A 230,686-nucleotide genomic window follows, 5' to 3' on the forward strand; every position below is an offset into this window, starting at 1 on the left:
GCGTCGGAGGTCTGAGCCGCGTCCGCGTCCTGGGTCATGACGGCGTCCTGGGCCGCGACGGACTCCCGGCCCGAGTCCGCGCCGGCCGCCAGCCGCGCGGCCCGCTCGTAGGCGGTGAGCAGCTCGGCGTAGCCGGGCGAGCCGACGAGCAACTCGTCGTGACGGCCCTGGGCGACGACCCGCCCGTCCTCCAGGTAGACGACCTCGTCGGCGAGCGCGATCGTCGCCCGCCGGTGGGCGACGACGACGACGGTCGACGCGGTGAGGCCGCGCAGCCCGGACAGGATCGACGCCTCGACCCGGGGGTCGACGCTGGAGGTCGCGTCGTCCAGCACCAGCAGCCGGGGGTGGCGCACCAGTGCTCGGGCCAGCGCGACCCGCTGGCGCTGGCCGCCGGACAGGGTGGTGCCGCGCTCCCCCACCTCGGTGTCCAGGCCGGCCGGGAGCGCCGCGACGAACCGGTCCGCCTGGGCGCGGCGCAGCGCGTCCCAGACCTCGTCGTCGGTCAGGTCGGCGCCGAGGGTGATGTTGGACCGGACCGTGTCGTCGAACAGGAACGCCTGCTGGGCCACCAGCGCGACGGCGCCGGTCACCTCGCCGACGGCCAGCTCGCGCAGGTCGGAGCCGTCGAGGCGGACGGAGCCGGCGTCCGGGTCGACCAGCCTGGCGAGCAGGCCGACCAGGGTCGACTTCCCGGAACCGGTCCGCCCGGTGACCGCGATGACCTTCCCTGGGGTGGCGTCGAAGGTGACGTCGGTGAGCGCGTCGGCGCGCTCGGCCCGCCCGGTCGGCTTGGTCGGCTCGCGGCCGTCCTCGGTCGAGGCGAGCGCGTCGGACTCGGCGGCCTGGTAGCGGTACCCGACGCCCGCCAGGCGCAGCGCGGCCGGGCCGGTGCCGGTCAGCCGGGCCGGCCCGAACACCTGCTCGCCACTCGCGGTCAGCACCGCCGACACCCGGCCCCAGCCGACGACCGAACGGGGCAGCTCGCTGATCACCCAGCCGATCGCCCGGATCGGGAAGGCCAGCAGCGTGAACAGGTAGGCCACCCGGACCAGGTCGCCGACCGACAGGTGCCCGGCGGCGATCCGCTGCGACCCGACGAGGAGCACGGCGAGCACCCCGAAGTTCGGCAGCGCCTCCATCAACGGGTCGAAGGCCCCGCGCACCCGGCCGGCCCGGATCATCGCGTCGCGCAGTTCCTCGGCCGCGCGGCGGAACCGGGCCGTCTCGTCGGCCTCACGCCCGAGCGTCTTGACGACCAGGGCGCCGTCGAACGACTCGTGGGCCACGGCGCTCACCTCGGCGCGCAGCCCCTGCACCCGGGCGAACAGCGGCGACACCCGCCGCGAGTAGAGGTAGTTGAGCACCCCGACGACCGGGAAGACCACGAACCCGACGGCGGCGAGCAGCGGATCGGTCGCGATGAGCAGGGCCACAGCCGCCGCGAGCATGACCACGACGCCGACCGCGAACGGGAACGGCGCGATCGGCGCCCACAGCGCCTCGACGTCGGCGTTCGCGTTGGACAGCAGCGCCCCGGTCGAGTGCCGCTGATGCCAGGCCAGCGGCAGCCGCAGGTACTGGCGGGTGACCCGGCGCCGGTAGTGCGCCTGCATCCGGTACTGCAGGATGCCGGCGGCGAACCGGCGGAAGAACATCCCGACCGCCCGGGCGGCGCCGACCGCGAACACCAGCAGCGCCGCGCCGACGACGGCGCCCCAGCCGGCGTGCCCGCTGTCCAGCGACGGGACGACGACCCGCTGGGTGACCTCGCCGAGGACGTACGAGCTCGCGACGGTGGCCAGGCCGAACAGCGCGCTGCCGGTGACCGAGAGCGCGAACAGCCGAGGCTCCTCACGGATCGCCAGGCCCAGGACCCGCAGGCCGCGCCGGATCACCGAGCCGGACGCGTCGACGGCGCGCGCCGCGTCGGCGAACCAGGCCGGGTTGACCGCGGAGCCACCGGGGCCGGCGGAGCTGGACCCTGTGAGACCGCCCGGTCCGCCCGGAGCGTCACCGGATGGGGACACCGTTCTCCTCTCGCGCGCTGCCGACGACGCCGGGTGCTGGCCTCGCCGTGCTACGGCCGTGTGACAGCGCCGTGCCATCAAAACGGCAACGCGAACGCGACGCCACGGATTTCCTGGCGCGTCAGCCGGCTCGCGCGGCTCCCGCCGCGGCCTCGGCCGGCGGGCGGGACGTCAGCGGACGGGGACCTCGGCGGACCGCAGCGCGGCCTTGACGTCGGCGATCCGCAGCTGGCCGAAATGGAAGACGCTCGCCGCGAGCACCGCGTCGGCGCCGGCGGCGACCGCCGGGGCGAAGTCGGCGAGCTGCCCGGCACCACCGCTCGCGATCACCGGAACGTCCACCTCACGGCGCACGGCCGTGATCATCTCCAGGTCGTAACCGTCGCGGGTCCCGTCGGCGTCCATGGAGTTCAGCAGGATCTCCCCGGCGCCGAGCTCGACGGCCCGCGCCGCCCAGGCGACCGCGTCGATGCCGGTGCCACGCCGGCCGCCGTGGGTCGTGACCTCGAAGGCCGGCCCGTCCGGGTCCGGGGAGCGGCGGGCGTCGACCGACAGGACGACGCACTGGCTGCCGAACCGCAGCGCGCACTCCCGCAGCAGCTCCGGGCGGGCGACCGCGGCCGTGTTGATGCCGACCTTGTCGGCACCGGCCCGCAGCAGCCGGTCCACGTCGTCCGCCGCCCGCACCCCGCCGCCGACGGTCAGCGGGATGAAGACCTGCTCGGCGGTGCGCCGGACGATGTCAAAGGTGGTCTCCCGGTTGCCGCTGGAGGCCGTGATGTCCAGGAAGGTCAGCTCGTCGGCGCCCTCGGCGTCGTAGAGCCTGGCCATCTCGACCGGGTCGCCGGCGTCGCGCAGGTCGAGGAAGTTGACGCCCTTGACGACCCGTCCGGCGTCCACGTCCAAACACGGGATGACGCGGACGGCGACGCTCATCGCGCGGCGCCGACCTCGCCGTTCGCGACGGCGAGCGCCTCGGGGAGGGTGAACGCGCCGGCATAGAGCGCCTTGCCGACGATCGCGCCCTCGACCCCTGGGACACCGGCGATGGCGGTCAGGTCGGCGAGCGAGGACACGCCGCCGCTGGCGACGACGGGCCGGTCGGTGGCGCCGGTGACCGCGGCCAGCAGCTCCAGGTTCGGACCGGTCAGGGTGCCGTCGCGGCGCACGTCGGTGAGGACGTAACGGGCGCAGCCGTCCGCGTCGAGGCGGGCGAGGACGTCGAACAGCTCGCCACCCTCCTTGGTCCAGCCGCGGGCGGCCAGCGTGGTGCCGCGCACGTCCAGCCCGACGGCGATCTTGTCGCCGACCCGGTCGATCGCCCGGCGCACCCAGTCGGGGTTCTCCAGCGCGGCCGTGCCGACGTTCACCCGGGCGGCACCGGTGGCGAGCGCCGCGTCGAGCGAGGCGTCGTCCCGGATGCCGCCGGACAGCTCCACGGCGACGTCGAGGGACTTCACCACGGCGGCGAGCAGGTCCCGGTTGGAGCCACGGCCGAAGGCGGCGTCCAGGTCGACGAGATGGATCCACTCGGCGCCGTCGCGCTGCCAGGCGAGCGCCGCCTCGCGCGGGTCGCCGTAGACGGTCTCCGACCCGGCCTCTCCCTGCACCAGCCGGACGGCCACTCCGTCCGCCACATCCACCGCGGGCAACAACGTCAACGTCACCCGCCCAGCCTACGGTGCGCCGCCCGCGGCGGAGGACCGTGCCGAGGCCGCGGCCGATGCCGAATGCGTCACCGGCGCCGTGGCGGCGCGTGATCCGGTGGCGGACGGCCGCGCCGAGGCTCCGGCGGTGGCCGGCGGGTGGGTGGCGCCGGCGGTGGCGGTCGGCCGGGTGGAGGCTCCGGCGGTCGCCGGCTGGCCGGTGGCCGGCTGGCCGGTCGCCGGCGGTCGCGGTGAGGACGGTGGCGCGGTGGCGGTGGCCGACGCGCGCGGCGTGGTGGTCGCGGGAAGCGACGCCGCGGTGGTCGCCGGCTGCGTCGTGGCCACCGCGGAGGTGGGCGTCGGTCCCGGCGCTCCGGGGGCCGCGGCCGGCTCGCGGGGATCACCGGAGCGCGTCGCCGCCCGGTCCGCGTCGAGGACGATCGAGCCCTCCGCCAGCCTCGGACGCGACTCGACGGAACCGTCCGAGCCGGCGGCCCGCAGCGGTTCGGGCGTCGGGGCCAGCCGCGCGGACGGCGCGGTCGACACGGCGGTCGACGCGCGCGGGTCGGTCATCGCGGGCGACGCGGGCGAGCCGGTCACGGCGGGCAGCCGACGGTCGGAGGCGGCCCGCTGCCAGGCGGCGGCCGCGCACATTCCGGCCAGGCACACCACGATCCCCGCGACGGCGGCCAGCAGCGCGACCTCGCCGTAGCTGAGCCGATGCGCACGGGCCCGTGGGGGCTCGGCGTGCCGCCCTGGCCGCGTGCGGGACGGCCACCCGGCCTGCTGGCCCGGCGGCGGAGGCTTACCCCGGGAGGGGGCCGGGCCGGGGCGTCGGCCGGTCTCGGCCGGGTCGGGCCGAGGCGGCACCGGGCCCGAACGAGCCGGCCCCGCGCTCGAGTGAGCCGGCACCGGGCCCGGACGGGTCTGCACCGGGCCCGAGACAGCCGGCACGGGACCCGGGCGGGCCGGGGCCGGGCGGGCCGGGTTCGCGACCGGGCCCTGTCGCGCCGGGGTCGCGCCGGGGGCCGCGTCCGCCGTGGGTTCGAGCCAGGGCTGCCGGCCCCGGTCGAGCACGAACGACGTCAGTGTCTCGGCGTCCGCGATGTCCACGTCCTCGGCCGACCGGACGGCGGCGCCGTCCGCGTCCTGCGCGGCCGAACGCTGACCTGTCTCGCCCGACGCCAGCCACGGGCGCGCGGCGCCCGCGGCCAGCCGCGGGCCCGGCCGGGTCATGCGGGCCTCATCCGGTCCCCATGGGGATCAGCGTGGCTGGATTCACCCAAAGGCGATTACCTAACGCGCCCGGACAAGTCGTTTGGGTAGTCAACCCTCCCGAAATGCGCACCGGCGACCTTTGTCAGCCCGACGGCACGCGCTCGGGCCGCGCCGGAACCTGGCGCGGACCCGCCGGGGCAGCCGGGGCGGGTGGCTGCCGGGTCGCGCGCCGCAGGCTGACGGAGAACAGCGCGAGCTGGTGGACCCGGTACCACAGCAGCCGCGCGGCCGGCGGGAGGGCGGCCGGCGTCGCGGCCTGGACCTCCGGCCGGGCGCTCCAGCCAGCCAGCTCGGCCCGGGTCGGGACCAGCCAGCGGCGCAGGATGGTGCGCCGACGCTGCGGCGACGCGGTCCGCAGGATCAGCTGGGCGTTCAGCAGCAGGCTCTGGTCGGCGAGCCAGAGCCTGCTGGTGAAGGGCACCCGCACCGGCAGCCCGAGCGCGTCCGCGAGCCGCCAGCAGGCCGGCGAGCCGGTCCGCAGCGCCGCGATGACGACCGCCCGGGAATCCAGCTCGTCGGCCACCTCCAGGGCGGCCCGCCAGGTCGCGAGGTCGAAGGCCGACACGGCGCGGTCGAGGTCCCGGCGGGCGCCCGACGTACGGGCCGGCGCCGCCACGGTGTGCAGGAGCAGGTGGAAGGCGTGCGCGGGCAGGTCCAGCGCGTCGACGACGGTCCCACCGAGCGCGAACGGCACCCGGTGGCGGGACAGCGTGGCCCACACCCGATCGGCCGGCGGCGACACGACCGGCAACGTCCAGTGCAGGTCGAGTACCTGGCCGTTCGGATGGCAGTAGGCCTGGGCGTGCGGGCTCGGTTCGCGCGGGCTGTGGCCGGCGGCCACGGCGACCGCCCGGGCCGCGGCCAGCCGACCGGAGGCGACGAGCAGGTCGCAGTCGGCCCGTGGCCGGTGCTCGCCGGGGTAGAGCCGCTGCGCCGTGACCGGTCCCTTGAGCAGGATCGGCCGGATTCCGGCCTGGTGCAGACGTTCGATCAGCACGGCGTCGGCGGCGTCGTGCACCAGCTCCGCCGCCGCGCGGGCGACCCGGCGCGCCAGGTCCCCGGCCCGGGGACCGCCCGGCTCCGGGCTGGGGTGGCCCCCGGCGGCCGTCTCGCCGGCGGCGGACGGCGCTGTTGGCACGGACATCGTCGCTCCCCTGGTCGCCAGCCCCGGCCGGATGTGCCCGCATCGTCACGGCGACCCGAGCGCACCGCCCCTGCCCACCGGCCGCGGCGGGCCGGCCCGAGATCCCCGATCTCGGGCACCGGCCGCCGCCCGCCGGATGTCACCCTACGACATCATCGATTACTGAACGTATCAGATCAACGATGCAGCGAAACGACCCGCGCCGTTGGGACACGCACGCGCGCCGATGTGTCGATGGCGAGTGTCGACACCTCACTCTCTGCATCCAGGATGCTTTCATTCTCGCTGCCAGGAGAACCGTGGCGGCCGTGCGTGCGCCGCCCCCGCGACCGTGACGGAGGTCTGGATGCCGGACGGCAGCCAGCAGGCACCAGCAGGCCCGCGCCCGGCGATCGGCGACGCCGGCCCGCGCCAGGCCACGGGCCACGCGGACCAGCGCCAGCCGGGTGGCGGGCCGGGCACCGACCGGGCCGACGACCACGACGAGGTCCGGATCGGGCCCGGCGTGCAGGCCGCCGACATCGGTGGCGAGATCGTCCTGCTGCATCCGGACGACGGCGCGTACTTCGCGCTGAACGAGACCGGAGCCCAGCTCTGGCGTCAGCTCAGCCCGACGGGGGTGCCTCGGGGCGCGGCCGTCCGCCGGGCCGCGGCGACGGTCAGCGACGGCTGGCTCATCGACCAGCCGCACGCCGAGCGCGACCTGCGCGAGCTCCTGGACGAGCTGGCCCGCCGCCGTCTCGTCACGGTCACTCCCCGACCGGCGACATGACCTCGGCCGGCGCCGCGGTGGCGCCGGGCCGGGCGCCCGAGGCGTGGGACCGGGTGGTGCGGGCGCAGCTGTGGCTCGCCGCCGGGCTGGTGGAGATCGCGCTGCGCCACCGCCGGGTGCCGGACCTGGTCGCCGCCGCCGGCCGCGCCGCCGCATCACCCGCCGCGCGCTGGTACCCGGCGGGGCGCCGGGCGCTCACCGGCACCCGGCTGGACGAGCTCGCCGCCGACTCCGGCGCGTTCTGGCGAGGCGACTCCGCGTGCCTGTCCAGGTCTCTCCTGCGCGGCTGGCTCGCCGCGACCGCCGGTCGCCGCGTGGCCCTCGTCGTCGGCGTCCGCCGCCAGCCGGGCACCCCGTTCGCGGCGCACGCCTGGCTGGAGGTGGACGGGGCGGTGCACGCCGAGGAGCAGGACCCCACCCTCACCTACCACCCGATCGCGACCTATCCGCTCGCCGAGCAGCGGAGGGCATCGACATGACGTTCTGCGCCGAGTTCCGCCTCGACGGCCAGCCGCCGACGACCGCGCTCGTCGAACGGATGCTCGCCGCCTCCAGCACTCCCATCGGCGGCGGCGTGCGCGCCTTCGTCGTCGGGCCGCTGGCCGTCGCGGCCGCGGCGGGCCCGGCGCTCGGGCCCGGCGCGGACGTCACCCGGACCGCCGGCGGCCTGCTCGCCGTCGTCGACGGCTGGTCACCGCCCGTGGCCGGACTCGCGGCGGACCCCGACGGCGCTGCTCTGGACCCACGTCGTGCCTCTGGCCAGCTCGCCGCCGCCTGGACCCGGTTCGGAGCCTTCGGCCTCGACCGGCTGCTCGGGGACTGGGCCGCGCTCGTGTTCGAGCAGCGGACCGGGCGGCTGGTGCTGGCCCGGTCCCCGCGCAGCATGCGCACGCTCGTGCTGCGCCCCGGAGCCGACCGGGTGCTGGTCGCCACGGGCCTCGCCCAGCTGCGGGCGGCTGGGCCGGCGTTCGAGGTGAACCAGACCGTGCTCGCGGAGACGCTCCTGCACAGCCCGACCACGGAGCACGAGACGCTCGTGCGCGGCGTCGAGCGGGTACCGGCCGGCCACCTCGTCAGGATCGAGGCGCGGGCCGGCGAGCGGCCCAGCCGCCGTGCCTACAGCTCGCTGTACGCCCTCGTTCCACCGCTGGCGGCCGAGCCCGTCGAAACGGCGGCCGCCCGGGTCAGGCCGGCGCTCTGGGCGGCCGTCGCGGACGCCGCCCGGTGCGGCTCGGCGAACCCCGGCCCGGACCTGGCCTCGACCCAACCCGGCCCGGAGCTGGCGGCGTCGAGCACCGGTCCGGGCCGCGCCGGGGCGGGCACCGGGCTGGTCGCCGTCGGGCTGTCCGGCGGGGTCGATTCGAGCGCCGTGACCGGGATCGCCGCCCGGCTCGCCGCCGCGGGCGGCCTCGGCCCCGATGGCTCCGCGCGGCTGCTGCCGATCAGCATGGTCTTCCCGGGGGAGCCGCACGACGAGTCGCGGTGGATCGACGCGGTCGAGGAGCACACCGGGGTCCCGGTGCTCCGGGTGAAGCCCGACGCCTACGACTGGGACCGCTGGCGCGCCTGGACCGCCACGACGGGTGAGCTGCCGCCCTGGGCCAACCTCGCCCTGGCCGACGCCGTCCGCGCGGCCGCGCGCCGCGAGGGCGTCACGGTGCTGCTGTCCGGCGAGGGCGGCGACGACTGGTTCAGGGGCGGGCGCGGCCACTGGCCGGACCTGCTGCGGGCCGGCCGGCTGGCCACGCTGCGCCGGCAGATCGGCCCGGTCGGCGGCCCGCGCGGGCTGCTGGCCAAGGCGCGCACGGCCCGCGCGCTGGCCGCCGCCGCGGCGAGCGCCCACACGGCGGGGCCGCCGTCCGTGGTGCCGCCGTGGATCCGGCCGCAGTGGCTGCGCCCGCTGTACCTGACCGACCGGCTCGCGGTGGCGACTGCGGCCGACACGGCGGCGTTCGCCTCGGCCGACCATCGGAGGCGCTGGGTCCCCGCGGCATACCGGGACGCGACGCCGCTGGTCGACACGGCGCGGACGTTCTACGCGAGCGCCGGCATCGACTGGCGCCATCCGCTGCACGACCGGCGGGTGATCGAGGCCGCGCTGTCGACCCCGGGCGCGACGATGTACCGGCGCGACCTGACCAAGCCCGTGCTGCGGGCCGCGGCGGGCGACGTGCTGGCGCCGGTGGTCCGCGACCGCGCGGGCCGTGCGCACTTCCTGCACGCGCTGGCCGACGCGGTCGACGGGGCGGGCGGCCTGCGGGCGCTGCTGGCCGGCGGGCCGCTCGCGGGCGCCGGCTGGGTCGACGTCGACGCCGCGACCAGCTGCTGGGACGCCGCCGTGGCCGCGCTGCGCCGCGGCCAGCGGCCGCCGGTGCCCGAGCACGGACTGGTGGCCCTCTGGCCCGTCGTCGCGGCCGACACCTGGCTCGCGCACAGCGGGGTGCGCCTGTGACGGCCGGTCGGGCCCGGTCCGGCGGTCAGCCCAGCGTGCGCAGCCAGTTCGCGAGGACGTGCGCGCCCGCGTCGCCGGACTTCTCCGGGTGGAACTGGGTGGCGCACAACGCGCCCCGCTCGACCGCGGCGGCGAACGGCTCGCCGTGCTCGGCGGTCGTGTCCCCGGCCGAGAGATCGGGTTTGGCCGCGTAGGAATGCACGAAGTAGAACCGGGTCTCGGCCGGCAGCCCGGCGAACAGCGTCGAGCCGGCCGGCGCCGTCACGGTGTTCCAGCCCATGTGCGGCAGGATCGGGGCGGCCAGCCGGCGGACCTCGCCGGCCAGCAGCCCGAGGCCCTCGGTCCGCACGCCGTGCTCGTCGCCCAGGTCGTAGAGGATCTGCATGCCCACGCAGATCCCGAGCACCGGCCGGCCGGCCGCCACCCGGGCCCGGACCGCCGGACCGGCGCCGATCCGGTCCACGCCCGCCATGCAGGCCGCGTACGCGCCCACCCCTGGCACGACGAGACCGTCCGCCTCGGCCGCCGCGGCGAGGTCGGCGGTGACGGTGACGGTGGCGCCGACCCGCTCGACGGCCCGCTGGGCCGAGCGCAGGTTGCCCGAACCGTAGTCGAGCACGACGACGTTCGGCTGGCTCATCGCGCCGTCCCGGCAGGCCGACGGCTCGGCCGGAGGGTCACAGGCCGCCCTTGCCGGAGGGTCACAGGCCGCTCTTGCCGGAGGGTCACAGGACGCCCTTGGTCGAGGGCACCCCGGTGACCCGGGCGTCGTAGGCCACCGCGTCACGCATCGCGCGGGCGACCGCCTTGAACTGCGCCTCGACGACGTGATGGGCGTTGCGCCCGGACAGCACCCGCACGTGCAGAGCGATCCGCGCCGCCGCGGTCATCGACTCGAAGATGTGCCGGGTCAGCGTCGTGTCGTAGCTGCCGATCATCGGTGCGAGGTCCGGCTCGACGTGCACGCAGTACGGCCGCCCGGACAGGTCGACGGCCACCTGCACCAGCGCCTCGTCCAGCGGCACCATCGCGTCACCGAACCGGCGGATGCCGACCTTGTCCCCGAGGGCGGCCCGCAGCGCCTCGCCGAACGCGATCGAGGTGTCCTCGACGGTGTGGTGGGCGTCGATGTGCAGGTCGCCCCTGGTCCGCACGGTCAGGTCGAAGCCGCCGTGCTTGCCGAGCTGGGCGAGCATGTGGTCGTAGAAGCCCACGCCGGTCTCGACGGAGCAGACGCCCGCCCCGTCGAGGTCCAGCTCGACCAGAACGTCCGACTCCAGCGTCTTGCGCTCGATCCGGGCGGTCCGCGTTCCTGCCATGTCCCCTACTCCCCCGCCAGCAGCGACGGGCTGGCGGCCAGCACGGCGCGCAGCGCGTTGACGAACGCGTCCATCTCGCCGGGCAGGCCGGCGGTGACCCGCAGCCAGCCGGGCAGGCCGAGGTCCCGGACCAGCACACCGGCGTCCAGCAGCCCCTGCCAGACCGCGCGCTGGTCGCTGAACAGCCCGAACAGCACGAAGTTCGCGTCCGACGGGACGACCCGCACGCCGAGCGTCGGCAGCTCGTCCACGATCCGGTCGCGCTGGGCCTTGACCGCCTCGACGGTGCCGAGCAGCTCGTCGGCGTGCGCGAGCGCGGTCCGCGCCACCGCCTGGGTGAACGACGACAGGTGGTACGGCAGCCGGACGAGCTGCAGCGCGTCGACGACGGCCGGGTGCGCGGCCAGGTAGCCGACCCGGGCGCCGGCCAGCGCGAACGCCTTGCTCATCGTCCGGGTGACGACCAGCTTCGGCTGCTCGGGCAGCAGCGTCAGCGCGCTGGGCACCCCCGACCGGCGGAACTCGCCGTAGGCCTCGTCGACGACGACCATGCAGCCGCCGATCTCCTCGGCCGCGACGCAGACCGCCTTGACGACGTCCAGCGGCAGCGCGGTGGCCGTCGGGTTGTTCGGCGAGCACAGGAACACCACGGACGGCTGGTGGCGGCGGACCGCGTCGGCCGCGGCGACCGGGTCGATCGTGTAGTCGTCGGACCGGTCCTCGGCGATCCACTGGGTCGCCGTGGCCAGCGAGATCAGCCGGTGCATCGAGTACGACGGCTCGAAGCCGAGCGCGCGCCGGCCCGGGCCACCGAACGCCTGCAGCAGCTGCTGGAGGACCTCGTTGGAGCCGTTGGCCGCCCAGAGCTGGCTGGTGTGCAGCCCGAAGCCGGCGTCCGGGGTCAGGTAGTAGGCCAGGTCGGCGCGCAGCGCCTCGGCCTCCCGCTCCGGGTAGCGGTTGGCCTCCGTGGCCGCGAGCGTCGAGGCCTTGCCCAGCGCGTCCACCAGCTCGGCCGACGGGGCGTACGGGTTCTCGTTGGTGTTCAGCCGCACGGCGACGTCCAGCTGGGGCGCGCCGTACGGCGACCGGCCGCGCAGGTCGTCGCGCAGCGGCAGGCTGTCGAGGGTCACCGGCCGCCAGGGCCGGTCCGTCGACGTCGTCTCGTCCGGGCGCCGGGCGCTGACCCGCACGACCGGGCGGCCCGACCCGAACACGTCCACGTTGTCGCGGCTCAGGGGGCTCACCGGGACACCGCCTGCGTCTGCTGGGGTCCGAACGCCGGGGCGGCGTGGCCGGTGGCCTGGACTCGGGAACTGGTCGTGGGCCTCGTCATTGAGAGCGCACCTCCACCGCGTCGACGTGGGCAAGCAGGTCCTCGGCCGCGCCGAGCGCGGCGATGCGCGGCGCGACGGCCGCGAGTGCTTCCTTCGTGCACTCGACGACGTGCACCTGGCGCTGGAAGGCGCCGACGGCCAGCCCGCTGGAGTGGCGGGCGGTCGCGCCGGTGGGCAGCACATGGTTGGAGCCGGCGAGGTAGTCGCCGAGCGGGACGGGCGCGTACGGGCCGACGAACACCGCGCCGGCGTGCCTGACCCGGGCGGCGACCGCCGCCGCGTTCTCGGTCTGGATCTCCAGGTGCTCGGCGGCCCAGGCGTCGACGACCCGCAGACCGGCGTCGACGTCGTCGACGAGCACGATGGCGCCCTGGCCGTTCAGCGCCTCCTCGACCCGCTCGCGGTGGCGGGTCGCCGGCACCTGCTTGCCCAGCTCGACCTCGACGGCGTCGGCGAGGTCGGCCGAGGAGCTGACCAGCAGGCAGGCCGCCAGCGGGTCGTGCTCGGCCTGGGCGATCAGGTCGGCGGCCACGTAGGCCGGGTCGGCGGTGTGGTCGGCGAGGATCGCGACCTCGGTCGGCCCGGCCTCGGCGTCGATGCCCACGATCCCCCGCAGCAGCCGCTTGGCCGCGGCGACGTACACGTTGCCCGGCCCGGTGACCAGGTCGACCGGCGGGCAGCTCTCGGTGCCGTAGGCGAACATCGCGACCGCCTGGGCGCCGCCGACGGAGTAGACCTCGTCGACCTCCAGCAGCTGGCAGGCGGCGAGGACGACCGGGTGCGGCAGGCCGTCCCTGGGGCCGGGGGTTCCGCCCGGGCCGGACAGGTCGCGCTGGGGCGGGGAGGCGACGGCGAGCGAGCCGACCCCGGCCTCCTGCGCCGGCACCACGTTCATCACCACGCTGCTCGGGTACGCGACCCGCCCGCCCGGCACGTACAGCCCGACCCGGTCGACCGGCACCCACTTCTCGGTGACGGTCGTACCCGGCGCGACCTCGACCGTCACCGCCTCGCGCAGCTGGGCTCGGTGGACCACGCGGGTCCGCCGGATCGCCTCGACCAGCGCGTCCCGGACCGCCGGGTCGAGCTCGTCGAGCGCGCGGCGCAGCGCCTCGGCCGGCACGCGCAGGCCGGCGGGGCGAACCTGGTCGAACCGCTCGGTGTACTCCAGGACGGCGGCGTCGCCCCGGTCCCGGATGTCGTCACAGATCGGCTGCACCGTCTCGACCGCCACGTCGACGTCGAGCGCGGCGCGCGGCAGCCGCCGCCGGATCTCGACGGGTGACAGCTTGGTCACGGTGGCGGCGTCGCCGCGCAGGTCCAGCCTTCTCCACACGCACACGAGGGTATCGGCCGGCGTGCGTGAAACGCGGATCTCCCGTCCACCGATATCACACAGTGGTCTCACAGTGAGCAGCGGTCGGCCGGCGATCAGCCGTCCGCGGCGGGCCCCGGCGGCCCGCGCGGCCGGGAAAGTCGGGTATCCGACGCTCGGTGCGGGCACGCGGCGCCGGTCCGCGCGGCGAGGGGTGGCACGCTGGACGGGTGACCTCCGGCGATCGACCCGCCACCGACGCGCCGCCGGCGGACGGCCCGGCCCGGTTGGCCGAGCTGCTCGGCGCCTACGGCCCCTACGGCCGGCCGCTGCGGTCCCTGCTCGTCCGGCTGGTCACCGCGACCCCGCTGGACGGCGAGGCGGGCTCGGCCGGCGTGGGCCGGCTGGTGCGGGCCGTCGGGCTGCCCCGGCGGACTGTCGAGGAGGTGCTCGCGGCCCTGGGTGACGACGTGGTCGAGGACCCGCGGAGCGGGCCGCGGCTACGCCCCGACCGGGTGGACGCCTACCGCCCGTTCCTCACCCCGGGCCGGCCCGGCTCGCTGGGGCCGGCCGACGAGGGGCCGGAGCCCGACCGGCGCGCCGCCCACGACGACCTGAGCGCGCTGATCGCCGCGGCGCCACGGCCACGGGCCGATCTCGACCACGTGGCGGCGACCGCGACGACCGCGCTGGCCAGGGCGGTCTGGCTGCGCGACACCTACGACCTCGCCGGGGCGCGGCTGCTCTGCGCCGGCGACCACGACCTGACCTCACTCGCCGCCGCCAGCCTCATCCCGGGCCTGCGGGTCACCGTCGTCGACGTCGACGAAGAACTGCTCGACTTCGTCGGCGAGCAGGCGGCGCGCCGCCGGCTGCCCGTCCAGACGCTGTTCGCCGACCTGCGGTTCGGCCTGCCGCCGTCGGTCGCCGGCGACGCGGACCTCGTGTTCACCGACCCGCCGTACACCCCGGACGGGGTCGCGCTGTTCTGCGCGCGCGGTGCCGAGGCGCTGCGCGACCGCGAGCGCGGCCGGGTGCTGCTGGCCTACGGGTTCTCCGACCGGACGCCCACGCTCGGCTGGAAGGTCCAGCGGGCCCTGTCCGACGCCGGGTTCGTGATCGAGGCCATGCTGCCCGGGTTCCACGCCTACGACGGCGCCGAGGCGATCGGCGCCCGCGCGGACCACTACGTCTGCCGCCCGACGCCGCACACCTGGCGCCAACTGGACCGTTCCACCGGCCCCTGGGCCGGCCAGACCGCGATCTACACGCGGGGCCGGGCCGCTCTGGAGTCCGCCGCGGCGCCGGTCGCCCTGGCCGGCCCGCCCGTCGCCATCCTGCGGGACGCCGCGGCCGAAGCAGCCGGTGGCCCGGACGGCGCGGAGCTTCGGCTGGTGGTCGTGGCGGACGCCCTGCCGGCCGAACTGGCGGGCGCCGGCCACACCCGGCTGGCGACGCTGCTCGCGAAGGGCCTGCCGGCGGCGAAGGGGCCGCGCCGGGTCGCCGTCGCGGCCGACCTGACCGACGACCCAGGCGGCTGGCTGCCCAGGCTGCTGCTGGCGGCCAACGCCGACGGCGTGGCCGCGCTCGTCCGGGCCGACCATCCGGTGCTGGCCCCGGGGCAGCCGGCGCCGGCCGCCGGGCAGCCGCTGCTCGCGGCGAAGTGGTGCCCGCGGCCGCCGCGCCCGGCCGGCTCCAGCCAGGACCGGGCCGAGCCGCTGTGGGTGGTCTCCTACACCGCCGTCGACGCCGATCAGAGCCGGCGGGTTCCCGGCTCTGATGCGGGCCGGCTGTCGCGGTACCTGCTGGACCGCGCGCACGGCCGGGTCGGCAACGTCTGGCGCGAGGGCCTCGTGCGGCTCGCCCGCGAGGCGACGGGCGCCGAACTGTCCCGTCGCGAGGCCGGCGAGCGGGTCACGGCCGCGCTGGCCGGCGGGCCCGCCGTGGCCGACGTGCTGGCCGCCCGGCTGGTCGACCTGCCGGGCCGGACGCTGGCCGCCGTCCTGACCGCCGCGGCCGCGACCGCCGACGCCGTCATCGCCGACACTGGAACAGCCGGTGCCGACGCCTACGCGGTGGGCGCCGGCGCCGCGGCGACCGGGCCCGAAACCCACCTGGCGGCGACCACGGCCACCCCGCGCGGCCGCGCGCGGGCGAGCGAGGAGGACCGACCGTGACGATGACGGCTCGGGTGCTGGATCTGGCGCCACCGGAGACCGCCGCGGACCACGCGGTGGTGCTGGTGGTCGAGGACGACGACGCGGTCGGCGTCCAGCTGGTGCGCGGGCTGGTCCGCGCCGGCTACACGGCGACACGGGTCGCCACCGGGACCGCGGCGCTGGCCGCGGTCGAGGGGCCCACCCCGCCGGACCTCGTCCTGCTCGACCTGGGCCTGCCGGACCTGGACGGCACCGAGGTCTGCCGGCGGATCCGCGCCCACGGCGACACCCCGGTGATCGTGGTGACGGCCCGGGGCGACGAGCCCGACCGGGTCGAGGTGCTCGACTTGGGCGGCGACGACTACCTCGTCAAGCCGTTCGGGTTCGCCGAGTTGCTGGCCAGGATCCGCGCGGTCCGCCGCCGGTTCGCCCGCGCGGAGGCCCTCGTCGACGCGGCCCGCGCGGCGACCTCCGGCGCCACCCCCGTGCTGGCCGACGACGAGGCGCCGGCACCCCGCGACATCGAGCCGGACGTCGCGGGCGCGGCCGGGGGCGGCCTGGACCCGGATGTCATCCGGCACGGCACCCTGGTCGTGGACCGGCGGACCCGGCGGATCACGCTGGCCGGCCGGCCGGTGGCCGCCACCGCCCGCGAGTTCGACCTGCTGGCGTACCTGGCCGCCGACCCGGGTCGGGTCCGCACCCGCCGGGAGATCTTCCAGGAGATCTGGGGCCCGTGGTTCGGCTCGACGAAGGTGCTCGACGTCCACATCGGGTCGCTGCGGCGCAAGCTCGGCCGGCCCGAGCTGATCGAGACCGTCTACGGCGTCGGCTTCCGGCTGGCCGACCCGGCCGAGCCGGCCGGCTGACCCGGGAACGAGGCGGCCGTGAGCAAGCGGGTCATCGCCATCCAGCTCCTGCTGATCGCGTTGCTGCTGGTCGGGGTGTGCATCCCGTTGGGCATGGACGCGGCCGAGCACGACCGCGACCTGCTGACGGCGCGCGCCGCGGCCGCCGCTGACGCCTACGCCTCCGAGGTGAAGTGGCGCCGGCTGTCGACCGGACGGGTGAAGCTGCCCAGTGAGGAGGACGACGACATGGCGCTCTACAGCCCGGACGGCGTGCTGACCTCCTCGTCCGGCCGGCCCATCCCACTGACGGCCGCGCAGCTGCACTCCGCCTGCACCGCCCGGGTGGTGCTGTCGCCGTCGGCCACGGACGGCGGGCGCGTCGTCGTCCTGACCCCGGTCACCAGCGACAAGGGCCTGTTGGCGGTCCTGGTGCTGGCCCGGTCCGACCACGCGACCCAGGTGGCGATCCGCAACAGGTGGATCCGGCTGTTCGGCGGCGCGGGGCTCGCGAGTCTGGTGGCGCTGGCGCTGTCGGTGCTGCTCGCCCAGTGGGTCAGCCGCCCGCTGCGGCGGCTGGAGCGGGCCGCGGCGACTCTGGGCGACGGCGAGCTGTCGGCCCGCGCGCGGGCGGTCGGCGGGCCGGGCGAGGTGCGCCAGCTCGCGGCGAGCTTCGACGCGATGGCCGACCGGATCGAGGAGCTGGTCGGCGGCGAGCGGGCCTTCCTCGCCGACGTCTCCCACCAGATCCGCACCCCGCTGACCGCCATGCGGCTGCGCCTGGAGCTGCTCACCGAGGACCTGCTGGACAACCCGGTGGCCGCCATGGAGGTCGGCGGCACGCTGACAGAGGTGCACCGGCTGTCCAGGATGGTCGACGGCCTGCTCGCGATGGCCCGGGCGCACGCCCGGGACACCGCCAGGCTGCCGGTGGCCGTCGACGAGGTGGTGGCCCAGCGGGCGGTGACCTGGTGGCCGGTCGCCCAGGCCGCCGGCGTCGAGCTGTGGACCGACGTCCGCGACACGACCGGCGCGCTGCTCACCCCCGGCCATCTGGAGCAGGTGCTGGACAACCTGCTCGCCAACGCGCTGGAGGCGAGCCCGCCGGGCGGCCGGGTGGTCGTGGCGACCGCCCCGGCCCCGGCCCTGGCGGGCGACGTCCCGATGCTGCGGCTGACGGTGACCGACGACGGGCCGGGAATGCCCGCGGCCGCCCGGGCCAGGGCCTTCGAGCGGTTCCGGTCGGAGACGGCGAAGTCCCGCCCGGTCCGGGCGGACCGGCGCGGGAACGGCCTCGGCCTGGCCGTCGTGCACGCGCTGGTCACGGCCGACGGGGGCCAGGTCAGGCTGGCGGAGGCGGCGTCGGGCGGTCTGCTGGTGGTGCTCGACCTGCCGGCCGCGCACACCGTGGCCGCCGTGGCCGCCGAGGCCGCCCCCGCCCCCGGCGCCGACCGCGGCGAGCGGCACGCGCGCGCGTCCGCTACCGGCTGAGGGCGGCCGCCGGCCCGCTCGGGTACGCCCGAGAGGGCCGGCGGCCGCGCGAACCGGTCAGGCCCGCCGCCTCAGGTCACCGGTCCCAGTGCTGGTCACGGCCTGGGTCACGCCCGCCGGCGCCTGGATCCGTGGTCGGGCCGGTTCCGTAGCCGCCCCGGCTCTCCTGTCCGTAGCCGCCGCGGCCCTCCTCCTGGCCGTAGGCGCCGCCATTGTCCGGGCCGCGGTAGGCGCCACGGCTCTCGGAGCCCTGGCCGCCACGGCCCTCGGTCTCGTAGCCGCCACGGCCCTCGGAGCCGTAGCCACCGCGACTGTCGGGACGGGACCGCTCGGCGGTCGTGCCGCCGGGGTGGCCGACCTCCTGGGGCTGGTCGTCGCGGCCGGCGTACTGCCGGTCGCGGTCGATGACCCGAGCACGCTCGGCGCCGCGGCCGGAGTAGCCCGACATCGACGCGTCACGCTCGACGTGGCCCTGGCCGTGGGTACGCTCACCGCTCGCCTTGAGCCGTCGAAGGGCGAGCAGCGTCATCACCAGCGAGGTGATGAGGCCCAGGATCAGGCCGTAGCGCGCCCCGGACGCCACCGCGGCGTAGCCGTAGTTCGCGTGCACGTGCGGAAGGGAGATCCAGCGGATCACGATCAGCAGCGCGGCCACCGCGCAGAGCGCGGCGATCGCGGTGGAATGGCTGGCGCCGCTTCCGGGCACCTTGCCCCGGCCCAGCAGGTGCGCCGCGGCGAGCCCGGCCGCGACCAGCATCAGCACGATCGGGATCCACGCCAGCGCGCCGGAATGCCACGCGTTGAGGCTTCCGGTCCAGGTGTGCAGCGTGCCATAGCCGTAGTTGTCGTAGGTGTAACCCCGGTATCTGGTGCCGAACCAGGGCAGGAAGCTGAAGATCAGGCCGAGAATCCCGAGGCCGATAATCGGGACGTCATGGGACGCGAAGCTCTGTCCCTTACCGCGGCCGGCCTTGGTCGCGGTGGTTCCGGGGCCATCTTGGGTCGCAGGACCGCGACCGGCCATATTCGCCATTGGCGACAACCTCGTCTCTCCCGAGCAACTTCTGGCGGCGGCTCTCGCCGTACCCGGAAGCTCGTGGTCGGAGGGTGTGATCGATCGAGCCTTTTCACCATCGTTTCGGGTCAGGCTGAAACCGGTGCGGTGGCGTAGGGGAACTCCCCGAATTCCGGCGCGCAGAAACTACGCCGGCCACTCGGCCGTGGCATTTCCGACCGGACCGTCCCGTTTTCCGCCGGGCTGGCCGTCAGGCACCCGGGCTGGCCGTCAGGCGTCCAGGACCGGCCGTCAGCCGCCCAGGTCTGGCCCGGACCCCGTGGACGCGTGCCGCACCGCCAGCGCGAGCACGTACGGGTCGAGGCGGGTCGCGGCGAACCCGAAGTGCCGGTAGAAGCTCCTGGCCTGGTCGGAGACGGCATGCGCCAGCAACAGCGGCAGACCGGCGGTCCGGTAGACGGTCGCCGCCCGCATCACCGCGTCCCGCAGCAGCCGGGCGCCGACGCCCTGGCCCTGGGCTGTCTCGTCGACCGCCAGCCGGCCGATCACCAGGGCCGGCAGCGGGCCGAGCACGGCGGCGGGCGCCCGGCGCGACCGCCAGCGCGACACGACCGGCGCCCGGGTGGCCTCGACGGCGCCGCGTGTGAGGCAGTAGTAGCCGACGACCCGGCCCGCGCCGGCCGTCACGACGAACGTCGTCACGCCCTCTTCCTGCTGTTCCAGGGCGTGATGGCGCAGCCAGCTGTCGAGGACCTCGTCACCGCCGCGGAAGCCGCGTGTGTCGTGCTGGTCGGTGAGCCGCGTCGGCGGCCCCGACGCGCGCGGGCTCACCGGGCTTCCTCGTCCGGCCCGTCCTCCAGCAGCTCGCGCAGCCGCGCCGCCTCGTCCGGCGCCGGACCGCCGAGCAGCTCGGCGAGCTCCTTCCAGGCGACGTCCGTCGCCCCGAACAGCCGCCGGTCCGCCAGCGTGTCAGCGGCATGGCGCCGCATCGCTTCCGCGGCGAAGTCCTCCAGCGTCACACCCAGGCTGTCGGAGGCCGAGCGCACCAGCTCAGCCGCCTCCCCCGTCAGCCGCACCGTGACCTGCTCGCCCTCGTCGGTTGCACCCACGCCCGCCAGTCTGCCCCTGTCCCACTCCCAGACCGGCACCGACCCGAGTGAACCGACGCACCGGCGCGGCCCGCGGGAGATCAGGAATCGGCCAAGAACGCAGCACACGTTAATTACGCGGTGCTAACCTGCGCGACGCGATGCCGCCATGTCCGGAACATCCACACAGTCCCGACCTGCCCGGGACCGGAGCCGGCGGATACGCGACAGTTCAGGGCCGCGCGCCGGCCGCGAGCGGGCCGAGGCGCGCGACGCGGCTGGTCGCGCGCCACGGAGGCACAGAGGAGAACGTGCATGGGGGACGCCGAGGGGCGGGTGGCCTTGGTCACGGGCGCGAGCCGCGGTATCGGCGCGGCCATCGCGATCCGGCTGGCCGCCGAGGGCGCGGCGGTCGCGCTGACGGCTCAGGCCGTGCACGAGGGCGACCCCCGGGATCCCGGCTCGCTGGCCGGGGTGCTCGCCCGGATCGCGGACGCCGGCGGCACGGCCATCGCGCTGGCCGCCGACCTGTCCCGGCCGGATGGCGGCCGCGAGGGGCTGGTCGCCGCCGTCGAGCGTCGCCTCGGGCCGCTGGACATCCTGGTCAACAACGCCGGCATGGGCGGCTACATGCCGTTCCTGGACATCGCCGACCAGCGGATCGACACGGTCTTCGAGGTGAACCTGCGCACGCCCTGGGAGCTGTGCCGCCAGGCGCTGCCCGGCATGCGCGCCCGCCGCCGCGGCTGGATCATCAACATCGGCAGCGCGGCGGCGGAGGCTCCGGCCGGCCCGCCGTACCGGAGCACCCTGCCGGACCTGCAGGGCTCGCTCTACGGCAGCTCGAAGGCGGCGCTGCACCGGCTGACCATGTCGCTGGCCGCCGAGGCGTACGCCGACGGCATCGCCGTCAACGTGCTCGCGCCGGACCCGGCCGTGCGGAACCGGGACGACTGGCCCTCCCCCGACACGAGCCCCGAGCCGGTGGAGACCATGGCCGAGGCCGCGCTGGCACTGGCGACCTGCTCCCCCGACGAGCTGACCGGCCGGGTGGCCTACAGCCTGTCGCTGCTCGTCGAGCTGGACCGCCCGGTGCATGGCCTCGACGGCGTGACCGAGTTCGCCGGCTGGCAGCCGCACGAGATCCCGCGCTCCCGCCTGCGCCAGCCCCCGGCGGGCTGAAGGCGGGTCCTGGCGGGGGCCGTCAGGCGCTGTGGGCGCTGTCCAGGCCGAGGACGGCGGCCGCCTCGCCGAGGACCTCCTGCTCGACGGGCGGGAAGGCGCCGTCGATGCGGCCCATCACCTCGCCGAGCCGCAGGACGGCGGTCGCCTCCGCCGGCCGGCCGCGCACCTTCGCGATCTCACCGAGCGCGTCGTGCTTGCCCGCCTCGAAGTCCGCGGCCAGCGCGGCCAGGCGCTGCTCGAACACCCGCTCCAGCTCGTCGGTCGGGAAGTACGCCATCACCGGGTCGGTCGCCAGGAACGCCCGCAGGCCCTCGCGCTCGGCCGGGTCGATCCGGCCGTCGGCGGCGGCCACCAACGCGCACATCGCCACAGCGGCATCCCGGAACCGCCGGCCGCGTAGCTGGTCGCGCCGGGCGGCCAGCTGGGCCCGGACCGCCGCGACCGGCGGGCGGCCGCCGTGCCAGGCCGCCTCGGCCGCCGCGGGCGCCAGCCGGCGCCAGCCCGGCCGGGCGTTGGCGAGCCAGTGCCGCGTGGCCCAGGCCACGGGCAGCGGCGCGAGCCTGGTCACCACCAGGTCGTCGACGCCGACAAGGCTGACCTGCTGGCCCCGCCAGGCCCGCGGGGCCTCGTCGCCGGCCGGCCACTCGGCCGCGAACAGCAGGGTCAGGACGTGCTCCGAACCCGGAGTTCCGTGAGCCCACGAGGGCTCGGCCCCGTCCGCCCCTGGCGAGTCCGGCGCGGAGGGGCCGGCGGCGGCCTCGCCCGCGTCGCCGGTGTGCTCGACGGCACCCGCGAACGCGAGCGCCCCGGCCGCCGGGACCAGCAGCCCGTCGAGGTGGCGGGCCAGCGCGCGTTCGGCGCCCTCCCCCGCCCCGACCGGGCCGCCGGGCAGCGCGTGCCAGAGCTCGGCCGCCGGACGGGTCAGCAGCACCTTGTCGTCGACGAGCGCGACGAGCCTCACGTCGAGCCGGATGGCGGGCGGCACGGCCATGTCCCCTCTCCTGGTGCGCGTCTTCCTGGTTGCCTGCGTCGTCCTCTGGTCGCCGGTGGCCGTCTCGACCGCGCGGCCTCGATCGCGCGGCCGCCGGCCAGCCGGGGCGTCAGCCGGCGGGCAGGCTGGTCCGCCAGGCCGGCCGGGCGTCCCGAACCCAGTCGAAGATCATATTCTTCAGGGCGGCCGGGCGCAGGTCGCGTCGAGCGAGGTCGTCGAGGTCGACCGAGAACAGATGCAGCTCCGGATCATGACTGATGATCTGCGCGGCCCACGGCAACGGCGCGGCGAACACCGTCATCAGCTCATGGACCTTGTCGGTGCCGACGGAGTAGTCATGCTCGACGCAGCCGACGAAGTCCAGCGCGCGGATGTCGAAGCCGGTCTCCTGACCGGTCCCTCGGCGCAGCGCGTGTTCGATGGTCTCGCCCGGTGAGAGCCGGCCGCCTGGCAGGAAATACCAGGTCCGCCCACGGTGGCCGGCCAGCAGCACCCGATCCTCGGTGAGGATCAGGAGCCGTGCGCTGATCTCGGTCCGATCGGCAGAGGGGGCCATGAACTCTCCGCTGTGAGGCGCCGCGCACCGCCTGGCCGTGACCGTCCGGGTGAAGCCGTGCGGCCGCGGGCGGCGTCGCGGTCAGCGTCCCACACGGTGGGCCCGTCCGTACATCTCATTGTTTGCGTGCGTTCGAAAGTCCGGCCGCGGGGTCGCACTGGCGTTCCCATTGGCGCTGAGCCCCGATTGCTCCGTTTACGTTTCTCCGGGCGTCCCCGCTCCTGGCGTCGCCGGACCGCGTGTATTGGGTCAGGGCGACGCAGGCGAGCACGAGCGCGGACACGGCGAGCGCGGCCGGGCTGACGTGCTCCCGCAGGAGCAGCGCCGACCAGGCCAGCGTGAGGACCGGCTGGGCGAGCTGCAGCTGGCCGGTCCTGGCGACACCGCCGCGGGCAAGGCCGGCGTACCAGGCGAAGAAGCCCAGGAACATCGACACGACGGTCACGTAGGCGAACCCCAGCCAGCTGACCGGCGCGGCGCCCGGCGGGTCGAGGATCGTCACCACGACGGTCGCGGGCACGGTCAGCGGCAGCGAACCGACCAGCGCCCAGCAGATGGTGCGAGCGCCGCCCAGCTCACGGGCCAGCCGGCCGCCTTCGGCGTAGCCGAGCCCGCACAGGCCGACGGCGCCGAGCAGAGCCAGGTCCGCCGGTCCGACGCCACCGGACACGGCACCCGAGGCCACCAGAAACGCGAGCACCGCGACGAGCCCGGCCAGCGCCGCGGCCCAGAACAGCGGCGGCGGACGCTCGCGCCCGCGCAGGACCGCGAACACGGCCGTGCACGCCGGCAGCACCGCGATGACGACGGCCGCGTGCGCCGCCGTCTGGGACGTCAGCGCGAGCGACGTCAGCAGCGGGAACCCGAACACGACACCCAGCGCCACCGCCGCCAGCCGCCGCCACTGGTCGCGGGTCGGCCGGGGTGACCCGGTCAGCCTCAGGTAGCCGGACGCGAGGAGGCCAGCGCCCACCGCCCGCGCGAAGGCCACGAACCAGGGGTTCAGGTCCTCGACGGCGACCCGGGTCGCCGGCAGCGACATGCTGAACGCCAGCACCCCCGCGCCGCCGAGAACCCGGCCCGATACCCACCAGCGAGTAGTAGCGCTACTCAGGCTCCTCATGGTCAACGATAGCGGAGCCGACCCGCCCCGCGCCTCGCCGCCGCCGTGTCGCGGCGCCGGACAGGGCGACGCCGGACACAGCGGCGCCGGACGCCTCCCGACCGCCATCCCACGGGCCGGCGGCGATCGCGGCGCGCGGGCGCGGCGCCTGTTGGCACCAAAGTGCTAGTCGATCAAGGGCATCGACGGCACAAATCGGCGGTCAGCGGCCGGCACACCGGACCACGGCTCGCCAGATCTTCCTGGTCAGCCTCCAGCGTCCGAGAACAACGCCGACCGCGAGCCGTGACGGGGCCGCAAGATTTCCTAGACATTTCCTACCTACCAGTAGGTAACTATCTCCACCCACCAGATCCGCTCCGGTCCGGCGCCCGGCCGGCCCGGGCGGCAGCACCCCGGAGGTCGCTCATGCTGGTCCACCGCCCGCGCCGCCGATTACCCCGACGCGCCGCACTGATCGCGCTGCCGGCGGCGCTGGTCACGGCCCTGTTCGCCGGCGGAGCCGCGACGGCCGCCGCCGCGTCGGCGGCGGCACCGCTGCCCGTCATCTACAACTTCCCGGCGGCGGTCGCGATCTCGCTGGCGCACCCGAACGCCGACCCGCCCGGCTCCAACGACTTCTCCTGCCGGCCGAGCGCGGCCCATCCGAGGCCGGTGGTCCTGGTCCACGGCACGCTCGCGGACAAGACGAACGAATGGCAGGCCCTCGCGCCGCTGCTGAAGAACGACGGCTACTGCGTCTTCGCGCCCAACATCGGTGGCGCCTCGCCGGACGCCTACATCCAGGCGACCGCCCCGATCGAGCAGAGCTCGGCCCAGCTCGCTACCTTCGTCGACCAGGTGCTCGCCGCCACCGGCGCGTCCAAGGTCGACCTCGTCGGCCACTCCCAGGGCGGCATGCTGCCGCGTTACTACATCAACAACCTCGGCGGCGACGCGAAGGTCAACTCGCTGATCGGCCTCGCGCCGTCCAACCACGGCACGACCCTCGACGGACTGGCTCAGATCGCCCAGGCCCTCGGCCTGTCCAGCACCGTCGCCTCGGCCTGCGCCTCGTGTGCCGAGCAGATCATCGGATCACCGTTCCTCACGGCGCTCAACGCCGGCGGTGGCACCCGGCCCAGCGTCCACTACACCGTCATCGAGACCAGGTACGACGAGATCGTCACGCCCTACACCTCGGCGTTCCTGTCCGGATCCAACGTCAAGAACATCACCCTGCAGGACAGCTGCATCCTCGACGGCTCCGACCACATCTCGATCGCCTATGACCGCGTGGCCCTGCGCTTCGTCGAGAACGCGCTCGATCCCCAACACCCCAAGCCGCCGATCTGCGTCCCGGTCCTGCCGGTCGTCGGCGGCTGAGTAAGCCCGTCCGGAAGGGCAGGCCGGCGCACCCATGCCGGGCCGCCCGGCACGGCAGCTCGCCCGGCACGGCACGAAGCCCCGCGTCGCGAGACGCGGGGCTTCGTGAATGTTCGGTCGACGCCACGTGAGGCGTGAGGCTCAGATCTTGTGGCCCCAGCAGCCCTTCGAGGCGTACCACGGGCTGGTGCCCTGCTGGGCGTAGAGCTTGTAGGCCTTGGCCCACTGCTCGGAGACCGAGGCGTTCTGCGGCAGACCCCTTCCGCCCAGTCCATGCCAGGTGGACGGCAGGAACTGGAAAAGTCCGCCGGCACCGATAGAGTTCACCGCGCGGGGGTTGCCGCCCGACTCACACGGCACCACGGCCGAGAGGAAATGCGCCGCCGACGGCCGGGCCGCAGCGGAAGCAGGCTGGGTGGCGACCAGACCGGTCCCGACGACCGCCGCGGCCAACGCCGGGGTAGCGATCATCGCACGGGCACGGGTGGAGAGGCCACGAAGCAAGATTGAAGTCCTTTCCCACGCCTCCGAAGACAGGCAGAAATCCGAGCGCACTCCAGCCCGGCGAAAATCGGCCTGGAATCCGTATCCCGGAAAGGGCATCGACACTACGATGCCAGGCGCCACCTCGGTGACGCGCCCACCCTCGGTCCCTGCCGAACAGGTCCGAAGAAAACGCCGTGACGCGGGGGCAAAGAAAAGGCGTCCCGCCCGGCGTGTGCCCCACCGTCCAGCGCGGCACGAGAACCACCATGACAGCCAGAACCCGGCCCTGGCAAACCCCGAAATCCCCGGTAACCCGACTCACACGCCAACGTGGAAGAACACTCGGCCCGACAAATCCCGACACGTTCCCGCGCCCTCGCCACCCACTGCCACCGGCCCCCCACCGCGGCCGACAAGCGCGCCGGGCGGTGACCGGGCCGCCCGCACCGGCCACGCCCCGCCCGCGAGGCGCTCACCCAACGTCGGCCACTGTGAGGACGGACACGGCGCCGCCGGCACCGACGCCGCGTGCCGGGGCCGACCGGAGCTGCACCGCCGGCCGGCGGTGCATACCGGCCGCTGCCGCGGTCCCGCCCGCGCGGGACCGCGGCCAGCGGGCCTCAGCCCTGCGGGTTCTGCGGCCAGCCGCCCTGCTGCTGACCCTGCTGCGGCGGGTACTGCTGCCAGCCGCCCTGCTGCTGGCCCTGCTGCGGCGGGTACTGCTGCCAGCCGCTCTGCGGGTCGCCGCCCTGCGGCTGCCCCTGCTGCCAGCCACCGGGGACCTGGCCCGGCTGCTGGCCCTGCTGCCACCCGCCCTGCGGCGGCTGCTGGTAGGCACCCGGCTGCGGGGCTCCCGGCTGCTGGCCCTGCGGCCAGCCCGGCTGCGGGGGGCCGTACGGGTACCCGGGCGGGCCGGCGGCCGGGGTCTGGCCGGCGCCGGACACGTGCCGCAGGGCGGTGAACGCGGTCAGCGCGAGCACCGCGAACAGCCCGAGGAACAGCCCGGCGCGCGCGCCGGACTTGACGTCGGAGTCCAGGTAGGCCGGCACGTCCGGCAGCGTGGCCCAACGGATCACGATGAGCAGCAGGGCGAACCCGCTGGCGATCGTGAACACCAGCGCCGGCGGGATCGGTCCCACGGCCGGCATCCGGAAGCGCCCGAGGACCTGGGCGGCCACCAGGCCCGCGATCGCCAGGCACAGCAGGACCGGGAACCACGCCAGGAAGCCGGAGTGCCAGGCGCTCCAGGAGTAGTTGTACCGGTTGAGCTTCACGCCGTACCACGGCAGGAAGCTCGAGATGAAGACGACGAGGCCAGCTCCTAGCACCCCGATGTCGTAGGTCGCGACATCGCGGCCTCCGATGCGTGCCATAACGTGAAAACCCCTCTTCGCTAGCGACGAACGATGTGGGCGTGCTCGCCCGGCCCATGGCCAGCCCGCCAGGAGCGGTCCAGGCCGCGTCCTGCCCCCCAAGCCCGCCCCCATGAACGAGAGCGCCACAACGTACCAAACGGGCATTTATCGCCCGGTTGGGGTGAGACTCCCAGAGGGCGAACCCAGGTCACGCCAATGTCCGGAAGCCGACAGCGGCTTTCCCGTGGTCCGGAACATCCGTCGCCGAAAGCGTGCGGGCGGCGCCGCTAGGCGGCCGGCGGCACGGACACGGACCGCGAGGGAGCGCGGCCGGCCCGAGAGGGGCCTCTCGCCTCGGCCGGCTCGCCGGGCGGTGCCGCGGGACCGCCCGCGCGCCCGGCGGACCGCCGGGCCGCGCTGGTCGGCACCGCGCCAGACCTCGAGGTGGCGCCGTAGAGCACACCACCGACGACGAGGACGGCGCCAGCGATCTCGGCGGCCGACAGCCGCTCGCCGACCAGGACCGCCGCGGCGGACAGCCCGACGACGGGCACGAGCATCGAGAACGGCGCGACCAGGCCGGCGGGGTGGCGGGCCATCAGCCAGCTCCAGATGCCCGAGCCCAGCAACGTGCCGATCACGACCGTGTAGGCGAGGCCGGCGAGGGCGCTCCAGAGGTGGCCGGTCGTGGTGAACGCCCCGGCGACCCGGTGCGGCCCCTCGACGAGCAGGGACAGCGCCAGCATCGGCACCGGCGGCACGACCGACATCCACAGGGTGAGGTGGAACGGGTTCGGCGCGTGCGCCCGGGCGTTGCAGACGTTCCCGATCGCCCAGCCGAAGCCGCCGGCGAGCACCAGCAGGAACGGGCCGAACGCGGCCGCGTCGTGCGCCCGGGTCCAGCCGACGACGCCGAGGCCGAGGACGGCGACCAGCAGGCCGGCCAGCCGGCGCGGGGTGACCCGCTCGCGGAACCCGACGGCCCCGAGCAGCACGGTGAACGGCGCCGAGGACTGCAGCACCAGGGACGCGAGCCCGGGCTGCATGCCGGCGTGCATGCCCCAGTAGAGGAAGAGGAACTGCAGCGTGCCAAAACCGAGCCCGTAACCGAGCAGCAGGCGCGTCGGGACGGCGGGCCGGGGCACCAGGAACAGCGTCGGAATCGCGATGACGCTGAATCGCACCGCCGCCAACAGGAACGGCGGGAAGTGCCGGAGCGAGGCGTCGATGGCGAGGAAGTTCAGGCCCCAGGCAATGGCGACGACGACGGCGAGCAGGCGGTGACGCGGCGGCATACCTCGACTGTCCCCGAGGCCACATATTAGGACAAGTGAAAGCTAATTCAATGTCTCTGTAGGCTGCCTACATGGACGTGCGCCACCTGGAGCTTCTGCGCGACCTCGCCGAACGCGGCAGCATCACCGCCGTCGCCGTCGCGACCCATCGCACGCCGTCGGCGGTCTCCCAGCAGCTGCGCACCGCCCAGCGGGAGTTCGGCGTCGGGCTGGTCGAGCCGCACGGGCGCGGCGTCCGGCTGACGGACGCCGGCCGGCTGCTCGCCGGCGCCGGCCGGGACGTCGCCCGCGTGCTCGCCGAGGTGCAGGCCCGGTTCGACGAGTTCCGCGGCGAGCCGGCCGGGCTGGTCCGCGTGGCGGCCCTGCCGAGCGCCGCGACCCTGCTGCTGCCGGGCGTGCTGGCCGAGCTGGAGACGACGGCGATCCGGCTGGAGTGCGACGACGTCGACCTGCCGGAGCAGGAGTACGGCCGGCTGGCGACGGACTACGACATCGTGATCGGGCACAGCCTGCACGCGGGCCCGCCGCCGGGCGCGGAGGGCCTGGTCACCGTGGCGCTGGCCAGGGAGCCGCTCGACATCGCCATGCGGGCCGGCCATCCGCTCGCCGACGGGCCGACGGTGACGGCGGCCCAGCTGATCGAGGTCGAGTGGTACGGCGTGCCGCTCGGCTACCCGTTCGACGTCATCCGCCTCGCGGTCGAGGCGGCCACCGGGCGGCCGGTCATGGTCGTCCAGCGTCTGCGGGACAACCGGCTGGTCGAGGCGCTGGTGGCTCGCGGCGACCGGGTCGCCGTCCTCCCCCGGTTCACGACCCCGACCGGCCACGGCCTGGAGCTGCGGGAGCTGGCCGGGCTGGACACCGGCCGGCATCTGCTCGCGCTGCTGCGGCCGGACCGGGCCGAGCGCCTCGCCGTCCGGCACGCCCTCGCCAGCTTCCGCCGCCACGCCGCGGACATCGCCGCCCGCCATGGCAGGGGTCCGGGGCACCCGTCAGACGCGGGAGGCCCCGGCGGCGCCCCCGGCCAGCCACCGGGAGCCGAAGGCGCGCGGTGAGAGCGTGCCGGCGCGGGCCGCGAGGGAGCCGACCGCATAGGCGCCCATCAGGCAGACCAGGCCCCACTCGCCGCGCGGCGCCCAGCGCAGGACCGCGCCGGCCAGCAGGGCGAACGCGGCCAGGTTGGCCAGGCCGGTCCAGGCGAGGTAACGGTTGTCGCCGGCGCCGATGAGCACGCCGTCGAGCACGAAGACCAGACCGGCGAGCGGCTGGCCCGCGGCGAGGACCAGCACCGCCGGGACGACGAGCCGGGCGACCGCGGCCGAGCTGGTGAACGCCGGCCCGAGCACCCAGGCCAGGCTCGCGAGGACGACTCCCACGGCGGCCCCGCTGCCCACACCCCAGGCCACACAGCGGCGCAGCACCGCCCGCACCCCGGCGAGGTCACCGCCGCCCAGCCGGTCACCGACGAGCACCTGGGCCGCGATCGCCAGCGCGTCGAGCGCGAACGCGGCCGTGGCGAACAGCGTCATCGCGACCTGGAACGCGGCCAGCTCGTCCGACCCGAGCGCGGTCGCCGTGTAGGTGACCAGCAGCAGCCCGGCCCGCAGGCTCGCCGTCCGCAGCAACAGCCAGAAACCGGCCCGCGCGCCCCGCAGCACCCCGACCCCGCGCGGACGGCCGCTCGCGCCGACCCGGCGAGCGTGCCCGGCGACCACCCCGAGGTAGGCCACGACCATCCCCCACTGGGCGAGCACCGTCCCGGTGGCCGAGCCGGCGATCCCCCAGCCGGCGCCGTAGATGAACGCCGCGTTCAGGGCGGCGTTCGCGCCGAAGCCGAGGGCCGCCACGACCAGCGGCGTGCGGGTGTCGTGCAGGCCGCGCAGCAGGCCGGCGGCGGCGAAGACGAGCAGCATCGCCGGCAGGCCCGCCATCGAGATCGACAGGTAGCGGGACGCCTGGGCGTCGACGGCCCGGTCCGCGCCGAACGCGCCCACCAGCGACGGGGTGACCCACCAGCCCAGCAGCGCCAGCCCCGCTCCCAGCCCGGCGGCGAGCCACAGCCCGTCCAGGCCCGCGGCCACCGCCGCCCGCTCGTCCCCGGCGCCGCGCAGCCGGGCGACCGTCGGCGTCGTCGCGTAGGCCAGGAAGACCATCAGGCCGACGGCGGTCCCGAGCACCGACGACGCGAGACTCAGCCCCGCCAGCGGCGCGGTGCCCAGATGCCCGACCATCGCGGTGTCGGCCAGCAGAAACAGCGGCTCGGCGACCAGCGCCCCCAACGCGGGCAACGCCAGCCGCATGATCGCCCGGTCCAGCCGGGCGTCCCGGACCGCCTCAGCTGGCGCGTCCCGCACGATCGCCGGGTCCAGGCGGATCTCCGCCGCCGGCGCGTCGTCTGCCAACCCCACGTCGCGAGCCTGCCTCCAGCTGGCCACGATCGGGACCGTCGATGACCAGTCTCACGTCCTCCTCGTCGCCCGTCACTGGGCGTGTGCTCGGCCCGAGCGCACTCGTCCGCGCCGGCCGCACTCGGGGGCCGCCTAGCCGAGCGAACGGGTGTTCGAGGATAATTCTCGATCGCGACCCGGGTGGCGACCATTTTCGCCGGAAGTGCGGGAAAAAGCGGTCTTCGGTGGGTATGTCGACGGTGCGTCGCGCTGAGTGCGCGGCGCGGTCGGTCCTGAGCACGTGAGGTGGGTTTTGGGGATGGCGTTTCGACTGCCGGACGAGAAGCAGGCGCCGGTGGGCAGCGTCGAGGCGCGGCGGCTGCTGGACGACGCCACCGCGCTGCGGGACCTCGCGGACGACGCGCTCGCCCGCGAGGAGGACGCCCGTACCGAGGTCGCGCGGCGTTTCCAGGTGGTGCGGGCGACGCTGGCGCGGCGCGACCTGGCGACGATGGATGTCGAGCGGCTGAAGGACACCGCCGACGACCGGCTGCCGTTCCCGGCGCTGCGCCGGGCCGGCTACCGCACGGTGGCCGACCTCGTCGACGAGCGTCCGGAGGTGCTCGACGCGCACCCCGGCATCGGCGCGGTGTCCGCCAACCGGGCGATCGCCGCGGCCCGGGCGCTCGACCAGGCCGCGCAGGAGCGGCTCGGCCTGCGGGTCGCGATGGACCCCAGCGACGAGCGGGCCACCGACCTGCTGCGCTGGCTGCGCCGCGTGGTGCAGCTCGCGGACGCGCTCGACGACGTGCGCGGACCGGCCGGGGTGCTGGCCAACGACCTGCCCGCGCTGGTCACGGCCGCCGCGCCCACGCGTAGCCGGACCCGGATGCTGTTCGCCGGCGAACGGCGCCGGGTCGCGGCCCGTCAGGTGCTTGACCAGGTAAGGCGGCTGCTCGACGACGCCGAGACGGCCGGGATCGCCGACCGGCTGACGGCGGCGGGCCGGCTCGCGCGCACGGCGCCGGGCGACACAGGCGTCTGGGGCGACTTCGAGCGCGCGGCGGTCCGCTACTACGGGCTGCTGGGCGAGATCGTCGGAATCCGGGACACCACCGACGCGGCGGCCGGTCAGCTGCCCGAGGACATCGCGGCCCGGGTCCGCGAGCAGCGGCTGGACGGCGAGTTCCGGACCGTGTCGCTGCGTGGGTACCAGGCGTTCGGCGCGAAGTTCGCGCTCGCCCAGCGCCGGGTGATCCTCGGCGACGAGATGGGCCTGGGCAAGACGGTCCAGGCGATCGCCGCGCTCGCCCACCTGCGGGCGCTCGACCAGACCCACTTCCTGGTCGTCTGCCCGACGTCGGTGCTGGTCAACTGGCTGCGCGAGATCGCCCGGCACAGCACGCTGACGGCGCACCGCCTGCACGGCCCGGACCGGGCCGACGCGGCGCGGCGCTGGTTGGCCGAGGGAGGCGTCGCGGTCACCACGTTCGACACGCTGAGCGCGCTGGAGCTCCCCACGGCGCTGCGGGCCCGGGTCGACGTGCCGACCCAGCGGGACCGGGTGCGCCGCAGGCGGACCGTCGCCGCCGGGCCGCCGGGGCCACGCATCGCGATGCTGGTCGCCGACGAGGCCCACTACGTGAAGAACCCGGCGACGAAGCGGGCCGAGGCGCTGCGGGCGCTGGTCAACCGAGCCGACCTCGTGGACCGGGTGCTGTTCCTGACCGGCACGCCGATGGAGAACCGCGTCGACGAGTTCCGCCAGCTGGTCGGGTACCTGCAGCCGAGCCTGCTGCCGGTCAACCCCGCGGCCCGCCGGCCGCGCGACACCCCGGAGCTGTCCCCGGCCCGGTTCCGGACGCTGGTCGCGCCGGTCTACCTGCGTCGCAACACCCACGAGGTGCTCTCCGAGCTGCCCGACCGGGTCTCGACCGACGAGTGGCTCGAACGCGGCTCACGCGCCGAGCAGGCGGCCTACCGCAAGGCGGTGCTGGACCGGAAGTTCATGGCGATGCGCCGGGTGGCCTTCACCGGCGACCCGGAGCACTCGGCGAAGCTCGACCGGCTGGTCGACATCGCCCGCGAGGCGGGCCAGAACGGCCAGCGGGTGGTCGTCTTCTCGTTCTTCCTCGAGGTGCTGGACATCGTCGGCCGGCGGCTGCGGGCGGACCCGGAGTGCGGCGCGGTGTTCGGGCCGATCACCGGCGCGGTCGCGGCCGAGGAGCGCCAGCAGCTGGTGGACGACTTCGGCCGGCGGCCCGCGCCGGCGGTGCTGCTGAGCCAGATCGTCGCCGGCGGCACCGGGCTGAACATGCAGGCGGCGTCGGTCGTCATCCTGTGCGAGCCGCAGGTCAAGCCGACCCTGGAGGAGCAGGCGATCGCCCGGCTGCACCGGATGGGCCAGATCCGGACCGTGCAGGTGCACCGCCTGCTGACGACCGACAGCGTCGACCAGCGGCTGGTCGAGATCCTGGCCGCGAAGCGCGTCGAGTTCGACGCCTACGCCCGCCGCAGCGACCTGGCCGACGCCGGCCCCGAGGCGCTGGACGTGTCCGACGAGGTGCTCACCAAGCAGGTGCTGGAGGAGGAGTACGCCCGGATCGCGAAGACCGGGGCCCGCGCCTGAGGGGGACTCCCGGCGACGAGCGGGCGTCGTGGGTGGACGGCCGGCCTGGCCCGCCCACCCACGACGCCGTCAGTGTCTCGTCGTGGTGCCCGTGTGGTGGTGCCCGCCGTGGCCGGCGACCAGGAAGCCGATCACGCCGATGACGATCAGCGCGGCGACCACCGCGAAGAAGATCTTCAGCTTGCTGTACGGCCGCTCACCCTGGATCTCGCCGGTCATGCCGTTGACGAGGATCTGCCAGCTGCGCCCCGCGTAGAGGAACGTGGCGATCCACAGCGGCAGCAGCATCAGCTTGAACGTGACGTTGTTGTGCTGCGTGTTCACGTGGTGAATCCGCTGCTCGTCACCGCCGATGTCGCGCCTGACGTCCTCGGCGATGACCGGGGCCATCCGGTTCTTCGCCTCCTCGAAGCCGGACTCCGGCTCGAGGTCGTAGCGCAGCGCGAAGTGCCCGGCGAGAAACTCCTGCTGGAACGGCTGGGCGGCGTCCAGCGGCCAGGGCGCCAGGTCGTCGACCTTCTTCGGCGGCAGCACCGAGCTGCCGGGCACCAGCACGTCGTCGAACACCCGGTCGACGTTGCCGCTCGCCCGGTGCCAGCGGGTCTTCTGCACCTGGCGGGTCTGCTGCTTGCCCTCGCTGTCGGTGTAGGACTCGGTGACCCAGTAGTGGTCGCCACGCTCGCCGTCGTAGCCGGAGAAGGTCCGCGAGTCGAACGTCCAGTGCGGGACGTACGTGCTCTTCATCGACTCGGTCTCGGTGACCTTCTTCAGCGCCTTCGGCGCGAACCACCGCGACGACGTCCACTTCCGGACGGCGTCACGCACGGCGCTCCGGTCGAGGCCGAACGGCAACACGCCCTCGGGCACGATCTGCCCGGTCGCGGCCGGGTCGATCACCAGCGGCGAGCCGCAGAACTGGCAGAGCGTGGCGGTCTCGTTCGACTCGCTGCGGGCCGCGCAGCGCTGGCAGACGTAGACGTAGGCGCCGATGCTGCCGACCGGCTTGCGGGGCAGCGTCGCCAGGTTCTCGATCGCGATCTCGTGGATCTCGCGGTCCCCCGCCGCGATCTCCTGGGTGAACCCGCAGTACGGGCACCGCATCGACGTCGAGCCTGGCGCGAACTCCAGCCGCGCTCCGCACCCACCGCAGGGATAGGTCGCCGACGCGACCGAAGCCTGCTGGAACCCTTGATCGGTCATTGCTTCCTCAGCTGTGGGGACGCGCTCAGGCCTGCGGCGGGAGCGGCGGGGGGACGCTTCCGAACAGCGGCGCTACCTCGGCGACCTGAGCCGCCGCCGTCCAGGCCGCCATGCCGTTCTTCCAGACCAGCGTGTCGGGCCGCAGCTGGCCGCCGGAGATCTGCTGGGCGAGCTGGCCGCGGTCGAACGGGCCGAGCTGCTGGCCGTTGACGCCGAGGAACCACTGCTCGGGCGTCGGCAGCGGCGGCGGGGCCGACGGCGCCTGCTGCTGACCAGGCTGCTGGTAGCCGGGCTGCTGCTGACCGGGCTGCTGGTAACCGGGGCCGGGCTGCTGATAGCCAGGCTGCTGGAACCCGGGCTGCTGGTAACCGGGCTGCTGGTAGCCGGGCTGGCCGACGCCGCCCGCGGCGCGCTGGCCCAGCGCCATCCCGAGCCCGATCCCGAGACCCTCGCCGGCGCCGCCCTGGTTCTGCGCCGCCGCCTCGATCGCGTTCGCGGTCTGGAACTGGGTGTACTGGTCGAGATTCCCGAGAATGCCCATCTGGCTGCGCTTGTCGATGGCCTCCTCGACCTCGGGCGGCAGCGAGATGTTCTCGATGACGAACTTGGGAATGGCGATGCCGTACGGAGCGAGCTCCTCCGTCAGCGCCTTGGCGAGCGTCCCGCCGATCTGGTCCTGGCGGGTGGCCAGGTCGAGCATCGGCACGTGGGCGTTCGCGAGCGCGCCGCCGAGCCGGCCGACAATCAGCTGGCGCAGGAACTCGGACACCTCTTCGGTGCGGAACTGCGGGTCGGTGCCGGCCAGTTCCTTCAGGAGAAGGCCCGGATCCACCACCCGCATGGAGAAGGCGCCGAACGCCCGCAGCCGGACCATGCCGAACTCCGGGTCCCGGACGATCACCGGGTTCTGGGTGCCCCACTTCAGGTCGGTGAACTGCCGAGTCGTGACGAAGTACACCTCGGCCTTGAACGGCGAGTTGAAGCCGTACTTCCAGCCCTTGAGGGTCGACAGAATCGGCATGTTCTGCGTCTCGAGGGTGTACATGCCGGGCGGGTACGCGTCGGCTATCTGACCCTCGTTGACGAAGACGGCCGCCTGTGACTCACGCACGGTGAGCTTGGCGCCCATCTTGATTTCGTTCTCATAGCGCGGGAAACGCCACACAATGGTATCCCGGCTGTCGTCGGTCCATTCAATGATGTCGACGAACTCGCCGCGGATCCGGCCCATGATATCCACGTTCGCACCACCCCCGGAGCCTTCGGCGCCTGTCGCCACACCACCTGTGGCGCAACTTCGTGGCGAACCATACCGTCCGGTCGGCTTGGGGGTGGATCGTGTCCGCTAGTTGTCAGACAGCAGGCGGGGATCTCCGGTGGTGGGCGCGACGCGGTCCAGGCGCCCGGCGAACCTAGCGCCCGGTGAACCGTGGCGGCTGCTTGGTCGGGAAGGCCTCGACGGCGGCCCGGTGGTCATCGATGGCGGCCAGCGCCGCGGGGTCGCGCCCCTCGGCGACCAGCACCTGCTCCAGCGAGGCGGCCCAGGCCTGTCGCATGGCGCTCTTGGCGATCGCGTAGGCCCGCGGCGGGCCGGCGGCGAGCCGGCGGGCGAGGGCGGCCGCCGCGGGCAGCAGTTCGTCGGCGGGCAGCACCCGCGCGACGAGTCCCCAGGCGAGCGCGTCGTCGGCGGTGAACGGCTCGGTCAGCAGCACGAGCTCGCTGGCCCGGGCGCCGCCGACCACCTTGACCAGGCTCGCGGCGAGGGCCGAGTCCGGGGTGAGGCCGCTGCCGGTGAACGCGGCGGTGAACCGCGCGCCGGCCGCGGCCAGCCGCACGTCGCAGGACAGGGCGAGGCCGAGCCCAGCGCCCGCGCAGGTGCCGTTGACCGCCGCGACCACCGGCTTCGGCATGGTCGCGAGGGCCGTGACCACCGGGCTGTAGTGGTCGGCGGCGCCGTCGAAGGCGTCGCGGCCCTCGGCGCGCACCGCGGCGGTGTGCTCGCGCAGGTCCCGGCCCGCCGAGAAGACGCCCCCGGTGCCGGTGAGCAGGACGGCGCGCACCGCGTCGTCCCGGGCGACCCGCTCGACCGCGTCGCGCAGGGCGATCTTCGCGATCTCGGTGAGCGACGGGGTGGTCATCGTGAGCGTCGCGACCTCGTCGGTGACTGTGCAGGTCACGGCGCCCAGCGTGCCGGGCCCGCTGCAGTGGCGACCGTCCATGCCGTCAGACTACTGTGTGTAATCGAATCGCGGTCATCCGTAGTCCAGGATGGGCCGAAGCGCGACCGTAGAATTCGCCCGGTGAACGTGGTCTCGCTCGGATTTCGGACCGACCTGATGCTGCGGCGGCTGGCCGGTGCCGTCATCACCGAGCGGCCGTCATACCTCGCAGTCCGGACTCCCGGCAATCCCGGGTTCTGGTGGGGGAACTTCGTGCTGGTCGACCGGCCGTTCGCGGCGGGCGACGCGGGCCGCTGGGCGGACGTCTTCGCCCGCGAGTTCCCGGGCGCCGCCCACCTCGCGCTGGGCGTGGACGGCATCGACGGCGACGCGGGCGACGCCGTCGAGCTGGCCAGGCTCGGGTTGACGGTCGAGGTGGACACGGTCCTGACCGCGACCCGGCTGACACCGCCCGCACGCCCGCCGGCCGGGGCCACGATCCGCCCGCTCGCGGGCGACGCCGACTGGGCCGAGGCCTTCGAGCTGCGGCTGGCCGCCCACGGAGAGCAGGACGCGTCCGCCGAGTACCGCCAGTACGTCGCCCGCAAGCTCGCCGAGGAACGCGCGCTCTGCGACGCCGGCCACGGCGCCTGGTTCGGGGTGTTCGTCGACGGCCGGCTCGGCGCCAGCGCCGGCCTGTTCGCCGACGGAGACGGCGACCGCCTGGGCCGCTACCAGAGCGTCGAGACGCATCCGGACCTGCGTCGCCGCGGGCTCGCGTCGGCCCTGGTCCACCGCCTCGGCGACTGGGGCCGCGGTGAGCTGGGCGTCCGCACGCTGGTCATCGTCGCCGACCCCGACTACCACGCGATCCGCCTCTACCGGGCCCTCGGCTTCACCGACACCGAGAAGCAGGTACAGCTCTACCGCGAACCCCCCGCGGCCGAGGCCTGAGCACTCGCGTTCCGCGGCCGAACGGGACCGACCCGGCCGAACGCGACGCTCAGGACCCGCGGGTCGGTCGGCCGCCGGGCACCGGCGGCGATACTGGACGGGTGGTGGCTCTCGCCCGTCATCTGCTGCGCGCCAAGGATCTCGCTGACGGCCGGTATTTCGAGGCGCTCACGGTCGCGGACCTCGCGCGCGCCGCCGGGCTGTCGCCGGCGCACTTCAGCCGTGAGTTCCGGGCCGCCTTCGGCCAGCCACCACACCAGTACCTGCTCACCCGCCGGCTCGAACGGGCGGCCGCGCTGCTGCGCAACACCGACCGCGACGTGACCGAGATCTGCTTCGCCGTCGGGCTGACCAGCGTCGGGTCGTTCCTCACGAGCTTCCGCCGGATCTACGGCGTCACGCCGTCGTCCTACCGGGCGAGCTTCCCGCCGGCACAGCGCCACATCCGGGTGCCCGACTGCGTCGCCCGCGTCTACGGCCGGCCGCGAAACCGCACGTTTCGAGAAGCCGGCGGCTGACCGGACGCCATAGCGTCGCGCCCAGTCGACCAGGGAGCAGCGATGATCAGGATTGCCAACGCCCAGTTCTGGGTGCATGACCAGGACGAGGCGCTCGCCTTTTACACCAGGAAGCTCGGCTGGGAGGTCCGCTCGGACGTCACGATGGCCGAATGGTCGTTCCGCTGGCTCGTCGTCGGGCCGGTCGGGCAGGACGACGTCGGGCTGGTCCTGATGCCCGTGCCGCGGCCGCCGATGTTCGACGCCGGCGTCAGCGCGGCGCTCGCCGACCTGGTCGCCAAGGGCGCGGGCGGCACGCTGTTCCTGGAGACCGACGACTGCCAGGCCTCCTACGACGACCTGTCCGCCCGCGGCGTCGTCTTCAACGACCCGCCGACGCCCCAGCCATACGGCATCGACACCTCTTTCCGCGACCCGTCGGGTAACAACATCCGGCTCACCCAGATCCTCGACTTCTCCCCCGACCGCCGCTAGCGGGCCGGCCCGGTCCCGGGCGGGCGCGCGTCGCGGCGGAATGGGCTGTGTGAGAGTGACGGACATGCCCGTCACGCCGACCGTCCCGTCGCCGGCCGCCCTCGCCGCGTACCACGGGCCGCCGGCCTTCGGCTGGCCGTCGGCGGCCGGCCGGTGGACGTTCGACCCGGCGCTGGTGGTGTTCGCCGCCCTCGCCGCCGCCGGCTACCTGCTGGCCCTGGCCCGCGTCCGCAGGGCCGGCGGACGCTGGCCGGTGGCCCGCACGCTCAGCTTCCTGGTGCCGGGGATCGGCCTGGCCGTGCTCGCCGGGCTGTGGTGGGTCGGCGTCTACGCGCGGGTGCTGTTCTGGGACTTCACGGTGCAGGTGATCCTGCTGCTGCTGGTCGCGCCGATCTTCCTCGCCTTCGGCCGGCCGCTGACGCTGGTGGCGGCCGGTGGCGGCCGGTCGGGCCGGTTCGTCGACCGGGTGCGCGCGAGCGGACCGTTCCGGATCGCGTCCCATCCCGCGTTCGGGCCGCTGCTGGTTCCCGTCATCGTCTGCGCCGTCTACTTCACCGGGCTGCTCGCGGCGGCGCAGCGTGACGCGGGCGTCGCGGAGATCATCCAGGTCGCGCTGCTGCTGACGGGTTTCGTGGTCGCGCTGCCGCTGGCCGGTGAGGACGCGGGAACCTCGACGACCAGCCTGGCGATCGCAGGGGGCATGTTCTTCGGGGTACTGGAACTGCTGCTGGACGCGGTCCCGGGCATCTTCGTACGGCTGCGCCACGGCCTGTTGGCGCCCGGGTACTACGCGTCCCTGCACCGGCCGTGGGGGCCGTCACCGCTGAACGACCAGCATGTCGGCGGGACGATCCTCTGGACGGTCGCCGAGGTCGTCGACCTGCCCTTCCTCGTCCTCCTGGTCCGGCGGTGGATCAAGGTGGACGCCCAGGAGGCGGCCCGGGTCGACCGGGAGCTCGACGCCCTCACGCTGGCCCAGCCCGCGTTCGCCGCGTCGTCCTCGGCCGACGGCGGGACCCCGGGCGCCGGCGCGGCCGAGGAGGCCGAGCGGACCCGGCCCTGGTGGGAGACCGACGCCGACTACTTCGGCGGCTCCCGCGCCGCCCAGTTCCGCCGCGCCGGCGCCGAGCGAAACCCGACCGAGCCGTCCTAGGCGAGAGCCACCGCCCGGGCGCCGATCGTCCGGCCAGCGGTCGTTCGGGCGGCAATCGTCCGGCGAGCGGCCGTCCGGACGGCAATCGTTCGGGCGGCGATCCGCGATCGCCCTTGCCGTTTGCGGTCTGGTAAAGGCACGATTCCCACGGTTATGTCGCCGGCTCAACGCTCCCTGTGGCGCGCCGGGGCCGGACGGCCAGGGCGTGACCGGACTTCGGGGGCAGGCTGTGACGCTGCTGCGCGACCGCAGGTTCCGGCTCCTGTGGTCAGGACAGCTGCTGTCGAACATCGGCGACTGGTTTCTCGTCGTCGCCGTACCGGTGTACGTCTTCCAGCTGACCGGCTCGACGCTGGGCACCGGGCTGGCCCTCGTCACCCAGATGGTCCCGGCCCTCATCTGGCCGCCGCTCGCGGGCGTCCTGGTGGACCGGATGGACCGGTTGACGGTGATGATCGCCGCCGACGTGGCCCGGGCCTGGATCATGCTGCTGCTGGTCCTGGCCGAGGCGGACCGGCTGTGGCTGGTCTACGTGGTGCTGCTCGCCCAGGCCTCGCTCGCGCAGTTCTTCCTGCCGGCCCGGCAGGCCGTCATCCCGGCGGTCGTCGGGCGCGGCAAGGAGCTCGGCCACGCGAACGCCTGGTTCTCCCTGTCCGGTGGGATCATGCGGATCGCCGGAGCGCCGCTGGGTGGACTCGTCTACGCCACGGCCGGGTTCCACGCGGCCGTGCTCGCCGACAGCGCGAGCTACGCCATCTCCGCGTCGACCCTCGTCGGGGTGCGCGCGCTGAGCCGGAGCCCCGGGACCGCCTGTGCCGCGACGCGCCCCGCTCCCCACCCCCAGGCGGCGGTGTACCTGCGGGAGGCCGTCGCCTTTCTGCGCGGCCACCGCGTCCTGTGGGGGCTGCTCCTGGTCTCGGCGGTCTTCGAAGGGGTGGACGGGGCGCTCAACGTCCTGCTCGTGCCCTACGCGGTCCACACGCTGAACAGCGGCTCCGGCGGCGTCGGCCTGCTGTTCGCCGCGCTGGGCGGGGGTTTCCTGCTGAGCGCCCCGGTGGGGCGGTGGGTGGCCGAGGCCCGTCTGCTGCGCGTCGGGGTCGCCGCGTGTCTCGCCGTCATCGACGGCTGCTTCGCCGTGCTGTTCCACACCCACGCGTTCGCCGTCGCGCTGGTCGCGATCGGGATCGTGGGCGTGCCCGGCGGCGCGTTCGTGCTCGTCGTCCAGGTCGAGCTCCAGCGCGGGACGCCGTCGGCACTGCTCGGGCGGATCGGTTCCGCGTTCGCGGCCGCGCAGATGACCGCCGCGCTGCTGGGCGCCACGCTGTCCAGCGTCGCCGTCCGGCCGCTGGGCCTGACCGTGGTCGCCGACGCGGCCGTGGTGGTCCTCCTGCTGGGCGCCGCCGCGGCCGTGGCGCTGCTCCCGGCCGGCCCGGTCCGGGCGAGGGCAGGCCCCACCCGGCGCCGCGCGGCCCACCCGGTGAGCGCGACGCCGGCCGGCGAGCCCGACGCCCCCGGGTGAGACGACCGGCCCCGCCGCGCCGGGCTCAGGGCAGCAGCAGGCAGCTGTCGCCGAACTCGTGCCACAGGTAGCGGGCCCGCACCGCCTCCCGGTAGGCGTCGGCGACCAGCGACGGACCCGCGACGGCCACGAGCAGGTCCAGGTGCGAGGCGCCGGGCGCGTGCCATCCGGTGACCAGGCCGGTGACGGCGCGGGCCGGCCGGTCTGGCCCGAGGACGAGGTCGGTCCAGCCGGCCGTGGGCCGGACCGTCCCGTCCGGTGCGGCCGCCGACTCCAGGGCACGGGTGACGGTGGTGCCGACCGCGACGACCCGGCCGCCCCACCGTCGGGTCGCGTTCACCAGCCGCGCGGTCTGCGGGCCGACCCGGAACCGTTCCGGCTGCGGCGGCTCGCCGGGTTCCTGGGAGGAGACCCCGGTGTGCAGCAGGACCGGCGTCACACCGATCCCCCGGCTGACCAGGTCGGTCACCAGCTCGGTGGAGAACGGGCGCCCGGCACTCGGCATCTCGGCGCTGCCCGGGTCGCGGCCGAACACCGTGCGGTAGGCCTCGATCGGCTGCGGGTCGGGCACGTAGGAGTAGCGAATCGGCCGGCCCACGTGGGCGAGGTAGGCCACGACCCCGCCGTCGACCGGGACGTACGCCCGCCACAGCCGGCGCTGGCCGGCCGGGTGCGGCCCGCGGACCGTCAGCCGGACGCCGGCCGGCAGGGCGAGCTGCTCCCCCGGGCGCAGGTCGGCGACCGGGCCGGTGACCGCCTCGCCCGCCGGGCGGACCTCGACGACCCAGTCGCCGTCGTCGAGAGCGGTGGCGAAGTGGACGGCCACCGTCTCGCCGCCCGCGCGGACGCCGGCCACCGCGGCGGGCAGCGTTCCCGACGTGTTGACGACCACCAGGTCGCCCGGGGCGAGCTGGTCACCGAGGTCGCTGAACCGGGCGTGCCGAAGGTCGCCCGGCCGGGCGACGAGCAGTCGCACGCCGTCCCGGCTGGGCGGCGGGGCCGCCGCCTCGAGCCCTGCCGGCAGGTCGAACACGACGGTGCCCGTGACGTCGTGACCGTGCTCCGCCGTTCCCCCGAGGACTCCGGTCGGGGGTGCCGTCCTGGTGGCGCCGGCCGCGCTCGGGCCGGTCATCGGGCCGCCTCCGCCAGGGCGGCGGCCGACGCCAGGACCGCGGCGCGATAGCGGCCGCTGGGTGGGCGTGTCTCCAGGAGGCGCAGGATGGCCGGCGCGACCAGCTCCGGGCGGGGCCGGTCGGAGATGTCCTCGCCGGGGAAGGCCCGCTGGTGCATCTCGGTCAGCATGTCGCCGGGGTCGACGGCGTACGCGCGGATCGCCGGCTCCTCCGCGCCGAGGACGGCGGTGAGGTGGTCGAGTGCCGCCTTCGTCGGCCCGTACACGCCCCAGCCGGGATAGGCCTCGACCGCGGCGTCCGAGCTAACCGCGAGCCACGTGCCGCCGCTCGCCCGCAGCGCCGGCAGCGTGAGCTGGGCCAGCGCGAGCGGGGCGAGGACGTTCGTCTCGTAGGCGGTCCGGACCGCGTCCAGCGGGGCGACCGCGAGCGCCGGCAGCGGGCTCGGGCCCAGGTCGCTGGCATTGGCGACGACGAGGTCGAGGCGGCCGAGGCCCGTCGCCGCGTCGACGAGGGCCCGCCGGTGGGCCGGGTCGGTGACGTCGCCGGCGACCGCGACGAGGGACGGCCGGGCGCGGACGGCCTCGGCGAGCCGCGCGGCGTCCCGGCCGTCCACGACGACCCGCCAGCCGCCGTCGGCGAGGGCGCCGGCCAGCGCGCGGCCCAGCCCCCGGGATCCTCCGGTGATCAGTGCTACTGGGTTGGTTGGCATGCCGCGATCGTGATTCTTCAAGTTAACTTGAAGTCAAGCGGGCGGCATCCGGGCTGTCCCTGGCGAGGAGGTTGGGCATGCAGGCGACGGATCTGCTGACCGTCGGCGAGGTGTCCGAGCGCAGCGGCGTCGCGGCCTCCGCGCTGCGCTACTACGAGGCCCAGGGGCTGCTGGCCGCGACCAGGACGTCCGGCAACCAGCGGCGCTACCCGCGCCATGTCCTGCGCCGGCTGTCGTTCATCCGGGCGGCGCAGAACGTCGGGCTCTCGCTGGACGAGATCAGGTCCGCGCTGGCGGCGCTGCCGGACGGCCGGACCCCGACCCGGGACGACTGGGCCCGGCTCTCCCGTTCCTGGCACGAGCGCCTCGACGACCAGATCGCCGCCCTGCGCAAGCTGCGGGACGGCCTGGAGTCGTGCATCGGCTGCGGCTGCCTGTCGCTGGACCGCTGCGCGATCTCCAACCCCGGCGACATCGTGGCCGGCAACGGCCCGGGCGCCGTGTACTTCCCCCGCGCCCTGCGCGGCGCGGCCCCGCACCACGGGTGACCTGCGCCGGAACTAGTTCTTGCCCGCGGGACGGGTCCGGCGATAGATGTCGTGTGACGTAGGTAACCTCGGTCGAGTCGGGTCGAGGTGGGCAGCGGCCGACCGGGTCACGGTCGGCGGTCCGCCCTCGCGGGACAGGAGCAGGCTGATGATCGCGCTTGGGCAGCGGCGAGACGCCACCGCCGGGACCGCGGCCAGGAGGAAGGGCGTGCTGGCCCTCGCCCGGATCACGGAGCTGGCCCAGACCGGCACGGTCCTCAACGACCAGCCGGAGGTCAGGCTCAGCCTCCAGGTGACCGGGCCGGGCCTCGCCTTCGGCACCGCCGCCCGGGTCGCCGTCGGCGGCGCACGGCGGGCCAACGTGGACGCCGGCCAGCTCGTCGTGCTGGTCGACCCGGCCAGCCGCGAGTACCAGATCGACTGGGACCGCAGCGCCCTCGTCAACGGGCTGGTGCCCGCGCGGTTCGCCTTAACCGGCGGCGGTGTCCGCGACCTGACCGGCCAGACCGGCCCGATCATGGAGATCCTCCAGATCCTCTGGGCCCACAACGTGTCGCTGAGCCGGATGTCGGAGCCCGGCACCGACCCCGCGGTGGGCGAGCAGGTCCAGGCCGTCCTGCGCGCGGCCGCGACGCGATAGGCCACCTCGGTCCGCTTACGGGCCGCACTCTGGATGCATGGCGCAGACCCTTGACGTCCTGACGGTTGCCGCCTGCCTGCGGGACGGCGTCGGCGGCAGTCCCACGGCGGTCATCACGGGCAGCCACGAGCTGGGCGACGCGGACCTCGCGCGCCTTCCCGCCCGGCTGGGCGCCTCCCATCTGGCGGTCGTGGAGCCGGGCGACCGCGTCCGTGCGCTCCGCTTCTTCACCAGCGCCGGCGAGCTGCCCAACTGCGGGCACGGCACGATCGCCGCGATCGCCGTGCTGGCCCTCGCCCGCGGCGGGTTCCAGGGCCGGCTGCGCGCGGCGGGCCGCGAGTTCGAGGCGGCCGGCATTTTCCGACCGCCGACGAGGCCGGCTGGGCCGGCGCTGTTCGACGCCTGGTTCGACCAGGGCGTCGTGGACAGCCGGTCCGCGACGGCGCCGGAACGCGAGGCGTTCCTCGCCGCCCTCGGACTTTCCCCGGACGCGCTGCACCCCGACGACGAGGTGTCGGTCGCTTCCCCGGGCCGCGAGCGCCTGCTGGTCCCGGTCGCGGACCGGTCCGTCCTCGCCGCCCTGCGCCCCGACCAGGACCGGCTCGCCGACGCGAGCCGCCGCCACGGACAGCTCGGCTGTTTCGTCTACGTCCCGCCGTCCCCCGCGACCTCCGCGGCGGCGCGGATGTTCGCCCCCGCGATCGGGGTGCCCGAGGACGTCGCGAACGCGAACAGCACCGGCTGCCTGGCGGGCCATCTCCTCGTCACCGGTCGGGATCCGGCCGTCACCGTCGACCAGGGTGACGCGCTCGGCCACCCGTCGACGGTGCGGGCGACCGCGACGCGGACCGCCCGCGGCATCGCGACCCGCGTCGGCGGGGCCGTGCAGGTGCGGCGCACCAGTCGCATCGCCGGCTCGCTCTGACCGCCGCACGGCAGCCGGGCGACGATGTGCGGAATACATAGACGCAGGTCGAGCGTTGCACCGGAGTTTGCGCCCCCCGCCGGGCCGATCGTCAACGCAGCGCCACCCGAGCCCTCCGATCTGAAGGACCCGAGTTGACCGCCTCCCTGGACACCGATGGCCTCGTCGCCGCCGGCGACCTCCCGTCCGGCGGCCTCGCGCCGGACCCGGCCGCCGCCGGGCTCGACGGCGCCCGCGGCCGCACGCCGCTCGTGATCAAGCTCTTGGTCGGCGCCACGTTCACGGTCATCCTCAACGAGACGATCATGACGAACGCCGTGCCGCGCCTGATGGTCGACTTCGACATCAGCCCGCGGGCCGCGCAGTGGCTCTCGACGGTGTTCATGCTGACGCTGGCCGCGCTCATCCCGGTGACCGGCTGGTTCCTGCAGCGGGTGACCACCCGGAGGGCGTACGGGGTCGCGATGGCGACCTTCTGCGTCGGGACGGTGATCGGCGCTGTCGCGCCCGTCTACCCGGTCCTGCTGGTCGGCCGGGTGGTCCAGGCCGCGGGCACCGCGGTGATGATGCCGCTGCTGATGACGACGCTGATGACCGTCGTGCCCGAGCGCGACCGCGGCCGGGTCATGGGCACCGTGACCATGGCGATGTCCTGCGCCCCGGCGCTCGGCCCGGCCGTGTCCGGCGTCATCCTGCAGCTCGGCTCGTGGCGGCTGATCTTCGTGTTCATGCTGCCGATCGCGGCCGTCGTGGGCCTCGGCGGGCTGCGCCTGCTGGAGAACATCGGCGAGACCCAGGCCACCCCGGTCAGCTGGATCAGCGTCGTGCTCGCGGCGGCCGGCTTCGGTGGCTTCCTGTTCGGGCTCAGCGAGGCCGGCGCCCTCAACAGCGTCTACGTCGGGCTGATCATCGTGGGTGGCCTGGCGCTGGTCGCGGCGTTCGTGGGCAAGCAGCTGCGCCTGCAGCGGGTCGGCAGCCCGCTGCTGGACCTGCGGACCCTGAACCACCGCACGTTCAGCGTCTCGCTGCTGCTGCTCGCCGCGGTCGACATGGCGTTCCTCGGCTCGATGTTCCTGCTGCCGCTGTACCTGCAGGACACCCGCCACCTCAGCTCGCTGGAGACCGGCCTGCTGGTGATGCCCGGCGGCCTGGCGATGGGCGCGCTCGGCCCGCCGGTCGGGCGCCTCTACGACCGGTACGGCGCCCGGCCGCTGGTCATTCCCGGCGCCGCCTGCTCGGTCGTCGCGCTCGGCACGCTCAGCCAGCTCGGCGCCCACACGCCGTACCTGCTGCTGCTGGCCGCGCACATCGTGCTGATGGCCTCGCTGGCCGCCGTCATGACCCCGGTCTTCTCGGTCGGCCTCGGCGACCTGCCGACCGACCTCTACGCCCACGGCAGCTCGCTGTTCGGCACGATCATGCAGGTCTCGGGTGCCATCGGCACCGCCCTGCTGGTCGTCATCTCCCAGTCGCGCGAGAGCCACCTGGTCCACGCGGGCGTGGCGTCGGCCGAGGCCACGGTCGGCGGCCTGCGCTGGGCCTTCGCCGGCGGCGCCGTCTGCGCGATCGCCACGACCCTGCTCGGCCTGCTCCTCCCCCGCACCACCGGCCGAACCACCGACCCCGACGCCACCGAGGCCTCGTCCGAGGCCGAGCTGGATCTGGCGCTGGGCTAGATCCTGACGGTGCCGGCGATCGTGGTGTGGGCGTCGCCGCCGAGGCCAGCCTCGCCTGACCTCGGCCGCTCCGCGCCATGAGCATGATTGCTAGTTGGGCCCTCGAACGGGTACGACCCGGCCCGATTCACGACCACCCGAGGGTCAAAACGGCGATCACTGTGCCGGGTCGACCTTTCGCGGGCGCAGCACTAGTCCGGGAGTTCGGCGTATCTCTCCTGGCAGGGAGAGCAGACGGGGAGCCTTCCGTGGTCCTGGGTGGGAACGAAGAAGGCTCCGCACAGCGCCCGGACGGCACGGCCCTCGATGGTCTTTCCCGCAAGGTGTTCACGATGGGCGTAGTGGCTGTGACTGCCCGCCTCGGATTCGGCGAGCTCACGGGCAGTGACGATTTTCTCGAGTTCGGCGAGGCGGGCGCTCCATGCCCCCGGTTCGGCGATGTTCGTGTACGAGTCCTTGTAACGGTCCCATCCCTGTTCGGGCGGACTCAGGCAGATAAGCGCTCGCACCGTGAGTTGCCACGAAATATTGCTACCTGCGTAGGCTGAGACCGGAGCGACCTCAAGCTCGATTTCATCAGCTCGATAACCGGGCTCGCGCACCAGTGCGACGGTGAGAGTAAGAAGAGCAAGTCTGCCCTGTTCCGGCCATGGATGATGGATATCAATACGGGCCGAGCCGCCGCCGTGTACCTCGCGGAGCGCGTCGAGCACCTGCTGCTGGACGGTCAGTTCCCATTCGGTGACGAGCCGCGCCGCGGTCTCCTGCTTGAGGAGGCGTTGATCCTCAGCTGTAGGCAACCAGCGGCTCGGATCGCCTTTGTCGCATTCCCTCTTGACCCGCATGTAAAAGTCGTCATGGTCCTGGTGCTCGCCCTTCGCCAGCCCAGCGACCAGCAACCAGTGAACTCCCGTCGCGCGGTCCGCCCAGACGCCGCCCCGCCACTGCGCGGTCTTGATCTCCAGGAGCGGCAGCTTTGAGCTGGCCGCGATGGGTCCGACAAAGTGGTCGTCGGCAGCACGGACACCGAAGGACTCGGCCGCTTTACGAACGATCGGATGTGGCAGCTCGCTGAGCGGGTGCAGCGACTTGAGCATGCCCTCGGCCAGGAGCCTCCTCGGCCTGGGAGACTCCCAGCCGTCGGCGAGATCCTCCGCGAGGAGGCGGAGGGTGGGCCGGGCACGACGGCTATGCACACAGACAATCATGCCAAACGCGATGTGTGAGGTTGCGAGCCCAACCGCCTTCGCCCCGAGGTCAGAGCAGGTCGGCGATCTCGTCAATCGCGTCGGCGTGCGTCCTGTCCTGCGTGGCGAAACGCTCGGCGAGCTCGCGCCGGTCGTGCTGTCGCTGGGCCTCGAAGGCGAGCAGGTCGCGCAGGTGAATGCGGCGGTCCCGGCCGACACGGTGGGAGGCGATCTCGCCGCGGTCAAGGAGCTTGTAGAGGTGAGTGCGGCTCATGCCGAGCCTTTCGGCGGCCTGGTTCGGCGTCAGAATGACGGAGTCGTCGACCACGGTGATCGTGGCGCCGTCGCGGATGCAGCGGCTGACGCTGAGGAGCAGGTCCCGCAGTTCGGGACCTGCGGTGGTCCGCGCATATCGTTCGAGTTCGTCGAGCTGCTCGGTCGGAATGTTGGCGGTTCCAAGGGCCTGCATCACGTCGCCGTTCCGCGAGCGTCGATGATCGACGCGTGACTTCAGATGTCACAGATGACACTACCCAGGGTGGCCCTGCTTGGCAACCGACGTCCAGCGCGCGCTGCCATGCACGCGGTTGGCGGCCGTGACCTGGCCCAGAGCGGCGCTCCTCCCCTGACCACCGGTTCAGCCACCCCCCGCGCGGAAGATCCACGCGTCATGCCTAGATCCTGATGGTGCCGGCGATCGTGGTGTGGGCGTCGCCGCCGACCCAGACCGTCCCGCCGGTGGTCTTCTCGATGTGGACGCGGCCGCGGCGACCGAGGGCCGTCCCCTGGGAGGCGATGTAGGTCGACGGGAGGACGTCGCCGGCGAGCCACTGGGCCAGGCTCGCGTTGAGGCTCCCGGTCACGGGATCCTCGGTGATGCCCAGGTGCGGGGCGCAGAACGCCCGCACCTCGACGGCGCACTCGCCGCCTTCCGGGTAGGGCCCGACCACCCCGGTGTCCTGCTCGATCGCCGCGAAGTCCGGGGCCAGGGCGAGGACCTGCCGGGCGGAGGCCAGCCGCAGCCCGACCCAGCCGGGGCCGTTGTCGCACCATTTCGCGTCGACGACGTCGGCGGGCTTGATGCCGAGCGGAGCGGTCAGCCGGGCGAGCAGGTCGTCGTCGACCGGGCCGTCCCGCAGCAGCGGCGGCGCGGCGAACGCGAGCCGGCTGACCCCGCCGGGCACTGGCGTCGTGGCGCCGGGCGCCGGAACGGGTTCTGTGCCGCCGGGCGCGGCCGCCGGGTCGGACGAAAGCCGGCGCAGCGGCACCAGGCCCGCGGCGCACTCCTGGACGACGTGCTCGCCGCGTGGCACACCGCCGGCCTCCAGCCAGGCGTGGGCGCTGCCGATCGTCGGGTGGCCGGCGAAGGGCAGCTCGCCGCCCGGGGTGAAGATCCGCAGCCGGTAGTCGGCCGTGGGAACGGTCGGCGTGAGCAGGAAGGTCGTCTCGCTCAGGTTGGTCCAGCGGGCGAAAGCGGCCAGCTCCTCGTCACTCAGCCCGTCGGCCTCGTGGACGACCGCGACCGGATTGCCCAGGAGCCGCTCGCGAGAGAACACGTCCACCTGGCGGAAGGGCAGCATTCTCTGACCGTAGCCAGTCGCGGCCCTGGATCATCAAGAATCGCGGCGAGAACAGAGCGGCCGGTCCCGCGCAGGCCGGCCTCGCCAACGGTACGGGACCGGCCGTTGTCGCCTGACCGGCCGGCCGGTGTCACCCGACCGGCCCAGCGCGGGACCGGGGTTGCTCAGACCCGGTAGAGCTTGGCGGCGTTCTCGCCCATGACCTTGCGCTGCGTCTCCGGACGCAGGGTGGAGATCTTCTCGCTGACCATCCCGACGGGGTCCGGGTGCAGCGAGGTCGGGTGCGGGAAGTCGGTCTCGAACATGATGTTGTCCTCGCCGACCTGGTCGATGAGGTGCTGCAGGTCGCCGCGGCCGGTCTCGAACCAGAAGGTCGCGAACCAGTTGTCCGTGAAGTACTCCGACGGCTTCTTCTGGAGCTTCTGGGCCCACTTGGGCGCGTTCTCGACCAGCTCGTAGTCCATCGCCTCGAGCATGAACGGCACCCAGCCGATGCCGCTCTCGACGGAGACCATCTTCAGCCCGGGGAACCGGTCGAACATCCCGGAGTACGCGCTGTTCAGCAGCAGGCGGGAGTTGTTCTGGAACAGCGACGCGCCGCCGATCGCGGGCTTCACGTAGTCGTCCTGGCTCGGCCAGTAGCTGTTGCCGAAGTAGCTCAGCGAGGTCTGGCTGGCGCCGATGTGGAAGTGCACCGGGATGTCGAGGCCGGTGCAGACGTCCCAGAGCCGGTCCCAGGCGGGGTCACCGAGGTCGGGCGACCCGGAGTCCTGCGGGTCGGCGGTCATGTTGATCCCGCGGGCGCCCTTGGCGGCGCAGCGCTCGGCCTCGCGGGCGCAGGCCTCGATGTCCCAGGCCGGCATGATCGGCATGGGCAGCAGCCGGTTGCCCGACTCGGCCTGGATCTCCTGCATGGCGTCGTTGTAGAGCTCGATGCAGAGCATGAGCAGGCCGGTGTCGGCGACCGAGTTGCGCAGGTTCTGCCCGCCGAGGCCGATGGCGTTCGGGTAGAGGACCTGCGTGCTGATGCCGAGCTCGTCCATCAGGCGCAGGCGTGCCTTCGGGTCCCAGGCCGCGGGGTGGACGTCGTTGATCCCCCACGGCCCGCCCTGCGAGTCACGGTGCGGGTGCTTCTTCCCGTCGTGGTCGATGGTGCCGCCCGAGCCCGCGCGGCCGAAGGTCTTGCCCTCGATGACCCACATGTCCAGGCCGTTGATGCGCTCGACGTGAGGCATCCGGTCCTCGTAGCCCTTGGGCGCCCGCTCGGTAAAGAGGTCGTGTCGCTCGGTCATATGAGAGTCGGCGTCGATCACTCGCAGACCGTCAGCCAGCTTGGCCACCGGAGCCTCCTTGCGTCCGCTTCACACACCCGTCTGATGCGCTGCTGAGCGTACGCTCACCACACGATGGTGACAATCTCCAATTTTGTATTTTTGATTGACGAACAGTGACCACGATCGGGAGGATGGCGGCGTGCTGGTCGAACCCGCGTTGCGACGGACGAAGACGAGCGCGGTCGTCGTCGAGTACGTCCACCGCGAGATCTTCGACGGCCGGCTGCGCTCCGGCGACCGCGTCGACGTCGAACGGATCAGCATCGCCCTTGATGTGAGCCCGACGCCGGTTCGCGAGGCCCTCGTGCTGCTCGAACGGGACGGCCTGGTCGCGACCCGGGTCCATCGCGCCGCGTTCGTCCAGCACTTCGACGCCCGCACGCTGCGGGCGGACTTCCACGTCCTCGGCCTGCTCGGCGGCGTCGCGGCCGCCCGGGCCGCGATGGACCGCGACCCGGCCGTGCTCGCCCAGCTCAGGAGCCTCCTGGACGAGCTGGCGGCCAGCGAGGCGGCGCCCGCCCGGCGTCACGACCTGGCCGCCGAGATCGTCCGGGTCCAGCACCAGGCTGGCGCGACGCCACGTCTGCTCGCCGAACTGCGCGGGCTGGGCGGCTTCCTGGAGTGGGCCGCCCGCCAGAGCGACCGGCGCGGCCACGGCGACGTCGTCGACGCGCACCGGCGCGTCATCGACGCCATCGCCGCCGGCGAGACCCGGCGAGCCTCGTCCGCCCGGCTCACGGACGCCCGAGCCGCCGCGGAAGCGGTGATCGGCGAGCTGACCCGCCGCGGCGTGCTGCGCGCCGACGGCACCAACGCCGCGACCACCTGAGCCGTCGGCACCGAACCCGCCTGCGGGCGAGTCACCAGTGACCGGAGGCCAAGAGGCCAGGGCCGGTGGCGCGAGACCGGCGGCCGCTAGCGGCGCCTAGCGCAGGCGGGTCCCGCTGATGACGACCACGGCGACGTCGACCGCGGCGATCGCCATGGCGACCCGGAACGCCTGCCGGTCATCCGGCCACAGGCCGAAGGCCACGGTCAGCGCGGCCACGGCCACCAGCACGACGAGCCGCCAGACGCTGACGCCCGCCGGGCCGAGCAGCGCGACGACCGAACCCGCCACCAGCAGCAGCACGGCCGCCCAGCGGGCACCGGTGGCCCCGACCCGCTGCGGCAGCCCGCGAACTCCCGTCCGGGCGTCGGTGGCGAGATCGGGCAGCGTGTTCGCGAAGTGCGCGCCGCAGCCGAGCAGGGCTCCCGCCAGCGGCAGCCACCAGGGCGGCAACGGGTGGCCGGGCAGCCCGAGCACGACGAACGTGGGCAACAGCCCGAACGAGACCGCGTACGGCAGGACCGACAGTGGCGTGGCCTTGAGGCCCAGGTTGTACGCCCAGGCGCTGGCGACCGCCACCAGATGGACCGCGCCGGCCGGCCAGCCCGACGCGAAGGACAGCGGCACGCAGGCGAGCAGCGCGCAGCCGGCGCCACGCGCGACCAGTCCCGGCGCGAGGCCGCCGCCGACGATCGGCTTCTCGGACCGCCCGCCGGTCTCGTCCCGCCTCCGGTCGAGGAAGTCGTTGCTCCAGCCGACCGACAGCTGGCCCGTCAGAACCGCCGCGGCGACCAGCACGACGCCGCTCGCGGTCCGCCCGACGGAGACCGCCAGCGCCGTGGCGAACAGCGTCACCGCGACGGTCGGCTCCGGATGACAGGCCCGTACCAGCGCACCGAACCGCCTCATAGCCGCAAGCGTCGCAGAACCACCCGGGCCCGACCCGGGTACCCCGGTCCCGCCGGACCGACTGTCCCGCGGCCGGCGCGTCCGGCGCCGGCCGGCTGCGGCCGGCTGTTGATCGCCGATTTGGCCCTGGCATGGTCGTGATCAGGGCGTTTCCACAACCACCCGAGGGCCAAGACGGCGATCATCGGCACGAAGGTGGTGTGCGGCTGGGCCGCCGGAGGAGGGACCGGCGGCCGGGTGGCCGGGCGACCTGCGGCCGGCGGCCGGCGGCCGGCGGCTGTCTGGCGGGGGGCCGGCTTCAGTCGGTCTGGCCGGTCACCGGCCGATTGCGGTAGCGCTCGATCAGCTCTCGGGCGCCGGGCTGCATCCGTACCGGCGGGAGCCCGCGCGCGAGCAGCAGGAGGTCGTCCCGGACCATCGCGCCAATCTCTCGGAAGGCTGCCGGGACGCCGCCGGCCCGATGCCCGGACAGCACAAGTCCGTCGAGCGCCCGGGCCGGATGGTCCAACGCGAGTGGTTCCTCGGGCCAGACGTCGACCGCCGCCCGGAGGTGACCGCCGGCCACCCGTTCAAGCAGGGCCTCGTAGTCGACCACCGGAGCTCGGCTGACGAGCACGAGCCGGGCGTCGGGCGGCGCGAGGGCCAGCTCGGCGGCCCCGAGCAGGTGCCGGTTCTCGGTCGTCGCCGCCGCGAGCACGAACAGGAACTGGCTCCGGCTGACCGTCTCGCCCAGGCTCGCCGGGAGCAGTCCGTGGTCCCGCAGCACCGCGGCCGGCAGCCACGGGTCGTACACCCGGATCGTCGGCCGGAACGGAGCGAGCAGCGGGTGCAGCGCCCGGCCCAGGTTCCCGAAGCCGATCAGGCCGACATCGGCCCCGCGCAGCAGCACGCCCCGCGACCTGCCGTAGGGGACACGGGCCTCCTCGCCCGCCCTGAACGCACGGTCCTCCCGGCTGATCCCGCGAGCGAGATCAAGCGCGAGCCCGAGGGCGTACTCGGCGACCGGCTGCGCGAACGCCGGACCAGCGGACAGGACGTGGACGCCGCGCTCGAAGCAGGCCCTGTAGTCCACGTTCGGCAGGAAGTTGCCCTCGACGTTGAGCACGGCCCGCAGCCGGGCCGCCCGGGCGATCCGCTCCCGGGGCAGCGACGGCTGCCCGACGATCGCGAACACCTCAGGCAGCACGGCGTCGAGCAGCGCCTCGTCCGCGTCGGGATCGATCCCCGGGAGGTCGACGATCTGGAAGACCTGGTCCAGCTCGGCGCGGACAGCGGCGTCGAACAGCTCGTCGTGGCGACGCGGCGCGGGACGCAGCACGACGATCGGCCGCCCGCCCGAGCCGGCCGGAGCCCCGATCCCGAGACCCAGGCCATCGGTCGCAGGCACCTCCACCAGGCGATCTTCCATCTCACTCCGTATCTGTCATGACGGGCTGGCCACCAATGGTCGCTCGCACTCCGGGTTTGATGGAGTCCGTCGGGCCATGAGGAGCAGCCGAGGATGAAGATCCTGGTCGTCAAGCTGGGTTCGAGCTCCGTCACGCGGGCGAGCGGGCCCGACCCCCGGCTGCTCACCAACACGCTCGATTCCGCGTTGGAGGCGCACGGCCTCGGCTGGGGCGTCGTGATCGTCTCGTCCGGGGCGGTCTCGTCCGGCACGGCACACCTGGCCAGGACCGGGGTCCCGGAGTTCAGCGGCCGGCTCGCGGCGGCGGTCGGGCAGCCCTACCTGCTCGCGATCTACCGGTCGGTCGCCGACATGTCCGGGCGCAACGTCGCCCAGATCCTGCTGGCCGACCAGGACCTGCGAAATCCGCGGAAGATGGCCGTCATCGCGCAGGTGCTGCGTGAGTCCGTCGAGAACGGCGTCATCCCGATCGTCAACGGCAACGACGCCACCGACGAGGCCGCGTCGGACAACGACGCGATCGCGGCCGGGGTCGCCGTGATGACGGGCGCGGACAAGCTCCTGCTGCTCACGGACGTCGACGGGGTCTACGAGCATTCGCCGGCGGTCGACGCGGCGCCGATCCCCGAGATCAACGCCCATGAGATCCATGAGGTCACCACCTACCGCGGTGGCACCGGACGGGGCGGCATGCGCTCCAAGGTCCGGGCCGCCGAGCTGGCCGCGCACAACGGGATCGAGACCATGATCGCGAGTGCGCGCCGGCCGAGCGCGGTCGTCGACTTCATCAAGGACGAACCGCGCGGGACGCGGGTGCGGCCGACCAACAAACGGTTCGACGTCGAGAAGCGGTGGATCGCCGGGGTGGCCGTCAGTCACGGCGCGCTCGTCGTGAACCTCGCGGCCGAGACCGGCATCGGCTGGGGGTCGAGCCTGTTCGCCTCGGGGATCAAACGGGTCCGCGGCACCTTCCGGCCCGGTGACGTGGTGGACATCGTCAGCCCGCAGGGACGGCTGCTGGGGCGTGGGGTCTCCCGGACCTCGGCACTGCTCGTGGAGCTGGTCCGTTCCATGAGCATCGAGGAGATCGCCCTGGTGCTGGTCGGCGTGCTGCGCCGGTTCGCCGACGCCGGAACCCCGCTCGCCGCGACGAGCCCGGCCCGGCCGGTCGTCCAGAACGCCCTCGCGCGGCTCGACCGCATGAGCCCGGAGAACATCCGGACGCTCGCGATCGAGATCCTCACGCTCTATCCGTCGGCGGCCGTGGCGGCGGTGCTGCCGAACGGGCAGCGGACCGCCTCGGACCGGCTTCTCGAACGGTTCGTCCACCTCGTCGGCGATCTCAGCTTCATCGACCGCTCCCGCCTGGTGGTCTACCACCCCTTCGCACCCGGCCCAGCCCCCGGCTGATCCCTCCCGTGGCCGAGCCGGCGGTCAGCGGCGGGCGGCGTAGATCCGGCGGACGACATCTTCGATGTCGGGTTCCTCGACGGTGAAGTCGAGGACCTCGGCCCGCTCGGCGACAGCCGCGAAGACCCGGGCGGCGGTGGTGGCCTCCGCGTCGAACGCGAGCCGCTGGCGCAGGCCGTGCGCCTCGCTCGACAGATGCCGGGTCGCGGATATTCCGACCAGATCCGGCGACGGCTCCGCGAGGTCGAGGACGAGAACCCGCTCGGCGCCGGTGGTCCGCCCGAGGCCGGGCAGGTCGCCGTCGTACGCCAGCCGGCCGCGGTCGATGACGAGAACCCGGTCGCACAGCCGCTCGACGTCGCCCATGTCGTGGGTGGTCAGCAGCAGGGTCGTGCCGTGGGTGCGCCTTTCCGCGATGAGGAACTCCCGCAGCCGCTGCTTGGACAGGACGTCGAGGCCGATCGTCGGCTCGTCGAGGATGACCAGCCGGGGCGCGTGCAGCAGCGCGGCCGCGACCTCGGCACGCATCCGCTGACCCAGGGAGAGCTGGCGGACCGGGGTGGCGAGGAAGTCGGCCAGCTCCAGGCACTCGACCAGCTCGTCGGTCCTGGCCCGCTCCGTGGCGGCGGTCAGCGTGTGGATGGCGGCCAGGATGCGGAACGACTCGCGCGCCGGAAGGTCCCACCACAGCTGGGACCGCTGCCCGAACACGACCCCGACCTGGCGGGCCAGCCGGCGTCTGTCCTTGACCGGGCGCAGCCCGCAGGTGGTCACCGTGCCGCGGGTGGGCACGAGGATGCCGGTCAACATCTTGATCGTGGTCGACTTGCCGGCCCCGTTGGCGCCGATGTAGCCGACCGCCTCACCGGGCTCGATCCGGACGGTCAGGCCGTCGACGGCGGTCACCCGCCGGCGGCGCGGGCCGTCGCGCACCGTGAACTCCCTCGTGAGGTCCGCGGTCTCGATGATCGCGGTCATCGGCTCCTGCTTCCCTTGGTGATCGTTGGCCTGCGGGGTGATCGTTGGCGTAGGACGGCGGCCCGGAGGTGGCTCATCCGCCGCCTCCTCGGTAGTGCCGGACTCCCCAGTGCCAGCACAGCAGGGCCATGGCCCACGCCCAGAGCGCGGCAAGCGGCCCGCACCAGCCCAGCCAGGTCGGCAGCCACGGGGGCGCCGGCAGGTCGAGCAGCCGCAGGGTCGGCAGGAAGCCCGCGAAGGCCATGGGGAAGAAGTAGCCGAACACGACCTTGAGCGGGCGCGACCAGACCGCCGCCGGCTGGGTGGCGGCATAACGGCCGCCGTAGACGAACGCGTTGGTCAGCTCCGCGCCGTCAACCAGAAAGAACTGCAGCCCGCCAGCCCAGACGAACATGGCCGCGAACGTCGCGCAGCCGCTCGTGAGGGCCACCGCGAGAAGGGCCACGTCGCCCGCGCTCCAGGCCACGTCATTGACGGCGAGACCGGCGCCCAGCGCGGCCAGGCCGACCCCGATCCGGCTCAGCCGGCGCAGGCTGATGTCACTGGTCATGAGCTGCGCCAACAGCGGCTGTGGCCGTAGGTAGAACACGTCCAGGGTGCCCGCGCGCAGGTAGACGGGCAGGGTGTCGCAATGGCCGACAGCCAGGTCGGCGACCGAGAAGGCCAGGTCGGCGAGGCCGAACACGAGCAGGATCTGGTGGAACTCCAGGCCGCCGAGCCTGGTCACCGCGTGAAAGAGCACCCAGACCTCGGCCAGCTCGACCAGCGTCGCCAGCAGCGAGCTCACCAGGTCGAGCGCGAAGTTCGACCGGTAGGACGTCTGGGACCGGACCCGGGAGGCGAGCACCATCCGATAGGGCCGCAGCCGAGTCCGCAGCAGGCCGGCCCTCCGACCCTCAGCCACCCGACCCTCAGCCACTCGCGCCTCAGCCACTCGCGCCTCGGCCACCCTGCACCTCAGCCACCCTGCACCTCAGCCACCCTGCACCTCCAGGCGGCGACGGCCGGCCCGGGTCAGCACCTGGCCGAGTCCCGCGACCGCGACCAGCCAGGCGACCTGTACCGCGAGCAGCCCCAGGGAGCCGGCGAGGTCGACCCGACCCGCGAGGACGTCGATCGGGTACATCATCATCGACGGGAACGGGGTGGCCTCGGCCAGGACCAACAGCCAGCGCGGAAACAGCCCGATGGGAACGAACAGCCCGGCCAGGAATCCCGCGATGACCATGTAGAAGACCTGCAGGCCCCGGGTCTCCACCAGCCAGAACCCCGCGACCCCGACCAGGTAGGCCGCCGCCACGGAGATCACGATCCCGAGCAGCAGGCTGCCCGCGCCAAGCGGATAGGCCGCCAGCGAGCCCGGCGGCGCCATGCCGGCGAAGACGCCGATCACGAGCATCGGAATCCCACGCGGAATCAGCGCGAACAGGGAACGCCCCACCTCGGTCGTGATCTCGGCGGCCTGCACGTCGAGCGGCCGCAGGAAGTCGACCGCGACCCGCCCATCCTTGATCCGTTCGGCGATGTCCGTGCGGCCGTTGAGGTTGAGCGAGCCGAGCATCGCCTGGGAGAGCCAGATGTAGGTGCTCATCCGCCCGACGTCGTACCCGGCCAGCTCGCCGCCCGCCGCGTGCACCGTCGCGACGAGCACCGCCACCTTGAGCAGGCCGAACGTCGCGTTGGCTACCACCCCGCCGACAGCCGCGAGCCGGTAGGTGGACTGGCGCCGGAACCCGGCCCCCAGCAATCGCCAGTAGACCCGGGCAATCCCACGCATTGGATGTCAAACGCTATGTGCCGCAGCGAGATCCGCGCAACTCCGAACCAGAACTGATTCGCCGGAACGCCGCGACTCAGCCCGCGTGGTGATCCATACCGGCGGCCGATTCGCATAGATCTTCGTTGCGTCCGGTCTATGCCGGCTTCCATACCCAGACGCGGATCGTCGGCGCCGCGGCGTCCAAGGATCGCCGGCCACCGCGCTGGTCATGATCGCCGTTTGAGCCCTGTGACGGTCGCGGAAACGCCTCCCCCACGACCATCCCAGTGCCAAACCCGCGATCAAGGTCACGGTAAGCACCGACCTATCGGCGAGCACAGACTCTGGGGCAGCCAGGCGCGGCCGAATACGCCAGCAGGACTGATAGAGGGTGACAGCGGTGATTACGCCAAGAAGCCGAGCTCGGCGGCCGGGCCGCGGCAGGCGAGCTCGGCAGCCGGGCCGAGGCGAGCGAGCCCAACGGCCGGCCTCGGGAAGCGGTCGGCGAACCTGCCTTCGCCGCCGTGTCCTCACCGGGCGATGCGCTGATCGCGATCTGGCGGCGGGGACCACGCGCGGGCAAGCTCGGCGAGGACGGCCTGTGCATGCCGGAGCTGGCCGAGTTCGTAGGCCCGGGCCTCGCCAGGAGTCACGCCACCGCCATGCAGCCCGGTGAGGGGGACGGGCTCAAGCGCGAGCAGCGCGATGATCGCGCGGCGGTACTCCCCCACCAGCCGGGCCCGCTCGCCGGCCGCGGCATCCGGTCGAACGGCGTCGCCGTCGGCAGGACCCGGCAGGCCGGGCGGCTGGACGTCGACGGTTCCGCCACAGCCGTCCGGGGTGGCGAGCCCGGCCGCGCCGCCGGACGCCAGGCACCCATCAACCCGGGACGGATCGGCCAGCGCGGTGGCCGGGCGGCCGCCGTTCGAGGCCGGCAGGTCGGCCGCGTTCGGTGCTGGCCGGGCCGGGCCTGCGACCGGGCGGAGCCGTCCGGACGGGCCGTGCCCACCTGGCTCGTGCCCACCCAGACTGTGCTCGACCTGACCGTTCCCGGCCGACGGCCCAATCCCCGCTGGCCCGCGCCCGGCCGACTGACCGCGCTCAGCCGACGGCCCAGGCCCGGCCGGACCGTGCCCAGCCGGCCCTGACCCGGCAGCCGGCCCGTCACCGGCGAGCGGGCTGGGACTGGCCGGGTCCGCCAGAGGGCCGGTGTCGAACACGAGCGGGCTGATGACATGGCGACCAAGGTCGTGGCGGTCCGCGAAGGCCGCGGCGGCCTGGGCGGACTCGAACGCGACGATCACCCTCGCGGCCTCGGGATGGTCGTCGTCGGGGAGGGCGACGACGGCGAACAGCTGGTCTGGCGCGGTCAGCTGGTACCTCCCTCAGGTCATCAGGCGCGGGCGCCCAGGCTGGCCCGCCGCGGTCGGGACGCGGCTGGCCGGTACGGGTTCGGAGGCGCGGGAAGGCTTCGAGCGCCGGCCGGCGACGACGGGATCCCGCCCCGCGTCGCGTCGGACGGCGTCGCCCTGTTCACCGAGCCGGCCGCCGAAAATTCCGGCGGCCGCGCGCGACGACTGCTCGGAAACAAAAGGCGGCGCGGTCTCCGGATATGCACCAGCCTCCGGCGATCCCAAACCAGACGCCATGGATGTCGCCTGTTCCCAGGCCGGGCCGAAAATATTCGGCGGCACGGCGGAACAGCGATCCATGATGCGTGCAGGATGGCCGCGGGCCAGAAAAACACCGCGCGTCCGGTCGGCGCGGTGTTCCTCGGGTGCGACGTGTGTCAGCTGCTCTATGTGTTGGTTGCTACGCCCTGGGTGCCACAGGCCTCAGATACTCGGCACCTAACATGCTACCCGGCTCAACTACCCGGCGCATTGATTGCTCGGCGAACTAGTTGCCCTGTACGTTGGTCAATCAGCAAGTCAGTCACTCAGCACACCAGTGGCAGCAGGTCGGCCGTCCAGCGACTATCTCACCCAGCGCGTAAGTCCCGAGCACCTAGTCCAGCGTGACTGTGCGGCCGCCCAGCGGGGTGCTGGCATATGAATAGCATCGTTGCCGCAACCCGGTCAAGGAGGCTATCGGCCATACCAGGGCCGACTCACAGGTCGACGACCGGCGGCTCGGTGCTCCACGGAAAGTTGATCCACCGGTCGGTCCGCCGCCACACGTACTCGCACTTCACCAGGGATCGCGGCTTCTCGTAGATGACCGCCGTACGCACCTCGGCCACATGGTCCTGGATGAAGTCCCGGACGAGTTCGATGGTCTTGCCGGTGTCCGCGACGTCGTCGGCGATCAGCACCTTCTTCGCCGAGAAGTCGACCGTGCTGGGCACCGGCGGCAGCATCACCGGCATGTCCAGGGTGGCATCCACTCCGTTGTAGAACTCGACGTTCATCACGTGCAGGTTCTTCACGGCCAGCGCGTACCCGAGGGAGCCGGCCACGAACAGGCCGCCGCGCGCGATCGCCAGGATCACGTCGGGCCGGTACCCGTCGGCGGCGACCGCCTGGGCCAGCTGCCGCGAGGCGATGCCGTAGGTCCGCCAGTCGAGGATCTCCCGCTCGTCCGCCATGCGACCGAACAGTACCGGTCCGGCCGGACAGCCCGGGGCACCGGCCGCCAGACGGGGTGAACTCGACCGGAAGCACCACCGGCACAAATGATCGTATTGGCCGCCAGGCGCCGCCCCGCTCGCGCGGACGCCGGCAGGCCGCCGCCGGGTCACGGTCGAAGCCGGTGCCCGGTGAGCGCCCGGCGGCGCGGCGGCCCGGGCCGGAGATCCCGGTGGGCCGGCGCCCGGCCTGGCCCGCCGCGGTACCGGGCCGCGACGGCCGACCGCCCGACGCGCCGCTGACCACACTGGTTCGGCGCCGCCCTACGGGCCGGCGTTCCCGTGGTCAATGCCCGATGGCATTCACCGTTTCCGGGGGTCACCCGCACCCGAACAGCTGACGGCCTCGGACATCGGCTCTCGGCTGGCGGAATTATCGACGTCGCGGGCGGGCCAGGCAACACGTTTCGCCGGGACCTGTTTCGGCTGTGTCGTTGCGGCAGTCGATCTACCGACCATGTGAAGCTCGGCGCGAATATCGAACACCGGGTGTCGCCGTAGCGGACACCATCAATGTTTCTACACAAACCGAAGGGGTGTGGGGAAATGCGACCGGCACGATTTGCCGCCGCCATTGGCGGAGCACTTCTGGCCTGCGGGACCATCATCCCGCTTGCGACGCCCGCTCTTGCCGCCGGATCGCCGGTCGGGCTGGACAACTGGCCCACGACCGTGCCCGGCGCGGGAACCTCGTCGCTGGGATGGCCCTACGACACGGGCTGGCCGACCGGTCAGTCCGGGCTGGACACCTCGTCCACCTCCTGGCCGTACAGCACGATGTGGCCTGGCTGGCCGACCGGTCAGTCCCGGCTGGACCCGTCATCCACGCAGTGGCCGTACACCACGGGCTGGCCCGGGTGGCCCTCCGGAATTACCGGAATGGACCCCTCGTCGACGCAATGGCCATACGGCACCAACTGGCCGACCGGCGAGACCGGCACGGACCCGGGCACGGCACAGTGGCCGTACGGCACAAACTGGCCCACTGACGAGACCGGCACCGACCCGGCCGCGACGCAATGGCCGTACGGCACGGGCTGGCCGACCGGCGAAACCAGCACCCAGCCGTCAGGCACCGACTCGACCGACCAGACCGACACGAGTGTCCCGTCGTCGGATTCGGGCGACCCCGCCACGGACCAGACCAACGCCGACGGGCCCACCACCTCCGACATGGCCGGCGGCCCGACCGACCAGACCGGCACCACCGACCAGGCCGGCCCGGCCGACGAGACCGGCCAGACCGATCAGACCGGCCCGAGCCTGCCCTGGTCGGGATTGCCGGGCTGGCTGTCCGGCCAGGGGAACGGAGCCACCTCGTCCTGGGACCCGACGAGCTGGCTGCGGAACATCCAGCAGTCGTTCTAGCCCTCGGCGGGCCGGCCAGCGCTGGCCGGCCCGCACCGTGGCCCCCGAGCGCTCACGTGACGGAGGCCGGCTCGGGTGGCCGGGAGCGTCAGGACGGCCCGGAACGGCCGGTGGGCTGGCGTCGGCGGCGGAGCAGCCGGTGCGCGCAGTCGAGGATGTAGCCGCGTAGCTCGGCGTCGGGGATGTCCGCCGCGCCGCCGGCCCCGACGCTCTTGAGGCCGGCGAGGAAGAGGTTGGCGGCCACGATCTGGCCCGGGTCGGGGTCCGGGCCGACGAGCGCGTCGACGAGCCGCTCGCCCAGGGGCGCGAGTAAGGGATCGGTGGCGAGGATCTGCGCCACGGCGAGGTCGCCCTCGAGGATCGCGTAGAGCCGCCGGTTGCGGATGAGCAGGTCGACGAGGCCGACGAGCAGCTGCTCGGTCCGCACCGCCTGCGATCGTTCCCGTTCGGCGTCCTCGACCACGGAACCGAGCTCCGCGAGCGCGGGCCGCACGACGGCGAGGACGATGTCCCGCTTGGCCTTGAAGTGGTAGTAGACGGCGGCCTTGGTGACGCCCAGGCGATCGGCGATCATCTGCAGCGACGTGGCGCTGACGCCGCGTTCCGCGAACAGGTCGAGGGCGGCGGCCACCACCTTCTCGCGACCGGCGCCGGCGCGGTGCGTCGCGGCGTCCAGCGTCGTCATCGCCATCCCCAGTCCTCTTCCTCACCACCGTCCCGACCGGCCGGTGGCGCGCTCCCACGGACGTGTCCACGGCCACGGCAGCCTACGTGACGGGGGCCACCGACCTTGGCCCGCGGGAGGAACGCCGTGGACCGGGCGTTTGATCCCACCGCGGAGTGTTAGCCGAACGACAAGGCAAATCCTAGCCGGTCGGCTGGTCAGTTCCTTGCCGGTCGGCTAGCGTCGGGACCGAGGAAATGGCGCCTGACCGCCGCCGAGCCGTCGATCCGAGGGGACATCCGTTGGCCACCTACCTGTACCGACTGGGGCGAGCGGCGTACCGGCGCCGGCGTCTCGTGGTCGCGCTGTGGGTCCTGCTTCTCGCCCTCGCGGGGGTCGGTGCCGCGACGCTGTCCGGATCGACCTCGGACGCGCTGTCCATCCCGGGAACCGAGTCGCAGAAGGCGATCGACCTGCTCAATGGGCGGATGCCCGGCGCCGGCGCGGATACCGCCGCGGCCCGGGTGGTCTTCACCCTGCCGGCCGGCTCGACCGGCTCGCTGGCCGATCCGGCCCGGCAGGGGGCCATCGAGCAGGCGGTCCAGGACCTGTCCCACGCGCCGCTGGTCGGCCGGGTCACCGACCCGTTCACGACCGTCGGCGGGAAGTGGGCGGCGGTGTCCGAGGACGGCCGGACCGCCTACGCCAGCGTGAACTACACGGTCCAGGAGCGCGACGTCACCGACGCGGCCCGAAACGCGCTGTTCGCCGCGGCCGGCCCGGCCAGGTCGGCCGGCCTCGGCGTCGAGTTCGGCGGCTCGGCCACGGCGGGCTCGGCCGCCCAGAGCGCGACCGAGGTGATCGGCATCGCCGTCGCGGCGGTCGTGCTCCTGATCACCTTCGGGTCGTTCCTCGCCGCCGGGCTGCCGCTGCTGAGCGCGCTGCTCGGCGTGGCGATCGGCGTGTGCGGCATCTCGGTCGCCACCGGGTTCCTGCACCTGAGCTCCAGCACCTCGACGCTCGCCCTGATGATCGGCCTGGCCGTCGGGATCGACTACGCCCTGTTCATCACCTCGCGGTTCCGCCACGAGCTCGCGGCCGGCGAGGACGGCGAGCAGGCCGCCGGGCGCGCGGTCGGCACCGCCGGGTCGGCCGTGGTCTTCGCCGGCCTCACCGTCGTCATCGCGCTGGCCGCGCTCACGGTGGCGGGCATTCCGTTCCTCACTCAGATGGGGCTTGCCGCCGCCGGAACGGTCGCCATCGCCGTCGCGATCGCGCTGACCCTCCTGCCGGCCGTCTTCGGGTTCGCGGGCCGGCGGCTCGCGGCCGCCGGGCCGGCGGACGGCGCGGCGTCGCCCGCTCGGCGCCGTGGGCGCCACCTGTCCCGACGCTTCGCCGGACTGCGGTCGCGGGACCCGGAGGCCGACGGCAACCGGCCGACGATGGGCGAGAGGTGGGCAAGGCTGGCGGTCCGGCGCCGCGGCTGGGTGGTCGCGGCCGCGGTCCTCGGCCTCGGGCTCGTCGCGGCACCCGTCACCAGCCTGCGCCTCGGCCTGCCCGACGACAGCACGGCGGCGCCGTCCAGCACCCAGCGCATCGCCTATGACCAGCTCAGCAATGGTTTCGGTGCCGGATTCAACGGGCCGCTGCTGCTCGTCGTCGACCTGGCCCACGCCGGCGACCGCACCGCGGCCGTCGCCAAGGTGGCCGCGACGATCCGCGCGCTGCCGGACGTCACCTCGGTCGGTCCCGCCACCTTCAACAAGGCACGGGACACGGCGACGTTCTCGGTCACTCCTGGCAGCGGCCCGAGCGAGGCCGCGACCGAGCACCTGGTGCACACGATCCGGTCGCAGGCCGGCGCGCTCACGGCGGCCACCGGCGCGGTCGCCATGGTGACCGGCACGACCGCGGTCAACATCGACATCTCCGAGAAGCTCTCGGCCGCGCTCATCCCCTACCTCGCGGTGGTCGTCGGCCTGGCCTTCGTGCTGCTCCTGCTGGTCTTCCGCAGTGTCCTGGTGCCACTCAAGGCGACCCTCGGGTTCCTGCTGAGCGTGGTCGCGACCTTCGGCGCCGTCGTGGCCGTGTTCCAGTGGGGCTGGCTGAAGGACCTGTTCGGGGTCAGTTCCACCGGGCCGATCGTGAGTATGCTGCCGATCTTCCTCGTCGGGGTCCTGTTCGGCCTGGCCATGGACTACGAGGTCTTCCTGGTCACCCGGATGCGGGAGGAGTACGTGCACGGGCGCGGCCCGGACGACGCGGTGACCGTCGGGTTCCGGCACGGCGCCCGGGTGGTGACCGCGGCCGCGATCATCATGATCAGCGTGTTCGCCGGCTTCATCCTGTCCAGCGAGCCGATCATCCAGTCCGTCGGCTTCGCGCTCGCCTTCGGCGTGCTCGTCGACGCCTTCGTCGTCCGGATGACGCTCGTGCCGGCCGTGATGTCGCTGCTCGGCCGGCGCGCCTGGTGGCTGCCCAGCTGGCTCGACCGGCGGCTGCCGGACATCGACGTCGAGGGCAAACGCCTCGACGGCCCGGCGGCCCTCGGCCCGGACGCGGCCGGCCAGCCGGACGCCGTCGCCACGGGAACGGCCCGCGAGACCGACGGGGGCCTGCCCAGCCAGCGGCGGGCCACCAGCGGCATCACGATCCGGTAGCCCGCGGCGCTGGGCGCCTGCCGGCGTGTGACCTGCCACGCCGCCGGCAATACTGCCCCGGGGGAGGGGGCCCGCCCATGCGATCCAGCAGCGTCGACGCCGGGAGCTCGGACCCGCAGGAGGTCCGCCCGGTTCCGGAGGGTGTGTTCCGGATGATGGCCGCCGGCGTCGGGCTGCTGATCGTGCTGGCGTTCGTGCCGCTGCTGTTCGAGGGGCAGCACCGGCTGAACGTCCAGGCGGTCTCGGTGGCGGCGTCCAACCTCGCCGCGGTGATGATCGCCGGCGTGGGCGTGGTCCGCACCCGCGGCGTCGAGCGGCGCTGGCGGCTGCTGACCTGGGTGACGCTGGCCTTCGAGCTCACCGGGGCCGCCGACTGGATCCGTCACTACCCGCTTCACCACGTCCAGCGGGTCGCGCTCGGCCCGGTGGACGCTCTCTACCTGGTGCCCTTCCTCATCATGACCGTCGCGCTGCTCCTGATCCCGACGGAGCCGGACCGCGACGTGCGGGGCCTGCCCCGGGGTCCCGGCAGCCGGCCGCGCTACTCGAACGCCCTCGTCGCGCTGGACGGCCTGGTGATCGTGGTCTCGATGCTGTTCATCATCTGGACCACCACCCTCAACGAGATCGTGGCCAGCGGCGTCGGCGGGATGGCGTTCGTCCTCGCCATGGCCCTCCCCCTGTGGGGCGTGCTCACCGTGGTTCTGGCGATGCTGCTGGCGACCTTCCGCCGGCCGCGCAACGGGCGGTCGGTGGCACTGCTGATCGCGGGGCTCGCCGCGCTGGTCGCCCCCGACACCGCCGTGGTCAGCCTGACCCTCGACGGCACCGAGAACCTCGCGCACACGGCGCCCTACTGGATCGGCCTGGCCGTCGGTCAGCCCCTGGTGGCCCTCGCGCTCGTCGTCCCGGAGCGCAGCGGGCAGGCCGGTGCCCAGGAAACCGGTGACCGGGAGTCCGGTGATCAGAAGAACGCGGCGGCGGCGAGGCTGGGGAAAGGCCTGGTCTGGCCGTGGGCCCACGTCTACGTGCCCTATCTCCCGCTCGGCGCCGCCGCGCTGCTCATCGTCGGGCTGGCGGTCAGCGGCACGACACTGGGCGGCGCCTCGCTGTACCTGGCCCTGCTGCTGGCCACCCTGGTCACGCTTCGCCAGATCATCACGATGGCGGAGAACGTCCGGCTGCTCGCGACCCTGCAGTCAACGCACGAACGGCTGCGCTACCAGGCGTTCCATGACGCACTCACCAACCTGCCGAACCGCGCGCTGTTCACCAGCGAGCTGGAACGGGCGATCGAGAACCACCGCGCCGAGCGGCAGGCGGTGATCGTGCTGTTCTGCGACCTGGACGACTTCAAGAGCATCAACGACACCCTGGGGCACGCGGCCGGCGACGACCTGCTGCGCGCCGTCGCCGGCCGGCTGCGCGGCGCGGTGCGGGACGAGGACCTCGCGGCCCGGCTCGGCGGCGACGAGTTCGCCATCCTGCTCACCGACCTGGCCGGGGCGGGCGAGGCACGGATCACCGGCGAGCACACCGGGCGGCGGATCCTCGCCGTCATGCGCCAGCCGTTCACCGTCCGCGGGAGCCGGCGGTACGTGCGGGTCAGCATCGGCCTCGCGATCGCCGACGTCCAGGAGCCGGTGGACGACGCCGAGCAGCTGCTGCACCGGGCCGACACCGCGATGTACACCGCCAAACACAGCCACAAGGGCGGTCTCGTCCTGTCACACGGCGGCGAGCCCGTGGCCACGAGCGTCGCGGCCACCATCGGCCCGTCGCTCACGCTCAAGCCGACGACCGACGGCACCACCGGCGAACTCGCCGTCTGTTACCAGCCGATCCGCCGCCTGGCCGACGGCCAGGCCATCGGGGCCGAGGCGCTGCTCTGCTGGGTGCGGCCCTCCGGCTACCCGGTGCCGGCCCACGAGCTGCTCCGGGCCGCCGAGCGGGACGGCTCCATCGCCGAGCTGGAGACCCGCCTGCTCACCCGGGCCTGCCGAGAATTGCCCGCGGTCCGCGACCGGCTGCGTGCCCCGGTCCGGCTGCACGTCAACGTCTCCCCGAGCCGGGTGGGCGGCCGGGAGCTCGCCGACCTGGTCGAGGGAGCGCTGCGCCGTCACGGGCTGGACGCCGGCGCGCTGGTCCTGGAGGTCGCCGGCACCGCCCACATCCCGGACCTGGCCGCCGCCGAGACGACGCTGCGCCGGCTGGTCGGCAGCGGGGTCGACATCGCGCTCGACGACGTCGGCGGCGCCGACACGTCGCTCGCCGCGCTCTACCAGCTGCCGCTGCGCCTCCTGAAGCTGGACGCCCTCCTCTCCGCCGACCTGGTGACCGCGCGGCCGTCGCCCTGGCCGAGCCTGCCGTCCGCCCGGGCCGCCGTCATCGGCTTCGCCGCCGCGACCGGACTGGCGGTGGGCGCCGACGGCATCGAGACGCCCACCCAGCTGGAGGACCTGCGCGCGGCCGGCTGCGGGTTCGGGCAGGGCAGCCTGCTCGGCCCGCCGCGGACGCTGGAGCTTCTGGCGGCCGCCCCCGGCCGCCCCGGCCCGATCTCCGACGGGCACGGCACCCCGCGGTCGGCCCGTTCCCAGGCCGGGGAGACCGAACGGCCGGGCCCGAACGCCGGGCTGCGCGGGCCCGCCGACCCACGGCCGCGTCCCGACGGTCGCGGCCGCGCGCCGCCGGCCGCCCACGCGCACGCCCGCGGGTCGAGACCACCTGCCCTGACCTGCGCACCTCCTCATAGACTGTCCCTGGCCACCAGAGACAGCGGGGGGTGTCGCCTGTGCGCCGGCTTGGTTCCCAATACGTCCTGCACGCCCCACTGGGCCGTGGCGCGAGCGGCGAGGTCTGGCGCGGCGTCCGCGAGGCGGACGGCAGCCCGGTCGCCGTCAAGATCCTGCGGGCCGAGCTCACCGAGGACCCCGAGGTCGTCGAACGCTTCCTGCGCGAGCGCAGGGTGCTGCTCGGCTTCGAACACCCGCATCTCGTCAGGGTGCGTGACCTGGTCGCCGAGGGCGACACCCTGGCGATCGTCATGGACCTGGTCGAGGGCACCGACCTGAGGCGCTACCTGCGCGCGTCAGGACCGCTCGACCCGACGGCCGCGGTCGGGCTGACCGACCAGGTTCTGGACGCCCTCACCGTCGTGCACGGCCAGGGTGTGGTCCACCGGGACGTCAAGCCGGAGAACATCCTCGTCGACACCACCGATCCCGGCCGCCCCCAGGCGATGCTCACCGACTTCGGGATCGCCCGGCTCACCTACGGCGCGGCGATCACCCGGCGAACCGGCCTGATCGGTACCCCGCGATACATGGCGCCGGAGCTGTCCGGGCAGACGCGGGCCACCCCCGCCGCCGACCTGTACAGCCTCGGCATCGTCCTCTACGAGCTGCTCAGCGGCCGGGCGCCGTTCGACGCCGACCATCCGATCGCGATGCTGCGCGCGCACCTGGAGCAGTCGCCCGCGCCGCTCGACGGCCTGCCCGGGACACTGTGGCCCACGCTCGCACGGCTGCTCGCCAAGAGCCCGACCGACCGTCCGGCGACGGCCGGCGAGGCCCGCGTCGAGCTCACGACCGCGCTGACCGCCACCCCGTCCCCCGGCCAGGCCACCGGCCCGCGCCTAGCCGTCCCCGTTACCGGTGCCGTCGCCGGTGCGGCGGCCGCACCGCCCGAGCACGACGAGACCGTCCTGTCGCCCCGGCCCGACGGGTTCCCGCCGCCGCTGGGCGAGATGACGTCCGAGACCGCGCTCGCCACGCCGGCTCCCGCGCCCGCCGCGGCGGGCGGCCCGGAAGCCGATCCCGCGCCCGCTCGGCCGGCCGGCGCGAGGCGCCCCGCGCGGCTGATCTGGGCGGCGGTCCTCGCGGCGGCCGTCATCCTCACCGCCGGGTCGTGGGCCCTCGCGGCGGCCGTCGGCGGCGATCACGGCTCGGGCGGCGCCACGCCCCTCGCGGCCACACGCCCCGCCGCCACGGCCCCGCCGGCCACGACCGCGACTGGTGACGCCGTCCCGGCTGTCGGGCCGAGCGCCTCGGCCGCCACCGGCCCGGCCAGCCGGCCCAACCACGCGCAGGCCGCCGACACCCCGGCCTCGGGGCAGGTCCAGCCGGCCGAGGACGACCACGCGACCGTGCCCGACGTACGGAAGCTGAGCCTCGACCAGGCCTCCGCCACCCTGAAGCAGGCCGGGTTCGGCAACCTGCCCTACCTGTACGGCTGCTACGCGGACAGCCCCGCCGACACCGTCGTCCGCCAGGACCCGGTGTCCGGTACCCGCGCCGTGCGCACCGACCCGGTCCACCTCTACCTGGAGGCGAACAACTGCGGGACGGTCCCCGACGTCCGCGGCCTGACCCTCGACGGCGCGGCCACCTCCCTCAAGGCCCACGGGCTCACCAACATCCCGTACGTGTACAAGTGCCTGGGCTCGCCGACCGCCGGCGTCGTCGTCAGCCAGGCTCCCGCCCCCGGCACGAACCAGCTCGCCACCGAACCCGTCAGCCTCGAACTGCAGGCCGACAACTGCGCCCGGTCCTGACCCCGCCGAACAGGCGTCCGGACGCGAGCGCGCAGCCGAGCTCGCGGACGCGGGCGGCCGCCGCCTCGTCGTCCACCCCGGCGGCGACCACCGTCAGGCCCAGCTGGCGAACAGCCGTCAGCAGGGCATTGAGCAGGATGGCGGTCCGCGGCTCGTGCCGGCTGCCGACGACCACCTCGGTGAACGACGGATCCAGCACGACGATGTCCGCCGGCAGGACGCGCAACGCGGCCAGGGACGTGTCGTAGCGGCCCAGATGGGCCAGCGAGACCGACATGCCCAGCGCGCGCAGGTGATCGAGCTCGCGTGCCGCCGCGGCCAGGTCCGGCGCCTGGGAGGTCGCCTCGACGCCGAGCACCAGATCCCCCGGACTCGTGCCCGTGACGTCGAGGGCCTCCAGCACCTCGCGGGTCGTCGCCTCGTCGGCGAACCGCTCCGCGGAGATCACGACATGCACCGGCACCGGTCCGCCGGCCTGGCCGCGCAGCACGGAGGCGTGCCCGCAGGCCGCGCGCAGCAACTGGCTGTCCAGCGCGGGGACAAGGCCCGCCGACCGGGCCACGACAACCAGTCGGCTCGGCTGCACCGGGCCCAGGTCGGGATGCATCCAGGTGAGCCGGGCCTCGTGCGCGACGGTCACCCGGCTGGCGAGGTCGACGATCGGCCGATAGTCGACGTCGAGCGTGCCCCCGGCCCGGTCGCCGCGCAGTGCGGCGCCCAGCGCCGCGCGCAGGGCGCTGGGCGAACGCGGGCCGAGCAGCTCCGGCCCGTAGATCGTCAGCGTCCCGGCAGCGTTCGTCTTCGCGGTGTACATGGCGACGTCGGCCCGGTGCAGCAGTGCCTCCGGACTGATCGGGCCGCTGTCCGGCTCCACGACGACCAGCCCGAGGCTCGCCCGGACGGTGCACTCACTGTCCGCGACGGTGATCGGCGCGCGGATCGCGTCGCCGACCCGGCGGCTGATCTGTTCGGGGTCGTCGGCCAGCGGCTCCAGCAGGATGGCGAACTCGTCGCCGCCGAGCCTCGCCACCGTGTCGCTGCCGCGCACCGCGCCCAGCAGCCGGGCGGCGGTGACCCGCAGCAACTCGTCGCCGGCCGCATGACCGAGCGCGTCGTTGATGTGCTTGAAGTCGTCCAGATCGCAGTAGAGCAGCGCCAGCCGGTTCGGCGCCCGGTCCCGCCGGGCGAGCGCCTGGGCGAGCCGGTCGGCGAACAGGGCCCGGTTCGCCAGGCCCGTCAGCGGGTCGTGGAACGCCTGGCGGCGCAGGGCGAGCCGATCCTCCTCGACGCGGGTGACGAGGTTCGTGTTGTCCGCCATCGTGATCATCTGGCGGATCAGGGCCAGCAGGAAAAGCGCCAGCAGGGCCCACACCTCGCGCGGCATTCCGGGCTGTCTCGGCAGGTGCGTCAGCGTCACCGCGGCGGCGACCGGCAGCGGGACGTAGGGCAGCGCCGCGTGCCACCAGCGCCGCCGAGCGCCCGTGTCGGCGGTTTCTGACAGCGGCCCCACCGCGGTGGCCGCCGGGGGCGCGGGAGCCGGCGGCAGCAGGGTCGCTCCCGCGATCAGGAGGGGCCCGACGGCCATCCCGAGGTTCAGCACCGGCCGGCTGTCGCCCAGGCCGTGGATCGCGGAATACAGCGAGGCGAGCGTCGACAGGGCGAAGGCCAGCTCACCGCCCCCGAGCAGCAGCAACCCGAGCGGACGGCGCGGCCGCCGGAACGCCGCGAGGAGGATCACCGCCACGACGAGCGTCTGGCCGATGCCGGTGGAGATGAAGTAATAGATCGCCGAGGACCGTGGCCCGGCGCCGAGAGCACGGTCGAGCACGAGGATCCAGGCGATCAGCGCGAGCGCCCCGGTCACGATCACGCTGTCGAGCGCGGCCACGAGATGCCAGCGCCGGCCCGGCAGCGCGTCCCTCCCGCGCAGGCCTATGTCGTAGGGATCGGCCGGATAGAGCATCAGCCCGGCCAGCCCGCACAGCCAGGGCAGGATCGGGGCCACCAGCAGGACGCCGTTCTTCGGCGTCGGGATGGCGCGTTCGGTGCCCAGGTTGCCGAGCAGGACGAGGGTGCCGATGAGGGCCCCGCCTAGCAGCATCGCTCCCATCAGCGCGCGCCAGAGCCGTTCCACGCCGCGTTGGCGGCTCGCCGCCCACAGGCACAGTCCGCCTCCGCCCAGCAGACCGACGGACAGGCTGACCCGCAGCAGGGCCAACGCCTGATCGACCGGCAGGATGACCGCGCACAGCATCAGCACCAGCGAGTAGACGACCGTGGCGACGGCGAACCGCCGCGCGCCGCTACCGGCCCGCGCCGAGACTGCCGCACCATCACCCATGACCGGCCGAGCTCCTCCTGGCCAGCAGGCAGGCGCGAACGGGGCGCCGAGCCGCCGCCGGCCTCCGGTCAACCCATTCCCCGCACTGCACGTAGGGAACACAAATAGTTACCTAAAGTGAACAGTTGCGAACGGGGCCGCGGCGCGGGTCAGCCGCCCGCGCCGCCGAGGACCACCCGCACGACCAGGTCGGCGTCGTCGGCCGTCGGTGGTTCCTGCCGGCTGAGCACGCGGTAGAGCAACGAGCCGATGAGCACGCCGGCGATCGTCGGCACCGGGGCCTGCGGCCCGAGCTGCCCCGCCACCCGGGCCAGCTCCAGCCGGTCGCGCAACAGCTGCTCGTGTGGCGCGGTGAACCGCTCGTACAGCACGTCGGCGACGGCATGGTCCTCCGCCGTGGCCGCGGTGAGGGCGAGGATGAGGCTGGTGCCCACGCCGGAGGCCAGCCGCGACGTCCAGTCGCGCAGCCAGGCCCGCAGGTCGGCCTCGATGTCCCCCGTGTCGGGCGGCGCGACCAGCGGCGGCGCGAGGCCGCCCTCCAGTGCCGCGTCGGCGACGACGGCACCCTTCGAGCCCCACCAGCGGTAGATCGTCTGCTTGCCGACGCCGGCTCGGGCAGCGATGGCGTCGATCGTCAGCCGCTCGTACCCGCGTTCGAGCAGCAGGTCACGGGCCGCGTCGAGGATCGCGAGCCGCGAGCTCTCACTGCGCCGCCGCCCGCCTGTCATCCCTTTGAGTCTAGAAGCGGCCCGACGCGACCCGCGGGCGTATAGTCCCGTTTCCGAGACTGGTCGTCTCGAAACTGGTGGTCTCGAAAGCGGACGTTTGGAGCACGGGCATGCCGAACGAGGTACTGGTGGTCATCGGCACGGGGGGCATGGGCGCCGCCGTCGCCCATCGCGTCGGCACCGGCAAGGCGGTGCTGCTGGCCGACTACGACGAGACCGCGCTGAGCGCCGTCGCCGAGGTCCTGCGCGACGAGGGCCAGCGGGTGACGACGCAGGTCGTGGACGTCTCGTCCCGGGAGTCGGTGTACGCGCTCGCGCGGGCCGCCGCGGCCCTCGGCCCGGTCCGGCACGTCGTCCACACCGCCGGGCTCTCCCCCGCGCAGGCGCCGGTCGACGCGATCCTGAAGGTCGACCTGCTCGGCACCGCGCTGGTGCTCGACGCGTTCGCCGAGGTCATCGCGGTGGGCGGCGCAGGCGTGATGATCTCCAGCATGTCCGGCTACCTCGCTCCCCCGCCGGCCCGCGAGATCGAGGCCGCCCTCGCCAACACCGCGACCGACGAGCTGCTGGCGCTGCCGTTCACGGCCGCCGACGCGTTCCCGAGCCCGGGCTACGCCTACTCCTTCGCGAAGCGGGCCAACCAGCTGCGGGTGCGGGCGGCGAGCGTCGCGTGGGGCGGGCGGGGCGCCCGGGTCAACTCGATCAGCCCCGGTGTCATCTCGACCAAGATGGGCCAGCAGGAGCTCGCGACCGAGTCGGGCGCCGGCATGCGCGCGATGGTGGCGGCCTCCGGGACCGGCCGGCTCGGCTCGCCGGACGACATCGCCGCCGCCGCCGAGTTCCTCCTGTCGGACGCGGCCTCGTTCGTCACCGGGATCGACCTGCTGGTCGACGGCGGAGCTGTCGCCGCGGTCTCGACGGGCCGGGTCGACCTGTTCGCCGGGAGGAGCTGACCGAGATCTGGCGCCTGAGGCCGGTTGCGGGCACCGTGTCTGCCGGGGAAGCAGCTCTCCCGCGGAAGTCAGCCGAGGGCAGGAGGAACCAGCCGTGCAGGTTGATCTCGCCGGCAAGGTCGCGCTCGTCACTGGGGCGTCGCAGGGCATCGGTGCCGCCATCGCGAGGGCGTTCGCCGAGAACGGCGCCAAGGTGATGCTGAGCTCGCGCAAGCGGGAGGGCCTGGAGAAGGCGGCGGCCTCGATCGACGGCGAGGTCGCGATCCACCCGGCGCACGCCGGCAGTCCGGCGGCTGCCGAGGAGACCGTCGCCGCGGCCCTCGCGACGTTCGGCCGCCTCGACATCCTGGTCAACAACGCCGCCACCAGCCCGTACGCGGGCCCGCTGATCGACATCGACCTGCCGCGGTTCGACAAGACCGTCGAGGTCAACCTGCGCGCGCCGCTCGTCTGGACCCAGCAGGCCTGGCGGCAGTGGCAGTCCGAGCACGGCGGCAGCGTCCTGAACATCGCCTCGATCGGCGCGATGAAGTACGGCGGCCCGATCGGCGCCTACGACATGACCAAGGCCGGTCTGGTCCACCTGACCAAGCACCTCGCGACCGAGCTCGGGCCACGTGTCCGGGTCAACGCCCTCGCCCCGGGCCTCGTCCAGACCAACTTCGCCCGTTACCTGTGGGAGGGCAGAGGCGCGGACCCGGCCGAGGCCGCCTGGCCCTGGCCGATGGCGCGACTGGGCCAGCCCGCGGACATCGCGTCGGCTGCCCTGTGGCTGTCCAGCGAGCACGCGGGCTGGATCACCGGGGAGGTCCTCGTCGTGGACGGCGGCTCCCTGCTCGGCTCGGGGGTCACCCCGGCGGGCTGAGCCACCGTCGCGGGCCTCCGCCGGGCCGCCCGACTCGCGAGGTCGCCGCCGCGGCGACCGGCCTCGGGTCCCCGGCCGGGCCGGTTCTCCGCTACCCGCCCCAGTGGGCGGCGGTCGTCGCGTTGACCGTAGTCGGTAGCCAGCCAGGAGCGGGACCTTCCCGCCTTGCTGAGGGACGCGCCCGCGCGTAACTTCAAGTAGTCCTTTGCGTACAGATAGCGATCTCCACGTCAACGCGCCCGTCGAAGGTGGATGTTCGGGGATGTGGGGGCGAACAAGGTCGCGGCGCCGGGGCTGGCTCGGCCGTGCCGCGCCGCTCGTCACCGGTGCCGTACTGGCCGCGCTGCTGGCACTGGCCGCGCTGCTGATCGGGCACTGGCAGCTGCGCCACGCCGAACGGGACCGGCTCGCCAACCAGGTCGACCTGGTCGAGAGCATCGCGAGCTACCGGTCGCAGACCGACGACCCCCGCATCCTCCAGACGATGGTCGACAACGCCGGCTTCAGCCCGACCGATGCCGCCCGCGACACCCTCCTGCTCGGGGCCTTCGACCTGACGCCGACGGGCAACCCGACCGTGGCCGTCGCGCTGGTCGACCCGGCCGGGCACGTCGTCGCGTCGCATCCGGCCGGGGCGGTGATCTCCACCGCGCAGCTGGGTGCCGCCTGGCCGGCCGCGCTGCGGGGCCAGTCGGGCTGGTCGTCGGCGTTCGTGTCGGGCGGCAAGGTGGTCCGCGCCGCGCTGGCCCCGGTACACGACGGCGACCAGGCGGGCGGCGGCGCGACCGGTCCGGGCGGAGGCCAGCCACGGGTCGTGCTCGTCTCCCTGTCGGTCGACACCGCCGGCGAACGGTTCCAGGAACGCCTCGGCGCGCTGGAGCGCGGCGCGGGCGGGCTGTCCCAGCTGGACCGCAAGGGTGTCGCGATCTCGTCGTGGAGACCGGCCGGCGTCGGCCAGCGCGTCCTCGAACCGGCCCAGGTGGCGCGGCTGCCACCAGGGCGCGCGACGGTGTGGCGGGAACGGGACGCGGCCGGGCATGAGCTGACCGTGATCGCGGCCCCGCAGCCGACCACCGGCTACGTCACCGCGTTCCAGGTGCACACCAAGCAGCTCTACGGCGACCTGCGCGACCAGCAGGCCAGCCGCGACCGGACGCTCGTCGGCCTGCTGGGCGGCTCGGCCCTGGGGCTGGTCCTGTTCGGCGCGCTGCGCGAGTCGGCGGTCCGCCGGACCCGCGCGCGGATGTACGAGCTGATCGGCAACACCCACGACATCATCGTGCTGGTCCGCGCCGGCCTCACGGTGGCGTTCATGAGCCCGTCCGCGCACCGGCTGCTCGGCCAGACCGGGACCGACTGGATCGGCCGGCCGCTGCTGGGCCTCGTCCATCCCGAGGACCGGGACCGGGTGGAGACGGCGCTGACCCGGCTGCCGTCCGGCGAGACGACGGTCACCGATGTCCGGCTGCGCACCGGCCCACGGCCCGCCGCCACCGAGGGCGGTGCGCCCGCCTCCGGTACCGGACCGGAGGCGGGCGGCGGGCTCGACGGCTTCCGCTGGTTCGATCTCACCGCGGTCGACGAGCGCGACGTCGCGGACCTCGACGGCGTGCTGATCACCTGCCACGAGGTCGGCGAGCGCAAGGCGCTGCAGGACCGGCTGTCCCACCAGGCCTGGCACGACCCGCTGACGGGCCTCGCCAACCGGGCGACCTTCCTCGCGCAGGTCGCCGGCGCGCTCACCCGCGCGGCCGAGGAGGGCACCCGGGACGCCCTGCTGTTCATCGACCTCGACGGCTTCAAGCCGGTCAACGACCTGCACGGCCACGCCGCGGGGGACGACGTGCTGCGGATCGTCGCCCAGCGCATCCTCGCCACCCTGCGCCCGAGCGACCTCGCCGGCCGCTTCGGCGGCGACGAGTTCGGCGTGCTGCTGCGCGACGCCGACCACGCCACCGCGGGCCAGGTGTCCGAGCGCCTCGTGGCGGCCATCGGGCGGCCGATCGTGCTGCCCCCCGCCGACGCGGTCGCCGGCGGCGGCCGGGCGGCCTCGCCGCGACGGATGCGGGTCGGGGCCAGCATCGGGGTCGCCCTGAGCGCGCGGCCCGCCGAGGCCACGCCCGTGCCGGACGTCCACGCGCTGCTGCGGGCCGCCGACCACGCCATGTACGAGGCCAAACGGGCCCGGTCGCAGGCGCGCACCGCGTTCGCGCCGGACCCGGCCCCGCCCGCCGAACCGACCGGGGCGCGGCCCCGCCCGGTTCCGCCCGCCGGTCCGGCCGGGACGCCGCCGGACCGGCCCGCGGCGGCGCGAACCGCGCGGCCGTCCCGGCAGGACCGCGCACCGAGCGCCTGGCCCTCGGCCGCGGCCGAGGGCGCCCGAGCCCGGCGGCTTTGGCCCCGCCGCGCCGCCTCCCGCCGCGCAGCCTCCCGGCACGCCACGGCGGGCGACCCGGCGGCCAGCCGGACCCGGCGTCCCTGGCCGGGCTGGCTGCACACCGTGAGCCTGCTGCTCACGGTCGCCGCCCTGCTGCTCGGCGTCGTCGGGATCCGGCTGCACCAGGAGGGCGACGCCCGGCGCACCGCCCGCGCCGCTGCGCTCGCCCAGAACCGGGCCGTCGCGGCCGCGTTCAACGACTCGGCGGCGACGATCCTGGACCCGCAGCGGCTGGTGCCCTTCGTGTCGGGCGCGCCGTGGACGTTCACGAACACCGCGGTCGACCGCGAGATCCTGCGCCGGTTCGCCGCGTCCGCGGTCGGCGGGCCCGACACGGACCTGCTGCTCACGTCGCTGACCGGCCAGGTTCTCTCGACGCTGCCGTCGACGGCCCGGCTGCCCGTCGACACGCACGGACCGCTCTGGCGCGCCGCCGTGGCCGGGCGGGCGCAGTGGACCCCGGTCACCACCGACGCGAGCGGAGCCCAGCGGGTGTACGCCCTCGAACCGGTGCTGCGCGGCGACCGGGCCGTGGCGATCCTGGTCATCGGGCGCTCGACCCACCACGGCCTGCCGACCGTGATCTTCCGCTCGCTCGCTCCCCTGGGCGCGCTAGAGCTGGTGGACGCGACCGGGCGCGTCGCCTTCGGCTCGGACAGCGCGGTCGTCGGCAAGCGCGTCGTCGATCCCGCCGTGCTGCGCGGGCTCCCCGCCGCCAACGCCACCGAGGTGCGGTCGGCCGACCCGCACGTGATCTCGTTCGCCATGCCGACGGGCACGATCCCCGGGTACTCCACCCTGCTGCAGCGCTACCGGGCCGTGGTCTTCGACGATCTCGGCAGCTCCCTGCCCGGCCTCGGGCTGCTGCTCGGCATCGTCGCGTTCACGCTGGTCGCCGTGGCCGTCGCCGACGACCGTCGCCGCCGGTCGGTGCGCCGCGACGCCGACTGGTTCGAGGCGCTGCTGCGCGGCGCGCACGACATCGTCGCCGTCGCCGCCCCGGACGGGCGGATCCGCGTCGTCGGGCCGTCGGTGTACCGCCTCCTGCACCAGCAGCCCACCGACTGGACCGGCCATGATGTCGCCGACCTCGTCCACCCCGACGACGCCGCCCGGCTGCGCGCCTTCGTCCTGGCCGCGGCGGCCCAGGCAGCACCGGGCGCCGACGGCCCGTCGCCCACCGACGCGCACGCGCCGCCGGTCCCGCGCCGGCTGCGCGACGTCCGGCTCCGGACCGCCGAAGGCTGGTACCGGTGGTTCGACGTCACGGCGTCGAGGCTGCCGACCACGCCGGACCCGGCGGCGGCCGCGGTGCTGCTGACGTGTCATGACATCGGCGAACGCAAGGCGCTCCAGGACGAGCTGACCGCCGCCGCGTTCCGCGACCCGCTCACCGGCCTGCCGAACCGCGCCGCGTTCGCCCGCCGCCTCGACGAGGCCGTGCTGCGGGTGGCCCGTTGGCGGGTCGGGCCGCCGGGCGAGCCCGCCCCGGCCCCGGACGAACCCGGCCCGGGCGGCGGCGCCGACGACGACGGGTACGACAGCGCGGCGGGAGTGGCGCCGGCCGGCGGGCCGGCCGAGGCGGGCTGGACGCAGACGGCGCACTTCGGCGTCCTGTTCATCGACCTGGACGACTTCAAACCGATCAACGACCGGTACGGCCACGGGACCGGCGACGAGGTGCTGGAGATCATCGCCCGGCGGCTGGAGGCGGCGGTCCGGCCGGGCGACACCGTCGCGAGGCTCGGTGGCGACGAGTTCGCCGTGCTCGCCGAGAACACCCACGAGGGCCAGCTGATCGAGCTCGCCGGCAGCGTCGTCGCCGCGTTGGACGAGCCGTTGCGGACCCAGGCGGGCCCGCTGAAGGTCGCCGCCACGATCGGGGCCGCGGTCTCGACCGCCTATCCCGACCCACTGCGGACGGTCCGCGCCGCCGACCTCGCCATGTACGACGCCAAGCGCCACGGCCGGGCGCGGGTCGCGCTGGCCGGCGCGGACGGTTCCATCAGGCCGATCGACACCGCGGCTCGCGACGAGACCGGCGAGCGCTACGGGACCGAGTGAAGGTTTAGGTGAGCAGGGCCTGCGCACGGGCATAACCAAGGCGTGTGTCGGCTGGCAACTCCCGTTGCGCGACCGAATTCAAGGATTTCCACGGGAATTCAGGAATGGACCGCCTCGGCCCCAGGGCCCCAAAGCGAGAGAAATGGGCATGAGGACGATGGATCCTGATATCTCGCCGCGACCCGCCGAAGGCTCGGACACGGAGCGAAGCGTGCTGGGCCTGCTCGCCGCGGCGCGCCACCGGCTCGGCATGGAGGTCTCCTGGCTGGACCGGCGGACCCAGGACCACGGTCTCGTCACCGACCTGGTCGACGCCCAGGGCTCGCTTCCCGGCCTGGTCCCCGGATTCGCGGACTGCTCCCCCGGCACCACCACCGGGGACGCCATGCACCACCGCAGGCCCTTCGTCGTCGCGACGGCCGACCGGTGCGCGTGGCCGGACGTGCGGGAGCTGGCGAGCCGCAACGGCGCGGGGGCCTATGCAGGCGCCCCGGTGGTGCTGTGCAACGGCTCGGTCTACGGGATGCTCGGCTGCGCCAGCCGGTCCCCGATGCCCGTCCCGCGTGAGCGCGACGCGAAGTTCCTCGCCCTGCTCGCCGGCGTCCTGGCCGACTGCCTGTGGCCGAGCCCCGCGACGGCCCAGACCCGGGACCAGATCTGGCTGCGGGTGCACCTGCTGATCGACGCGGGCGGCCCCGACATCGTCTACCAGCCGGTCTACGACGTCGTCGACGGCTCCGTCGCGGTCGTCGAGGCGCTCTCCCGGTTCCCGGCCGGCTCCGGCGGCCCCGAGCGGTGGTTCTTCGACGCGGAGACGGTCGGCCTCGGCCGCGAGCTGGAGACGGCCGCCGTCCGCAACGCCCTGCGCGTGCTTCCCGACCTGCCCGCGCCCGCGGTGCTCTCCGTCAACGCGTCCCCGCCCGTGATCGCCTCCCGCGGCCTCAACGAGCTGTTCGCGGCCGTCCCCGCCGGGCACCTGGCGGTCGAGGTGACGGAGCACGCCCGGATCGACGACTACGCCTCGGTCCGGGTCATCCGCGACGAGCTGCGCGGGCAGGGCATCCAGATCGCCCTGGACGACTTCGGGGCCGGCTACTGCGGCCTGCAGCGGATGCTGGAGCTGCGGCCCGACTACGTCAAGATCGACCGGGCGCTGATCTCGAAGATCGACGTCGACCCCGCGTACGAGGTGCTCGCGCGCGCGGTGGTCACGCTGAGCAAGGAGATCGGAGCCTCCGTCATCGCCGAGGGCATCGAGACCGCGGCGCAGCTCGACCGCGTGTCCAGGGTCGGCATCCGCTACGCGCAGGGCTTCCACCTGGCCAGGCCGTCCCGCCGGCTGGCCCTCGCCTCCCGGTAGGCGCGGGGCGTCCCCTCAGGGCTCGACCAGGATCTTCGCGCCGGCGTTCGCGGCCACCAGGTCGTCGAATGCCGCGTCCACGTCCGCGAGCTGGACCCGGCGGGCGAGCAGCAGCGACGGGTCGAGCGTGCCGTCGGCGAACGCGGCGACGACGGTCCGGAACTCCTCGGGCGTGTAGTAGACGGCGAAGCCGATCGAGACCTCCTTCATCAGCGCCGACAGCGACGAGAAGGGCGACGAGTCGACGGAGACCCCGGCGATGACGATGCGGCCCTTCACCCGGGTCGCGGCGACGCAGCCGTCCAGCAGCGTCGCCTTGCCGGCGCACTCGGCGACGACGTCGTAGGACGCCGGGGTGGCCTCGCCCAACGAGGCCAGGACGTCCGTCGCGCCGAACGACGTCGCGGCCTCACGCCGCGACGCCACCGGGTCGACCACGGTGACGCGGTGCGCGCCGAGCGCCCCCGCCCAGGCGGCGGTGGTGAGCCCGACGCTGCCCCCACCCACGACGAGGACGTCGTCGCCGGCCTTGATGCCGGCGGTCCGCGCGGTGTGCAGGCCGACCGCGAACGGCTCGACCAGGGCGCTGTGCAGCGGGTCGGTCCCGTCCGGCAGCGGGACGGCCGCGGCGGTGGTCACCACCGCGAGCTCGGCGAAGCCGCCCGAGCTTCCGCCGAGGCCGACCAGCCGGACCGACGCGCAGTGGGCCACGTGCCCGGACCGGCACCACTCGCACTGGCCGCAGGACAGCGCGGGCAGGACCGCGGCCAGGGAGCCGGTTCGCCACCCGGTCACCCCGGCCCCGACCGCGACGACCTCGCCGCCGAACTCGTGCCCCATCACCGTGCCCGCGGGCATCATGGCCCGCGCCTTGACGTCCGAGCCGCACAGGCCGCAGGCCGCGACCCGCAGCAGCAGCTCGCCGGGCCCGGGCGCCGGGTCCGGCACCGTGACGATCTCGAAACGCCCGCCCGAACCAGTGACCGCCGCGCGCACAGTGCCTCCTCAGGCCGCGCCGAGCACGGCCACCGAATCGAGAACGTATTCTTTATACGACTAAGGTCAGCCAGGCCGTGACGAGCGCGTTGAACTCGGCCGGCCGTTCCTGGTGCAGCCAGTGGCCCGCGCCCTCCCAGGTCACGACCCGGGAGCGCGGGTCGTCGAACAGGGCCCGCTCGGTCGCGGCCCGCGCCGGGTCCGCGTAGAAGGTCAGCACCGGGCAGCGCCGCCGCCGCAGGTAGGGCTCGCTCTGCGAGCGCAGCGCCATGCCGGACGTCTGCGCCTCCAGCGACTGGCGCAGCACGTGCGCGTCCATGCCCGCGATCCGGCGCAGCTGCCAGGTCCGCAGCGCCGGCTGCCGGGCCGCGGAGTCCATCCCGCCGCCCACGAGCTGCTGGACGAACGGGACCGGGTCGGCGTCGGCGATCAGGTCCAGCATCGGCTGGATACCACCGGCGATCTCGTCAGGGAACAGGTAGGCCGGGTCGACGGCGACGATGCCCGCGACGCGTTCGGGGTACTCCACGGCCAGGCCGCTGACCACGCTGCCGCCCATCGAGTGGCCCATCGCGACGACCCGCCCGACGCCGAGCTGGTCGAGCAGGCCGGCGAGGTCCTCGGCGAACTGGCGGGTCGTATAGCCCTTGGGCGGCGCGCTGGACCGGCCGTGGCCGCGCAGGTCGACCGAGATCACCCGTCGCGACGCGACGAACGACGGGAGCTGCCAGCTCCAGTCGTGCGAGTCGGCGGCGTAGCCGTGCACGAGCAGCAGCGGGAGGTCGCCCGCGCCCTCGTCCGTGTAGAACAGGCGGACGTCACCCACGTCGGCGAAAGGCACCGGGCCTCCTCAAGCTGGATACATCTATAGCTTTCCGCAGCGGGAGCCCATCGCGCAAGAGGTCCACTCCCCGGGCCGGGGCGTGGACGAGGCCGCCGGCCCGGTCGGCGCGGCTACGCCGGAAGGCCCTCGGCCTGGGCCGTCCGCGCGGGCGGGAGCAGCACGGGCTTGACGACCTTGCCCGACAGCGAGGCCTCCTCGGCGGCGTTGATCTCGTCGAGCGGGAAGGTCTCGATCAGCTGGTCGAACGGGAACTCACCGGCCCGCCACCAGTCGATCAGCTGCGGGATGACGACCCGCGGGTCGGCGCCGCCCTCCAGGATCCCGGACACGGTCTTGCCGATGAGCGCGATCGGGTCGAGGGTGAGCGGCTCGGTCTGGATGCCGACCAGGCCGCAGTGGCCGCCCTGGCGCAGCGCGCTGATCGCGTTGCCGATGACGGTGACGTTGCCGGTCGTGTCGAAGCTGAACTCGGCCCCGCCGCCGGTCAGCGTCTGGACCTGCTGGACGAGGTCCGCGGCGGCCCCGTCGAGCACGTGGGTGGCGCCCAGCTCGGTCGCCAGCGCCAGCCGGTGGGCGTGCAGGTCGACGGCGATGATGGTCGCCGCGCCGACGGCCCTGGCCGCCATGATCGCGGCCAGGCCCACCGCGCCCGCGCCGAACACGACGAGGCTCGCGCCGGCCGGCACGGCCAGCTGGACCAGCACCGAGCCGGCGCCGGTCAGGATGCCGCACCCGAGTGGCCCCAGCTTCTCCAGCGGCAGGTCCTTGTCGACCACCACGACGTTGCGCTCCGCCGCGACACAGTGGGTCGCGAACGAGGACTGGCCGAACCAGCGGGACGCGATCTCGCCGCCGTCCGCGTCCCGCACCCCCGTGGTCCCGTCGGCCCGGCGCCCCAGCAGGTTGCGGAACAGGAACTGGTCGCAGTAGGGCGGACGGCCGCCGCGGCAGTTCGCGCACTCGCCGCAGGTGTCGAAGGACAGCACGACGTGGTCGCCGACCACCACCCGCTCCACGCCGGCGCCGACGGCCTCGACCACCCCGGCGCCCTCGTGCCCGGTGATGATCGGGGGCGGCGAGAACGACGCGGCCTGACGCGGCACGACGTCCGTGTGGCACAGGCCCGCGCCGACCACGCGGACGAGCAGCTCGCCGGGCCCCGGCGGGTCGAGCTCGACCTCCTCCAGCACGTACGGCCCGTCAGCCCGGCGCAGCACCGCCGCGGTCATCTTCATCGACCGACCTCCGCTCATCCCAACCCTTTTCCATAGATATATATGTTTCAATCACCGAGGGCCACCGACCGTCGGCATGTCCGGCCCGCTGGCGCCGAGGCGGCCCTCATCGGACGGTACGCTCAACTGATCGTTTTGCTCCCGCCGATGGGGAAGGGGTCGAGCATGGTGGCCGAGCGCCAGGGAGCCCGCGGCGGCGAGCGTCCCGGGCTTCGCGAGAAGCCGCAGCAGATCGCCGACGAGCTCCGGCGGCTGATCGTCACCGGGGAGCTGGCCGACGGCGAGTCCCTCGGGCACGAGCCCGACCTCGTCGAGCGGTTCGGCGTCTCCCGCCCGTCGCTGCGTGAGGCGCTGCGCATCCTGGAGGCGGAAGGCCTGATCACCGTCAAGCGCGGTGTGCTCGGCGGCATCGTCGTCCACCAGCCCAACGGCCGGATGACCGCGCGCACCGCGGCGCTGCTGCTGCAGGCGCGCAACGTGCCACTGGCCGATGTCTACGACGCCCGCGGGCTGATCGAGCCCGTCGCCGCCCGGCTGCTCGCCCAGTCCCGGTCCCGCCGGTCGGCGGCGGCCGAGCTGCGCCGGCTCACCGCCGAGCAGCTGGAGGTCATCGACGACCCCGACGCCTTCGGCCGGGCCAACTCCGCGTTCCACGCCCGGCTCGTCGAGCTGGCCGGGAACCAGACCCTGAGCATCGTCGCCGAGATGCTCAGCGAGATCGTCGCCCGCGCGGTCGCGGCCGTCAGCCAGCCGGACGACGGCAGGGACACCGCGGCGACCCGGGCCCGCGGCCTGCGCTCCCAGGCCCGGCTCGCCGCCCTCGTCGAGGCAGGGGACGCCGCCGCCGCCGAGACCCACTGGGCCGAGCACATGAAGGTCGTCGGGCGGGTGCTGGTCGCGCAACGCGCGAAGACCGTCATCGACCTGATGCAGCACTACTGAGCGGCGCCCCGGCCCCGGACCTCGGCGCAACCCGTAGCGGCTCCGCGATAAATCTAGATATATTGCGGACCGACGGGATGGCGCCCGCGGGTGGACCACGGGCGGCTGGCGGCGGAGGTGTGGCCGATCATGACCATTGCAGTGGACTCCCCGGAAGCGGGGTCATCGGCGCCCGACTTCCCGGTGTTCGACGTGGACAACCACCTGTACGAGACCGAGGACGCGCTGACCCGGCACCTGCCGGCCGCGCACCGGGACCTGTTCCGGTTCGTCGAGCTGAACGGGCGCAAGAAGCTGGTCGTGCGCAGCCTGCTGACCGAGTACATCCCGAACCCGACGTTCGAGGTGGTGGCCCGGCCCGGCTCGCACATGGCCTTCTACGCCAGCGAGAACACCGAGGGGAAGTCGCTGCGCGAGCTCGCCGGCAAGCCGATGCGGACCGTCCCGGCGTTCCGCGAGCCCGCCGCCCGCCTGGCGCTGATGGACGAGCAGGGCCTCGACACCTGCCTGATGTTCCCGACGCTGGCGAGCCTCATCGAGGAGCGGCTGCGCGACGACCCGAAGCTCACCGACGTCGCCATCCACGCGTTCAACGAGTGGCTTCACGACGACTGGACCTACGACTACCAGGGGCGCATCTTCGCCACGCCGATCATCACGCCGACGACACCGGAGGCCGGTATCCGTGAGCTGGAGACGGTGCTCGGGCGCGGGGCGAAGGTCGTCCTGATGCGCCCGGCGCCGGTCACCGGCTCGCGCGGGCCGCGCTCCCCCTTCCTGCCCGAGTTCGACCCGTTCTGGGCCCGGGTGCAGGAGTCCGGGGTCATCGTCGCCCTGCACGCCTCCGACAGCGGCTACCAGGAGTACCTCAACACCTGGGAGGGCCGCGACGGGGAGTTCGTCGCGTTCAAGCCCAAGACCTTCGCCTACGTGGCGGACGGTGGCCGCAGCATCCAGGACACGCTCGCCTCGGCGATCTGCCACGGCATGCTCGACCGCTTCCCCCGGGTACGCCTGGTCAGTGTGGAGAACGGGGGCAGCTGGGTCGGCGTGCTGGCGAAGAACCTCGAGCTGACCTACAAGAAGATGCCGCAGGAGTTCCAGACCCACCCGTTGGAGCTGCTGCGGCGCAACGTGTGGATCAACCCGTTCTGGGAGGACTCGCTCGACGGCCTGATCGGCCTGATGGGGACCGACCGGGTCTGCTTCGGCTCGGACTACCCGCACGCCGAGGGCCTGGCCGAGCCGCTGTCGTTCCTCGACCGGATCACCGACCTTCCGCCGGCCGACGTCGAGCGGATCATGTCAACGAACCTCGCCGACCTGCTCGGCGTGACCCGGTCGGCCCCGGCGGCCGGGAAGGCCTGACCGCGCCAGCCGGCGGCACGGTTCCGCGCGGCCGGTTCCGCGCAGCCCCACCCCTTCACAGCGGGAGGTTCCCGGTATGGGATTCCAGACGATCCAGTACGAGGTCGCCGACCGCGTCGCGACGATCACCTTCAACCGGCCGGACCGGCTCAACGCGCTGAGCCCCGCCATGATCGGGGAGCTGCGCCAGGCGTACGCCGACGCCGAGGCCGACGACGACGTGTGGATCCTGCTGGTGACCGGCAACGGCCGGGCGTTCTGCGCGGGCGCCGACGTGGGCGAGATCCCCGCCGACGGCCGGGTGATCTACGACGAGCCGTACCTGTCGACGTTCGCGCAGTGGGAGGCGCCGCAGGAGGGCACCCCGCCGTTCCGGTCGATGACGAAGCCGATCCTGACGGCCGTCAACGGGCTGTGCTGCGGCGCCGGCCTGGACCTCGTCACCACCGGCGACATCGTGATCGCCTCGGACCGGGCCGAGTTCTTCGACCCGCACGTGAGCATCGGGCTGGTCGCGGGGCGCGAGACCGTCCGGCTGGCCCGGGCGCTGCCGACCACCGTCGCGCTGCGGATGGCGCTGATGGGCCGCCACGAGCGGATGTCCGCCCAGCGCGCCTACGAGCTGGGGCTGGTCTCCGAGGTCGTCGAGCACGACCGGCTACTGGAGCGGGCGCGGGAGATCGCGGCCATCGTCAACCGCAACGCCCCGCTGGCCGTGCGCGGCACCCGCCTGGCGATCCGCCGGGGCCTGGACCTGCCGATGTACGAGGCGGAGGTCATGGCCGAGACGTTCCGCGAGCGGGTCGTGCGCACCGACGACGCCAAGGAGGGCCCGGCGGCGTTCCTCCAGAAGCGCCAGCCGGAGTGGAAGTGCCAGTGACCGCAGCGAGCACGGAGATGACCATGGCCGACCCGGCAACCATCGACCCACGCCGCCCAGCCGCCTTAGCCCGGGCCGCCGCGTGACCGCCCCCGGCCAGACCAGGACGACGCCCGCCGACGCGCCCGCGGCCCCGCCCGGCCCGTCGACGGACTGGTCCCTGCCGGCACTGCTGGACGTGATCACCGACGCGGCGCCCGACCGGACGATGCTGGTCTGGGAGGACGTCCGGCGCACCTACGCCGAGGTCCGGGACCGCACCCGCCGCCTCGGCGCCTTCCTGCGCGGCCGGGGTCTCGGCGCCCACCAGGAACGGGCCGAGCTGGAACGCTGGGAGTGCGGCCAGAGCCCGGTCGCGATCCTGCTGTCCAACTGCCCCGAGTACCTCGAGGCGATGATCGGCGCCTACCGGGCCAGGGCCGTGCCGTTCAACGTCAACCACCACTACAACGCCGACGAGGTCGGTGCCCTGCTGGCGGCCGTCGGCGCCGAGGCGGTCGTCTACCACCGCAGGCTCGGCCCGCTGCTCGCCGCGGCCACCTCGTTGGAAGGCCGGGTGCTGCTCGACGTCGACGACGGCTCGGGGGTCGCGCCGCTCACCGGCTCCACCCCGTACGAGCAGGCGCTCGCCGGGGTGAGCGACGCCGAGGTCGACGCGCTGCCGACGGCGTCGCCCGACGACCTCTACCTGGTCTGCACGGGCGGCACCACCGGTAAGCCCAAGGGGGTGCTGTGGCGGCAGGGTGATGTCTACGTCGCCGCCATGGGTGGCTTCGAGGGAGCCACCGCGGACCGGATCGCCGCCCTCGTGGCCGTGCCCGGCGGTCCTGGCGGGCCGCGGTCGCGCGGCGGCGTCTGGTTCGCCGTGCCGCCGCTCATGCACGGGGCCGCGCAGTGGACCGCGTTCGCCGGCCTCGCCCTCGGGGTCACCCTCGTGCTGCACGACGACAAGACCCCGTTCGACGCCGGCGCGATCCTCGCCCTCGCCGCCCGCGAGGGGGTCACCATGATGACGATCGTCGGCGACGCCTACGCCCGTCCCCTCGTGGAGGAGCTGCAGGCCAGGTCCCACGACCTGGCCGCGTTGACGAGCCTGAGCACCGGCGGGGCTACGACCAGCGCGGCTCTCAAGCACGCGTTCCTGGAGCTGGTCCCGCACCTGACGATCGTCGACGGCTACGGCGCGTCGGAGACCGGCGGCATGGCGTTCGGCGCCTCGACGCGGGGCTCCGAGACCCGGCAGTTCACCCTCGGCCCGGGCGGGGCCGTCCTGTCCGCCGACCGCTCGCGGTTCCTGGGCACCGACGAGGCCGAGATCGGCTGGACGGCCCGCACCGGCCGGGTCCCGCTCGGCTACCTGGACGACGAGGACCGGACGGTGCAGACCTTCCCGATCGTCGACGGCCGGCGGATCACCGTCCCCGGCGACCGGGCCCGCTACGAGGCGGACGGCTCCGGGCGGATCGTCATGCTCGGCCGCGACTCGATGGTCGTCAACACCGGCGGGGAGAAGGTGTTCGTCGAGGAGGTCGAGGAGGCGCTGCGCCGCCACCCGGACGTCCTCGACGCCCTGGTCGTCGGCCGGCCCAGCGAGCGGTTCGGCCAGGAGGTCGTCGCCCTCGTCCAGCTGCGCCCGGGGGCCGCGCTGTCCCCCGCCGAGGTCCGTGAGTACGCGGCCCGGTCCGTCGCCCGGTTCAAGGCGCCGCGCGCGGTGCTGGTGTGCGAGACGATCGGCCGCCACGCCACCGGCAAGGCCGACTACACCTGGGCCAGAAAGGCCGCCCTGGACGCCGTGCCGGCCACCTGAGCAGCGCCGTCGGGCCCCGGGCGGCGTGGAAACCGCCGGGGCCCGACACCCGGCCTCAGCGGCCGGTGAAGCGGGGCTCGCGGCGCTCCAGGAACGAGCGGATGCCCTCGGCCATGTCCTTGGTGGTGTAGGCGATGTGCTGAGAGCGCGCCTCGTCCTCCAGGGCCTGCTCGAAGGTGAGCGAGCCGGCGGCGTCAAGCTGGCGCTTGATCAGGCTGAGCGTGGTGGTCGGCCCGTCCGCGAGCCGGCGGCCCCAGGCCCCGGCGACCTTGGGCAGTTCGTCGGCCGGCACGACCTCGTTGATCAGGCCCCAGGCCAGCGCGTCGTCGGCGCCGAGGATGTCGCCGAAGAACGCGAGCTGCTTGGCCCGGCGCAGGCCGACGTGGCGGGGCAGCGTCCAGGACGTACCGCCGTCGAGCGCGAGGCCTCGGCGGGCGAACACCTCGCAGAACCGGGCCCGGTCGCTGGCCAGGACCAGGTCGCAGGCCAGCGCGATCCCGAGGGCCACCCCGACGCAGACACCGTCGACCACGGCCAGCGTCGGCTTGGGCAGGCGGTGCAGCCGGTTGATGATGTCGCCGACGACCCGCATCTCGTGCAGGATCGCCTGGCGGCCGCGGCCGGTCAGCCCGCTGGTCGCGTCGCTGCTGCCGGACAGGTCGGCGCCGGAGGAGAAGTTCCCGCCCGCGCCGGTCAGCACCAGCGCGCGGTCGTCCGGGTTCGTGGTGACCTCGGTCAGCACCCGGTCGAGGTCGGCCCAGCTCTCGGCGTTCAGCGCGTTCTTCTTCTCCGGGCGGTTGAACGTGACGGTGACCAGACCGTCCTGGCGTTCAACGAGCGTCGCCGCCATCGAGCCTCCTCTGTTCGGCCCTGGCGCTAGTATCGAGGGCGTCCTCTTAGTATCTAGATATTTCAAAGATCACGTGCAAGGGGTGGCGCCGATGAGCACGGCTTTCTCCGGCAGCGCCGCGGGCGAGGCGGACCTCGGGTTCGACCTGCGGGCGGAGGTCACGGCCTGGCTGCGCGAGCACTGGGACCCCGAGCTGTCGGTCGAGCAGTGGTGGCGGATCGTCGCGGCGGCCGGCTGGTCGGCGCCGCATCTCACCCCGGAGCAGGGCGGCCGAGGCCTGCCGCAGCGGACCGGCAAGACGGTGCGGTCCGCGTTCGCCGCCTTCGGCGCTCTGCAGCCACCCGGCGGCCTCGGCCTGCTGATGGCCGCGCCGACCATCCTCACGCTGGGAACGCCGGAGCAGATCGCCCGGCACGTGCCGCCGATCCTGGAGGGCCGCAGCGGCTGGTGCCAGCTGTTCTCCGAGCCGGGCGCCGGGTCCGACCTGGCCGGGCTCACCACCCGGGCCGAGCGCGACGGCGACCGGTGGGTGATCAACGGCCAGAAGGTCTGGAGCAGCGGGGCGCGCGAGGCCGACTACGGCATGCTGCTGGCCAGGACCAACTTCGACGTTCCCAAGCACGCCGGCATCTCCTGGTTCGCGTTCAAGCTCGACCAGCCGGGCGTCACGATCCGCCCGCTGCGGGAGATGACCGGCGACGCCGTCTTCAACGAGGTCTTCTTCGACGACGCGATCGTCCTGGACGAGGACCTGGTCGGCGGCGAGGGCAACGGCTGGATGGCCGCGAACACGACGCTGCACTTCGAGCGGACCGGGATCGGCGCCGGCGGGGCGCACGCGGGATTCCCCACGCCCGGCCCGAACGGCGGGATCCTCGGGCTGAAGGCCGGTGACGCCGCGAAGCTGCGTGCGCCCGAGGGCCTCACCGTCACCCTCGCCGACCTGGTGGAACTGGCCAAGGAGCACGGCCGGGCCGGCGACCCGGCCATCCGCCAGAAGCTGGCGCGCCTGTACTCCTACCAGCAGATCGGCCAGTGGAACGCGGCCCGCGCCAAGGCCGAGACCGCCGCGGGCGACGCCGCCGCCGGCACGGCCATCGCCAGCACCGGCAAGATCGCCCAGACCCGGATCACCAAGCTCGCCGCCGAGATCGGCCTGGACATCCTCGAGGCGGGCGGCCTGCTCGCCGGGGCGGACGCGGCGGACGAGGGCAAGTTCAGCAACGCGTTCCTGTTCGCCCGGGCCTCCTCGATCTACGGCGGCACCGACGAGATCCAGCGCAACATCGCGGCCGAGCGCGTCCTCGGCCTCCCCCGCGACCCCAGCCCCGACCGCGGCCGCCCCTACCGCGAGGTCCTACGCGGCCGCGCCACCCGGGACGACGCCCCGCCGGCCGGCTAGCGCCGGCCAGGCGGAGAACCCGGGCCTTGATCGCTGTTTCGGCCCTCCGGTGGTCGCCGCGCCGGTCCAATCGTGACCACGCGAGGGCCGAAACGGCGATCACTGGCGCCAGGCTGGTGGCGCGTGAGCTTGGCCTCGCGCCGGTCTCGATGACACCGGCGAGGCCGGCGAGGGGGATGCCGCTCGGCGGCGGGACCGCGGCTACACGCCGATGCTGGTGGCCAAACGGTCGCGCCAGGCCGCCGGATCGCCGAAGAGCAGCTCGTCGGACTTGGCCCGGCGGAAGTACAGGTGGGCCGAGTGCTCCCAGGTGAAGCCGATGCCGCCGTGGACCTGGATGTTGTCGGCGGCGACCTGGGTGTAGGCCTCCGAGCAGTACGCCTTCGCGACCGCGGCGATCTTGGCCAGCTCATCCGCGCTCTCGTCGCCCGCCGTGGTCCCTGCGGCGCACCAGGCCGCGTAGTAGGCGGCCGACCGGGCCGACTCCACCTCCAGCAGCATGTCGGCGCAGCGGTGCTTCACCGCCTGGAAGCTGCCGATCTGGCGGCCGAACTGGACCCGGTCCTTGGCGTACTGGACCGCCATGTCCAGGGCGACCTCGGCGCCGCCGGCCTGCTCGGCGGCCAGCGCCACGGCCGCGAGGTTCAGCACGTGCTCGATCACCGGCCAGCCGGCGCCGTCCTCGCCGACCAGGGTGGCCGGCACGCCGGCGAGCTCGACCCTGGCCAGCCGGCGGGTCTGGTCCAGCGTCGCCAAAGGCAGGCGGGTCAGGCCCGGGGCGTCGCCGGGGACGGCGAACAGGGACACGCCGGCCGCACCGCGCGCGGCGACCAGCAGCAGGTCGGCCGTGTGGCCGTCGAGCACGTAGGACTTGGTGCCGGTCAGCGTCCAGCCGTCGCCCGACCGCGCCGCTACGGCGGTGATGCCGCTGACGTCCCAGCGGCCGTTCTCCTCGGCGAAGGCCAGCGTCGCGATGGTCTCGCCGGCCGCGATGCCGGGCAGCCAGGCCTTCTGCGCCCCGGCATCCCCGGAGCGCAGCAGCGTCCCGACCGCCAGCACCGCCGTGGACAGGTACGGCGCGCACAGCAGGCGTCGCCCCATCTCCTCGGCGACGATCGCCACCTCGACGAACGTGGCGCCGGCGCCGCCCAGCTCCTCCGGGATCACGAGACCCACCAGGTCCAGCTCGCCGGCCAGCTGCGCCCAGACCGCGGGGTCGTAGCCCTCCGGGGTCTCCATCAGGCGGCGTACCTCGGGCTCCGGGGCGGCCTGCTCCAGGAACGCGCGTACGGTCCGGCGCAGCTCCCGCTGCTCCTCGGTAAAGGCAAACGGCTTCTCGGCCATCCCCATCGCCCTTCTCGTCACGCGCGCCCAGCCCGGCGAGCCGTCGCCTCGTAGGTTATATCTAGATGTTTCGGCCGCGGCGGGTCACTCGGCCTTGGCGCGGTCGGCGAAGAAGAACGACATGGCGTTGTCGTGGAGCCAGGCCTGGCGGACCTCGTCGGTGAGGCCGAGGTTGGCCGCCTCGGCAAGGCAGCGCTCGAACGAGAGCACCGGGTGGTCGGAGGCGAAGATGATTTTGTCCCGGCCCCGGGTCGACATGTAGTGCAGCAGCGAGGCGGGCAGCCGCTTGGGCGACCAGGCCGAGGTCATCAGCCGCAGGTTCCTGTACTTGAGCATCAGCCGGATCGCGGTGTCCCACCAGGGGTCGGCCCCATGGATCATGCAGAGCTTCAGCTCGGGGAACCGGTAGCAGACCCGGTCGAGGTAGATCGGGTTCTGGACCTCGCCGGGGATCGGCGGCCCGGGCAGGCCGGTGTTCATGCACAGCGGCAGGTCGAGCTCGCAGCACTTCGTGTAGAGCGGGTAGTAGACGGCGTCGGTGGGCGGGTACATCCCGTCGCCCCAGAAGCTCGGCCCGACGGTGGCCGTCGCGACGGGGTAGTCCCGGACGTACGACTCCAGCGTGCGCAGGGCCTTCATCGGGCGCAGCAGGTTGAAGGTGCCGATGGCGAGGGCGAACCGGTCGGGGCGCTGCTCGGCGTAGCGCGCGGCCCGGTCCGGCCCCTTGTTGGCCCGCGAGACCAGGATCGCCCGCTCGACCCCGGCGGCGTCCATCGCGTCGATCAGCTCGGGCAGCTCGGGGCTGTGGAAGAAGGAGGCGCCACCCTTGAAGTAGTCCTCCTTGACGCGCACCATCCACTCCGGCTGCTTGTCGTCGCCGAGGTGGACGTTGACCAGGCAGTCGATGGCCTTCACGCCGGCCTCACCTTCCGGGATCTGACGACACCCTGCTCCCGCAGGAGCCGGCGCAGCGCGCCGACGTCGGCCTTGCCGCTGGCCAGTCGTGGCACGGCGGCCGGGTCGGTCACCACGAGCCAGCGGGTCGGGACCTTGAAGCTGCTCAGCCGCGACCTGGCCTGCTCGGCCAGGCCATCAGGTCCGGCCATCGCCTCAGAACCGTCCGTGGCGCCGGGCGTCACGACGACCAGGGCGGCGACGTGGCGGTCGCCGGCCTCGTCCGCGACGTCGGTGACGAACGCCTCGCGCACCCCGGCCAGGCCGCGCAGCGCCGTCTCGACCTCCAGCGGGTACACGGTCGCGCCGCTGACCTTGAACATGTCGTCCAGCCGGCCCCGGTACCAGAGGTAGCCCTCGGCATCGAGCACCCCGGCGTCGGCGGTCGGGTAGAAGCCGTCGCGGTCGAACACGTTCGCCCGGTGGCGCCCGCAGATGCCGCGCATCAGGTGCGGCCCGCGCAGCCGGATCTCGCCCTCGGCACCGGGCGGCAGCGGCTCGCCGGTGGCCGGGTCGACGACGCGGACCTCGACGCCCGCGAAGGGCTGGCCGCAGCTGCCGTGCTTGCCCGCGGGCAGGTCGGTGTCGAGCCGGGAGCCGCAGTACGGGCCGAACGACTCGGTCATCCCGAACAGGTTCGCCCGCGCCCCCGCGGCGGGTCGCGCCGCCGCGGGCAGGATCGCGCCGAGGCTGCCCGGCCGCAGCGAGGACAGGTCGACGGTCGGGAAGTCGGGGTGCGCCGCGAGCCGGGCCGCCTGGTCGGGCCAGCCGCGGAACAGCGTGACCCGCTCCCGTTCGAGGAAGCGCAGCGTGCGCCCGGGCTCCGGCTCCGCCTCGGTGAGCAGCGTGGCGCCGGCGACGAGCACGGAGAGCAGCCCGGCCCCGAACCCGCCGGTCCAGAAGAACGGCATCGGGATGTAGAGCCGCTCACCAGGGCCGACGCGCCGGGCGTCCAGGCTGCTGGCGACGGCGCGCAACGCGTTGCCGTGGGTGTGCAGCACGCCCTTCGGCCCGCCCGAGCTGCCCGAGGTGAACAGGACGACGAGGTCGTCGGCCGGCCTGACCACCCGTTCGAGCGCGTCGACCAGCTCGGCCGGGGCGGCGGCCGCGGGCAGTTCGTCCGGGGTCCAGACCGCGCGCAGCGACGGCACGGCCGGCTGCCGGCCGCCCGCGCGCAGGCGTTCGGTCAGGCCCGGCACCTCGGCGTCCAGCTCGGCGCGGTAGTCACGGCCGCGGAAGGCCGGCACCACGACCAGCTCGGTGACGGCCGCGGCGCGCAGCTGCGCGACCAGCTCCGGCGGGCGCAGCAGCGTCGACAGCGGGACGAGCACCGCGCCGAGCCTGGTCACGGCGAGCGCGTGCACCGCCCAGCCCACGCCGTTCGGCATCACCAGGCCGACCCGGCTGCCCTTGCCGACGCCGGCGGCCACCAGCCGGGCCGCGAGCGCCCGGCTCGCGTCGTCGAGCTCCCGGTAGGTGACGGCGTCGTCGTCGCCGACCAGCGCCCGCAGGTCGGCGTCCTCGCGCCGCCGGACCGCGAGCAGGCCCGGGATCGTCAGCGCTTCCGGGATCGTCAGCGGTCCCGGGGGCGTCAGCGGTTCCCGGATCGTCGGCGCCGCGGGCTCAGCGGGCGGCACGCAGCAGCTCCTTGAGGGCGGGCATGTCGATCTTGCCGCTGGACATCGTCGGCACCTCGTCGTCGGCGAGCAGGACGAACCTGCGCGGCACCTTGTAGGAGGACAGCCGCGCGGCGAGCTGACCGCGCAGCTCGTCGGCGTCGACACCCCGGCCGGACGGCACCCGGACCGCCGCCGCGACGATCTGCCCACGCGCCGGGTCCTCCAGGCCGACGACGTGCGCGGTGAGCCCCGCGACGTCGCGGATCACCGCCTCGACCTCGCTCGGCGACACGTTCGCGCCGCCGGTCTTGATCATGTCGCCACGCCGGCCGTGGAAGTAGTAGAAGCCCTCGTCGTCGACCGCGAACAGGTCTCCGGTGTGGAACCACCCGTCGGCGTCGAACACCTCGTGACGTTCCCTGCCGTAGTAGCCCTCCATCAGGAACGGGCCCCGCAGCCACAGCTCCCCCACCGCGCCGACGGCGCAGGCGGAACCGTCCGTGTCGACGACCCGGGCCTCCAGGCCCGGCGCGGGCGGCCCGAACGAGCCGCGGCGCCGCTCCGGCTGGTCGCCCTCGTCCGCGCTGACCAGGCAGACGCTGCCAGCCTCGGTCATCCCGAGCATCTGGTGGCGCCGCAGCGGGTCGGCGGGCCGGACGTCGGCCGGCATGATCGAGTACAGGTTGCCGCGGCGGATCGAGGACAGGTCCCGGCGGGCGAAGGTCGGGTCGTTCGGCAGGCCCGCCACCGACTGGGCGTAGCCGTTCACCATCGTCGGGCGCTCCCGTTCGAGCACGTCGAGCACACCCGCCGGATTCGACGCGTTCGAGCACACCAGCCGGGCACCGGCCACCAGTGTGCCGAGCAGCGCGTAGGCGAAGCCGCCGACCCAGAAGAACGGCGAGTTCGAGAAGAGCGACTCCTCGGGGGTGTAGCGGCGGATCTCGTTCAGGTTCGCCAGATGCCGGATCAGCGCGCCCTGGGTGTGGATCACGCCCTTCGGCGCGCTCGTCGACCCGGACGTGTGGACGATGACCATCCGGTCGCTCGGCGCGAGCGACTCCTCGACCGCCAGCACGAGGTCGTCGTCCACCGTGTCGCCGTGGCGCGCGAGCGCGGCGAGGGTCCGGCCCGGCCCGACCCGGCCGTCGTCGGCGCCCGCGCCTTCGGCGAAGAACACGTGCCGCAGCACCGGCATCGACGCGGCCAGCAGCGGCCCTTCTCCCTGGAGGTCAAGCTCGCCGGCGGCCGAGCCGAGCGCGGCGACGTAGTCGTGGCCGCGGAAGCCGCGCGCCGCCAGCAGCACCCCGACGTCCGCGTTGGACAACAGCCCACGCAGCTCCGCGCTGGTCGAGAACGTGCTCAGCGGGACGGTCACCGCGCCGACCCGGGCCGCGGCCAGCCAGCCGACGACGAAGTCGCTCCCGTTCGGGAACAGCAGCCCGACGTGGGTCCCCCGGGCGACGCCAAGGGCCAGCAGGCCCCGGGCCAGCTCCCGCGAGCGCCGGTCGGCCTCGGCGTAGGTGAGGACGTCGTCGTCGGACGCCAGCAGCACCCGCGGGCCGTACTGGGCGGCCCGCTCGCGCAGCAGGGCAGCGACCGTCAGCGGTAAGCCGTCCTCGGCCTCGATCGTCGTGGAGATCATGATCAGCGGCCGCCGAACTTGGGCTCGCGCCGCTCCTGGAAGGCCGCGAGCCCCTCCCGGAAGTCGCCGGTGCGGGACGACAGCTCCAACGCGTAGGCCTCCTGCTCCATCGTCTCGGCGAGCCCCAGCTCCAGGCCCCGGTTGACCGACCGCTTGGTCAGCCCGACCGCGACGGTCGCGGCCTGGCCGAGCTCGGTGACCAGGTCGGTGGTCGCGTCGTCGAGGTCGGCGTCGGGCACCGCCCGGTAGATCAGCCCCCAGTCGGCGGCCTCCCGGCCGGACAGCCTGCGCCCCAGGATGAGCAGCTCCTTCGCCCGCGCGATGCCGACCAGCCGGGGCAGCAGCCAGGTGGCGCCGCTGTCCGGGCTGAAGCCCCGGGCCAGGAACGGCTCCCAGAAGCGGCTGGTCTCGGCGGCGACGGTGAAGTCCGCCGCCAGCGCCAGCTGGAACCCGAGCCCGGCCGCGTGCCCGCGCACCGCGCAGACGACGGGCAGCTGGAGCTCGGTGATCAGCTGGACGAGCCGGTGGGCCTGCAGGGCCGTGCGCCGTTGCACGCTGCCCGTCCGCGGCCGCTCGCCGCCCTTGGTGTTCGACGCGACCCAGTCGGCGCCGGAGCAGAAGTCCGGCCCGAGGCTGGACAGCACGACGACCCGCAGCCCGTCGTCGACCGCCGCGTCCTCGAGGGTGGCGATCAGCAGGCGGACCGTGGCGGGGGCGAGCGCGTTGCGGCGTTCCGGGCGGTTGAGGCCGATCCGCAGCACGCCGCCGTCGCGTTCGACGACGATGCCAGCGGCCGTGGCGGAATCCATGTCGTTCACCACGGCGATGGTATCGAGGCGGCCCTAAAATATCTAGATGTATTGGCGCCCGCGCCGGACGGCGCCCCAGGACCGGGCCTGGTCACGCCAGTACGTCGGGCGGCAGCAGGCGGCGGGCGACCTTGCCGGTGGGCAGGCGCGGGAACTCGTCGAGGAACCGGACCGAGCGCGGCGCCTTGAACCGGGCGAGGTGCTCGCGGGCGTAGGCGATGAGCTCGGTCTCCAGCGCCGCCGGGTCGGCCGGGGGGCTCGCGGGCTGCACGACCGCCCGCACCGACTCGCCCATCTCCGCGTCGGGGACGCCGATGACGACGACGTCCGCGACCCGCGGATGGCGGACCAGGACGTCCTCCAGCTCGCGCGGGTAGATGTTGACGCCACCCGAGACGATCATGTTGGTGGCGCGGTCGGTCAGGTAGAGGTACCCGTCGGCGTCGACATGGCCGATCTCGCCGTAGGTGGCCCAGCCACGGTCGTCGAACACCGAGGCAGTCTTCTCGGCATCGCCGTGGTATTCAAAGCGGCGCGCGGCCTCGAAGAAGACCCGGCCGTCGGCGCCGGCCGGCAGCTCCTCGCCCGCCTCGTCCACGATGTGGACCTTGCCCTGCATCGAGCGGCCGACGGAGCCCGGGTGGGCCAGCCACTCCTCGGGCCCGATGAAGCAGAAGCCGACGCCCTCACTGCCGGCGTAGTACTCGTAGACGATCGGGCCGAGCCACTCCAGCACCGCCCGCTTGACGTCGACCGGGCACGGCGCCGCGGCGTGGACGAGCGTCTTCAGGCTGGACAGGTCGTGGCGGGCCCGCTCCTGCTCGGGGAGCTTCAGCAGCCGGACGAGGTGGGTCGGGACGACCTGGGCCATCGTGACCCGGTGGCGCTCGATCGTCTCGAGGAAGTCGACGGGCTCGAACCGCTCGGTCAGCACGACCGTCGCGCCGATCCGGTGCATGGCGTTGGTCCAGCCCGACGGCGCCGCGTGGTAGAGCGGAGCGGGGCTCAGGTAGCGGGTGTTCTCGTCGCCGCCGAACAGGAACCGGACCATCGCCGTGAACCCCATCGGCGTGCCCAGCGGGCCACCGACCTCGGGCGGCTTGATGCCCTTGGGACGGCCGGTGGTGCCCGACGAGTAGAACATCCAGGCGCCGTCCGCCTCGTCGTCGATCGGTGTCGACGGGTAGCCGGCGGCGACCTGCTCGTACGGCTCGAACCCCTCGATCGGCCCGCCGACGGACAGCCGGATCTTCGGGCCGGCGCCGGCCAGCTCGGCCACCACGTCGGCGCAGGACGCGGAGGCGATCAGCGCGTCGGCGCCGCAGTCCTCGACGATGTAGCGGGCCTCGGCGCCGGACAGGTGCCAGTTGATCGGCGTGACCAGCAGGCCGGCCCGCAGCCCCGCCCAGGTGATCTCGAAGTACTCGGCCCGGTTCTCCATCAGCACCGCGATGTTGGCGCCGACGCCCAGTCCGGCCGCGCGCAGCGCGTGCGCGAGCCGGTTCGACCGCGCCTCCAGCTGCGCGTAGGTGACCGTGACGTCCCCGGCGATCACCGCGGGCCGGTCCGGCGCCACGGCGGCGAACCACTTCGGATGCTCGAGCTGCGTCCCCACTGTCTCTTCCACGGGGCCGCCGTCAGCGACCGTTGGAGGAGGGCTTCGCGAGCTGCTCCTTCATGCCGTCGAGCAGCATGAGGATCGGCATGCCGCTCTCGGACAGCGCGTGGCCGTGGCCGGTCTGGTGGATGTCGAAGACCGACTGGACCGCCGCGTAGAAGCCCTGCACGTCGAGCGTCTGGTTGACGGCCCGCTTGGCCTGGCGCAGCGCGAACGGATGCTTGGTCGCGATCTCGGCCGCGAGCGCCCTGGTCGCCTCGCGCAGGTCCGCCAGCGGGACGACCCGGTTGACCATGCCGACGCGCTCCGCCTCGTAGGCGTCCATCTTGCGGCCGGTGAACAGCAGCTCCTTGGCCTTGCGCGGGCCCATCTCCCAGGTGTGGCCGTGGTACTCGACACCGCCGATGCCCATGTTCACGACCGGGTCGGAGAACGTGGCGTTGTCCGCGGCGATGATCAGGTCACAGGGCCAGGCGAGCAGCAGGCCGCCGGAGATGCACACGCCCTGGACGGCGGCGATCGACGGCTTCGGCACGTTGCGCCACCGCAGGCTGTACTCCAGGAACCGACGAGACTCGATCTCGTAGATCCCCTCCAGCGTCCACTTCGGCGGCGCCCCGTTCGACTCGCCGCCGACACCCTTGATGTCGTGGCCGGCGGAGAAGTGCCTGCCGTTGGCCTGCAGGATGATGACCCGGACCTCGGGGTCGTCGGCGGCCCGCCGCCACGCGGCGTCCAGCTCGTCGAGCAGCTCCAACGTCTGGGCGTTGGCTGCCTCCGGCCGGTCCAAAGTGATGGTCGCGACCGCGTCGCTGACCTCGTAGTCGATGAACGTCTTCGTCACGACCGGCCTCCAGGACTGTCGAGCACGGCGTTGTCTCGATTGACGCCGATGGGGACAACGTCGCGCAAGCGGTCAGAGGTCCGCGCGCCGTGTGAGGAGCAGGTGCTGGCCGCGACGCCGCGCCGGCGGCCGGTCGAGGCCGGCACGCCACCGCGCGTCACCCCTGAGCGCTTCGCACTGCGGCGATGCTAGCCAGCGACCCCACTAATGTCTAGATATATACGATGGGGTGCCGGCGGGGCATCCTTCCGGGTGGCGGCGGCGACGAGGAGAACCTGCGATGGGTCAAGGACAGGCGCGGGACGGCCGCGTGCTGCTGGAGCGTGACGAGTCCCGCGGCATCGCCCGGCTCACCCTCGACAACCCGGCGCGGCGCAACGCCTACGACCCCGCGATGCGCGACCAGCTCGCCACCCACCTCGACGCCCTCGCCGACGACGACACCATCAAGGTCGTCATCCTGCGCGGCAGCGACGGCGTCTTCTCCACCGGCGCCGACATGGGCAACGCCTACGCCTGGTACGGCAACGACGCCAAAACCAACCCCGACGACAAAGCCGCGCGCACCCGACGCCCCAGCCAACGCCGCCGCCTCGCCGTGGACCGCCGGACCTTCGACTTCTACCACCAGTTCCTCGGCTACCCCAAGGTCACCGTCGCCGAGGTGAACGGCTACGCACTCGGCGGCGGCTTCGAACTCGCCCTCATGGCCGACATCGCCGTCGTCGGCGCGAGCACCCAGGTCGGCATGCCCGCCACACGCTTCCTCGGCCCGGCGCTCGGATCGCTGCACATGTTCTTTCACCGCCTCGGGCCCGTCACCGCCCGACGCCTCCTGCTCACCGGCGACATCATCACCGCGGGCGACCTCGCCCACCTCGGCGTCTTCACCGAGGTCGTCGACGACGGCAGCGTCACCGCCCGAGCCGAGTACTGGGCCCGCAAAACCGCGAAGATGCCCGCCGACGGCATCACCATCGCCAAAGAAGCCTTCCGCCTCGTCGAACAACTCCAGGCCTACCAAGGCGAAGAAACCACCAGCTACCTCATCCACGCCTACGGCACCAACCTCCGCTTCGAAGACGACGAATTCAACTTCGTCAAAACCCGCGCCCAACACGGCACCAGGAAAGCCTTCCAACTCCGCGACGCCCACTTCGACATCACCGACGAACCACTCTTCACCACCCCCAACGGCCAGGCCCCCGAAAGCCAGGTCCCCGGGAGCCGGGCGCCCGAGGGCCGGGAGCCGACGTTCGGAGCACCCACCGGCTGAGGCCTCGCCGCCTCGCCTATCGTCGGGCCAACCCGCTGAGAGGAATCCACTGGTGCTCATTCCCTTTGACGACTACCCGGTGCACCAGACCGCGCTTCCACTCGCGCATGCCGGCGACGGCCACCCGGACCAGTACGACCGGTTCTGGTTCAACGGCTACGACGAGAACATGTACTTCGCGGTCGCGCTCGGCCTCTACCCGAACCGCGGCATCATCGACGCCGCGTTCAGCGTCGTCCACGACGGCGTCCAGCGGTCCGTGTTCGCCTCCGGCCGGATCCCGCTGGACCGCACCCAGACGAGAATCGGCCCGATCTCCATCGAGATCGTCGAACCCATGCGGGTCGCCCGGATCGTGGTCACCGCCCCGGAGCACGGGCTCGTGGCGGACCTCACCGCGACCGCCCGTACGTCCGCGTACGAGGAGCCCCGCCAGACCCGGCACGCCGGCACCGTGATGGTCATGGACGTCACCCGGGCCACCCAGCTGGTCACCTGGTCGGGCACCGTCTCCTCCGGTGGCACGGACATTCCGATCGGCGTGCCCACCTACGGCACCAAGGACCGTTCCTGGGGTATCCGCGGCGTCGGCGACCCCGCTCCGGCCGCTCCCCGCAACGTGCCGCCGCAGCTGTGCTTCTTCTGGGCCCCGCTGAACTTTCCCGACCAGTGCCTGCACTACCTGCGCTTCGAGGACGCCCGCGGCGTGCCGTGGTCCGAGACCGCGGCCGTCCTGCCCGTGCTGGGGGACGAGGCACCGATCTTCGGCGCCGAGACGGGGATTCGCCGGCTGGACGGGGTTCACCACGAGATCCGCTGGGCCCCGGGGCTGCGTCGTTCCGAAGGCGCCACGATCCGGCTCGGGGCCGGCGAGACCGTCGAGCTGGAGCCCATCCGGACGTTCCGGATGAAGGGCGTCGGCTATCTCCACCCGACCTGGGGCCACGGGAAGTGGCACGGTGAGCTGGCCGTCGGCGGTGAGGCCCACAAGACCGCCGACCTCGACGTCCTCGCGTTCGACACCGTGCACGTGCAGCAGGTGATGCGCGCGACCTGGGGTGACCGGACCGGCCTCGGCGTCCTCGAACAGGTCGTCATCGGCCCCTACGCCCCCGGCGGCTTCACCGAGCTCCTCGACGGCGCCGCGCCGAGGACGGCGCCCAGCTAGGCGGTGCGCAGCGAGTCGACGATCGTCGTCAGCTCGCCGATGAGCCGCAGGGCGGTCGGGATGTCGATGCCGTAACGCTGGAAGACCCGCTGCGGCACGTCGGCGGCCTGCGCCCGCAGGGCCTTTCCCTGTTCGGTCAGGGAGACCAGGACCCGCCGCTCGTCCGCCGGGTCCCGGGTCCGGTCGGCCAGGCCGAGATCTTCCAGGCGCTTGAGCAGCGGGGTCAGCGTGCCGCTGTCGAGGTGCAGGCTCGCGCCGATGTCGCCGACCGTCCGCGGCTCCTGCGCCTCCCAGAGCACCAGCATCGTGAGGTACTGCGGGTAGGTGAGGCCGAGCTCCGCGAGGACCGGCCCGTAGGCCCGGATCGCGTAACGGCTCGCGCTGTAGAGCGCGAAGCACAGCTGGTTGCCGAGCTCCAGCTGCGGGAGGCGATCGGCCATGCCGTAGACGTTACAGGTCACCCCCGGTTCATTTGGCGGCTCTGGGCGCTTGCTTCGCGACGGCTGCCTGCGCGGGGCCGATCCGCCGGCCGGTGCCTGACCGCCGACCCACGCCGTCCCGGTGCGCGGCGGGCGGCGCTAGGGATGGGCGAGGCGCGCGGCCGCCGTGAGCAGCTCCGTCGCGAGGGCCGCGTCGCCGCTGATCGCGGCGCGCGCCGCCTCGGGGGCCCGCCGGTCCGCGGCCACCAGGCAGAACTCGACCGTGTCGAGGACCAGCCCGGCCGTCGGCTCGGCCGCCCCGAGCCCGGCGGGCGGCGGGCCACCGACGTGGACGAGCCAGGCGCCCCCGCCAGGCCCGGTCAGCGTGAGGCGCACGGCACCGGCCGGCGCCGTGGCGGCGCGGGCCGGCAGGGCGCCGAGCAGTCCCGCCGCGAGATCGGCCATCGCGGCGAGGCTGTCGGCGGGCGGCGCCGGCACCGTCAGGCCGGCCGCGACGCCGAGGTCGCGGGCGTGGATCCAGGTCTCGAAGGCACGCGCGACCAGGTGGGAGCCGACGGGCAGGCGGAGTCCGTCGACCTCGACCCACGCGTCCGCGAGCTCGGGCTCGGCCCGGATCCGCTCGGCCACGGCCGCGATGCCGTCGCGCCACAGCCGCGCGACGCGGGCCCGCGGCCAGCCGTCCACCCAGCGCAGCAGCCGTTCGGTGTGGGCCACCAGGTCGACGCCCGCGGCCACGGGTGGGTCGACCGCGATCGCGACCGCGCTGGCCACCAGGGCGTTGCCCGCGGCCACGTGGGTGACCAGATCGCCCAGCCGCCAGGTGAGGACCGGGCTGGGCCGCAGCAGGAGATCGTCGTTCACCTCGGCGAGCACCACGTCGAGCATCGCGGCCGTCGCCCCGAAAGCGGCGGCGAACGCGGGCAGCTCGGGTGCCGGGCGCCGACGGGCGCGGGCGGCGGCGAGCACCCGCGGCAGCGCGGGAGCGGCTCCGGGCTCGGGCTCGTCCCCCGGCGCGCGCAGCAGCCGCTCGATTTCCCGGCGCTCGGCCTCGGCCCGCGCGCAGGCCGGGCAGGCGTCAACGTGGTCGGCCAGCGGACCGACGTCCGCCGCGTCGCACAGGTGCGACGCCAGCCTGGTCAGGTTGCCCGGATGCGGGTCGGACGCCGGCGCGCCGGCCGCGTGCCCATCAGAGGTCGTCATCCGCCGATACCTTCCTCGGCGAGAGCCCGGGCGATGCGCGCCAGTGCGCTGCGCATTCGTGATTTCGCCGTACCCTCCGGGATTCCGAGCTCGGCCGCTACTTCACGGTAGGTCATCCCCCGGTAGAACGCCAACTCGACCGCGGTCCGCAGGGACTCGGGAAGACCGGCGACGGTGTGCCGTACCCGGCAGAAGGTGTCTGCCACCTCCACTGTTTCGGCGGCACTCGGGACCGCCTCCTGCGGCGGCCCGAACCGCCCGGCCGCGGCCCGTTGACGTTCCTCCGCACGCACCCAGTCGACGGCCCGGCGGTGCGCCAGCATTGCCAGCCAGGTTCGCAGAGCGGCCCGGTTCGGGTCATAGCGCAGCGGCCGTTCCCAGAGATACCCGAACACGTCCTGAACGATGTCGCCGGCGGCGTCCCGGTCGCGGGTAACCCGCTGGGCAAGCGTATGAACAAGTTTTCCAAACAGCCGGTAGGCCTCGCACAATGCGGTCTCGTCACCGGCGACCAGCCGTCTGTGCAGTTCCGCGTCCGCCGACGCCGTCTCGGTCGTCGGCCGCGGGCGGTCCCCCGTCACCACACGTCCACCCCCCTGGAGGGAGGTGATTCTAACGTGGACGCTGTTCCCGACTGGGTGAACTTCTCGGGTCGGGGCCGCGTCGTGCCGGCTCACAGCCCGGCCCCGACCTCAGGAGACTTCAGCCGGCGAGCAGCGCGGCCCAGTGCGCGGTGTCGAAGTACTCGGTCATCCGTGTCGCCTTACCGTCGGCGAGCGCCCAGTCGTGGACGAAGCCCAGCGTGACGACGTGGCCGGAATCCGACCGGGCCTCCAGCAGGCCGAACGCGACGACGCGGTCCCCTGACTCCACGAACTCCAAAGGCCGCACCGCCATGTGCTCGCCATAGGCCGCGAGCACCTTGCCGAAGAAGGACTGCACCTCTCCGTGGCCCTTGTAGACGCCGGCCAGGTCCCGTGGCGACCCGGACGGAGACGTCCACTCGATGTCCGGCGCGAACCTGGCGAACAGGTCCACGACGTCGCCCCGGGAAAAGGCCTCGTAGCCGCCCTTGATGATCTCGGTGTTCGTCACCCGAAAGCCTCCGCTCAGCTCCCCGCCCCCGAATCGTGCGTGCGGGTCGCGAGCCATTCGCGTGGCGGGCGCCGACGGATCACCACCTTGCATGTGACCTGGATCACATGACGACCGGACTGGCGCCGTCCGGACCGTTGGGGATCAGCCGGCCAGGGTCTGGACCGAGACCTCCCACAGGCGGGCGGCGGCCTCGGGGTCGAGCGCGAACGGGGCGACGCCGTTGCGGGCGGTGAGCACGCCGACCTCCGCCTCGTTGCAATCCTCGAAGTAGCGCCCGCCGACGCCGTCGAGCAGCGGCGCGGTCGCGACCAGGACGGAGGTGGCGGCGCCCTGCTCGGGGGTCTTCCACTTCAGGCCGCCACCACCGGCCGCGGTCCGCATCTGCTCCAGCACCTCGTCGGGCACGTACCGCTGCAGGTTCGTGCGAATCCCGCCCGGCATGAGCGCGTTGACGGTGATCCCGTCGGTGGCCCACCGCTTGCTGGCCTCGACGGCGAACAGCACGTTGGCCGTCTTCGACTGCCCGTAGGCCGAGAACGGGTCGTACGGGCGGCGCTCGAAGTGGATGTCATCGAAGACCACCGGAGACCGGTGGTGCGCGCTGGAGCTGACCGACACGACCCGGGCCCGGCCGGCCGAGGCGAGCGCGTCGTGCAGCCCGACGGCGAGGGCGAAGTGGCCCAGGTGGTTGGTCGCGAACTGCATCTCCCAGCCCTCGGGCGTGCGCGCCAGCGGGGAGGCCATGACGCCGGCGTTGTTGACGAGGATGTCCAGCGGCCCGTCCCAGCCGGCGACGAAGGCGGCGACCGACGCCTGGTCGGCCAGGTCGAGCGGGGCGACCAGGATCTGCTTGCTGCCGGTGGCCGCCGTGAGGTCGGCGGCGACGCGGTCGCCGGCACCGACGTCGCGAACGGCCAGCGTCACTTCGGCGCCGGCGCCGGCCAGGGCCCGCGCCGTCTCGACGCCGATCCCCGAGGCACCGCCCGTGACGACGACGCGTCGGCCCGTGAGGTCGATGCCCTCGATCACCTCCGCGGCGGTCGACCCGGCGGAAAACGAGGTGGTGATCCGGTCGGTCATGGCGTGCTCCCGTCGGTACGCTTAACCGGAGGTTCCTCCGGTCCGTCGACCACACTAACCGGAGGTTCCTCCGCTTCATTCCGGAGGTGATGTGATGGCGGCCACGCGGGCCCTGCGCGCCGACGCCCAGCGCAATCGGGACCGGCTGCTGGAGGTCGCCGTCCGGGCGCTGTCCCAGGCCGGTCCCGACGTGCCGCTGGAGGCGATCGCGAAAGAGGCCGGCGTGGGGATCGGCACGCTCTACCGGCACTTCCCCAGCCGGGAGGCGCTGGTCGACGCGGCCTACCGTAACGAGCTCGACCGGCTGGCCGACGCCGTCGACGACCTCCTGCGCGACCTGCCGCCCGACCGCGCCCTGCGCGCCTGGATGGACCGGTTCGTCGACTACCTCGCCGCCAAGCGCGGCATGGGCGACGCACTGCGCGCGCTCATCGCCTCCGGTGGTGACCCGTTCGCGCACAGCCGCGACCGGCTGACCACCGCCGTCGGGACGCTGCTGCGAGCCGGAGCCGCGGCCGGGACGCTGCGCGCGGACGTGGCTCCCGACGACATCCTGGTCAGCCTCAGCGCGCTGTCCCTCGCCTCCGCCGACCGCGGCGACCGCGACCAGGCCGGCCGCCTGCTGGACCTCCTCATGGACGCGCTACGCGTCCGCGCCTGACCCCACAGTCGCGCCGGGAGCACGGAGACAGCGCCGCTCCCGCCAGGCCTTCCCGCTCCACACCTTGATCTTGATCGCGAGTTTGGCCCTCGAACGGTTGCGGCCAGGCCGGATTCACGACCACCCGAGGGCTTGAACGGCGATCACCGCGCCGGGCCGCGCTGGCCTTACTTCGGTTTCTGGGACGCGGCGGCGTCGGGGCGCAGGTCCGCGAGGCTGAGTTGATGCGCCGGCTTGTCGGGCACCGCGATCCGGCGGGTGATCCGCAGGTCGGGCCCGGCATGCAGCAGCTCGCCGGGCTCCATCGGGCGCCACGTCGGGCTGTCGTCCATCTGTTCGCTGGCGATGACGAGCGCGGGCGCGGCGGCCAGGTCGTGGGAGTGGACGCGCATCCGGCCGTTCGTGCCGCTGTGGTCGAGGTGCCGGTCGCCGTGGTGGCCGCCGGCCTGCCGTTCGAGCGTGTACAGCTGGTGGGTGTCGGGATAGCGCAACGCCCAGAGCTCACGCGGGGTCGTGACGATCAGGTTGAGGGAATAGAGCGGCAGGTTCGCCGCGACCCAGCGGGCCGCGCGTTCGATGCCGGTGGCCACGTCCCCGGAACTCCGGATCTCACGGGTGATCAGGGCGAAGAACCGCTCGGAGTCCGTGTCGCCCTTCACCAGTGCTCGGTCCGCGCCTAGTTCGGCGTCAAGCTGGTCCAGGCCCTCGAGCACCCCGTTGTGCGCGAACATCCGCCCCTCCTGCTCGAAGGGATGGGTGTTGCGCTGTTCCACCGCTCCGGTCGAGGCGAATCGGATGTGAGCGAGGAAGGTGGCTGATTCGACGTTCCGGGCCTCCTGCGCGAAGCCTCGGTCCTCGTAGGCCGCGATCGGCGCCTTGTACAGCTCCGGAGCGCCGTCGGGGTCGAAGAAGCCGATCCCGGCTCCGTCCGGCTCCTCGTGGCTCTGGTCGCTGAGGCTGTCCGGGGCGTCCAGTAGCCAGAACGTGGCGCGGGTGCGCAGTGGCGCGCTGCTCATTCCGAACAGACGACACATGCGGCACCACGCTCCCCGTCGGTCGTGCGCCGCCGGCCTGGGCCGACGGTCGTGGGCCGGGTGGGCCGGCCCGCGTGCATCATCGCCGACGACCGACCCGGCGGCCGCCACGGCGCGACGAGCGAGGGCCGGCCTGGCCGCGGCGGCGAGCCGACAGCCGGTAGGCGGCCAGCAGGGCGGCTGCCCCCGTCGCGCACCCGCAGACCGGGAAGACGATCAGGGCGGACGCGGCACCGGCGTGGTCGACGAGCGCGCCGGCCAGCGGGGCTCCGGCGGCGACGCCGACGCCGTTCGCGATCACCACCCAGCCGAAGCCCTCGGTCCGCCGGTGCGCCGGGACCAGTTCGCCGACGATCGCGGTGGAGCTGATGATCAGGGGCGTCAGCGGCAGACCGGCGATGACGACCGCGACGACCACGGCGTTGATGCCGCCGACCGAGGCGGCCAGCGGCGCCACCGAGGCGGTGACGGCGAACAGGCCTCCCGCCACCCCGAACCGGCGCGGCAGGCTGGAGCGCCAGCGCACCATCCCGTAGCAGATGCCGGCCAACAGGTTGGACGCCGTCAGTGTGCTCGGCAGCAGTCCGGACGCGGCTCCCCAGCCATGCGCGCGGCCGTAGGCCACCAGGGCGACGTCCGAGGCGCCGAAGAACATCCCGAGCGCGGCCGCCGAGGCCAGCAGTGGAACCAGCCCTTCGATCCGCCCCATCGACCGCTCCCGGCGGCCGGCCGCGCTGACCGACGACCCTTCGGTCGACGATGCCGCGGTCGAGGACGGCCCGACCGACGCCGGCCCCCCGCTCGCCGACCCGACGGCGGACCCGACGCCGGCCGGCGCGGCGGCCCGGTCCGCACCGGCGGGCCAGTCCGGCACGACAGCCAGGTCCGGCACGACGGACTGGGCCGGGAGCTGGTGGGCGGAGCCGGGCAGCGCCGTGAAGGCCGCGGTGCCGACGGCGGCGAGCACCAGCGCGGCCGCGGTCCCGGCGGACGGGGTGAGGCCGGCGAGCGCGCTGGCGGCGGCCGGGCCGGTGACGAAGGTGATCTCGTCGATCGCCGACTCCAGCGCGTACGCGGCGTCCAGCCGGGGCCCGACCGGCAGCCTGGCGGCCCAGCGCTGCCGCGCGACCGGGCCGACCTGCGGAAGGGTCGCGCCGGTGGCGACCGCGGCCACGAGCAGCACGGGCACCGGTGCGGCCACGACCGCGGCGACGAGGAACGCGACGCCAGCGACGACGTGGGCGGTGGCGAGCAGCGGAAGGACCGCGCGGGGGCCGAGCCGGTCGATGCGCCGGCCGATCACCGGGCCGGCCGCCGCGCCGGCCAGCGCGATCGCGGCGGTCGTCAGGCCGGCGAGGCGGTACGAGCCGGTGGTCGCCGCCACCAGCAGCATGCCGCCCACACCGATCATGGCGACCGGCAGCCGGGCCAGCAGCCCCGCGACCATCATCGGCCGGGTACCCGGCTGGTTGATCAGCCACCGGTAGGCGGCGGCGCCGGACTGGGGCGGTTCGGTGGCCACGGGCGCGCGCTGGGAACAGGCCTCAGGCCGGCGCCCGGCCGCGACGGGCCGGTCCGGCGCGGCGGGAATCGTGGGGACGGCGACAGTAGGGACGGAAATCGGTGCGGACGTGCTGAGGTCAGACGTGACGCTCATCGGGCATACCTCGCGACCGAGGCGCAACGGGCGCTCAGCCGGCGGGGTGACGGGTCCCGGATGCGTCGACTCGGCCACGCCCGACCGCCGGCACGCCGCGCAGCGGCCGGCGCCTCCGTCAAGGTGTCTCGGAGGCGGGCCTGGTCCGCGAAAGCGCGTCGAGCCTGAGGAGGACCTCGACTACTGACGGTCACGCGGACTACTGGTCGGCTCGGTGCGGCGCGGTCGCGTAGCACGAAAGCCGACAAATCATAGCATCGCCTGGCGGCTGGAAGGGAGCCCTCAACATCCCGGATTCAGCCACGCCCTGTCGCCAGGCCGGTCGGCTCCGCATAGCCTTTGCGGCGTGGCGCTGCACAGGCAAGCGGTGGGAGACCAGGCGAACGCGCGGCTGGCGGTCCGCCCGCAGTTCCGCTGGCCCGCGGGGCAGGCGCGCCCAGGCGAGGAGACCGGCGGCGAGCTGCCGCGCTACCGCATCCCGGCCGGGCCGACGGACCCGGAGACGGCCTACCAGCTGGTGCACGACGAGCTGATGCTCGACGGGAACGCCCGGTTGAACCTCGCCACGTTCGTGACGACCTGGATGGACCCGCACGCCGACCGGCTGATGGCCGAGTGCGCCGCCAAGAACATGATCGACAAGGACGAGTACCCGCAGACCGCCGAGCTGGAGGCGCGCTGCGTGAGCATGCTCGCCGACCTCTGGCACGCCGCGGACGCGGCCGACGCGGTCGGCTGCTCGACGACCGGCTCGTCCGAGGCGGGCATGCTCGCCGGTCTGGCGATGACCCGCCGGTGGCGGGCCGCGCGCCGCGCCGCGGGCCTGCCGGCCGACCGGCCGAACCTGGTGATGGGCGCGAACGTGCAGGTCTGCTGGGAGAAGTTCGCCCGCTACTGGGACGTCGAGGCCCGGCTGGTGCCGCTCGCGCCCGGGCGCACCCACCTCACCGCCGACGAGGCCGTCCGGCACTGCGACGAGAACACCGTCGGCGTCGTCGCGATCCTCGGCTCGACGTTCGACGGGACGTACGAGCCGGTCGCCGAGATCGCGGCGGCGCTCGACCGGCTCGCGGCCGGCGGCGGTCCCGACGTGCCGGTCCACGTCGACGCCGCGTCCGGTGGTTTTGTCGCTCCCTTCTGCGACCCAGACCTGCTCTGGGACTTCCGGCTCGACCGGGTGGTCTCGATCAACGCGTCGGGCCACAAGTTCGGCCTGGTCTACCCGGGCGTCGGCTGGGTGCTGTGGCGCGACCGCGAGCACCTGCCCGAGGAGCTCGTCTTCCACGTCGACTATCTCGGCGGGACGATGCCGACGTTCGCGCTCAACTTCTCCCGCCCCGGCGCGCAGGTCGTCGCCCAGTACTACTCGCTGCTGCGCCACGGCCGCGAGGGCTACCGGCAGGTGATCCAGGGCTGCCGGGACGTCGCGACCCGCCTGTCCGGCGAGATCGCCGAGATGGGGCCCTTCGCGCTGGTCTCCGACGGCGCCGGCGGCGGCATTCCCGCGTTCGCGTTCACGCTGCGCGACGCCGACGCGGCCGGGTTCAGCGTCTTCGACGTGTCGGAGCTACTGCGGACCCGGGGCTGGCAGGTTCCCGCCTACCGGTTCCCGCCGGCACTGCAGGAGCTCGCCGTGCTGCGGGTCGTCGTGCGCAACGGGTTCGGCCCGGACCTGGCCGATCTGCTGGTCGCCGACCTTCGCCGCGTCGTCGACCGGCTCACCGACGCGGGCCGCCCCGGCCCGCCGCCCGCCGAGGCCACGGCCGCGTTCCACCACTGACTCTCGGTGGCGGGCGCGCGGTGTGCAACTGGCCGGCGACCGATGAGTGGGCACGGGTTGCCCGGTCGAAAGAGGTGAGCGTGCCGGTGAGACGACGGCGGCTCACCCCCTACGAGCGCGGGAGCAGCCTGATGGCCACCGAACAGACCGTCGCGAAGATCCACGGACCGGCGTCCTACTTCCCGTCGATCGAGAAGAAGTACGGCCGCCCGATCGCCGAGTGGAAGGCGATCATCCGGGCGAGTGGCCTCACCCGGCACATGGAGCTGGTCGGCTGGCTGAAGAAGGAGTACGGCCTGGGACACGGCCACGCCAACGCCCTCGTCGCCGACACGCTGGCCGCACGAACCTGACCGGGCGCGGCGCGGGTCTCAGCTCCTGCGCCGGACGATCAGCGGGTCGGTGGCCGCCGCGACGGCGTGCGCGCCCAGGTGCACCGCGCTCGCGGGCAGTTCGGCGCCGGCGTGTTGGAACCCGAACTGGGTGTAGATCGCGCACTGGTCGGTGAGATCGAAGCCGTCGATCCGGCCATGGTTGGTCAGGGTGAAGGTCAGCACGTGCCGGTCGGCCGAGAGATGGAAGGTGTCGCCCTTCTCCAGCGCGTAGGGGTGGGCGGTGATGGTCTGCGCGCTGCGGACGGTCCCGGTGAAGACCTCGGGACTTGTCGAGGGGTGGGTGACGCGCAGGTGCCAGCCGGTGCCGTCATGCCAGACCCATACGCCGTCGACGCCGCCCGGGGTGATGCTCGGCGCGCCGATGACCTGGTCCGGCAGCGGCACGGAGCAGTGGTTCTGGCGGGCGTCGGCGGTGCCGGGCGCGGCCGGCGCGCCGGCCGCGGCCGCGCTGGTCGCGGCGACCGGGGCGACCGCGAGCGCGGGCTGGGCTGCCGCCGGCGCCGGATCGCCTGTGTCATCGGTTGCCGTGGCGGGTCGGGTCGGGACCGGGGCCGTCGTGGTCGCGCTGGAGGACGCGCTCTGCGCCTCGAGGGTGCCGGCCTGGCAGGCGGTCAGACCGGCGACCGTGGCGGCGGCAGCCAGGCTCACGAAGGTCGCGGTCAACGTGCGGTTGCGGTGGCGGGACATGTGGCTCCTCGACGTAGGCGTCGGTGACGACGACCAACGTGGTCCTTCAAGGCGAGAAGCGTGTGCGCGGAATGTTCGGGCTCGGTCAACCTCGGCTGGTTCTGGGCGGACGGGGCGTGGGCGGGTGAGGTCAGGCCGCCAGGAGCTCGCCCAGCCGGGTGACGGCGGGCCGCGAGTACAGGTGCAGCCTGTTGATGTCGAGCCCCTCGTCGCCCAGCACGACGAGCAGGTTGGTCTGACCGACGGCGTACACGACGATGTGCCCGCCCGCGCAGCGCGTGATGACCTCGCGCAGCTCGCCCATGCCGACCTCGGCGCCCGTGCTCTTGCCCAGGCCGAGCGCCACGGCGGCCATCGCGGCGAGGACCTCCGGGCGGACGTCGCTCGCGTCGTGGGTGACCAGCAGCCCGTCGACCGAGGCCACCGCGCTGTTGGTCACGCCGGCCACCTGCTCACGCAGCGTCATGAGTTCCGTGAGAACGGATTCGATATTCATCCGGCGCATTCATCGCATTCATTACGGGGCTCCCCGCGCAGAGAGCCGGACGACTGGTTCATCGAAGGCCAGGCCGTCACATGCTCAGTTCACGTTCGATCGCGCGCAGGCGATGGCGGGCCAATGCGAGGTTGGCGCGCGACCGGTCCAGCGCGAGGTAGAGGAAGAGCTGGCTCCCGCCACGGCTGAGCAGGCGGATGAGGTGGTACTGCCGGTCGAGGGTGATCAGGATGTCCTCGATCCCCTCCCGGACGCCCAGTGCCTCCAGGGTCCTGGCCTTGGCCCGGACGACCTCGGTGTTTCCCGCGGCGGCGATCTCCAGGTTCAGGGTGCGGCCACCCCCGGCGGCGCCCAGCATCATGCCGCTCTCGTAGTCGACCAGCGCCGCCCCCAGCGCGCCGTCGAGCCCCATTGCTTCCTTGAGCGCGGTCTCGATGTCCATGTCGCCGCCTTCCACCCGTGGGTGCTGGTTGATTGTCGGATGATAGTTTTTATAGTGTTATCTTTGGGAAGTTGTTGAGACACCTACCTGGGTTCAGTTTCGGCACCATATGCGGGAATCCGTAAACTTGTCGTAATGAATTACACGTTTGGGCTGGTGGCGTGACGAGACCGAGCTTCACGGTGGGTAGCGACCTGCTGCTGTCAGGGCTGTACCGCCTGGGCGAGACCGGGTTCTCCGGAGTGCTGCGGGTCGAGGGCGCCCGGGTCGGCGGGACGATCACGCTGAGCTCGGGCCTGGTGATCGCCGCCGACACCGCCGCGGCGCCCGGCCTGGAGTCGCTGCTGCTGCGCTCGGGCCGCGTCTCGGGCGAGGACTGGACCGAGACCTTCGCCGACGCCGCGCCGCGCGGCGAGCTGCGGGCCGCGCTGGTGCAACGCGGGCTGCTGGGCAGCGCGTCGATCCAGGTGCTCACGCAGACGGCCGCCGTGGACGCGGTGTTCGCGCTCGCGCTGGCCGAGGTCCACAGCTGCGTGCCGGAGCCGGCGGGATCCGTCCTGCCCCCGCTCGTGCCCATCTCGCCGGGGATGGACGTCGGGCGGATCGTGCGCGAGACACACCGCCGGCTGGCCGTCGTCGCCGGCTGGTACGAGCTCGGCCTGGATCCGCGGGTCCGGCCCTGGGTGACCACCGCGGCCCCACCGGTGGACCAGGCCCGCGCGGAGGTTCTCGCCCGCGTCAACGGCCGCCGGACCAGCCGCGACATCGCCTTCCTGCTCGGGCGCGGCCTGTTCGCCGTCATGTCCGACCTCGCGGTGCTGCTCCAGGACGGCCAGATCGCCCTCGCGCCGCCGACGACCGCCGCGACGTCCGCCCTGGCCGCGGCCAGCTGGCCCACCGACGCTGGCGCCCCCACGTCACCCGCCGAGGCCGCGTCACCCACCGAGACGGCGTCACCCGCCGAGGCGGCGGCCCCGGGCCCGGCCTTCGAGCCCACGGATACCCCGGCCGGCCCCCGGCGCAGGCTTCTGCTCACCCGCCGCAACCCCCGCGACGCCCCATAACCCCAGGCGACGCCCGGAGGCCTCCGCGCCGCGGGTGGATGCCGCGTGACCTGGGTTTTCTCGCTCGCTCCGAGGGGAGGAGCCCGCTTGCGTCGGCGCCGGCCGCCGCCCCTGATCTTGCTCGGTCCGGGGGGACGTCGTGAGACTGGTTGTGGACCTCACCCGCTGTCAGGGATACGCGCAGTGCGCGTTCCTGGCTCCGGACGTGTTCAGGATGCAGGGTGACGAGGCGCTCTGGTACGACCCGGAGCCCGACGACTCCCGGCGGGAGCAGGTGCTGCGGGCCGCGGCCGCCTGCCCGGTCCAGGCCCTGCGGGTCGAGCCGGCGCGGATGGGTGATGTCACCGCCGGTACCTGGTCGACCCGCGACCGGGCCGGCCAGCTCAACGGGGTCGCCGACGGCGCGCTGACGCGCACCGGCCGGATCGTGATCGTCGGTGCCTCGCTCGCCGGCCTGCGGGCCGCGGTGACGCTGCGCCAGGAGGGTTTCGCCGGCTCGCTGACGGTGATCGGCGACGAGCCGAACGAGCCCTACGACCGTCCGCCGCTGTCGAAGCAGGTGGTGGACGGATGGGTCGCCGGTGGGCACACCGCGCTCCCCCGGCCGGGTGACCTCGCGGCGCGGTGGCGCCTGGGCGTGGCCGCGACCGGCCTGGACCTCGAGCGCAAGCGGGTCCTGCTGGCCGACGGCGAGCAGGTCGAGTTCGACCGCCTGCTGATCGCCACCGGCGCGCGGGCCCGGCCCTGGCCCGAGCCCGCCCAGGCCGCGCTGGACGGCGTGTTCGTGCTGCGCGGTGGGGGCGACGCCGCCGGCCTGCGGCAGCGGCTGGCGGCCAGGCCCCGCCGGGTGCTCGTGATCGGCGCCGGGTTCACCGGTTCCGAGGTCGCCTCGTCGTGCCGCGGGCTCGGGCTGCCGGTCACCGTCGCCGAGCGGGGCCAGGCGCCGCTGGTCGGGGCGCTCGGCCGGGCCGTCGGAGCCATCGCCGCCGACCTGCACCGCGAGAACGGCGTCGACCTGCGCTGCGGCGTGACGGTCACGGAGCTCGAAGGCGACGGCGCCGGGCGGCTGCGCGCCGCGCGCCTGTCGGACGGGACCGTGCTCGACGTCGACGTGGCCGTCGTCGCGCTCGGCAGCGTGCGCAACGTCGAATGGCTGGAGGACTCCGGGCTCGCCGCCGGGCCGTGGGGTGTCGGCTGTGACACCGGCTGCCGGGCCTTCACCGTGGACGGCATGGTCGCCGACGACGTGTTCGTCGCCGGCGACGTGGCACGCTGCCCGCACCCGGTGTACGACTACCAGTTCCTCGCGCTGGAGCACTGGGGCAACGCGGTCGCCCAGGGCGAGATCGCGGCCCACAACATGATCAACCCGCAGACCCGGCGGTGGCCGCACCTGGCGATCCCCAGCTTCTGGTCGACCCAGTTCGGCATCGAGATCAAGTCGGTGGGGGTGCCCACCTTCGCCGACGAGGTCGTCTTCGCCCAGGGCTCGGTGGCCGACCGGCGGTTCGTCGCCGTCTACGGGTGTCGCGGCCGGGTCACCGCGGCCGTCGCGTTCGACCAGGGCAAATGGCTCGGCTTCTACGAGGGGCTGATCAGGCAGGCCGCTCCGTTCCCGCCGGAGTTCCGGACCGTGGACCAGGCCGACGGCCGGCGGCCCGTGCCGGCGGGGATCTCCGAGACGCCGATGCTGGTCCGCCAGGCCACCGTCGTCGTCACCGGCCACAGCCCAGCCCAGCGCCGAGCCCAGTACGTCCGTCGGGACCATTGATCCGGCGGCCGACCTGACCCTGCACGCTCTCGCCGCCGCAACCACCGGAGGGGCCGCCATGGCGCCGGCCAGCGTCTTCGACCAGATCCTCGACTACGGCAGTCGGGCCGACCCGTATCCGCTGTACTCCGAGCTACGTCACACACCCGTTAGCCGCTCCGACGACGGCACCTTCGTCGTGAGCACCTACGCGGAGATCGCCGGTCTGCTGCACGACCCGCGGCTCAGCTCCGACCGGCGCAACCGGGCCGACCCGGCCATGGTGGACGGACCGGGCCTGCCGCCGGCGTTCATCGGCCTCGACCCGCCCGCACACGACCGGATCCGCCGGCTGCTGACCCGGCATTTCGGGCCGCCGCACAGCCCGGGCCGCGTCGCCGGCCTGGTCCCCGCGATGGCCGAGATCGCCGGCAGCCTGGCCGACGACCTGGCCGGCCGCGACCGGGTCGATCTGGTCGACGACTTCGCCTACCCGCTCCCGGTCACGGTCATCTGCCGGCTGCTCGGGGTGCCGCCCGAGGACGAGCCCCGCTTCCGGGTCTGGGCGGACGTCTCCGTGGCGGCGACCGACCCCGCGACCGGGGACCTCGCCACCCGGCTGAACCGCCGGGCCGGGGCCATGGTCGAGCTCGGCGGCTACCTCGGCGCGCTCGCCGACGCCGGGCGGCGCCAGCCCCGCGACGACCTGCTGTCCGGGCTCGCCACCGACGACGGCCCGGACGGCCGGCTGACACGCGAGGAGATCATGGCCAACGCGGCGTTGCTGCTGATCGCCGGCCATGAGACGACCGTCAACCTCATCGCGAACGGGATGCTCACCCTGCTGCGGCACCCCGAGATCCTCGCGCGGCTGCGCCGTGAGCCCGACCTCGCCACCCGGCTGGTCGAGGAGCTGCTGCGCTACGAGCCGCCGGTGCAGTACCTGCCCAACCGGACCGCGCTCGACGACCTCGAGATCGCCGGGACCACGATCCCGCGCGGCGCGGCGGTCGCGCTCGTCCTCGCCGCCGGGAACCGCGACCCCGGCCACGTCCACGACCCCGACCGGTTCGACCCGGACCGGCCGAACCTCGAACACCTCGGCTTCGGGGGCGGCGTGCACTACTGTTTCGGCGCCCCGCTGGCCCGGCTGGAGGCGCAGCTCGCGCTCACCGAGCTGGCCCGCCGGCTGGTGAACCCACGGCTGCTCGCCGACCCGCCGCCCTACCGGCCGAGCCCGGTGTTGCGCGGGCCCCGCCACCTGCCGGTCATGATCGACGACGTGACGCGGGGGCCGGCCCGGCCCCGCCAGCTGGTCTCCACCGGGCCGACCCGACGGCAGGCGCCCTGACCTGGTCTCCCGACGCGCACGGAGCCGCGCTGGCCGGGCCCACTCAGCCGGCCGGGCCGCGCTCGGAGAGCTCGACGTTGCCGCGCTGCAGCATCAGCCGGACGGCCGGGCCCTGGCCCGTGGGCGGCGAGCCGGCCGACGGCGGGTTGGCGAAGTACGCGACCAGGTTGCAGGCATACGGCGCCGCGCCGACCGTGACGCGGTAGCGCACCGGGTGTGGGCTGTCCCAGTGCACCCGCACCCCGTCGCGGCCGGGCCCGAGCAGCTCGTCCAGCTCGGCGCGGTGAGGTCCGCCGCCGGTCGGGGTGATCTGGAGGTCGGTCACCGAACCGTCCCGCTCGGAGATCTCCAACCGGTCCACCCCCGCCGGCGGCGGCATCAGCAGCCGGTAGCCGATCGCCTCCACCAGTTCGCCGGTCAGGCCGAACGCGGCGATCACGCGCTCGGCCGGGCTGCCCGCCACCGCGCAGAGCCGATGCGCCCAGTCCGCCACGACGATCGCGTCGAACCTGCCGCGGCCGGCCCGTGCGTCCCCGGCGACGCGCAGCGCCTCCGGCCCGACGAGCGGCCTCGTCCAGGCGGACGGCCAGTCCTCCAGGTCGAAACCGGGCCGGCCGTCGATGAGCAAGGTGTAGAGCGGCTCGGCCGGAAAGTCGTTGACCCGGATCGTCAGCTCGCTGCCCGCATGGTCAGCGCGGAAGGGGAACTCACCGTTCCCGGTGCGGCTCCACGCGATCGGCTGCTCCGGGAGCCGGCCGAACCCCGTCGCCATGTCCCTCCCCGGCCCGCCGAACACTTCGCGCCGGCGGGGTCGGGCCGAAGCATAACGGCACCGGCCGGCCGCGGGACGGGCCGATGATCCAGGCCGAAATCCGCTGGGACACCGGGCCTCGACTCCTTACCATCGGGCCGGTGTCCACCGCGGCAGGCGTCGAGCTGGTCCCCGTCGGCCCTGGGGCGGTCGGGGTCACCCACCGCCCGAGGCTCGCCTCGTTACCGGGCCTGCGGACCTCGTCCGTCACCCATCTCGTGACGTTGCTGTCCGCCCGCGAGGGAGCGGAAGGACTGGGTGGCGCGGCCGTCGCCGCCGGGTTGCGCTGGGTCTGGCTGCCCGTGCCGGACGGGAGGGAACCGACCCCGGCCACCCGGGCCACCATCGTCGCGGGGCTGGTGGAGCTCGCCGGCCTCGTGCGCGGCGGCGCCCACCTCGTGATCCATTGCTCGGCTGGCATCCACCGCACCGGGATGATCACCTACGCGCTGCTTCGCACCCTCGGCCTTGCGCCCGACGAGGCAGGGGCCGCGCTCGCCAGAATGCGCTCCGTCACGGCCGGCGGGCTGGGCGACCATCGCCTCGCCTGGGCCGAACAGCTCGCCGAACTGGCCACCGAGAGGCACGCGGTGGGCGCCCCCGGGGGACCTGCCGCCGACCGGGCCGCCGTCGACGATCTTCAGATGGGCGCCCAAGCGATGGTCACGAGCCCCGACGGCGGCCAGCCCGGTCCGGCTACAGGCCAGCCCGGTCCGGCCACGACCCAGTGGCCCGCCGAAGGGTCCTGGATGTCCTGACTGGGGCTTTCGTGCTCAGGACCGGGGCGGCGGCTCTACGATCACGCCATGTCAGCCCCACCCGCCGACGCGCGGGACAGCACCGTCGACGGCCTCGCGGTGGCGACCCAGCCGGCCGGGACCGCCCAACCGGTGGGAACCGCCCAACCGGCCGGGGCGCCCGCGCGGGACCAGATCCGCTACCGCGACCCCGCGCGGCTGCCCTACCTGCTGTCGACGGTCGGGCTGGAGTGCATGACGGCGGTCGCGGCGCCGTTCTTCTCGCGCACGCTGCGGGCCGCGCCCTTCGCGCTCGCCGGCGTCGAGGCGGCCGGCCGGGCCGGTGGGGCGGCCGCCCGGTACGGCCGCAACCAGCTCGCCGACCGGCGTCCCGGCCTGCGCGGCGCGCTCGACCTGGCGGCGAGCGCGGGACTCGCCCTGGCCGCCGGCTTTCTCGCGGCCAGCGGCGCGCTGTGGCAGGCCGGGGCCTGCCGGGCCGGCTCGTGGGCGGCCCGCGGGCTCGGCACGCCGGCCCTGGAGGAGGAGGCGAGCGCGGCCGGCCCGGCGCGGCTTGGGCGCCGGCTGGGGTTCGAGCGGTCCGTCGGCGCGCTCGGCGGCGCCCTCGGTGCCCTGGTGACGGTGGCCCTGCTGGAGTTCACCAGCCCGCGCGGCGTCATCGGCTTCGCCGCGATCCCGATCGCGCTGGCGGTGGTGGTGAGCGCCGTGGCCATGGTTCGGGGCCGGGGCACCGCCGCCCAGGCGCCGACGGCACCGACCCAGATCAAGATCACCCAGCTGCGCGGCCGGGCGCTGGGCACGCTGCTGGTCGGGGTCGCCTGCTACGAGGCGTCCAACATCGCGGTGGTCCTGCTCCTGCTGCGGGCGTCCAAGGTCGTCGGCTCCAGCGGGACGCTCGCGACCGCCCAGCGGGTGGCGCTGTGCTACGGGCTCTACCAGCTGACGGCCGCTGTCTGCGCGGCCTGGGTCGGGCGGCTGGTGGACCGGGCCGGGACCGGCCTCGTGCTGGCCGCCGGCGGGGTGAGCCTGCTGCTGGCCTACCTGGGCCTGGCCACCATCACGGCCGACCACAACGTCACGCTCGCCGTCTGTTTCCTGCTCGCGGGCGCGGCGGCCGGCGCGGTCGACACCGCCGAGTACACGGGCGTGGCCCGGCTCGCCGGGCCGGAGAGCTGCCGCGCCGCGTTCGGGGCGCTCGCCGGCATCCAGAGCGCGGGCCGGGTGCTCGCGACACTGACGGCCGGCGGTCTGTGGACGCTGGTCGGGCCGAAGGCCGGCCTCCTGGTCTGCGGCCCGCTGCTGGTGGTCGCGACGGTCATCTTCCTGCTGCGGGCCGACCGTCCGCACCGCCAGGCTCAGGCCGAGCTGGCCGGCTGACGGCCAGACGTCAGGTCGGCTGGGCGCCGCCGAGCGCGGCGGTGACGGTCGCGGCCGCCGCGCGCAGCGCCGCGACCGGGTCGTCGTCGCCGCCGTCGAGCGGGCGGTGGACGCCGATCAGGGTGAGGACGAGGACGGCGGTGCCGTCGCGGCCGAAGACCGGCGCGGACAGGGTGCGCAGCTCGTCCGCGTGCCGGCGCGGCACCTCCGCCCTGGGTGACGCCGCCTCGGGTGACGCCGCCTCGGGTGACGCTGCCTTAGATGACGCCGCCTCGGATGACGCCGCCGCCGGCGACTCGTAGCCGGGCGGCAGCGACCGGATCAGCCGGCGGATGGCGTCGTGACCCGGGTCGGCCGGGTCGGTCGGGTCGGCCTTCGCGAGGACCGTGTTCAGCGCGCCGTGCCAGTCGCGGCCCCGGCCGACCGAGTAGCCGGCGGCCCGGACCTGCGCGAGCGTCGCCTCCAGGGCGGCGACGGTGCCGGGCGGGCTGTCCTTGCCTGCGCGGTCCAGCCAGGCGCGGCGCGCCAGCGGGCCGGCCCAGGCGACGAACGCGGTGCCGAGCGGTGGCAGGAACGGGATGCGCTGCCCGACCCGGGGCGCGAGCTCCCCCGACGACCCGGCGCTGGCGTTCGCGACCAGCACCATCTCGTCGCCGACCGCCGCGCTGGCCACGCATTCGGCGGCGAACCGGGCGGCCAGGTCCTCCAGCTGCGGCCGGGCCAGGTCGGCCGTGCGCAGCTGGACGGCGAGGTCTCCCTCCCAGGCCGCGAGCGACAGCGGCGAGAACCGACCGTAGCCACCCTGAAAGAACACCAGCGGCAGCACGGAGCGCCCGACGTCCAGGGTCCGGACCCGCCCGAGCACGAGGTCGTGGTCGCCGGCGGGATGGACCGCCTCCAGGTCGCAGTCGATCCAGGCGACGACGCCGTCGAGGACCGGTGCCCCCGACGGCGCCGAGCGCCAGGACAGCTCGGCGAACTTGTCCCCGCCCCGGACGGCGAACGTCCGGCAGACCGCCTCCTGGTCGAAGCCGAGGATGTTGACGCAGAACCGCCCGGTGGCGGCGATCCGCGGCCAGCTCGACGAGGAGCGGTCCGGGAAGAACGCGACCAGCGGCGGGTCGAGCGACGCCGACGCGAACGACCCGACGGCGAGCCCCACCGGGGCACCGCCGGCGTCGAGGCCGGTGATGACCGCGACGCCGGTCGGGAAGTTCCCCAGCACCCGCCGGAAGATCCCGGGATCGATCACGACCGGGCTCAGTCCTCGATCAGGCCGGACAGGCGCTGGGTGGTCGCGATCCATTCCTCGACGAGGCCGTGCACCACCTCGCCCGCGGGCCGGCGCGCGTTCATCCGCCCGACGATCTGCCCGACCGGGAAGCCGTTGAGCTCGGGCGTCCCGGCCCGGGTGAACCGGCGGGCCGCCTCGGCCCAGACGACTCCCTGCAGCGGCATCGGCAGCGTCTTCGGCGCGTCCGGCCGCTCCCAGGCGTCGGTCCAGGCGTTGCGCAGCAGGCGGGCCGGCTTGCCGGTCATCGAGCGCGACCGGACGGTGTCCCGTGAGCCCGCCCGCAGCAGGTTGTCGACGACGACCGGGTTGGTGTCCGCCTCGGCGACCGTGAGCCAGATCGAGCCGGTCCAGGCGCCCTGGGCGCCCAGCGCGAGCGCCGCGGCCATCTGCCGGCCCGAGCCGATGCCGCCGGCCGCGAGCACGGGCACGTCCGGTCCGACCGCGTCGACGACGTCCGGGATGAGCACCATCGTCGCGATCTCGCCGGTGTGCCCGCCGGCCTCGGTGCCCTGGGCGACGATGATGTCGACGCCCTGCTCGACCTGCTTGACCGCGTGCCGGGGGCTGCCGACCAGCGCGCCGACCAGGATGCCGTGCTCGTGGGCCCGGTCGACGACCTCCTTCGGCGGCGGGCCCAGCGCGTTGACGAGCATCCGGGTCGGGTGCTTGAGCGCGACCTCGACCTGGCCGGGGCCCTCCAGGTCGACGGCGAGCCCGGCGGCCTTGATGTCCCGGCCGTCCTCGGCCTCGTCCGGCAGCGGGGGGACGCCGTACTCGGCGAGGACGCCGTCGACGAACGTCCGGTACTCCGGCGGCACCAGGCCCGAGATCTTCTCCCGGGTGAGGCCCTCGCCCTTGCCCATGTAGGCGTTCGGCATGACGATGTCGACCCCGTACGGCTTGCCGTCGACGTGGTCGTCGATCCAGGACAGCTCGACCTCGAGCTCCTCGGCGTTGAACGCCAGCGCGCCGAGCACCCCGAACCCGCCGGCGCGGCTGACGGCCGCCACGACGTCCCGGCAGTGCGAGAACGCGAAGATCGGGAACTCGATGCCGAGCCGGTCACAGATGGGTGTTCGCACCACGATCCCTCTCGGTGGATGTCTCCGGGGATGAGCGGCGCCGGGGCGCGCGGGCGCCGGCAACCGCGTCAGCGGCCGTGCCCCGGTGGCCGGGTAGTGAGGGCATACAAGCATCTTTCGCCCTCAAATGAAACCCGTTCTAGTTTTTTCGCGACTGCCCGTTCCTGCCGTGGCCGCTACTGGACGCCGACGCGGAGCAGGATGGCTCACGTGACAGAGCGGATCCGGTGGGGCATTGCCGGCACGGGAATGATCGCGCGGGACTTCGCCCGCGACCTGGCCCTCGTCGAGGACGCGGAGCTGGTCGCCGTGGGCTCGCGGGCCGCGGCCGGCGCCGAGGCGTTCGGCGCCGAGCTCGGAGTGCCGCGCCGGCACGCCTCGTACGCGGCGCTGGCCGACGACCCCGAGGTCGACGTCGTCTACGTGGCCTCGCCGCACACCGGGCACCTGGCCCACACGCTGCAGTTCCTCGGGGCCGGCAAGCACGTGCTGTGCGAGAAGCCGCTCGCCGTGAACGCGGCCCAGGCCCGCGCGATGGCCGCCGCCGCACGCGAGGCCGGTCGGTTCCTGATGGAGGCCGTCTGGAGCCGGTTCACCCCGGGCTACCGGGCGATGCGGGCGGTCCTCGACGCCGGGGAGATCGGCGAGCTGCTGCTCGTCGAGGCCGAGTTCGGCTTCCGGGCCGACTTCGACCCGGCCCACCGGCTGTTCAACCCGGACCTGGCCGGCGGCAGCGTGCTGGACATCGGCATCTACCCGGTCCAGTTCGCGCACCTGCTGCTCGGCACGCCCGTCGCGGTGACCGCGAGCGGGGTGCTGGGCGCGACCGGCGTCGACGAGCATGTCGTCGCCGTGCTGCGGTACGCCGGTGGCGCCCTCGCCGTCGCGACGTCCTCGCTGCGGGCCGACCTGCCGGGCGCGGCCCGGATCGTCGGCACCCTTGGCTCGATCGAGCTGCCCAGCTCGATGTGGGCGCCGGAGACCGTCATCGTCCACGGCCCCGCGGCGCCGAGCAGGATCGGCGCGGACGACGCCGAGCCGGTTCCGCCGCGCCGGATCGACACGCCACTGGCCGGCATCGGGCTGCACTACCAGGTCCGGCACATCCACGACCGGCTGCGGGCCGGCCACCTCGAAAGCGACGTCATGCCGCTGTCCGAAAGCGTCCAGATCGCCGAGACCCTGGACGCCATCCGCGTCGCCGTCGGCGTCCACTACCCGGACGACGAGCAGGCCGAGCCGTCAGTCCGGTCCGGGACAAGCATTTGACCGACGGCCGGCGCCAGGGTCTCCCGACCGGTCACGCCGGGCGGGGTTCAGGAGCATGCTGGAGCTGACGTCGAGCGGGTTTCGACGGTGGACGGGCGCCGCCGGGCGCCTCGGGAAGGTGAGCGGTGATGCGGGACCAGAACATCGTCCGGCTGGTGCCAATCCTCGTCGTCCTCGCGGTCATCGTCGTCGGGACGGTCGTCGCCCGCCGTCGTGGCTACAACGTCGGCGGTCAGACGGTGGTCCGCTGTCGCGACGGGCATCTGTTCACGACGGTGTGGATCCCCGGCGGCTCGTTCAAGTCGATCCGCCTCGGCTGGTACCGGCTCCAGTACTGCCCGGTCGGGCGGCACTGGTCGCTCGTCGCGCCGGTCCGCGACGAGGACCTGACCGACGCCGAGCGCGGCTTCGCCCACGCGCACCACGACACCCGCGTCCCCTAAGCCCACGGCCGGACCTCCGAGCCCAGCCAGCTCGACCCGCCATGATCTCCGTTTTGGCCCTGGGGTGGTTGCAGAAACGTCCTCGACACGACCATCCCAGGGCCAAAGCGGCGATCATGAACTGGCGGCTCGGCGGACTCCTTGGTCACATCGCGGGCTGGGGTGACTATGACCTGGATCGGGCTGGATAGCGTCGCCCGGTGCGAGCGTCCCGGTTACCCAGGTCCGGGGCGGACGCGGTGCCGGCTGGCCGGCGGTGAGCGGCGCCGACCTGGTGTTTCTCGTCATCGCCGGGGTGCTCGCGGGGATCACCGGGACGGTCGGGCTCGCCTCGCTGGTCTCCTACCCGGCACTGCTCGCGGTCGGGCTGCCGCCGCTGGACGCCAACGTCACCAACACCGTGGCCCTGGTGTGCATCGCGCTCGGCGCGGTCGGCGGCTCACGGCCCGAGCTCGTCGGACAGGCCCCACGGGTCCTGCGGTTCGGGGCGCTGACCCTCGTCGGTGGCTCGGCCGGTGCCGTGCTGCTGCTGACCACCCCGCCCGGCGCGTTCCGGCTGGCGGTGCCGTGGCTGATCGCGGCCGCCGGGGTGCTGCTGGCGCTGCAGCCGCGCCTGGTGCGCCGGGGCACCGGCACGCTGGACGAGCATGGCCCGCCGATCCGGCTGGCGGTGCTCGGGGTCGGGGTCTATCTCGGCTACTTCGGCGCGGGTGGCGGGGTCGCGATGCTTGCCGTCCTCGCGCTGACGCTGCCGGAGCCGCTGGCCCGGGTCAACGCGGTCAAGACCGTCTCGTCGGGCTTCGCGAACCTGCTCGCCACGATCATCTTTGCCTTCTCCGGCCCGGTGCACTGGGCCGCGGCCGGCCCACTCGCCGTCGGCCTGCTCGCCGGCGGCTACGCCGGGCCCGCGATCGTGCGGGTCGCCCCGGCCACCGTGATCCGCCTGCTGGTCGCCGTCGCCGCGCTCGGCCTCGCGGTCTGGCTCGGCCTCGACGCCTACGGCGCCCGCTGACCGAGCCCGCCGTCGCCGGTGCTCGGGTCCATCAGCGCGTGGACCGGGTAGCCGTGGCTGGGGCAACGGCAGGTCACACCGCTCTCGCGAACGTCGAGGACGACGTCGGTGAACCGCTGCGCGCCCGCGTCCACCAGGCCCAGCTCGGTCAGCCCCAGATCCGGGACGACGGCCAGGCCGACGAACGACAGCACCAGATACGGCGAACGGATGGCGCACCCGAGCGCCACCGCCGCGTCCTGCGCGGCGGCGAGCGCGTCCCGGGTCCGCTCGAACGGGGCGTCGCTCATCAGCCCGCCGACCGGGAGCGCGACCGCGGCGAGCACCGCGCCGTCCGCCACGGCGACGAACCCACCGCCCAGCTCGCGCAGGGCCAGGACCGCCGCGACCAGGTCGGCGTCGCTCGTGCCGACGGCCACGACGTTGGCGTTGGTGCAGTTCGTCGAGATCGCCAGCGCCCCGGACCGCAGCGTGAAGCCGCGCACGAACCCGACCCCGGTCAGCCCGTCGCCGTGGTGGCGGTCGACCACCGCGATCTTCAGGACGTCACGCTCGACATCCGGCTGGACCAGGCCGTCGACGACCGGCAGCTCGACGTGGAACGCCCGCTTGAAGTAGCCGTCGTACATCTCCATCGCCTGCACCCAGGCCGTCCGCGCCGCCGGGTCCCGGGCCGCCACGGCTAGCCGGTCCGGGCCGAAGTCGTCGGCGATCCGGACCGTCTCGCGAGTCCAGGCGGGAATCTCGTCGGTGTTGGCGAACAGCGCCCGGCCGTTCTCGGCGACCACCTCGCCGCCGACGACAACCAGGTCCGGGCGGACGGCGGCCAGGTCGCCGATGATCGCCAGGTCGGCGAGCCGGGCCGGGATGACCGCGCCGACCAGCTGGTCGATCCTGTAGTACAGGGCCGCGTTCCAGCTGGCCATCCGGTAGGCGTCCGCGACCGGCACACCGGCGGCGATCGCGGCGCGGACGTGATGGTCGATGTGGCCCTCGGTCGCCAGGTCCAGGACGTGCTTGTCGTCGGCGCAGAAGCAGATGTGCCCGAAGGCCGGCCGGACCCGGTCGAGGTCGGCGAACACGGCGGCGGTGTTGTCGTTCATCGAACCGGCCATCAACGTCAGCATCGCGCCCAGGCGGATCCGCTCCAGCGCCTCGTCGGCGGTGGCCGCGTTGTGGTCGTCGCCGACCCCGGCGGCAAGGTACGACCACAGTGGCTCGCCGGAGAGGCGCGCGGTGTGCCCGGTGATCCGCCGGCCGTGGCGCAGCGCCGTGAGGTAGCGCTCGGCCGCGACCCGGCTCTCGTCGAACGGGCTGGACTCGCCGAGCGTCACCGACGTCGGCTCCGCCAGCCGTTCGAGCACCGCTGCCTCGGGGATGACCGCGCCGCCGCGTTCCAGCCCTGGGACGACCGGCGTCGTCGGCGAGACCTGCTCGAAGATCCGCAGCGGCGTGCCGGTCGTGCGCATGACGTCCATGCCGGCGGTTCCGGCGACGTTGGCCATGCAGTCCGGGTCGGTGAGCACGCAGACCGTGCCGCGCGGGACCGTGAGGCGGGCGAGCTCGCCCGGGGTGAGCATCGTGTACTCGATGTGCAGGTGCGCGTCGATGAAGGTCGGGACGACGTGCAGGCCGGCCGCGTCGAGCTCGACGGTGTCCGGGCCGGCGCTCATCCGTCCGAGCGGCGTGACGGCGGCGATGTGGCGGCCGGAGACGACGACGTCGCGTTCGAGCAGCTCGCCGGTGTGCACGGCGAGGACCCGGCCGCCGCGCACGATCAGATCGGCCGGCGCCGCGCCTGTCGCGACCCGGCGGGCCAGCATCAGCTCGTCGACGGTCGGCAGCAGCTCGGGCCGCGGCTGGCCGCTCATGACCGGGTCCGGCCGGCGACGAAACGATCCACGTCGGCCAGCAGCGCGGCCTGGAGCTCGGGTGGCGCGAAGCTGGCGGCGATCGACGCGCGGGCGAGGCCGGCGAGGTCCGCCAGGCCCCAGCCGTAGGCGTCCGCGCAGGCCACCCACTCGGACTCCAGCCGGTAGCCCATCGCCGCCGGATCGTCGGTGTTGACCGTGACCGCGACGCCGGCGGCGCGCAGGGCGGGCAGCGGATGGCTCGCCCGGTCGGGGTAGAGCCCGAGCGCCAGGTTCGAGCGCGGGCAGACCCCGAGCGGCACCTGGGAGTCGGCGAGGCGGCGCAGCAGCGTCGGATCCTCGGCGGCGCGGACCCCGTGGTCGATCCGCTCGGCTCGCAGCAGGTCGAGCGCGTCCCAGACACCCTGCGGGCCGGAGGACTCGCCGGCGTGGACGGTCCGGCGCAGGCCCGCGTCCGCCGCGCGGCCGAAGGCCTCGGCGAACCGTGGGCCGGTGCGCCCGGCGGCCCGCTCGTCGCCGTCGATCGAGAGCGCCACCAGCCGCGGCGGGCGGGCCTCGACGATCCAGTCGACCAGCTCGGCCGCCTCGGCCGGGGACTGCTGCCGCAGCAGCGACGCGCACAGGTTCACGACGCACAGGCCGTCCTGCTCCGCCTCGTCGAGACCGGCGGCGAACGCGGCGAACAGCGCGCCAAGCCGGCCGTGCCAGGCACCCCAGTGGGTCGGGTTGATGATCACGTCGGCATACCGGACGCCGGAGGCGCTCTCCCGGGCCGCGAACCGGTAGGCCGCGCGAGCGGCCTGCTCCGGCGTCCGGACCAGCCCACCCTCCCAGTCCAGGAACCGCAGGAACGCGGAGAGGGCGCCCGGGGCGCCACCTGGCACGTCGTGGGTGTCGACGTCGAAGAGCGTGGCGGCCGGGCCAGGCAGCGGTTCATCGGCGGCCCTGGCCAGCTCCAGCAGGTCGGCGAGGTCGAAGCACCCCTCCAGATGGACGTGGACCTCGGCCTTCGGCAGCGCCCTGACCAGCGTCTCGTCGATGGCCGGACCAGCGGTCTCCAGAGTCACGTCCGTGAGCCTTGGGATGGCGCCGTGGCCCTGTCAACGCGCGGGCGAAGACGTTACGCAACGGTCATACCCGCAGCTCGCCCGCCGGTTGCGGCAACGGTGCGGCAACGCCATGAGGGCCTGTCCTGAAACGCTCAGGGTCCGGTCGTGAGCCGCCGACGCCGGTCGGCCCAGAATGCCCGTCATGACGGACACACCCGCCGACGGGCTCCTGACCAGCACCGCCACCACGGCGAGCGCCGAAGCCGAGGCACAGGCCGGGGCCGGGACCTCGGCGCCTGCCGGGCTGCTCGGCGCGTTGCTGCCCGCCCAGCGGTGGACTCCCACGGAGGCGTCGCTGCTCGCCAGGCTCGACCTGGTGGCCGAGACCGAGCTGGCGCCGCTCGCCGCCGCGAACGACGCGGCCGGGCGCTACCCCACGGAGAGCATGGCCGCCCTGCGTGCCGCCGGCCTCACCGCGGTCAGTGTCCCGGTGGACCTCGGCGGGCCGGGCGTCTCGCATCGGTTCTTCCTGGAGGCACTGGTCCGGCTGGCCGCCGTCGACAGCGCCGTGGCGCAGGTCTGGAAGGTTCACGACGAGCTGACCAGGGAGATCCTCGTCTACTGCCCGGAGGCGGTGCGCCCGTGGCTCGCCGGTGAGCTCCTGGCGGGAAAGCTGCTCGGCCTCGCGGTCGCCGAGTCGGGCAGGACCGCCGCTGACCCGTGGAAGACCGTCGTCACGACCGCCGACGACGGCCGCCGGGTGATCAACGGCACGAAGATCTACACCACCGGCGCCGCCGAGGCCGACTACGTCGCGACCTGGGCGTTCGACCCCGTCGCCGGCGCCGGCGACCCGTTCCTCGGCTTCGCGCTGACCCTCGTCCCCGCCGGCACCCCTGGCCTGACCGTCCACCGCGACTGGGACGCGCTGGGCCAGCGGGCCACCGACAGCGGCACGATCACCTTCGCCGACGTCACCGTCGACCCGGACCTGGTGGGCAGCGTTCCCGGCCGGGCGCCGCTGCCGCAGAACTCGCTGCGCTACCAGGCCGGTTTCGCCGCCGCGCTGCTCGGCATCGGCCTCGGCGGGGTGAAGGCCGCGAGTGGGTTCGTCGCCGAGAGCGCCCGGCCCTGGGTGACCGCCGGCGTGGCGCGGGCCGCCGACGACCCGATGGTGCGCCGCCTCACCGGCGAGCTGGCCACCGACCTCGCCGCCGCCTACGCGCTGACGCTGGCCACCGGCGACCTCCTCGACGCCTTCGAACGCGGCGAACTGGACCGCACGACGCTGGCCATCCCGATCTACGCGGCCAAGGCGGCCGCCTCCCGAGCCGCCGTCCGTGCCACCAGCGAGATCTACGCCCTGATGGGCACCCGCTCGACGTCCAGCGGCCACGGCCTCGACCGTTACTGGCGCAACGCCCGCACCCTCTCCCTGCACGACCCCGTCGACTGGAAGCACGCCGAACTAGGCCAGTACCTCCTCACCGGCCAGCCCCCCGAGCCCGGCGTCTACACCTGACCGACGTGACCACGCCCTGATCCCGGTGGTCGGAGATCGCGTCACCTTGATCCGACCTTGAGGCCCGTGTTCGCTGTCGCCAGGCCCAGCGTTCGGCAGGCGGCGAGGAGCTTCCTGTCGCCACTGGCCACCACGAGATCATCGGAGGCCAGGAGCTGCGCGGCCGCGCAGTGCATGGCGTCGAAAGCGCGCAACGCCAGTTGTCTAGCGAGCGTCGCCGCCCTCGACACGAGCCCGTCGGTGATGGGCAGCAGGTCGAACTCGGCGTAGATGTCGTTCAGGCGCAACAGCGCCGCCTGGTGGGCGGACCCGCTCAGCTTCCCGAGCCGATTCGCCTGCGCGAGCGCGGCGGCGGCCTCGACGTGGAGCAACCTCGACGACACCACCCGGTCAGCCGCGTCCCAGATCCGAATCGCCGTGGCCGAGCCTGGCTCGTCGACCAGCAACGGAACAAACGCGGACGTGTCGAAATAGCAGATCATCCACGCTGCTCGCTGACGAGATCGCTGACGATGCCATCCGCCTCGACCGGTCTGGGGCTCGTCCGGGTGCGCGACCGGGCGGGTTCAACCACTCCCTCGGCGATCAGCTGTTCGAGCCGGGTGGGCTTTGCGACAGGCACCAGACGGGCGATGGCCCGGCCGTGATCGGTGATGGTCAGCGTGCGGCCCGCGCGCACCTCGGCGAGGTGACGGCTGAGGTTGTCGCGCAGGTCGCGGATACCGACATCCACCGGAGCCTCCAATGTGGCTACATCAACATAGATCATTGTGGCCACATGAGCCTCCTCTTGTCCAGCCGTTTCTACCCGAGCCATCACTGCTGACTCAGACCCTGTCGGAGGCAACTCTGCGCCCTGATCGGATCGGGGTCAAACGGACATGCGGGGCCTGTGCGACGGTCAGCGGACGGGGTGCAGGGAGAGGGCGAGGGCGGTCATGGCGTGGCGGTCGACGCCGCGGACCCAGATGCGGGTGTCGGCTCGGTCGAAGACGAGGTGCCCTTGGAGCAGCAGTCCGTCCGGCGGCCACCAGCTGGCGGGGGTGCCGTCCGGCAGCCTGATCCGTTCCCAGCCCGCGGTGTCGGCGATCCCGGCGCCGGCGGACTGGCTCACCGTGAGCAGTTCGCCGTTGTTGGCCGCCGGGAAGGCGACCACGACGGCTCCCTCCGGCCGCCGTTCGATCCGGCCGACGAAGGCCCGCCCGACCGGCACGCACAGCCGGAAGTCCACCTCGCCGGCCAGCTCGGCGAGCGGGCGCGGGCGGGCCGGGACCGCGGGCTCGCCGACGGCAGACTCCCCCACGCCCACCGGCTCCGCGCCGGCTCGGGAGGGGACGAGCACCGCCTGGCTGGGCGGCCCGGGGGACCTCGGTTCCGCCGGTCCGGCCTCACTGGACGATCCGCCGGCGGGAGGCCGCGGGGCCTCGGGCCGGCCGGCCGCGCCCAGGTCGAGGGCGGCCAGGTCGAACAGGCGGGGATCGGCCGTGTCGCCGACGGTGAGCCGGCGCAGCGCGACGCGCTCGATGAGCCGGCCGCGGAAGAACGCGGCGAGCTCGACGACGACGCCGGTCTCATCGTCGACGACCAGGTCGAAGCGCTGCGCCCCGTCGGCCAGGCCCGAGAGGACGGGCGGACGAGCGCCGGGCCGCGGCACGGCGGACAGCCGGGTCGACGCACGGCCTCCGACCTGGACCGACGCCGTGAGCCGGGGCCGCAGCCAGGCCAGCAGCAGCCAGGGCCGCACGAGCAGCTGCTCCCGCACGACGACACCGGGCCGGCGCGGTGAGCCCGGCCTGGCCGAGGCCGCGCCGACGGTGCCGGTTCCGCTGATCTCCTCGCCGCGCCGCCGTCGCCACAGCTCTCCGTGCACGACGGTGACCTCGTCCTCGTCCGGCCATTCGACCCGCAGCATCCCGTCACCGGCGAGCAGCCGGCCTCGGCGCACCACCGGATCGGTCGCGTCCTCACCCGGAGCGGGCGCCGCCGGCACCGGCACGAAGCCGAACGCGGGGATCGGCGGGGCGACGACCGGGCCAGGACCGGGCGGCAACCCAGCGCCGTCGCCGGCGCCCTGGCCGTCCAGGTCACGTACCTGTTGCGAGCGGCGGGCGTCCGCCGCCGCGCCGGGGTCGTACCGGTGCACGAGCTCGGCGTGGACGGAGGGCCACCGCTCGCCGCAGGTGACCATCGCGGCCAACACGTCGCCGAGCGTCCTCATGTCGCGATGTTGACACAGAAAGCGACCGGCGTTTCGTTCATTGTCGACCCCGTGCGGTCACCGACCGCCCCGTCGGCGACAGTCCCGGACGGACCGGTCTCACCCGGTTACCGGCCGGACCTGCGGCGACACCTGCGATCAGGCCGGGACGAGTCAGGCCGGGACGAGCCGGACCTGCATCTCCTTGATGCCGTTGATGAAGTTCGAGCGCAGCCGGCGCGGCGCGGCGGTCGCCTCGACCCGGGCGACGCGACGGGCCAGGGTCCGGTACATGATCTCGATCTCCAGCAGCGCGAGGTGGCGGCCGAGGCAGAAGTGCGGGCCGCCACCGCCGAAGCCCACGTGCGGGTTCGGGTCCCGGCCGACGTCGAACGTGTGCGGGTTCTCGAACACCGTCTCGTCGAAGTTGGCCGCCGTGTAGTACATGAGGATCTTGTCGTTCTCCCGGATCAGCTGGCCGCCGAGCTCGACGTCGCGGGTGGCGGTGCGCCGGAAGGCCATCACCGGGCTGACCCAGCGGACCATCTCGTCGGCCGCCTTGCGGGCGAGCCCGGCCGGGTCGGCGCGCAGCCGCTCCCACTGGTCCGGGTTCTCGATCATCGCCTGCATGCCGCCGGAGATGGCGTTGCGAGTCGTCTCGTTGCCGGCGACGATCAGCAGGATGAAGAACAGGTCGAACTCCAGCTCGGAGAGCTCCCGGCCGTTCTCATCCGGCACCACGAGTCTGCTGACGATGTCGTCGACCGGGCAGGCCCGCTTGGCGGCACCGAGCTCGTTGGCGTAGGCGTAGGCCTCCACCGCGGCCTGCATCCCCTCGTCGGGGGCCGGGGCCAGCTCCGGGTCGTCGGCCGAGAGCATCCGGTTCGACCATTCGAAGATCTTGTAACGGTCCGCGTTCGGGACCCCCATCAGCTCCGCGATGACGACGAGCGGCAGCTCGGCCGCGCACATCGTGACGAAGTCGCCGGAGCCCGTGGCTAACGCCTTGTCCACGATGATCTCGCAGGCCTGCTCGATCTTCTCGGCCATCCGGGCGGCCGACCGCGGTGTGAAGCCGCGGTTGAGCAGGCTGCGCAGCCGGGTGTGGTCCGGCGGGTCCAGGTTGACCATCATCATCTGCTGCTCGGCCAGCGACGTCGGCGTCTGCTCGTTGAGGAAGCAGGTCTGCCGGTAGGACGAGAAGATCTCCGGGTTGCGCGAGACGAAGGTGACGTCCGCGTGCCGGGTGACCGACCAGAACCCGTTCGGCTGCTCGAAGTCCGGGTGACGGAAGACGGGGGCCTCGGTCCGCAGCACCGCGAACTGGTCGTGCGGGAGGCCCTTGACGTACAGCTCCGGGTCGTAGATGTCGATGCTGTCGAGGCTGATCTGACCTGCCATGGGGACCTCCGGGTGCGGCGGCGACCGGTACGCCGAACGACGGGTAAGCGGGAACGCGCCCCGTGCGGGCGGCGCCCGTGACGGCCGACTCTGGCGCTGCCGCCCGCCCCCATGGCCATCACTAGAACACGTTCTCACTTGTCATGACACCTGAGCCGTCGTCAGATTGCAAGCCCTACGGGCCTTCCAGTGGAGGGCAAGTTTGTAAAGTTCTCCGACCTGCTACAGCCCTGTCAGTGCAGAGCAACTTTGTAAAGCCGCCAACGGACGCTCAGCGCAGCTCGTCGACGTGGGTGTCGGTGCCCGGCAGGGTCGGGATGAACGGCGCGACGAGCTCCAGCCGCCCGGCGCCGCCCCGCTCGGCCTCCTCACCCGCCCGGGCGAAGGCGCCCTCCCACACCTGCCGGGGGTCCGTCTCCAGGAACCACAGCGCGGTGACCCGCCGGCCGAGGCCTTCCACCTGCTTGACGTAGGACATCCGGTTGTCCGGCAGCGGCAGCGGTGTGAAGTACAGGCCCATCGCGGCCCCCGACGCCCCGAGCACCCGGGGCGCTCGCTCGGTCCGCAGCCAGTCCAGGACCCGGGCCACCCCGGTGCCGTCGCCCCCCTCGCTGACGGCCGCGGAGTCGGCCGGCGCGTCGATGACCTCGACCACCAGGCCCTGGTACGGGTACTCCAGCGCGTGGATGTCCCGTGGCTGGGCTGGCTGCCCCGGCGCCGGCACGTCCCGGTAGCTGACCCCCAGGTAGCGCTGGAACGCCGTGAACACGTGGTCGCGGTCCAGGTAGACCCGGCCGTCCGGGAGCAGCCGCTGGTTGGTGGCCACCGTCCAGCGCATGTGGTCCTCCTGGCGGCCCTTCGTGATCCAGTAGGTCGCGAGGTAACAGCCCAGCGTGACCGGCTGGGCGATCACCGAGTCGTGCGGCCGGCGCAGCAGCTGCAGCTCCCGGGTGGCGACCCAGCGGCGGCCGGTGAACATCCACGGCATCGCCATGGCGCCCGCGAAGAAGTGGTCGTCCTCGTACCAGCGGTTGTAGGCATGCTCGTGGCCCGGCCGCGGCTCGACCATCGTGATCAGCGCCGAGCCGATCTCCACCGAGTACGGGCCGACGGCGGCCAGATCCGTGTAGGCCTGGTCGGGCTCGGCCCAGGCCACCGGACCCGGCTGGTCCTCGGGCTGGCCCGTCGTCCGGCCCGGCTCGCTGGTCGTCGTCATGGCGGCTCCTTCGTGAAGATCACCCAGGGGTCCGGCGGACGGCCGCCGGCCAGGCCAGGTCGTGGGCCCGGGAAGCGTAGGTCACCACGACCGGGCGAATCTGTCGACCCGTCAGAAAATCTTCTACACTCCGGCCCCGTGAACGCGACCGCGCCGCAGCCGGCGCCCCTGCCCGCCCCCGGTTCCCTCGCCTTCGGCCTGCAACTGCCGGTTCAGGCGCAGAGCACGCTGTTCGCCGAGCCATGGGAGCGGGCCGCCGGGCCGGCCGAGCTCGCCGCCGTCGCCGTCGCCGCGGACGAGGCCGGTTTCGACTACGTCGGCGTCTGCGACCACGTCGCGATCCCCCAGCGGCTCGCCCCGGCGATGGGAACCGTCTGGTACGACACCGTCGCCACGCTCGGCTGGCTGGCCGCGCGGACCACCAGCACCCGGCTGCTCTCGCACGTCTTCAACATCACCTACCGGCATCCGCTGCTCACCGCGAAGGCGTTCGCGACCCTGGACGCCCTGTCCGGCGGACGGGTGATCCTCGGCGCGGGCGCCGGGCACGTGCCCGAGGAGTTCGCCGCCCTCGGCGTGGACTTCGCGCGGCGCGGCCGGCTGCTCGACGCGGGGCTCGCGGGCGTCGCCGCCGCACTGCGCGACGAGTTCCCGACCGTGGCCGGCAGCGAGATCCTCGGGCTCGACGGCAGCCTCGGGCAGGCGCCCCGGCCGGTCCAGTCGCCCCGGCCGCCGATCTGGGTCGGCGGGTCCTCGCCGGCGGCGGTGCGTCGGGCGGCCCGCTACGAGGGCTGGCTGCCGCAGGGCACGCCGCGCGGCGAGATGCGGCCGCTGGTCGAGCTGTTCGCCAAGGAGCGGGCCGCCGCCGGCCTCGAGGCGCCGGCCGCGATCGGCACCGTCACCGAGTGGCTCTACGTCGGCGACCCCGGCTGGGACGTCGACCGGCCCTGCGTGAGCGGCGCGCCCGCGCGGCTGGCCGAGAACCTGCGCGAGTACGCCGCGCTCGGCGTCACGCACCTGCAGGTCCGGTTCCCCAGCCGCACCCCGGCCGAGCTGGTCGACCAGGTCGCCGCCTTCGGAGCCGAGGTCGGGCCGCTGCTCGCCCCCTGAGAACCCCTGGCGCTCAGAACAGCTCGGCCAGCGCCCGCAGCTGGGCCGGGTCGCGCACGCCACCGACCAGGAGCGTCGTGACCGGCGAGTCGCGCCACAGGGCCAGCCGCTCGCGGATGCGGGCGAGCGGGCCGACCAGCGCGATGCCGTCGGCGAGGTCGTCCGGGACCGCCGCGGCGGCCGCGGCCCGGTCGCCGGCGAGGAAGAGCCGCTGCACCTCGGCGGCCTCGTCGGCGTAGCCCAGCCGGCCCATCAGGTCGTAGTGGAAATTGACCGTCCGGGCGCCCATCCCGCCGATGTAGAACGCGACGGTCCACTTGACCAGCTGGAGGCCGGCGGAGACGTCGTCGGTGATGGACACCGTCACCGGGCAGGCGATCTCGAAGCCGGGCCGGGCCCCGGCCAGCGCGTCGGCGTAGGCCTTCGGGCCACGCTCGGCGTGGTAGAAGATCGGCACCCAGCCGTCGGCGATCTCGGCCGCCAGCGCGACGTTGCGCGGCCCCTCAGCCCCCAGGTAGATCGGCACCTGGGGCCGCAGCGGATGCAGGATCATCTTCAGCGGCTTGCCCAGGCCGGTACCGCCCGGGTACGGCAGCGGGTAGTGCGGGCCGTCGGCGGTCACCGGTTCGTCCCGGACCAGCGCCTTGCGGACGATGTCGACGTACTCGCGGGTGCGCGCCAGCGGCTTCGGGAACGGGACGCCGTACCAGCCCTCGACCACCTGCGGCCCGGAGACGCCGAGACCGAGGATGACCCGGCCGCCGGAGAGGTGGTCGAGCGTGGCCACCGTCATCGCGGTGCACGCGGGGGTGCGGGCCGAAAGCTGGATCAGGCCGGTGGCGAGCTTGATCCGCTTCGTGTGGGCGCCATACCAGGCCAGCGGGCTGACGGCGTCGGAGCCCCACGCCTCCGCGGTCCACAGCGAGGCGTACCCGCAGTCGTCGGCCGTCGTCACCAGTTCCAGCTGGCCGGGCGGCGGGCTCGCCGGCCAGTAGCCGAGGTTGAGGCCCAACTTCAGGTCCGCGGTCATCGCGTCTCCTCGCTTCGATCACACGACTTCGATCACACAGCTTCGATCACCCCAGCGCCGGCGGCCGGCCAGGCGGGCACCGGGACAGCGTTGCGGATTTCTAGAACTCGTACTAGTTTTTCGGCATCTGAACCAGTGACGCAGGCCACTCCCCCACCTCGCCGGCCCGGCCGGTAGACGGAGGCGACGATGCAGGTCCAGGACCGGCTGTTCATCGGCGGCGGCTGGGTGGCCCCTGCCGGGGCGAACACGATCGAGGTGGTCTCGCCGCACACCGAGGAGGTGGTCGGCCGGGTTCCGGAGGGCACGGTCGCCGACCTCGACGCCGCCGTCGCCGCCGCGCGGGAGGCCTTCGACAAGGGCCCCTGGCCGCGGTTGTCCCCGGCCGCGCGGGCCGACGCGATCGGGCGTCTGACGGCCGTGCTGAACCGGCGCGCCGAGGAGGCCGCCCGGGTGATCAGCACCGAGATGGGCAGCCCCGTGAGCTGGGCGCTGTTCGGCCAGGTCTACTCCGCGACGTTCGCGCTGGACTACTTCGCGGGCCTGGCCCGGACGTTCTCGTTCACCGAGGTGCGCGCCGGCATGCTCGGCCCGGCCCTGGTACGGCGGCTGCCGGTCGGCGTCGTCGGCGCGATCGTGCCGTGGAACGTGCCGCTCTACGTCACCGCGCTCAAGCTCGGGCCGGCGCTGGCGTCCGGCTCCACCATCGTGATCAAACCGGCGCCGGAGACGCCGCTGTCCGCGATCCTGCTCGCGGAGGCGGTCGAGGAGGCCGGGCTCCCGCCGGGCGTCGTCAACATCGTGCCGGCCCACCGCGAGGTCGCCGAGCACCTGGTCCGCCATCCCGGCGTCGACAAGATCAGCTTCACCGGCTCCACGGCGGCCGGCCGGCGGATCGCCGCGATCTGCGGGGAGCGGCTGGCCCGCTGCACCCTGGAGCTCGGCGGCAAGTCGGCCGCGCTGCTGCTCCCCGACGTCGACATCGAGGCCGCGCTGCCGGCGCTGCTGCCGGCGGCGCTGATGAACAACGGCCAGGCCTGCGTCGCGCAGACCCGGCTGCTCGCGCCGCGGGAACGCTACGACGAGATCGTCGAGGCTGTGGTCGCCAAGGTGGCCGCCATGAAGGTCGGCGACCCGCTGGACGCCGCCACCGAGATCGGCCCGCTGGTGGCCGCCCGGCAGCGCGAGCGGGTCGAGGGCTACATCGCCGCCGGGCGGGACGCGGGCGCGAAGGTCGCGTTGGGCGGCGGCCGGCCGGCCGAGCTGGACCGGGGCTTCTACGTCGAGCCGACGGTCTTCTCGGAGGTCGACAACGGCATGAAGATCGCCCAGGAGGAGATCTTCGGGCCGGTGCTGGCGGTGATCCCCTACTCGGGCGTCGACGAGGCCGTCTCGATCGCCAACGACTCCCGCTACGGCCTGTCGGGCTCGGTGTGGACGGCCGACACCGACCGCGGGCTCGAGGTCTCCGCCCGGATCCGCACCGGCACGTTCAACGTCAACACGTTCATGCTGGAGAACGCGGCGCCGTTCGGCGGGTTCAAGGAGTCCGGCGTCGGCCGCGAGCTGGGGCCGGAGGGTCTCTCGGCGTACCTGGAGTACCAGTCGGTGAACCTCCCGGCCGGCTGGACTCCCGCCGAGCCACCAGCGCCTCGCGACGGAACGGACGCCGCCGGAGCGCGGGTGTGACCGCCGACGCGGCCCCCGCCGCCTTAGCCGCCACCAGCACCGCCGCCGGCGACGGCGCGACGGACGCCGCCGGGGAGATCCTGCTGTTCCTGTTCACCCGCAAGGACGGCCTGTCCGACGAGCAGTTCCGCGACCATTACCTCGGGGTGCACGCACCGATGAGCGTGGCGCACTCGACGGCGACCGGTCGTTACGTCGTCCGCCTGGTCGAGGGCGGCCACGGCGCCCTGCCGCTGCCGGTGGACGCGATCACCGAGATCCACACGGCGTCCGTCGACGCCTTCGTCGACCCGGACCAGGGCTGGGACTCGGCGGAGAACTGGAAGGCCGTGATCGACGACGCGGCGAGCTTCCTCGTCGGCTTCCACATGTACCGGGTGAGCCGCGAGGTGCTCGTCCCGACCGCCGGGCCGGCCGGGCCCACCACTGTGCGGGAACGGACGCCCGGCGTGGTGATCGCCCGGATCTTCCTCGACGGCGCCGAGGCGGAGGAGGCGGCCGACGAGGCGGGCGGCCCGGACGCGATCCCGGGGACGGTCCGCTACCGGGTGCTCGGGACGCTCAGCCCCGGCGCCCCACCGGTGCACGCCGTCGACCTGGTGACGCTGCCGGACGCCACGGCGGCGCGGTACCGCTCCCACGCGTACGTGCTCGGCGAGTACGTGCAGCAGCCGTAGGAGACGCAACGATGATCTTTCCGGCGCCGGCTTGTCAGCAGAGAGCGAGGCCCTGAGGCCATGAAGACCAAGGCTGCCGTGATGTGGGAGCTGAACCAGCCGTGGGTCGTCGAAGAGATCGAGCTCGACCCGCCGAAGGCCGGTGAGGTGCTGGTCCGGTGGCACGTCGCCGGGATGTGTCACTCCGACGACCATCTGCGCACCGGCGACATGGGCGCCGGCACGCCGATCGTGGGTGGCCACGAGGGTGCCGGCGTGATCGAGGCCGTCGGCCCAGGCGTCACCGGCCTCGCCGAGGGCGACCACGTGATCTGCACGTTCATGCCCAGCTGCGGCCAGTGCCGGTGGTGCGCCAGCGGCCGGTCGAACCTGTGCGACCTCGGCGCGAACCTGATGATGGGCTACGGGATCGACGGCACCCCCCGGTTCCACTCCCGCGGCCAGGACTGCTCGGCGATCTGCTTCCTCGGGACGTTCAGCGAGTACGCGGTGCTGCACGAGCGCAGCGTCGTGAAGATCGACGACGACATCCCGATGGACGTCGCCGCGCTCGTCTCCTGCGGCGTTCCGACCGGCTACGGCTCGGCGGTCAACACGGCGAAGGTCGTGCCGGGCGAGACCGTCGTGGTCATCGGCGCCGGCGGGGTCGGCATGAACGCCATCCAGGGCGCCCGGATCGCCGGCGCGGAGCGGATCGTCGCCGTCGACCCGGTGGCCGGCAAGCGCGACTCCGCGAAGCTGTTCGGCGCGACCCACACCGCCGCCGACTTCGACGAGGCGACCGCGCTGGTCCGCGACCTGACCCTGGGGGCGATGGCGGACGCCGCGATCATCACCATCGGCGTCGTCCGGGGCGAGGAGCACATCGCGCCGACGATGGGGCTGGTCTCCAAGGGTGGACGGGTCGTCGTCACCGGTGTGACCCCGGTCTTCGACGCGGACGTGAAGCTCTCTCTGTTCGATCTGACGATCTTCCAGAAGGAGCTGCGCGGCAGCCTTTTCGGTGCCTGCAACGCGCGTTCCGACCTGCCGATGCTGTTCCGCCTGTACCGGTCAGGCCAGCTCAAGCTGGACGAGCTGATCACCCACCGCTACCCGCTCGAAGAGATCAACACCGGCTACGAGGACATGCTCGCGGGGCGCAACATCCGCGGCGTCATCGTCCACGACGTGAGCTGACGGAGGCGCGCGTGGCTGACACCCCGAAACCTGTCGGCGCGGCACCCGTCGACGCAGCACGCGTCGACCCGGTCGACCTCGTCGACCGGACGATCCTGGTCACCGGGGTGACCGGGCAGGTCGCCCGGCCGCTGGCGATCGCGCTCGCACGCAGCAACACGGTCTACGGCGCGGCCCGGTTCAAGGACACGGCGCTGCGCGACGAGCTGACGGCAGCCGGGGTGCGCTGCGCCCCAGTCGACCTGGTCAGCGCCGACCTCGCCCAGCTGCCCGAACGGGTCGAGTTCGTGCTGAACTTCGGCGTCGTCAAGTCGAACCGGTGGTCCGTCGACCTGGACGGCAACACCGGGGGGACGCTCGCGCTGGCCGAGCGGTACGCCGGGATCGCGACCGCCTTCCTGCACTGCAGCTCGGGCGCGGTCTACGCGCCGGACCACGACGGCCTGCTCGGCGAGGACCACGACCTGGGCGACAGCCACGCGGTCTGGCCGTTCCTGCACACCTACAGCATCTGCAAGATCGCGGCCGAGACCGCGGCCCGGTACGCGGCCCGCCGTCACAACCTGCCGACGACGATCGCCCGGCTCAACGTCCCGTACGGGCCGACGGCCGGCGGCCTGCCCGACTACCACCTGCAGATGATGGCCGCCGGGATGCCCGTGCCGGTCTTCGGCGCGAGCGAGGCCGCTGCGACCCCGACCCGCTACCAGCTCCTGCACGACGACGACACCGTCGCCATGATCCCTGGGCTGCTGGCGGTCGCGGGCGTGCCGGCGACCGTGCTCAACTGGGCCGGTCCGGAGACGGTCAGCGTCCAGGAGTGGTGCGCCGAGCTCACCGCGCTGACCGGCCTGCCCGCGACGTTCGACTACACCGAGGCGACCCTGGGCAGCGTCGTCATGGACCTCACCACCCTGCACGAACGAGTCGGCGTCGCCCGCGTGCCGTGGAAGGAGGGACTGCGGGCGATGGTCGCCGCGCGCCACCCGCACCTGGCGCGCGCCGGGGCCGACGCCCCGTCACCGATCGGATGACCTGACCGGGCGTCAGCGTGACGGCGCCCGGACCGCCCTGGGCCAAGCGCTTGGTGACCGACAACCCTGCCGGTCACAGGCTTTGGTCCGGGGACTACGCGGTGACTGGTGAACACGGTCACATGCCGGGTTCTGACGCGCCGTCGGGTCGTCGCCTTACGCTTACCGCGTGTCCCCCACCGACGCACCCGCCCTGGACAAGCCGGCCCCCACCCGTGCCCGCGCGCGATCCCGCACCGGGACCGCGTCCGCGCGCCTGAAGGTCGGCACGGAGTCCGACCTCCAGCCCGACCCGGCCGGCTCGGCGGCGACGCCGGAGACCGGCCCCGGCAGCGGCGAGCAGGACCCGAGGACGACCGCGAACGGCCCCGCACCACGCGCGGCCGACGGCCGGGTCCCCGGCCGGCGCGGGCTCGCGACCAGGGCCCGGCTGCTGGAGTGCGCCGCGACGATGCTGGAGAGCACGCCCTACCGCGAGTTGACCGTCACCGACATCAGCCGCGAGGCCGGCACGTCACCCGCGACGTTCTACCAGTACTTCGTCGACATGGAGACGGCGATGCTGGTGCTCGCCGAGCAGGTCGCCGACCAGGGGGCGCAGCTGTCCGACCTGGTCGGCACCAAGCCCTGGCGGGGAGCGACGGGACTGCGCGGCGCCGAGGCGCTGGTCGACGGGTTTCTGTCGTTCTGGACGACGCACCAGCCGGTGCTGCGGGTCGTCGACCTGCTCACCGAGGAGGGCGACCTGCGGTTCCGCCGGGCCCGGGTCCGGATGCTCAACGCGATCACCCGGGCGCTCGCCGCGGTGATCGAGGAGGCGCAGACCCGGGCGGGCCGCAGCGCCGAGCTGGAGCCGATGGCGATGGCCGGAGCGCTCGTCTCGATGCTCGCGCACGTCGCCGCGCACCAGCCCGGCTTCGAGTCCTGGGACATCCACGTCAGCGACCTGCGCGAGGCGATGGTCCGGCTGGTCTTCTGGGGCGTCACCGGCCCGAAGGTCCCCCGCGTCCTCTAAGAGGGGACCCCGCGCGACCGCCCCCGCCGTCAGCCGGCGGGTCCGCCCCACTGGCCGGGCGCCTGCGGGGAGCCCGGCTGCTGCGGCCACTGCATGGCGCCACTCGGCGGGCCGGTGACCGGCGGATACGCGCCAGGCCCGGCCGGCGGCGCGTAGCCGGGAGCGGCGTAGCCCGGCGCACCCGAGGACGGCCCGGCGTACGCGGCGACGGCACCGGCGGCGACCCCGACGGCAGCGGGCCGGCCGACCTTCGGCTCGATCCGGCGCAGCATGACGGTCGTCAGGTAGAGCATCACCGCGCCGATCACCATCGCCAGGACGATGTCCAGCAGCCACACACCGGCGGTGTGGTTCCACAGCACGTCCCGCGGGTCACTGTCCGGCGTGCGGCCGAGGAACTCCACCGCGTTCAGGTCGTCGGTGGACGCCATCGCCGCGAAGCCCCAGCGGGCCGGGGCGAGCCAGCTCAGCTGGGCCAGCCCGACCGAGTTGCTGACGGTGATCAGACCACCGGACAGCACCAGCTGCGCCATGGTCACCAGGACCAGGAACGGCATCGTCTTGTCTGCGTTGTCGACGAGCGTCGAGACGAACAGGCCGATCATCATCGAGGCGAGCGCCGCGACGATGATCGCGACCAGGCACTCCAGCAGCGGCGAACCGAGCACCGCCGCCTCGGGCGGAGTCCGTCCGAGCAGGCCGATCAGCGTGAACACGAAGCACTGCACGGTGGTGATGCCGGTCAGGACGACGACCTTCGAGCCGAGATAGGCCGTCCTGGACAGGCCGATCGTGCGTTCTCGCCGGTAGATGTCCCGTTCCTTGACGATCTCGCGGACCGAGTTCGCCATGCCCATGAAGCAGGCGCACAGCATGAGCACGACCAGCACCTTGGCCGCGTCGCCGTTGGGCCGGTTCGCGATCACCCCCAGCCCGTGCGGCGCCGGGATCACCCGGGGGATCACGCCCAGCAGGATCGGGAACAGCGCGATGAGCCGCAGGTACGAGCGGTCCGCGATGATGACCTTCAGATAGCGGCGGGTCAGCGTCGAGAGCTGGAAGGACACCGGCTGCTGGCGCACGCTCGCCAGTGCCGGCGGGGCCGTGCGCACCAGCGGCGCGACCATCGCCGACGGCACGTAGTACTCCGAGCCCCGGAACTGGGCCGCCATCTGCTCGCCCGGGGTCTCCTCCAGCTCGCGGAACGTGTCGACGAAGTCCTTGAAGTCGGCCCGGTGGAAGTAGCTCAGCGCGCCGTCCGGCGGCCCGAAGTAGGCGATGTAGCCGCCCGGCGAGAGCACCAGCACGTAGTCACAGCGGTCGAGGAACAGCACGCTGTGGGTGACGACGATGACGGTCCGGCCCTGCTCGTCGGCGGACCCGGCGCCACCGCCCTTCGCCAGGTTGCGCAGCGTGTCCATGACAGCCTTGTCGTTCGCCGGGTCGAGGCCGGACGTCGGCTCGTCCAGGAACAGCAGCGACGGCCTGGTCAGCAGTTCGAGCGCCACGCTGGTGCGCTTCTTCTGGCCACCCGACAGCCGGGAGACCGGGGTGTCGGCGTGCTGCGTGAGCCCCAGCTCCCCGATCACCTCGTCGACCCGGACGCGGCGCTCGTCCGCCGTCGTGTCGGCCGGGAACCGCAGCTCCGCCCCGTACTCCAGCGCCTCCTTGACGGTCAGCTGGGCGTGCAGCGGGTCGGCCTGCGGCACGTAGCCGATGCGCCGGCGCAGTTCGTCGTACTCGTCGTAGAGGTCCCGGCCGGCGTACCGGACGGTACCGGCGTCGGCCGGCCGGAAGCCCGTGAGCGCGTTCAGCAACGTCGACTTGCCCGCGCCGGACGGCCCGACGACGCCCAGCAGCGAGCGCGCCGGCAGCCGGAACGTCATGTCGTGCATGAGCTGCTTGGTGCCGGCCCAGACGTTGAGGCTCTGCGCCTCGAACGCGACATCACCGGAGTCGCGGTACTCGACCAGCGACGCGCCGTCGAGCTGGAAGAGGTGGTGCCCGACGGCGATCACGTCGCGCTGGCTGATCGGGGCCCGGGCCACCCGCTGGCCGTTGACGAACGTGCCGTTGGCCGTGCCGAGGTCGACGACCTCGGCCGCGCCGTTCGGGTGCAGGTAGATCTCGGCGTGGTGGCGGGAGGCGAGCAGGTCGGGCACGGTCACGTCGTTGTCCCGGGACCGGCCGAGCCGGATCCGCCCGGCGGAGATCGCGTGGACCTTGCGGGCCGTGGGGACGGCCGGGTTCGCACTGGTCGACAGGTCGATCGCCCCGCTCGCCGGGCCGCCCGGGCCGTGCTGGCCCGCCTGGCCGTGCCGGGACGTGCCGCGTGCCGAGAGCTCCGCCGCGTCCGACGGCGCGGGCGCGCTACCCGAGGCGGGCTGGAGCGGCGCGGCTGGCCTGCCGGGGCCGCCCGGGCCCGGGCCCGGGCCGGCGGGGCTGGGCAGACCTGCGGGGCTGGACGGGCGGGCGGGGCTGGACAGACTGGCGGGGCCGGCAGGGCTGGCGAGGCCGGCCGGCGGCGCGGGTGACGCGGCTGCGGGGACCGCGGCGAGTACGACCTCCGGGCCATCCACGCCGCCGAGCCGGATCCGGGCCTCCTCGCCCGAGGCGAGCTCCAGCTCGGAGATCCGCCGGCCGTCACGCCAGATCCCGTTGGCGCTCTTGTCGACGGCCCGCCAGCCGGTGGCGGACGGCGAGAGCAGCACGTGCTGGCGCGACACCTTGCTGTCGTTGACCTGCACGGCCGAGTCCCGAGATCGGCCGATGGACACGGGTTCAGGACCTTGCAGCCGCACCTCGCCAGAAGATGTCGTCACTCGAAGCGTGGTGCTGCCCACCCGGATTCCCCCAAAGAAGTCGACCTTTGGCCTGACAGGCTAGTGCGCCTAGGTAGCCGACGGAACGGACAGATGCCCCCCAGCCTGTCTCGTTTGCGACCCGAAAGGCATCTGGCGCCCAGTTACCTCCCGCTATCGGCAAAAGCCCGCCCCGGCCCGGTCGTGCCCCACGCCGCGACGGGCCGCCCGCGCGAGGCCCCGCCCGGACCCGCCCGGGCCCCGGCCCGCCCGCGCGAGGCCCGGCCGCGCGAGGCCCGGCCCTCCCGGCGCCCGACGCCCGGCCGCGCTCCCGACGCCGGGCGTCCGGCATCCGGCATCCGGCGCGCCACCCCGAACCCGCGCGGCAGGACGACGCCAGGCCTGCACCAGCGGCGTCCAGATTGCTGCCCGAGGGGGAATCAACCTGCCTGTTGGTCCGTTCGTAAGACTGAGCGTCCTGGACTCAAGTTTTGTAAGCTTCCAGGAGTGGTAGCGGACCCGGGGCACGTCCGGGCGATGAGAGGGGCGTTGTGGAATGAGCACCTACGTGTGGGACCCGTTCGCGGTGCTGGACCGTCTGGACCGGGAGTTCGACGCCGTCGTGCGCGGCTCGTTCGGGTGGGACCGGCCGCGTGCCAGGCGTGCGAGCCTCGCCCCGGCAGCGCGGACCGCGCCGGCCGGCAAGGCCGTGGCGACCTTCGGCCCCGGGTTCCGGGGCATCGTCCCGTCAGCGGACGTCGTGACCGCCGGGGATGACGTCGTGATCAACCTTGAGTTGCCGGGCCTGGACGTCGAGAAGGACGTCGCGGTCGAGATCGCCCGCGGCCGGCTGGTCGTGCGCGGGGAGCGCGGCAGCTCCACCGAGTCGGCGGAGGGCGGCCGGATCCGGCGGGAGAGCTGGCATGGTTCGTTCCGTCGCGAGTTCTCGCTACCGGAGAGTGTCGCCGCCGACAAGGTCGTCGCGACCTATGACCGCGGCGTGCTGTCCGTTCGCCTGCCAGGCGCGGGAGCGGTGCCCGCGAGCACTCGGGTCCCGGTGACGACCGCGGTCCCGGCCACCGAGGTTCCCGCCGGCGAGCCGGCCCCGGTGACGACCACCGCGCCTGTCGCCGAGGTTCCCGTCGGCGAGCAGGTCTCCGCCGGTCCGGCGGCCGAGGTCGGTACCTCCGCGGAGTCCGGGGACCAGGCCGCGGCCTGACGCAGCACCAGCTGGCGGTCAGCTCGACGGCGGCGGAACCAGCCGCCGGGGGCCCCGCGCGGTCAGGGACCGCGCCGCCAGCCTCACCCCGCCGGCAGCGGGCCGGGCCTCCGCCAAGGAGGCCCGGCCCCCCGCTGCGCGTCCGCTCCGGTCAGTCGCCCGGTGACAGCCACGCCCGCCGCCTCACGGCACAAGGCGTCAGCCACACAGTCCCCTGGCCCGAGCCCCGGTCGAAGAACCGCGTCTGGATACCCGGACCGGTGCACATGGGTTCTGGTCAGTCGCCGGTGGCGGGTGGGCTCGCCGCCTTGCGGCGCATGGTCGCGGCCGCGCGGTCGCGCTGGCCCGAGCCCCGGCCGGAGGAACTGCGGGCGGACGGGGGCGGGACCATCGGGCCGATGTCGCCGTCGGGCGCCGTGTCGAGGTCGACGATCACCGGGGCGTGGTCGGACGTGCCGGTGCCCTTGCGGGCCGCTCGGTCGACGTAGACCGCGGCGACCCGCTTGGCCACGTCGGCGCCCGCCAACGTCAGATCGATGCGCATCCCCATGTTCTTGGGGAAGCACAACGCGCGGTAGTCCCAGTACGTGTAGACGGTCTCGTCTGGCCAGCGGGCCCGCAGCACGTCGATGAGGCCGACGCCGGTCAGCTCCCGCAGGGCGGCCCGTTCCGGCTCGGTGACGTGGGTGGCGCCGACGAAGTCCGCCGGGTCCCAGACGTCGGCGTCCGTCGGGGCGATGTTGAAGTCGCCGAGCGCCATCACCGGCTGGTGCGCGGCGACCTCGGCCACCGTGTCACGCAGGGCGGCCAGCCACCGCAGCTTGTAGGCGTAGTGCGGGTCATCGGGGGTGCGGCCGTTCGGCACGTACAGCGACCAGACCCGGATGCCACCGCAGGTCGCCGCGATCGCCCGCGGCTCCGGCTCGGGGAAGCCCGGATCGCCGGCGAAGCCACGCGCGACGTCGTCGAGGCCCGCGCGGGACAGCAGCGCGACCCCGTTCCAGCGGCCGTCGCCGTGATGCGCGTACCGATAGCCGCGCCGGAACAGGTCCTCGTCGAAGTTCTCCGCGAACGCCTCGTCGTCGAGCTTCGTCTCCTGCAGGCAGACCACGTCGGGCTGGGCCCGGTCGAGCCATTCGATCAGCCGAGCCTGCCGCGCCTTGGCCGAGTTGATGTTCCACGTCGCGATCCGCACATCGAGAACGTTAGTCCCCCGGTCCGACAACCCCGAGATCCCACCCGGAACGGTGACGGGAGGCCTGCGCCGGTCCCCGCAGCCGCGGTGCCTGCTTGATCGCTGTTTCGGCCCTCGGGTGGTCGCGAATCGAGGTCAGGAACGACCACGGGAGGGCCAAAAAGCCGATCAAGCTGGACAAGTGCGCGGCCGGCCGGCACCGGGCTCCGAGAGTGGCCTGTACGGCGACAGGCCGGCACCGGGCTCCGAGACTGACCGGCGCCGGGCTCAGGGACGGGCCCGGGTCGCAGGGGTCAGAGGCTGGCCCGCGCTGGCAGGTCGGGCAGGGCCTCGAGGACCTCGAGCCGCGCGTCCGGGTCCGAACCGGCGCCGGCGTCCGCCTCGGCGATCGTCTCGGCGACCTCGGCCTGGCGGGCGGCGAGATCCGCCTCGGCCCTGACCTGCTCACGCTCGCGGTCCAGGTCGTCGGCGGCCCGCTCGTCCGCGGCCATCAGCGCGCCGAGGTCGACGTTCGCCATCTCCAGTACGCCGAGCTTCTCGTAGGCGTCCCGGATCGTCGGCCCCCACAGCCCGATGTCCCGCATGCACGGCACGATCCGGCTGAACAGCAGCGTCTGGAACATGCGCATGTAGTCGGACCGCTTGACCAGCTCGGTGCTCTCGGCGATGTCGAGCCCCAGGGTCGCCCACACCTCGGAGCCGTTGATCCGCTCGTACATCAGGTAGCAGCCCTCGGCCGCGAACTCCTCGCGCTCAGCCCGCTCGGCGTCGGACAGCTGCCGGTAGTAGTCCCGCAGCGCGAGCCGGCCGAACGCGACATGACGCGCCTCGTCCTGCATGACGTAGGCGAGGACCTGCTTGGGCAGCGGCAGCGGCGTCAGGTCCCGCAGCACCCCGAACGCGGCCAGCGCCAGCCCCTCGATGAGCACCTGCATGCCCAGGTACGGGATGTCCCAACGGCTGTCCGAGAGCGTCTGGTCCAGCAGCGCCTTCAGGTGGTCGTTGATCGGGTAGACGAGGCCGAGCTTCTCGTGCAGGAAGCGGGCGTACACCTCGACGTGGCGTGCCTCGTCGATGGTCTGGGTCGTCGCGTAGAACTTCGCGTCCAGGTCGGGGACCGACTCGACGATCCGGGCGCTGCAGATCATCGCGCCCTGCTCGCCGTGCAGGAACTGGCTGAACTGCCAGCTGGCGAGGTGGCGGCGCACCTCGTCGCGCTCCCGGTCGTTCATCTTGTCCCAGACCGGGGTGCCGAAGAGGGCGACCGACTCGTCGGGCAGGCCCAGTGGCCGGCCGTAGGGGACGTCGAGCGACCAGTCGATGCGGGTGCCCGCGTCCCACTGCTTGTCCTTGCCCTTCTGGTACAGGGCCAGCAACCGCTCGCGCCCGTCGTCGTACTCCCAGCTGAACCGGGCGGCGCCGGCGGCGGGAACGTCCCAGGTCCGTGGCGCGACGGGAGCGATGTACTGCGGGAAGGTGGACATGGCGCGCGGCCCCCTCACGGCCCGCCGGCCAGGCGCGGCGGACGGAGTTCGGTTCGGTTCCTGCTCGGTGCTCGCCGAGGTCAGGGAACGTCAACAGAACACCACCCCCGATCGTGCCAAATCCGCCGCCTCCGCACATCCCCTCGCCGCCGATCCGTCGAATCGGCCCGGGCCCGAGCACCGGCACGGGGTGATCGCCCGCGGGGGTCAGCGGCCCTCGTACTGGGCCGGCCTGCGCTCGACGAAGGCGGTGACGGCCTCGTTCAGGTCGTGGGACGGCAGAAAGGCCGCGTTCCAGGTGGAGACGTAACGCAGCCCGGCGCCGACCGCGCCGGCCCGGCCGACCTCCAGGATCTCCTTGACGCCCTGGACGACCAGCGGCGGGTTGGCGGCGACGGCGTCGGCGAACTCGTGCGCCGCGGCCAGGGCCGCGGCCTGGTCGGGCAGCACGTCGTTGACCAGGCCGATCTTCTCGGCCCTGGCGGCGTCGATGTCCTTGCCGGTCAGGGCCAGCTCACGCAGATGGCCGTCGCCGATGATGGCGGGCAGCCGCTGGAGACTGCCAAGGTCGGCGACGATCGCGACGCGTACCTCGCGGATGCTGAACCGGGCGTCCCGGCTGGTGAACCGGACGTCGCAGGCGGCCAGGAGGTCGACACCACCGCCGATGCACCAGCCCGACACCGCGGCGGCGACCGGCTTGCGGCACTCGGCGACCGCGTCGATCGCGCGCTGCAGCGTCCGGATGTTCCCGAGCATCGCGGTGCGGGCACCGGCGAGCCCGCCGTCCCGTGAGCTCGTCCCGGTCAGGTCGCCGAGCATCGAGGCCAGGTCGAGCCCGTAGCAGAAGTTCGGCCCGGAGCCGGCCAGGACGACGGCCCGCACCGACGGGTCCGCGTCCAGCGCGGCGAACACCACGGGCAGCTCGGCGAAGAACTCGGGCCCCATCGCGTTGCCCTTGCCGGGGCCGAGCATCGTCACCTGGGCGACCGGGCCGCGGCGCTGGACTCGCAGGGCCTTGCCGGCCGCGACGGGATAGTCGGTGAGCTCGCCGAGCGAGCCGTCGGTCGCGCGGTCGTCCGTCGTCGTCATCGCGGCGCCTCCCAGGTCCCAAGAGCCAGCAGCCGCACCGCGTCAGGAGCTGGCCGCCCGACGCCCGCCCGGCCTCCGCCTACCGTCGCACAATGAGGCGCCGCGAGGCCTCCCTGCTCCCGAACGCAGCAGCGGGCTGGGTCCACGACGACCCAGCCCGCGGCGAGAAGCCTTACTTCTTGTCCTCCTCGAAGGTCACGGTCACGTTCGTGTAGCCGAGGGCGCCGAGCAGGCCACGCAGCATCCCGGCCGTGTTGTCCTTGCCCAGGTTGACCAGCTGGCCGTCGGCGGAGGCGGCCGAGGTCATCTGCTGGGTGGCCTTGACGTAGACGTTCTTGTCCGAGCTCTGCCCGCCGAAGAAGTTGCCGATCCGGGTGAGCGCACCCCGTTGGCGGGCGACCACGTAGCTCTTCTGCAGGTCGAGGTTCGGCTTGCTCAGCGTCGGTGGCGGCAGCGTGATCGTCACGGACTTCCCGTCAGGCGAGACCTTGACCCGGCTGGCGTCGAGGCCCTTGAAGCTGACGACCGAGTCGACGGTGCCGACGCCGACGAAGAGCACCTGCTCGCCCGACAGCCAGGACGGGATGTACTTGGTGGAGCTCTGGGTGTCGACGACGACCTCGAAGTGCCCGCTGGCCGCGTGGTAGTCGTTGATCGTCTCTAGGGAACGCAGCACGGCAGGCTCACTGCGGTCGATGGTCTGATGCTTGAAGGGGTTGTGGAGGAAGGAGGGCCGCCAGCCGGCGACGAAGCTGATCGCGCTGACGGCGACCGCCAGCACGACCAACAGCGCCACGAGCCTGATCAGGCCCCCGAAGCCGGGCAGCTGCGGGCCGCGCCGGCCACCGCGGCCGGAGGCGGCATCTGGGGTGGTGGGAGGCAGGGTGCCGGTGGACTTGGTGTCCCTCCGGCCGGACTCGTCGCTCATGGCGCGGAAAGTACCCAGAAACCCTGCTATCACGCAGGTTCGTCACCTGCAAGACAATCGCCGGGCTACAGGTTTGCCAAGATCCGGCCCAGCCACCCCCACCATCGGGCGAGCCGGCCGCCGCGACCTGCTCAGACGTCCGGATCCGACCGCGGTGGCGACGCGGCTCAGGCCCGAAGCTGGCCGTCGCCCGACAGCGAGAGCGCGATCGCGGTCCGGTCGTCGCTGGGCCGGCCCGGGGAATGCCGGCGCACGGCGGCGAACACGTCGTCAAGCAGCTGGCCCGGGGTGCGCCCGCCGACCCTGACCAGCTCGTCGACGAGGCGATGGCGCCCGAACAGCCGGCCCTGGTCGTCGCGGGCCTCGACCAGACCGTCGGTGTAGACGAACAGCACGTCCCCCGGCGCCAGGCTCAGCCGGCCGGCCCGCCAGGCCTCGGGCGCGGCGACCAGGCTGGACATCAGCGGTCCCGTCGATGCCAGCGGCTCCACCTCGCCCAGCCGCGCCAGCTCGTCGAGATCGGCCAGGTTGACCTCGCCGGCCAGGATCTCGAGGTCGGCCTCGCCAAGTTCCGCGCCGGCAGCCGGCTCACGGGCGACGAGCGCGCCGGCGTCCAGGCCGGCGCCGAGACCGTCGGGGTCGGCCGGGTGGTCCTCGATCGCCGCGGCGGCCATCGCCGCGTGCGCGCCGACCCGCGGCCGGGGCCGCGGGACCGCCGTCCAGTCGGCCCGGAGCACCAGTGCGTCCGGATGGCCGGCATTGGCGTAGACCACCTCGCCGCCACGGGGGTCGACCAGCGCGACCAGCGCGGTCGCGAACGTCTCGCCGGTGTCGCCGAGCGCCTCGACCACCCACTGCACGGCGGCAGCGGGCTCCATGCCCCGGGTCAGCGCCGCGGTGAGCAGCTGCTTGAGGCGCAGCGCGAAGACGCCGGACGCGGCCCCGTGCCCGGCGACGTCGCCGACGACCACCGCGACCTGGCCGCCCGGCAGCTCGATCGCGTCGAACCAGTCGCCGGCCAGCTCGCCCTCGGCCGGGTCCACCCGGCCGAGCAGCTCCAGACCGGCCGTGTCTCGCAGCGAGGTCGGGGTGAGCGCGTCGCGCAGGGCGAGCACCGCCGGGCCCTCCTGGGCGAGCGCCTCCCACGACCGCTCGTTCTGCCGGACCAGCGTGACCAGCTGGGCGCGCATCGCCTCGACGTTGTCGGCCAGGTCGATGATCTCGCGGGGGCCGACGGCCGGGATGGTCGTGTCGTACCGGCCGGCGGCGACCGCGTTCACCGCCCAGCGCAGTTCGTTGATCGGGACGAGCAGCCAGCGCCGCGACAGGATCAGCATGAGCGCGGACATCGCCAGCAGCACCGCGACGATCGTGCCGAACGAGCTGAGCATGATGTCGCCGGAGCTCTTCACCCGGCCGGCCGCCTCGGTCTGCTCGGCGGTGATGGCGCCGTCGAGCTTCGTCACCGCGGCGCGCAGGGCGACGAACCGGTCCCGGCTGACCGTGCCGAGTTCGAGGGTCTGGGCCTGCGCCTGCTGCCCTGCTCTCATCAACGCGATCTCGGGGATGACCGAGTCGGTCTGCCAGCGCCGGTAGGTCTCGTCGACCCGGTCGATCTGGGCGAGCAGTGTCGGGAAGTCACCCAGCCGGGCCCGCAGGTCCCGGCCACGGGCCGCGATGTCGTCGAGCGCCTTCTCGTAGGGGTCCAGCCGGTCGGAGTCGGCGGCCTGGCCTCCAGGCGACTGCGCGGCGCCAGGCGACCCGGAACCATCGGACGTCGCGGAGCCTGTCGCCGTCCCGGTGAGAACCGGCGTCACGGGGTCGCCGGAGGACATCAGCAAGCCGCGCAGCGCGTTGCGCTCGTCGACGTACGCCGTCTGCAGCTGGGCGGTCAGCGTCTCGGCCGGGTCGAGCCGGTCCGCGCGCTCGGCGGCGGCGTGGTTGGCCCGTTCCGACGAGTAGAGCGTGAGCAGCAACGTGGCCACGATCGCGATGCCGGCGAGCCCGACGACCACCCGGATGCCGTGGCGCAGTCCCGTGGATTCACGCACGGTCTCACCCCTCCTGGCATCCGCGGCGGCGCTGCCCGATGCGCCGGCACCTGCTCGGCGCGGCCCCGCCGCCCAAGCGCGAGGCCGCTCTGGTCGGCCGTTGGGTCGTTCGCCCGCCTCTCACGACGTCCGTCACCCGAGTGGGCTGGCAGGTCCCGGCCAGGCGGACATTGAGGGCCATTGTCGCCCGGCCCTCGTAGCGGGGCGCCGCGGGGCCGATGCCATGACGCGCCGTCACGGGTGCGGGCGGCCCCACAGATCCGTTGCTCCGCGTCGGTGACCAGGCCACACCGGACCGTGCGGCCCGGTACGGCCAGCCCAACGGTGGGTAGGTCTCGACCACAGCCACCCACCGTTACCGACCGAGAGCTTCGCGTACCGATCGACAGCCGCCACGCCTGGCAACTTCCGGCCGGGACAGCGAGACCTCGCGGGAGGAAGCACTCCGATGACGCCGGGCGACCGCAGAGACCTGGGCCGGCGCGGACGGGGCAACCGGGTCGCCGAGGTCCGGGAGCCGAGCCGCTCGATCTTCCCGAACCTGGAGAACCTGCGGCTACCGCACCCGATCCACGGCCACCTGCACCTGCCACACCTGCACCTGCCGCACCGGGACCCGCACCGGGACCCCGCGTCGGGCGCCGGGCGCCGGCCGGACGCGGCGATCTGGACCCGTGGGCTCACCAAGTGCCACGACCACCGCGTCTCGGTCGACCATCTGGACCTCGACGTGCCGGTGGGCTCGTTGTCCGGATTCGTCGGGCCCAACGGTGCCGGGAAGTCGACGACGCTGCGGATGCTGCTCGGGCTGGTCACGCCGACAGAGGGGGTCGGCTACGTGCTCGGCGAGCCGGTGAGCCACCCGGAGCGGTACCTCTCCCATGTCGGCGCCATGATCGAGGGCCCGACCTTCCACCCCGGGCTGTCCGGCCGGCAGAACCTGCGCCAGCTCGCGTTGCTGCGCGGGGTGGACAGGCACCGGATCTACGAGGTGCTGCGGATGGTCCGGCTGACCGGCCGGGCCGGCGACCCGTTCGCGACCTACTCGCTGGGCATGAAGCAGCGGCTCGGCATCGCCGCCGCGCTGCTTCCCGACCCGGAGCTGCTGATCCTCGACGAGCCGACGAACGGGCTGGACCCCGCCGGCATCCGGGAGATCCGCGCGCTGTTGCGCGAGCTGGCGGACGGCGGGATGACCGTCTTCGTCTCCAGCCACCTGCTCTCCGAGATCGAGCAGATCTGCGACCACGTCGTCATGATTCGCGGCGGCAAGCTGCTCTACCAGGGCCGGACGGGCGACCTGCTCGCGGTCGGGGACCCGCACATCCTGCTGGCGCCCGAGTGCGGCGCCGACGCGCGCCGGCTGCTGCACGTGCTCGCCGGGTTCGGGGTGCGCGCGGAGATCAGGCTGGACGGTCCGCCGAAGGTGGCCGCCGGCTCCTGCGACCAGCGCACCCTGGTGGTCGCGCACGCCCCGGAGCGGATGGCGGCCGACCTGAACCGGGCCGCGATGAACGCCGGCATCGCGCTGCGCGGGCTGCGCACCCACCGGCCCAGCCTGGAGGAGACCTTCCTGCGCGCCACCGGCGCCGCCGACGGAGACACCGAAGCGGCCGAGCAGGCGACCGAGGCCGCACCGCGCCGCGGGCGCGCCGGCCGCTCGTCGACAGGGCCGCGGCCCAACCTGCTGGCGCCTCCCTACCCGTCCGAAGAAGGGGAACCGGCGAGCGCCGGGCGGCCGCGACGGCGCTGGGCCCGCCCTCACGCGTCCGAGCCGTACCCGCACGACGGCGACCCGGCCCGACCGGGCGCGAACCACCGGGCCGGGACCAGGCGGCCCAGGGGAGGTCACTGATGTTCCGAGCGTTCCTGGCCGAATGGCCCCAGCTGCTGCGCCGGCGGTTCGTCGTCGGCACCTTCGGCGCGACGGCGGCCATCGCGGCGCTCGGTGCCGTGCTGACCTTCGTCGCCAGCGACGGGCGCCAGATCTACGCCGAGATGCCCCGCAACGACGAGCTGGCCCGGCCCGAGGGCATGGTCCAGGGGCTGAACGCGATCAGCATCCTGCTCGGCGTCGTCGGGCTGTGCGTGGTCGCCTCCTCGCTGGCCGGCGACTACAGCCGGGGGACCCTGCGCAACCAGCTCGTCGCCCAGCCCCGCCGGCTGCGCCTGCTGCTCGGTAAATGCCTGGCGCTGGGGGCGTTCATCGCGCTGGTCGTGCTCGCGGCCGCGGTCGTCAGCGTGGCGCTGTCGTTCGCCCTCGCGCCGATCAAGAACGTCTCGACGGGTGCCTGGACCTCCCTCGCGGGGCTGGGCGAGTTCGGCAAGGCGGTGCTCAACAACATGCTGAACGCCTGGGGGTTCGGCGTGCTCGGGGCGCTCGCCGCGATCGTGTTCCGATCACCGGCGGCCTCGATCTCGGTCGGGGTGGCCTACGTCCTGCCCATCGAGATCATCGTCAGCGGAATCTGGCGCCCCGCCGAGAGCTGGCTGCCCGGCCAGCTGCTGCAGGACATCGCGAACGGCGGCTACGGCTACGCCACCGCGTACGGGGATGCCGGCCTGCGGGTCCTGTGCTACGGCGCGGTCGCGGTGCTCATCACCGCGCTGCTGTTCCGCTACCGGGACATGACCTCCTGAACGACCGGGACCCCCGGCTGGGCCGGCACCGCCAGCTCGGCGCGCACCGCCGGTCGGGACGCCACCCGGCCGGCGTGCAGCAGGCGCACCACCAGCGCCCCGGTCAGCATCGCGGCGAGGGTCTGGCACACGAGGCCGGCGACCGCCGTCCTCATGATCGCCCCGTCCGCCAGCGTGAGGACCACGATCGTCAACGGCGTGCAGACCGCGAGGACCCAGACGACCTTCCGGTAGCCGGCGCCCAGCAGGTAGGAGGCGAACATCAACGTGACGGACAGGGCCGTCATGGCGAGCGCGAGCACCGGCAGCGCGGGGGCGGCGGCCGTCAGCTTCGGCCCGAACAGCACCGCGAGGATCCCGTGGCCGGCGACCACGCCGGCACCCGCCAGCAGCAGCCCGGGCGCTACGACGATGCTCAGCGCCATCGCCAGCGCCCGGCCAGCCGACTCCCCCGCCTGCCGTCGCCGCGCCGCCTCGGCGAGCAGGTAGTTCGCCACCGCCAGCCCGATGAAGACCGGGATCTTGCTGGCGGTCGAGATCGCCGCGTAGCCGCCGACGCCCTCCGGGTTGCGCCAGCCGACGATGACCACGTCGATGTTCTGCAGCACCGCGAGCGGGGCCAGCGTGGCGAGCGCCACCGAGGTGTCGGCGATCAGGACCTCGCGGGTCCGCCGCGTGACGGCCGGTGCCGCCAGCGCCGGCCTCGGCGCGGCGGGAACGGTCTGGTCCCCGCCGGTCGCCCAGCCCGGGGAGGGTGTCCGGGCCGCCGTCCACCGGGCGAACTCGCCGGCCAGCGCGAGGCCGAGCACGAGACCGAGCCCGGCGCCGTTCACGCCGAGCCCGACGGCGGCGAGCACGACGATGCCGACGAACCGGAACGCCGCCTCGAGGATCACGTTGCGCGCCAGCCCCAGGTAGTTGCGCCGGGCCTGGAGCAGCCCGCGCTCGACGCACACGCCGACCCACACCGAGGCCGCGATGGCCGCCTCGGCGATCGCGAACGGGTGCGGGTAGGACAGCAGCACGGCGACCGGCTTACACACCGCGATCGCCACCACCGCCGCGCCAACGGTCGAGAACCCGATCACGTTCCGGAGCTTGCGGATCCAGCCCCAGCGCAGGCTGCGGGTGTTGTCGAGCTGCCCCAGGTCACGGTGCACGACGGCGTTCAGCACGGCCAGGCCGACAACCGAGAGGACCATGTAGATATTCGTCTGCTCGACCACGGCGCCGTAACCGCGCGTGCTCAGGACTCTGGCCAGCACGAGGTTCATCACAAGATTGAAGAAGTTCGCGACGGCCCCGGCCGCGGCAAGTGCCACCGGCCCACGCAACAGCTCGGCGACCAACTCGCGTCGCGCCGCCACCGCCATCGTCGGACCTTTCCCCGTGACCTTGCCGGCCAATATCATCCGGACCCGGACAATCCTATTCGCCCGTTACCTCCGCGGCCACCGCGCCAATCTCGTCGCGATATCAATGAGAACCACCGTGCGCGGATCGCGCGGCGGCGACGGCCTCGGCCGGCACGCCCGGCTCCGCGAGTTCGGACACCGCGGCCAGAAAAAGACCGACGAACTCGCGCGCCGATCTCCCGTCGAACAGTTCATGGGTGTGGCAGAAGGTCAGATGGAGGCGGCCACCCATCCGGGTGGCGTGCAGGACCAGGCCCTGCGGCATCCGGACCGTCGCCGTGAAATGCAGGTCCAGCAGCCGGGGGCCGTCCACGCCGACGGTCAGGTCGGCCGGCACGTGGCCGAGGCTGCCCACCGCCGCCGTGGGCATGAGCGCGGGCCGCACCGCCGCGACCGCGAGCCGCAGCAGCGCCAGGCGGGGGCGGGCCGGCGCCGCGTGTAGCAGCCGCTCCACCAGGAGGCGCGCCCGGCCCGGTGCGGCCGGCGCCGGGCGGGCCTTCAGCGCCGTCGTCCGGTCGACGACGAGCGCGAGCAGCCGTGACGGCGTCGCCCGCAGCACCGCGTCGCTGGAAATGATCGCGAACCCGGTGGACACCCCGTCGACCTGGCCGGTCTCCACCCCGCGGACCGGGACTCTGACCCGCAGGGTGGCGCTGGCCTGGCCACGCCGGGCGTTCCACCGCTCGGCGGCGAGGTGCCCGGCCGCGACGAGCACGTCGTTGACGGTGGGGACCCGGCCGTCGGCCAGCCGCGCGGGCCGCGGCGCGGAGATCACCTCGGGCACGAAGGCGAAGCCGGTGAGCCCTGGGCGCCCGACCGGGCGCAGAAACCGCCTGCGCGGCGTGACCCGGCGCAGCACTCGGGCGCGCAGCCAGACCCCGGCGCCCGCGCGGGGCGCCGGACTCCGGTCACGGGCGCCGGGCGAGGCGGCGGGGACGGCCGGCGGCTGGTAGGCCGCCATCGTCTCGGTCAGCAGGGTGAGCAGACCGCTGCCGTCCACCGCCAGGTGGTGCGCGGCGATGCCGATCCAGTCACCGTCCGCGTGGTGCGCCACGAGCAGGTGCGCCAGCGGTGCCCGGCGCAGGTCGATGCTGCGGATGACGTCGCCCAGCTCGCGCCAGGCGTCCTCCCGGGTCGCCGCGGCGACCTCCGTCACGGCGGCGGCCCGCGGGTCCGGCAGGTGCAGCCAGCCGCCGGAGCCGGCCCGGTCCGTCAGCTCGGACCTGGTGGCCCGGTGGAGGGCGAACACGGTCGACGCGGCCGACGCGAGCTCGCCCGCGTCGAGGTGCCCGTCGGTCCGGCCCAGCAGCGCGACGGCCACCGGGGCGTCGCGTCGATCCGACGCCAGCAGCACGTGCTCAGGCAACGTCAGTGGACGTCGCGTCCCGCCGATTGCCGCCGCGTTCACGGTTCCCATCTCCCCCGGCACGTCAGTGAATCCAATCCGTTCATGGGCCGCCGGCACGACTGCCGGGCCGGCTGTCCCGGACGGGGCAGAGCGCGACCAGGACGGCCGCGAGCGCTGTCGCCCCGGCCGCCTGCGCGAATCCGCCGAACGCGCCCACACCCTCCCGAGGCGTGCCATCCGGGGTCGCGAGCATAGCGACCCCGGCGGCGGTCATCGCCGCCGCGGCGGCCCAGGGCATCAGGCCAGGCCAGCGCCGGGCGACCACGGCGAGCGCCGGCACCACGACCGCCACGGGCCCGGCCACCAGCGCGACCGCGACCGTTCCCGCGAGCATCGCCACCCACCAGTCCGGCAGCCGGTCCCACCACCGCGTCCCGGCCGCCAGCCGAGCGCCACCGTCCAGCCGCGAGGACCGGTGCCTGCGCCTGCGCCGGCCCGGGACGAGCGCGACGGCCAGCAGCACCGCGACCAGCACGAAGCCGACGACGAGGCCGGTTCGGTAGGTCTGGCCGGGCCGGTTCTCCAGCACGACCGTGCCGCCGGCACCGGCGGGCACGATCCAGCCCTGCTGCCAGCCGTCGAGACGGATCGGCGTCAGCCGCACGCCGCCCAGGGTGGCCGTCCAGGACCTGTTCGCGTTCTCCCGGACCGCGAGGAACGCCTGCTGCCCCGGTCCGACCGTGACCGTGCGGCGCTCGGCCGTCCACCTCCCGACCGTCGTCGAGCGCTGCGTGCTCGCCGGCTGGCTCGGCGCCGGGCTGGCCAGCGACAGTGTGTCGACGAACACGGTCGGGGCGGCGGCGGGTGCGACCGTGAGCACATGCTGGCCCGCGGGTAACGCCACCGAGCCGTCGGGCGTGCAGAGGGTGACGCGCATCGGCCGGGCGGCGGCGATGTCGCCGGACCGGCCCTCGACCCGGAGCTGGTAGGTGGTGCCGTCGATCCGGACCTCGGGGCCCTGGCCGCAGTCGAAGAGCACCCGTCGGTCGCCCTGGGGCTGGGTCCCGGTCTGGAGGGGCGCCAGCGTCGCCGTCCCCGTCAGGGTGAGCCGCGTCGGGCGGGACGTCTCGAACCGGCGGGCTATCGCCGGCTCCTCCGAGGCGCTGAACGGCGCGAGGATGTCGGACCGCGCGCGGTCGAAGGCGAACGCCGTGGAGCCGCCCGTCGTGCCCGCCAGCAGCCCGGTCGCGTCGGAGGGGACCTGGGCGTAGTGCTGGAAGCTCTGCCCCGGGACGGTCAGCTCGCGGATGCCGGCGCCCAGGGCCGTGCCGCCGTTCGGCGCGACCCGCAGCAGGGTCACCTGGTACCACGAGCTCTTCCCCGGCGGCACCGCCAGCCGCTGGGCCTGCTCGGTCCTGGTGACGCGGGTGTCCACCGAGCCGTTGGCCGTGGTCACCCGGACCACCTGCGGGACCGACCGCCTGGCCGACTCGGCGAGCAGCTGGACCTGCAGGTAGGGCACGGCCACCGGCGTGCCGACGTCGACCCGCAGCCAGGCGCCCTCGGTCCCGGTCTTCGGGTCGGCCCGCGCCATCCACCAGGAGTAGGGCAGGCCGTCGACGGCGCTCGCCGGCCCGAGCTCCGGAGCGGCCCGCAGCGCGTAGCCGTAGGACGACGCCGTGACGGACTTCCCGTCCAGGTAGCCGCCGACGGTCTGGTGGCCGGCGGGCGGACGGTCGGTCCAGTCGTGCGGCGGGGTGACCGAGCCGGCGACGTCCTCGTCCGGGCCCAGCAGGTAGGACGCGGAGGCGTGGACGCGGCCGAAGATGTAGTCACGCCGGTCGAGGGTGTCGGTGACGGCGAGCCCGGTGGTCGGCGTCAGCACCTGGCTGGCCGGCACCGTGTCCGCGGACGGCGCGACCACGCCACCTGCGGTGCTGACCTCGCCGGGCCCGGTGAGGTCGTCGGCCAGCACCACCGCGCGGTCCGCCGGCAGCAGGCCGTGCGCGGCGAGCTGCAACGTCGCCTCCGGGCCGCCGGCGACCACCAGAGCGTCCGCGGCCGAGTAGGCCTGGACGAGGCTCGCGCCACCGGGCACCGTCCAGACCTCGAGTGCCGGGACCTTGCCCACGGCGGGGCGCCGGGCCACCGGCACGGACAGCTCCGTGGTCCCGAGGTGCGCGGCGACGGCCGGGCCGAAGGTCGCGGCCTCCCGCAGGCCCGACGCGGCGAGGGCCCGGTGGATCTCGCTGGTCGACGGCGGGGTGTCCCAGGCGTCGGCCGCCAGGTCGTTGCGCACGACGATCTGGCCCACCCCGGCCCGGGCCAGCGCGGCGGCGAGGCCGGCACCGTCGCCGCGCGACAGGGCGTCCTCGACCGCGTCGAGCCAACGGGTGATGCCGACGCTGCCGAGCGGGATGAGGTTGCGGACACCCCAGGGGGTCGAGGACAGCCACTGCATCGGTTCGTCGAGCGGGCGCCCCCAGCGGTAGTCGCCGAACGGAGCGCCCGGCAACAGCAGCGTCCGCCCCCCTTCGGGGTTGGCTCCGAGCCAGTCGGCCGCCTGAGTCCAGTAGCCGGGCACCTGGGCGAACGGCTTTGGCTGCAGCGCGTCGCCGTTGAGCATCGGGGTCGAGCCGGCCACCAGCGCGGCCACCGTCAGGACGACCGCGCCCGCGGCGGCCGCCCGCCGGGGGCCCGTGAGCCGGTCCGCCAGCGCGAACTCGCCGCGGCGCAGCCGGTCGCCGGCACAGGCGAGGGCATGGGTGAGCCCGAGCGCCATCGGCAGGTGCACGACCGGCTGGAACTTGAACACGTTGCGCAACGGGCTGAGCGGCCCGGTGAGCAGGTCCCGGACGTCGGCGCCGACGGGGCTGCCCAGGCTGCCCGGGTAGGCGGTCGCCGTCACGACGACGCCGACGCCGAACATGACCACCAGCAGCCGCCTGGCCGGAAGATCGCGGCGGGCCAGGCCCCACAGCGAGAGCGCCGCGGCGGCGACCGAGCCCACGACCGCGACCCAGGACGTCGCGTAGTCGGCGGCGGCCGGCAGCCAGGCGGTGGGCAGGCGCAGGTACGCCATCCAGTCGGCCGTCCCGCGCAGCGTCTCGTTGACCGAGGCCGCGGAGGTCGCGGTGTTGACGGACTCGGTGAACGGCAGGAAGTTCAGCCCGTACCGGCCGAGGGCCAGCAGCCCGACCGCCCACCAGGCCGTCGCGAGCAGGGCCGCGAGCAGCCACCAGCAGCGCAGCGCCCAGGCCCGGCGGCCGCCGCCCGCGAGCGCCAGCAGCACGACAGGGCCCAGCATCGCGGCGGCGGTGACGCTCGCGTTGACGCCGCCGGTGCCCAGGACCGCGAGGCCTGACAGCGCGGCGGCGCGGCGCGGCGAGAGCCGGGGGTCGGCCGGCGCCGGGGACCCCAGGAGGTCCGCCGGGGCGGCCGGCCGCAGGGCCCGCAGGAGGGGCACCAGCATCCACGGGAGCATGGCCGCGCCCGCGAGCGCCGCCGAGGTGGAGCCGATCTTGCCCAGGAACATCGGCGAGAGCGCGTACCCGAGGCCGCCGAGCAGCCGGCTCGCCGGTCGCCCGATCCCCAGCGTGTCCGCGAGGCGCACGACGCCCCAGGTCGCGACGGTGAGGACCAGCGCCATCCACAGCCGCTGGGTGATCCACGGCGGGATCGCGAGCACGTGGCCGGCGAGGAAGAAGGGCCCCATCGGGAACAGGTAGCCCCAGGGCTGGTTCTGGATGGACCCGAAGCCCGATCCAGAGTTCCAGAGGTGGGTCGCGTCCGCGAGGAACCGCGTCGGCGCGGCCGCAAGTTCGATCTTGGTGTCGGCGGTGAGCTTTCCCGGTGCCTGAAGCAGGAACAGCGTCGCGTAACCCAGGGCGATCCACAGCAGGTGCAGAAGCGAGGTACGGGCCGGTAAGCCAGCCGGGGAGGCGTCACCCGGTGGCCCGGTCCTTCTGGCCGAGGGGCCGGAGCGTCCGCTGGCCGGGCGTCGGGAGTTGGTCGGGTTCGGCTCGTCCGGCGGCGGGCGGCCAGCCTGGTCCGGGCGGTCCCGGAGCCGGCGCGTCGACGGCTCGACCCGGCTGGCCACGTCGACGCCCAGGCCCGGGCGCCGCGTCGGCGAAGGCCGTTCGACCAGGCCGCCGGTGTGCGGCTTGCCCAGTGGGCCGGCCGTCGCCTGGGCCAGCGCGACCTCGTGCGCCTTGGCGAATCCGCTTAACTCGCCGCGTGGCCGGACGAGCCGTGGCGGCCCGGCCGTGGCGAGGCCGGCCTGCCGGACGGCCCGGTGGACGTTGCGGCGGGCCCGGACCACGTCGGCCAGCATCGCCGGGGTGTGCCGCAGGGCGTTGAACGTTCCGTGTGGCTGCTCGGTCCAGCGCACCGGCACCTCGGCGATCCGGTAGCCGAGCGACCGGGCGATGGCCAGGACCTCGATGTCGAACGCGAAGCCGGCGACCTGCGAGAGGCCGAAGATGACCTTCGCCTCGGTGTGCCGGAAAGCCTTGAATCCGCACTGGGTGTCGGCCAGATCGAGGGGGATGAACATCCTGGTCACCTGGTGGAACACCCAGCTGCCTAATCGGCGCTTGGCGGAACGTTCGGCGCCCCCGCCGAGCCGGCGCGACCCGAGCGCCACCTCGGCGTGGTCCAGGGCCGCGAGCAGCGCCGGGAGATCTGCTACATCGGAAGCGAGGTCGGCGTCCATAAAGACGATCGCCTCGCCCGCGGCGGCGGCCACGCCCGCGCGGACCGCGGCGCCCTTTCCCCGGTTGCGCGGAAGCCTGATTACCCGGCTGTTTGGCACGTCGCGCAGCAGGTCAGCCGCTATCCGTGCCGTGTCGTCGAGACTGCCGTCATCGACGACGATCACCTCGGCGTCAGGAAGATGAAAGCGCTGTAAGGCAGCCGAAAGCACGGGAAGCGACGATGGTAACCGGCGACTCTCGTTGAACGCCGGGATGACAACGCTTACTGGTACTCGGTCCAAGTCCAGACCCACGCTGCAGACCCCCTCAGCGACGGCTGCCCGTCGCCGTGAACGGGTGACCATCTTTGCCCTCATTCGAGAGGAGTCGACTATCGCACAGGACGCCCGACGTGTCGCATTTTGTCTGGGAAGCTAACGATCCGGCGAGATCGTAGACCCATCAATGAAACGTGTGCGGTTGGAAGACCCGCTGGTCCAAGCATTGCCACGGGGCGCGGTAGGACTGGCACGCACCATCCCAGCCCGGAAAGAGATCGGAACCGCGCGGCGCCCCGAGTCGACCGCGCACGGCGCAGGCAAATGCGTCCGGCGACCGCATTACCGGCCTGCTTCTCGGCGGCGGCGCGCTCCTACCCGGACGCGGGGCCGGGTGCGTCTGCCGCCGGGGCCGCCGGCCCGGGCCGGCGGCCGGAGGACGACCTCGGTGGCGCCAGCTCGGCGAACACGATCCGGGAGCCGGCCGCCGGCCGGCGCCGCGCGACGGTCTTCTCGTAGGCGCCGGAGCCCGGCCGCGCGGCGGGCGGCTCGCCCAGCGCGGCGGATCGCGCCGGGTCCGGTGGTGGCGCGGCGCCGGCGAGGTCCGCGTCCGCCAGCCGGACGGCCTCGTCGCGGGCACGGTCGCCCGCCGCGGCGAAGTGCCGATGGTGCAGCCGGTACACCAGGGCTCCCGCGACGGCCGCGGTGAACGCCTGGCAGGCAAGACCCGCCGCGGCCGTGCGCCCGATGTCGCCCCCGGCCAGCGTCAGCACGGCCGCGGTCAGCGGTGTGCAGCAGGCGAGGGCCCAGACGATCTTGCGGTAGCCGGCGCCGAGCAGGTAGGTCGCGAACATCAGGCTGGCCGCGAGGTACGTCATCGCGAGAGCCAGCACCCACAGGTCCGGCGCGGCCCCGGCCAGCTTCGGGCCGAAGACGAGCGAGAGGACCAGGTGGCCGGCGACCGCGCCGACCGCGGCCAGGAACAGGCCGGGCGTCACCACGCACACGAGCGCCATCGTGAGGGCCCGCCCGGCGGGCAGGCCCTCCTTGCGGCGGCGGGCCGCCTCCGGGAGCAGGAAGTTCGCCACCGCCAGGCCGATGAACACCGGAACCTTGCAGGCGGTGGAGATCGCCGCGTAGCTGCCGACCCCGTCCGGGTTGCGCCAGCCGACGATCACGATGTCCATGTTCTGCAGCAGCGCGAGCGGCACCAGGGTGGCCAGCGCGACCGACGCCTCGGCGATCAGGCTGTCCCTGGTCCGCCGCGGGGTCGCCGCCGCCGGCATCATCGGGATCGGGCCGGTGGCGGTCGGGGTCGGGGTGACCACGTCGTCGCCCCCGCGCAGCCGCGAGCGCGCGGACGGGGACCGGCGGATCAGCGACGGGGTGCGGGCGACGGCCAGCCGGGCGTGCTCCCCGCCGGCCAGGCAGCCGAGCGCGAGCCCGATCCCCGCGCCGTTGACCCCGAGGCCCGCGGCGACCAGGACCACGACGCAGGTGATCCGGAAGGCCGACTCGAAGACCAGGTTGCGGGCCAGCGCCGGGTAGTTGCCCCTGGCCTGCAGCAGGCCGCGCTCGACGCAGAGCCCCACCCAGATCGCGGCCGCGATGGCCGCCTCGGCGATCGCCAGCGGATGCGGGTAGGACAGCAGGAGGGAGACCGGTTCGCACAGGGCGAGCGCGAGCAGCGAGGCCAGCAGGACCCCCACCAGGGTCACGTTGCGCAGCTGGCGGATCCAGATCCGCCGCTCCCGGCGGGTGTCGCCGATCTCGGCCGACTCGCGGTGCACGGTGGCGGTCAGCACCGAGTTGCCGACCACCGACAGGATCATGAAGATGCTCGTCTGGACGCCCACGGCGCCGTAGCCGGCCGGGTCCAGCGCACGGGCCAGCACCAGGTTCATCACCAGGTTGAAGCCGTTGGTCACCGCGCCGGCCGCGGCCAGCGCCATCGGGCCCCGCAACAGTTCCGCGACGAGATCCCGCCGCATCACCACCGCGAGCCCCATGGACCGCCTCCGCGTCGTGTCGCCGCCGGCCGTACTGGCCCCGGACCCGGGCAATCGTACGACCCAGGGTGGATGGGATATTCCTCGGCTAGGTTGGCCAGGCACTCCCCGCGCGCCCGACGCCCGCACCGCCGACCCCGAAGGCGAGGACCGCCCCCGTGCCCTCATCAGCGCCCGCCACCGCCGGCCAGACCGGCGGTACGGCCGCGCGGCGCGCCCTGGAGGCGCTCGCGGGCCGGCACGTCGTGTTCCTGAACTGGCGCGACCTCGACCATCCGCAGTCCGGCGGCGCCGAGCTGTTCTGCCAGTCGGTGGCGGCCCAGTTCGCGGCCGCGGGCGTCGAGGTGACGCTGCTGACCGCCCGCCCGCGCGGCCTGCCGGCGACGGCGACCGTCGACGGGGTCGCGGTCCGCCGCGGGGGTGGCACCTTCGGCGTCTACCCGGCGACGCTCGCCCGGCTCGCCAGGCTCGTCCGGTCCGGGCGCGGGGTGGACGCGGTGGTCGACTGCCAGAACGGCATCCCGTTCTTCAGCCCGCTCGTCCTGCCCGGCCGGACGCCGGTCGTGCAGGTCCTCCACCACGTGCACCAGAAGCAGTTCCCGCTCTACTTCCCCGGCCCGCTGGCCCGGGTGGGGCAGCTGCTGGAGAAGCCGGGGAGCCGCTGGGTCTACCGGCGCCGCCCTGTCGCGGTGGTCTCGCCGTCGACCCGGGACGAGGCCCGCGGGGTGCTGGGCCTGCCCGGGCCGCGATTCCTGGTGCCCAACGGGGTGACCACCTCCCCCACGGCGGGCCGGGGTGCCACCGGCCCGGGTGCCGGTGACCGCGCCGCGGTCCCGACGATCGTGTGCGTCGGCCGGCTGGTCCCGCACAAGCGGATGCATCTGCTGATCGAGGCGATTCCACGGCTGGCCGCGCGCCACCCCGGCCTGGTGGTCCACTTCATCGGCGACGGTCCGGACCGGGAGCGGCTGGCCACGCGGGCCGCCGAGCTGGGGGTCTCGCAGGGTGGCCCGGCGACCGGGGCCGCGCTGCGCTGGCACGGCCACGTCGACGCGGCCACCAGGGACGCGGTGCTGGCCTCGGCCTGGCTGACCGTCAACCCGTCCCACGGCGAGGGCTGGGGCCTGTCGGTGCTGGAGGCGGGCGCACTGGGGGTGCCGGCGGTGGCGTTCCGCGTTCCCGGGCTGCGCGACGCCGTCCGGGACGGCGAGACGGGCTGGCTCGTCGACGATCCGGACCAGTTCGGCGCCGTCGTCGACGCGGCCCTGACGGAGCTGAGCGACCCGGCCCGCGCGGCCGGGTGGCGGGCGGCGGCCAGCCACTGGGCGGGCGGGTTCACCTGGGAGACGAGCGCGGCCCTGCTCGCGACGGTCCTCGCCGGCGAGCTGGCCAGGGCGGGCCGCCGCGACCGGCGCCGGCTCGACGACGCCGTGACCCGGGTCTGGTTCCCGCTCGGCCCCGACGACCCGGCGCCCGCGCTGCGCGGCACCGACCTGCTGTACCGGACGAGGCCGGCAGCCGCCGGCACTGCCGTGGCCGACACTGTCGAATCCGCGGGGACGCCCGAACCGGACACCGACGAGCCCGGTGCCGTCGCGCTGCTCTACGGCGCGTCGCAGGCGGCGGCCCGGACCGCGCTGACCCGGCTCGGCATCGCCACGGGTACGGCACGGCTGCGCCCGGCCAGCGGAGCGGACCTGCTTGTCGGCACCGGACGCGCCTGGGCCGCGGACGGCCCGGGCCGGGCCGCGTCCGCCGCGGCTGGCCGCGACGCGCGCTGACCCAGGCTCGCGGGCTCGGCCGGAGCTGGCAGGGCCGGAGCTGGCTCAGCCGGAGCTGGACGGGCGGGCGCGCGCGACGCCCTCGGCGGCCGAGGACCGCAGCGAGTTGCCCGAGCTGATCGGCGCCGGCTGCGCGTGGCCGCGGTCGAGCGGGATGACGTCGGCGCCGGCCGCCGGATCGTCCGGCCGGCCGCCGGGTCCAGGCCCGGTGCCGCCCGGCTCGGCCGCCCGCAGCGGAATGGGCCGGCCGGCCTGGCGCAGGTAGCGCCGCGCCCTGGCCAGGTCGACGATCATGGACGGGGTGTGCCGGATGACGCTGAACGTGCCGCCCGGCTCCTCCGACCAGCGCACCGGCACCTCGACGATCCGGTACTCCATCGCGGTGGCCATGGCCAGCACCTCGACGTCGAAGCCAAAGCCGGTGGCCCGCGCCATGCTGAACAGGACCTTGGCCTCGTCCCGCCGGAAGGCCTTGAAGCCGCACTGGGTGTCCGCGAGGTCGATGGCGGTGAAGGACCGGGTCAGCTGGTTGAACGCCCAGCTTCCGAGCTGGCGGACGTAGGGGCGGGTCGCGCCCTCGCCGACCCGTCGCGACCCGATCGCCACCTCGGCGTCCGACAGGGCCGCCAGCAGCAGCGGCAGGTCACTGACGTCCGAGGCCAGATCGGCGTCGGTGAAGACGATCGCCTCGCCCGTCGCGGCGGCCACGCCGGCCCGGATGGCGGTGCCCTTCCCGCTGTTCCAGGGAAGGCGGATCACCCGGCCGGTCGGCAGGTCGCGCAGCAGGCGGGTCGCGATCCCCGCGGTGTCGTCGGAGCTGCCGTCGTCGACGACGATCACCTCGGCACCCGGGAAGTCACGCAGCGCGGCGACCAGGACCGGGAGCGAGAAGGGAAGCCGGCGCGACTCGTTGAAGGCGGGAACCACAACGCTGACGGGAACCCTCCGCACGTCTCACCCCCAGCATCGCAAGAGATCAACAACGTCCGCTCACCCGTGGGTAAAGCGGGATCAACCGTCCGAACAACCCGCGAAACATCATGAGGTCGGCATTGCGGGCTGCAAGGCACGGTACCCGTCGGTGCCATGAGGCACGACCTAAGGTCCACCAAACGCAGCGACGTTGCGAAGCTGTTGATCTATGCCCTTGCGTGACGGTCGGGGCCGGGGAAGCGCGGACCGGCGGGTACGAAAGGGAACTTCGTGCCTGGGCGCCCGGTCCGGCGGACAATGAGCTCGCTCACACGCCGACGACCGAGCGCCCGTTGGGAGGGAGGCGACGATCGTGACCGAACTCGGCCAGCCCGGCGCCGACGACGCGACCGAGCCCGGCCGGCCCTCCGAGACCCCCGCCGGACCGATGCCCCGGCCGGCGCAGGGCCAGCCCGACGAGGATCCCGGCGGCGACGTCCGCGGGCGCGCCGGCCCACCCCGGCCAGCCGGCACCCGCTGGCGCCGGTCCGGCGAGGACGGCGAGGGCGCGCTGCGTGGCCTGCTCGACGGCGGGCGCAGCAAGATCACCCTCAGCTCCGCGATGCGGGCCCGCGACGTGGCCCGCCCGGACGCCGACGACCTGGCCGACGCCGAGCGGCTGATAGCCGGCAGGATCGCCGCGGACCGGGCCAGGGCGGCCAGGCCGGCCATCCGGCGGCCCCCGCCGCCGGGCAGGCGCCCACCGCGGCCGGCGCCGCCCGGCCGGCCGGACGAGGCGGACCCGGGCCGGGCCTGAACCTCAGCCCGGCCGCTCAGACAGCCGGCGGGGCGGGCGCTCCGGTCGGCACCGGCGGCAGCTCCCCGGTCCGCTCGTAGCCGGTCAGCATCCGCAGCCGGCGGGTGTGCCTGGACTCGTCGGAGAACGGCGTGTCCAGGAACACCTGCGCGAAGCCGATGGCCTCGGACACCTCGTGCATCCGGGCGCCCAGGCTGAGCACGTTCGCGTCGTTGTGCTGACGGCCGAGGCGGGCGGTCTCCTCGCTCCAGGCCAGCGCGGCCCGGACGCCGTCAACCTTGTTGGCCGCGATGGCCTCGCCGTTGCCGGAGCCGCCGATGACGATGCCGAGGCTGCCCGGCTCGGCGGCGACGGCCGCGGCAGCCGCCATGACGAACGGCGGGTAGTCGTCGTCGGGGTCGTAGTCGCTGGGGCCGTGGTCGACCGGAGTGTGGCCGAGCTCGGCCAGCCGCTCGACGAGGGCGGCCTTCAGGTGATAGCCGGCGTGGTCAGAACCGAGATGGACGCGCACGACGAGTCATCATGCCCGCCCCGCCGGATCGGCGCGCAGGGCGGGCGCCCGTCCGCTCAGATCGTCAGGTTGTCGAAGGACGGACCGACGTCCCGGCTGCGCTTGAGCTCGTAGAAGCCGGGGGTCTGGACGACGAGCAGGAAACCGTCCCAGAGCTTGCCCGCGGCCTCCCCGGTCGGCGCCGGCGTGATCACGGGGCCGAACAGCGCCGTGTCGCCGATGGCGATCACCGGAGTGCCCACGTCCATCCCGACCCGGCCGATGCCGTCGGCGTGGCTCGCGCGGACCGCCTCGTCGAAGTCGGTGGAGTCGGCCGCGGCGGCGAGCGCGGTGGGCAGGCCGACCTCGGCCAGCGCCGCCTCGAAGACGTCCTTGGACCACTCGGCCTTGTCGATGTGCCGGCGGCGGCTGAGCGCGGTGTAGAGCGGGCCGAGCACCTCGTCGCCATGCGCGGCGGCGGCCGCGACCGCGACCCGGACCGGGCCCCACATGCCCGGGATCATCGCCTTGTAGACCTCGGGGATGTCGTCCCGGCCGCTGTTGAGCACCGCGAGGCTCATGACGTGCCAGCGGATCTCGACGGCCCTGACCTTCTGGACCTCCAGCATCCAGCGGGAGGTCAGGAACGCCCACGGGCAGCTCGGGTCGAACCAGAAGTCGGCGACCACCGGTTCCCCGGCGCCGGTCTCCCCCGCTGGCTCCGACCCGGTCCCGACAGCTGACGCAGTCACATGTTTCTCCGTTCGCCGGCCCGCACTGGCAGCGCCGGGCAGGCCCCGACGCCGGTGGGGAGGCCCGAAACGGTCGACATCCCGCCGTCGGCGCCCCCGACCGACGCGGTGCGCTAATCCGCCCCGAGTTCCCCGCCGGGGTCAACCTTCGGCTCGGGCGGTGCCTTCCCGCTCGCGGCGAGATATCCCGCCACGCGGTTGATCACCGCCACGGTCGGCACCGCCGCGATCGCGCCCGGGATGCCGGCGAGCACGGCACCCGCCGACAAGGAGATCACGATCGCCAGTGGGTGCAGGTTCACCGCCCGCCGCATCACCAGCGGGTGCATGACGTGCCCCTCGAACTGTTGAACGACGACCACCACGCACAGCACGATGATCGCCGGCACCAGGCCCTTCGCGACCAGGGTGACCAGCACGGCCGCCGTCCCCGCCACCGTCGCGCCGACGATCGGGATGAAGCCGCCGAAGAAGGTCAGCAGCGCCAGCGGCGCCACCAGCGGCGTCCCGACCGACACCAGGCCGATCGAGATGCCCAACGCGTCGGTGAACGCGATCAGCACGGTGCCCCGGATATAGCCGGTCAGCGTCGCCCAGGCCTCCCGGCCGGCGCCCCGGACCCGCTCCTCCGCGGACGGCGGGAACCGGCTGACGATCCAGTTCCAGATCCCCGCGCCGTCATAGACGAAGAAGAAGGTCGCGAACACCGTCACCAGCAGGCTGGCGAGCACCTCGACCAGCACCGAGGCCGTCGTGATGACCTGCGAGACGACCTTCCCCCGGTTCGCGGTGAGCGAGTGCTGCACGCTGTCGATCAGGTCGGTGATCTGCTTCTGCGACAGGTGCAGCGGGCCGTTCGTCAGATAGTCCCTGACCTGGCCGATGCCGTTGTTGACCTGGTCGACGACGGTGGGCAGCTCGTTGGCCGCGTTGAAGCCGACTCCGACGGCGACCCCACCCAGGATGACGAAGAAGGTCAGCAACGCGAGGAACGCCGACGCCAGCCGCGGCACCCCCACCCGCTGCAGGCGCTGCGCGATCGGAACGATCAGCGCGCTGATCAGCAGTCCGGCGACGACCGGGATCACGATCGACCGGACGCGCCCGATCGCGATCACCACGACGTAGACGGCCGCACCGATGACGAGCAGCCGCCACGACCAGCCGGCGCTGACCCGTAACGCGACCGGCACCGCCCGCTCGGCGCGCTCGTGCGGCGACTCCGCGGTCGTCACGCCGTAGTGGCGGACCGTCCGGGGCGCCACCGGGCCGCCCGGGGGTGCCGTGGCGGTGGCCGCCTCGGCCTCCCGCGCGGCGGCGAGCCGGGCCGCGCCGCGCTCGGCGAGCCGGGCGATGCGCCGTCCGGCGCCGTTCGCGCCGCCGGTCCCATCGCGGGCGACCCGCCTCACCACGTGGCCTCCCTCGGCCTGCGGGCCACTCGCCCAGCCATCGCGATCAAAGTCTCCTCGACTGCCATCCGGCCGGTCTGTACCCCTTTGGCGGAGTATCTACCGGGCCACGCGGCCGAGAGTCGCGGCGGGTACGCCGGCAACGCGACCGGCCTGCCGGACACGCGGCCTGAGACTACGCCGCAACGGTGACATCTCCGTCGCCGGGTGCGGCCGCGTTTTCGCGTTCGCAACGGGCCGGGAACGCGCGCGCGGCCCGATCGCCCACGCAGCGTGGAAGACTGGCGGAAGTGGTTCTTCCGTCGCGGCCGCGGCCGCGCGGCCGTCGCGTTACCGCCGCGCAGCCGTCGCGGTGCCTGCCGTCTGGCGGTCGCGCCGGCCATCGCGGCTGTCCTGCGAGGGTGGTCTGAGTCCCGAGAGGATCCGAGTGCCGAACAACCTCACCCGCGACGAGGCGCGCGAGCGCGCCCGCCTGCTGAACGTCTCCTCCTACGACGTCGAGCTCGACCTGACGACCGGTCACGAGACCTTCACCTCGACGACCACCGTCACGTTCACCGCCACCGAGCCCGGCGCGACGACCTTCATCGAGCTGGCCGCGCCGACGGTGCGCGAGGTCGCGCTCAACGGCGTCGCGCTCGACCCGGCGGAGGTGTTCGACGGGGACAGGATCACCCTGCCGAGCGTGGCGGAGTCGAACCGGCTCACGGTGCTCGCCGACTGCGCGTACTCCCGGACTGGTGAGGGCCTGCACCGGTTCGTCGACCCGGTCGACGAGGGGGTGTACCTCTACACCCAGTTCGAGACGTACGACGCACACCGGATGTACGCCTGTTTCGACCAGCCGGACCTCAAGGCGACCTTCACGCTGAGCGTCACGGCGCCGGCCGACTGGAAGGTCATCTCGAACAGCGCGGTCGCCGCCGTGGCCGAGGCCGCGATCGGCGTGCGGGTCACCCGTTTCCTGCCGACCCCGGTGATGTCGACGTACATCACCGCGCTGGTCGCCGGCCCGTACCACGAGGTGCGCGACTCCCACGACGGGATCGACCTCGGGCTGTACTGCCGCGGCTCGCTCGCCGAGTTCCTCGACCCGGCCGAGCTGTTCGAGATCACCAAGCAGGGCTTCGACTTCTATCACCGGGTGTTCGACTACCGGTACCCGTTCGGCAAGTACGACCAGCTGTTCGTGCCCGAGTTCAACGCCGGGGCGATGGAGAACGCCGGCTGCGTCACCTACCTGGAGGACTACGTCTTCCGGGCGAAGGTGACCGAGGCCCGCCGGGAGCGCCGGGCCGAGACGATCCTGCACGAGATGGCGCACATGTGGTTCGGCGACCTGGTCACCATGCGCTGGTGGGACGACCTGTGGCTGAACGAGTCGTTCGCGACCTACGTCTCGGTGCTCGCCCAGGTCACCTCGACCCGGTTCACCAACGGCTGGACGACGTTCGCGAACGCCGAGAAGGGCTGGGCGTACCGCCAGGACCAGCTGTCCTCGACGCACCCGATCGTCGCGGACGCCGTCGACATGGACGCGGTGCGCACCAACTTCGACGGCATCACCTACGCCAAGGGCGCATCGGTGCTCAAGCAGCTGGTGAGCTGGGTCGGCCAGGAGGAGTTCCTCTCCGGCCTGCGCACCTACTTCCGCGCCTACGAGTACGGCAACACGACGCTGCGCGACCTGCTCGACGAGCTGGAGAAGGCCAGCGGCCGTGAGCTCACCGGCTGGTCGAAGGACTGGCTGGAGACGACGGGCGTCAACACGCTGCGGCCGAGGTTCGAGACCGACTCGTCCGGGCTGTTCACCTCGTTCGACGTGGTGCAGGAGCCGGCCGCGCATCCGCCGACAGCCTCGAAGACGCTGCGGCCGCACCGGATCGCGATCGGCCTGTACGACCGGGACGGCAACGGCGACCTGGTCCGCCGCGAGCGGGTCGAGCTGGACGTCACCGGCCCGCTGACCGAGGTCACCAAGCTGGTCGGGGCGCGCCGGCCCGAGTTGCTGCTGCTCAACGACGACGACCTGTCGTTCGCGAAGATCCGGCTGGACGACCGGTCGCTGGCCACGCTGATCTCCGGCATCGGCAACGTCCGGGCCTCGCTGCCCCGGACGCTGTGCTGGGCCGCCGCGTGGGACATGACCCGGGACGCGGAGCTCGCCGCCCGCGACTACGTCACGCTGGTGCTGTCCGGCGTGGACGCCGAGGACGACATCGGCGTGGTGCAGACGCTGCTCGCCCGGGCCGCCCTGACCCTGGACAGCTACGGCGACCCGGCGAACCGGTCGGCGGCGCTGCGCGCGCTGACCGGCCGGGCCGAGCAGCTGATGCGGGCCGCGGCGCCCGGCAGCGACCTGCAGCTGGTGTTCACCACGACCTTCGCCCAGGCCGAGGACCCCGAGCAGGTCGAGAGGATCAAGGCGATCTTCGAGGGCCGCGACGTCATCGAGGGCCTGGCGCTGGACACCGAGCTGCGCTGGACGTTGCTCACCCAGCTCGTCGCCCGTGGCGCCTACGGCGACGCCGAGATCGACGCGGAGCTGGCCCGGGACGCCACCGCGGCCGGCGAGAAGCGGGCGGCGACGGCGCGCAGCGCCCGGCCGACCGCCGAGGCCAAGGCCGCGGCCTGGGCTGCCGTCATGGAGTCCGACACGCTGTCCAACCACCTGGCGGTCGCGACGATGAGCGGCTTCTGGGTGGCCAGCCAGCGCGAGCTCACCAGGCCCTACGTCGACCGGTACTTCGCCGAGATCGCGGAGATCTGGAAGACCCGCAGCTTCGACACCGCGCAGACCGTCACGCAGATGCTGTTCCCGGACGGGGTGATCGAGACCTCGACGCTGGACAAGGTGGACGCCTACCTCGCGAACGAGGACCCGGCGCCGCCCCTGCGCCGCGCGCTGACCGAGGGCCGGGACGGCCTGGTCCGGGCGCTGGCCGCCCGCGCGAAGGACAGCGCCGCCGGCTAGCGGCGGTCAGCCGGCCGAGCGTGGAGAGGCCAGGCCGGCCACGACATCGTCGTCGTGGCCGGCCCGGCCTCGGCTCTGTCCCACGGCCGCGGGCCTGGTCAGGCCGGTCCCCGCGCCGGCCGGCGGGCCATCAGGCCGAGCGCAGCCACGGCGGTGGCCGCGAGCGAGGCCGCGGCGCAGAACCACCAGCCCGCGTGGAAGGCGCCGACGACCGTCCGGGCCGACGGCGAGCCGATGACGGCGATCAGAATGGCGACGCCGAGCACGCCCCCGATCTGGCGGGCCATGTTCACCACCGCGCTGCCGGTCGCGAACCGGTCCGCCGGCAGCGCGGACGTCGCCGCGGCGGTCAGGGTCGGCAGCGCCAGGCCGACGCCGAAGCCGACGATCAGCAGACCGGGGAGCATGGCCGTCGCGTAGTCGTGGGCCAGCCCGGTCCGCCATGCCCACCAGGCAGGGCCGACGGCGAAGGCAAGCGTGCCGACCGCCGCGACCGGACCGGCTCCGAACCGGCCGACCAGCCGTCCGGTGAGCGCCAGCGCCACCGGCGGCACCATCGCGGGCCCGGGGGCGAGCGCCAGCCCCACCAGCAGTGGCGACCAGCCCCAGGCGGCGTCCAGGTACGCCACGATCGACAGCAGCATCGCGGCGAAGGCCACGCTGAACAGCAGCAGTGCCCACACCGCCGGCCCGAACCCCCGCGCGCGCAGCACGGAAAGCTCCACCACCGGCGCCGGATGGCGCGCCGACCGAACGACGAGCCCGGCCAGCAACAGCGCGGCCACCGTGAAGCTGCCGATCACCTTCGCCGACGTCCAGCCCCAGGACGACGCCTGGACCAGGCCGAGGGCCAGCAGGCCGACGCCGGAGGTCAACAGCAGCACCCCCAGCGCGTCGGGGAAGGAACCGGACACCTCCGGCCGCCGTCGCGGCAGAACCCGGATGGCGGCCACCAGCGCGACGACCCCGAACGGCACGTTGATCAGGAACACCCACCGCCAGTCCGCCTCGACGAGCAGGCCACCCACGACCGGCCCCAGCGCCGCGGCGAGCCCACCGACGGCCGCCCAGCCACGCACGGCGGCGGGCCGGCGTTCGGGCGGGGTGACGGCGAGCAGCAGGGCCAGGCTCGTCGGTATCAGCGCCGCCGCGCCGACGGCCTGCGCGACCCGGGCCACGATCAGTGCACCCAGGCCGGGGCTCGCGGCGCAGGCGGCACTCGCCACCGTGAACAGCCCGAGGCCGAACAGAAAGCCGGCGCGATGCCCGTGGCGGTCCGCGAGGCGGCCGGCGGGCACCATCAGCGCGGCGAAGACGATCGCGTAGCCGTTGAGCACCCAGGACAGCGTCGAGAGCTGGCCGCCCAGCGCCCGGTGGATGTCCGGGAACGCGACGTTCACGACGAACAGGTCCAGGTTGGACAGGAAGACGGCCGCGCAGACGACGGCGAACACCGCCCGCGGGGCCGCCGCCGGGCGCGCGTGCCGGGCGCCGCGGGACAGTGCCTGCGTGACGGGCTCCGGCGGCGGCCCGACCGGCTGCCGCAGCACCACGGTCGGTTGGTCCCGGCTTCCCGCGGCCCACACCGGGGGCCGGCCGCCGGCCTCCCGCCCGGTCCACGCCGGCGGCGGAGCCGGTGGATCGGGCAGCTCCACCGTGGTCAGCTCGTGCTCGGCCGACCGCCTCGACGGCCCGGCGGCTTCCGGTCGCCCCTGGTTATCGGACCACCATTCCGTGGCCACGACCTCGTTCATCACATCTCCTCGCCGCCGGCGAATCACCCGGGCAGCCAGGACCAGACCTTCCGAGCTCACGACGAACTCGGCGGCGGGAATGGAGCCCGCCGGATTCCAGGAAGCCTCGCGCCAGGCCGGAAAAGCCGGTCACTTACTCAAGCCAGCCGGCAGGGCCCGTCAGAAGTTCCCTGCTACCAGCGAGTATGAACGAAAGATGTTCGTCCGCAGCGACCCGGACTGATATCGGACACGGGTCGACGAGAACCCGTTCGCCGACGTACCCTGCGAACTCATTGCTATTTACCAGGCGCGAGATAATAGCCAGCGGACCACAAGGAGAATTCCAAGAAGCGGTAAAATTCTGGAACACCCGAGAACAGTGACGAGCCCCTGATCCGGGCGGCTCCGGGTCGCCGGCGCGACCACGAATCCGCCCGGATCAGGAAGGGCGCCGGGCTCCCTCAGTGCCCAGCCGCCGCCGGGCGGGCCGGGCCGCGAGACAGGCCGGTGAAGGCGGCGAGACCGGCGGCCAGCGCGGTCGCGGCGACGAACCACCAGCCGTGGTGGAACGAGCGGACGACCTCGTCCCGGCCGGGCGAGCCGACGACGGCGACGAGGATGGCGACGCCCAGCACGCTGGCGATCTGGCGCGACATGTTGACCACCGCGCTGCCGGTGGCGAAGCGGTCCGGCGGCAGCACGGTGCTGGCACCGGCCGTCAGCGTCGGCAGCACCAGGCCGACGCCGATGCCGGTGAGCAGCATGCCCGGCAGCAGGCTCGACGCGTACGGCGAGTGCAGGTCGATCCGCAGCGCCCACCAGGCGACACCCGCGGCGAACAGGACCGAGCCGGTGCCCGCGACCCGGCCGAGGCCGAACCGGCCGACCGCCCGGCCGGCCAGCAGCAGCGCCACCGGTGGCACCATCGCCGGCCCTGGCGTGATCGCCAGGCCGATTCGCAGCGCCGACCAGCCCCAGGCCTCGTCCATGTACTGCACGACCGACAGCAGCATCGCCGCGAACGCCACGCTGAACAGCAGCAGCGCGACCACCGCCGGCCCGAACCCCGGCGCGCGCAGCACCGACAGCTCCACCACCGGGGCGGGATGCCGCGCCGAGCGCGCGACGAAACCGGCCAGCAGCACGACCGCGGCCGTCAGCGCGCCGATCACGCGGGCCGAGCCCCAGCCCCAGCTGGACGACTCGACGAGGCCGAGGGCCAGCAGGCCGATCCCGGCGGTCAGGGCCAGCACGCCGACGAAGTCCGGCAGCCGGCCCGCCGCCGCCTTCCGCAGCCGCGGCAGCACCCGGACGCCGGCCACCAGCGTGAGGACACCGACCGGGACGTTGATCAGGAACACCCACCGCCAGCTCGCCTCGACGAGCAGGCCGCCCACGACCGGCCCCAGCGCCGCCGCGAGCCCGCCGACCGCGGCCCAGCCACGCACCGCGGCCGCACGCCGGGCCGGCGGCGTCGCGTCCAGCAGCAGCGCGAGGCTGGTCGGGATGAGCACCGCCGCGCCGGCCGCCTGGAGCGCCCGGCCGGCGATGAGCGTCTCCAGGCCGGGGCTGGCCGCGCAGACCGCGCTGGCGAGCGTGAACAGGCCGGTGCCGAGCAGGAACCCGGCCCGGTGCCCGTACCGGTCGGCGAGCCGGCCGGCCGGCACGAGCAGGGCGGCGAAGACGATCGCGTACGCGTTGAGCACCCAGGACAGCGCCGACAGGCCACCGCCCAGGTCCCGGTGGATGTCCGGGAAGGCGACGTTGACGACGAACAGGTCCAGGTTCGACATGAAGATCGCGGCGCACACGACGACGAACACCGCCCGGGCCCGTCCGGCCGCGACCACCGTGGCGCCGGCCGCCACCGCGCCGATCCCACCAGCGCCGATCCCACCAGCGCCGGGCTCGGCCGGCGCCCCGGGCGCCCGCCCGGCCGGCGCAGCCGCGGCGGGCTCCACCGCGGCGACAGCCGTGGTACCGCCCGGGTCGTCCTGGCCGCCGGCACGTCCGCCGGTCACCACGAGGTCGTCCATCGATCCGTCTCCCGGGTCCGCTGGGGTCACCTACCGGCAGGACCGTACCATCTAAGTTCAACTTCCGAACCCAGACGAGCGACGAGACTCACACCAGGGACGATCTGCCTGCGGGCGCGACGGAACACGGGCACGGCGTTCGACGGCGCGGGACCCGGACGGATGCGCGCGGACGTCGCGGCGTTGGCCTGGGCCATCGGCCCGCCGCCCCGCGGCTGCCGGCCGGGCGGCCGGCCCAGGTCAGACGGCTCAGGTCAGACGGCTCAGCTCAGACGGCGCTGATCGGTGCGCGCCGGCCCAGCCGCGCGGTCGCGGCGGCCGGGCTCGTGGAGCCCTGCGGCGCCGCCGGGCCGGAACCGGTCGGCGCGGAGGCGGGTGAAGCGGGGTCACCGGACGGAACGGGCTGGCCCGGTGGCCGGCCCGGCCGGCCCGCCGCGTCCGCGAGCTGGCGCAGGCCACTGACCAGGCCGCCGACGAGATCGCCCACGGCGAAGCTGGAGGTCATCGACAGCGTCGCCAGCGAGGCCGCCGCGTCGGAGATCCGGCGGCGCGCGGTCGGAGTGGTCACGACCCGGACGAACCGCTGCCCCGGCGAGACGACGACGAGGACGTGGTCGCCCGCCAGACGACCACCGACGATCTCGGTGAGCAGTCGGTCGGCCGCGGCCTCCGGTTCGCCGGAGACCGCGCCGACCCGGACATGAAAGGCGATGCCCGTCTGCCGCTCGGCGAGCAGCCGGGCCCGGTTCAGCCGGTCAAGCTGGTCCTGGCGGAACGCCTCACCACTTGCCACTGGCTCCACCGGAACCCGGTGTCGCCGTGCCGGCGGTCTCCTTCGGCGCGTCCGCAGCGTCCTGGTCCGCGGCCTCGCCACCGAGCCAGATCGAGTCGTGCTCCCAGCGCTGCCCCGGGCGGTACCGCGCGGAGCTCTTACGGCCCGCGAGCGCGGTGAGGACCAGCGCGAGGAGGAAGCCACCGACGATGGTGCCGCCGTAGATCAGCCAGGTGTCCAGCGGCGACAGCGGATCCGGGTTGTACTTCGTCCCGATCTGCCCCGTGTCCGCGAGCGCCGCGGCGGAGAGGAGCGGCACGGTCAGGGTGGTCAGCACGGCCAGCGTCGCGGCACGACGCGCGCCACGACGCACGGGCCGGGTCTTGGCCCCGGATGACACGGGCCCGATCTTGGCCCCGGATGACACAGGCCCGATCTTGGCCTCAGACGACACAGGACGGCGAGTCACGGTTCCGAAGACTACCGGCATCGGCCTGACCACGAGACACCACGGTTACCCATGTGGTGCACCGGACTCGCTGGCTGGCTGGCGGGCGGCCTCGGCGAGGACGGCGACGAGGCGGGCGACCCGCTCGTCGGCCATCAGCTCCTCCAGCGTCACCTGGCGGCCGTCGGAGTCCCGGACCGGAAGACGCCAGTTCGGGTAGCTGTCCACCGTGCTCGGCAGATTCGGCTGGTGACGGTCGCCGACGGCGTCGCCCGGCGCGGCGAGGATGATCCGGGCCGGGGTGGCGACCAGTAGCCGGTGCATCCCGACGGCGGCCTCCTGGACCACCTCAGGCGCCAGCTCGTCCCCGGTCTCCGGCTCCGAGGCCGGCGCGAGCAGGCCGTGGGCCCGCAGGTGTGCCAGGAGGGCATCCCGGCTGGCGCGCCACTCCGCCGTCTCCGCGGCGACCGGCCGGGCCAGCAGGCCACGCTCCGCGCGGGCGCGGATGTGCTCGCCCAGCAGGAAGCCAGCCGCGGTCGGCAGGTCGTGGGTGGTGACGCTGGCCATCGTCCGGGCCCGCCACTCGGCCGGCGGCAGTGGGACTCCGTCGGCGTCGTTCTCGAACCACAGCACGGAGGAGCCGAGGACGCCGAAGTCGGCCAGCGTCGTGGCGACCGTCGGCTCCACCGTGCCGAGGTCCTCGCCGACGACCAGGGCCCCGGCCTTCGCCGCCTCCAGCGCGAGCACGCCCAGCATCGCCTCGGCGTCGTAACGGACATACGTGCCGTTCCCGGCCCCGGCGCCGGCCGGGATCCACCACAGCCGGAACAGGCCGAGGATGTGGTCCACCCGCAGCCCGCCGCCGCGCCCCAGCACCGCGGCGATCATCCGGCGCAGCGGCGCGTAGCCCGTCGCGGCGAGCCGGTCGGGCCGCCACGGCGGCAGCCCCCAGTCCTGGCCCTGCTGGTTGAACGTGTCCGGCGGGGCGCCGATGCTCACCCCGACGGCGTACGCGTCCCGGTCGGCCCAGGTGTCCGCGCCGGCCGGGTCGACACCGACGGCCAGGTCGTGAACGATGCCGACCCGCATCCCGGCGGCCTCGGCGGCCGCCTGGGCCGCGGCGACCTGCTGCTCGGCCCGCGCCTGCAGCCAGTGGTGGAACGCGACCCGGTCGGCGAGCTCGCTCCGCGCGGCGGCCAGGGCGGCCGGCTCCCGGTCCCGCAGCGGCGCCGGCCAGACCCGCCAGTCGGCGCCGTGCCGCTCGGCGAGCGCGCACCAGAGGGCGAACTCGGCCACCTCGGCCCCGGCCCCGGCCGCGCCGGCACCGGGCGACCCGGCGAACAGCAGCTCGAGGGCCGCGCGCTTGGACTTCCAGACCGTGTCCCGGTCGATCAGCTCACCGAACCCGTCGGCGGCGAGGTGGGCCTCGCGCGCGGCGGCGGCATGACCGTCCACGGCGGCACGGGTCGCCGCGTCGGCGGCGGCGTACTCGGGCGTGTCCTCGGGGCGCAGGTAGAGGGGCGAGAGGAACCGCCGGCTCGCCGGGTAGTAGGGCGACGACTGGACCGGCAGCGTCGGCGCGGCCGCGTGCAGCGGGTTGACCAGCAGCACGTCCGCGCGGCCTCCGGCGGCCGAACCGGACCAGGTCGCGAGCGTCGCGAGGTCGGCGTAGTCGCCCATCCCCCAGGAGCCGGCCGAGCGCAGCGCGTACAGCTGGACCATCCAGCCCCACATCCGGGCGCCGGGACCGCCGTCCCCGCCGGGCCGCGAGGAAGGCTCCGCCTCGGCGGGCGAACCGGCACCGGCCGCCTGGCCCGGGCTCGCGGCGGGCCAGGTCGGCTCCGGCACCCGGTCGGGAACGGCGACGACCTGTGTCGTCGACTCCAGCTCCCCGGCGCGCACGCGCAGGACGTGGTCGCCGAGTGGCAGCCCGGCGGGCAGCGGTGCGGGCCGGGCGACCAGCTGGGCCCCGTCGACCTCGCGTCGCTCACCAGCCGGTCCGGCCGTGACCGGGAGGACCGCTCCGTCGGCCAGCACCAGCTCGCAGCGGACGGCCTCGGGGGCAAGCCCGGCCGGCAGCCGCAGCGTGACGGCGGTCGGCGCGGAGGCCTTCACGACGACGCTCGGCGGGCCCAGCCGCCGCCACGGTGCCGCCTGCGCGGCCGCCAGCGCGGCGGCCGGATCGGCCGTGTCGACGCCCATCAGCTCCAGCACCCGGCGTACGGCGTCCGCCGCGACGGCGACCGGCTGGTCCCTGGCGTCGAGGTAGCCCGCCGCGACGCCGTACATCGCGGCGAGCCGGGCCAGGGCCGGTTCGACGTCGCCGAGCGGCCCGGACGGGTCCGGCGCGACTGCCGCCGGTTGGGAACGGGGAGCGCCCGCCTGGGTGGCAGCCGGGTCGCGTCGGGTCGTGGCGCGCGCGGGATCGTCGGAGGTCACCACCCGGATCCTGCCGCCCGTCGGCCCGGCGGCCTCACCTGGGCCTGGTCGGCCCACCGGTGTCGCCGGGTGCCCACGGCTCGGCGGCCTCCGCCGCGCCGTGCGCCACCGCGAGGTCGGCCGACCCAGAGCCGGCGGGTGCCAGGCCTGCCGGGGCCGGTCCGGGCGGCCCGCCCGGCGGCGTCGAGCCGGCCGGCGGCAGCGCCGGGGGCAGCTCCACCGGCGGGCCAGGCGCCAGCGGCAGCCACATCCGCATCCGGGCGCCGCCACCGGGCGCCGTCCCCGCGGCGACGGCGCCGCCGTGGGTCCGCACGGCGTCGGCGACGATGGCGAGCCCGAGGCCGGAGCCGGGCAGGCTGCGGGCGTCCATGGACCGGTAGAAGCGCTCGAAGACGTGCGGCTGGTCGGCGACCGCGATCCCCGGGCCCTCGTCGCTGACGATGACCTCGCCGATCGCGGTGTGCACGCGGACGGTCGAGTCCGCCGGCGAGAACTTCACCGCGTTGTCCAGCAGGTTGGTGACCGCCCGCTCCAGCATGCTCGGCCGGCCGTCGATCCAGGACGGCGCCGACGTCACCTCGATCACGATGCCCTTGGTGGTGGCCCGCCGGCGCGCTCGGGCGACGGCCGCGGCGACGACCTCGGCCAGGTCGAGCCGCTCGACCTCCTCGACCGGTGCCTCGTCCCTGGCGAGCTCCACCAGCTCGCTGACCAGCCCGGTCAGCTCCCGCATCTGCCCGTCGACGTCGCTGAGCAGTGCCGTCCGGTCGGCCGCGGGCAGCGCCCGGGTCGGGTTGGCCTCCGAGCGGATCAGCAGCTCGATGTTGGTCCGCAGGCTGGTCAGCGGCGTGCGCAGTTCGTGGCTCGCGTCGTCGATGAGCTGGCGTTGCCGCTCCTTGGAGGCCTCCAGCGCCCGCAGCATGCTGTTCAGGCTCTCCGCGAGGCGGGCCACCTCGTCGGTGCCGTTCACCGGGATCAGCGCGGAGAGGTCCTGGGTGCGGGCCACGTGCTCGGCGGCGGCGGCCGCCTCGTCCACCGGTTTCAGTGCCGCGCGGGCCACGAACATGCCGGCGAGCATCGACCCGCCCACCCCCAGCAGGCCGACCACCAGCATCACCAGGCCCAGCTCGCGCAGGGTCTGCTGGACGTCCGACATCGGCCGGGCGAGTTGCACCGCGAGGTTCAACGGCGGCGGCGGGTTCTGGAGCGACCCGATTCCCAGCTCGCGGATCTGCTCGTCGGTCGAGATCCGTTGGGACGCCGTGGCGACGCGGTACTCCGTGCCCCCCACGGTGACGGTGCGCAGCCGGGTCCCCTCCAGCTGGTCGCGGGCGAACGCGATGTCCTCGGAGTCGACCGGCAGCCGGACGTAGCCGGAAATGGGCCACTGCGGCGGGACGATCGAGCCGTCGTCCTGGATCACCTGCAGCGGCAGGCTGAAGCTGACGCCTACCAGGTGGATGGTGCCGCCCGGGATGTCGGGCCCGAGCCGGACGCTGTGCGCGGCGAGCTGCGCCTGGCTGCTGAGCTGGGTGTCGATCGCGTTGCGCAGGACGATGTTCGTGACGCCGAGGGCGACGCCGGCGACCACGGCCATGCCGCAGGTCACCGCGATCCCGACGAGGACCGCCATCCGGTTGCGCAGGGCCAGCCGGGAGAACCAGCGCTGGCGCCGGCGGCCGGCCGGCCGGGACCGCGCCGTCCGGCCCGCGCCGGGACCGGCGCCGCCAGGGCTGGTCCCGCCGGAGCCCGGTCCACCGGTCCCGGTGCCGCCGGACCCCGCGGGCGCGGGCGGCGCCCAGGCCTCGCCGAGAACGACGACCGGGTCGGTCACGGCGACGGCTCGCGCGGTGGCGCCGCCGCCTGCTCCCGAAGGACGTAGCCGACGCCGCGGACGGTGTGCAGCAGGCGCGCCTCGCCGCCGGCCTCCAGCTTGCGGCGCAGGTAGCTCACGAACACCTCGAGCGAGTTCGACGACGGGCCGAAGTCGTAGCCCCACACCCGCTCCATGATCATGGACCGGGACAGCACCTGCCTCGGGTGGGTCAGGAACAGTTCGAGCAGCTCGTACTCGGTCTTGGTCAACGTCAGCTCGCGCCCGTCGCGGGTCACCTGGCGGCTGCTCTGGTCGAGGACGACGCCGCCGTAGGTCAGCGGCGCCGGGCCGCCGCTGACGGCCGCCCCGCCACGGCCGGCGCCAGCCCGGGCGGCCAGCGCCGACCGGCGCGAGAGCGCCCGCAGCCGGGCGAACAGCTCCTCCAGCGCGAACGGCTTCACCAGGTAGTCGTCGGCGCCGACGTCGAGGCCGGAGACCCGGTCCGCCAGACCGTCGCGGGCGGTCAGCATGAGCACGGGCAGGTCGTCCCCCCGGGCCCGCAGCTGCCGGCAGGCCTCCAGGCCGTCCATCCGGGGCATCATCACGTCGAGCACGGCGATGTCAGGGCGCTCCCTGGAGATCAGCTCGAGCGCCGCCAGGCCGTCGGCGGCGGTGGCCACCTCGTACCCTTCGAACCGCAGCGACCGCTCCAGCGACTGCCGTACCGCCGCGTCGTCATCTACCACCAGTACCCGCACGTGCCCAGTCTGCCTGCGCCCCGGGCCCACCCGGGTGGTCCGGGCCAAGGCTCAGGGACATCTGCGGCCCCGTTCAGGATGTCTTCAGGCGCCGCCAGCGGACGCCGAGCCGGCCCCCGCCGCACCCGGCTCACCGCCGGAAGCGCCTGCGGCGTCTGAACCGCTGGAGCCGGCCCTGGCGGCGGCCCGGCCGCCGTGCCCGCCGCTGGGACCGGAGGACAGCGGGCCGGGCTGGGCCGGCGGGTCGATCCGCGCCGGTGTGTCGGCACCGAACTGGCCGGAGCCGTCGTCCTCGTCGTCGCCAGCATCGTCATCGTCGTCGTTGACGACGACGACGCTGTGCTGCACCGCGCCCAGGGTGATCCCGGCGTCGCCGAGCGCCAGCCTGACCCGTTCGCGCAGCTCACGGGCGACGTCCCACTGCTTGAGCGGCAGGGTCTTGATCGCGACCCTGAGGTCGTAGCCGTCGGCCGTCATCGCCTCGATGCCCCAGACCTCCGGCTCCGCGATGATCACCGCGGCCCAGTGGTCGTCGTGCCACATCGACTGCGCGGTCTCCAGGAGGACCTCCTTCGCCCGCACGACATCGGTGTCGTAGTCCAGCGGGACGTCCAGCACCGTGCGGGCCCACTGCTGGCTCTTGTTGCCAATCCGGGTGATCTCACCGTTGCGCACGTACCAGACGGTTCCCTCGACATCGCGCAGCCGGGTCATCCGGAAGGTGACCGCCTCGACGGTGCCGGAGACCGCCCCGACATCGACGACATCGCCGACGCCGTACTGGTCCTCCAGCAACATGAAGATTCCCGAAAGAAAGTCCTTGACCAGGTTCTGCGCGCCGAATCCGACGGCGATTCCGAGGACGCCGGCGCTGGCGACGATCGGCGCCAGATTGATGCCCAACTCGCCCAGTACCAGGATGAACGCGATCCCGAACACCACGATCGACACGACGCTGCGTAGCAGCGACCCGACCGTCTCGGCCCGCTGGCGGCGCCGTTCCAGCAGGACGGCGGTGTCCCCGAACGCGCCGAGGAAGTTGCCCCGCAGCAGCCCTCCGTGGTTGGCGAGCCGCCGCGTCGTCCGCCCGATCACGCGGTGCATCAACGCCCGGATCACAGCGGCGACCAGCAGGATCAGCACGATCGTCAGCGGGGTTCCGAAGAAGACCTCGGCGCTGGACGCGAGGTAGTTGCTGTGGGTGGAGTCGTAGACCGTTCGGCACAGGAACCCGGGCGTCTGGCCGCAGGCGTCCATCAGCGCGCCCTTGACGCTCGCCAGCGTCACGTCGGGCAGGCTCCCCGAGCTCGGGGAGACGGTCGGAGTCGCACCGGACGGCAACGACGCCGCGGGGCTCGACGGGGTCGCGAGGCCGGACGGCGTCGCGCTGGCAGCGGCGACGATCAGCGGCAGGGACACGGCCTTGGGTCCTCCATCTGCGTGGCTGGCGGCCCGGACGGGCGCGGAGCGCCCGCGGGCCGCCAGCCTGGCTCGGACGCTGAGCGCCCTCGCCAACGTGGTTCGGGGCTGGCGGAGAGGTGCTGCCAGGCGCTTGTGCAGGGTCGGGATCAGGTTTGGGAAGCACCCGGCTGCCAGTCACAGGAGCCGCCGCCGGGTTGCTCGGCGCGAGACGGCCGCCCCTTGCCCGGGCCCTCGGCGCCGTTCTCAGGCCTCTGGCCAGCCACCCTATAGGGGGCTCCGGACGGGTCCGGCCGGTCGGGATCCGGATCGTCACGGGTTGGTCAGCCTGGCGACGGGCCGTCGCGGTCAATCGACGCAACGCGACGCAGCCGTGATCCCAGCGACATACAGTGGTGACAAAGACGGCCAGATATGCCCATCGCCACTTTCGCGCGGCAGATGACCATGCAAACACGCTCGCGTTCGGCGCCGGAACACGCTTGACTATCCATTGTCACCGGAGACGCTGGTTAGAACGGGCTCCCGAGGGCGCCCGCCTCGACTCGGCTGAGGAGGTCGGCGCGTGGCAGAGGCGCTGGTTCTCAATGCCACGTACGAGCCTCTGTGCGTGGTGTCCCAACGTCGGGCACTGATACTTGTCCTGACGGACAAGGCGGTGATGGTCGAGGCCGGTGGGCAGGTGCTGCACTCCGCGGCCTCGGCCGTCGAAGTCCCCGTCGTCGTGCGGTTAGCGCGATTCGTCCGGGTGCCGTACCGCTCGCAGGTGCCGCTGACCCGCAAGGGCGTGCTCGCCCGCGACCACCACCGATGCGTGTACTGCGGCGCCCCGGCGACGTCGCTCGACCATGTGATCCCCAGGTCCCGAGGGGGCCCGCACGTATGGGAGAACGTCGTGGCGGCCTGCGGCCGCTGCAACCATATAAAAGCGGACCGCGCCGTCGCTGATCTAGGCTGGCGGCTCCGCCAGGCGCCGCGCGCGCCGAGCGGAGCCGCCTGGCGCATTCTGGGGAGCCGTCGGATGGATCCGCGCTGGTCCCAGTACCTCAACACCGACCTCGGCGAGGCCGCCTCCGCTTAAGGCGACGAGGCCGCGTCGTCGGGTGGGGTCTGGCGGAGCAGGTCGAGGTCGAACCAGACGCGCTTGCCGTCCGAGGTGGTCTGCACGCCCCAGGCGTCGGCGAGGGCCTCGACCAGCAGCAGGCCCCAGCCGGACTCCGCCTCCGGGTCGCCCTTGGCGGCCCGGCCGGGTTTCGGCAGGGTGGCGCCCTCCCGGTCCTCGACGCTGATCCGCAGCCGGGACGACTCGGCCCACAGGCGCACGGTCAGCTCGCTGCGGGCGTGTTTGATCGCGTTGGTGCAGATCTCGCTGACCAGCAGGGCCGCGTCGTCCGCCCGGCCGAGGTCCTGCTGCTCGACTGCCGCGCGGACGGCGGTGCGCGCCTGCCCGGCGGACGCGGCGACGGGGGGCAGCGCCAGCTCCAGCAGCGGCGGCCCGGCCGACTGGATCGTCAGCACCAGCAGCGCCGTGTCGTCGTCGGTGTCCTCCGGCAGGTCGGCGGCCAGCAGGCTGAGCTCCAGCAGCGCGCGGGCCGCGTTCTCCGACCAGCGGGTGTCGTCGAGGTCGACGGTGTCCGGGCCCGACCAGCTGCGGACCGAGAACCCGCCTCGGCTACGCCGGCGCCGGTCGTTGCCCCGGCGGCGCTCGATGCCCCCGGGCGGGCGGCCGGGCCCGGGCGCCCGGCGGTCCCGGGAGGCGCGCCGCTCGGTACCGGCCCGCCGCTCGGTACCGGCCCATTCCCCCGGCCCGCCGGCCCGGCGGTCGATCGCGGGCTGGTCCCCGGGCACGGGCGCGGTCCCCTCGGCGCCGGCCGCTGAGGATGTGGCCTCCCCGGGTGTGGCGGCCGGGCCGCCGGCCGGCGCGTCGGTCGGCGGCGCCGGCGGGCGCAGGTCAGCGCCGGACGGGTGCCGCCGACGGGACGCGGCCTCCTGGCTGCGTCGCTCCGCGGCCCTGCGGCGGTCGAGATGCTCGCCGACCCGGGTGCGCAGCAGGTCCAGCCCGTCGGAGATCGGCTGGTGGCGGGACTCGACCAGCCCGTCGGTGAAGAAGACGAGGCTGGAGCCCGGCGGCAGGTCCACGGCCGTCTCGGCGAACCGGGTGCCGTCGCCGACGCCGAGGGGCAGGCCAGGGTCCAGCTCGACGTACCGCGGCGCGCCGTCCGGGCAGACCAGCAGCGGCGCCGGATGACCGGCGCCGGCGAGCAGGACCCGGGCCGGGCGGTCGGCGGGCTCGCCGGCGCCCAGGTGGTCGTCCTGGGAGCCGGCGGCCCCGCGCGGCGCGACGGCCGGCTCGTAGACGCCGTACAGGCAGGTCGCCAGGGCCAGACCGGGCAGCGAGGCGACCATCAGGTCGAGCCGGGCCAGCAGCTCCGCCGGCGGCCACTCCTCCAGCGCGTAGGCCCGCAGCGCCGCGCGCAGCTGGCCCATCACCGCCGCGGCCCGCAGCCCGCGGCCCATCACGTCCCCGATCGCGAGCCCGACCCGGCCGCCGGGCAGCTCGATCACGTCGTAGAAGTCGCCGCCGACCTCGGTGCCCGCGGTTCCCGGCCGGTACTCCATCGCCACGTCGGCGCCGTCGAGGGCGGGCGGGTGGGCCGGCAGCAGTGAGCGCTGCAGGGCCCGGCCGGCGTCCTGGGACTCGCGGAACATCTGGGCGTTCGCCAGCGCGAGCGCGGCCCGCCGGGCCAGGTCCTCGGCGATCGTCGCCTCGACGTGGTTGCAGGGCGGGGCGCCGGGACGCCGGCTGATGGTGAGCGCGCCGGTGACCCGCTCGCCGTAGTGCATCGGCACGGTGATCGAGTGCCCCCAGCCGAGCCGGCGGAACCGGGCGTACTCGACGGGATCCGGAAACAGCGGGCGGCGCAGCTCCGCGGTCAGGTCGTCGATCCACATCCGCTGCCCGGTGCGCACGACGACACCCGGGCTGTAGTCATCGGTGATCCGCGCCGGGCGGGTCGCCGTGAGGGCGCGCATGTAGGCGGCCGCTGCCGGGTCGACGTGGTCGACGGCGGCGAGGTCGATGATGTCGCCCTCGGGCGAGCGCAGCCAGAGCATGACGCCGTCGCCCAGCCGCCTGGCCAGCGCGACCGTCATCTCGATGATCTCGTAGGGCTCCAGTGAGCCGCCGAGCTGGAGGCTCGCCTCGGACAGGAAGGACAGGCCCTCCAGCGCTGCCCGCTCGTCGGCGTGCCGGCCGCGGGCCCGGCGAACCGAGCGCAGCGCGTCCCGGACGACGCCGACGCCGAGTTCCAGCGCGCCGGCCCAGGCCGCGCCGGCCCCCGCCGGCGGGCCAGCGATGGTCTCGCTCGGGCCGCCAGCCGCGTCCTGGCCGCCGGGCGCCGCGGACGGCTGGGCGTCGCCTGCTCGGGTGCCCGGGCGTCCAGGGCCGGTGGCCGCGCCCTGGCCGTTCGCCGCCGCCTCGCGGTCGGCGCGGCCCGCGGCCAGCTCCGTGCCGCTCGCGCGGTGGGACCGCCGGAACGCGCGGACGCCAGTCCGGCGGTCTCCGGGAACGGACCGCCACGGCGCCAGACAGCCGACCACGGACGGCCGATCGGCCGGGACGACCCCCCGCGTGGTGCTCGGCCGCTCGCCGCTCCGGGTGGCGCCCGTCGTCGCCCCCACCGCCGGGATCCCGCGATCCTCTCGAAGGGGGCTCCTCGGATGGGACTGATTACTAGCAGTCACATCATCCACCCGGGAAGTGTAGTTCAACCACCTCAACACCCGCCTGTCGAACGCATCGACCACAGCCCACTACAAGCCGACACCGTCACCCGGCAAGACCATGCCGATCGGCGCCGAACGCCTGCACAGGCGGAGGAGCCGGACTCGCGGACAGGCCGGCTCGCGGCCGATTGAATGGCGGGTGTGGCCCTGACCAGTGGCTGGTGGCGCGACGCGGTCTTCTACGAGGTCTATGTCCGCAGCTTCGCGGACGCGGACGGCGACGGCGTGGGCGACCTCGACGGCGTCCGGGCCCGGCTGCCCGAGCTCGCCGAACTCGGCGTCAACGGCCTGTGGCTCACGCCGTTCTACCGCTCGCCGATGGCCGACCACGGCTACGACGTCGCCGACCACCGCGACGTCGACCCGCTGTTCGGCGACCTGGCCGCGTTCGACGCCCTGCTGGCCGCGGCGCACCGGCTGGGGCTGGCCGTCCTGGTCGATCTGGTCCCGAACCACTCCAGCGACGCCCATCCGGCCTTCCAGACGGCCCTCGCCGCGGCGCCGGGAGACGCGGCCCGGCACCGCTACCTGATCCGGCCCGGCCGAGGCGCTGGCGGCACCGAACCGCCCAACAACTGGATCTCGGTCTTCGGCGGCTCGGCCTGGACCCGGCTCGACGAGGCCCGCCGGTTCCCCGAGCCGGCCACGACGGACCTGTCCACCGGGCCGCTCACCGCCCCCGAGGTCGCCCCGGCCGGCCCGGCGGGTGCCGGTCCGGCCGAGTGGTATCTGCACCTGTTCGCGCCGGAGCAGCCGGACTGGAACTGGGCGGACCCGGCGGTGCGCGCCGACCACGAGGCCACGCTGCGGTTCTGGCTGGACCGGGGCGTCGACGGCTTCCGGATCGATGTCTCCCACGGCCTGGTCAAGGACGACGAACTGCGCGACAACCCGGCGGGACCGCCGGCCACCCCGGAGACCGGCTTCCGGGAGAAGCTGGAGCCGCACAGCTGGGACCAGGACGGCGTCCACGACGTCTACCGCTCCTGGCGCCGGCTGGTCGACGGGTACCGCAGACGCGACCGGCAGGACCGGATCCTCGTCGGCGAGACCTGGGTCGAGGACCCCGAGCGGCTGTCGCGCTACGTCCGCCCGGACGAGCTGCACCTGACGTTCTCGTTCTCGCTGCTGTCCGTCGAATGGTCGGCGGCCGCCTGGCGCCGGGCGATCGTCGACGGGTTCACCGCCACCGGCGCCGCCGGGACGCAGCCGACCTGGGTGCTGGCCAACCATGACGTCGTCCGCCCGGCCAGCCGCTACGGCGGCGGCGAGGCCGGGCTGCGCCGGGCCAGAGCGGCCCTGCTCACCATGCTGGCGCTGCCGGGCGTGGTCTTCCTCTACCAGGGCGACGAGCTCGGCCTGCCGCAGGTCGACGTACCGCCCGCGGCCCGCCAGGACCCGGTCTGGGAGCGCTCCGGGCACACCTCACCCGGCCGCGACGGCTGCCGCGTGCCGATGCCCTGGTCCGGCACCGAGCCGCCGTTCGGCTTCGCGCCCGACGGGGTCGCGCCCTGGCTGCCGCAGCCGGACGACTGGGCAGCGCTGACCGTGGCCGCGCAGCGCGATGACCCGCGGTCGACCTGGCGGCTCGTCCAGGCCGCGTTGGCCTTCCGGCACTCCCACCTGCGCGTCACCGATCTCGGCTCGCGCATGACGAGGTGGCGCGCCGGCATGCCCGACGGGGTGCTCGCCTTCGACCGGATCGCCCTGGCCCCCGGCGGGCGACTGCCCCGGCTGCCGCGCCCGCCGGGCGACGGCGGACCGGCCGCCCCGACCGGCCCCCGGGGCCGCCAGCTCGGTGCCCCGCCACCCCGGCCGGCCGGGGCCGGGGTGCTGACCTGCGTGCTCGCCGCCGGTACGCCGGCGACGCTCGCCATGCCCGGCCGGGTGATGCTGGCCAGCGGCCCGCTCGAGCACGACGGCCAGACGCTCGTCCTTCCGGCGGACACCGCGGCCTGGGTCATGCGCGGCAGCGCCCCGCGGACGACCCCAGGCCGGCGTTGATCCCCCACCGCCCCGGACCACGCCGAGACGCGTGGCTGCCGCCTGGGACGCGCCTCGCCGCGGATCCGGCCCGGGAGCGGACCGGCCGGTGGGCAGAATGGAGGGGTGAACCAGTCGTCGCCCGCACAGCCGACCCCACCGCGGCCGATCCCGTCGTTCTCGGCACCGCCGGCGGAGACGTTCTTCGAGACCGTCGGCGGTGAGGAGACCTTCCGCCGACTGGTGGCGCGGTTCTACGAGGGCGTCGCCACCGACCCGGTCCTGCGGCCGCTCTACCCGGAGGAGGACCTCGGCCCGGCTGAGGAGCGCCTGCGGCTGTTCCTGATCCAGTACTGGGGCGGCCCGGCGACCTACCACGAGAAGCGCGGCCATCCCCGGCTGCGGATGCGGCATGTCCCGTTCGCGATCGGCCCGGCGGAACGGGACGCCTGGATCGCCCAGATGCGCGCCGCCGTCGACTCGCTGGACCTGCCGCCCGAGCAGGAGACGACGCTGTGGGACTACCTCGTCTACGCCGCCCATTCCATGCAGAACCGGGCCTGAGCCGAGCGGCCCGACCCCGGACCCGCGGCGGGGCGTGGCGGCTGACTCGCCGCCACGCCCCGCCGTCCGGGCCGTCTACAGCCCGCTTGAACTACAGCCCCGCTTGAAGCTCCAGGCCCCCGCTGACCTGCGCCGGCACGGCCACCGCCCAGTCGGACGCGTCGCTCGCCGCCAGGGCCGGCGACCCGGTCGCCCCAGCGGAGGCGACGCGCACCGGGCCTGCCACCACGACCGCCGGCGCGGCGTCGCCGCGCGGCAGCAGCAGCGTGCCGACGCCCGCGATCGCGACCGCGACGAGGCCGATCGCGATCGACGCGACGAACCCGTCGGCCAGCCCGTCCCGGGCCGAGACCGAGAAGAACACGGTGCCCACACCGGCGACGCCGAGCGCCGCCGATGCCTGCTGCGTGGTCGTGAGCAGACCGCTGACCGCGCCGCTCACATCCGCGGGCGCCCCGGCCAGCACCGCGGCGACCAGCGCCGGGATGATCAGGCCGTTCCCGACGCCCATGGCCAGCAGCGGCGGCATCAGCGCCGCCGTCGGCACGCCGGCCCCCTGGACGATGACGAGCACCAGCAGCACGGCGAGGCCCACGAAGCTGATCGCGGCGCCCGCCGTGAGCGTCCGCGGACCGTACCGGGCCACCAGGCGCCGCGCCGCCATGGAGGACAGCGCGAACGCGACGCCCAGCGGGCCGAACACGAGGCCCGCGTTCAGCGGCGAGCGGTGCTGCCCGTCCTGCAGGAAGATCGTCGCCGCCAGCAGGAAGCTGCCGAAGAAGGTGAAGAACCCGAAGCTCACCAGCAGCCCCGCGATGGTCCGCCGCGAGCGCAGCACCGCGGGCGGGACGATCGGGTAGCCGCCGGTCCTGGCGAGCCGGACCTCCCAGCGGCCGAAGGCGCCCAGCACCACGACCCCGGCGCCGAGCGTCAGCCAGACCCAGAGCGGCCAGCCCTCGTCCCGGCCGAGCGTCAGCGGCACCAGCACCAGGCCGAGCCCGGCGGCGAGCGCCGCGAGCCCCGGCAGGTCGAGCGGCTCGGGCCGGGCGGCCTTCGACTCGGCGAGCAGCCGCCAGACCACCGTCATGGCGACGATCCCGATCGGAACGTTGACCAGGAAGATCGGCCGCCAGGCGAGGCCGAAGAGGTTCAGGTCGACCAGCAGACCGCCGATGACCTGCCCGGACACGGCGCCGAGGCCGACGGTGACGCCGAAGTAGGCGAACGCGCGGGCCCGCTCGGCCGGCGGGAAGATCACGTTGATGATGGCCAGGGCCTGCGGCACCATCGCGGCCGCCCCGGCGCCCTGCGCCAGCCGGCCGACAATCAGCGTCGTCTCGGTCGGGGCGAACCCGCACAGCGCCGACGCGACCGTGAACAGGGCCATTCCGGCCAGGAACATCCGGCGCCGGCCGGACCGGTCACCCAGGCGTCCACCGGTGATCAGCCCGGCGGCGTAGGCGAACGAGTAGCCGGCGACGATCAGCTCAAGGCCGGCGTTCGAGGTCCTGAGGTCGGCGCCGATGCTGGGCGCGGCCACGTTGACCACGAAGATGTCGAACAGGGACATGAAGGTCGCGACCAGGATCGCGGGCAGCACCCGCCACCGACGGGGGTCCGGCTGCGCCGCCTGGCCCACCGGGGCCGGCTGCGCGGGAAGGGTCGAGGGTGACGCGCTGGTTGTGGTCGGTGGTGCCAGTGTCGTCGCGGCGGCCGGTGCGGACGTCGTGGCCGCCGGCTCGCCGACTCTGTTGGAGACCATCAGGCTCCTCAGGCTCTTAGTTCGAGATCTGTTGAACTAAGCAAAGGCACCCACGCCCCCAGGCATTCCCGGGAAGGCCAACGAGCCTCGGAAAGTTGTCCGTTGTGGTTGGGTGATGCCACAAACGGGCGCGGGGCGCCCGGGGACGTGGGAGGTGGACGAGATGACCGTGCTGCCGGGCCCGGCGGTCGAGGACCTCGACCTGGTCGCGGTGCTGGGCGCGCTGAGCGAGCCGACGCGGCTGGCGGTCGTGGTGGAGCTGGCGCAGTGCTCCGAGCTTCCGTGCGGGCAGGTCCTCGGCGGGCGGATCGGCAAGTCGACCCTCAGCCACCACCTGCGCGTCCTGCGCGAGGCCGGTGTCATCGCGACCCGCGCGGAGGGCACCTCCAAGTACTCCCGGCTGCGCTGCGCGGACCTCGACGCGCGGTTCCCCGGCCTCCTCGCCGCGGTCCTGGCCGGCGCCCCAGCCCCCGAGAGGCTCAGCGCGGCCACCGCGCCGTGACCTGAGCCGGCCTACGGCGACGGGATTCGGCGGGGCTCGATCACCGCCTCGCCAGGTCCGGCCCGGCTACCAATAGGGTTGGCACATGGCCCAGTACGTCTTCCAGATGCGCAAGGTGCGCAAAGCCCACGGCGAAAAGGTCGTCCTCGACGACGTGACCCTGGCGTTCCTGCCCGGGGCCAAGATCGGCGTGGTCGGCCCGAACGGGGCGGGGAAGTCGTCCCTGCTCAAGCTGATGGCCGGCCTCGACCACCCCAGCAACGGCGACGCGCTGCTCTCCCCCGGGTACACGGTCGGGATGCTCGCGCAGGAGCCGATCCTCGACGAGACCAAGGACGTCCGCGGCAACGTCGAGGACGGCGTCGCCGAGATCCGCAAGGTCCTCGCCGACTACGAGTTCATCAACGAGAAGATGGCCGACCCGGACGCCGACTTCGACACGCTGCTCGCCGACCAGGCCGCGCTGATCGACAAGATCGAGGCCGCGAACGCCTGGGAGCTCGACAGCCAGCTCGACCAGGCGATGGACGCGCTGCGGCTGCCGCCGGGCGACGCCGACGTCTCCAAGCTCTCGGGTGGCGAACGCCGCCGGGTGGCGCTGTGCCGGCTGCTGCTGGAGGCTCCCGACCTGCTGCTGCTCGACGAGCCGACCAACCACCTGGACGCCGAGTCGGTGCTCTGGCTGGAGCAGCACCTGGCCCGCTACGCGGGCGCCGTGCTGGCCGTCACCCACGACCGGTACTTCCTGGACAACGTCGCCGGCTGGATCCTGGAGCTCGACCGCGGTCGGGCGATCCCGTACGAGGGCAACTACTCCACCTACCTGGAGAACAAGGCGGCCCGGGTCAAGGTCGAGGGCCAGAAGGACGCCAAGCGGCGCCGGATGCTGGCCCAGGAGCTCGAATGGGTCCGTTCGAGCCCGAAGGCCCGCCAGGCCAAGAGCAAGGCCCGTCTCTCCCGCTACGAGGAGCTCGCGGCCGAGGCCGACAAGTCCAGGCCGCGCGACTTCGACGACATCCAGATCCCGCCCGGCCCGCGCCTGGGCAACCTGGTGATCGAGGCGAAGAACCTCACCAAGGGCTTCGGCGACCGGGTGCTGATCGACAACCTGTCGTTCAGCCTGCCGCGCGGTGGCATCGTCGGGATCATCGGCCCGAACGGCGTCGGCAAGACCACCCTGTTCACCATGCTCACCGGCCAGGCCGAGCCCGACTCGGGCGCGCTGAGCGTGGGCGACACGGTCGACATCTCCTACGTCGACCAGTCGCGCAGCGGCCTGGACGGCAAGAAGAACGTCTGGCAGGTCGTCTCCGACGGGCTCGACCACATCATCGTCGGCAAGGTCGACTTCCCGAGCCGGGCGTACGTGTCCTCGTTCGGCTTCAAGGGCCCGGACCAGCAGAAGCCGGTCGGGGTCCTCTCCGGCGGTGAGCGCAACCGGCTGAACCTGGCGCTGACGCTCAAGCACGGCGGCAACGTCCTGCTGCTCGACGAGCCGACCAACGACCTCGACGTCGAGACGCTGCGCTCGCTGGAGGACGCGCTGCTGGAGTTCGCCGGCTGCGCCGTGGTCATCTCCCACGACCGGTGGTTCCTCGACCGGGTCGCCACGCACATCCTCGCCTGGGAGGGCGACGAGCAGAACCCCGCCAAGTGGTTCTGGTTCGAGGGCAACTTCGCCGACTACGAGGCCAACAAGCTCGAGCGCCTCGGCCTGGAGGCGGCCCGCCCCCACCGCGTCACCTACCGCAAGCTCAACCGCGACTAAGCCCCGGCGGCGCAGCCGTGGTGACCGAAGAGCCGGGCCGCCGTCCCGTGAGCGACGGCCCGGCAGCCGAGCCCTGGTCCGTCCCGGCGGTTGTCCTGATCACCGGGATCCAGGCGGCCGGGAAGTCGACTGTCGCGCAGGCGCTGGCCGAGCGGTTGCCACGTTCGGTCCACGTCCGGGGTGACGTGTTCCGGAAGATGGTGGTCGGCGGCCGGGCCGAGATGACGCCCGACCCGTCGCCCGAGGCGGTCGGCCAGTTGCGGCTACGTCACCGGCTCACGGCGACGGTCGCCGGCGGCTACGCCGCGGCCGGCTTCACCACGGTCGTCCAGGACATCGTCCTCGGTGAGCATCTGACCGAGATGGTCACGGCCATCGAGCACCGCCCGCTGCTGGTCGTCGTCCTCGCGCCATCCCCGGACGCTGTCGCCGCCCGTGAGACGGCCCGGTCGAAGTCGGCGTACCGCGACCTCTGGACCGTCCGGGTCCTGGACGCGGTCCTGCGCGACGAGACGCCCCGGCTGGGCCTCTGGCTCGACACCTCGGACCAGACTCCGGCCGAGACCGTGGAGGAGATCCTTGCCCGCGCCTGGACCGACGCCCGCATCTGACACCGCTCGGGGCGACCGCCTGGAGATCGTGCCCGCGCCGACGGCGATGAGCCTTGTCGATGACGGCGACGGACTGGTGGCGGTCGCGGATACCGAGATGCCGCCGCTGAGAGCCGATCTGGTCCGGGAGACGATGGAGCGGACCCGGCGATGAAGGCGGTCGACGCCAGTGTCGTGGTCGCCGCTTTCGCCAGCTGGCACGAGCATCACGCGATCAGGGAAGGCGCGTAAGCACCAGGCGCTCTTCGGGCCTTGAGTCGGTGCTCTGTCCTACGTGGTGGTGGCGAGTCTCGCCTGCGGCCTATCTCGGGCGGGGGTCGGGTCCTCGCCCGGGGCGTCGAGGGGCCCCGGGCGGCAGCCGGGTCGGGCCGGCTTCGCCGGTGGGGGCTGTGGCGCCGGCCGGGTCGTCCAGGTAGGCGGCGGCCTGGAGGGAGAAGAGCTCGGCGTACTGGCCGCCCTGGGCCATCAGCTCGTGGTGGGTTCCGGACTCGGTGATGCCGCCCTCGTCCAGGAAGAGGATGCGGTCGGCCTGGCGGACCGTGGAGAACCGGTGCGAGATGTAGAAGGCCGTGCGGTTGGTCGCGAGCGCGCGGAGGCGGGCGAACAGGTCGTGCTCCGCGCGGGCGTCGAGTGCCGCGCTCGGCTCGTCGAGGACCAGGATGCGGGCCTCGCGCATGAACCCACGGGACAACGCGACCTTCTGCCACTGGCCGCCGGAGAGGTTCACGCCGTTGCCGAACCACCGGCCCAGCGACGTGTCGTAGCCCTGCGCGAGCTCGCGGATGAACTCGTCCGCGCCGCCGGCGACCCCCGCGCCCTCGACGCGGGGCCGGTCCTCCAACTCGTCGAGCTGGCCCAGGCCGATGTTCTCGGCGGCGCTCGCCTGGAAGGAGACGTGGTCCTGGAAGACGGCGCCGAACTGCGAGCGGAGCACGTCCGCGTCCACGTCGGCGATGTCGACGCCGTCGATGAGGATCCGGCCCTCGTCCGGCGAGTAGAGCCGGCACAGCAGCTTGATGAGGGTCGACTTGCCCGCGCCGTTACGCCCGACGATCGCGATCGTCTCCCCCGCCGCGACCTCGAAGGTGACGTCGACCAGGGCGTTGCGGTCCGTACCGGGGTAGTGGAACGAGACGTGGTCGAACACGACGTCGCCGCGTAGGGGGACGGGTAGCGGCGTCGGGGTGAACGCCTCCACGACCGACCTCGGGATGGGCTTCGGCGGTGGGCCTCCGGCCGTCCACGGGCTTGGCTTCATGAGCGCGAGCGCCGATCCGCGTGAGGGCTTCGGGAGCGTGTCGTCGGCCGGGCGCCGCGGGGGCGGCGCGACTCCCGGCCCCGGCTGTCCTCCTGCCGGCTCGGCTGTCGCCAGGCCCGCCCGGCCCGCTGCCCGGGCCGCCTGAAGCTCGGCCTCGGTCGGCGCCGCCAGCAGGCGGTACAGATCGTCCACGTAGAGGTTGTTCTCGTACATCTGGGTCAGCGAGCTGAGCATGCTGGACACCCCGCCCTGCACGCTGGAGGCCGCGGTGCCGTAGAGCGTGAGATCACCGAGGGTCAGCGCGCCGGCGGCGGCCTGGAGGGCGACGTACAGGTAGCTGCCGGAGCGGGCGATCTCACTGACCAGGCTCCAGCCCAGCTCGGCGAGCTGACGGCGGATGGACAGCTCCCGGAGCCGCTGGTTGTAGTTGGCGGACAGTAGGCGGAACCGGTCGACCAGGTAGGGGCCGAGGTTGAAGAGCTTGATTTCCTTGGCGTCGTTGTCCGTCGTCAGCAACCGCTGCAGATACATGATTCGCCGGTTGACCGGCGAGGTCCACCGGCTGCGGGCGTAGGTCCACGAGCCATACCGGGTGTCGACGACGAACGCCGGGATCGGGGCGACCAGCACGATCAGGCCCAGCCACGGGTTCAGGCCGATCAACAGCCCGATCATGCTGGCGAAGGTCACCAGCGTCTGGAGCAGCCCGAAGAACGTGGTGAGCGTGTTGAACGGCCTGGTGCCCTGGTCGGCCGCCCGCTGCAGCAGGTCGTAGGACTCGGACTGCTCGAAGAAGCTGAGCTCCAGCTGACTGGCCTTGGCGACGACCATGGTCGAGACGGTCAGCGACAGCCGGTCGGACAGGACACGCTGGACGATCGACCGCGCCGCCGTCAGCACCTCGCTGACCGTGTAGACGACGAACTGGGTGACGGCCAGCCAGAAGACGACGCGGGTGGTGGACGTCGTCGCCAGGTGTGGGCTGCCCGGCAGCGGCAGCACCAGGTCCGCCCGGTCGGGCCGGTGCGACGCACGGATCTCGACCGCGTGCACCACGGCGTCGACGAGCAGCCGGGCCGTCGACGCCGTCAGCGCGGGGAACAGGCCGACCACGACGGTCAGCAGCGCGAGCATGACCGTCGCCCACGGGCTGGCCTGCCAGCACAGGCGCAGCACCCGGGGCAGCCCGGCGGCCGTCGCGACGGCGCTGCGGACGCCCTTGCGGAATCGTTCTCGCCGCGGCAGCCGCGCGGGTGGCGGTGGGTCGGGGATGTCGACCGGCCCGGTCAGCCCGCTCGGCAGCCCGGAGTCGTCAGGTTCGGGTGCGCCCCTGCCACGGCGGCGCCGCGGTCCCGGCATCCATCCCCCTTAGCGGATCGCCGGCCCCGACCGGCTGGCCACCAGGCAGCCGGTGACGAGTCTCGTGGCTCGCGCCACCTCTGACGGACGCGACACCGGTCGCCGTTCGGCTCCTTGCCGGCCCATCCTGCCTCGCCACGGTTGTCGGATACGTGCCGTTCGCGCACAGCCGACGTTCCGCGACCCAGCCACCGGCACGAGTACCGGGCGCGGGCCCGGTCACGCGCGTCGCGACCGCGGCCCAGCGCCCGACTACTTTCGGTTACCAGGATCGCGAGTCGGGTAGGGGCGAGGTTATGCGTGAGAGTCCCTCAGCCCGGCACGGGCAGGGCGGACGATCGCCAGCCGCGGCGCGCCACGACCCCGCACCCGACGGGTCCGCCTGGCCGGCGCATCCGCCGGACCCGCTGGCGGCCGCCGTGGCTCGCCGCCAGCGGCCGGGGACCGCGACGCCGAAGGCCACCCGGGTCCGCCACGCGGGCGCCACCCGGCCGGGCCGGGCCAGGTCCCCCCTGGCTCCCGCGCCCACCGTCCCTGCCGAGCCCAACCTGCCCGCAGCTGTTTGGAGCGCCGCGCCGGCGGCCGAGTCTCGGCCGTCGGCCTGGCGGCGGTGGCGGGCCATCGTGCTCCCGCTCCTGACCCTGGCCGCCGTGATGGGCGTCGAGCTCAGCACCCGGCAGTGGACCTACATCGGGTACACCGTGCTGGTCCCCATGGTCGGCGCGAACCTCGCCGGGCCACGGTTGACCTCGATCTTCGCCGGTCTCGCGCTCGCCGCGGGTGGGTTCTCGGTCTGGTGGGAGGACCTCTGGGATCCGTCGCACGGCGGGGTGCCGGCGCTGACCGCCCGCATGGTCGGAATCCTCGTCGGCGGGGCGATGGCCGTCCTCGCCAGCCGCTACAACACGGGCCGCGAGACGAAGCTCGCCAACATGACGCAGGTCGCCGAGGCGGCGCAGCGCACGATCCTCTCGGACATGCCCGCGAGCTCGGCCACGGGACTGCGCCTCGCCGTCCGCTATGAGAGCGCCGCGACCGAGGCGATGGTCGGCGGTGACCTGTACGAGATGGTCGACAGCCCCTGGGGGACGCGGCTGCTGCTCGGCGACGCTCGGGGCAAGGGACTGGACGCGGTGCGGCTCGCCAGCCGGGTGCTGGGCTGTTTCCGGGTCGTCGCCCGTGCCAGGCCCGATGTCGGCATCATCGTGGCGGATCTCGACAGCGAGGTCCGCTCGTCGGCTGGGCTGGACGACTTCGTGACCGCCATCGCCGTCGAGCTCGGCCCGAACCAGCTCACGCTCGTCAACGCCGGCCACCCCGACCCGGTGCTGTGGCGCGACGGCCACGCCCGGCTGCTCGCCCCGCCGGAACGCCAGCCGCCGCTCGGGCTCGGCGCCGCCGCGGTCGGCGCGCTGACCGTCAGGCTGCGGCCCGGTGACCGCCTGCTCCTCTACACCGACGGGATCGCCGAGGCGCGCGACCGGGCCGGAGCCTTCTTCCCGCTGCTGACCGCCGCCAGCCAGGAGCTCGGCCGGGCAGGCTCGCTCGAACAGGCACTGGGGCGACTGGTCCGGACGGTCCAGGACTGGACCGGCCACGGCTTGCACGACGACATGGCCCTGCTGGCGGTCGAGGTGCCGCCGGACCTGGGCCCATCACACCGAATCGACGCAGGAGGACGGAGGCGACGGTGATGGCACCATCTCTGACCGAGCTGGGGGTGCGCCTGCCTGAGCCGGTGCTCGACCACCGGCCGGGCGAACCGGTACCGGAGGCCGAGTTCATCGAGGCCGCGATGCGCTGGCACTTCGACCCGGCCACCGGCTCGCCGTTCTGGCTGCGGGTGGCCGACCAGCTGGGCTTCGACCCGCGGCGCGACGTGCACAGCGTCGCCGACCTGGCGAAGTTCCCCAACCTGGTCGACCTGCTGCGCGAGATCCCGGCCCATGACCTCATCCCCCGCGGCTACGGCCCGGACCCGGGGATCACCGGGGTGTACGACAGCGGCGGCACGACCGGGCCGCCCAAGCGGGTCGTCTTCCTCGACGACTGGATGGACTGGCTGAACGACTACCTCACGGCCGACATGACCGCCCGCGGCTACCCCACCGGCGTCGACTGGCTGGCGGTGACGCCGAGCGGCCCGCACATGTTCGGCGCCTTCCTCGAACGGGCCGTTCGCCGGGTCGGACGGATGAGGTTCACCATCGACCTTGACCCCCGCTGGGTGAAGCGGTCCATCGCCGAGGGCCGGCCCGACGAGGCCGACCGCTACGCCGAGCACCTCGTCGACCAGGCCACGCATGTGCTCACGGCGCAGGACATCCGGATCATGGTCATCACACCCCCGCTGCTGGAGCGACTGGCCCGCCGCGAGGACCTGGTGGAGCTCGTCAACGCCAAGGTGCGGATCATCGAATGGGGCGGCGCGCACCTCGACGCGGACAGCCGCTACCTGTACATGACCGAGATCTTCCCCGAGGTCGCGCTCTACGGCCGCTACGGCAGCACGATGATCCTCGGCGCCGCCGTCGAGCGCCTCGGGATCACGGCGCAGGACCGGTGCGTGTTCGACCCGCCGTCGCCCTACATCACCTTCTCGGTGGTCGACCCGGACACCGGCCGGCCGGTCGAGTACGGCGCCCGCGGGCAGGTCGTGATGAACCACGTCAGCCGGTCCGCGCTGCTGCCGAACAACCTGGAGCGTGACGAGGCCACCCGCGTCGAGCCGGTGCCGGGGTCCATCCAGATCGGCGACTCGGTCGCCGACGTCGCGCCGCTGCGGGAGTTCGGCGGCGGGACCGTCATCGAGGGGGTGTACTGATGACCGCCGCCGGCCTGTTCCAGCTGGACGCGCTCGGTCCGAACGGGCCCTTCCGGTCGAGGGAGCCACTGACGATCAACGACGTGGCCGGGGCGCCGGTCGCCGAGCTGAGTCTGGTGCCCAGGGTGTTCGTCCACCGGGCCATGGCCGCCCTGCGCCGGGCGCCGACGATGCCGTACGAGGAGCGGCTGGCGGCGCTCACCCGCGCGGGCGAGGCGTTCGAGCGGGGAACGCCGGCCGGGCTCCCGACCGAGGACTACGCGCGGCTGGTCAGCCGGATCTGCGGGATGCCGATCGCCGTGGTGCGCGAGGCCGCGAAGCAGATCGCGCGCAGCCTCGCCGGAGCCGGCCCGGACGCGGGCTGCGCCCGGCCGACGGCCGCCGTCGAGAGCTGGCGGGACCCGGCGACCAGGTACGGGCGGGCCGTCTGGACCCGGCGCGGGGACGTGTTCGGGGTCCACGCCGCCGGCAACCACCCCGCCGTGCACGCGCTGTGGCCGGAGGCGCTGGCCCTCGGCTACCGGGTCGCCGTCCGGCCGTCGCGCCGCGAGCCGCTGACCCCGTTCCGCCTGGTCAGCGCGCTGCGCGACGCTGGCTTCGGCGCCGACCAGGTGGTGCTGCTGCCGACCGACCACACCGTGGCCGACGACATTCTGCGCGAGGCCGACCTGTCGATGGCGTACGGCGGGGACGACGTGGTCCGCAAGTACGCCGCCGACAGCTCGGTCCTGCCACAGGGCCCGGGCCGTTCGAAGATCCTCGTCTCCGGCGGCGACTGGCGCCCGCACCTCGGCATGATCGCCGACTCGGTCGCGGCCGGGGGCGGCACGGCGTGCGTGAACGCGACCGCGGTCTTCGTCGACGGCGACCCGACGCCCCTGGCAGAAGCCCTCGCCGAACGGCTCGGGGAGCTGCCGTCCCTGCCCTCGACGGACGAGCGGGCGGTGCTGCCCATCCAGCCGATAGCCCAGGCCCGGGCGATCGAGAGGTACCTGCTCGACCACGCGGGCGACGCCACCCCCCGTCTCGGTGGAACGGGGATCGTCGACCCGCTGCCCGACGGTGGCGCCGCGCTGCGGCCGGCCGTCTTCCAGGTCGACCGCTCCGACGCCCCGCAGACCGGCATCGAGCTGGGTTTCCCGTGCGTCTGGGTGGCCCCGTGGTCGGCGTCCGACGGGGTCGGGCCGCTGCGCGACAGCCTGGTGCTCACCGCGCTCACCGACGACGCCGAGCTGGTCGACCGCCTGGTGGACGACCCGACGATCAGCAACGTCTACCTCGGGGACACCCCGACCTACTGGATGCGCCCCGACGTCCCGCACGACGCCTACCTCGGCGAGTTCCTCATGCGCACGAAGGCCGTCGCCCGCCCCTGACGGCCCGCCGGGGCCGCCCGTCCGCGCCGGCCCTTCCGTCATGATCGCCGTCTGCGCCCTCGACTGGTCGTGAGCTGGCTCAGCCAGCAACCACTTGAAGGCGAAAACACCGATCACTCAGCCTCCGACACAGCCGAGCCTCGCACCCGCCGAGCTGGGGCGCGCCGACGCCGGTCAGGCCCGGACAGCGTCCGGCCGCCGGAGCGGGGCTGGACTGGCCCGTCATCCTGTGGCCAACCCGCAGGCGGCTTCCCGCGGGCTGCGGCTCAGTCGCCCTCATAGAGGCGGCCCAGGTCGACCAGGACGACGCTCGGGTCGCTGGCGGCTCCGGCGCGCAGTTCGTCCGTGAATCCGACCGCGGAGAACAGCAGCAAGCGGGTGTTGGACACGTCGAGGTTGTTGGTCCGCTCGACCAGGTGCGTGCCTCGGCGCAGCCGGTCCAGGTGTTCAAGACCGAGCTGGACGCCCCACTTCGCCTCGCCGAGGGCGACCAGCCGGCGGCGCTGGCCGTCGGCCGGCCCAAGCGCCACCACGTCGAACTGCATCAACGCCCGCTGGTCGTGATCGTGAATTGCACCATGTCCGACTTCGCCGAGATCGTCAGTACCCAGGGTCTCCGCGGAGGCGTACCCCGAGGTCCAGGTTCGGCAGATCTCCTCGAAGTTGGGGCCGAGGACCTGGGAGGCGAACGTCGCCCGGCGTCCCGACCAGGTCCGTGCCGCCTGTCCCCGAGCCTCCAGCTGGCCGAACACAGGGCGCACGACGGCGTGGTAGAACGCGATCAGCGGCTCCGCGATGCGCCAGACCGGCCGCCGGTCACGCAGCAGGTCGTCGGCCTTGATCAGGAAGCCGGCGTCCGCCAGCACCGTGAGCGGGTGGCCGAGTTCGTCCGCGCCGCGGCCGACTGCGTTCGAGATCGCTCCCCGGGTGACCGCACCGGTGGCCACGGCTGCCAGCACCGAGCTGTACAGCCCCGGGTCGCGCAGGTCCGGCTCCTCCGCGAGCAGGTAGCGGGCCTCGCGGAACAGGGGCGAGTTGCGGTTGAGAACAGTACGGACGACCCAGGCGTCGAAGTCGTCGACACCACGCGGGGCGTCCCGGCGCGCGAAGTCACGGTAGGCCGGCGTCCCGCCCACGACCGCGTGCAGCCGTGCCGCGAGCAGCGGGTCCTCGATTTCCCAGAACTCTCGGGCCAGGCGGAAGTCCAGCGATGGAACGACGAGTTCGAGCGCCGCCCGGCCGCGCAGAGGCGCCGATCCGGCCAGGAGCCGGCCCATGACACTCAGCGCGGAGCCGCAGAGAATCAGGCGGGTTCGTGACGCGGTTCGCTCGGCGCGGCGTGGACCGAGTGCCGCCTGCACGGCCGACGGCAACTCGGGCACGGCCTTCATGAGGTACGGGAACTCGTCGATGACGACAGTCGTGGGCGCTCCGGAGCCCAAGCCAAGCACGGCGTCGATCGCGTCCGGCCACGAACTGAAAGCCAGCGGAGCGGCGGCGCCGGTGTGGGCTGCGAAACGCTCGCCGAACAGCCGCAGCGACTCGGCCGCGGTTCCCTCCAGAGCCTGGTGGTAGAGACCGCCGGTCTGCTCACAGGCAGCCTCCAGCAGGAAGGACTTCCCCTGCCTGCGACGCCCGGTGACGACTCCCAGCGTGGCTCCGGGAGTGGAGTCCTCGCAGAAGCCCTCGAGCGCCGCCCACTCCTCGTCCCGGTCGAACATGTCCGCAGGACGTTCCATGCCCACCGCCAGCCTAGTGGAACTGTACTTACAGTAAGTGTACTTCCACTAGGCAACCCCTGGTGGGAGGCATGATCCGCGGTCTCAGGCAGGGCGGGCGGGGATGAACCGGGGGTCGGTATCAGCCCAGGGGCGTGCCGTGGAAGTCGACGATGGCCTGGGCTATCGGGACGAGGTCCTCTTCGAGGGCGAAGTGGCTGGTGTCGAAGAAGCGCAGCTCGGAGTCGGTGACCGCCTGGTGGATCGCCTCGGCGCCGGCCGGGACGAAGAACTGGTCGTTCCTGCCCCAGGCGATCAGGGTCCTGGGCTGGCGCTCCCGCAGGAAGGCCTGCCAGGCCGGATACAGCGCGATGTTCGTCGGGTAGTCCGTGATCAGCGCGCGCTGGATCCGCTGGGAGTCCGGGTGCGTCAGCGCGTAGGCGTCGAGGTTCCAGGCGTCGGGGCTCAGCAGTTCCGGGTCGCGGGCCCCGGCCTGGTAGAGGAACTTCGCGAACTCGACGGTCACGGTCTTGTCGGCCATGGATTCCTGACCAGCCTGATCCTCGTCGCCGGGCGCGGCGGCCTGCTGGGGTGGGAACCCTTCCAGGAACAGGTTGGCGTTCTGGACCACCAGCCCGGCGACCCAGTCCGGATGCCTCACCGCGAGTCGGAAGCCGACCGGGCCGCCGAAGTCCTGCATGTAGAAGACGAACCGGTCGAGGCCGACCTTCTCGACCCACTGCTCCATGACGTCAGCCAGGTTGGCGAATGTGGGTACCCACTTGTCCTCGGCGGGGAACTCGCTGTTGCCGCTTCCCGGATAGTCGGGAGCGAGCACGTGGAAATGCGGGGCGAGCAGCGGGATCAGGTTGCGGTACATCGACGACGAGGAGGGGAACCCGTGGAGCAGCACTATCGCGGGCCGGCCCGGGTCGCCCGCCTCACGGTAGAAGACACGAATGCCCCCGACGTCGACCGTGCGATGGAGGACGGGCGGGGCTGAGGCGACGACTTTATCGGTCAAGGGAGGCTCCTTTGCCGGGGAAGTACCGGCGGAAACGCACGGACGGTGCGTCCGTCGCGGACTGGCTCATGACGCGTGCTGGAGCCTGAGAAAGCGCGCTCCCGCGGTGCCGGTCATGATGGAGTACGAAGACCGGGCCGCGAGGAAGACGAGCGTGCCGGGAACGACACTCTGATCGAGCACCCGCATCTCGCCTTCCAGCATGAAGAAGAACTCGCTCTCCGGGTGGCTGTGCTCACGCTCGTGATGCCCGGGTTCGTACTCGACCAGCATCGCGAGCGGCACGATCGGAGATCCGGTCTGGAAGCGCTTGAAACGCACTCCTGGCTCACCCTCTGCCGACTTTCCCCGCCAGGCGTCGGGAACCTCTTCCCAACCGAGCTCATTGGTGTCGGTGAACGTTGCGGCCATGGCAGTCCTTTACCGTGCGGAAGGCTTCGTCCGTCCACAGTGTGTGAGTCGCGGCCGCCTCCCGTCGCCGCGCTGGCGGCCAGAGATTCGACTCCGCCGGCCAGGCCGCGTCACGGACCAGAGTCGACCGCTCCCGGCCCGCCACGGCCCTGCACCGTCCCGACCCCGCTGCCGGCAGGACCCTCCGCACCGGCCTTCTGCTGGCAGGACGCTGGTGTACGTGTGTCCTAGAGTTCCGGACGTGACCGCCTTCGCGCCGCCAACCGCCGTGCACCAGATCGACATGCGACGGGGTTCGGACGTCCGGGCCGGCGTCTACCGGTTCGACATCGGCGAGGACGTCGTCACGGGCTGGCACACTCATCACTTCCACGAGGTCGAGTACGCGATCGAGGGTGTCGCGGAAGTCGAGACCGAGTCCGCGCGATTCCTGCTGCCGCCGCAGCAGGCCATGTGGATACCCGCGGGCGTGGCTCATTGCCCCACCCTGACGAGGGTCAAGACCGTGGCGGTCTTCTTCGACCCATCCATGGTGCCCGGGACCCACGACCGGGCCAGAACCCTGGCCGCCGCCCCCGTCATTCGCGAGATGATGATCTATGGCGAACGCTGGCCGATCAACCGGCCTTCCGGTGACGCGACGGCGGACGCCTACTTCGAGGTGCTGGCCACTCTCGTCTTCGACTGGCTCGACCACGAGATTCCGCTCAGCCTGCCCACCACGACCGACCCCGTCGTCAGTGCGGCCATGGACTACACGAATGCCCATCTGGACCAGGTGGAGCTCTTCGACGTCTGCCGCGCCATCGGGGTATCAGACCGGTCGCTGAGGCGGGCCTTCTCGGCCGTCACCGGAATGGCCTGGCGCGACTATCTCCTGCAGAGCAGGCTCATGCGGGCGATGGCCATCCTGGCCGAGCCGGGCCCGACCATCCTGGAAACCGCCACCAGGGTCGGCTTCGGAAGCGTCAGCGCGTTCACCCGGGCGTTCCGGCGGCACACGGGCGAAACCCCGACGTCCTACCGGCGCCGGGTGCTGGCGGGCCGAGAGCGTTCGACGGTCTCGCGTTGACCGGGAACACGAGTCCGGCCGCCGGGTGAGCCCGGCGGCCGGATCGGTGTGAGGCAGGGCTACCGCCCCGCGGTGGGTCAGACCCAGCCGGGCATCGGGTAGTTCGCGGTGAGGTCGCGGACCTCGCCGGCGATCTGGGCCAGGACGGCCTCGTCGCCGTCGGCCGCCGCCTTGACGGCCTGGTCCATCCACGCGGCGATCTGGGCCATCTGCTCCGGCCCCATGCCGCGGGTGGTGACGGCGGCGGTGCCCAGCCGCAGGCCGGACGGGTCGAACGGCTTGCGGGTGTCGTACGGGACGGTGTTGTAGTTCAGCTCGATGCCGGCCCGGTCGAGCGCCTGGGCGGCCGGCTTGCCCCCGATGCCCTTGCTGGTCAGGTCGACCAGGATCAGGTGGTTGTCGGTGCCGCCGGACACCAGGTCGAAGCCACGGTCGGCGAGCGCGGTGGCCAGCGCCGCCGCGTTCGCGACGATCTGGTGGGCGTAGGCGCTGAACTCGGCGGTCGCCGCCTCGCGCAGCGCGACCGCGATGGCCGCCGTCGTGTGGTTGTGCGGGCCGCCCTGCAGGCCGGGGAACACCGCCTTGTCCAGCGGCGCGGCGTGCGCGGCGTCGGACATCAGCATCGCGCCGCGCGGGCCGCGCAGCGTCTTGTGCGTGGTCGTCGAGATGACCGGGGCGTGGCCGACCGGCGACGGGTGCGCGCCACCGGCGATCAGTCCCGCGATGTGCGCGATGTCGGCGACGAGCACGGCGTCGACCTCGGCCGCGATCTCGGCGAACGCCGGGTAGTCGATCGTCCGCGGAATCGCGGTGCCGCCGCAGAAGATGACCTTCGGCCGCTCGGCCAGCGCCACCTGGCGGACCTCGTCCAGGTCGACCCGGCCGGTGTCCTGGCGGACGCCGTACTTGACGCTGCGGAACCACTTGCCGGTGGCCGAGACCGACCAGCCGTGGGTGAGGTGGCCGCCCATCGGCAGCGCCATGCCCATGACGGTGTCGCCGGGCTGCAGGAAGGCCAGGTAGACGGCCAGGTTGGCCGGCGAGCCCGAGTAGGGCTGGACGTTGGCGTGCTCGACGCCGAACAGCGCCTTGGCCCGCTCGATCGCCAGCGTCTCGATCGGGTCGATGAACTGCTGGCCCTCGTAGTAGCGCTTGCCGACGTAGCCCTCGGAGTACTTGTTCGTCAGGACCGTGCCACTCGCCTCGAGAACCGCGTTCGAGACGTAGTTCTCCGACGCGATCAGGCGAATCTTCTCGTACTGGCGGCGGGCCTCGGACTCGACCAGGTTCGCGATCTCCGGGTCGGCGCTGGCCAGGTCACGGATCGATGGCTGGTGCATGGGAAGACCTCCAGGAAGTGGCTGCCCGGCCCGCCCGCGTCCACACGGCCGGTTCCGCCAGCGGTGCCTGGCAGGAGTGTCGGTTTCGCGTGGGCCACCGGCGGACGATCGCGCTGCGGGCAGGAGTCGTCCGGCCGACGGCACCAGATAGCCGGTGCCGCTTCGGCGGCACCCAGGCGCACGGTGCCTCGCCGATCGGTCGCTTCCCGGTGGTTGATTCCACCCGAGCACGCCAGTCGCGACTCACCCCGAAGTCTAGCCGGTCGCCCCTCAGGAGCAGACGGTGCCGGGCTTCGGTACGACGAGATTCACCAGGTAGTCATCCACCGCGTCGTGGACGCACGTGCTCGGTCCCTCGTAGGCGCCGTGCGTGTACGAGCGCCACGTCAGCAGCACGCCGCTGGACAGCTGGGACGCGAGCGAGCGCGCCTCCGGGTACGGCGTCGCCGGGTCGCCGGTGGTGCCGACCAGCAGGATCGGCGGAGCGCCCTTGGCCAGGAAGGGCCCGGTGTAGCGGGAGGCCGCCCGGACCTTCCAGAAGGCGCAGGTCAGCCCGCCGAGGGCCAGCGTGTAGCCGATCCGGGGCGCCGCGACGGCCAGCCGCGCCGCGAAGCGCCGGTAGGCCGCGAGATCCGTCGGGTAGCTCTGGTCGGCACAGTTGATCGCGGTGTTGGCGTCGAACGAGTTGTCGTAGCTGCCGTCGGGCCGCCGGCCGGACTGCTGGTCGGCCAGCGAGAGCAGCACGGAGCCGTCGTTCGCCGTGTCGGCCAGCCCCAGCGCCAGCGCCAGGATCGGCCACTGCTGCTGGCTGTACAGCAGTTGCAGGACGGCGGAGGTCAGCACGCCGCTGTCGACCGGGCGGGTCGTGTCGACGTCCTTGCCCTGGGCGTAGATCGGGTGTTTCGCGATCCGGGCGACGAGCCGGTCGTAGTGGCCGAACGGGTCGCCGTCGCCGAAGGGGCAGGTGGTGTCGCGGGCGCAGGCGGTGAGGAAGGCGCTGAGCGCGGCGTCGAAGGCCTTGGCCTGCAGCAGGGTCTCCGCGAAGGGATCGGTGGTCGACATCCTCGGGTCGACCACCGCGTCCAGCACCAGGGCACGCAGGTGAGTGGGGAACAGCGCGGCGTAGGTGGCGCCCAGCTCCGACCCGTACGAGGCGCCATACGCGGTGAGCCGCCGGTCGCCGAGCGCGGCGCGCAGCACGTCCACGTCGCGGGCCGCCGCCTCCGTCGACAGGTAGGGCAGCATCCTGCCGCTCCAGCGCTCGCAGCCCTCGGCGACCCCCCGGTCCGACGCCGCCGTCCCGCCGAACCCGGCGGGCACACTCCCCTCCGTCGATCCCGGGACGGCCCGGCGCGCCGGCACGCCCACCAGGACGTCGGTGAGCTCCGTGGCCTTCTGGGCGTCGGTCAGGCAGCGGACCGGCGCGCTCGCGCCGACCCCCCGCTGGTCGAACCCGACGATGTCGAACCGGTCACCCACCACGGTGTCGAACAGCTGCGGGTACGTCTTGATCGAGTTGACGCCCGAGACGCCCGGCCCGCCCTCCAGGTAGACCAGCGAGCCGATCCGGCGGGCGGGCTCGCGGGCCGGCCGGCGCACCACCGCGAGGCTGATCGTGCCGGCCGCCGGGTTCGCGTAGTCGAGCGGCACGGGAAGCGTCGCGCACTGCACGCCGTCGCCGCAGGCCCGCCAGGCCGACAGCCGGCCGACGCCGGTCGACGGCTCGGCCGCGCCGGCCGCCGGAACCGGCCCGGCGGCACCCGCCACGGCGATCACCAGCGCCGCCGCCCACGCTCGGGGCCGGCCGGGCAGCCGGCGCCGCATCCCACCCGCGCCCGGCCCGCCCGCGCCGGGCCCACTGGCACCGGATCCATTGGGGCCGCCGTCCTGGTTGCGCCTTGGCTGGTTCACGGGACCTCGGCTTCCGCTGGAAGGCTTGCGGTCTGTGCCAGCGGCCGGGCCACCTCCACCCGCCCGGCACCTCGACCGCCTCGACCGCAGGTCACGTTCCGTGACGACTGCGTCGGCTCCGTCCCCGGTCCCGGGCGCGGGCAACCCTCCGGCACCGGAACCGCCCGGGCCGCGTGACCCGTCCCGAGACGATCCCGGCGAACGCTCCGAACAGGCGCTGGAGCGGACGGGTTGGTGCGTTCGGAGCGTCGAACCGAGAGACTCCAGGGCATGGACTATCCCGCGATGTTCCAGACGCAGGCCGAGGCGCTCATCGACGCCGCGGCGGGGAACCTCGACGCGCCCGTGCCGTCCTGCCCAGGCTGGGACAACCGCCGGCTGGTCAGCCACGTCGCCCGGCTGCTGGCCTCCACCGCGGCGCACCTGCCACGCGGGGTGGTCGACCCGCCGGCGTTCACCGAGCGGCCGCCGGCACAGGACGAGGCGCTGGTGGCGCACTACCGGGCGTCGCTCGCCGCGACCCTGGCGGCGTTCCAGGCCGTCGATCCGGCTGCTCCCGCCTGGAACTTCACGAACGCGCCGCAGGTCGCCGGTTTCTGGCCGCGCCGGCTGACTCACGAGCTGCAGATCCACGCCTGGGACGCGGCGAACGCGGTCGGACCGGCGCCCGAGCTCGATCCGGCGCTGGCCGCGGACGGCATCGACGAGGTGCTGCGGGTCCTGCTGCCGGCGGCCCGCGCGGCCGGGCTCACCTCCCACGCCGAGGGCACGGCGCACGTCCACCTCACCGACCCGCTGTTCACCGGGACGCCGTCGGTCACGGACGAGGCCGCCGCGCCGCCGGCGCCGAGCGGTGAATGGATGGTCGCGCTGGCCGGGGACTCGGTCGAGGTCAGCGAGGGGCACGAGAAGGGGGACGCGGGCCTGCGTGGCCCCGCCGGCCCGGCGCTGCTGGCGATCTGGGGTCGGACCGGCTTCGACGGCCCCGGCCTCACCGCCTTCGGCGACCAGGACCTGCTGACGGCGCTACGGCCCGGCCGCTGACGCCGACCCCCTGGCCCGGGTGACGGGCGGCCGGCCCGCCGGCCAGATCAGGAGCCGAAGTTGGCCTGGATGCGCTGCAGAAGGTAGTCGCGCGCCGTGATGTCCGGATAGCGCCCGGACGGGCTGGAGATGACGACGTCGGTGTTGGCCTGGGCGAAGAACGCCAGCGAGTAGCGCGGCCCGGCGTACTCACCGGGCACCGGTAGCCGCACCCGGTGGAACGTCGAGGGCAGCGCGTCGTCGCTCCAGCGCATCAGCATGTCGCCGATGTTGCAGGTGATGGCGTCCGCCGTGGCCGGGACCGACGTCCACCGCTCGGCGTCGGCCTCCTTGCCGGGCAGGACCTGCAGGCCGCCCTCGCCCTCGCGCTGGAACAGCAGGGTCAGGCAGTCGAAGTCGGTGTGCGCGCCGGCCCGCCAGAGCCCCGGCGTCGCCTGGGCCTCGGGCGGCACCGGGAAGTAGTGCAGCAGCCGCAACGTGCTCTGGTAGGTCGGCGCGGCCGGGTCGTGGGCGGCGGTGAAGAAGTCACGCGGGAAGCCGAGCCGGTCGGCGAAGCAGGACAGCACGAGCGTCGCCACCTCCCAGCACCGGCGCTCGAAGCCGAGCATCGTCGCGGCGAAGCCGTCGAGCTCCGCGTCGGTCGGCCACAGCCCGGCCATCCGCGGCCGGGTGACCTGGTAGGACTCCTTCTGGTCCGGGGTGCCGGTCGAGGGACGGATCTGGGTGAGCTTCTCCCAGCCGGCGTTGGTGCCCTTCAGCAGCGCGTACTGGCCCTTGACCTCGTCCGGCAGGGCGAACAGGGCCTCGGCCGCGCCGAAGGCCCGCTCGACCTCGGCGAGGTCGATCCCGTGGTCGACGAGCTGGAAGAACCCGATGTCGGCCGCGGCGGACCACAGCTCGCCGGTGATCGCCTCGCGCCGGGTCTCGACGTCGCGCAGCGAGACCCGCCGGATCTCCCGGTCGGTCGCCTCGGTCCCGGCGCCTCCCATCCGGCTCTCGCGCGCCAGTTCGGTCAGGGCGTACTCCGGTGTGGTCATCACGTCGCTCCAGGTCGGACGGCTCGGCGGCGCGCACCGCCCCTTTCTAGGTTGGGCTGGGGCGTCTGGCTCCGCCGGGGTTTCTACCCATGGCCTGCGACACAGTCGCGGGCTACCCGCCAGGCCGGGTGCCGCGCAGGTGCCGGCCCGCGGCCGTCGTGACCGCGGCGGTCAGCCGGTCGAGCAGCGGGGAGTCGAGCCGCCAACGCTGCCAGTAGAGGGGGACGTCGACGTGGGTGTCGGTCAGGGTCACCAACCGCCCGGTGGCGAGGTCACCGTCCAGCTGGGCGTCGGGCAGCATGCCCCAGCCGAGACCGAGCCGAACCGCCTCGTGGAAGCCAGCCGTGGTCGGCACCCGGTGCGCCGCCGGTGCAGCGGCGAGGACACCCCGCTCCCGCAGCAGCTCGTGCTGAAGGCCGTCCTTCTCGTTGAAGACGAGAAGAGGCATCCGGTCCCAGCGGTAGTCCGCCGCACCGTCGGGCGGTCCGTCCGCGCACCAGCGGGCCGCGAACTCCGGGGTGGCCGCCGGGCGGTAGCGCAGGGTTCCGAGCGGCTCGCACCGGCAGCCCTGGACGACGACCGGGTCGCTGGTCACCGCGGCCAGCGCCTCGCCGCCGCGCAGCAGCCCGGCGGAGAACGCCTGGTCCTCGACGTGCAGGCGCAGCACGACGTCGTCCCAGCGCGCGACCTCGGCGACGACGTCGCGGAACCAGGTCTCGAGCGAGTCCGCGTTGACGGCCACCGACAGCTCGACCCGGGCCGACGGGCGGCCGCCGAGCGCCTCGACGGCCTCGGCGTGCAGCAGCCTGGTCTGGCGCGCGAGCCGCAACAGCGCCTCGCCGGCGGTGGTGGGCCGACACGGCAGCGAACGCCGCACGAGAACCTGCCCGGCGGCCGACTCCAGTGCGCGGATCCGCTGGCTGACGGCGCTCGGCGTCAGGTGCAGGTGGCGGGCGGCGGCGTCGAAGCTGCCCAGCTCGACGATCGCCACGAGCGTGGCCAGCTGGGCGGGCGGCAGCTCCAGGTCCATGAAGTGATGCTAATGAATCTGAAGAATCTTTCGCTGGTCTTCATAGGGGCCGCGACCTAGCGTGGCCGCCGTGCTCGCCGCCGCCACCACCGGTCTGCTGACCGGGTTCTCGCTGATCGTCGCCATCGGGGCGCAGAACGCCTACGTCCTGCGGCAGGGGCTCGCCCGCGACCGCGTCGGGACGGTCGTCGTGATCTGCGCCGGCTCGGACCTGGCCCTGATCACGGCCGGGGTAGGCGGCGTCGCCGGCCTGCTGGCCCGCGCCGCGCCGCTGCTGGTCGCCGTCCGCTGGCTTGGCGTCGCCTTCATGCTGTGGTTCGCCGCCACCTCGCTGCGGCGGGCCGCGCGCCCGCGCGCCAACCCGGCGGGTGGCCAGCAGTCGCCAGGTCCGCTCGGTGACCCTGGACCTTCCGGCCAGGACCTGGCCGCCGGCAGAACGGCCGTCGCCGCGCGTGCCGCGGCCTTCACCTGGCTGAACCCGCACGTCTACCTCGACACCGTGCTGATACTCGGCACCGTCGGCGGCCGGGATGGCCCGACGGGACGATGGTGGTTCGCCGTCGGGGCGGGCCTCGCGAGCATCGTGTGGTTCGCCAGCCTCGGTTACGGCGCCCGCCTCGTCTCGACCGTGTTGGCCGGCCCGGCGACCTGGCGCGTCCTCGACCTGGCGATCGGCGTCACGATGCTGTTCGTGGCGGCCCGGCTCGCCTTCGGCTGACCCTCAGCGCGACCCACGGGACAGCAGCTGCTCGACCCGGCCGACCGGGAGTGCCTGGGCGTGGTGGTTGTCGCGACCCGTCAGCGAGGTGGCGGTGGTGAGGACGTTGACGACCGCCTCCTCGACGGCCTGCACCGCCGCCTCGTAGAAGGCGTCGAGCCGGCCCCAGGGGATGAACCGCAGGGCCGCGTAGTCGTCGGCGGTCGGGTCCGCCGTCGGGAAGGCGCTGGTCAGGGCACCGCGGTTCGCGGTGGAGAAGGCGAGGACGAGGTCGCCGGAGAAATGCGAGCCGGTGGTCCCGGTGCGGGCGAGCCCCAGCGGCGCGCGGCGGGCCAGCGACGCGCACTGGCCGGGCAGCAGCGGCGCGTCGGTCGCGAGGACCGCGATGCAGCTGCCGGCGCCGGGGGGCGCCGCCCAGTCGCCGTCCCACCCGCGTGCGCCGGCATCGGCGTCGGCGTCGGCGAGCAGGCGACCCACCGGAACACCGGCGATCCGCAGCTCGTCGCGGCGGCCGAAGTTGGCCTGGACGAAGGCGGCCACGGTATAGGTGTCCGGGCCGTAGGGCACGATCCGGGACGCGGTGCCGCTGCCGCCCTTGAAGCCGTAGCACATCATTCCGGTGCCGCCGCCGACGGCGCCTTCGGGGACCGGCCCGCCGACCGCCGCGTCGATCGCGGCGACGGCGTGGGCCGGGGTGACATGCGCCCCGTTGATGTCGTTGAGGTAGCCGTCCCAGGTCTCGGCGACGACCGGGAGCAGCCAGCCGCGGGCCAGATCCGGCCGGTTGGCGACCACCCAGTCGATCACGCCGCGGTGACAGGGGCCGATGGCGTGGGTATTTGTGATCATGACAGGCAGCGAGAGGCTTCCGGTCTCCGCCAGCCAGGCGTTGCCCGTCATCTCGCCGTTGGCGTTAAACGCGTGCACACCGGCGGCGACGGCCGAGCCGATCCCGCCGCGGCCGGCCGGCAGGATCGCGGTGACCCCGGTCCGCACCGGCCCGTCGCCGACCCGCAGCGGCCCGTCACCGCTGATCAGCGTCGTGTAGCCGACCTCGACGCCCGGGACGTCGGTGATCGCGTTGAACGGTCCCGGCGTCCCGTCGAAGGGGATGCCGTGCTCGCGGGCCCGTCGGCGAGGCTCAGCCACGAGTCTCGATCCTGCCGGGCCGGGCCGGGTGGCGACAGTCCTGCGCCGCCGATGTGACCAGGCGTGCCTCGGCATCCCCCGCCTGGCCGGGACGAGGCCTGATAGCAAGTCGGGTATGCGCCTGACGACCGAACGCGGCACGACCGCCGTCCTGCACGACCTCGGCGGGGTCGGCCCGGGGGCCGGGCCGGCCGTGCTGATCTGCCATGCGACCGGGTTCTGCGGCCAGGCCTACCGGCAGCTCGCCCACCAGCTGGGCCCGCGGGCGCACGTGTGGGCGCTGGACCTCCCCGGCCACGGCGAGACCCCACCGCCGGCGGACGGTGACTTCGACTGGCGCCGTTGGACCGCCGAGGTGACCGCCGCCGTCGCGGCGATCCGGGCGACGGGCGCGGCGACGGTGCACGCCGTCGGGCACTCGATGGGCGGCGCCGTCGCGCTCGCCGCCGAGGTCGACCGGCCGGGCCTGTTCGCCTCGGCCTACCTCTACGAGCCGGTCGTCACGGCCACGCCCGCCCCGGCGTCGGGTACCAACGTGCTCGCCGGCGGAGCGCGCCGGCGGCGGGCGGAGTTCCCGTCCCGGGCGGCGGCGCTGTGGCGCTACTCCTCGCGCCCGCCGCTGGGCGACCTGACCGCGCAGTCCCTGGCCGCGTACGTCGAGCACGGCTTCACCGACCTGCCCGACGGCACGGTCGTGCTGCGCTGTCTGCCGGAGCACGAGGCGCTGACGTTCGAGGCGAGCGGGCGGATCACCTACGAGACCGTCGCGGCGGCGAAGCTCCCGGTGCTCATCGCCGTGGGCGCGGCGGAGCCGGTAGTGCCGCCGGCCACGTTCGCCCCGGGGCTCGCCGCCGCGCTGCCGGCCGCGACGCTGACCTCGCACGCCCATCTGGGCCACTTCGGGCCGTTGCAGGCACCGGCCGTGATCGCCGCCGACATCCTGCGTCACATCCTCGACCTGCGGTAGCCATCGCCGGCCGCCGAGGGGGACGATTCGCGGGTGACCGCGGCGACTGAGCGAACAAGCGACCCGGCGGAGCGCGTGTGGGACCCCACCCGGGCATTCGGGCTGATCGAGCCGCCTCCGCTGGCGAGCGCGACCCTCATCCGCGACGAGTTCCTGCGCCTGGACACCGCGCGCCAACAGGCCGGCTGGGCCAAGGCCCAGGTCGTCGTCCTCGACGCCACGGGGCGGACCCCGGTCGAGCTGCCGGCGCCGCCGGCGGTCCGGCGCCCGGGCGAGCTGGGCGACGCGGGCGACGGCCGGGCCCGGCTGGTGACCCGCCCGGCGACCGAGCTGGGTGACACCCCGCCGCCCGCCGCGGTGCTGCTCGGCGAGGCCGACGGCGTCCTCTACTGGGCGCAGCGCGTCGAGCCGGCCGAGCCCGCGGGGGACGCGCGCTGGCTGAGCCTGTTCACGGTCGGCGGGGAGCTGGCGCCGCTGGACGCCGCCCTGCTGACGACCGCGATCGCGCTGCTGACCTGGCACGACCGGGCCCGGTTCTGCGCCAGGGACGGCTCGCTGACCCGGCCGACGAAGGCCGGCTGGGCGCGCGAATGCGCCGCGGAGAACCACGAGGAGTTCCCCCGCACGGACCCGGCGATCATCTGCCTGGTCCACGACGGGGCCGACCAGGTGCTGCTCGCCCGCCAGACCACGTGGCCGGCCGGCCGGATGTCGGTGCTCGCCGGCTTCGTCGAGGCAGGCGAGTCGTTGGAGGCCTGCGTCGCCCGGGAGATCGCCGAGGAGGTCGGCGTCGACGTCCGCGACGTCGGCTACCTGGGCAGCCAGGCCTGGCCATTCCCCCGCTCGCTCATGGTCGGCTTCCAGGCCGTCGCCGACCCGGCGCAGCCGATCCGGCTGGACGGCGCCGAGATCGCCGAGGCGAGGTGGCTGCGCCGCGGCGACCTGGTGGAGGCGCTGAAGCGTGGCGACTGGGGCGTGCCGGCCGACGACGGCCAGCTGTTGCTGCCGGGCCGCATGTCGATCGCCCGTACGATGATCGAGTCCTGGGTCGCGGCCGGCTGACCGGTCCGGCCCGGGTCAGGCCTGGGTCGCCGGGGCCTGGGGCGCAGAGACCTCGACGCCGAAGCCGGCGAGCAGCCGGCGCAGCGTCCTGGTCGGCAGGCCGATGACGTTGTCCAGGTCGCCGTCGACGGCGGCGACCAGCCGGCCGCCGAGCCCCTGGACCGCGTAGGCGCCGGCCTTGTCGAACGGCTCGCCGGACGCGACGTAGGCCCTGATCTCGTCATCGGCGAACGCGCGCATCCGCACCGTGGACGTCGCCGCCTCCTGCCGAAGCACGCCGGTCGCCGTGTCCAGGACGGCGAGCCCGGTCACGACGCGATGGGCCCGCCCGGACAGCCGGCCGAGCGTCGCGAACGCCGCGGCCTCGTCGGCGGGCTTACCGAAGATCGTCCCGTCGAGCTCGACCACGGTGTCCCCACCGATCACGAGCGCGTCGGTCACCCGTCCGGCCACCGCCTGGGCCTTGCGGCGCGCGAGCTGGAGCGCGAAGTCCGCCGGGCCGTCGTGGCCGGCGACCGTCTCGTCGACGTCGCTGGTCAGCACCTCGAACGGGATCCCCATGGCCGCGAGCAGCTCGCGGCGGCGCGGCGAGCCGGACGCGAGCACGATCCGTCTGGCGCGCATCGGGCTCCTCTCCTTCCGGGGACCTGGCGCGGCGGTCAGCCCTCGGGTGCCGAGGAGCGGGCGCCCGCGGGCAGGTCGCGAATCGTCATTCTCGCGTAACCCACGGGGTTTCCTCCGCAGATACCTTGTTTCTCGCTAGGACGCGCCCCGTCGACGTGGCGTGGATCCGCCCTCGGTCCGGAGCCGCTGGAGCCTGACGTGACGATCGACGGAAGCGCCCCCCTCACCGACCCCAACGGCGCGGCCACGCCCGCCCAGCCCGATCTCGCCGCGCAGGCCCGGGCGGACGGGATCCGGTTCATCCTCGCGATGTTCGTCGACCTCGTCGGCAAGCCGTGCGCCAAGCTCGTGCCGATCGAGGCAGTCGACGCGCTGGTCACCGACGGCGTCGGGTTCGCCGGCTACGCGGTCGGGGCGATCGGCCAGCAGCCGTCCGACCCCGACCTGATGGTCATCCCGGACCCGGCCAGCTACACCCCGCTGCCCTGGGTCAAGGAGGGTCTGGCTCTGGTGCACTGCGACCCGCATGTCGAGGGGCGGCCCTGGCACTACGCGCCGCGGGTGATCCTCAAGGCGCTGCTCGCCGCCGCCCACGAACGGCGCCTGGAGCTGTTCGCGGGCGCGGAGGTCGAGTACTTCCTCGTCGACCGGGGCGCGGACGGCGTGCTGCGGCTGGCCGACCCACTCGACGTCGCGGCCCGTCCCTGCTATGACGCCCGGGGGCTGACCCGGATGTACGACCACCTCACCGAGGTGTCGACGGCGATGAACGCGCTCGGCTGGTCGAACTACGCCAACGACCACGAGGACGCCAACGGCCAGTTCGAGCAGAACTTCGCCTATGCCGACGCGCTGACCACGGCCGACCGCGTCATCACCGCCCGCTACCTCATCTCGGTGCTGGCGGAGCGGCGTGGCATGACGGCGACGTACATGCCCAAGCCGTTCGCCGACCGGACCGGCTCCGGTATGCACCTGCACCTGTCGCTGTGGCACGCGGGCACGCCGCTGTTCCCGGCCGGCGACCCCGACGCGCCGTTCGGCCTGTCCGACGTGGCCCACCGCTTCCTCGCCGGCGTCCTGGAGCACGCGCCGGCCCTGCAGGCGGTGCTCGCGCCGACGGTCAACTCCTACAAGCGCACCGGCGCCACCTCGACCCGGTCGGGCGCGACCTGGTCGCCGCGCCGGGCCAGCTACGGCGGCAACGACCGCACCCACTACGTGCGCATCCCGGACGGTGACCGCATCGAGCTGCGCGGCGGCGACGGCTCCGCGAACCCCTACCTGGCGCTGGCAGCGGTGCTCGCCGCCGGGCTCGACGGCGTCGAGCGCGCGCTGGACCCCGGCCTGCCCGGCGACGGCGGCCCGGTCCGGCCGGACCTGCCGCCGACCCTGCTGCACGCGGTGGAGGCGCTGGGCGCCGACCCGGTCGTCACGGCAGGGCTGGATGCCGCCGGGCCTGGCGTCGCCGACTACTTCGCGGCTCTCAAGCGCGCCGAGTTCTTCGAGTGGCACTCCGCCGTCGGCCCCTGGGAGCACGACCGCTACCTGACCGCCTTCTGAGCCGCTCGCCTACCACTCCCTGACCGAGCGGGTCAGGCACGACGGGTGGAGGACCGACCATCGAAAGGAGGCGGGGCCTGTGTGCGGGATCGTCGGGCTCCATCTGCGCGACCCGGAGCTCTACCCCCAGCTCGGCCGCCTGTTGGAGACCATGCTGGGCCAGGTCGCCGAGCGTGGTCCCGACTCGGCCGGCGTCGCCGTGTACGGCGACCGCCGCCGCTGCCCGGAGGGTCACACCGCCGTGTCGGTGCTGCTGCCAGGTGACGGCCAGCTCTCGGACGCGGCCCGGGCGGACCTCGGCACCGCCGTGCGGGCCGCGCTGGCGGGCACCCCGGAGATCCTCGTGACGGCGGCCGGGGCGACCACCGTCCTCGCGGCGCCCGTCGCCCTCGACGCGCTCGGGGACGCGGTCCGCCGGTCCGCCCCGGACGCTCTCGTCGTCGGCGCGGGCCGGGACCTGACCGTCTACAAGGGCATCGGCAGCCCGCGGAGCCTCGCCAGGACCTACGACCTGGCGAACGCCCAGGGCTGGCAGGGCCTGGCGCACACGCGGATGGCCACCGAGTCGGCCGTCGTCCCGGAGGGCTGCCACCCGTTCTCGGTCGGCCCGGACCAGTGCCTCGTGCACAACGGCTCGTTCGCGAACCACGCGACGATCCGCCGGGAACTGATCGCCGAGGGCGTCCGGTTCGACTCGGAGAACGACTCCGAGGTCGGCGCCCGGTTCGTCGCGGCCCGGCTCGCCGAGGGCGACGACCTGGACAAGGCGCTGCGCCTGCTCTGCGAACGGTTCGACGGCTTCTACACGCTGCTCGTCACCAGCGACGACGGCTTCGCGGTCGTGCGGGACGCCATCGCCTGCAAGCCCGCGATCATCGCGGAGACCGGCGCCTGGGTCGCGATGGCCTCGGAGTTCCGGGCGCTGGCCGACCTGCCCGGCATCGACACCGCCCGGATCTACGAGCCCGAGCCCGAAAGGGTCTACGCATGGCGCCGCTAGCCGGTCAGACCGCCGGCATCGTCACGGTCGACCTGGCCACCAGCTCGTTGCGGGCGCTGAACGGCGAGCTGCACGCGCCGACGGGGTGGCGCTACGAGGTGCTGCACCCGCAGGGAGCGCACGCGATCGCCGCCGGGGTCCGGGTGCCGCTGACGATCGACGTGCGCGGCCACGCCGGCTACTACTGCGCCGGCATGAACGACGGGGCGACGATCACTGTGCACGGCAACGTCGGCACCGGCGTCGCCGAGAACATGATGTCCGGCGTCGTGCGGGTCCGCGGGGACGCCTCGCAGTCGGCCGGCGCGACCGGGCATGGCGGCCTGCTGGTGATCGAGGGCTCCGCGTCGATGCGCTGCGGGATCTCGATGAAGGGCGTCGACATCGTCGTCGGCGGCGGCATCGGACCGATGAGCGCGTTCATGGCGCAGGCCGGGCGGCTGGTGGTCTGCGGCGACGCGGGCGACGGCCTCGGCGACTCGATCTACGAGGCGCGGGTCTACGTGCGCGGCAGGGTCGGCTCCCTCGGCGCGGACTGCGTCGAGAAGGAGCTGCGCGCCGAGCACGCCGCGGAGCTCGCCGCGCTGCTCACGGCCGCCGGCCTCGAACCGGCCGGCGAGCTCGCGCCCGAATGCTTCCGCCGGTTCGGCTCGGCCCGCCGGCTCTACCACTTCGCCGCGGGCAACTCGGCCGTCTACTAGGAGGGCTCCATGGCTGCATCACCTGGGGCCAAAAACGGGCCCACATCCCCTGGGCCCAGGACCGGGCCCACACCACCTGGGGCCACCAACGGGCCCGACCCGGCCTCGCTCGGGCTGCGGGAGTCGCACACCTTCGACCGGGCCACGATCGCCAGCATCCAGCGCGCCGCGGCGACCGGGGTCTACGACATCCGTGGCGGGGGCGCCAAGCGCCGGCTGCCACACTTCGACGACCTGCTGTTCCTGGGCTCGTCGATGTCGCGGTACCCCCTGGAGGGCTACCGCGAGCGGTGCGGCACCGACGTCGTCCTCGGCGACCGCAACGCCCGCTACCCGCTGCGCCTGGACATCCCGGTGACCATCGCCGGGATGAGCTTCGGCGCGCTGTCGGCCCAGGCGAAGGAGGCGCTCGGCCGGGGTGCCAGCGAGGTCGGCACCTCCACCACCACGGGCGACGGCGGGATGACGCCCGAGGAACGCGGCCAGTCCAAGCACCTCGTCTACCAGTACCTGCCGTCCCGCTACGGCATGAACCCGGCCGACCTGCGCCGGGCCGACGCGATCGAGGTCGTGCTCGGCCAGGGCGCCAAGCCCGGCGGCGGCGGCATGCTGCTGGGCCAGAAGATCTCCGACCGGGTCGCCGAGATGCGCACCCTGCCGGCCGGGATCGACCAGCGCTCGGCCTGCCGGCACCCGGACTGGACCGGCCCCGACGACCTGGCCATCAAGATCCTGGAACTGCGCGAGATCACCGACTGGGAGAAGCCGATCTACATCAAGATCGGCGCGTCGCGGACCTACTACGACGTGAAGCTCGCGGTCGCCGCCGGCGCCGACGTGGTCGTCGTCGACGGCATGCAGGGCGGGACGGCCGCCACCCAGGACGTCTTCATCGAGCACGTCGGCATCCCGACGCTGGCCGCGATCCCGCAGGCCGTCCAGGCTCTGCGGGAGCTGGGCCTGCACCGCAAGGTCCAGCTCGTCGTCTCCGGCGGGATCCGGACCGGGGCCGACGTCGCCAAGGCGATGGCGCTCGGCGCCGACGCGGTGGCGATCGGCACCGCGGCGCTCATCGCGCTCGGCGACAACGACCCGCGCCACGCCGAGCAGTACGCGGCGCTCGGCTCGGCGGCCGGCTTCTACGACGACTACCAGGACGGCCGCGACCCGGCCGGCATCACCACCCAGGACCCGGACCTCGCCGCCCGGCTCGACCCGGTCGAGGGCGGCCGGCGGATCGCCAACTACCTTCGGGTGCTGACGATGGAGGCACAGGCCATCGCCAGGGCCTGCGGCAAGTCGCACCTGCGCAACCTGGAGCCCGAGGACCTGGTCGCCCTCACCATCGAGGCCGCCGCGATGGCCCGGGTCCCGCTCGCCGGCACCAGCTGGATCCCGGGGCAGGGGCTGTGAGCCCGGCCGCCGACGTCGTGATCATCGGCGGTGGGCTGGAGGGCACGTCGGCGGCCTGGAACCTGACCCGGCGCGGCGTCACCGACGTCGTCGTCTGTGAGCGGGCCACGGTCGGCTCCGGAGGCACCGGGAAGTCCAGCGGGATCGTGCGCTGCCACTACGGCGTCTCGTCACTGGCCGCGATGGCGACGAGCAGCCTGGAGGTGTTCGAGAACGCCGCCGAGCTGCTCGGCACCGAGATCGGCTTCCACCAGACCGGCTACGTCGTCGGCGTCGGCGAGCCCAACGTCGACGCGCTGCGGACCAGCCTCGCCGCCCAGCGCGCCGTCGGGGTCGACACCGAGGAGATCGACGCCAGTGCGGTCGCCACGCTGTGGCCGGCGGCCCGGCTCGACGACTTCGCCGCCTTCGCCTGGGAACGGCGTGGCGGGTACGGGGACGCCTACTCGACGGCGCAGGCCTATGCGGCGGCGGCCCGCCGCGCCGGGGCGACGGTCCGACAGGGCTGCCCGGTCGCGCAGATCCTCGTCGCCGGCGGCCGGGCCACCGGGGTGCGGCTCGCGGACGGCTCGACGATCGGGGCCGGCACCGTCGTGCTCGCGGCCGGGCCCTGGTCCGTCCCGCTCCTGGCGGCGCACGGGCTCGACCTGCCGATCACGGTGCACCGCGAGGAGATCGTGCTGATCGACCCGGGCGTCGACCTCGGTGTCGTCCCGGTGCTCTCGGACCTGGTGTCGCTGCAGTACGTCCGGCCGGAGGCGTCCGGGGCGATCCTGTTCGGCAACAGCGACCTGTCCGTCCCGTCGCCCGCGGACCCGGACACGTACTCCAACCAGGCGACCGAGGCGTGCCTGGAGCGGGCCGCGGCCAAGCTGTCCCACCGTTTCCCCGGCCTCACGGGCGCGGGCGTCACGAGCTGCTACGCCGGCTGCTACGACGTCACCCCGGACTTCAATCCGGTGATCTCGGCGAGCCCGATCGAGGGACTGATCATCGCGGCCGGCTTCAGCGGCCACGGTTTCAAGATCTCACCGGCGGTCGGGCGGCTGGTCGCGGACCTGGTCGTCGACGGCCACAGCCACGACCCGCGGATTCCCGCGTCCGACTTCCGGTTCACCCGCTTCGCCGAGAACGACCTGTTGCGCAGCCCCCATCCCTACGTCGGCGCGGGTGAGATGCGCTGACCCGGCGGCTCGTGCCTGGCCCACGGCGCCCCCAGGCCGCCCGGCCGCTCGACCGGGAGCCTCTCCTGGCCGCCGACCCCTATCCTTCGATCATGGACGGCCAGCGTGCGTGACGACGAGCCCGAGGATCTGCCAGCCGAGCCGGCGGCGGGCCCGGCGGCCCGGGAGGTCGACGCGGCCGCGTCGCAGGAGGGCCGGCTCGAACGGCTCATCGCGGCCCAGGTACGCCGGCTGCGCCAGGGCGCCGGCCTCACGCTCGCTGAGCTGGCCACCCGCAGCGGCATCTCCAAACCCATGCTCTCCAAGATCGAGAACGCGAACACCAGCTGCAGCCTGACGACGCTCGCCCGGCTGGCCGACGCCCTCGACGTACCGGTCACCGCGCTGTTCCGCGGCGCCGACGACCAGCGCGAGGCCGTCTTCACCCCGGCCGGCGCGGGAGGCAGGATCGTCGCCCGCGGCACCCGGGTCGGCCACGACTACACGCTGCTCGGCGGCCTGCGCGGCCCGCACAAGCGGATGGAGGCCCATCTGGTCACACTGACCGAGCGCAGCGAGACCTTCCCGCTGTTCCAGCATCCAGGCACCGAGCTGCTCTACATGCTCGACGGCGAGATGGTCTACGGCCATGGCGGTTCCAGCTACACCCTGCGCCCAGGCGACGCCCTCCAGCTCGACGGCGAGGGCGTCCACGGCCCTCAGGAGCTGATCTCCCTGCCCATCCGGTTCCTGTCCGTCGTCGCCTACGGCACCTCGGAGGAGCCCCAGTAGCGGCCCCTCGGGCAGCCCCAGCCCAGCCATATGCCATGGTGTCCCGGTCCCTGCGGCCCTGCCCAGTCAGGCGCCATGCCGTCATGATCGCCGTTTCGGCCCTGCGGTGGTCGTGGAGACGCCCTCGTCGCGACCATCCCAGGGCCAAAACCCCGATCAAGGTCACGCCAGAGCACCGAGTCACTCGGGCTTCTCGCACGGGTTTGACTGCGACGTCAAAGTTGCAGTTGGGTTTGGGAGAGGGTGGGGCGGTGAGGAGGTCGCGATGACTGAGGCCAACGAGCACGGCGGCACGCCGGCTGTCGATCTGTTCGAGGCGATGCGGACCGCGCGCTCGCTGCGACGTTTCAAGCCGGACCCGGTGCCCGACGAGGTGCTGGCCCGCTGCCTGGAGGCGGCCACCTGGGCGCCCAGCGGCTCCAACCGCCAGGGCTGGCGGTTCATCGTCCTGCGCTCCCCCGAGGCCCGAGCGGTCCTCGGCCCCGCCTTCCGAGCGGGCTGGGATTGGGTCTGCACCAGCATCTACGGCTACGAGCCACGGCCGGCGCCCGACGACATGTCGAAGGCGGCCCGGCTGACCAGAACGATGCTGCACCTCGTCGAGAACTTCGAGAACGTGCCGGCCTACGTGCTCTTCTGCCACGAGCCGACCGGCTTCGTCGGCGACTTCCTGGAGGCCGGCTCCATCTTCCCCGCGGTGCAGAACTTCCTGCTCGCCGCCCGCGCCCACGGCCTGGGCACCGTCCCGAGCACCTGGTTCACCTTCGGCGAGAAGCAGCTGCGCGAGGTCGTCGGCATCCCCGACGGCTGGCAGATCGCCTCCCTGGTCGCCGTCGGCTGGCCCGAGGGCAACCACGGCCCCGTCCGCCGCAAGCCCGTAGCCCGCGTGACCGCCCTGGACACCTGGGACAACCCCCTGATCAAGGACGAGAGCTGACCGACGCCCGCCGTCCGGCGACCGGGTCAGCGCACTGAGGCCGGTAAGATCGAGATCATGCGGCTGGAGAAGGTCAGGCTCTCCGGGTTCAGGTCCCTGCGCGACCTGACCCTAGAGCTCGGCGACCTGACCGTCATCACCGGCCCGAACAACGCCGGCAAGAGCAATCTGTTGGCGGGCCTCGCCTTCCTCGGCGACGTCTACGCCCGAGGCCTCGACGCGGCCATGCAGACCGCCGGCGGCTACGACCGTATCGCCTACCGCCGCGGCGGCGAGGCGGTGGGATCCGTCGGGTTCGATGTCGACGTCACGGATCCCGCCACGGATTCGGCTCGGCCAACGAGCACGTCGTCGGCCATGCAGAAGTCGCCTGGCGACGTGCGGATTCGTCATCTTTTTAACATCGACGCCGAAGCCACCGAGACCGTGTCGAGCTACGCCCTGGGCTCGAATCATCTGCGCATCTCGGGCACGGCCGATTCGTTTCCTCTCGCTACCGCGCTGCACGTCGACAGCTCAGGTGTCGTGACAGACTTCGCAGAACTACCGACGGCGCGCGAAGAAGCAGAGAATGCTGTCTCTGAAATATTGGCCGAAATCTTTGTCAAGAACTGGCCAACCAATCTTGCAACCCTCTTCCGCCCGGAAGACGCGGACAACAAATTTTACGCAATCTCCGAACCAGCCCGCAATCTAGCATCCAGAATGCGCGGGGTTGTCGCCGGGATCCGCATTCTCCGGCCAGTTCCACATCTATGCCGTCAGCCGGCCGCGCCGGGGCCGAATGTTCTGCTCAGTCAGTACGGAGAGAACCTTCCCGCCGTAGCCGACCACCTTCGGCGGGCAGCCCCTGCCACCTGGCTCTCCGTCCAAGAGGTCATGACCACTGTCGTTCCAGGCCTACTCAAGATCGACATTGTCCCGACCGAGGACCGAAAGCTAGCCCTGCGATTCGAAGAGCGTGGCGTCGGCCGGCCATGGACGGCCGGCGAGGTGTCCGACGGTACCGTTCAGGCGCTGGCGCTCGTCCTGGCACTATTCGACGACCGGATCCCGCTGCTGGGTATCGAGGAGCCTGAGAACGCACTGCACCCGTGGATCCTCCGGGAGATCCTCAAGGTCTGCACGAGGCAGGCTGGAAAGCAGGTCGTCATGACGACCCACTCGCCGGTCCTCGTCGACTACGTCCCCGCCGAATCGGTGCATCTCATGTGGAGAGAAGGCGGCCAGAGCAAGATCGGGAAGATGCTCGAGCTGGACACCGACGTACGCAAGGTCTGGGAGGGCGGCGGGACCAACCTGTTCGAGCTCTATGACTCGGGCGGAATACCACAGGCGACCCCGGGTGATGCGGAAAATCAATGAGAATCGCGCTACTGGTCGAGGGAATCGGCGAGTTCAAGGCTTTGCCTCGGCTCATACCCTCACTGGAGCACCGCAGCGGCCAGACGCTCCTACAGCCAGTCCAGCTGAATGTTCATCCGCTGGCTCCGCCGAACGTGATTGCCAGTTCACTCGCAAAGAAAATGCAAATCCTCGAACAACGCCGCGCCGATCAGGCTGTCCTGCTACTGGACCGAGAGGACGCCGAGGAATGTCCGGGCACGCGCGCCGAGCAGGTCGCAACAGCCATCGCCAAGCATCCCAAGATCACACTTCCCGTCCAGGTCGTTCTCAAGGACCGCACTCTGGAGAACTGGTTGATAGCCGACCTGACTGCGCTGCGGACCCAGCCCGGACGTTTCAAGGTGACTGAGGCGCTCACCAAGCGCGTCGAGCCGGACAAGGCGGACCGCCTGGCGGCGATCGATCTACTCCAGTCGGCCAGCATCGGCAGGACCTACCACAAGGTGGACGACGCGGTCGAGATCTGCGCGCGGTTGGATCCAGCACGGGCGGCACGGCATTCCCGCAGCTTCCGCCATCTCCTGCATGTCCTCGGAGATTCCACTTTCGATGCAGGCTGCCGGCGCCCGCCTGACGGGCTACCGGTCGCGCAGGCTCATGCCGTCCGGGGTCCATTCCAGTGACCAGCCGTAGCGCAACGCGGCCTCCGCCTGGGGGCCGGTGAGGAACACGTCTTCCCGGCGGATGACCAGGTCGTCCTGGGCGACGTGGAAGGACGCGACTACGCAGGTCCGGGACCCGGCCGGCGCGTCTCCGAGGCGGATCTCGAGGCTCTCGCCGGTACGGGCGCCGACGGTGAGGACCGGGCGCAGCAGGTCCCATTCCGGCGCTCCGTGCAGGCCGTAGGCGAAGACGAAGAAACGTTTGAACGTCGCCAGGGCACGGAGGTCGACGAACATCGTCTGGCCCTCGTGCTCGTCGCGTGAGGTCAGAGCGAGGACCTGCCGGCCGGACGCGCCGGCGCCGGGCGCGCTGGTGGCACCGCCGAGGGTCTGCAGCACGCCGGAGGCGCCGTCGAGCGCCTGCCACAGGCAGCCGAGCTGCAGGTCGCTCGGGCGCGGCAGCCCGGTCCTGGTGGTCAACGCGGTCCAGCGCAGCGTGACGGTGAGCGAGCCGGAGCCTCGTTTCTCCGCGGTCCAGGCGGTCACGGGGTGGCCCTCGTCGAGCGCGGTGACGTGCTCCAGGCGTTGCCGGTAGCGGGCCGACCGCTCGCCGAACGTCACCGGGCGCGGCCCGTCGCCCGACGACGCGCCCGATCGGCCGGCGCCGGACGCGCCCGGGCGGCCGCCGAGGTCGAGCGCCGAGGGTCCCGGCCCGTGATCGGCGGGGGCTGGCGTGTCATAGCCGCCGCCACCGAGATCCAGCGCCGATCCACCACCAGCCGCGCCGGGGTGTCCGGCGGCAGGCGGCCCGGCGGACGGCGGCGCTGGCTGGGCGTCGCGGTCCAGGTCGAGCGGCGAGCGGCCAGGGGCGGACGGCGGGGCGGACGGATGTGGTCCGTGCCCGGGGCCGCCGAGGTCGAGCGCGGAGCGGCCGCCCGGCGCGGCCGGCGGCGCGGACGCACCGGGTGGGGCCGGCGCGGCGTCGTCCAGGTCGAGTGGCGACCAGGTGGCGGGCCGGGACGGCGCGGGTGGCTCCGGGCGGGGCGGCGCCGGCGGTCCCGGCCGGGGTGGGGCGGCGGGCGGGCGTGGCGTCACCGGCGGCCGGGAGAACGCCGGTCCGCGTTCGCCCGGCCGGGCGGGCGCGGCCGGCGGACGCTGGGCCGACGGCCGGGACGGCGCGGGCCGGCCTGACGCCGGGCTGGCCGCGGGCGTCGGGCTGGCGGCCGGGGCCGTCGGCTGGGGCGGATGCAGGTGGTCGGCGACCTTGCGGCGCGAGCGGGTCGGCGAGGAGCGGGTCAGGAAGGCGGCGACGTCGGCCGGGCGGGCCGGCTCGACCTCGTGGCCGTGTTCCACCAGCCCGCGCAGGCCGTTCGTGTAGCCCTGGCCCACGGCGCGGAACTTCCAGCTCCCGGCGTGCCGGTAGAGCTCGCCGAAGATCATGACCGTCTCCTGGCCGGTCTCCGGCGCCACGTCGTACCGCGCGATCTCGGCCCCGTCCGCCTGGTTCAGCACCCGGATGGACGGCTCGCCCACCAACCGGAAGGTCTGCCCGCGGGCGGCGGCGTCGAAGATCGCCGCGCCGAGCCGCAGCCGGATGATCCCGGGCGGTATCGCGGCCAGGGTGACGACGAGCGTCTCGGCACCGGGCCGGCCGGCGGCGGGTGCCGCCGAGGTCACCGCGCCCTCCCCCGGGTTCGGCGTCTGGTGCGCGAGCAGCACCTCCGGCGACCCACTGGCCGCTCCGGCATGCTCGACGATGACGACGCCGTCCACCTCGAGGGCGCCCGCTCCGCCCGGCAGGTCGCGCCAGCCGAGCTCGACGCGGACCTGCTCGATGCCGGGG

General features: G+C 73.8%; 188 protein-coding genes, 1 pseudogene and 1 riboswitch (2 of these 190 running past the window's edge). Of the genes and pseudogenes, 83 read left to right on the forward strand and 106 right to left on the reverse strand.

What is annotated here, in order from left to right:
* The 5 genes from FRAEUI1C_RS24730 to FRAEUI1C_RS24750 form a co-directional block, all read right to left on the reverse strand.
* A protein-coding gene (locus tag FRAEUI1C_RS24730) for an ABC transporter ATP-binding protein (RefSeq protein ID WP_013426089.1) crosses the window boundary here: on the reverse strand, positions 1-2,030 show its 5' portion. The gene continues 25 nt to the left of window position 1, outside the view; only the first 2,030 of its 2,055 coding nucleotides appear in the window; the start codon lies at positions 2,028-2,030; its stop codon lies off the left edge, out of view.
* Between the two features lie 171 nt (positions 2,031-2,201).
* Positions 2,202-2,966: an imidazole glycerol phosphate synthase subunit HisF gene (gene hisF, locus FRAEUI1C_RS24735; protein WP_013426090.1), complete on the reverse strand. Its 765-nt coding sequence runs from the start codon at positions 2,964-2,966 to the stop codon at positions 2,202-2,204.
* Entirely contained in the window at positions 2,963-3,697 is a 735-nt protein-coding gene (gene priA / locus FRAEUI1C_RS24740) for a bifunctional 1-(5-phosphoribosyl)-5-((5-phosphoribosylamino)methylideneamino)imidazole-4-carboxamide isomerase/phosphoribosylanthranilate isomerase PriA (protein ID WP_013426091.1), read from the reverse strand. The genes hisF and priA overlap by 4 nt, the downstream gene beginning before the upstream one ends.
* A 9-nt stretch (positions 3,698-3,706) precedes the next feature.
* Positions 3,707-4,912, reverse strand: coding sequence for a hypothetical protein (locus FRAEUI1C_RS24745; protein ID WP_013426092.1), 1,206 nt, complete (start codon positions 4,910-4,912; stop codon positions 3,707-3,709).
* A 124-nt stretch (positions 4,913-5,036) separates the two neighbouring features.
* The gene (locus FRAEUI1C_RS24750; RefSeq protein WP_013426093.1) at positions 5,037-6,098 is read right to left on the reverse strand and encodes a nucleotidyltransferase family protein; all 1,062 of its coding nucleotides are present in this window, start codon (positions 6,096-6,098) and stop codon (positions 5,037-5,039) included.
* A 346-nt stretch (positions 6,099-6,444) separates the two neighbouring features.
* On the opposite strand from FRAEUI1C_RS24750, the gene FRAEUI1C_RS24755 reads away from it, so the two are divergent.
* The 3 genes from FRAEUI1C_RS24755 to FRAEUI1C_RS24765 are packed head-to-tail and all read left to right on the forward strand — an operon-like array spanning position 6,445 to position 9,322.
* Positions 6,445-6,870: a PqqD family protein gene (locus FRAEUI1C_RS24755; protein WP_013426094.1), complete on the forward strand. Its 426-nt coding sequence runs from the start codon at positions 6,445-6,447 to the stop codon at positions 6,868-6,870.
* Entirely contained in the window at positions 6,867-7,349 is a 483-nt protein-coding gene (locus FRAEUI1C_RS24760; RefSeq protein WP_013426095.1) for a lasso peptide biosynthesis B2 protein, read from the forward strand. The genes FRAEUI1C_RS24755 and FRAEUI1C_RS24760 overlap by 4 nt, the downstream gene beginning before the upstream one ends.
* Positions 7,346-9,322, forward strand: coding sequence for an asparagine synthase-related protein (locus FRAEUI1C_RS24765; RefSeq protein WP_013426096.1), 1,977 nt, complete (start codon positions 7,346-7,348; stop codon positions 9,320-9,322). Before FRAEUI1C_RS24760 ends, FRAEUI1C_RS24765 begins: the two co-directional genes overlap by 4 nt.
* Before the next feature lie 25 nt (positions 9,323-9,347).
* Here FRAEUI1C_RS24765 and hisH read toward each other — a convergent pair whose 3' ends face one another.
* The 4 genes from hisH to hisD all read right to left on the reverse strand — a co-directional run bounded on the left by hisH (position 9,348) and on the right by hisD (position 13,311).
* The gene (gene hisH / locus FRAEUI1C_RS24770; RefSeq protein WP_013426097.1) at positions 9,348-9,962 is read right to left on the reverse strand and encodes an imidazole glycerol phosphate synthase subunit HisH; all 615 of its coding nucleotides are present in this window, start codon (positions 9,960-9,962) and stop codon (positions 9,348-9,350) included.
* Between the two features lie 85 nt (positions 9,963-10,047).
* Positions 10,048-10,641 carry an imidazoleglycerol-phosphate dehydratase HisB gene (hisB, locus tag FRAEUI1C_RS24775; RefSeq protein WP_013426098.1) on the reverse strand — a complete coding sequence of 198 codons (594 nt, stop codon included), beginning with the start codon at positions 10,639-10,641 and terminating at the stop codon, positions 10,048-10,050.
* A 5-nt stretch (positions 10,642-10,646) separates the two neighbouring features.
* Positions 10,647-11,831 (reverse strand): histidinol-phosphate transaminase, encoded by a 1,185-nt coding sequence (locus FRAEUI1C_RS24780; RefSeq protein WP_049807250.1) that lies wholly within the window; start codon positions 11,829-11,831, stop codon positions 10,647-10,649.
* Between the two features lie 139 nt (positions 11,832-11,970).
* On the reverse strand, positions 11,971-13,311 hold the full coding sequence (gene hisD / locus FRAEUI1C_RS24785; protein WP_198318625.1) for a histidinol dehydrogenase: 1,341 nt from the start codon (positions 13,309-13,311) through the stop codon (positions 11,971-11,973).
* 209 nt (positions 13,312-13,520) lie between these two features.
* On the opposite strand from hisD, the gene FRAEUI1C_RS40450 reads away from it, so the two are divergent.
* The 3 genes from FRAEUI1C_RS40450 to FRAEUI1C_RS24800 are packed head-to-tail and all read left to right on the forward strand — an operon-like array spanning position 13,521 to position 17,788.
* Positions 13,521-15,467, forward strand: a complete 1,947-nt coding sequence (locus tag FRAEUI1C_RS40450; protein WP_013426102.1) for a bis-aminopropyl spermidine synthase family protein — start codon at positions 13,521-13,523, stop codon at positions 15,465-15,467.
* 2 nt (positions 15,468-15,469) lie between these two features.
* Positions 15,470-16,318: a response regulator transcription factor gene (locus FRAEUI1C_RS24795; RefSeq protein ID WP_049807251.1), complete on the forward strand. Its 849-nt coding sequence runs from the start codon at positions 15,470-15,472 to the stop codon at positions 16,316-16,318.
* A gap of 18 nt (positions 16,319-16,336) precedes the next feature.
* Positions 16,337-17,788 carry a sensor histidine kinase gene (locus FRAEUI1C_RS24800; RefSeq protein WP_013426104.1) on the forward strand — a complete coding sequence of 484 codons (1,452 nt, stop codon included), beginning with the start codon at positions 16,337-16,339 and terminating at the stop codon, positions 17,786-17,788.
* 76 nt (positions 17,789-17,864) lie between these two features.
* Here FRAEUI1C_RS24800 and FRAEUI1C_RS24805 read toward each other — a convergent pair whose 3' ends face one another.
* From FRAEUI1C_RS24805 to FRAEUI1C_RS24815, 3 genes are all read right to left on the reverse strand, one after another.
* Complete coding sequence (locus FRAEUI1C_RS24805; RefSeq protein ID WP_013426105.1) at positions 17,865-18,821, reverse strand: DUF5336 domain-containing protein; 957 nt, start codon at positions 18,819-18,821, stop codon at positions 17,865-17,867.
* A 273-nt stretch (positions 18,822-19,094) separates the two neighbouring features.
* Positions 19,095-19,634 carry a GNAT family N-acetyltransferase gene (locus tag FRAEUI1C_RS24810; protein WP_013426106.1) on the reverse strand — a complete coding sequence of 180 codons (540 nt, stop codon included), beginning with the start codon at positions 19,632-19,634 and terminating at the stop codon, positions 19,095-19,097.
* Complete coding sequence (locus tag FRAEUI1C_RS24815) at positions 19,631-19,912, reverse strand: type II toxin -antitoxin system TacA 1-like antitoxin (RefSeq protein WP_041259638.1); 282 nt, start codon at positions 19,910-19,912, stop codon at positions 19,631-19,633. The genes FRAEUI1C_RS24810 and FRAEUI1C_RS24815 overlap by 4 nt, the downstream gene beginning before the upstream one ends.
* 294 nt (positions 19,913-20,206) lie before the next feature.
* Between FRAEUI1C_RS24815 and FRAEUI1C_RS24820 the strand changes: the two genes are divergently transcribed.
* A complete protein-coding gene (locus FRAEUI1C_RS24820; RefSeq protein WP_013426108.1) occupies positions 20,207-21,073 on the forward strand; it encodes an SDR family NAD(P)-dependent oxidoreductase in 867 nt (288 codons plus the stop codon).
* Between the two features lie 22 nt (positions 21,074-21,095).
* Here the strand turns inward: FRAEUI1C_RS24820 and FRAEUI1C_RS24825 are convergent, their stop codons facing one another.
* From FRAEUI1C_RS24825 to FRAEUI1C_RS24835, 3 genes are all read right to left on the reverse strand, one after another.
* Positions 21,096-22,067, reverse strand: coding sequence for a TerB family tellurite resistance protein (locus FRAEUI1C_RS24825; RefSeq protein WP_013426109.1), 972 nt, complete (start codon positions 22,065-22,067; stop codon positions 21,096-21,098).
* Between the two features lie 109 nt (positions 22,068-22,176).
* Entirely contained in the window at positions 22,177-22,623 is a 447-nt protein-coding gene (locus tag FRAEUI1C_RS24830; protein WP_013426110.1) for an NUDIX domain-containing protein, read from the reverse strand.
* A gap of 115 nt (positions 22,624-22,738) precedes the next feature.
* Positions 22,739-23,746 carry a DMT family transporter gene (locus FRAEUI1C_RS24835; RefSeq protein ID WP_157735031.1) on the reverse strand — a complete coding sequence of 336 codons (1,008 nt, stop codon included), beginning with the start codon at positions 23,744-23,746 and terminating at the stop codon, positions 22,739-22,741.
* Between the two features lie 408 nt (positions 23,747-24,154).
* On the opposite strand from FRAEUI1C_RS24835, the gene FRAEUI1C_RS24840 reads away from it, so the two are divergent.
* Positions 24,155-25,111, forward strand: coding sequence for an esterase/lipase family protein (locus FRAEUI1C_RS24840; RefSeq protein WP_013426112.1), 957 nt, complete (start codon positions 24,155-24,157; stop codon positions 25,109-25,111).
* A 141-nt stretch (positions 25,112-25,252) separates the two neighbouring features.
* Here the strand turns inward: FRAEUI1C_RS24840 and FRAEUI1C_RS24845 are convergent, their stop codons facing one another.
* From FRAEUI1C_RS24845 to FRAEUI1C_RS24855, 3 genes are all read right to left on the reverse strand, one after another.
* Entirely contained in the window at positions 25,253-25,582 is a 330-nt protein-coding gene (locus tag FRAEUI1C_RS24845) for a transglycosylase family protein (RefSeq protein WP_013426113.1), read from the reverse strand.
* Positions 25,583-26,217: 635 nt separating this feature from the next.
* Complete coding sequence (locus FRAEUI1C_RS24850) at positions 26,218-26,970, reverse strand: hypothetical protein (protein WP_013426114.1); 753 nt, start codon at positions 26,968-26,970, stop codon at positions 26,218-26,220.
* Between the two features lie 269 nt (positions 26,971-27,239).
* On the reverse strand, positions 27,240-28,247 hold the full coding sequence (locus tag FRAEUI1C_RS24855) for an EamA family transporter (RefSeq protein ID WP_013426115.1): 1,008 nt from the start codon (positions 28,245-28,247) through the stop codon (positions 27,240-27,242).
* A gap of 71 nt (positions 28,248-28,318) precedes the next feature.
* Here FRAEUI1C_RS24855 and FRAEUI1C_RS24860 point away from each other — a divergent pair, with 71 nt between their 5' ends.
* Positions 28,319-29,302, forward strand: coding sequence for a LysR family transcriptional regulator (locus tag FRAEUI1C_RS24860; protein ID WP_013426116.1), 984 nt, complete (start codon positions 28,319-28,321; stop codon positions 29,300-29,302).
* On the opposite strand, the gene FRAEUI1C_RS24865 is transcribed toward FRAEUI1C_RS24860, so the two are convergent.
* Entirely contained in the window at positions 29,240-30,655 is a 1,416-nt protein-coding gene (locus FRAEUI1C_RS24865) for an MATE family efflux transporter (RefSeq protein WP_013426117.1), read from the reverse strand. The two genes, FRAEUI1C_RS24860 and FRAEUI1C_RS24865, sit on opposite strands and share 63 nt — an antisense overlap.
* A gap of 298 nt (positions 30,656-30,953) precedes the next feature.
* Here FRAEUI1C_RS24865 and FRAEUI1C_RS24870 point away from each other — a divergent pair, with 298 nt between their 5' ends.
* Positions 30,954-33,263: a DEAD/DEAH box helicase gene (locus FRAEUI1C_RS24870; protein WP_013426118.1), complete on the forward strand. Its 2,310-nt coding sequence runs from the start codon at positions 30,954-30,956 to the stop codon at positions 33,261-33,263.
* Positions 33,264-33,332: 69 nt separating this feature from the next.
* Here the strand turns inward: FRAEUI1C_RS24870 and FRAEUI1C_RS24875 are convergent, their stop codons facing one another.
* From FRAEUI1C_RS24875 to FRAEUI1C_RS24885, 3 genes are all read right to left on the reverse strand, one after another.
* Entirely contained in the window at positions 33,333-34,463 is a 1,131-nt protein-coding gene (locus FRAEUI1C_RS24875; RefSeq protein WP_013426119.1) for a TFIIB-type zinc ribbon-containing protein, read from the reverse strand.
* 25 nt (positions 34,464-34,488) lie between these two features.
* Positions 34,489-35,694, reverse strand: coding sequence for an SPFH domain-containing protein (locus tag FRAEUI1C_RS24880; RefSeq protein WP_198318861.1), 1,206 nt, complete (start codon positions 35,692-35,694; stop codon positions 34,489-34,491).
* 181 nt (positions 35,695-35,875) lie between these two features.
* A complete protein-coding gene (locus tag FRAEUI1C_RS24885; protein WP_013426121.1) occupies positions 35,876-36,682 on the reverse strand; it encodes an enoyl-CoA hydratase/isomerase family protein in 807 nt (268 codons plus the stop codon).
* 81 nt (positions 36,683-36,763) lie between these two features.
* On the opposite strand from FRAEUI1C_RS24885, the gene FRAEUI1C_RS24890 reads away from it, so the two are divergent.
* The 5 genes from FRAEUI1C_RS24890 (at position 36,764) to FRAEUI1C_RS24910 (ending at position 41,240) form a co-directional block, all read left to right on the forward strand.
* Positions 36,764-37,576: a GNAT family N-acetyltransferase gene (locus tag FRAEUI1C_RS24890; RefSeq protein WP_013426122.1), complete on the forward strand. Its 813-nt coding sequence runs from the start codon at positions 36,764-36,766 to the stop codon at positions 37,574-37,576.
* Positions 37,577-37,677: 101 nt separating this feature from the next.
* Complete coding sequence (locus FRAEUI1C_RS24895) at positions 37,678-38,094, forward strand: helix-turn-helix transcriptional regulator (protein ID WP_157735032.1); 417 nt, start codon at positions 37,678-37,680, stop codon at positions 38,092-38,094.
* A 42-nt stretch (positions 38,095-38,136) separates the two neighbouring features.
* Positions 38,137-38,568: a VOC family protein gene (locus FRAEUI1C_RS24900; protein WP_013426124.1), complete on the forward strand. Its 432-nt coding sequence runs from the start codon at positions 38,137-38,139 to the stop codon at positions 38,566-38,568.
* Positions 38,569-38,632: 64 nt separating this feature from the next.
* Positions 38,633-39,721: a cytochrome c oxidase assembly protein gene (locus tag FRAEUI1C_RS24905; RefSeq protein WP_013426125.1), complete on the forward strand. Its 1,089-nt coding sequence runs from the start codon at positions 38,633-38,635 to the stop codon at positions 39,719-39,721.
* A 205-nt stretch (positions 39,722-39,926) separates the two neighbouring features.
* The gene (locus FRAEUI1C_RS24910) at positions 39,927-41,240 is read left to right on the forward strand and encodes an MFS transporter (protein ID WP_198318626.1); all 1,314 of its coding nucleotides are present in this window, start codon (positions 39,927-39,929) and stop codon (positions 41,238-41,240) included.
* Positions 41,241-41,265: 25 nt separating this feature from the next.
* Here the strand turns inward: FRAEUI1C_RS24910 and FRAEUI1C_RS24915 are convergent, their stop codons facing one another.
* Entirely contained in the window at positions 41,266-42,372 is a 1,107-nt protein-coding gene (locus FRAEUI1C_RS24915; protein WP_013426127.1) for an S-adenosylmethionine:tRNA ribosyltransferase-isomerase, read from the reverse strand.
* Positions 42,369-43,082 carry an SDR family NAD(P)-dependent oxidoreductase gene (locus FRAEUI1C_RS24920; RefSeq protein WP_013426128.1) on the reverse strand — a complete coding sequence of 238 codons (714 nt, stop codon included), beginning with the start codon at positions 43,080-43,082 and terminating at the stop codon, positions 42,369-42,371. Before FRAEUI1C_RS24920 ends, FRAEUI1C_RS24915 begins: the two co-directional genes overlap by 4 nt.
* A 77-nt stretch (positions 43,083-43,159) precedes the next feature.
* Here FRAEUI1C_RS24920 and soxR point away from each other — a divergent pair, with 77 nt between their 5' ends.
* The 4 genes from soxR to FRAEUI1C_RS24940 all read left to right on the forward strand — a co-directional run bounded on the left by soxR (position 43,160) and on the right by FRAEUI1C_RS24940 (position 46,871).
* A complete protein-coding gene (gene soxR, locus FRAEUI1C_RS24925) occupies positions 43,160-43,630 on the forward strand; it encodes a redox-sensitive transcriptional activator SoxR (RefSeq protein WP_013426129.1) in 471 nt (156 codons plus the stop codon).
* Positions 43,631-43,778: 148 nt separating this feature from the next.
* Complete coding sequence (locus FRAEUI1C_RS24930; protein WP_157735033.1) at positions 43,779-44,270, forward strand: hypothetical protein; 492 nt, start codon at positions 43,779-43,781, stop codon at positions 44,268-44,270.
* A 37-nt stretch (positions 44,271-44,307) separates the two neighbouring features.
* Positions 44,308-45,195: a PhzF family phenazine biosynthesis protein gene (locus tag FRAEUI1C_RS24935; RefSeq protein WP_013426131.1), complete on the forward strand. Its 888-nt coding sequence runs from the start codon at positions 44,308-44,310 to the stop codon at positions 45,193-45,195.
* 134 nt (positions 45,196-45,329) lie between these two features.
* Positions 45,330-46,871 carry an MDR family MFS transporter gene (locus FRAEUI1C_RS24940; protein ID WP_013426132.1) on the forward strand — a complete coding sequence of 514 codons (1,542 nt, stop codon included), beginning with the start codon at positions 45,330-45,332 and terminating at the stop codon, positions 46,869-46,871.
* 191 nt (positions 46,872-47,062) lie between these two features.
* On the opposite strand, the gene FRAEUI1C_RS38620 is transcribed toward FRAEUI1C_RS24940, so the two are convergent.
* The 4 genes from FRAEUI1C_RS38620 to FRAEUI1C_RS24960 all read right to left on the reverse strand — a co-directional run bounded on the left by FRAEUI1C_RS38620 (position 47,063) and on the right by FRAEUI1C_RS24960 (position 50,978).
* Positions 47,063-47,968, reverse strand: a complete 906-nt coding sequence (locus tag FRAEUI1C_RS38620; protein WP_232425114.1) for a DUF3039 domain-containing protein — start codon at positions 47,966-47,968, stop codon at positions 47,063-47,065.
* A gap of 160 nt (positions 47,969-48,128) precedes the next feature.
* Entirely contained in the window at positions 48,129-48,527 is a 399-nt protein-coding gene (locus FRAEUI1C_RS24950) for a helix-turn-helix domain-containing protein (RefSeq protein ID WP_013426134.1), read from the reverse strand.
* Between the two features lie 205 nt (positions 48,528-48,732).
* Entirely contained in the window at positions 48,733-49,638 is a 906-nt protein-coding gene (locus tag FRAEUI1C_RS24955) for a PhzF family phenazine biosynthesis protein (RefSeq protein WP_013426135.1), read from the reverse strand.
* A 164-nt stretch (positions 49,639-49,802) separates the two neighbouring features.
* Positions 49,803-50,978 (reverse strand): amidohydrolase family protein, encoded by a 1,176-nt coding sequence (locus FRAEUI1C_RS24960; RefSeq protein ID WP_013426136.1) that lies wholly within the window; start codon positions 50,976-50,978, stop codon positions 49,803-49,805.
* A 133-nt stretch (positions 50,979-51,111) separates the two neighbouring features.
* Between FRAEUI1C_RS24960 and FRAEUI1C_RS24965 the strand changes: the two genes are divergently transcribed.
* Positions 51,112-51,801 (forward strand): GntR family transcriptional regulator, encoded by a 690-nt coding sequence (locus tag FRAEUI1C_RS24965; RefSeq protein ID WP_013426137.1) that lies wholly within the window; start codon positions 51,112-51,114, stop codon positions 51,799-51,801.
* A gap of 96 nt (positions 51,802-51,897) precedes the next feature.
* Here the strand turns inward: FRAEUI1C_RS24965 and FRAEUI1C_RS24970 are convergent, their stop codons facing one another.
* Both FRAEUI1C_RS24970 and FRAEUI1C_RS24975 read right to left on the reverse strand, forming a co-directional pair.
* Positions 51,898-52,710, reverse strand: a complete 813-nt coding sequence (locus tag FRAEUI1C_RS24970) for a UbiA family prenyltransferase (protein WP_013426138.1) — start codon at positions 52,708-52,710, stop codon at positions 51,898-51,900.
* Positions 52,711-53,008: 298 nt separating this feature from the next.
* Positions 53,009-54,103, reverse strand: a complete 1,095-nt coding sequence (locus FRAEUI1C_RS24975) for an NAD(P)-dependent oxidoreductase (protein WP_198318627.1) — start codon at positions 54,101-54,103, stop codon at positions 53,009-53,011.
* Between the two features lie 108 nt (positions 54,104-54,211).
* Here FRAEUI1C_RS24975 and proB point away from each other — a divergent pair, with 108 nt between their 5' ends.
* Positions 54,212-55,528 (forward strand): glutamate 5-kinase, encoded by a 1,317-nt coding sequence (proB, locus tag FRAEUI1C_RS24980; protein WP_013426140.1) that lies wholly within the window; start codon positions 54,212-54,214, stop codon positions 55,526-55,528.
* Positions 55,529-55,552: 24 nt separating this feature from the next.
* Here proB and FRAEUI1C_RS24985 read toward each other — a convergent pair whose 3' ends face one another.
* From FRAEUI1C_RS24985 to FRAEUI1C_RS25005, 6 genes are all read right to left on the reverse strand, one after another.
* The gene (locus FRAEUI1C_RS24985) at positions 55,553-56,506 is read right to left on the reverse strand and encodes an ABC transporter ATP-binding protein (protein ID WP_013426141.1); all 954 of its coding nucleotides are present in this window, start codon (positions 56,504-56,506) and stop codon (positions 55,553-55,555) included.
* 73 nt (positions 56,507-56,579) lie between these two features.
* Entirely contained in the window at positions 56,580-57,410 is an 831-nt protein-coding gene (locus tag FRAEUI1C_RS24990; protein WP_013426142.1) for an ABC transporter permease, read from the reverse strand.
* A gap of 69 nt (positions 57,411-57,479) precedes the next feature.
* Positions 57,480-58,283, reverse strand: a complete 804-nt coding sequence (locus tag FRAEUI1C_RS24995) for an ABC transporter permease (protein ID WP_013426143.1) — start codon at positions 58,281-58,283, stop codon at positions 57,480-57,482.
* A 512-nt stretch (positions 58,284-58,795) separates the two neighbouring features.
* A complete protein-coding gene (locus FRAEUI1C_RS25000) occupies positions 58,796-59,569 on the reverse strand; it encodes a hypothetical protein (RefSeq protein WP_013426144.1) in 774 nt (257 codons plus the stop codon).
* 81 nt (positions 59,570-59,650) lie between these two features.
* Positions 59,651-59,977 carry a hypothetical protein gene (locus tag FRAEUI1C_RS39785; RefSeq protein ID WP_157735035.1) on the reverse strand — a complete coding sequence of 109 codons (327 nt, stop codon included), beginning with the start codon at positions 59,975-59,977 and terminating at the stop codon, positions 59,651-59,653.
* A gap of 398 nt (positions 59,978-60,375) precedes the next feature.
* A complete protein-coding gene (locus FRAEUI1C_RS25005) occupies positions 60,376-60,852 on the reverse strand; it encodes a phosphoribosyltransferase (protein ID WP_013426145.1) in 477 nt (158 codons plus the stop codon).
* A gap of 918 nt (positions 60,853-61,770) precedes the next feature.
* Between FRAEUI1C_RS25005 and FRAEUI1C_RS25010 the strand changes: the two genes are divergently transcribed.
* Positions 61,771-62,259, forward strand: coding sequence for a hypothetical protein (locus FRAEUI1C_RS25010; RefSeq protein WP_157735036.1), 489 nt, complete (start codon positions 61,771-61,773; stop codon positions 62,257-62,259).
* Between the two features lie 88 nt (positions 62,260-62,347).
* On the opposite strand, the gene FRAEUI1C_RS25015 is transcribed toward FRAEUI1C_RS25010, so the two are convergent.
* Positions 62,348-62,950, reverse strand: coding sequence for a TetR/AcrR family transcriptional regulator (locus FRAEUI1C_RS25015; RefSeq protein WP_013426147.1), 603 nt, complete (start codon positions 62,948-62,950; stop codon positions 62,348-62,350).
* 275 nt (positions 62,951-63,225) lie between these two features.
* Between FRAEUI1C_RS25015 and FRAEUI1C_RS25020 the strand changes: the two genes are divergently transcribed.
* From FRAEUI1C_RS25020 to FRAEUI1C_RS25025, 3 genes and pseudogenes are all read left to right on the forward strand, one after another.
* Positions 63,226-65,583 (forward strand): MMPL family transporter, encoded by a 2,358-nt coding sequence (locus FRAEUI1C_RS25020; RefSeq protein WP_013426148.1) that lies wholly within the window; start codon positions 63,226-63,228, stop codon positions 65,581-65,583.
* Between the two features lie 1,163 nt (positions 65,584-66,746).
* Positions 66,747-68,081: pseudogene (locus FRAEUI1C_RS41280) on the forward strand (putative bifunctional diguanylate cyclase/phosphodiesterase); the annotation flags it as partial.
* Positions 68,082-68,374: 293 nt separating this feature from the next.
* Positions 68,375-70,135, forward strand: a complete 1,761-nt coding sequence (locus FRAEUI1C_RS25025) for a serine/threonine-protein kinase (RefSeq protein WP_041259639.1) — start codon at positions 68,375-68,377, stop codon at positions 70,133-70,135.
* On the opposite strand, the gene FRAEUI1C_RS25030 is transcribed toward FRAEUI1C_RS25025, so the two are convergent.
* Positions 70,095-72,476: a putative bifunctional diguanylate cyclase/phosphodiesterase gene (locus tag FRAEUI1C_RS25030; protein WP_013426151.1), complete on the reverse strand. Its 2,382-nt coding sequence runs from the start codon at positions 72,474-72,476 to the stop codon at positions 70,095-70,097. The two genes, FRAEUI1C_RS25025 and FRAEUI1C_RS25030, sit on opposite strands and share 41 nt — an antisense overlap.
* Before the next feature lie 149 nt (positions 72,477-72,625).
* Complete coding sequence (locus FRAEUI1C_RS25035; protein ID WP_013426152.1) at positions 72,626-73,204, reverse strand: TetR/AcrR family transcriptional regulator; 579 nt, start codon at positions 73,202-73,204, stop codon at positions 72,626-72,628.
* Between the two features lie 110 nt (positions 73,205-73,314).
* Between FRAEUI1C_RS25035 and FRAEUI1C_RS25040 the strand changes: the two genes are divergently transcribed.
* The 4 genes from FRAEUI1C_RS25040 (at position 73,315) to FRAEUI1C_RS25055 (ending at position 80,883) form a co-directional block, all read left to right on the forward strand.
* On the forward strand, positions 73,315-74,157 hold the full coding sequence (locus tag FRAEUI1C_RS25040; protein WP_013426153.1) for an SDR family oxidoreductase: 843 nt from the start codon (positions 73,315-73,317) through the stop codon (positions 74,155-74,157).
* A 94-nt stretch (positions 74,158-74,251) separates the two neighbouring features.
* Entirely contained in the window at positions 74,252-75,022 is a 771-nt protein-coding gene (locus FRAEUI1C_RS25045; protein WP_013426154.1) for an SDR family oxidoreductase, read from the forward strand.
* 262 nt (positions 75,023-75,284) lie between these two features.
* Positions 75,285-79,523, forward strand: a complete 4,239-nt coding sequence (locus FRAEUI1C_RS25050) for a diguanylate cyclase domain-containing protein (RefSeq protein ID WP_013426155.1) — start codon at positions 75,285-75,287, stop codon at positions 79,521-79,523.
* Between the two features lie 211 nt (positions 79,524-79,734).
* Positions 79,735-80,883, forward strand: a complete 1,149-nt coding sequence (locus FRAEUI1C_RS25055; RefSeq protein ID WP_013426156.1) for an EAL domain-containing protein — start codon at positions 79,735-79,737, stop codon at positions 80,881-80,883.
* A 15-nt stretch (positions 80,884-80,898) separates the two neighbouring features.
* On the opposite strand, the gene FRAEUI1C_RS25060 is transcribed toward FRAEUI1C_RS25055, so the two are convergent.
* The 3 genes from FRAEUI1C_RS25060 to FRAEUI1C_RS25070 form a co-directional block, all read right to left on the reverse strand.
* A complete protein-coding gene (locus FRAEUI1C_RS25060; protein ID WP_013426157.1) occupies positions 80,899-81,879 on the reverse strand; it encodes a zinc-dependent alcohol dehydrogenase in 981 nt (326 codons plus the stop codon).
* Positions 81,880-81,931: 52 nt separating this feature from the next.
* Positions 81,932-82,720 (reverse strand): alpha/beta fold hydrolase, encoded by a 789-nt coding sequence (locus FRAEUI1C_RS25065; RefSeq protein ID WP_013426158.1) that lies wholly within the window; start codon positions 82,718-82,720, stop codon positions 81,932-81,934.
* Between the two features lie 113 nt (positions 82,721-82,833).
* Positions 82,834-83,958 (reverse strand): NAD(P)-dependent alcohol dehydrogenase, encoded by a 1,125-nt coding sequence (locus tag FRAEUI1C_RS25070; RefSeq protein WP_013426159.1) that lies wholly within the window; start codon positions 83,956-83,958, stop codon positions 82,834-82,836.
* Positions 83,959-84,123: 165 nt separating this feature from the next.
* Here FRAEUI1C_RS25070 and FRAEUI1C_RS25075 point away from each other — a divergent pair, with 165 nt between their 5' ends.
* The 4 genes from FRAEUI1C_RS25075 to FRAEUI1C_RS25090 all read left to right on the forward strand — a co-directional run bounded on the left by FRAEUI1C_RS25075 (position 84,124) and on the right by FRAEUI1C_RS25090 (position 88,955).
* A complete protein-coding gene (locus tag FRAEUI1C_RS25075) occupies positions 84,124-84,900 on the forward strand; it encodes a FadR/GntR family transcriptional regulator (RefSeq protein WP_013426160.1) in 777 nt (258 codons plus the stop codon).
* A gap of 129 nt (positions 84,901-85,029) precedes the next feature.
* On the forward strand, positions 85,030-86,268 hold the full coding sequence (locus FRAEUI1C_RS25080) for an amidohydrolase family protein (protein WP_049807253.1): 1,239 nt from the start codon (positions 85,030-85,032) through the stop codon (positions 86,266-86,268).
* A 76-nt stretch (positions 86,269-86,344) separates the two neighbouring features.
* On the forward strand, positions 86,345-87,148 hold the full coding sequence (locus tag FRAEUI1C_RS25085) for an enoyl-CoA hydratase/isomerase family protein (protein WP_013426162.1): 804 nt from the start codon (positions 86,345-86,347) through the stop codon (positions 87,146-87,148).
* A gap of 82 nt (positions 87,149-87,230) precedes the next feature.
* The gene (locus tag FRAEUI1C_RS25090; RefSeq protein WP_013426163.1) at positions 87,231-88,955 is read left to right on the forward strand and encodes an AMP-binding protein; all 1,725 of its coding nucleotides are present in this window, start codon (positions 87,231-87,233) and stop codon (positions 88,953-88,955) included.
* Positions 88,956-89,010: 55 nt separating this feature from the next.
* On the opposite strand, the gene FRAEUI1C_RS25095 is transcribed toward FRAEUI1C_RS25090, so the two are convergent.
* On the reverse strand, positions 89,011-89,805 hold the full coding sequence (locus FRAEUI1C_RS25095) for an enoyl-CoA hydratase/isomerase family protein (RefSeq protein WP_013426164.1): 795 nt from the start codon (positions 89,803-89,805) through the stop codon (positions 89,011-89,013).
* Between the two features lie 91 nt (positions 89,806-89,896).
* Between FRAEUI1C_RS25095 and FRAEUI1C_RS25100 the strand changes: the two genes are divergently transcribed.
* Entirely contained in the window at positions 89,897-91,207 is a 1,311-nt protein-coding gene (locus FRAEUI1C_RS25100; protein ID WP_013426165.1) for an acyl-CoA dehydrogenase family protein, read from the forward strand.
* Positions 91,208-91,408: 201 nt separating this feature from the next.
* Here FRAEUI1C_RS25100 and FRAEUI1C_RS25105 read toward each other — a convergent pair whose 3' ends face one another.
* From FRAEUI1C_RS25105 to FRAEUI1C_RS25135, 7 genes are all read right to left on the reverse strand, one after another.
* The gene (locus FRAEUI1C_RS25105; protein ID WP_013426166.1) at positions 91,409-92,551 is read right to left on the reverse strand and encodes an acyl-CoA dehydrogenase family protein; all 1,143 of its coding nucleotides are present in this window, start codon (positions 92,549-92,551) and stop codon (positions 91,409-91,411) included.
* Positions 92,552-92,635: 84 nt separating this feature from the next.
* On the reverse strand, positions 92,636-93,466 hold the full coding sequence (locus tag FRAEUI1C_RS25110) for an amidohydrolase family protein (protein ID WP_013426167.1): 831 nt from the start codon (positions 93,464-93,466) through the stop codon (positions 92,636-92,638).
* The gene (locus FRAEUI1C_RS25115; protein ID WP_013426168.1) at positions 93,463-95,142 is read right to left on the reverse strand and encodes a class I adenylate-forming enzyme family protein; all 1,680 of its coding nucleotides are present in this window, start codon (positions 95,140-95,142) and stop codon (positions 93,463-93,465) included. The genes FRAEUI1C_RS25110 and FRAEUI1C_RS25115 overlap by 4 nt, the downstream gene beginning before the upstream one ends.
* On the reverse strand, positions 95,129-96,769 hold the full coding sequence (locus FRAEUI1C_RS25120) for a class I adenylate-forming enzyme family protein (RefSeq protein WP_013426169.1): 1,641 nt from the start codon (positions 96,767-96,769) through the stop codon (positions 95,129-95,131). Before FRAEUI1C_RS25120 ends, FRAEUI1C_RS25115 begins: the two co-directional genes overlap by 14 nt.
* Before the next feature lie 2 nt (positions 96,770-96,771).
* Positions 96,772-97,578, reverse strand: a complete 807-nt coding sequence (locus FRAEUI1C_RS25125; RefSeq protein ID WP_013426170.1) for an enoyl-CoA hydratase/isomerase family protein — start codon at positions 97,576-97,578, stop codon at positions 96,772-96,774.
* A gap of 91 nt (positions 97,579-97,669) precedes the next feature.
* A complete protein-coding gene (locus FRAEUI1C_RS25130; protein ID WP_013426171.1) occupies positions 97,670-99,205 on the reverse strand; it encodes an AMP-binding protein in 1,536 nt (511 codons plus the stop codon).
* A 10-nt stretch (positions 99,206-99,215) separates the two neighbouring features.
* Positions 99,216-100,040, reverse strand: a complete 825-nt coding sequence (locus FRAEUI1C_RS25135; protein ID WP_013426172.1) for an enoyl-CoA hydratase — start codon at positions 100,038-100,040, stop codon at positions 99,216-99,218.
* 280 nt (positions 100,041-100,320) lie between these two features.
* Here FRAEUI1C_RS25135 and FRAEUI1C_RS25140 point away from each other — a divergent pair, with 280 nt between their 5' ends.
* Both FRAEUI1C_RS25140 and FRAEUI1C_RS25145 read left to right on the forward strand, forming a co-directional pair.
* Positions 100,321-101,316, forward strand: coding sequence for an enoyl-CoA hydratase/isomerase family protein (locus FRAEUI1C_RS25140; RefSeq protein ID WP_013426173.1), 996 nt, complete (start codon positions 100,321-100,323; stop codon positions 101,314-101,316).
* Positions 101,317-101,368: 52 nt separating this feature from the next.
* Positions 101,369-102,484: an Rv3169 family protein gene (locus tag FRAEUI1C_RS25145; protein WP_013426174.1), complete on the forward strand. Its 1,116-nt coding sequence runs from the start codon at positions 101,369-101,371 to the stop codon at positions 102,482-102,484.
* On the opposite strand, the gene FRAEUI1C_RS25150 is transcribed toward FRAEUI1C_RS25145, so the two are convergent.
* The 5 genes from FRAEUI1C_RS25150 to FRAEUI1C_RS25170 all read right to left on the reverse strand — a co-directional run bounded on the left by FRAEUI1C_RS25150 (position 102,481) and on the right by FRAEUI1C_RS25170 (position 106,302).
* On the reverse strand, positions 102,481-102,924 hold the full coding sequence (locus FRAEUI1C_RS25150) for a MarR family winged helix-turn-helix transcriptional regulator (RefSeq protein WP_049807254.1): 444 nt from the start codon (positions 102,922-102,924) through the stop codon (positions 102,481-102,483). The two genes, FRAEUI1C_RS25145 and FRAEUI1C_RS25150, sit on opposite strands and share 4 nt — an antisense overlap.
* A 138-nt stretch (positions 102,925-103,062) precedes the next feature.
* Positions 103,063-104,124: a maleylpyruvate isomerase N-terminal domain-containing protein gene (locus tag FRAEUI1C_RS25155; protein ID WP_013426176.1), complete on the reverse strand. Its 1,062-nt coding sequence runs from the start codon at positions 104,122-104,124 to the stop codon at positions 103,063-103,065.
* A complete protein-coding gene (locus FRAEUI1C_RS25160; protein ID WP_013426177.1) occupies positions 104,121-104,708 on the reverse strand; it encodes a sigma-70 family RNA polymerase sigma factor in 588 nt (195 codons plus the stop codon). Before FRAEUI1C_RS25160 ends, FRAEUI1C_RS25155 begins: the two co-directional genes overlap by 4 nt.
* Before the next feature lie 118 nt (positions 104,709-104,826).
* Positions 104,827-105,219, reverse strand: coding sequence for a nuclear transport factor 2 family protein (locus FRAEUI1C_RS25165; RefSeq protein ID WP_013426178.1), 393 nt, complete (start codon positions 105,217-105,219; stop codon positions 104,827-104,829).
* Positions 105,220-105,363: 144 nt separating this feature from the next.
* Complete coding sequence (locus tag FRAEUI1C_RS25170; RefSeq protein WP_013426179.1) at positions 105,364-106,302, reverse strand: SDR family NAD(P)-dependent oxidoreductase; 939 nt, start codon at positions 106,300-106,302, stop codon at positions 105,364-105,366.
* A gap of 94 nt (positions 106,303-106,396) precedes the next feature.
* On the opposite strand from FRAEUI1C_RS25170, the gene FRAEUI1C_RS25175 reads away from it, so the two are divergent.
* A complete protein-coding gene (locus FRAEUI1C_RS25175) occupies positions 106,397-106,963 on the forward strand; it encodes a TetR/AcrR family transcriptional regulator (RefSeq protein ID WP_013426180.1) in 567 nt (188 codons plus the stop codon).
* Between the two features lie 167 nt (positions 106,964-107,130).
* Here the strand turns inward: FRAEUI1C_RS25175 and FRAEUI1C_RS25180 are convergent, their stop codons facing one another.
* Positions 107,131-107,997 (reverse strand): class II glutamine amidotransferase, encoded by an 867-nt coding sequence (locus tag FRAEUI1C_RS25180; RefSeq protein ID WP_013426181.1) that lies wholly within the window; start codon positions 107,995-107,997, stop codon positions 107,131-107,133.
* Positions 107,998-108,076: 79 nt separating this feature from the next.
* A complete protein-coding gene (locus FRAEUI1C_RS25185) occupies positions 108,077-109,654 on the reverse strand; it encodes an MFS transporter (protein WP_013426182.1) in 1,578 nt (525 codons plus the stop codon).
* Between the two features lie 346 nt (positions 109,655-110,000).
* Here FRAEUI1C_RS25185 and gad point away from each other — a divergent pair, with 346 nt between their 5' ends.
* Complete coding sequence (gad, locus tag FRAEUI1C_RS25190) at positions 110,001-111,434, forward strand: glutamate decarboxylase (protein WP_041259641.1); 1,434 nt, start codon at positions 110,001-110,003, stop codon at positions 111,432-111,434.
* 86 nt (positions 111,435-111,520) lie between these two features.
* Entirely contained in the window at positions 111,521-111,787 is a 267-nt protein-coding gene (locus tag FRAEUI1C_RS25195) for a DUF4287 domain-containing protein (protein ID WP_232425115.1), read from the forward strand.
* A gap of 18 nt (positions 111,788-111,805) precedes the next feature.
* Here FRAEUI1C_RS25195 and FRAEUI1C_RS25200 read toward each other — a convergent pair whose 3' ends face one another.
* The 3 genes from FRAEUI1C_RS25200 to FRAEUI1C_RS25210 form a co-directional block, all read right to left on the reverse strand.
* Entirely contained in the window at positions 111,806-112,516 is a 711-nt protein-coding gene (locus FRAEUI1C_RS25200) for a hypothetical protein (protein ID WP_013426185.1), read from the reverse strand.
* Between the two features lie 130 nt (positions 112,517-112,646).
* Positions 112,647-113,012, reverse strand: a complete 366-nt coding sequence (locus FRAEUI1C_RS25205; protein WP_041261394.1) for a roadblock/LC7 domain-containing protein — start codon at positions 113,010-113,012, stop codon at positions 112,647-112,649.
* Between the two features lie 76 nt (positions 113,013-113,088).
* The gene (locus FRAEUI1C_RS25210; protein WP_013426187.1) at positions 113,089-113,454 is read right to left on the reverse strand and encodes a hypothetical protein; all 366 of its coding nucleotides are present in this window, start codon (positions 113,452-113,454) and stop codon (positions 113,089-113,091) included.
* A 161-nt stretch (positions 113,455-113,615) separates the two neighbouring features.
* On the opposite strand from FRAEUI1C_RS25210, the gene FRAEUI1C_RS25215 reads away from it, so the two are divergent.
* From FRAEUI1C_RS25215 to FRAEUI1C_RS25225, 3 genes are all read left to right on the forward strand, one after another.
* A complete protein-coding gene (locus tag FRAEUI1C_RS25215) occupies positions 113,616-114,518 on the forward strand; it encodes a hypothetical protein (RefSeq protein WP_232425116.1) in 903 nt (300 codons plus the stop codon).
* A 139-nt stretch (positions 114,519-114,657) separates the two neighbouring features.
* Positions 114,658-116,289: an FAD-dependent oxidoreductase gene (locus FRAEUI1C_RS25220; RefSeq protein WP_013426189.1), complete on the forward strand. Its 1,632-nt coding sequence runs from the start codon at positions 114,658-114,660 to the stop codon at positions 116,287-116,289.
* 58 nt (positions 116,290-116,347) lie between these two features.
* Positions 116,348-117,619, forward strand: coding sequence for a cytochrome P450 (locus FRAEUI1C_RS25225; RefSeq protein WP_013426190.1), 1,272 nt, complete (start codon positions 116,348-116,350; stop codon positions 117,617-117,619).
* Between the two features lie 43 nt (positions 117,620-117,662).
* Here FRAEUI1C_RS25225 and FRAEUI1C_RS39110 read toward each other — a convergent pair whose 3' ends face one another.
* Positions 117,663-118,391, reverse strand: a complete 729-nt coding sequence (locus FRAEUI1C_RS39110; protein WP_013426191.1) for a hypothetical protein — start codon at positions 118,389-118,391, stop codon at positions 117,663-117,665.
* Positions 118,392-118,531: 140 nt separating this feature from the next.
* Between FRAEUI1C_RS39110 and FRAEUI1C_RS36665 the strand changes: the two genes are divergently transcribed.
* Both FRAEUI1C_RS36665 and FRAEUI1C_RS25240 read left to right on the forward strand, forming a co-directional pair.
* Positions 118,532-119,188, forward strand: coding sequence for a protein-tyrosine phosphatase family protein (locus FRAEUI1C_RS36665; RefSeq protein ID WP_198318628.1), 657 nt, complete (start codon positions 118,532-118,534; stop codon positions 119,186-119,188).
* Positions 119,189-119,236: 48 nt separating this feature from the next.
* The gene (locus FRAEUI1C_RS25240; RefSeq protein ID WP_013426193.1) at positions 119,237-120,562 is read left to right on the forward strand and encodes an MFS transporter; all 1,326 of its coding nucleotides are present in this window, start codon (positions 119,237-119,239) and stop codon (positions 120,560-120,562) included.
* Positions 120,563-120,572: 10 nt separating this feature from the next.
* On the opposite strand, the gene FRAEUI1C_RS25245 is transcribed toward FRAEUI1C_RS25240, so the two are convergent.
* Together FRAEUI1C_RS25245 and FRAEUI1C_RS25250 are read right to left on the reverse strand one after the other, a co-directional pair.
* Positions 120,573-121,814 (reverse strand): flavin reductase, encoded by a 1,242-nt coding sequence (locus FRAEUI1C_RS25245; RefSeq protein WP_013426194.1) that lies wholly within the window; start codon positions 121,812-121,814, stop codon positions 120,573-120,575.
* A gap of 8 nt (positions 121,815-121,822) precedes the next feature.
* Entirely contained in the window at positions 121,823-122,938 is a 1,116-nt protein-coding gene (locus FRAEUI1C_RS25250; RefSeq protein ID WP_013426195.1) for a nitronate monooxygenase, read from the reverse strand.
* Between the two features lie 201 nt (positions 122,939-123,139).
* Here FRAEUI1C_RS25250 and FRAEUI1C_RS25255 point away from each other — a divergent pair, with 201 nt between their 5' ends.
* The 3 genes from FRAEUI1C_RS25255 (at position 123,140) to FRAEUI1C_RS25265 (ending at position 125,662) form a co-directional block, all read left to right on the forward strand.
* Positions 123,140-124,207, forward strand: a complete 1,068-nt coding sequence (locus FRAEUI1C_RS25255; protein WP_013426196.1) for a Gfo/Idh/MocA family protein — start codon at positions 123,140-123,142, stop codon at positions 124,205-124,207.
* Between the two features lie 128 nt (positions 124,208-124,335).
* Positions 124,336-124,650, forward strand: coding sequence for a hypothetical protein (locus FRAEUI1C_RS25260; RefSeq protein ID WP_013426197.1), 315 nt, complete (start codon positions 124,336-124,338; stop codon positions 124,648-124,650).
* Between the two features lie 256 nt (positions 124,651-124,906).
* The gene (locus FRAEUI1C_RS25265; RefSeq protein ID WP_013426198.1) at positions 124,907-125,662 is read left to right on the forward strand and encodes a sulfite exporter TauE/SafE family protein; all 756 of its coding nucleotides are present in this window, start codon (positions 124,907-124,909) and stop codon (positions 125,660-125,662) included.
* Here FRAEUI1C_RS25265 and FRAEUI1C_RS25270 read toward each other — a convergent pair.
* A complete protein-coding gene (locus tag FRAEUI1C_RS25270) occupies positions 125,647-127,533 on the reverse strand; it encodes an adenine deaminase C-terminal domain-containing protein (RefSeq protein ID WP_013426199.1) in 1,887 nt (628 codons plus the stop codon). The two genes, FRAEUI1C_RS25265 and FRAEUI1C_RS25270, sit on opposite strands and share 16 nt — an antisense overlap.
* Positions 127,530-128,600: an adenosine deaminase gene (add, locus tag FRAEUI1C_RS25275; protein WP_013426200.1), complete on the reverse strand. Its 1,071-nt coding sequence runs from the start codon at positions 128,598-128,600 to the stop codon at positions 127,530-127,532. Before add ends, FRAEUI1C_RS25270 begins: the two co-directional genes overlap by 4 nt.
* Positions 128,601-128,784: 184 nt before the next feature.
* Here add and FRAEUI1C_RS25280 point away from each other — a divergent pair, with 184 nt between their 5' ends.
* On the forward strand, positions 128,785-130,104 hold the full coding sequence (locus FRAEUI1C_RS25280) for an acyl-CoA dehydrogenase family protein (protein WP_198318629.1): 1,320 nt from the start codon (positions 128,785-128,787) through the stop codon (positions 130,102-130,104).
* Between the two features lie 41 nt (positions 130,105-130,145).
* On the opposite strand, the gene FRAEUI1C_RS25285 is transcribed toward FRAEUI1C_RS25280, so the two are convergent.
* The 5 genes from FRAEUI1C_RS25285 to FRAEUI1C_RS25305 all read right to left on the reverse strand — a co-directional run bounded on the left by FRAEUI1C_RS25285 (position 130,146) and on the right by FRAEUI1C_RS25305 (position 134,918).
* On the reverse strand, positions 130,146-130,586 hold the full coding sequence (locus FRAEUI1C_RS25285) for a type II toxin-antitoxin system VapC family toxin (protein WP_013426202.1): 441 nt from the start codon (positions 130,584-130,586) through the stop codon (positions 130,146-130,148).
* Positions 130,583-130,873 carry a type II toxin-antitoxin system Phd/YefM family antitoxin gene (locus FRAEUI1C_RS25290; protein ID WP_232425547.1) on the reverse strand — a complete coding sequence of 97 codons (291 nt, stop codon included), beginning with the start codon at positions 130,871-130,873 and terminating at the stop codon, positions 130,583-130,585. Before FRAEUI1C_RS25290 ends, FRAEUI1C_RS25285 begins: the two co-directional genes overlap by 4 nt.
* Before the next feature lie 132 nt (positions 130,874-131,005).
* The gene (locus FRAEUI1C_RS25295) at positions 131,006-132,322 is read right to left on the reverse strand and encodes a hypothetical protein (RefSeq protein ID WP_013426204.1); all 1,317 of its coding nucleotides are present in this window, start codon (positions 132,320-132,322) and stop codon (positions 131,006-131,008) included.
* Between the two features lie 153 nt (positions 132,323-132,475).
* Complete coding sequence (locus FRAEUI1C_RS25300; RefSeq protein ID WP_013426205.1) at positions 132,476-133,702, reverse strand: cytochrome P450; 1,227 nt, start codon at positions 133,700-133,702, stop codon at positions 132,476-132,478.
* A gap of 271 nt (positions 133,703-133,973) precedes the next feature.
* Positions 133,974-134,918, reverse strand: coding sequence for a hypothetical protein (locus FRAEUI1C_RS25305; protein WP_013426206.1), 945 nt, complete (start codon positions 134,916-134,918; stop codon positions 133,974-133,976).
* Positions 134,919-135,056: 138 nt separating this feature from the next.
* Here FRAEUI1C_RS25305 and FRAEUI1C_RS25310 point away from each other — a divergent pair, with 138 nt between their 5' ends.
* Positions 135,057-136,028 carry a TIGR03619 family F420-dependent LLM class oxidoreductase gene (locus FRAEUI1C_RS25310; RefSeq protein ID WP_013426207.1) on the forward strand — a complete coding sequence of 324 codons (972 nt, stop codon included), beginning with the start codon at positions 135,057-135,059 and terminating at the stop codon, positions 136,026-136,028.
* A 13-nt stretch (positions 136,029-136,041) separates the two neighbouring features.
* Here the strand turns inward: FRAEUI1C_RS25310 and FRAEUI1C_RS25315 are convergent, their stop codons facing one another.
* Positions 136,042-137,058 carry an LLM class F420-dependent oxidoreductase gene (locus FRAEUI1C_RS25315; protein ID WP_013426208.1) on the reverse strand — a complete coding sequence of 339 codons (1,017 nt, stop codon included), beginning with the start codon at positions 137,056-137,058 and terminating at the stop codon, positions 136,042-136,044.
* A 189-nt stretch (positions 137,059-137,247) separates the two neighbouring features.
* On the opposite strand from FRAEUI1C_RS25315, the gene FRAEUI1C_RS25320 reads away from it, so the two are divergent.
* From FRAEUI1C_RS25320 to FRAEUI1C_RS25340, 5 genes are all read left to right on the forward strand, one after another.
* Positions 137,248-138,747 carry an aldehyde dehydrogenase gene (locus FRAEUI1C_RS25320; RefSeq protein ID WP_013426209.1) on the forward strand — a complete coding sequence of 500 codons (1,500 nt, stop codon included), beginning with the start codon at positions 137,248-137,250 and terminating at the stop codon, positions 138,745-138,747.
* Positions 138,744-139,424, forward strand: a complete 681-nt coding sequence (locus FRAEUI1C_RS25325) for an EthD domain-containing protein (protein ID WP_013426210.1) — start codon at positions 138,744-138,746, stop codon at positions 139,422-139,424. The genes FRAEUI1C_RS25320 and FRAEUI1C_RS25325 overlap by 4 nt, the downstream gene beginning before the upstream one ends.
* Positions 139,425-139,484: 60 nt before the next feature.
* Positions 139,485-140,603 (forward strand): NDMA-dependent alcohol dehydrogenase, encoded by a 1,119-nt coding sequence (locus tag FRAEUI1C_RS25330; RefSeq protein WP_013426211.1) that lies wholly within the window; start codon positions 139,485-139,487, stop codon positions 140,601-140,603.
* An 11-nt stretch (positions 140,604-140,614) separates the two neighbouring features.
* Positions 140,615-141,637, forward strand: coding sequence for an NAD-dependent epimerase/dehydratase family protein (locus tag FRAEUI1C_RS25335; RefSeq protein ID WP_013426212.1), 1,023 nt, complete (start codon positions 140,615-140,617; stop codon positions 141,635-141,637).
* A gap of 169 nt (positions 141,638-141,806) precedes the next feature.
* On the forward strand, positions 141,807-142,652 hold the full coding sequence (locus tag FRAEUI1C_RS25340) for a TetR/AcrR family transcriptional regulator (RefSeq protein ID WP_013426213.1): 846 nt from the start codon (positions 141,807-141,809) through the stop codon (positions 142,650-142,652).
* Positions 142,653-142,681: 29 nt separating this feature from the next.
* On the opposite strand, the gene FRAEUI1C_RS25345 is transcribed toward FRAEUI1C_RS25340, so the two are convergent.
* Positions 142,682-145,495: an ATP-binding cassette domain-containing protein gene (locus tag FRAEUI1C_RS25345; protein ID WP_083819635.1), complete on the reverse strand. Its 2,814-nt coding sequence runs from the start codon at positions 145,493-145,495 to the stop codon at positions 142,682-142,684.
* Positions 145,496-146,009: 514 nt separating this feature from the next.
* Between FRAEUI1C_RS25345 and FRAEUI1C_RS25350 the strand changes: the two genes are divergently transcribed.
* On the forward strand, positions 146,010-146,672 hold the full coding sequence (locus tag FRAEUI1C_RS25350) for an Hsp20/alpha crystallin family protein (protein WP_013426215.1): 663 nt from the start codon (positions 146,010-146,012) through the stop codon (positions 146,670-146,672).
* A 277-nt stretch (positions 146,673-146,949) separates the two neighbouring features.
* On the opposite strand, the gene FRAEUI1C_RS25355 is transcribed toward FRAEUI1C_RS25350, so the two are convergent.
* The 5 genes from FRAEUI1C_RS25355 to FRAEUI1C_RS41285 all read right to left on the reverse strand — a co-directional run bounded on the left by FRAEUI1C_RS25355 (position 146,950) and on the right by FRAEUI1C_RS41285 (position 153,422).
* Positions 146,950-147,867: an exodeoxyribonuclease III gene (locus tag FRAEUI1C_RS25355; protein WP_013426216.1), complete on the reverse strand. Its 918-nt coding sequence runs from the start codon at positions 147,865-147,867 to the stop codon at positions 146,950-146,952.
* Positions 147,868-148,160: 293 nt separating this feature from the next.
* Positions 148,161-149,351, reverse strand: coding sequence for a ferritin-like domain-containing protein (locus FRAEUI1C_RS25360; protein ID WP_013426217.1), 1,191 nt, complete (start codon positions 149,349-149,351; stop codon positions 148,161-148,163).
* A 207-nt stretch (positions 149,352-149,558) separates the two neighbouring features.
* On the reverse strand, positions 149,559-150,443 hold the full coding sequence (locus tag FRAEUI1C_RS25365; RefSeq protein ID WP_013426218.1) for a crotonase/enoyl-CoA hydratase family protein: 885 nt from the start codon (positions 150,441-150,443) through the stop codon (positions 149,559-149,561).
* A gap of 172 nt (positions 150,444-150,615) precedes the next feature.
* Complete coding sequence (locus tag FRAEUI1C_RS25370; RefSeq protein WP_013426219.1) at positions 150,616-151,371, reverse strand: DUF4230 domain-containing protein; 756 nt, start codon at positions 151,369-151,371, stop codon at positions 150,616-150,618.
* Between the two features lie 167 nt (positions 151,372-151,538).
* The gene (locus tag FRAEUI1C_RS41285) at positions 151,539-153,422 is read right to left on the reverse strand and encodes a PP2C family protein-serine/threonine phosphatase (protein WP_013426220.1); all 1,884 of its coding nucleotides are present in this window, start codon (positions 153,420-153,422) and stop codon (positions 151,539-151,541) included.
* A gap of 448 nt (positions 153,423-153,870) precedes the next feature.
* Here FRAEUI1C_RS41285 and FRAEUI1C_RS25380 point away from each other — a divergent pair, with 448 nt between their 5' ends.
* Both FRAEUI1C_RS25380 and FRAEUI1C_RS25385 read left to right on the forward strand, forming a co-directional pair.
* Entirely contained in the window at positions 153,871-155,277 is a 1,407-nt protein-coding gene (locus tag FRAEUI1C_RS25380) for an ABC transporter ATP-binding protein (protein ID WP_013426221.1), read from the forward strand.
* Entirely contained in the window at positions 155,277-156,062 is a 786-nt protein-coding gene (locus FRAEUI1C_RS25385; protein WP_013426222.1) for an ABC transporter permease subunit, read from the forward strand. The genes FRAEUI1C_RS25380 and FRAEUI1C_RS25385 overlap by 1 nt, the downstream gene beginning before the upstream one ends.
* On the opposite strand, the gene FRAEUI1C_RS25390 is transcribed toward FRAEUI1C_RS25385, so the two are convergent.
* The 4 genes from FRAEUI1C_RS25390 to FRAEUI1C_RS25405 all read right to left on the reverse strand — a co-directional run bounded on the left by FRAEUI1C_RS25390 (position 156,041) and on the right by FRAEUI1C_RS25405 (position 165,806).
* On the reverse strand, positions 156,041-157,435 hold the full coding sequence (locus FRAEUI1C_RS25390) for a polysaccharide biosynthesis protein (protein ID WP_157735039.1): 1,395 nt from the start codon (positions 157,433-157,435) through the stop codon (positions 156,041-156,043). The genes FRAEUI1C_RS25385 and FRAEUI1C_RS25390 overlap by 22 nt on opposite strands.
* Positions 157,436-157,538: 103 nt before the next feature.
* Positions 157,539-158,885, reverse strand: a complete 1,347-nt coding sequence (locus tag FRAEUI1C_RS25395; protein ID WP_013426224.1) for a condensation domain-containing protein — start codon at positions 158,883-158,885, stop codon at positions 157,539-157,541.
* Positions 158,886-158,925: 40 nt separating this feature from the next.
* Complete coding sequence (locus FRAEUI1C_RS25400; RefSeq protein ID WP_232425118.1) at positions 158,926-163,749, reverse strand: alpha-(1->3)-arabinofuranosyltransferase domain-containing protein; 4,824 nt, start codon at positions 163,747-163,749, stop codon at positions 158,926-158,928.
* Between the two features lie 422 nt (positions 163,750-164,171).
* Positions 164,172-165,806 (reverse strand): lipopolysaccharide biosynthesis protein, encoded by a 1,635-nt coding sequence (locus FRAEUI1C_RS25405; RefSeq protein WP_013426226.1) that lies wholly within the window; start codon positions 165,804-165,806, stop codon positions 164,172-164,174.
* A gap of 158 nt (positions 165,807-165,964) precedes the next feature.
* On the opposite strand from FRAEUI1C_RS25405, the gene FRAEUI1C_RS25410 reads away from it, so the two are divergent.
* On the forward strand, positions 165,965-167,587 hold the full coding sequence (locus FRAEUI1C_RS25410) for a glycosyltransferase family 4 protein (protein ID WP_013426227.1): 1,623 nt from the start codon (positions 165,965-165,967) through the stop codon (positions 167,585-167,587).
* A gap of 45 nt (positions 167,588-167,632) precedes the next feature.
* Here the strand turns inward: FRAEUI1C_RS25410 and FRAEUI1C_RS25415 are convergent, their stop codons facing one another.
* Positions 167,633-168,538: a dolichyl-phosphate beta-glucosyltransferase gene (locus tag FRAEUI1C_RS25415; RefSeq protein WP_013426228.1), complete on the reverse strand. Its 906-nt coding sequence runs from the start codon at positions 168,536-168,538 to the stop codon at positions 167,633-167,635.
* Positions 168,539-168,872: 334 nt separating this feature from the next.
* Between FRAEUI1C_RS25415 and FRAEUI1C_RS36670 the strand changes: the two genes are divergently transcribed.
* Positions 168,873-169,316, forward strand: a complete 444-nt coding sequence (locus FRAEUI1C_RS36670) for a hypothetical protein (protein ID WP_013426229.1) — start codon at positions 168,873-168,875, stop codon at positions 169,314-169,316.
* Positions 169,317-169,332: 16 nt separating this feature from the next.
* Here the strand turns inward: FRAEUI1C_RS36670 and FRAEUI1C_RS25425 are convergent, their stop codons facing one another.
* From FRAEUI1C_RS25425 to FRAEUI1C_RS25435, 3 genes are all read right to left on the reverse strand, one after another.
* The gene (locus tag FRAEUI1C_RS25425; protein ID WP_013426230.1) at positions 169,333-169,827 is read right to left on the reverse strand and encodes a ribose-5-phosphate isomerase; all 495 of its coding nucleotides are present in this window, start codon (positions 169,825-169,827) and stop codon (positions 169,333-169,335) included.
* A gap of 56 nt (positions 169,828-169,883) precedes the next feature.
* Positions 169,884-170,558, reverse strand: coding sequence for a mycothiol-dependent nitroreductase Rv2466c family protein (locus FRAEUI1C_RS25430; RefSeq protein WP_013426231.1), 675 nt, complete (start codon positions 170,556-170,558; stop codon positions 169,884-169,886).
* A 113-nt stretch (positions 170,559-170,671) separates the two neighbouring features.
* Entirely contained in the window at positions 170,672-171,970 is a 1,299-nt protein-coding gene (locus FRAEUI1C_RS25435) for an AI-2E family transporter (protein WP_013426232.1), read from the reverse strand.
* A gap of 424 nt (positions 171,971-172,394) precedes the next feature.
* On the opposite strand from FRAEUI1C_RS25435, the gene pepN reads away from it, so the two are divergent.
* Positions 172,395-174,941, forward strand: coding sequence for an aminopeptidase N (gene pepN, locus FRAEUI1C_RS25440; RefSeq protein ID WP_013426233.1), 2,547 nt, complete (start codon positions 172,395-172,397; stop codon positions 174,939-174,941).
* A gap of 98 nt (positions 174,942-175,039) precedes the next feature.
* On the opposite strand, the gene FRAEUI1C_RS25445 is transcribed toward pepN, so the two are convergent.
* From FRAEUI1C_RS25445 to FRAEUI1C_RS25480, 8 genes are all read right to left on the reverse strand, one after another.
* Positions 175,040-176,695, reverse strand: coding sequence for a DHA2 family efflux MFS transporter permease subunit (locus tag FRAEUI1C_RS25445; protein ID WP_013426234.1), 1,656 nt, complete (start codon positions 176,693-176,695; stop codon positions 175,040-175,042).
* Between the two features lie 443 nt (positions 176,696-177,138).
* Positions 177,139-178,713 carry a DHA2 family efflux MFS transporter permease subunit gene (locus FRAEUI1C_RS25450; protein WP_013426235.1) on the reverse strand — a complete coding sequence of 525 codons (1,575 nt, stop codon included), beginning with the start codon at positions 178,711-178,713 and terminating at the stop codon, positions 177,139-177,141.
* Positions 178,714-178,981: 268 nt separating this feature from the next.
* Entirely contained in the window at positions 178,982-179,506 is a 525-nt protein-coding gene (locus tag FRAEUI1C_RS25455; protein WP_013426236.1) for a DUF5130 family protein, read from the reverse strand.
* Positions 179,493-179,885 (reverse strand): hypothetical protein, encoded by a 393-nt coding sequence (locus FRAEUI1C_RS25460; RefSeq protein WP_232425119.1) that lies wholly within the window; start codon positions 179,883-179,885, stop codon positions 179,493-179,495. Before FRAEUI1C_RS25460 ends, FRAEUI1C_RS25455 begins: the two co-directional genes overlap by 14 nt.
* A gap of 114 nt (positions 179,886-179,999) precedes the next feature.
* Positions 180,000-182,375: a 4-alpha-glucanotransferase gene (gene malQ / locus FRAEUI1C_RS25465; protein WP_013426238.1), complete on the reverse strand. Its 2,376-nt coding sequence runs from the start codon at positions 182,373-182,375 to the stop codon at positions 180,000-180,002.
* Between the two features lie 31 nt (positions 182,376-182,406).
* Positions 182,407-184,206 (reverse strand): sensor histidine kinase, encoded by a 1,800-nt coding sequence (locus FRAEUI1C_RS25470; RefSeq protein ID WP_013426239.1) that lies wholly within the window; start codon positions 184,204-184,206, stop codon positions 182,407-182,409.
* Positions 184,203-184,946, reverse strand: a complete 744-nt coding sequence (locus tag FRAEUI1C_RS25475) for a response regulator transcription factor (protein ID WP_041259644.1) — start codon at positions 184,944-184,946, stop codon at positions 184,203-184,205. Before FRAEUI1C_RS25475 ends, FRAEUI1C_RS25470 begins: the two co-directional genes overlap by 4 nt.
* Before the next feature lie 84 nt (positions 184,947-185,030).
* Entirely contained in the window at positions 185,031-186,365 is a 1,335-nt protein-coding gene (locus FRAEUI1C_RS25480; RefSeq protein ID WP_013426241.1) for a mechanosensitive ion channel family protein, read from the reverse strand.
* A gap of 565 nt (positions 186,366-186,930) precedes the next feature.
* On the opposite strand from FRAEUI1C_RS25480, the gene FRAEUI1C_RS25485 reads away from it, so the two are divergent.
* Complete coding sequence (locus FRAEUI1C_RS25485) at positions 186,931-187,446, forward strand: HNH endonuclease (RefSeq protein ID WP_013426242.1); 516 nt, start codon at positions 186,931-186,933, stop codon at positions 187,444-187,446.
* On the opposite strand, the gene FRAEUI1C_RS25490 is transcribed toward FRAEUI1C_RS25485, so the two are convergent.
* Positions 187,443-189,965 (reverse strand): ATP-binding SpoIIE family protein phosphatase, encoded by a 2,523-nt coding sequence (locus FRAEUI1C_RS25490; protein WP_232425120.1) that lies wholly within the window; start codon positions 189,963-189,965, stop codon positions 187,443-187,445. The two genes, FRAEUI1C_RS25485 and FRAEUI1C_RS25490, sit on opposite strands and share 4 nt — an antisense overlap.
* A gap of 318 nt (positions 189,966-190,283) precedes the next feature.
* Here FRAEUI1C_RS25490 and FRAEUI1C_RS25495 point away from each other — a divergent pair, with 318 nt between their 5' ends.
* Together FRAEUI1C_RS25495 and FRAEUI1C_RS25500 are read left to right on the forward strand one after the other, a co-directional pair.
* A complete protein-coding gene (locus FRAEUI1C_RS25495) occupies positions 190,284-192,155 on the forward strand; it encodes an alpha-amylase family glycosyl hydrolase (protein ID WP_013426244.1) in 1,872 nt (623 codons plus the stop codon).
* Positions 192,156-192,260: 105 nt separating this feature from the next.
* Positions 192,261-192,698, forward strand: coding sequence for a globin (locus FRAEUI1C_RS25500; RefSeq protein WP_013426245.1), 438 nt, complete (start codon positions 192,261-192,263; stop codon positions 192,696-192,698).
* 91 nt (positions 192,699-192,789) lie between these two features.
* Here FRAEUI1C_RS25500 and FRAEUI1C_RS25505 read toward each other — a convergent pair whose 3' ends face one another.
* Positions 192,790-194,460, reverse strand: coding sequence for an MFS transporter (locus tag FRAEUI1C_RS25505; protein ID WP_013426246.1), 1,671 nt, complete (start codon positions 194,458-194,460; stop codon positions 192,790-192,792).
* A 163-nt stretch (positions 194,461-194,623) separates the two neighbouring features.
* On the opposite strand from FRAEUI1C_RS25505, the gene FRAEUI1C_RS25510 reads away from it, so the two are divergent.
* The 3 genes from FRAEUI1C_RS25510 to FRAEUI1C_RS25520 all read left to right on the forward strand — a co-directional run bounded on the left by FRAEUI1C_RS25510 (position 194,624) and on the right by FRAEUI1C_RS25520 (position 197,341).
* Positions 194,624-194,962 (forward strand): ArsR/SmtB family transcription factor, encoded by a 339-nt coding sequence (locus FRAEUI1C_RS25510; RefSeq protein WP_013426247.1) that lies wholly within the window; start codon positions 194,624-194,626, stop codon positions 194,960-194,962.
* 85 nt (positions 194,963-195,047) lie between these two features.
* On the forward strand, positions 195,048-196,730 hold the full coding sequence (gene ettA / locus FRAEUI1C_RS25515) for an energy-dependent translational throttle protein EttA (RefSeq protein WP_013426248.1): 1,683 nt from the start codon (positions 195,048-195,050) through the stop codon (positions 196,728-196,730).
* 20 nt (positions 196,731-196,750) lie between these two features.
* On the forward strand, positions 196,751-197,341 hold the full coding sequence (locus FRAEUI1C_RS25520; RefSeq protein WP_198318632.1) for an AAA family ATPase: 591 nt from the start codon (positions 196,751-196,753) through the stop codon (positions 197,339-197,341).
* A gap of 301 nt (positions 197,342-197,642) precedes the next feature.
* On the opposite strand, the gene FRAEUI1C_RS25525 is transcribed toward FRAEUI1C_RS25520, so the two are convergent.
* Positions 197,643-199,958: an ABC transporter ATP-binding protein gene (locus FRAEUI1C_RS25525; RefSeq protein ID WP_013426250.1), complete on the reverse strand. Its 2,316-nt coding sequence runs from the start codon at positions 199,956-199,958 to the stop codon at positions 197,643-197,645.
* A 623-nt stretch (positions 199,959-200,581) separates the two neighbouring features.
* Between FRAEUI1C_RS25525 and FRAEUI1C_RS25530 the strand changes: the two genes are divergently transcribed.
* The 3 genes from FRAEUI1C_RS25530 to FRAEUI1C_RS25540 are packed head-to-tail and all read left to right on the forward strand — an operon-like array spanning position 200,582 to position 204,158.
* A complete protein-coding gene (locus tag FRAEUI1C_RS25530) occupies positions 200,582-201,652 on the forward strand; it encodes a PP2C family protein-serine/threonine phosphatase (RefSeq protein ID WP_232425122.1) in 1,071 nt (356 codons plus the stop codon).
* Positions 201,652-202,782, forward strand: a complete 1,131-nt coding sequence (locus tag FRAEUI1C_RS25535; RefSeq protein ID WP_013426252.1) for a phenylacetate--CoA ligase family protein — start codon at positions 201,652-201,654, stop codon at positions 202,780-202,782. The genes FRAEUI1C_RS25530 and FRAEUI1C_RS25535 overlap by 1 nt, the downstream gene beginning before the upstream one ends.
* Positions 202,782-204,158 (forward strand): aldehyde dehydrogenase family protein, encoded by a 1,377-nt coding sequence (locus FRAEUI1C_RS25540; protein ID WP_013426253.1) that lies wholly within the window; start codon positions 202,782-202,784, stop codon positions 204,156-204,158. Before FRAEUI1C_RS25535 ends, FRAEUI1C_RS25540 begins: the two co-directional genes overlap by 1 nt.
* Before the next feature lie 266 nt (positions 204,159-204,424).
* Here FRAEUI1C_RS25540 and FRAEUI1C_RS25545 read toward each other — a convergent pair whose 3' ends face one another.
* The 3 genes from FRAEUI1C_RS25545 to FRAEUI1C_RS25555 form a co-directional block, all read right to left on the reverse strand.
* Positions 204,425-205,897, reverse strand: coding sequence for an AAA family ATPase (locus FRAEUI1C_RS25545; RefSeq protein ID WP_013426254.1), 1,473 nt, complete (start codon positions 205,895-205,897; stop codon positions 204,425-204,427).
* A 121-nt stretch (positions 205,898-206,018) separates the two neighbouring features.
* Entirely contained in the window at positions 206,019-206,900 is an 882-nt protein-coding gene (locus tag FRAEUI1C_RS25550) for an alpha/beta fold hydrolase (protein ID WP_013426255.1), read from the reverse strand.
* 66 nt (positions 206,901-206,966) lie between these two features.
* Complete coding sequence (locus FRAEUI1C_RS25555; protein WP_013426256.1) at positions 206,967-207,311, reverse strand: cupin domain-containing protein; 345 nt, start codon at positions 207,309-207,311, stop codon at positions 206,967-206,969.
* Positions 207,312-207,525: 214 nt separating this feature from the next.
* On the opposite strand from FRAEUI1C_RS25555, the gene FRAEUI1C_RS25560 reads away from it, so the two are divergent.
* Positions 207,526-208,383 (forward strand): AraC family transcriptional regulator, encoded by an 858-nt coding sequence (locus FRAEUI1C_RS25560; RefSeq protein WP_013426257.1) that lies wholly within the window; start codon positions 207,526-207,528, stop codon positions 208,381-208,383.
* A 77-nt stretch (positions 208,384-208,460) separates the two neighbouring features.
* On the opposite strand, the gene glyA is transcribed toward FRAEUI1C_RS25560, so the two are convergent.
* Complete coding sequence (glyA, locus tag FRAEUI1C_RS25565; protein ID WP_013426258.1) at positions 208,461-209,723, reverse strand: serine hydroxymethyltransferase; 1,263 nt, start codon at positions 209,721-209,723, stop codon at positions 208,461-208,463.
* Between the two features lie 163 nt (positions 209,724-209,886).
* Positions 209,887-209,973, reverse strand: a riboswitch (ZMP/ZTP riboswitch).
* Between the two features lie 20 nt (positions 209,974-209,993).
* Positions 209,994-211,634 (reverse strand): alpha/beta hydrolase, encoded by a 1,641-nt coding sequence (locus FRAEUI1C_RS25570; protein WP_013426259.1) that lies wholly within the window; start codon positions 211,632-211,634, stop codon positions 209,994-209,996.
* Positions 211,635-211,904: 270 nt separating this feature from the next.
* Here FRAEUI1C_RS25570 and FRAEUI1C_RS25575 point away from each other — a divergent pair, with 270 nt between their 5' ends.
* Positions 211,905-212,678, forward strand: a complete 774-nt coding sequence (locus FRAEUI1C_RS25575) for a maleylpyruvate isomerase family mycothiol-dependent enzyme (RefSeq protein WP_013426260.1) — start codon at positions 211,905-211,907, stop codon at positions 212,676-212,678.
* A gap of 47 nt (positions 212,679-212,725) precedes the next feature.
* Here the strand turns inward: FRAEUI1C_RS25575 and FRAEUI1C_RS25580 are convergent, their stop codons facing one another.
* Both FRAEUI1C_RS25580 and FRAEUI1C_RS25585 read right to left on the reverse strand, forming a co-directional pair.
* Positions 212,726-213,715, reverse strand: coding sequence for an isopenicillin N synthase family dioxygenase (locus FRAEUI1C_RS25580; protein WP_013426261.1), 990 nt, complete (start codon positions 213,713-213,715; stop codon positions 212,726-212,728).
* A gap of 112 nt (positions 213,716-213,827) precedes the next feature.
* Complete coding sequence (locus tag FRAEUI1C_RS25585; protein WP_013426262.1) at positions 213,828-214,745, reverse strand: LysR family transcriptional regulator ArgP; 918 nt, start codon at positions 214,743-214,745, stop codon at positions 213,828-213,830.
* 70 nt (positions 214,746-214,815) lie between these two features.
* Here FRAEUI1C_RS25585 and FRAEUI1C_RS25590 point away from each other — a divergent pair, with 70 nt between their 5' ends.
* Positions 214,816-215,463, forward strand: a complete 648-nt coding sequence (locus FRAEUI1C_RS25590; protein ID WP_041261430.1) for a LysE/ArgO family amino acid transporter — start codon at positions 214,816-214,818, stop codon at positions 215,461-215,463.
* A 3-nt stretch (positions 215,464-215,466) separates the two neighbouring features.
* Here the strand turns inward: FRAEUI1C_RS25590 and FRAEUI1C_RS25595 are convergent, their stop codons facing one another.
* Positions 215,467-216,612: a DmpA family aminopeptidase gene (locus FRAEUI1C_RS25595; protein ID WP_013426264.1), complete on the reverse strand. Its 1,146-nt coding sequence runs from the start codon at positions 216,610-216,612 to the stop codon at positions 215,467-215,469.
* A gap of 115 nt (positions 216,613-216,727) precedes the next feature.
* Here FRAEUI1C_RS25595 and FRAEUI1C_RS25600 point away from each other — a divergent pair, with 115 nt between their 5' ends.
* On the forward strand, positions 216,728-217,579 hold the full coding sequence (locus FRAEUI1C_RS25600; protein ID WP_013426265.1) for an alpha/beta fold hydrolase: 852 nt from the start codon (positions 216,728-216,730) through the stop codon (positions 217,577-217,579).
* Between the two features lie 33 nt (positions 217,580-217,612).
* Positions 217,613-218,641: an NAD(+) diphosphatase gene (gene nudC, locus FRAEUI1C_RS25605; RefSeq protein ID WP_013426266.1), complete on the forward strand. Its 1,029-nt coding sequence runs from the start codon at positions 217,613-217,615 to the stop codon at positions 218,639-218,641.
* Positions 218,642-218,656: 15 nt separating this feature from the next.
* On the opposite strand, the gene FRAEUI1C_RS25610 is transcribed toward nudC, so the two are convergent.
* Positions 218,657-219,265, reverse strand: a complete 609-nt coding sequence (locus FRAEUI1C_RS25610; RefSeq protein WP_013426267.1) for a Maf family protein — start codon at positions 219,263-219,265, stop codon at positions 218,657-218,659.
* Between the two features lie 198 nt (positions 219,266-219,463).
* On the opposite strand from FRAEUI1C_RS25610, the gene glnT reads away from it, so the two are divergent.
* The 9 genes from glnT (at position 219,464) to FRAEUI1C_RS25655 (ending at position 228,864) form a co-directional block, all read left to right on the forward strand.
* A complete protein-coding gene (gene glnT, locus FRAEUI1C_RS25615; RefSeq protein ID WP_013426268.1) occupies positions 219,464-220,828 on the forward strand; it encodes a type III glutamate--ammonia ligase in 1,365 nt (454 codons plus the stop codon).
* A gap of 79 nt (positions 220,829-220,907) precedes the next feature.
* Positions 220,908-221,828, forward strand: coding sequence for a class II glutamine amidotransferase domain-containing protein (locus tag FRAEUI1C_RS25620; protein ID WP_013426269.1), 921 nt, complete (start codon positions 220,908-220,910; stop codon positions 221,826-221,828).
* Positions 221,816-222,529, forward strand: coding sequence for a glutamate synthase (locus FRAEUI1C_RS25625; protein ID WP_013426270.1), 714 nt, complete (start codon positions 221,816-221,818; stop codon positions 222,527-222,529). The genes FRAEUI1C_RS25620 and FRAEUI1C_RS25625 overlap by 13 nt, the downstream gene beginning before the upstream one ends.
* Before the next feature lie 9 nt (positions 222,530-222,538).
* Positions 222,539-223,942 (forward strand): FMN-binding glutamate synthase family protein, encoded by a 1,404-nt coding sequence (locus FRAEUI1C_RS25630; RefSeq protein WP_013426271.1) that lies wholly within the window; start codon positions 222,539-222,541, stop codon positions 223,940-223,942.
* Positions 223,939-225,126 (forward strand): NAD(P)/FAD-dependent oxidoreductase, encoded by a 1,188-nt coding sequence (locus FRAEUI1C_RS25635; protein ID WP_013426272.1) that lies wholly within the window; start codon positions 223,939-223,941, stop codon positions 225,124-225,126. The genes FRAEUI1C_RS25630 and FRAEUI1C_RS25635 overlap by 4 nt, the downstream gene beginning before the upstream one ends.
* Positions 225,127-225,231: 105 nt before the next feature.
* Complete coding sequence (locus tag FRAEUI1C_RS25640; RefSeq protein WP_013426273.1) at positions 225,232-225,897, forward strand: helix-turn-helix domain-containing protein; 666 nt, start codon at positions 225,232-225,234, stop codon at positions 225,895-225,897.
* 265 nt (positions 225,898-226,162) lie between these two features.
* A complete protein-coding gene (locus FRAEUI1C_RS25645) occupies positions 226,163-226,834 on the forward strand; it encodes a nitroreductase family protein (protein WP_013426274.1) in 672 nt (223 codons plus the stop codon).
* Between the two features lie 57 nt (positions 226,835-226,891).
* Complete coding sequence (locus tag FRAEUI1C_RS25650) at positions 226,892-228,199, forward strand: AAA family ATPase (RefSeq protein WP_013426275.1); 1,308 nt, start codon at positions 226,892-226,894, stop codon at positions 228,197-228,199.
* Positions 228,196-228,864, forward strand: a complete 669-nt coding sequence (locus FRAEUI1C_RS25655) for a DUF4276 family protein (RefSeq protein WP_013426276.1) — start codon at positions 228,196-228,198, stop codon at positions 228,862-228,864. The genes FRAEUI1C_RS25650 and FRAEUI1C_RS25655 overlap by 4 nt, the downstream gene beginning before the upstream one ends.
* Here FRAEUI1C_RS25655 and FRAEUI1C_RS37240 read toward each other — a convergent pair.
* Positions 228,820-230,686, reverse strand: the 3' portion of a protein-coding gene (locus FRAEUI1C_RS37240; RefSeq protein WP_013426277.1) for a TerD family protein. 50 nt of this gene lie beyond the right edge of the window; 1,867 of the gene's 1,917 nt are visible here — the last part of the coding sequence; its start codon lies off the right edge, out of view; the stop codon is at positions 228,820-228,822. The two genes, FRAEUI1C_RS25655 and FRAEUI1C_RS37240, sit on opposite strands and share 45 nt — an antisense overlap.

Origin of the sequence: Pseudofrankia inefficax, assembly GCF_000166135.1 — a bacterium.
In the GTDB taxonomy this organism is placed as follows: Bacteria; Actinomycetota; Actinomycetes; order Frankiales; family Frankiaceae; genus Pseudofrankia; species Pseudofrankia inefficax.

Bases quoted from the DNA above. Each gene is read 5' to 3' on its own strand.
- hisF (WP_013426090.1), bottom strand. From the start codon at position 2,966: ATGAGCGTCGCCGTCCGCGTCATCCCGTGTTTGGACGTGGACGCCGGA.
- FRAEUI1C_RS24745 (WP_013426092.1), bottom strand. From the start codon at position 4,912: ATGACCCGGCCGGGCCCGCGGCTGGCCGCGGGCGCCGCGCGCCCGTGG.
- FRAEUI1C_RS24750 (WP_013426093.1), bottom strand. From the start codon at position 6,098: ATGTCCGTGCCAACAGCGCCGTCCGCCGCCGGCGAGACGGCCGCCGGG.
- FRAEUI1C_RS24755 (WP_013426094.1), top strand. From the start codon at position 6,445: ATGCCGGACGGCAGCCAGCAGGCACCAGCAGGCCCGCGCCCGGCGATC.
- FRAEUI1C_RS24760 (WP_013426095.1), top strand. From the start codon at position 6,867: ATGACCTCGGCCGGCGCCGCGGTGGCGCCGGGCCGGGCGCCCGAGGCG.
- FRAEUI1C_RS24765 (WP_013426096.1), top strand. From the start codon at position 7,346: ATGACGTTCTGCGCCGAGTTCCGCCTCGACGGCCAGCCGCCGACGACC.
- hisH (WP_013426097.1), bottom strand. From the start codon at position 9,962: ATGAGCCAGCCGAACGTCGTCGTGCTCGACTACGGTTCGGGCAACCTG.
- hisB (WP_013426098.1), bottom strand. From the start codon at position 10,641: ATGGCAGGAACGCGGACCGCCCGGATCGAGCGCAAGACGCTGGAGTCG.
- FRAEUI1C_RS24795 (WP_049807251.1), top strand. From the start codon at position 15,470: ATGACGGCTCGGGTGCTGGATCTGGCGCCACCGGAGACCGCCGCGGAC.
- FRAEUI1C_RS24805 (WP_013426105.1), bottom strand. From the start codon at position 18,821: ATGGCGAATATGGCCGGTCGCGGTCCTGCGACCCAAGATGGCCCCGGA.
- FRAEUI1C_RS24820 (WP_013426108.1), top strand. From the start codon at position 20,207: ATGGGGGACGCCGAGGGGCGGGTGGCCTTGGTCACGGGCGCGAGCCGC.
- FRAEUI1C_RS24825 (WP_013426109.1), bottom strand. From the start codon at position 22,067: ATGGCCGTGCCGCCCGCCATCCGGCTCGACGTGAGGCTCGTCGCGCTC.
- FRAEUI1C_RS24830 (WP_013426110.1), bottom strand. From the start codon at position 22,623: ATGGCCCCCTCTGCCGATCGGACCGAGATCAGCGCACGGCTCCTGATC.
- FRAEUI1C_RS24835 (WP_157735031.1), bottom strand. From the start codon at position 23,746: ATGAGGAGCCTGAGTAGCGCTACTACTCGCTGGTGGGTATCGGGCCGG.
- FRAEUI1C_RS24840 (WP_013426112.1), top strand. From the start codon at position 24,155: ATGCTGGTCCACCGCCCGCGCCGCCGATTACCCCGACGCGCCGCACTG.
- FRAEUI1C_RS24845 (WP_013426113.1), bottom strand. From the start codon at position 25,582: ATGATCGCTACCCCGGCGTTGGCCGCGGCGGTCGTCGGGACCGGTCTG.
- FRAEUI1C_RS24850 (WP_013426114.1), bottom strand. From the start codon at position 26,970: ATGGCACGCATCGGAGGCCGCGATGTCGCGACCTACGACATCGGGGTG.
- FRAEUI1C_RS24855 (WP_013426115.1), bottom strand. From the start codon at position 28,247: ATGCCGCCGCGTCACCGCCTGCTCGCCGTCGTCGTCGCCATTGCCTGG.
- FRAEUI1C_RS24860 (WP_013426116.1), top strand. From the start codon at position 28,319: ATGGACGTGCGCCACCTGGAGCTTCTGCGCGACCTCGCCGAACGCGGC.
- FRAEUI1C_RS24870 (WP_013426118.1), top strand. From the start codon at position 30,954: ATGGCGTTTCGACTGCCGGACGAGAAGCAGGCGCCGGTGGGCAGCGTC.
- FRAEUI1C_RS24875 (WP_013426119.1), bottom strand. From the start codon at position 34,463: ATGACCGATCAAGGGTTCCAGCAGGCTTCGGTCGCGTCGGCGACCTAT.
- FRAEUI1C_RS24880 (WP_198318861.1), bottom strand. From the start codon at position 35,694: ATGGGCCGGATCCGCGGCGAGTTCGTCGACATCATTGAATGGACCGAC.
- FRAEUI1C_RS24885 (WP_013426121.1), bottom strand. From the start codon at position 36,682: ATGGACGGTCGCCACTGCAGCGGGCCCGGCACGCTGGGCGCCGTGACC.
- FRAEUI1C_RS24900 (WP_013426124.1), top strand. From the start codon at position 38,137: ATGATCAGGATTGCCAACGCCCAGTTCTGGGTGCATGACCAGGACGAG.
- FRAEUI1C_RS24905 (WP_013426125.1), top strand. From the start codon at position 38,633: ATGCCCGTCACGCCGACCGTCCCGTCGCCGGCCGCCCTCGCCGCGTAC.
- FRAEUI1C_RS24915 (WP_013426127.1), bottom strand. From the start codon at position 42,372: ATGACCGGCCCGAGCGCGGCCGGCGCCACCAGGACGGCACCCCCGACC.
- FRAEUI1C_RS24920 (WP_013426128.1), bottom strand. From the start codon at position 43,082: ATGCCAACCAACCCAGTAGCACTGATCACCGGAGGATCCCGGGGGCTG.
- soxR (WP_013426129.1), top strand. From the start codon at position 43,160: ATGCAGGCGACGGATCTGCTGACCGTCGGCGAGGTGTCCGAGCGCAGC.
- FRAEUI1C_RS24930 (WP_157735033.1), top strand. From the start codon at position 43,779: ATGATCGCGCTTGGGCAGCGGCGAGACGCCACCGCCGGGACCGCGGCC.
- FRAEUI1C_RS24935 (WP_013426131.1), top strand. From the start codon at position 44,308: ATGGCGCAGACCCTTGACGTCCTGACGGTTGCCGCCTGCCTGCGGGAC.
- FRAEUI1C_RS38620 (WP_232425114.1), bottom strand. From the start codon at position 47,968: ATGCTCAAGTCGCTGCACCCGCTCAGCGAGCTGCCACATCCGATCGTT.
- FRAEUI1C_RS24950 (WP_013426134.1), bottom strand. From the start codon at position 48,527: ATGCAGGCCCTTGGAACCGCCAACATTCCGACCGAGCAGCTCGACGAA.
- FRAEUI1C_RS24955 (WP_013426135.1), bottom strand. From the start codon at position 49,638: ATGCTGCCCTTCCGCCAGGTGGACGTGTTCTCTCGCGAGCGGCTCCTG.
- FRAEUI1C_RS24970 (WP_013426138.1), bottom strand. From the start codon at position 52,710: ATGAGGCGGTTCGGTGCGCTGGTACGGGCCTGTCATCCGGAGCCGACC.
- proB (WP_013426140.1), top strand. From the start codon at position 54,212: ATGAAGATCCTGGTCGTCAAGCTGGGTTCGAGCTCCGTCACGCGGGCG.
- FRAEUI1C_RS24985 (WP_013426141.1), bottom strand. From the start codon at position 56,506: ATGACCGCGATCATCGAGACCGCGGACCTCACGAGGGAGTTCACGGTG.
- FRAEUI1C_RS24995 (WP_013426143.1), bottom strand. From the start codon at position 58,283: ATGCGTGGGATTGCCCGGGTCTACTGGCGATTGCTGGGGGCCGGGTTC.
- FRAEUI1C_RS39785 (WP_157735035.1), bottom strand. From the start codon at position 59,977: ATGGATCGCTGTTCCGCCGTGCCGCCGAATATTTTCGGCCCGGCCTGG.
- FRAEUI1C_RS25005 (WP_013426145.1), bottom strand. From the start codon at position 60,852: ATGGCGGACGAGCGGGAGATCCTCGACTGGCGGACCTACGGCATCGCC.
- FRAEUI1C_RS25010 (WP_157735036.1), top strand. From the start codon at position 61,771: ATGGACCCCTCGTCGACGCAATGGCCATACGGCACCAACTGGCCGACC.
- FRAEUI1C_RS25015 (WP_013426147.1), bottom strand. From the start codon at position 62,950: ATGGCGATGACGACGCTGGACGCCGCGACGCACCGCGCCGGCGCCGGT.
- FRAEUI1C_RS25030 (WP_013426151.1), bottom strand. From the start codon at position 72,476: ATGGGTGATGGTGCGGCAGTCTCGGCGCGGGCCGGTAGCGGCGCGCGG.
- FRAEUI1C_RS25035 (WP_013426152.1), bottom strand. From the start codon at position 73,204: ATGACAGGCGGGCGGCGGCGCAGTGAGAGCTCGCGGCTCGCGATCCTC.
- FRAEUI1C_RS25040 (WP_013426153.1), top strand. From the start codon at position 73,315: ATGCCGAACGAGGTACTGGTGGTCATCGGCACGGGGGGCATGGGCGCC.
- FRAEUI1C_RS25050 (WP_013426155.1), top strand. From the start codon at position 75,285: ATGTGGGGGCGAACAAGGTCGCGGCGCCGGGGCTGGCTCGGCCGTGCC.
- FRAEUI1C_RS25070 (WP_013426159.1), bottom strand. From the start codon at position 83,958: ATGAAGATGACCGCGGCGGTGCTGCGCCGGGCTGACGGGCCGTACGTG.
- FRAEUI1C_RS25075 (WP_013426160.1), top strand. From the start codon at position 84,124: ATGGTGGCCGAGCGCCAGGGAGCCCGCGGCGGCGAGCGTCCCGGGCTT.
- FRAEUI1C_RS25080 (WP_049807253.1), top strand. From the start codon at position 85,030: ATGACCATTGCAGTGGACTCCCCGGAAGCGGGGTCATCGGCGCCCGAC.
- FRAEUI1C_RS25085 (WP_013426162.1), top strand. From the start codon at position 86,345: ATGGGATTCCAGACGATCCAGTACGAGGTCGCCGACCGCGTCGCGACG.
- FRAEUI1C_RS25095 (WP_013426164.1), bottom strand. From the start codon at position 89,805: ATGGCGGCGACGCTCGTTGAACGCCAGGACGGTCTGGTCACCGTCACG.
- FRAEUI1C_RS25100 (WP_013426165.1), top strand. From the start codon at position 89,897: ATGAGCACGGCTTTCTCCGGCAGCGCCGCGGGCGAGGCGGACCTCGGG.
- FRAEUI1C_RS25105 (WP_013426166.1), bottom strand. From the start codon at position 92,551: ATGGCCGAGAAGCCGTTTGCCTTTACCGAGGAGCAGCGGGAGCTGCGC.
- FRAEUI1C_RS25120 (WP_013426169.1), bottom strand. From the start codon at position 96,769: ATGATCTCCACGACGATCGAGGCCGAGGACGGCTTACCGCTGACGGTC.
- FRAEUI1C_RS25125 (WP_013426170.1), bottom strand. From the start codon at position 97,578: ATGGATTCCGCCACGGCCGCTGGCATCGTCGTCGAACGCGACGGCGGC.
- FRAEUI1C_RS25140 (WP_013426173.1), top strand. From the start codon at position 100,321: ATGGGTCAAGGACAGGCGCGGGACGGCCGCGTGCTGCTGGAGCGTGAC.
- FRAEUI1C_RS25150 (WP_049807254.1), bottom strand. From the start codon at position 102,924: ATGGCCGATCGCCTCCCGCAGCTGGAGCTCGGCAACCAGCTGTGCTTC.
- FRAEUI1C_RS25155 (WP_013426176.1), bottom strand. From the start codon at position 104,124: ATGACGACCTCTGATGGGCACGCGGCCGGCGCGCCGGCGTCCGACCCG.
- FRAEUI1C_RS25170 (WP_013426179.1), bottom strand. From the start codon at position 106,302: ATGACCGACCGGATCACCACCTCGTTTTCCGCCGGGTCGACCGCCGCG.
- FRAEUI1C_RS25175 (WP_013426180.1), top strand. From the start codon at position 106,397: ATGGCGGCCACGCGGGCCCTGCGCGCCGACGCCCAGCGCAATCGGGAC.
- FRAEUI1C_RS25180 (WP_013426181.1), bottom strand. From the start codon at position 107,997: ATGTGTCGTCTGTTCGGAATGAGCAGCGCGCCACTGCGCACCCGCGCC.
- FRAEUI1C_RS25185 (WP_013426182.1), bottom strand. From the start codon at position 109,654: ATGAGCGTCACGTCTGACCTCAGCACGTCCGCACCGATTTCCGTCCCT.
- FRAEUI1C_RS25200 (WP_013426185.1), bottom strand. From the start codon at position 112,516: ATGTCCCGCCACCGCAACCGCACGTTGACCGCGACCTTCGTGAGCCTG.
- FRAEUI1C_RS25205 (WP_041261394.1), bottom strand. From the start codon at position 113,012: ATGAATATCGAATCCGTTCTCACGGAACTCATGACGCTGCGTGAGCAG.
- FRAEUI1C_RS25210 (WP_013426187.1), bottom strand. From the start codon at position 113,454: ATGGACATCGAGACCGCGCTCAAGGAAGCAATGGGGCTCGACGGCGCG.
- FRAEUI1C_RS25225 (WP_013426190.1), top strand. From the start codon at position 116,348: ATGGCGCCGGCCAGCGTCTTCGACCAGATCCTCGACTACGGCAGTCGG.
- FRAEUI1C_RS39110 (WP_013426191.1), bottom strand. From the start codon at position 118,391: ATGGCGACGGGGTTCGGCCGGCTCCCGGAGCAGCCGATCGCGTGGAGC.
- FRAEUI1C_RS25240 (WP_013426193.1), top strand. From the start codon at position 119,237: ATGTCAGCCCCACCCGCCGACGCGCGGGACAGCACCGTCGACGGCCTC.
- FRAEUI1C_RS25255 (WP_013426196.1), top strand. From the start codon at position 123,140: ATGGCTCACGTGACAGAGCGGATCCGGTGGGGCATTGCCGGCACGGGA.
- FRAEUI1C_RS25260 (WP_013426197.1), top strand. From the start codon at position 124,336: ATGCGGGACCAGAACATCGTCCGGCTGGTGCCAATCCTCGTCGTCCTC.
- FRAEUI1C_RS25270 (WP_013426199.1), bottom strand. From the start codon at position 127,533: ATGAGCGGCCAGCCGCGGCCCGAGCTGCTGCCGACCGTCGACGAGCTG.
- FRAEUI1C_RS25280 (WP_198318629.1), top strand. From the start codon at position 128,785: ATGACGGACACACCCGCCGACGGGCTCCTGACCAGCACCGCCACCACG.
- FRAEUI1C_RS25285 (WP_013426202.1), bottom strand. From the start codon at position 130,586: ATGATCTGCTATTTCGACACGTCCGCGTTTGTTCCGTTGCTGGTCGAC.
- FRAEUI1C_RS25290 (WP_232425547.1), bottom strand. From the start codon at position 130,873: ATGATCTATGTTGATGTAGCCACATTGGAGGCTCCGGTGGATGTCGGT.
- FRAEUI1C_RS25295 (WP_013426204.1), bottom strand. From the start codon at position 132,322: ATGAGGACGCTCGGCGACGTGTTGGCCGCGATGGTCACCTGCGGCGAG.
- FRAEUI1C_RS25300 (WP_013426205.1), bottom strand. From the start codon at position 133,702: ATGGCAGGTCAGATCAGCCTCGACAGCATCGACATCTACGACCCGGAG.
- FRAEUI1C_RS25305 (WP_013426206.1), bottom strand. From the start codon at position 134,918: ATGACGACGACCAGCGAGCCGGGCCGGACGACGGGCCAGCCCGAGGAC.
- FRAEUI1C_RS25315 (WP_013426208.1), bottom strand. From the start codon at position 137,058: ATGACCGCGGACCTGAAGTTGGGCCTCAACCTCGGCTACTGGCCGGCG.
- FRAEUI1C_RS25320 (WP_013426209.1), top strand. From the start codon at position 137,248: ATGCAGGTCCAGGACCGGCTGTTCATCGGCGGCGGCTGGGTGGCCCCT.
- FRAEUI1C_RS25330 (WP_013426211.1), top strand. From the start codon at position 139,485: ATGAAGACCAAGGCTGCCGTGATGTGGGAGCTGAACCAGCCGTGGGTC.
- FRAEUI1C_RS25350 (WP_013426215.1), top strand. From the start codon at position 146,010: ATGAGCACCTACGTGTGGGACCCGTTCGCGGTGCTGGACCGTCTGGAC.
- FRAEUI1C_RS25360 (WP_013426217.1), bottom strand. From the start codon at position 149,351: ATGTCCACCTTCCCGCAGTACATCGCTCCCGTCGCGCCACGGACCTGG.
- FRAEUI1C_RS25365 (WP_013426218.1), bottom strand. From the start codon at position 150,443: ATGACGACGACGGACGACCGCGCGACCGACGGCTCGCTCGGCGAGCTC.
- FRAEUI1C_RS25370 (WP_013426219.1), bottom strand. From the start codon at position 151,371: ATGAGCGACGAGTCCGGCCGGAGGGACACCAAGTCCACCGGCACCCTG.
- FRAEUI1C_RS25380 (WP_013426221.1), top strand. From the start codon at position 153,871: ATGACGCCGGGCGACCGCAGAGACCTGGGCCGGCGCGGACGGGGCAAC.
- FRAEUI1C_RS25385 (WP_013426222.1), top strand. From the start codon at position 155,277: ATGTTCCGAGCGTTCCTGGCCGAATGGCCCCAGCTGCTGCGCCGGCGG.
- FRAEUI1C_RS25390 (WP_157735039.1), bottom strand. From the start codon at position 157,435: ATGGCGGTGGCGGCGCGACGCGAGTTGGTCGCCGAGCTGTTGCGTGGG.
- FRAEUI1C_RS25405 (WP_013426226.1), bottom strand. From the start codon at position 165,806: ATGGGGCTCGCGGTGGTGATGCGGCGGGATCTCGTCGCGGAACTGTTG.
- FRAEUI1C_RS25445 (WP_013426234.1), bottom strand. From the start codon at position 176,695: ATGAACGAGGTCGTGGCCACGGAATGGTGGTCCGATAACCAGGGGCGA.
- FRAEUI1C_RS25450 (WP_013426235.1), bottom strand. From the start codon at position 178,713: ATGGACGACCTCGTGGTGACCGGCGGACGTGCCGGCGGCCAGGACGAC.
- FRAEUI1C_RS25495 (WP_013426244.1), top strand. From the start codon at position 190,284: ATGGCGGGTGTGGCCCTGACCAGTGGCTGGTGGCGCGACGCGGTCTTC.
- FRAEUI1C_RS25505 (WP_013426246.1), bottom strand. From the start codon at position 194,460: ATGGTCTCCAACAGAGTCGGCGAGCCGGCGGCCACGACGTCCGCACCG.
- FRAEUI1C_RS25510 (WP_013426247.1), top strand. From the start codon at position 194,624: ATGACCGTGCTGCCGGGCCCGGCGGTCGAGGACCTCGACCTGGTCGCG.
- ettA (WP_013426248.1), top strand. From the start codon at position 195,048: ATGGCCCAGTACGTCTTCCAGATGCGCAAGGTGCGCAAAGCCCACGGC.
- FRAEUI1C_RS25525 (WP_013426250.1), bottom strand. From the start codon at position 199,958: ATGCCGGGACCGCGGCGCCGCCGTGGCAGGGGCGCACCCGAACCTGAC.
- FRAEUI1C_RS25535 (WP_013426252.1), top strand. From the start codon at position 201,652: ATGGCACCATCTCTGACCGAGCTGGGGGTGCGCCTGCCTGAGCCGGTG.
- FRAEUI1C_RS25540 (WP_013426253.1), top strand. From the start codon at position 202,782: ATGACCGCCGCCGGCCTGTTCCAGCTGGACGCGCTCGGTCCGAACGGG.
- FRAEUI1C_RS25545 (WP_013426254.1), bottom strand. From the start codon at position 205,897: ATGGAACGTCCTGCGGACATGTTCGACCGGGACGAGGAGTGGGCGGCG.
- FRAEUI1C_RS25555 (WP_013426256.1), bottom strand. From the start codon at position 207,311: ATGGCCGCAACGTTCACCGACACCAATGAGCTCGGTTGGGAAGAGGTT.
- glyA (WP_013426258.1), bottom strand. From the start codon at position 209,723: ATGCACCAGCCATCGATCCGTGACCTGGCCAGCGCCGACCCGGAGATC.
- FRAEUI1C_RS25575 (WP_013426260.1), top strand. From the start codon at position 211,905: ATGGACTATCCCGCGATGTTCCAGACGCAGGCCGAGGCGCTCATCGAC.
- FRAEUI1C_RS25580 (WP_013426261.1), bottom strand. From the start codon at position 213,715: ATGACCACACCGGAGTACGCCCTGACCGAACTGGCGCGCGAGAGCCGG.
- FRAEUI1C_RS25585 (WP_013426262.1), bottom strand. From the start codon at position 214,745: ATGGACCTGGAGCTGCCGCCCGCCCAGCTGGCCACGCTCGTGGCGATC.
- FRAEUI1C_RS25600 (WP_013426265.1), top strand. From the start codon at position 216,728: ATGCGCCTGACGACCGAACGCGGCACGACCGCCGTCCTGCACGACCTC.
- FRAEUI1C_RS25610 (WP_013426267.1), bottom strand. From the start codon at position 219,265: ATGCGCGCCAGACGGATCGTGCTCGCGTCCGGCTCGCCGCGCCGCCGC.
- FRAEUI1C_RS25625 (WP_013426270.1), top strand. From the start codon at position 221,816: ATGGCGCCGCTAGCCGGTCAGACCGCCGGCATCGTCACGGTCGACCTG.
- FRAEUI1C_RS25630 (WP_013426271.1), top strand. From the start codon at position 222,539: ATGGCTGCATCACCTGGGGCCAAAAACGGGCCCACATCCCCTGGGCCC.
- FRAEUI1C_RS25645 (WP_013426274.1), top strand. From the start codon at position 226,163: ATGACTGAGGCCAACGAGCACGGCGGCACGCCGGCTGTCGATCTGTTC.
- FRAEUI1C_RS25650 (WP_013426275.1), top strand. From the start codon at position 226,892: ATGCGGCTGGAGAAGGTCAGGCTCTCCGGGTTCAGGTCCCTGCGCGAC.
- FRAEUI1C_RS25655 (WP_013426276.1), top strand. From the start codon at position 228,196: ATGAGAATCGCGCTACTGGTCGAGGGAATCGGCGAGTTCAAGGCTTTG.